The organism is Pseudomonas sp. AC229, assembly GCF_979254655.1.
Map to the genome: position 1 here is coordinate 273,967 of NZ_CEEDHK010000002.1, position 215,205 is coordinate 489,171.

At 59.7% G+C, this 215,205-nt stretch carries 190 protein-coding genes, 3 tRNA genes and 1 other RNA gene (1 of these 194 only partly in view); 80 read left to right on the forward strand and 114 right to left on the reverse strand.

The window, feature by feature from the left end:
- Together AC0IW7_RS03885 and AC0IW7_RS03890 are read left to right on the forward strand one after the other, a co-directional pair.
- Window positions 1–2,684 carry the 3' portion of a pilus assembly protein gene (locus tag AC0IW7_RS03885; RefSeq protein WP_471815871.1) on the forward strand. The gene continues 1,393 nt to the left of window position 1, outside the view, so 2,684 of the gene's 4,077 nt are visible here — the last part of the coding sequence; the start codon falls outside the window, past its left edge; the stop codon is at window positions 2,682–2,684.
- A gap of 8 nt (window positions 2,685–2,692) precedes the next feature.
- Window positions 2,693–3,148 (forward strand): type IV pilin protein, encoded by a 456-nt coding sequence (locus AC0IW7_RS03890; RefSeq protein ID WP_471815873.1) that lies wholly within the window; start codon window positions 2,693–2,695, stop codon window positions 3,146–3,148.
- A gap of 62 nt (window positions 3,149–3,210) precedes the next feature.
- On the opposite strand, the gene ispH is transcribed toward AC0IW7_RS03890, so the two are convergent.
- The 6 genes from ispH to murJ all read right to left on the reverse strand — a co-directional run bounded on the left by ispH (window position 3,211) and on the right by murJ (window position 10,590).
- Complete coding sequence (gene ispH, locus AC0IW7_RS03895; protein WP_122493142.1) at window positions 3,211–4,155, reverse strand: 4-hydroxy-3-methylbut-2-enyl diphosphate reductase; 945 nt, start codon at window positions 4,153–4,155, stop codon at window positions 3,211–3,213.
- 64 nt (window positions 4,156–4,219) lie between these two features.
- Window positions 4,220–4,663, reverse strand: coding sequence for an FKBP-type peptidyl-prolyl cis-trans isomerase (locus tag AC0IW7_RS03900; RefSeq protein WP_471815875.1), 444 nt, complete (start codon window positions 4,661–4,663; stop codon window positions 4,220–4,222).
- Window positions 4,656–5,162, reverse strand: a complete 507-nt coding sequence (gene lspA, locus AC0IW7_RS03905) for a signal peptidase II (RefSeq protein WP_471815877.1) — start codon at window positions 5,160–5,162, stop codon at window positions 4,656–4,658. The genes AC0IW7_RS03900 and lspA overlap by 8 nt, the downstream gene beginning before the upstream one ends.
- Window positions 5,155–7,986 (reverse strand): isoleucine--tRNA ligase, encoded by a 2,832-nt coding sequence (ileS, locus tag AC0IW7_RS03910; protein ID WP_471815878.1) that lies wholly within the window; start codon window positions 7,984–7,986, stop codon window positions 5,155–5,157. Before ileS ends, lspA begins: the two co-directional genes overlap by 8 nt.
- Window positions 7,987–7,996: 10 nt before the next feature.
- Complete coding sequence (gene ribF / locus AC0IW7_RS03915) at window positions 7,997–8,935, reverse strand: bifunctional riboflavin kinase/FAD synthetase (RefSeq protein ID WP_471815880.1); 939 nt, start codon at window positions 8,933–8,935, stop codon at window positions 7,997–7,999.
- Window positions 8,936–9,045: 110 nt separating this feature from the next.
- The gene (gene murJ / locus AC0IW7_RS03920) at window positions 9,046–10,590 is read right to left on the reverse strand and encodes a murein biosynthesis integral membrane protein MurJ (RefSeq protein ID WP_463381743.1); all 1,545 of its coding nucleotides are present in this window, start codon (window positions 10,588–10,590) and stop codon (window positions 9,046–9,048) included.
- A 255-nt stretch (window positions 10,591–10,845) separates the two neighbouring features.
- Here murJ and rpsT point away from each other — a divergent pair, with 255 nt between their 5' ends.
- On the forward strand, window positions 10,846–11,124 hold the full coding sequence (rpsT, locus tag AC0IW7_RS03925) for a 30S ribosomal protein S20 (protein ID WP_122450168.1): 279 nt from the start codon (window positions 10,846–10,848) through the stop codon (window positions 11,122–11,124).
- Between the two features lie 101 nt (window positions 11,125–11,225).
- On the opposite strand, the gene AC0IW7_RS03930 is transcribed toward rpsT, so the two are convergent.
- The 5 genes from AC0IW7_RS03930 to rplU all read right to left on the reverse strand — a co-directional run bounded on the left by AC0IW7_RS03930 (window position 11,226) and on the right by rplU (window position 14,938).
- Window positions 11,226–11,687 (reverse strand): CreA family protein, encoded by a 462-nt coding sequence (locus AC0IW7_RS03930; RefSeq protein ID WP_463541134.1) that lies wholly within the window; start codon window positions 11,685–11,687, stop codon window positions 11,226–11,228.
- Between the two features lie 50 nt (window positions 11,688–11,737).
- On the reverse strand, window positions 11,738–12,856 hold the full coding sequence (gene proB / locus AC0IW7_RS03935) for a glutamate 5-kinase (RefSeq protein WP_122450214.1): 1,119 nt from the start codon (window positions 12,854–12,856) through the stop codon (window positions 11,738–11,740).
- Between the two features lie 91 nt (window positions 12,857–12,947).
- A complete protein-coding gene (gene cgtA, locus AC0IW7_RS03940; protein ID WP_471815882.1) occupies window positions 12,948–14,171 on the reverse strand; it encodes an Obg family GTPase CgtA in 1,224 nt (407 codons plus the stop codon).
- 160 nt (window positions 14,172–14,331) lie between these two features.
- Window positions 14,332–14,589: a 50S ribosomal protein L27 gene (rpmA, locus tag AC0IW7_RS03945; protein WP_122450171.1), complete on the reverse strand. Its 258-nt coding sequence runs from the start codon at window positions 14,587–14,589 to the stop codon at window positions 14,332–14,334.
- A 37-nt stretch (window positions 14,590–14,626) separates the two neighbouring features.
- Window positions 14,627–14,938 carry a 50S ribosomal protein L21 gene (rplU, locus tag AC0IW7_RS03950; protein ID WP_108098632.1) on the reverse strand — a complete coding sequence of 104 codons (312 nt, stop codon included), beginning with the start codon at window positions 14,936–14,938 and terminating at the stop codon, window positions 14,627–14,629.
- A 242-nt stretch (window positions 14,939–15,180) separates the two neighbouring features.
- Here rplU and AC0IW7_RS03955 point away from each other — a divergent pair, with 242 nt between their 5' ends.
- Together AC0IW7_RS03955 and AC0IW7_RS03960 are read left to right on the forward strand one after the other, a co-directional pair.
- On the forward strand, window positions 15,181–16,149 hold the full coding sequence (locus AC0IW7_RS03955; protein WP_463381738.1) for a polyprenyl synthetase family protein: 969 nt from the start codon (window positions 15,181–15,183) through the stop codon (window positions 16,147–16,149).
- Between the two features lie 139 nt (window positions 16,150–16,288).
- Entirely contained in the window at window positions 16,289–16,531 is a 243-nt protein-coding gene (locus AC0IW7_RS03960) for a PA4570 family protein (protein ID WP_122450173.1), read from the forward strand.
- A 134-nt stretch (window positions 16,532–16,665) separates the two neighbouring features.
- Here the strand turns inward: AC0IW7_RS03960 and AC0IW7_RS03965 are convergent, their stop codons facing one another.
- The 4 genes from AC0IW7_RS03965 to AC0IW7_RS03980 all read right to left on the reverse strand — a co-directional run bounded on the left by AC0IW7_RS03965 (window position 16,666) and on the right by AC0IW7_RS03980 (window position 21,059).
- Window positions 16,666–17,292, reverse strand: a complete 627-nt coding sequence (locus AC0IW7_RS03965) for an FKBP-type peptidyl-prolyl cis-trans isomerase (protein WP_122450174.1) — start codon at window positions 17,290–17,292, stop codon at window positions 16,666–16,668.
- A 79-nt stretch (window positions 17,293–17,371) separates the two neighbouring features.
- Window positions 17,372–17,860, reverse strand: coding sequence for a TIGR00645 family protein (locus AC0IW7_RS03970; RefSeq protein WP_122450175.1), 489 nt, complete (start codon window positions 17,858–17,860; stop codon window positions 17,372–17,374).
- Between the two features lie 215 nt (window positions 17,861–18,075).
- A complete protein-coding gene (locus tag AC0IW7_RS03975) occupies window positions 18,076–18,417 on the reverse strand; it encodes a PA4575 family protein (RefSeq protein WP_122492960.1) in 342 nt (113 codons plus the stop codon).
- A 188-nt stretch (window positions 18,418–18,605) separates the two neighbouring features.
- Entirely contained in the window at window positions 18,606–21,059 is a 2,454-nt protein-coding gene (locus AC0IW7_RS03980) for a Lon protease family protein (protein ID WP_471815886.1), read from the reverse strand.
- 143 nt (window positions 21,060–21,202) lie between these two features.
- On the opposite strand from AC0IW7_RS03980, the gene AC0IW7_RS03985 reads away from it, so the two are divergent.
- Together AC0IW7_RS03985 and AC0IW7_RS03990 are read left to right on the forward strand one after the other, a co-directional pair.
- Window positions 21,203–23,056 carry an Lnb N-terminal periplasmic domain-containing protein gene (locus tag AC0IW7_RS03985; RefSeq protein WP_471815887.1) on the forward strand — a complete coding sequence of 618 codons (1,854 nt, stop codon included), beginning with the start codon at window positions 21,203–21,205 and terminating at the stop codon, window positions 23,054–23,056.
- Between the two features lie 112 nt (window positions 23,057–23,168).
- On the forward strand, window positions 23,169–23,525 hold the full coding sequence (locus AC0IW7_RS03990; RefSeq protein ID WP_471815889.1) for a hypothetical protein: 357 nt from the start codon (window positions 23,169–23,171) through the stop codon (window positions 23,523–23,525).
- A gap of 8 nt (window positions 23,526–23,533) precedes the next feature.
- Here AC0IW7_RS03990 and AC0IW7_RS03995 read toward each other — a convergent pair whose 3' ends face one another.
- From AC0IW7_RS03995 to ettA, 3 genes are all read right to left on the reverse strand, one after another.
- Window positions 23,534–24,676 (reverse strand): lipase family protein, encoded by a 1,143-nt coding sequence (locus AC0IW7_RS03995; protein ID WP_471815891.1) that lies wholly within the window; start codon window positions 24,674–24,676, stop codon window positions 23,534–23,536.
- A gap of 63 nt (window positions 24,677–24,739) precedes the next feature.
- Window positions 24,740–25,144 (reverse strand): DUF6795 domain-containing protein, encoded by a 405-nt coding sequence (locus tag AC0IW7_RS04000; RefSeq protein WP_471815893.1) that lies wholly within the window; start codon window positions 25,142–25,144, stop codon window positions 24,740–24,742.
- A 331-nt stretch (window positions 25,145–25,475) separates the two neighbouring features.
- Entirely contained in the window at window positions 25,476–27,143 is a 1,668-nt protein-coding gene (gene ettA / locus AC0IW7_RS04005) for an energy-dependent translational throttle protein EttA (RefSeq protein WP_471815895.1), read from the reverse strand.
- Window positions 27,144–27,557: 414 nt separating this feature from the next.
- Between ettA and AC0IW7_RS04010 the strand changes: the two genes are divergently transcribed.
- Both AC0IW7_RS04010 and glyA read left to right on the forward strand, forming a co-directional pair.
- Window positions 27,558–31,688: a sensor domain-containing protein gene (locus AC0IW7_RS04010; RefSeq protein WP_471816123.1), complete on the forward strand. Its 4,131-nt coding sequence runs from the start codon at window positions 27,558–27,560 to the stop codon at window positions 31,686–31,688.
- Window positions 31,689–31,895: 207 nt separating this feature from the next.
- Window positions 31,896–33,149, forward strand: coding sequence for a serine hydroxymethyltransferase (glyA, locus tag AC0IW7_RS04015; RefSeq protein WP_463541120.1), 1,254 nt, complete (start codon window positions 31,896–31,898; stop codon window positions 33,147–33,149).
- A 76-nt stretch (window positions 33,150–33,225) separates the two neighbouring features.
- On the opposite strand, the gene AC0IW7_RS04020 is transcribed toward glyA, so the two are convergent.
- The 6 genes from AC0IW7_RS04020 to hemA all read right to left on the reverse strand — a co-directional run bounded on the left by AC0IW7_RS04020 (window position 33,226) and on the right by hemA (window position 38,645).
- On the reverse strand, window positions 33,226–33,738 hold the full coding sequence (locus AC0IW7_RS04020; protein ID WP_122492971.1) for an acyloxyacyl hydrolase: 513 nt from the start codon (window positions 33,736–33,738) through the stop codon (window positions 33,226–33,228).
- Between the two features lie 150 nt (window positions 33,739–33,888).
- Window positions 33,889–34,683, reverse strand: coding sequence for a glutamate racemase (gene murI / locus AC0IW7_RS04025; protein ID WP_471815897.1), 795 nt, complete (start codon window positions 34,681–34,683; stop codon window positions 33,889–33,891).
- Entirely contained in the window at window positions 34,680–35,441 is a 762-nt protein-coding gene (locus tag AC0IW7_RS04030; protein WP_471815899.1) for a molybdopterin-synthase adenylyltransferase MoeB, read from the reverse strand. The genes murI and AC0IW7_RS04030 overlap by 4 nt, the downstream gene beginning before the upstream one ends.
- Complete coding sequence (prmC, locus tag AC0IW7_RS04035) at window positions 35,434–36,285, reverse strand: peptide chain release factor N(5)-glutamine methyltransferase (RefSeq protein WP_471815901.1); 852 nt, start codon at window positions 36,283–36,285, stop codon at window positions 35,434–35,436. Before prmC ends, AC0IW7_RS04030 begins: the two co-directional genes overlap by 8 nt.
- 3 nt (window positions 36,286–36,288) lie before the next feature.
- Window positions 36,289–37,371: a peptide chain release factor 1 gene (prfA, locus tag AC0IW7_RS04040; RefSeq protein ID WP_471815903.1), complete on the reverse strand. Its 1,083-nt coding sequence runs from the start codon at window positions 37,369–37,371 to the stop codon at window positions 36,289–36,291.
- On the reverse strand, window positions 37,368–38,645 hold the full coding sequence (gene hemA / locus AC0IW7_RS04045) for a glutamyl-tRNA reductase (protein ID WP_122492976.1): 1,278 nt from the start codon (window positions 38,643–38,645) through the stop codon (window positions 37,368–37,370). Before hemA ends, prfA begins: the two co-directional genes overlap by 4 nt.
- A 197-nt stretch (window positions 38,646–38,842) precedes the next feature.
- On the opposite strand from hemA, the gene AC0IW7_RS04050 reads away from it, so the two are divergent.
- The 8 genes from AC0IW7_RS04050 to ychF all read left to right on the forward strand — a co-directional run bounded on the left by AC0IW7_RS04050 (window position 38,843) and on the right by ychF (window position 45,631).
- The gene (locus AC0IW7_RS04050) at window positions 38,843–40,570 is read left to right on the forward strand and encodes a tetratricopeptide repeat protein (protein ID WP_471815905.1); all 1,728 of its coding nucleotides are present in this window, start codon (window positions 38,843–38,845) and stop codon (window positions 40,568–40,570) included.
- The gene (gene lolB, locus AC0IW7_RS04055) at window positions 40,571–41,188 is read left to right on the forward strand and encodes a lipoprotein insertase outer membrane protein LolB (protein WP_471815907.1); all 618 of its coding nucleotides are present in this window, start codon (window positions 40,571–40,573) and stop codon (window positions 41,186–41,188) included. It abuts the gene before it with no gap.
- A complete protein-coding gene (ispE, locus tag AC0IW7_RS04060) occupies window positions 41,188–42,039 on the forward strand; it encodes a 4-(cytidine 5'-diphospho)-2-C-methyl-D-erythritol kinase (protein WP_471815909.1) in 852 nt (283 codons plus the stop codon). The genes lolB and ispE overlap by 1 nt, the downstream gene beginning before the upstream one ends.
- A 33-nt stretch (window positions 42,040–42,072) precedes the next feature.
- A tRNA-Gln gene (locus AC0IW7_RS04065) sits at window positions 42,073–42,147 on the forward strand.
- A gap of 46 nt (window positions 42,148–42,193) precedes the next feature.
- Window positions 42,194–43,135: a ribose-phosphate pyrophosphokinase gene (locus AC0IW7_RS04070; protein WP_108098481.1), complete on the forward strand. Its 942-nt coding sequence runs from the start codon at window positions 42,194–42,196 to the stop codon at window positions 43,133–43,135.
- Between the two features lie 127 nt (window positions 43,136–43,262).
- The gene (locus AC0IW7_RS04075; protein WP_471815910.1) at window positions 43,263–43,874 is read left to right on the forward strand and encodes a 50S ribosomal protein L25/general stress protein Ctc; all 612 of its coding nucleotides are present in this window, start codon (window positions 43,263–43,265) and stop codon (window positions 43,872–43,874) included.
- A 31-nt stretch (window positions 43,875–43,905) separates the two neighbouring features.
- On the forward strand, window positions 43,906–44,490 hold the full coding sequence (gene pth, locus AC0IW7_RS04080) for an aminoacyl-tRNA hydrolase (RefSeq protein ID WP_471815912.1): 585 nt from the start codon (window positions 43,906–43,908) through the stop codon (window positions 44,488–44,490).
- A gap of 40 nt (window positions 44,491–44,530) precedes the next feature.
- Window positions 44,531–45,631 (forward strand): redox-regulated ATPase YchF, encoded by a 1,101-nt coding sequence (gene ychF, locus AC0IW7_RS04085; protein WP_463541111.1) that lies wholly within the window; start codon window positions 44,531–44,533, stop codon window positions 45,629–45,631.
- Between the two features lie 96 nt (window positions 45,632–45,727).
- Here the strand turns inward: ychF and AC0IW7_RS04090 are convergent, their stop codons facing one another.
- The 21 genes from AC0IW7_RS04090 to tssB all read right to left on the reverse strand — a co-directional run bounded on the left by AC0IW7_RS04090 (window position 45,728) and on the right by tssB (window position 71,171).
- A complete protein-coding gene (locus AC0IW7_RS04090) occupies window positions 45,728–46,450 on the reverse strand; it encodes an acid phosphatase (protein WP_471815914.1) in 723 nt (240 codons plus the stop codon).
- Between the two features lie 97 nt (window positions 46,451–46,547).
- On the reverse strand, window positions 46,548–47,687 hold the full coding sequence (locus tag AC0IW7_RS04095) for an OmpA family protein (RefSeq protein WP_471815916.1): 1,140 nt from the start codon (window positions 47,685–47,687) through the stop codon (window positions 46,548–46,550).
- Window positions 47,684–48,121, reverse strand: a complete 438-nt coding sequence (gene tssE / locus AC0IW7_RS04100; RefSeq protein ID WP_471815918.1) for a type VI secretion system baseplate subunit TssE — start codon at window positions 48,119–48,121, stop codon at window positions 47,684–47,686. The genes AC0IW7_RS04095 and tssE overlap by 4 nt, the downstream gene beginning before the upstream one ends.
- Before the next feature lie 2 nt (window positions 48,122–48,123).
- A complete protein-coding gene (gene tssJ / locus AC0IW7_RS04105) occupies window positions 48,124–48,687 on the reverse strand; it encodes a type VI secretion system lipoprotein TssJ (RefSeq protein ID WP_471815920.1) in 564 nt (187 codons plus the stop codon).
- Window positions 48,668–49,750 carry a type VI secretion system baseplate subunit TssG gene (gene tssG / locus AC0IW7_RS04110; RefSeq protein ID WP_471815922.1) on the reverse strand — a complete coding sequence of 361 codons (1,083 nt, stop codon included), beginning with the start codon at window positions 49,748–49,750 and terminating at the stop codon, window positions 48,668–48,670. Before tssG ends, tssJ begins: the two co-directional genes overlap by 20 nt.
- The gene (gene tssF, locus AC0IW7_RS04115; RefSeq protein WP_471815924.1) at window positions 49,714–51,477 is read right to left on the reverse strand and encodes a type VI secretion system baseplate subunit TssF; all 1,764 of its coding nucleotides are present in this window, start codon (window positions 51,475–51,477) and stop codon (window positions 49,714–49,716) included. The genes tssG and tssF overlap by 37 nt, the downstream gene beginning before the upstream one ends.
- 25 nt (window positions 51,478–51,502) lie before the next feature.
- Window positions 51,503–53,068, reverse strand: a complete 1,566-nt coding sequence (tssA, locus tag AC0IW7_RS04120) for a type VI secretion system protein TssA (RefSeq protein WP_471815926.1) — start codon at window positions 53,066–53,068, stop codon at window positions 51,503–51,505.
- The gene (locus tag AC0IW7_RS04125; RefSeq protein ID WP_471815928.1) at window positions 53,065–56,415 is read right to left on the reverse strand and encodes an ImcF-related family protein; all 3,351 of its coding nucleotides are present in this window, start codon (window positions 56,413–56,415) and stop codon (window positions 53,065–53,067) included. The genes tssA and AC0IW7_RS04125 overlap by 4 nt, the downstream gene beginning before the upstream one ends.
- A complete protein-coding gene (locus AC0IW7_RS04130) occupies window positions 56,402–57,451 on the reverse strand; it encodes a hypothetical protein (protein WP_471815930.1) in 1,050 nt (349 codons plus the stop codon). The genes AC0IW7_RS04125 and AC0IW7_RS04130 overlap by 14 nt, the downstream gene beginning before the upstream one ends.
- 199 nt (window positions 57,452–57,650) lie before the next feature.
- Entirely contained in the window at window positions 57,651–58,190 is a 540-nt protein-coding gene (locus AC0IW7_RS04135) for a DUF3304 domain-containing protein (protein ID WP_471815932.1), read from the reverse strand.
- Complete coding sequence (locus AC0IW7_RS04140) at window positions 58,177–60,441, reverse strand: T6SS phospholipase effector Tle1-like catalytic domain-containing protein (protein ID WP_471815933.1); 2,265 nt, start codon at window positions 60,439–60,441, stop codon at window positions 58,177–58,179. Before AC0IW7_RS04140 ends, AC0IW7_RS04135 begins: the two co-directional genes overlap by 14 nt.
- Window positions 60,429–60,971 carry a DUF3304 domain-containing protein gene (locus tag AC0IW7_RS04145; protein WP_471815935.1) on the reverse strand — a complete coding sequence of 181 codons (543 nt, stop codon included), beginning with the start codon at window positions 60,969–60,971 and terminating at the stop codon, window positions 60,429–60,431. Before AC0IW7_RS04145 ends, AC0IW7_RS04140 begins: the two co-directional genes overlap by 13 nt.
- A gap of 115 nt (window positions 60,972–61,086) precedes the next feature.
- Entirely contained in the window at window positions 61,087–61,629 is a 543-nt protein-coding gene (locus AC0IW7_RS04150) for a DUF3304 domain-containing protein (RefSeq protein ID WP_471815936.1), read from the reverse strand.
- Window positions 61,626–62,396, reverse strand: a complete 771-nt coding sequence (locus AC0IW7_RS04155) for a DUF4123 domain-containing protein (protein ID WP_471815938.1) — start codon at window positions 62,394–62,396, stop codon at window positions 61,626–61,628. The genes AC0IW7_RS04150 and AC0IW7_RS04155 overlap by 4 nt, the downstream gene beginning before the upstream one ends.
- A complete protein-coding gene (locus AC0IW7_RS04160) occupies window positions 62,393–64,792 on the reverse strand; it encodes a type VI secretion system Vgr family protein (protein ID WP_471815940.1) in 2,400 nt (799 codons plus the stop codon). The genes AC0IW7_RS04155 and AC0IW7_RS04160 overlap by 4 nt, the downstream gene beginning before the upstream one ends.
- Window positions 64,793–64,845: 53 nt before the next feature.
- Window positions 64,846–65,337 (reverse strand): Hcp family type VI secretion system effector, encoded by a 492-nt coding sequence (locus tag AC0IW7_RS04165; protein ID WP_471815942.1) that lies wholly within the window; start codon window positions 65,335–65,337, stop codon window positions 64,846–64,848.
- A complete protein-coding gene (locus tag AC0IW7_RS04170) occupies window positions 65,303–67,066 on the reverse strand; it encodes an OmpA family protein (protein WP_471815944.1) in 1,764 nt (587 codons plus the stop codon). The genes AC0IW7_RS04165 and AC0IW7_RS04170 overlap by 35 nt, the downstream gene beginning before the upstream one ends.
- The gene (gene tssL, locus AC0IW7_RS04175) at window positions 67,063–67,737 is read right to left on the reverse strand and encodes a type VI secretion system protein TssL, short form (RefSeq protein ID WP_471815946.1); all 675 of its coding nucleotides are present in this window, start codon (window positions 67,735–67,737) and stop codon (window positions 67,063–67,065) included. Before tssL ends, AC0IW7_RS04170 begins: the two co-directional genes overlap by 4 nt.
- A complete protein-coding gene (gene tssK / locus AC0IW7_RS04180; protein ID WP_471815948.1) occupies window positions 67,734–69,089 on the reverse strand; it encodes a type VI secretion system baseplate subunit TssK in 1,356 nt (451 codons plus the stop codon). Before tssK ends, tssL begins: the two co-directional genes overlap by 4 nt.
- Before the next feature lie 23 nt (window positions 69,090–69,112).
- Window positions 69,113–70,651, reverse strand: coding sequence for a type VI secretion system contractile sheath large subunit (gene tssC / locus AC0IW7_RS04185; RefSeq protein ID WP_471815950.1), 1,539 nt, complete (start codon window positions 70,649–70,651; stop codon window positions 69,113–69,115).
- Window positions 70,652–70,676: 25 nt separating this feature from the next.
- On the reverse strand, window positions 70,677–71,171 hold the full coding sequence (gene tssB, locus AC0IW7_RS04190) for a type VI secretion system contractile sheath small subunit (protein ID WP_471815952.1): 495 nt from the start codon (window positions 71,169–71,171) through the stop codon (window positions 70,677–70,679).
- A 402-nt stretch (window positions 71,172–71,573) separates the two neighbouring features.
- Between tssB and AC0IW7_RS04195 the strand changes: the two genes are divergently transcribed.
- Together AC0IW7_RS04195 and AC0IW7_RS04200 are read left to right on the forward strand one after the other, a co-directional pair.
- Window positions 71,574–74,441: a bifunctional diguanylate cyclase/phosphodiesterase gene (locus AC0IW7_RS04195; protein WP_471815954.1), complete on the forward strand. Its 2,868-nt coding sequence runs from the start codon at window positions 71,574–71,576 to the stop codon at window positions 74,439–74,441.
- 86 nt (window positions 74,442–74,527) lie between these two features.
- Window positions 74,528–74,604 (forward strand) — tRNA-Met (locus AC0IW7_RS04200).
- Between the two features lie 138 nt (window positions 74,605–74,742).
- On the opposite strand, the gene AC0IW7_RS04205 is transcribed toward AC0IW7_RS04200, so the two are convergent.
- The 3 genes from AC0IW7_RS04205 to AC0IW7_RS04215 all read right to left on the reverse strand — a co-directional run bounded on the left by AC0IW7_RS04205 (window position 74,743) and on the right by AC0IW7_RS04215 (window position 75,678).
- Window positions 74,743–75,048: a HigA family addiction module antitoxin gene (locus AC0IW7_RS04205; protein ID WP_463551418.1), complete on the reverse strand. Its 306-nt coding sequence runs from the start codon at window positions 75,046–75,048 to the stop codon at window positions 74,743–74,745.
- Window positions 75,049–75,059: 11 nt separating this feature from the next.
- The gene (locus AC0IW7_RS04210; RefSeq protein WP_471815956.1) at window positions 75,060–75,338 is read right to left on the reverse strand and encodes a type II toxin-antitoxin system RelE/ParE family toxin; all 279 of its coding nucleotides are present in this window, start codon (window positions 75,336–75,338) and stop codon (window positions 75,060–75,062) included.
- A gap of 91 nt (window positions 75,339–75,429) precedes the next feature.
- Entirely contained in the window at window positions 75,430–75,678 is a 249-nt protein-coding gene (locus AC0IW7_RS04215) for a hypothetical protein (RefSeq protein ID WP_471816132.1), read from the reverse strand.
- Here AC0IW7_RS04215 and AC0IW7_RS04220 point away from each other — a divergent pair.
- On the forward strand, window positions 75,559–75,867 hold the full coding sequence (locus tag AC0IW7_RS04220; protein WP_471816125.1) for a YdcA family protein: 309 nt from the start codon (window positions 75,559–75,561) through the stop codon (window positions 75,865–75,867). The genes AC0IW7_RS04215 and AC0IW7_RS04220 overlap by 120 nt on opposite strands.
- A gap of 228 nt (window positions 75,868–76,095) precedes the next feature.
- Window positions 76,096–76,305, forward strand: coding sequence for a hypothetical protein (locus tag AC0IW7_RS04225; RefSeq protein ID WP_122493005.1), 210 nt, complete (start codon window positions 76,096–76,098; stop codon window positions 76,303–76,305).
- Between the two features lie 141 nt (window positions 76,306–76,446).
- On the opposite strand, the gene AC0IW7_RS04230 is transcribed toward AC0IW7_RS04225, so the two are convergent.
- The 5 genes from AC0IW7_RS04230 to AC0IW7_RS04250 form a co-directional block, all read right to left on the reverse strand.
- On the reverse strand, window positions 76,447–77,316 hold the full coding sequence (locus AC0IW7_RS04230; protein WP_471815958.1) for an alpha/beta hydrolase: 870 nt from the start codon (window positions 77,314–77,316) through the stop codon (window positions 76,447–76,449).
- A 94-nt stretch (window positions 77,317–77,410) separates the two neighbouring features.
- Entirely contained in the window at window positions 77,411–79,324 is a 1,914-nt protein-coding gene (gene speA, locus AC0IW7_RS04235) for an arginine decarboxylase (RefSeq protein ID WP_463381718.1), read from the reverse strand.
- Window positions 79,325–79,464: 140 nt separating this feature from the next.
- Window positions 79,465–79,836: a translation initiation factor Sui1 gene (locus AC0IW7_RS04240; RefSeq protein WP_471815960.1), complete on the reverse strand. Its 372-nt coding sequence runs from the start codon at window positions 79,834–79,836 to the stop codon at window positions 79,465–79,467.
- Between the two features lie 189 nt (window positions 79,837–80,025).
- Window positions 80,026–80,586 (reverse strand): NUDIX hydrolase, encoded by a 561-nt coding sequence (locus tag AC0IW7_RS04245; protein WP_471815962.1) that lies wholly within the window; start codon window positions 80,584–80,586, stop codon window positions 80,026–80,028.
- Entirely contained in the window at window positions 80,586–81,659 is a 1,074-nt protein-coding gene (locus tag AC0IW7_RS04250; RefSeq protein WP_471815964.1) for a DUF2333 family protein, read from the reverse strand. The genes AC0IW7_RS04245 and AC0IW7_RS04250 overlap by 1 nt, the downstream gene beginning before the upstream one ends.
- A gap of 347 nt (window positions 81,660–82,006) precedes the next feature.
- Between AC0IW7_RS04250 and AC0IW7_RS04255 the strand changes: the two genes are divergently transcribed.
- The 16 genes from AC0IW7_RS04255 (at window position 82,007) to AC0IW7_RS04330 (ending at window position 103,239) form a co-directional block, all read left to right on the forward strand.
- Window positions 82,007–83,614, forward strand: coding sequence for a diguanylate cyclase (locus AC0IW7_RS04255; protein ID WP_471815966.1), 1,608 nt, complete (start codon window positions 82,007–82,009; stop codon window positions 83,612–83,614).
- Window positions 83,615–85,126: 1,512 nt separating this feature from the next.
- The gene (locus AC0IW7_RS04260) at window positions 85,127–85,708 is read left to right on the forward strand and encodes a methyl-accepting chemotaxis protein (protein WP_471816127.1); all 582 of its coding nucleotides are present in this window, start codon (window positions 85,127–85,129) and stop codon (window positions 85,706–85,708) included.
- A gap of 319 nt (window positions 85,709–86,027) precedes the next feature.
- Entirely contained in the window at window positions 86,028–87,815 is a 1,788-nt protein-coding gene (locus AC0IW7_RS04265; protein ID WP_471815967.1) for a protein-disulfide reductase DsbD, read from the forward strand.
- A gap of 128 nt (window positions 87,816–87,943) precedes the next feature.
- The gene (gene aroQ / locus AC0IW7_RS04270) at window positions 87,944–88,387 is read left to right on the forward strand and encodes a type II 3-dehydroquinate dehydratase (RefSeq protein ID WP_122454105.1); all 444 of its coding nucleotides are present in this window, start codon (window positions 87,944–87,946) and stop codon (window positions 88,385–88,387) included.
- Window positions 88,388–88,411: 24 nt separating this feature from the next.
- Window positions 88,412–88,870 carry an acetyl-CoA carboxylase biotin carboxyl carrier protein gene (gene accB, locus AC0IW7_RS04275; protein WP_463381712.1) on the forward strand — a complete coding sequence of 153 codons (459 nt, stop codon included), beginning with the start codon at window positions 88,412–88,414 and terminating at the stop codon, window positions 88,868–88,870.
- Window positions 88,871–88,887: 17 nt separating this feature from the next.
- Complete coding sequence (gene accC, locus AC0IW7_RS04280) at window positions 88,888–90,231, forward strand: acetyl-CoA carboxylase biotin carboxylase subunit (RefSeq protein ID WP_471815969.1); 1,344 nt, start codon at window positions 88,888–88,890, stop codon at window positions 90,229–90,231.
- A gap of 73 nt (window positions 90,232–90,304) precedes the next feature.
- Window positions 90,305–91,156, forward strand: coding sequence for an EI24 domain-containing protein (locus tag AC0IW7_RS04285; protein ID WP_471815971.1), 852 nt, complete (start codon window positions 90,305–90,307; stop codon window positions 91,154–91,156).
- Window positions 91,157–91,209: 53 nt separating this feature from the next.
- A complete protein-coding gene (gene prmA / locus AC0IW7_RS04290; protein WP_122493017.1) occupies window positions 91,210–92,088 on the forward strand; it encodes a 50S ribosomal protein L11 methyltransferase in 879 nt (292 codons plus the stop codon).
- A gap of 67 nt (window positions 92,089–92,155) precedes the next feature.
- Window positions 92,156–93,517, forward strand: coding sequence for a DUF3426 domain-containing protein (locus tag AC0IW7_RS04295; RefSeq protein ID WP_471815972.1), 1,362 nt, complete (start codon window positions 92,156–92,158; stop codon window positions 93,515–93,517).
- Between the two features lie 167 nt (window positions 93,518–93,684).
- Window positions 93,685–94,683, forward strand: a complete 999-nt coding sequence (dusB, locus tag AC0IW7_RS04300) for a tRNA dihydrouridine synthase DusB (RefSeq protein WP_463551410.1) — start codon at window positions 93,685–93,687, stop codon at window positions 94,681–94,683.
- Complete coding sequence (fis, locus tag AC0IW7_RS04305) at window positions 94,680–95,000, forward strand: DNA-binding transcriptional regulator Fis (RefSeq protein ID WP_108098422.1); 321 nt, start codon at window positions 94,680–94,682, stop codon at window positions 94,998–95,000. The genes dusB and fis overlap by 4 nt, the downstream gene beginning before the upstream one ends.
- Window positions 95,001–95,077: 77 nt before the next feature.
- Window positions 95,078–96,685 carry a bifunctional phosphoribosylaminoimidazolecarboxamide formyltransferase/IMP cyclohydrolase gene (gene purH / locus AC0IW7_RS04310; RefSeq protein WP_471815974.1) on the forward strand — a complete coding sequence of 536 codons (1,608 nt, stop codon included), beginning with the start codon at window positions 95,078–95,080 and terminating at the stop codon, window positions 96,683–96,685.
- 198 nt (window positions 96,686–96,883) lie between these two features.
- Window positions 96,884–98,173, forward strand: coding sequence for a phosphoribosylamine--glycine ligase (gene purD / locus AC0IW7_RS04315; RefSeq protein ID WP_122493021.1), 1,290 nt, complete (start codon window positions 96,884–96,886; stop codon window positions 98,171–98,173).
- 125 nt (window positions 98,174–98,298) lie between these two features.
- Window positions 98,299–101,085 (forward strand): hybrid sensor histidine kinase/response regulator, encoded by a 2,787-nt coding sequence (locus AC0IW7_RS04320; protein ID WP_122493022.1) that lies wholly within the window; start codon window positions 98,299–98,301, stop codon window positions 101,083–101,085.
- A gap of 33 nt (window positions 101,086–101,118) precedes the next feature.
- Window positions 101,119–101,718 (forward strand): MarC family protein, encoded by a 600-nt coding sequence (locus AC0IW7_RS04325; protein WP_122454095.1) that lies wholly within the window; start codon window positions 101,119–101,121, stop codon window positions 101,716–101,718.
- 255 nt (window positions 101,719–101,973) lie between these two features.
- Window positions 101,974–103,239, forward strand: coding sequence for an Hsp70 family protein (locus AC0IW7_RS04330; RefSeq protein ID WP_471815977.1), 1,266 nt, complete (start codon window positions 101,974–101,976; stop codon window positions 103,237–103,239).
- Between the two features lie 102 nt (window positions 103,240–103,341).
- On the opposite strand, the gene AC0IW7_RS04335 is transcribed toward AC0IW7_RS04330, so the two are convergent.
- Entirely contained in the window at window positions 103,342–103,812 is a 471-nt protein-coding gene (locus AC0IW7_RS04335; RefSeq protein ID WP_471815978.1) for a GreA/GreB family elongation factor, read from the reverse strand.
- Window positions 103,813–103,930: 118 nt separating this feature from the next.
- On the opposite strand from AC0IW7_RS04335, the gene AC0IW7_RS04340 reads away from it, so the two are divergent.
- Window positions 103,931–104,131 (forward strand): hypothetical protein, encoded by a 201-nt coding sequence (locus tag AC0IW7_RS04340; protein ID WP_471815979.1) that lies wholly within the window; start codon window positions 103,931–103,933, stop codon window positions 104,129–104,131.
- An 8-nt stretch (window positions 104,132–104,139) separates the two neighbouring features.
- On the opposite strand, the gene AC0IW7_RS04345 is transcribed toward AC0IW7_RS04340, so the two are convergent.
- Both AC0IW7_RS04345 and AC0IW7_RS04350 read right to left on the reverse strand, forming a co-directional pair.
- On the reverse strand, window positions 104,140–104,421 hold the full coding sequence (locus tag AC0IW7_RS04345; protein ID WP_471815980.1) for a PsiF family protein: 282 nt from the start codon (window positions 104,419–104,421) through the stop codon (window positions 104,140–104,142).
- 61 nt (window positions 104,422–104,482) lie between these two features.
- A complete protein-coding gene (locus AC0IW7_RS04350; protein WP_122493027.1) occupies window positions 104,483–104,839 on the reverse strand; it encodes a hypothetical protein in 357 nt (118 codons plus the stop codon).
- A 117-nt stretch (window positions 104,840–104,956) separates the two neighbouring features.
- On the opposite strand from AC0IW7_RS04350, the gene osmE reads away from it, so the two are divergent.
- Window positions 104,957–105,295 carry an osmotically-inducible lipoprotein OsmE gene (osmE, locus tag AC0IW7_RS04355; protein WP_122454090.1) on the forward strand — a complete coding sequence of 113 codons (339 nt, stop codon included), beginning with the start codon at window positions 104,957–104,959 and terminating at the stop codon, window positions 105,293–105,295.
- A 243-nt stretch (window positions 105,296–105,538) separates the two neighbouring features.
- On the opposite strand, the gene AC0IW7_RS04360 is transcribed toward osmE, so the two are convergent.
- The 11 genes from AC0IW7_RS04360 to AC0IW7_RS04410 form a co-directional block, all read right to left on the reverse strand.
- Entirely contained in the window at window positions 105,539–105,748 is a 210-nt protein-coding gene (locus tag AC0IW7_RS04360) for a hypothetical protein (protein ID WP_471815982.1), read from the reverse strand.
- 38 nt (window positions 105,749–105,786) lie between these two features.
- A complete protein-coding gene (gene can, locus AC0IW7_RS04365; RefSeq protein ID WP_471815983.1) occupies window positions 105,787–106,431 on the reverse strand; it encodes a carbonate dehydratase in 645 nt (214 codons plus the stop codon).
- A gap of 83 nt (window positions 106,432–106,514) precedes the next feature.
- Window positions 106,515–108,455 (reverse strand): bifunctional metallophosphatase/5'-nucleotidase, encoded by a 1,941-nt coding sequence (locus AC0IW7_RS04370; RefSeq protein WP_471815985.1) that lies wholly within the window; start codon window positions 108,453–108,455, stop codon window positions 106,515–106,517.
- Window positions 108,456–108,584: 129 nt separating this feature from the next.
- Entirely contained in the window at window positions 108,585–109,037 is a 453-nt protein-coding gene (rimI, locus tag AC0IW7_RS04375; protein WP_463551401.1) for a ribosomal protein S18-alanine N-acetyltransferase, read from the reverse strand.
- On the reverse strand, window positions 109,030–109,857 hold the full coding sequence (locus AC0IW7_RS04380; protein WP_471815987.1) for an energy transducer TonB: 828 nt from the start codon (window positions 109,855–109,857) through the stop codon (window positions 109,030–109,032). Before AC0IW7_RS04380 ends, rimI begins: the two co-directional genes overlap by 8 nt.
- Before the next feature lie 119 nt (window positions 109,858–109,976).
- Window positions 109,977–110,849 (reverse strand): ChaN family lipoprotein, encoded by an 873-nt coding sequence (locus AC0IW7_RS04385; RefSeq protein WP_471815989.1) that lies wholly within the window; start codon window positions 110,847–110,849, stop codon window positions 109,977–109,979.
- A 22-nt stretch (window positions 110,850–110,871) separates the two neighbouring features.
- On the reverse strand, window positions 110,872–111,639 hold the full coding sequence (locus tag AC0IW7_RS04390) for a heme ABC transporter ATP-binding protein (protein ID WP_471815991.1): 768 nt from the start codon (window positions 111,637–111,639) through the stop codon (window positions 110,872–110,874).
- Window positions 111,639–112,676 (reverse strand): FecCD family ABC transporter permease, encoded by a 1,038-nt coding sequence (locus AC0IW7_RS04395; protein WP_471815992.1) that lies wholly within the window; start codon window positions 112,674–112,676, stop codon window positions 111,639–111,641. The genes AC0IW7_RS04390 and AC0IW7_RS04395 overlap by 1 nt, the downstream gene beginning before the upstream one ends.
- Window positions 112,673–113,572 (reverse strand): heme/hemin ABC transporter substrate-binding protein, encoded by a 900-nt coding sequence (locus AC0IW7_RS04400; protein ID WP_471815994.1) that lies wholly within the window; start codon window positions 113,570–113,572, stop codon window positions 112,673–112,675. Before AC0IW7_RS04400 ends, AC0IW7_RS04395 begins: the two co-directional genes overlap by 4 nt.
- A 107-nt stretch (window positions 113,573–113,679) precedes the next feature.
- Window positions 113,680–114,759, reverse strand: coding sequence for a hemin-degrading factor (locus AC0IW7_RS04405; RefSeq protein ID WP_471815996.1), 1,080 nt, complete (start codon window positions 114,757–114,759; stop codon window positions 113,680–113,682).
- A gap of 18 nt (window positions 114,760–114,777) precedes the next feature.
- Window positions 114,778–115,500 carry an energy transducer TonB gene (locus AC0IW7_RS04410; RefSeq protein WP_471815998.1) on the reverse strand — a complete coding sequence of 241 codons (723 nt, stop codon included), beginning with the start codon at window positions 115,498–115,500 and terminating at the stop codon, window positions 114,778–114,780.
- A 135-nt stretch (window positions 115,501–115,635) separates the two neighbouring features.
- On the opposite strand from AC0IW7_RS04410, the gene AC0IW7_RS04415 reads away from it, so the two are divergent.
- On the forward strand, window positions 115,636–117,864 hold the full coding sequence (locus AC0IW7_RS04415) for a TonB-dependent hemoglobin/transferrin/lactoferrin family receptor (protein ID WP_471816000.1): 2,229 nt from the start codon (window positions 115,636–115,638) through the stop codon (window positions 117,862–117,864).
- Between the two features lie 52 nt (window positions 117,865–117,916).
- The gene (locus AC0IW7_RS04420; protein ID WP_471816001.1) at window positions 117,917–118,240 is read left to right on the forward strand and encodes a Rieske (2Fe-2S) protein; all 324 of its coding nucleotides are present in this window, start codon (window positions 117,917–117,919) and stop codon (window positions 118,238–118,240) included.
- A 3-nt stretch (window positions 118,241–118,243) separates the two neighbouring features.
- Here the strand turns inward: AC0IW7_RS04420 and sfsA are convergent, their stop codons facing one another.
- Both sfsA and AC0IW7_RS04430 read right to left on the reverse strand, forming a co-directional pair.
- Window positions 118,244–118,951, reverse strand: a complete 708-nt coding sequence (gene sfsA, locus AC0IW7_RS04425) for a DNA/RNA nuclease SfsA (RefSeq protein WP_471816003.1) — start codon at window positions 118,949–118,951, stop codon at window positions 118,244–118,246.
- Window positions 118,951–120,123 (reverse strand): pyridoxal phosphate-dependent aminotransferase, encoded by a 1,173-nt coding sequence (locus tag AC0IW7_RS04430; protein ID WP_122493041.1) that lies wholly within the window; start codon window positions 120,121–120,123, stop codon window positions 118,951–118,953. The genes sfsA and AC0IW7_RS04430 overlap by 1 nt, the downstream gene beginning before the upstream one ends.
- A gap of 199 nt (window positions 120,124–120,322) precedes the next feature.
- Between AC0IW7_RS04430 and dksA the strand changes: the two genes are divergently transcribed.
- The 19 genes from dksA to AC0IW7_RS04525 all read left to right on the forward strand — a co-directional run bounded on the left by dksA (window position 120,323) and on the right by AC0IW7_RS04525 (window position 144,307).
- Window positions 120,323–120,766 carry an RNA polymerase-binding protein DksA gene (dksA, locus tag AC0IW7_RS04435; RefSeq protein WP_122454075.1) on the forward strand — a complete coding sequence of 148 codons (444 nt, stop codon included), beginning with the start codon at window positions 120,323–120,325 and terminating at the stop codon, window positions 120,764–120,766.
- A 41-nt stretch (window positions 120,767–120,807) separates the two neighbouring features.
- Window positions 120,808–121,701, forward strand: coding sequence for a tRNA glutamyl-Q(34) synthetase GluQRS (gene gluQRS, locus AC0IW7_RS04440; protein ID WP_471816005.1), 894 nt, complete (start codon window positions 120,808–120,810; stop codon window positions 121,699–121,701).
- Between the two features lie 179 nt (window positions 121,702–121,880).
- Window positions 121,881–122,057 carry a hypothetical protein gene (locus tag AC0IW7_RS04445; RefSeq protein ID WP_122454073.1) on the forward strand — a complete coding sequence of 59 codons (177 nt, stop codon included), beginning with the start codon at window positions 121,881–121,883 and terminating at the stop codon, window positions 122,055–122,057.
- Window positions 122,041–125,013, forward strand: a complete 2,973-nt coding sequence (locus AC0IW7_RS04450) for a sensor histidine kinase (protein WP_471816007.1) — start codon at window positions 122,041–122,043, stop codon at window positions 125,011–125,013. The genes AC0IW7_RS04445 and AC0IW7_RS04450 overlap by 17 nt, the downstream gene beginning before the upstream one ends.
- A 4-nt stretch (window positions 125,014–125,017) precedes the next feature.
- Window positions 125,018–126,445, forward strand: coding sequence for a sigma-54-dependent transcriptional regulator (locus AC0IW7_RS04455; protein WP_463381689.1), 1,428 nt, complete (start codon window positions 125,018–125,020; stop codon window positions 126,443–126,445).
- A gap of 721 nt (window positions 126,446–127,166) precedes the next feature.
- Window positions 127,167–128,567 (forward strand): polynucleotide adenylyltransferase PcnB, encoded by a 1,401-nt coding sequence (locus tag AC0IW7_RS04460; RefSeq protein WP_122454070.1) that lies wholly within the window; start codon window positions 127,167–127,169, stop codon window positions 128,565–128,567.
- Window positions 128,567–129,058, forward strand: a complete 492-nt coding sequence (gene folK, locus AC0IW7_RS04465) for a 2-amino-4-hydroxy-6-hydroxymethyldihydropteridine diphosphokinase (RefSeq protein ID WP_471816010.1) — start codon at window positions 128,567–128,569, stop codon at window positions 129,056–129,058. The genes AC0IW7_RS04460 and folK overlap by 1 nt, the downstream gene beginning before the upstream one ends.
- Window positions 129,059–129,225: 167 nt before the next feature.
- Window positions 129,226–130,026 carry a 3-methyl-2-oxobutanoate hydroxymethyltransferase gene (gene panB / locus AC0IW7_RS04470; RefSeq protein ID WP_471816012.1) on the forward strand — a complete coding sequence of 267 codons (801 nt, stop codon included), beginning with the start codon at window positions 129,226–129,228 and terminating at the stop codon, window positions 130,024–130,026.
- Window positions 130,023–130,883, forward strand: coding sequence for a pantoate--beta-alanine ligase (panC, locus tag AC0IW7_RS04475; RefSeq protein ID WP_471816014.1), 861 nt, complete (start codon window positions 130,023–130,025; stop codon window positions 130,881–130,883). Before panB ends, panC begins: the two co-directional genes overlap by 4 nt.
- 93 nt (window positions 130,884–130,976) lie before the next feature.
- Window positions 130,977–131,357 (forward strand): aspartate 1-decarboxylase, encoded by a 381-nt coding sequence (gene panD, locus AC0IW7_RS04480; RefSeq protein WP_122454067.1) that lies wholly within the window; start codon window positions 130,977–130,979, stop codon window positions 131,355–131,357.
- Between the two features lie 179 nt (window positions 131,358–131,536).
- Window positions 131,537–133,201 carry a glucose-6-phosphate isomerase gene (gene pgi / locus AC0IW7_RS04485; RefSeq protein WP_471816015.1) on the forward strand — a complete coding sequence of 555 codons (1,665 nt, stop codon included), beginning with the start codon at window positions 131,537–131,539 and terminating at the stop codon, window positions 133,199–133,201.
- A 341-nt stretch (window positions 133,202–133,542) separates the two neighbouring features.
- Complete coding sequence (acs, locus tag AC0IW7_RS04490) at window positions 133,543–135,480, forward strand: acetate--CoA ligase (RefSeq protein ID WP_471816017.1); 1,938 nt, start codon at window positions 133,543–133,545, stop codon at window positions 135,478–135,480.
- A gap of 54 nt (window positions 135,481–135,534) precedes the next feature.
- Window positions 135,535–136,413 (forward strand): oxygenase MpaB family protein, encoded by an 879-nt coding sequence (locus tag AC0IW7_RS04495; RefSeq protein ID WP_471816019.1) that lies wholly within the window; start codon window positions 135,535–135,537, stop codon window positions 136,411–136,413.
- Window positions 136,414–136,514: 101 nt separating this feature from the next.
- On the forward strand, window positions 136,515–137,696 hold the full coding sequence (locus tag AC0IW7_RS04500; RefSeq protein WP_463551384.1) for an acetyl-CoA C-acetyltransferase: 1,182 nt from the start codon (window positions 136,515–136,517) through the stop codon (window positions 137,694–137,696).
- Window positions 137,697–137,860: 164 nt separating this feature from the next.
- Window positions 137,861–138,877, forward strand: coding sequence for a class I SAM-dependent rRNA methyltransferase (locus AC0IW7_RS04505; protein WP_471816021.1), 1,017 nt, complete (start codon window positions 137,861–137,863; stop codon window positions 138,875–138,877).
- 162 nt (window positions 138,878–139,039) lie between these two features.
- Window positions 139,040–142,027: a DUF748 domain-containing protein gene (locus AC0IW7_RS04510; RefSeq protein ID WP_471816023.1), complete on the forward strand. Its 2,988-nt coding sequence runs from the start codon at window positions 139,040–139,042 to the stop codon at window positions 142,025–142,027.
- Between the two features lie 108 nt (window positions 142,028–142,135).
- The gene (locus AC0IW7_RS04515; protein WP_463551381.1) at window positions 142,136–142,447 is read left to right on the forward strand and encodes a DUF2845 domain-containing protein; all 312 of its coding nucleotides are present in this window, start codon (window positions 142,136–142,138) and stop codon (window positions 142,445–142,447) included.
- A gap of 37 nt (window positions 142,448–142,484) precedes the next feature.
- Window positions 142,485–142,781 carry a DUF2845 domain-containing protein gene (locus AC0IW7_RS04520; protein WP_122493055.1) on the forward strand — a complete coding sequence of 99 codons (297 nt, stop codon included), beginning with the start codon at window positions 142,485–142,487 and terminating at the stop codon, window positions 142,779–142,781.
- 77 nt (window positions 142,782–142,858) lie between these two features.
- Window positions 142,859–144,307: a rhomboid family intramembrane serine protease gene (locus tag AC0IW7_RS04525; protein WP_471816025.1), complete on the forward strand. Its 1,449-nt coding sequence runs from the start codon at window positions 142,859–142,861 to the stop codon at window positions 144,305–144,307.
- Between the two features lie 311 nt (window positions 144,308–144,618).
- On the opposite strand, the gene AC0IW7_RS04530 is transcribed toward AC0IW7_RS04525, so the two are convergent.
- The 17 genes from AC0IW7_RS04530 to rlmE form a co-directional block, all read right to left on the reverse strand.
- Complete coding sequence (locus tag AC0IW7_RS04530; RefSeq protein ID WP_122454057.1) at window positions 144,619–144,816, reverse strand: CsbD family protein; 198 nt, start codon at window positions 144,814–144,816, stop codon at window positions 144,619–144,621.
- Window positions 144,817–144,909: 93 nt separating this feature from the next.
- Window positions 144,910–145,281: a BON domain-containing protein gene (locus AC0IW7_RS04535; RefSeq protein ID WP_122454056.1), complete on the reverse strand. Its 372-nt coding sequence runs from the start codon at window positions 145,279–145,281 to the stop codon at window positions 144,910–144,912.
- A 198-nt stretch (window positions 145,282–145,479) separates the two neighbouring features.
- Window positions 145,480–146,895 carry a hypothetical protein gene (locus AC0IW7_RS04540; RefSeq protein ID WP_471816027.1) on the reverse strand — a complete coding sequence of 472 codons (1,416 nt, stop codon included), beginning with the start codon at window positions 146,893–146,895 and terminating at the stop codon, window positions 145,480–145,482.
- A gap of 129 nt (window positions 146,896–147,024) precedes the next feature.
- Window positions 147,025–149,127, reverse strand: coding sequence for a polyribonucleotide nucleotidyltransferase (pnp, locus tag AC0IW7_RS04545; protein WP_471816029.1), 2,103 nt, complete (start codon window positions 149,125–149,127; stop codon window positions 147,025–147,027).
- Window positions 149,128–149,352: 225 nt separating this feature from the next.
- Window positions 149,353–149,622: a 30S ribosomal protein S15 gene (gene rpsO / locus AC0IW7_RS04550; RefSeq protein ID WP_010447232.1), complete on the reverse strand. Its 270-nt coding sequence runs from the start codon at window positions 149,620–149,622 to the stop codon at window positions 149,353–149,355.
- Window positions 149,623–149,766: 144 nt separating this feature from the next.
- Window positions 149,767–150,684, reverse strand: a complete 918-nt coding sequence (gene truB / locus AC0IW7_RS04555; protein ID WP_463541059.1) for a tRNA pseudouridine(55) synthase TruB — start codon at window positions 150,682–150,684, stop codon at window positions 149,767–149,769.
- 4 nt (window positions 150,685–150,688) lie between these two features.
- The gene (rbfA, locus tag AC0IW7_RS04560; protein ID WP_122493060.1) at window positions 150,689–151,093 is read right to left on the reverse strand and encodes a 30S ribosome-binding factor RbfA; all 405 of its coding nucleotides are present in this window, start codon (window positions 151,091–151,093) and stop codon (window positions 150,689–150,691) included.
- A 108-nt stretch (window positions 151,094–151,201) separates the two neighbouring features.
- A complete protein-coding gene (gene infB, locus AC0IW7_RS04565; RefSeq protein ID WP_471816031.1) occupies window positions 151,202–153,706 on the reverse strand; it encodes a translation initiation factor IF-2 in 2,505 nt (834 codons plus the stop codon).
- 25 nt (window positions 153,707–153,731) lie between these two features.
- Window positions 153,732–155,213 carry a transcription termination factor NusA gene (gene nusA / locus AC0IW7_RS04570; RefSeq protein ID WP_471816033.1) on the reverse strand — a complete coding sequence of 494 codons (1,482 nt, stop codon included), beginning with the start codon at window positions 155,211–155,213 and terminating at the stop codon, window positions 153,732–153,734.
- 47 nt (window positions 155,214–155,260) lie between these two features.
- Window positions 155,261–155,719 (reverse strand): ribosome maturation factor RimP, encoded by a 459-nt coding sequence (gene rimP, locus AC0IW7_RS04575; RefSeq protein WP_108098208.1) that lies wholly within the window; start codon window positions 155,717–155,719, stop codon window positions 155,261–155,263.
- A gap of 324 nt (window positions 155,720–156,043) precedes the next feature.
- Window positions 156,044–156,129, reverse strand: a tRNA-Leu gene (locus tag AC0IW7_RS04580).
- An 11-nt stretch (window positions 156,130–156,140) separates the two neighbouring features.
- A complete protein-coding gene (gene secG, locus AC0IW7_RS04585) occupies window positions 156,141–156,524 on the reverse strand; it encodes a preprotein translocase subunit SecG (protein ID WP_122493063.1) in 384 nt (127 codons plus the stop codon).
- A 3-nt stretch (window positions 156,525–156,527) separates the two neighbouring features.
- On the reverse strand, window positions 156,528–157,283 hold the full coding sequence (gene tpiA / locus AC0IW7_RS04590; RefSeq protein ID WP_471816034.1) for a triose-phosphate isomerase: 756 nt from the start codon (window positions 157,281–157,283) through the stop codon (window positions 156,528–156,530).
- A 65-nt stretch (window positions 157,284–157,348) separates the two neighbouring features.
- Entirely contained in the window at window positions 157,349–158,686 is a 1,338-nt protein-coding gene (gene glmM / locus AC0IW7_RS04595) for a phosphoglucosamine mutase (protein ID WP_122493065.1), read from the reverse strand.
- Between the two features lie 16 nt (window positions 158,687–158,702).
- Window positions 158,703–159,554 (reverse strand): dihydropteroate synthase, encoded by an 852-nt coding sequence (gene folP, locus AC0IW7_RS04600; RefSeq protein WP_471816036.1) that lies wholly within the window; start codon window positions 159,552–159,554, stop codon window positions 158,703–158,705.
- Between the two features lie 8 nt (window positions 159,555–159,562).
- Window positions 159,563–161,476 (reverse strand): ATP-dependent zinc metalloprotease FtsH, encoded by a 1,914-nt coding sequence (gene ftsH, locus AC0IW7_RS04605; RefSeq protein ID WP_122493067.1) that lies wholly within the window; start codon window positions 161,474–161,476, stop codon window positions 159,563–159,565.
- Between the two features lie 201 nt (window positions 161,477–161,677).
- Complete coding sequence (rlmE, locus tag AC0IW7_RS04610) at window positions 161,678–162,307, reverse strand: 23S rRNA (uridine(2552)-2'-O)-methyltransferase RlmE (protein ID WP_122493068.1); 630 nt, start codon at window positions 162,305–162,307, stop codon at window positions 161,678–161,680.
- Between the two features lie 103 nt (window positions 162,308–162,410).
- Here rlmE and yhbY point away from each other — a divergent pair, with 103 nt between their 5' ends.
- Window positions 162,411–162,719, forward strand: a complete 309-nt coding sequence (gene yhbY, locus AC0IW7_RS04615) for a ribosome assembly RNA-binding protein YhbY (protein WP_122493069.1) — start codon at window positions 162,411–162,413, stop codon at window positions 162,717–162,719.
- A 14-nt stretch (window positions 162,720–162,733) separates the two neighbouring features.
- On the opposite strand, the gene AC0IW7_RS04620 is transcribed toward yhbY, so the two are convergent.
- From AC0IW7_RS04620 to grpE, 8 genes are all read right to left on the reverse strand, one after another.
- Window positions 162,734–163,189: a DUF4149 domain-containing protein gene (locus tag AC0IW7_RS04620; protein ID WP_471816038.1), complete on the reverse strand. Its 456-nt coding sequence runs from the start codon at window positions 163,187–163,189 to the stop codon at window positions 162,734–162,736.
- Window positions 163,167–163,643 (reverse strand): transcription elongation factor GreA, encoded by a 477-nt coding sequence (greA, locus tag AC0IW7_RS04625; protein WP_122493071.1) that lies wholly within the window; start codon window positions 163,641–163,643, stop codon window positions 163,167–163,169. The genes AC0IW7_RS04620 and greA overlap by 23 nt, the downstream gene beginning before the upstream one ends.
- On the reverse strand, window positions 163,640–166,861 hold the full coding sequence (gene carB, locus AC0IW7_RS04630) for a carbamoyl-phosphate synthase large subunit (RefSeq protein ID WP_122493072.1): 3,222 nt from the start codon (window positions 166,859–166,861) through the stop codon (window positions 163,640–163,642). Before carB ends, greA begins: the two co-directional genes overlap by 4 nt.
- Window positions 166,862–166,896: 35 nt before the next feature.
- Window positions 166,897–168,033: a glutamine-hydrolyzing carbamoyl-phosphate synthase small subunit gene (carA, locus tag AC0IW7_RS04635; protein WP_122493073.1), complete on the reverse strand. Its 1,137-nt coding sequence runs from the start codon at window positions 168,031–168,033 to the stop codon at window positions 166,897–166,899.
- Window positions 168,034–168,229: 196 nt separating this feature from the next.
- Window positions 168,230–169,033: a 4-hydroxy-tetrahydrodipicolinate reductase gene (gene dapB, locus AC0IW7_RS04640; protein ID WP_471816041.1), complete on the reverse strand. Its 804-nt coding sequence runs from the start codon at window positions 169,031–169,033 to the stop codon at window positions 168,230–168,232.
- 61 nt (window positions 169,034–169,094) lie between these two features.
- Window positions 169,095–170,228 carry a molecular chaperone DnaJ gene (gene dnaJ / locus AC0IW7_RS04645; protein WP_463381670.1) on the reverse strand — a complete coding sequence of 378 codons (1,134 nt, stop codon included), beginning with the start codon at window positions 170,226–170,228 and terminating at the stop codon, window positions 169,095–169,097.
- A 123-nt stretch (window positions 170,229–170,351) separates the two neighbouring features.
- Window positions 170,352–172,268, reverse strand: a complete 1,917-nt coding sequence (dnaK, locus tag AC0IW7_RS04650) for a molecular chaperone DnaK (protein ID WP_471816043.1) — start codon at window positions 172,266–172,268, stop codon at window positions 170,352–170,354.
- Between the two features lie 100 nt (window positions 172,269–172,368).
- The gene (grpE, locus tag AC0IW7_RS04655; RefSeq protein ID WP_471816046.1) at window positions 172,369–173,136 is read right to left on the reverse strand and encodes a nucleotide exchange factor GrpE; all 768 of its coding nucleotides are present in this window, start codon (window positions 173,134–173,136) and stop codon (window positions 172,369–172,371) included.
- Here grpE and recN point away from each other — a divergent pair.
- Complete coding sequence (recN, locus tag AC0IW7_RS04660) at window positions 173,135–174,814, forward strand: DNA repair protein RecN (RefSeq protein ID WP_471816048.1); 1,680 nt, start codon at window positions 173,135–173,137, stop codon at window positions 174,812–174,814. The genes grpE and recN overlap by 2 nt on opposite strands.
- A 195-nt stretch (window positions 174,815–175,009) precedes the next feature.
- Here the strand turns inward: recN and fur are convergent, their stop codons facing one another.
- Window positions 175,010–175,414 carry a ferric iron uptake transcriptional regulator gene (gene fur, locus AC0IW7_RS04665; RefSeq protein ID WP_122454032.1) on the reverse strand — a complete coding sequence of 135 codons (405 nt, stop codon included), beginning with the start codon at window positions 175,412–175,414 and terminating at the stop codon, window positions 175,010–175,012.
- A gap of 97 nt (window positions 175,415–175,511) precedes the next feature.
- On the opposite strand from fur, the gene AC0IW7_RS04670 reads away from it, so the two are divergent.
- Window positions 175,512–176,030, forward strand: a complete 519-nt coding sequence (locus tag AC0IW7_RS04670) for an outer membrane protein assembly factor BamE (protein ID WP_471816049.1) — start codon at window positions 175,512–175,514, stop codon at window positions 176,028–176,030.
- A 114-nt stretch (window positions 176,031–176,144) separates the two neighbouring features.
- Here the strand turns inward: AC0IW7_RS04670 and AC0IW7_RS04675 are convergent, their stop codons facing one another.
- From AC0IW7_RS04675 to AC0IW7_RS04685, 3 genes are read right to left on the reverse strand one after another with little or no spacing between them, the layout of a single operon-like run.
- Window positions 176,145–176,450: an RnfH family protein gene (locus AC0IW7_RS04675; protein ID WP_122493079.1), complete on the reverse strand. Its 306-nt coding sequence runs from the start codon at window positions 176,448–176,450 to the stop codon at window positions 176,145–176,147.
- The gene (locus AC0IW7_RS04680) at window positions 176,443–176,877 is read right to left on the reverse strand and encodes a type II toxin-antitoxin system RatA family toxin (protein ID WP_471816050.1); all 435 of its coding nucleotides are present in this window, start codon (window positions 176,875–176,877) and stop codon (window positions 176,443–176,445) included. Before AC0IW7_RS04680 ends, AC0IW7_RS04675 begins: the two co-directional genes overlap by 8 nt.
- A gap of 7 nt (window positions 176,878–176,884) precedes the next feature.
- The gene (locus AC0IW7_RS04685) at window positions 176,885–178,288 is read right to left on the reverse strand and encodes a sodium-dependent transporter (RefSeq protein ID WP_471816051.1); all 1,404 of its coding nucleotides are present in this window, start codon (window positions 178,286–178,288) and stop codon (window positions 176,885–176,887) included.
- Window positions 178,289–178,464: 176 nt separating this feature from the next.
- Here AC0IW7_RS04685 and smpB point away from each other — a divergent pair, with 176 nt between their 5' ends.
- Window positions 178,465–178,947 carry an SsrA-binding protein SmpB gene (gene smpB, locus AC0IW7_RS04690; protein WP_122493082.1) on the forward strand — a complete coding sequence of 161 codons (483 nt, stop codon included), beginning with the start codon at window positions 178,465–178,467 and terminating at the stop codon, window positions 178,945–178,947.
- Window positions 178,948–179,054: 107 nt separating this feature from the next.
- On the opposite strand, the gene AC0IW7_RS04695 is transcribed toward smpB, so the two are convergent.
- Window positions 179,055–179,822, reverse strand: a complete 768-nt coding sequence (locus AC0IW7_RS04695; protein ID WP_471816053.1) for an FCD domain-containing protein — start codon at window positions 179,820–179,822, stop codon at window positions 179,055–179,057.
- A 310-nt stretch (window positions 179,823–180,132) separates the two neighbouring features.
- Here AC0IW7_RS04695 and AC0IW7_RS04700 point away from each other — a divergent pair, with 310 nt between their 5' ends.
- The 4 genes from AC0IW7_RS04700 to AC0IW7_RS04715 all read left to right on the forward strand — a co-directional run bounded on the left by AC0IW7_RS04700 (window position 180,133) and on the right by AC0IW7_RS04715 (window position 186,488).
- Window positions 180,133–181,824: a lactate permease LctP family transporter gene (locus AC0IW7_RS04700; RefSeq protein ID WP_471816055.1), complete on the forward strand. Its 1,692-nt coding sequence runs from the start codon at window positions 180,133–180,135 to the stop codon at window positions 181,822–181,824.
- Window positions 181,825–181,916: 92 nt separating this feature from the next.
- The gene (gene lldD / locus AC0IW7_RS04705; protein ID WP_122493085.1) at window positions 181,917–183,086 is read left to right on the forward strand and encodes an FMN-dependent L-lactate dehydrogenase LldD; all 1,170 of its coding nucleotides are present in this window, start codon (window positions 181,917–181,919) and stop codon (window positions 183,084–183,086) included.
- A 27-nt stretch (window positions 183,087–183,113) separates the two neighbouring features.
- A complete protein-coding gene (locus tag AC0IW7_RS04710; RefSeq protein ID WP_471816057.1) occupies window positions 183,114–185,930 on the forward strand; it encodes an FAD-binding and (Fe-S)-binding domain-containing protein in 2,817 nt (938 codons plus the stop codon).
- A gap of 249 nt (window positions 185,931–186,179) precedes the next feature.
- Complete coding sequence (locus AC0IW7_RS04715) at window positions 186,180–186,488, forward strand: hypothetical protein (RefSeq protein ID WP_471816059.1); 309 nt, start codon at window positions 186,180–186,182, stop codon at window positions 186,486–186,488.
- Between the two features lie 88 nt (window positions 186,489–186,576).
- Here AC0IW7_RS04715 and AC0IW7_RS04720 read toward each other — a convergent pair whose 3' ends face one another.
- Entirely contained in the window at window positions 186,577–189,501 is a 2,925-nt protein-coding gene (locus AC0IW7_RS04720; RefSeq protein WP_471816061.1) for a response regulator, read from the reverse strand.
- A 154-nt stretch (window positions 189,502–189,655) separates the two neighbouring features.
- On the opposite strand from AC0IW7_RS04720, the gene ssrA reads away from it, so the two are divergent.
- Window positions 189,656–190,043: a transfer-messenger RNA gene (gene ssrA, locus AC0IW7_RS04725) on the forward strand.
- Between the two features lie 112 nt (window positions 190,044–190,155).
- Complete coding sequence (locus tag AC0IW7_RS04730) at window positions 190,156–191,994, forward strand: DUF6538 domain-containing protein (protein ID WP_471816062.1); 1,839 nt, start codon at window positions 190,156–190,158, stop codon at window positions 191,992–191,994.
- Here the strand turns inward: AC0IW7_RS04730 and AC0IW7_RS04735 are convergent.
- Window positions 191,981–192,958 (reverse strand): retron St85 family RNA-directed DNA polymerase, encoded by a 978-nt coding sequence (locus AC0IW7_RS04735; protein WP_471816063.1) that lies wholly within the window; start codon window positions 192,956–192,958, stop codon window positions 191,981–191,983. The two genes, AC0IW7_RS04730 and AC0IW7_RS04735, sit on opposite strands and share 14 nt — an antisense overlap.
- Window positions 192,955–193,890: a retron St85 family effector protein gene (locus AC0IW7_RS04740; RefSeq protein ID WP_471816065.1), complete on the reverse strand. Its 936-nt coding sequence runs from the start codon at window positions 193,888–193,890 to the stop codon at window positions 192,955–192,957. The genes AC0IW7_RS04735 and AC0IW7_RS04740 overlap by 4 nt, the downstream gene beginning before the upstream one ends.
- A gap of 417 nt (window positions 193,891–194,307) precedes the next feature.
- On the opposite strand from AC0IW7_RS04740, the gene AC0IW7_RS04745 reads away from it, so the two are divergent.
- From AC0IW7_RS04745 to AC0IW7_RS04775, 7 genes are all read left to right on the forward strand, one after another.
- On the forward strand, window positions 194,308–194,877 hold the full coding sequence (locus tag AC0IW7_RS04745) for a recombinase family protein (RefSeq protein ID WP_471816067.1): 570 nt from the start codon (window positions 194,308–194,310) through the stop codon (window positions 194,875–194,877).
- A 161-nt stretch (window positions 194,878–195,038) separates the two neighbouring features.
- Entirely contained in the window at window positions 195,039–195,470 is a 432-nt protein-coding gene (locus AC0IW7_RS04750; RefSeq protein WP_471816069.1) for a hypothetical protein, read from the forward strand.
- 4 nt (window positions 195,471–195,474) lie between these two features.
- Complete coding sequence (locus AC0IW7_RS04755; protein ID WP_471816071.1) at window positions 195,475–196,074, forward strand: helix-turn-helix domain-containing protein; 600 nt, start codon at window positions 195,475–195,477, stop codon at window positions 196,072–196,074.
- 94 nt (window positions 196,075–196,168) lie between these two features.
- The gene (locus tag AC0IW7_RS04760; RefSeq protein ID WP_471816073.1) at window positions 196,169–197,155 is read left to right on the forward strand and encodes a hypothetical protein; all 987 of its coding nucleotides are present in this window, start codon (window positions 196,169–196,171) and stop codon (window positions 197,153–197,155) included.
- A 577-nt stretch (window positions 197,156–197,732) separates the two neighbouring features.
- On the forward strand, window positions 197,733–197,969 hold the full coding sequence (locus AC0IW7_RS04765) for a helix-turn-helix domain-containing protein (protein ID WP_471816075.1): 237 nt from the start codon (window positions 197,733–197,735) through the stop codon (window positions 197,967–197,969).
- 35 nt (window positions 197,970–198,004) lie between these two features.
- Window positions 198,005–199,978, forward strand: coding sequence for an ATP-binding protein (locus tag AC0IW7_RS04770; protein WP_471816077.1), 1,974 nt, complete (start codon window positions 198,005–198,007; stop codon window positions 199,976–199,978).
- A gap of 188 nt (window positions 199,979–200,166) precedes the next feature.
- The gene (locus tag AC0IW7_RS04775) at window positions 200,167–200,631 is read left to right on the forward strand and encodes a DUF4145 domain-containing protein (RefSeq protein WP_471816129.1); all 465 of its coding nucleotides are present in this window, start codon (window positions 200,167–200,169) and stop codon (window positions 200,629–200,631) included.
- Window positions 200,632–200,943: 312 nt separating this feature from the next.
- On the opposite strand, the gene AC0IW7_RS04780 is transcribed toward AC0IW7_RS04775, so the two are convergent.
- Window positions 200,944–201,216, reverse strand: a complete 273-nt coding sequence (locus AC0IW7_RS04780) for a hypothetical protein (protein WP_471816079.1) — start codon at window positions 201,214–201,216, stop codon at window positions 200,944–200,946.
- Between the two features lie 39 nt (window positions 201,217–201,255).
- A complete protein-coding gene (gene mqo, locus AC0IW7_RS04785) occupies window positions 201,256–202,905 on the reverse strand; it encodes a malate dehydrogenase (quinone) (protein ID WP_471816081.1) in 1,650 nt (549 codons plus the stop codon).
- A 338-nt stretch (window positions 202,906–203,243) separates the two neighbouring features.
- Here mqo and AC0IW7_RS04790 point away from each other — a divergent pair, with 338 nt between their 5' ends.
- Entirely contained in the window at window positions 203,244–203,480 is a 237-nt protein-coding gene (locus AC0IW7_RS04790) for a hypothetical protein (protein ID WP_471816083.1), read from the forward strand.
- A 75-nt stretch (window positions 203,481–203,555) separates the two neighbouring features.
- Here AC0IW7_RS04790 and AC0IW7_RS04795 read toward each other — a convergent pair whose 3' ends face one another.
- On the reverse strand, window positions 203,556–204,092 hold the full coding sequence (locus AC0IW7_RS04795) for an RrF2 family transcriptional regulator (protein ID WP_471816085.1): 537 nt from the start codon (window positions 204,090–204,092) through the stop codon (window positions 203,556–203,558).
- 293 nt (window positions 204,093–204,385) lie between these two features.
- Here AC0IW7_RS04795 and AC0IW7_RS04800 point away from each other — a divergent pair, with 293 nt between their 5' ends.
- Window positions 204,386–205,588 carry an NAD(P)/FAD-dependent oxidoreductase gene (locus AC0IW7_RS04800; protein ID WP_471816087.1) on the forward strand — a complete coding sequence of 401 codons (1,203 nt, stop codon included), beginning with the start codon at window positions 204,386–204,388 and terminating at the stop codon, window positions 205,586–205,588.
- 102 nt (window positions 205,589–205,690) lie between these two features.
- Here AC0IW7_RS04800 and AC0IW7_RS04805 read toward each other — a convergent pair whose 3' ends face one another.
- The 3 genes from AC0IW7_RS04805 to AC0IW7_RS04815 form a co-directional block, all read right to left on the reverse strand.
- Window positions 205,691–206,374, reverse strand: a complete 684-nt coding sequence (locus tag AC0IW7_RS04805; RefSeq protein ID WP_471816088.1) for a lysozyme inhibitor LprI family protein — start codon at window positions 206,372–206,374, stop codon at window positions 205,691–205,693.
- On the reverse strand, window positions 206,349–207,458 hold the full coding sequence (locus AC0IW7_RS04810) for an alkene reductase (RefSeq protein ID WP_471816131.1): 1,110 nt from the start codon (window positions 207,456–207,458) through the stop codon (window positions 206,349–206,351). The genes AC0IW7_RS04805 and AC0IW7_RS04810 overlap by 26 nt, the downstream gene beginning before the upstream one ends.
- A gap of 160 nt (window positions 207,459–207,618) precedes the next feature.
- Complete coding sequence (locus AC0IW7_RS04815; RefSeq protein ID WP_122493102.1) at window positions 207,619–207,831, reverse strand: hypothetical protein; 213 nt, start codon at window positions 207,829–207,831, stop codon at window positions 207,619–207,621.
- 261 nt (window positions 207,832–208,092) lie between these two features.
- Here AC0IW7_RS04815 and AC0IW7_RS04820 point away from each other — a divergent pair, with 261 nt between their 5' ends.
- Window positions 208,093–209,109 carry an alpha/beta hydrolase gene (locus tag AC0IW7_RS04820; protein ID WP_471816089.1) on the forward strand — a complete coding sequence of 339 codons (1,017 nt, stop codon included), beginning with the start codon at window positions 208,093–208,095 and terminating at the stop codon, window positions 209,107–209,109.
- A 71-nt stretch (window positions 209,110–209,180) separates the two neighbouring features.
- Here the strand turns inward: AC0IW7_RS04820 and AC0IW7_RS04825 are convergent, their stop codons facing one another.
- The 6 genes from AC0IW7_RS04825 to AC0IW7_RS04850 form a co-directional block, all read right to left on the reverse strand.
- Window positions 209,181–210,602, reverse strand: a complete 1,422-nt coding sequence (locus AC0IW7_RS04825; RefSeq protein ID WP_471816090.1) for a mechanosensitive ion channel domain-containing protein — start codon at window positions 210,600–210,602, stop codon at window positions 209,181–209,183.
- Between the two features lie 13 nt (window positions 210,603–210,615).
- Window positions 210,616–211,533, reverse strand: a complete 918-nt coding sequence (locus tag AC0IW7_RS04830) for a LysR family transcriptional regulator (RefSeq protein ID WP_471816092.1) — start codon at window positions 211,531–211,533, stop codon at window positions 210,616–210,618.
- Window positions 211,534–211,884: 351 nt separating this feature from the next.
- Window positions 211,885–212,646 (reverse strand): ABC transporter permease, encoded by a 762-nt coding sequence (locus AC0IW7_RS04835; protein ID WP_122493405.1) that lies wholly within the window; start codon window positions 212,644–212,646, stop codon window positions 211,885–211,887.
- Window positions 212,643–213,563, reverse strand: a complete 921-nt coding sequence (locus AC0IW7_RS04840; protein ID WP_471816094.1) for an ABC transporter ATP-binding protein — start codon at window positions 213,561–213,563, stop codon at window positions 212,643–212,645. Before AC0IW7_RS04840 ends, AC0IW7_RS04835 begins: the two co-directional genes overlap by 4 nt.
- Window positions 213,560–214,468 carry a LysR family transcriptional regulator gene (locus AC0IW7_RS04845; protein ID WP_471816096.1) on the reverse strand — a complete coding sequence of 303 codons (909 nt, stop codon included), beginning with the start codon at window positions 214,466–214,468 and terminating at the stop codon, window positions 213,560–213,562. Before AC0IW7_RS04845 ends, AC0IW7_RS04840 begins: the two co-directional genes overlap by 4 nt.
- A 146-nt stretch (window positions 214,469–214,614) precedes the next feature.
- Window positions 214,615–214,893 carry a hypothetical protein gene (locus AC0IW7_RS04850; protein ID WP_471816097.1) on the reverse strand — a complete coding sequence of 93 codons (279 nt, stop codon included), beginning with the start codon at window positions 214,891–214,893 and terminating at the stop codon, window positions 214,615–214,617.
- Between the last annotated feature and the right edge of the window lie 312 nt (window positions 214,894–215,205).

Genomic DNA, 215,205 nt, shown 5'->3' on the forward strand with positions numbered 1-215,205 from the left:
CGCGCACCCAGTGGGCCGATGGTTTCCCCGTCATTACCGATTGGACGGGCATGGACCCGATTACCTATTCCTGCCAGAAGAACGTGATTTTGGGTATCGGCGACACCAACTCGCACAAAGATAAAAACCTGCCAAGCGCCGAGACCACCAGCAGCGCTAACGAACCCGCCAAGCCAGCCGAAGTCGTGGCCGACAAATCCGTGGATGTGGTTGCTGCAACGCGCCGGGTTCAAGTGATCGAAAACAACGACACACCGGGAATCAACCTCAGGGTTCTTGATGCGCAGTTTACTGGCAACGATAACTCCGCCTATATCGCTGGCCTCGCCTATGACTCTCATACCGTCGACATGCGTGACGATAAGTTCGGAAAGCAAACGCTCTCAACTTACTGGGTAGACGTTCGTGAGAACGCCGACCTGAAAGGCAAAGCCACCAACCAATACTGGTTGGCAGCTAAATACGGCGGCTTCGAAGTGCCTACCGACTATGGCGAACCCTACACACGCACAGCGACGCTGAACCAAAACTGGTGGACCAGTGGTGACACGTTGGAAAACGGCAACCTGCGCCCTAAGAACTTCTTCGTGGCAAGTGACGCCACACGTATGGTTACGAGTTTGAAGCAGGCCTTTGCCGCCATTGCCGCCGCCGCCGCGGGCACTGCGACTTCACTCTCATCCAACTCGACACAGCTGGATACGGGCAGCGCGATCTTTCAATCACGGTTTGACACCAACTTTTGGAGCGGCGATCTGCTCATGAAAACGGTGGACGCTGATACCGGCGTGGTGGCCAGCACCGAATCCTGGAGCGCAGCTCGCTTGCTAAATGCATTAAGCAGCGTAACTAACCGCAAGATCTTCACCGCCAACACCCTGACACCCAGCAGCGACTCAAGCTATTCGGTCTCTACCACGGGCACAGACTTCAAATGGGCCAACCTTGATAGCGCCACGCGCGCGTTGCTGAAGGTGACCGCTGCGGGCTCCACCGTTGATGACACTGTGGCCACCAACCGGGTCAACTACCTGCGCGGTGATCGTACGCTGGAGCGCACCACCACTGATCAGACCCAACCGTTCCGTCAACGCGGCGGGCGCCTCGGCGACATCATCAACTCCGACCCCGTTTACGTTGGCATTCAGGACTATGGCTATAGCCTGTTGCGCAATGCCCAATGGGGCAGCGCCGGCAGCGCGTATCTGACGTTCCGGTCGAACCCTACCTATCAGCAACGCACGCCCGTTGTAGTGGTCGGCGCTAACGACGGGATGCTGCACGGCTTCGATGCCAAGCCTACTGGCGGTGCCGAGCTGTTTGCTTATGTTCCCCGTAGCGTAGCCAGCGATCTTTATAAGCTTACCGACCCTACCTACGCCCACCGTTACTATGTTGATGGCCCACCCGCCACCTCTGATGTATGGATCAACGGCGCCTGGAAAACCATCGTGGTGGGCACTACCGGGGCCGGCGGTAATGGCGTATTCGCGCTCGATGTGACCAACCCCACCACCATGACCAATGCCAACGTCTTGTGGGAATTCAACGCTCCGGACATGGGCGCCACCATTTTCAAAGCGTCGATCGTAGCGCTGCCAAATGGCAAATTTGGTGTATTGGTCAGCAGTGGCTACTCAGCTAACGCCACGACCACCGGTGCTGTGTGGCTCCTTGATGCAGCGAACGGTTCGATCATCAAAAAGTTCACCGTGCCCACCACCGGTTATCTGGGTGAGCCGCTGGCCATCGATTTGAACAACGACCGCATGGCTGAGCGCATCTATGTAGGCGATACCCAAGGCAAGTTGTGGCGTATCGATTTGAACGGCACCAGCGCAAGCAATTGGGGCGTGCCGAGCAGCCTGATGTCGGGAAGCACCGCACTGCCGCTGTTCACCGCGCGCGACAGCGCAGGTAACGTGCAACCGATTACCGCCCCGCTGTCTGCCGCACTGAACAAGGATGGTAGTCCGATCATCCTGTTTGGTACCGGCACGTTCTATCAAACCACCGACAACGACCTGACCCTTTCCCAGCACACCGATAGCTTCTACGGCATCATCGACAAGGGCACGGCAATCAACAGCAATCGCTCGACACTGCTTGAACAGAAGATCATCAATCAGAAGACGTCCAGCACAGGCATTCAAGGCCGAGTGCTAAGCAACACAACCATAACGGCCTCTTCCACCGGTTGGTTCCTGGATCTGCTGTGGAAACAAGCTCAGGGCGGCTCCAACACCTTGACCGGTGAACGCGTTGTATCGCGGGCTGCAATCCGAAACGGTGTAGTCGTGTTTGCAACCCTGACACCGTCGAAAGATCCATGCGCGGGCGGCGCAACGAGTTGGGTAATGTCGTTGGATCTCTTCGGCGGCGGTCGCCTGAGCTACAACTTCTTCGATATGAGCGGTGACGGCACGTTGAACGAAGGCGACTACTACACCGCACCGGACGGCACAAAAATCCCGTACTCCGGCCGTTCAAAAGATGGTGACGGCGTGGTCAAGACTCCGACGTTCTTCAATGGCAAGGGCAGCGACGGCACGGGCGACCCTGATAAAGACAAGCCGAAAGACCTGATTTGCGTGGCGGGTTCCGCCGGCAAAGACCCAACCTGTGAAGAGGTCCCACCAGGCACCCGCCTCTCCGACCGTGTTTCTTGGCGTGAACTGAGATAAGGAACGATATGAACTCTGCATACACCCTCGGGAGCCGCGTCCGGGGACGCGGTTTTACCCTGATCGAAATGATGATAGTGGTGGCCATCATCGGCATCATTTCGGCGATTGCTTACCCCAGCTACACCGAATACGTGAAAGGGGCCAAACGCGCCGACGCGCAAGGCTCTCTGACTGAGCTGTCGCAATATATGGAGCGTTGGTACACCGGCCACGGTTTCTACTCGAAGGCAGCCGATGGTGCTGCCGCGCCCGACCTTCCTTTTGCCACATCGCCAAAGGAAGGTGAGGCCATGTACAACCTGGAAGTTAGCGCAATTTCGGCAAGTGGCTACACGCTGCGAGCTGTGCCGATTGCAGGGAAAATGATGGCCGGTGACAAATGCGGGTCTCTGACAGTCACCAACACCGGCGTGCGCGGTGTGACGAGCAATGCACCTGTTGCAGACTGCTGGAAGCGCTAACGCTGCGCGCAACAAAAAGCCCCGCTTAGTGCGGGGCTTTTTGTTTGTGGACAAGGGCGCGTTTAAATCGCCTTAACCCGCAACTCCTTCGGCATCGAAAACGTCACATTCTCCGGCCGCCCTTCCAGCTCCTCCGCGCCCGTAGCGCCCCACTCTCGTAGTTTCTGCACCACGCCAAGCACCAGCACCTCCGGCGCCGAAGCCCCTGCGGTAATGCCGATGCGCGCTTTGCCTTCAAACCAGCCCTGCTGCAAATCTTCGGCGCCATCTATCAGGTAAGCCGGGGTGCCCAAGCGCTCGGAAAGTTCGCGCAGGCGGTTGGAGTTGGAGCTGTTGGGGCTGCCGACGACGAGCACCACGTCGCACTCGCTGGCGAGCTGTTTGACGGCGTCCTGGCGGTTTTGTGTGGCGTAGCAGATGTCGTCTTTGCGTGGGCCGCCGATGCTGGGGAAGCGGCTGCGCAGGGCGTCGATGACGCGGCTGGTGTCGTCCATCGACAGCGTGGTCTGGGTGACGAAGGCTAGGGTTTCGGGGTTGCGCACTTGGAGGTTGGCGACATCTGTTTCGTCTTCAACCAGGTAGATGGCGCCGCCATTGCTGGCATCGTATTGGCCCATGGTGCCTTCGACTTCCGGGTGGCCGGCGTGGCCGATGAGGATGCATTCGCGGCCGTCGCGGCTGTAGCGGGCGACTTCGATGTGCACTTTGGTCACCAGCGGGCACGTGGCGTCGAATACTTTCAGGCCGCGCGATTCGGCTTCTTTGCGTACGGCTTGGGAAACGCCGTGGGCGCTGAAGATGACGATGACGTTGTCGGGCACCTGGTCCAGTTCTTCCACGAAGATGGCGCCGCGGGCGCGCAGGTCTTCGACGACGAATTTGTTGTGGACCACTTCGTGGCGAACGTAAATCGGCGGGCCGAAGACTTCCAAGGCGCGGTTGACGATTTCAATCGCGCGGTCAACGCCGGCGCAGAAGCCGCGCGGGTTGGCGAGTTTGATTTGCATGGCTGTTTCTTGCATGGGGCTTCTCTCTGTCCGCCCCGAGGGCAGGTGCCAGGTTACCGTCGGGTCAGGCCGGTTTGACGTCGATGATTTCGACCTGAAAGCTCAGGGTCTTGCCGGCGAGCGGGTGGTTGAAGTCGATGGTGACCTGGGTGTCATCAAACGCTTTGACCACGCCGGGCAGCTCAGTGTTGGCGGCGTCGTTGAAGATCACCAGCAGGCCATCCGACAGCTCCATGCCTTCGAATTGCGAACGCGGCATTACTTGCACGTTTTGCGGGTTGGGCTGGCCGAAGCCGTGTTCCGGTTCCACTTCCAGCGTGCGCTTGTCGCCGGCCTTGAGGCCGAACAAGGCGGCTTCGAAGCCCGGTAACAGGTTGCCGTCGCCGACGGTGAAGGTGGCGGGTTTCTTGTCGAAGGTGCTGTCCACCACGTCGCCGTTTTCCAGGTTCAGGGCGAAGTGCAGGGTCACTTGTTTGTCCGGGCCGATACGCAGGGCGTCGTCAGTCATGGGCGGGCTCTCCGGCTTTCTTGCTTTTGAACATGTCCAGGGCCAGCAACACGGCGCCAACCGAGATGGCGCTGTCGGCGATGTTGAAGGCTGGGAAATACCAGCGGTTCTGCCAGTGCACGAGGATAAAGTCGATGACATGGCCGAGCACGATTCGGTCGTACAGGTTGCCCAGCGCGCCGCCGAGCACCAGCGACAGGGCTACGGCGAGCAGGGTTTCCTCAGGCTTCAGGCGCTTGAGCCACACCACCAGCGTGGCGCTGACGCCCACGGCGATGAGAGCAAACAACCAGCGCTGCCAGCCGGAGCTGTCGGCCAGGAAACTGAAGGCAGCGCCGGTGTTGTAGGCCAGGGTCCAGCTGAACAGGTCGGGAATAATCACGATCTGCTGGTACAGGCTCAGGTTCGACTCGAAGTAGAGCTTGGTGGCCTGATCGAGGATCAGCACCACCAGGCTCAGCCACAGCCAGGACAAACGGCCAAGACGGGCGTTAGGCATAGTGACGAACCTCGCCCGCGCCGCTGATGTTGTCGACGCAACGACCGCAGATTTCCGGGTGCTCTGGGTTCACCCCGACGTCTTCACGGCAGTGCCAGCAGCGCGCGCACTTGGCGTGAGCAGACTTCACCACTTTGAGTTTCAGGCCGGCGACCTCGGTGACCACGGCGTCTGCTGGCGCGCTGGCCAGCGGTGCCACGGCGGCGGTCGAGGTGATCAACACGAAGCGCAACTCGTTGCTGAGTTTGCCCAGGTCGCTGACCAGCGCGTCTTCGGCGTACAGGGTCACTTCGGCTTGCAGGTTGCCGCCGATAGCTTTGGCGGCGCGCTGGTTTTCCATTTCCTTGTTCACGGCCACTTTCACAGCCATGACGCGTTCCCAGTAGGCGCGGTCCAGCTCGAAGCCTTCCGGCAGCGCGGTGAGCCCTTCGTACCAGGTGTTGAGCATCACCGATTCGTTGCGCTCGCCCGGCAGGTATTCCCACAGCTCGTCGGCGGTGAACGCCAGGATCGGCGCGATCCAGCGCACCAGCGCTTCGGCGATGTGGAACAGCGCGGTCTGGCACGAACGGCGCGCCTGGCTGTCGCTGGCGGTGGTGTATTGGCGATCCTTGATGATGTCCAGGTAAAAGCCGCCCAGCTCCTGCACGCAGAAGTTGTGCACCTTGGAGTACACGTTCCAGAAACGGTATTCGCCGTAGTGTTCCTGCAGCTCGTTTTGCAGCAGCAGGGCACGGTCGACGGCCCAACGGTCCAGCGCCAGCATGTCTTCGGCCGGCAGCAGATCGGTAGCCGGATTGAAGCCGCTGAGGTTGGAAAGCAGGAAGCGCGCGGTGTTGCGGATGCGGCGATAGGCATCGGCGCTGCGTTGCAGAATCTGGTCAGAGACGGCCATTTCACCGGAGTAATCGGTGGCCGAAACCCACAGACGCATGATGTCGGCGCCCAGCGTGTCGTTGACCTTTTGCGGGGCGACGACGTTGCCCAGCGACTTGGACATTTTGCGACCGTTTTCATCGACGGTGAAACCGTGGGTCAGCAGTTCGCGGTACGGGGCGTGGTCGTCCAGCATGCAGCCGGTCAGCAACGAGGAGTGGAACCAGCCGCGGTGTTGGTCGGAACCTTCCAGATACAGGTCGGCGCGCGGGCCGGACGCGTGGCCCATCGGGTGCGAACCCCGCAGCACGTGCCAGTGGGTGGTGCCGGAGTCGAACCAGACGTCGAGGGTGTCGCTGATTTTGTCGTAGTTGCCTGCTTCGTCGCCCAGCAGTTCAGTCGGGTCGAGTTTGAACCAGGCTTCGATGCCTTCGTGCTCGACGCGCTTGGCCACTTCTTCCATCAGCTCGACGGTGCGCGGGTGCAGATCGCCCGTGGCTTTGTCGAGGAAGAATGGGATCGGCACGCCCCAGTTGCGCTGACGCGAGATGCACCAGTCCGGGCGGTTGGCGATCATCGAATGCAGGCGCGCCTGGCCCCAGGCCGGTACGAACTGGGTGTCTTCGATGGCTTTGACTGCGCGCTGACGCAGGGTGTTGCCGGTGTTGGGCTGTTTATCCATGCCGACGAACCACTGCGCGGTGGCGCGGTAGATCAGCGGGGACTTATGGCGCCAGCAGTGCATATAGCTGTGGCTGATGGTTTCAGTGTGCATCAGCGCGCCCACTTCGCTGAGTTTCTCAACGATGGCGGGGTTGGCTTTCCAGATGAACTGACCGCCGAAAAATGGCAGCGACTCGACGTACACGCCGTTGCTCTGCACGGGCGTGAGGATGTCGTCGTTGACCATGCCATAGCGTTTGCAGGTTACAAAGTCGTCTTCACCGTAGGCCGGGGCGGAGTGAACCACGCCGGTGCCAGCGCCCAACTCGACGTATTCGGCCAAGTAAACCGGCGAGAGGCGGTCGTAGAACGGGTGACGGAAGTCGATCAGTTCCAGGGCTGCGCCGGGCGCCGTGGCAACCACCGTGCCTTCGAGGCCGTAACGGGTCAGGCAGGCTTGCACCAGCTCTTCAGCCAGGATCAGCAGCTTGTCGCCGACATCGACCAGGGCGTAGATGAATTCGGGGTGGACGTTGAGCGCCTGGTTGGCCGGGATGGTCCACGGGGTGGTGGTCCAGATGACAATGGCGGCGGGCTTGCTCAGCGTTGGCAGACCGAATGCAGCGGCCAGTTTGGCTTCGTCGGCAATCGGGAACGCGACGTCGATGGTCGAGGATTTTTTGTCTTGGTATTCAACTTCGGCTTCAGCCAGGGCCGAGCCGCAATCGAAGCACCAGTTAACCGGCTTCAGACCTTTGAATACGAAACCGCCTTTGACCATTTCGGCCAAGGCGCGGATTTCACCGGCTTCGTTGGCGAAGTCCATGGTTTTGTACGGGTTGGCCCAATCGCCCAAAACGCCCAGGCGAATAAATTCGGCCTTCTGCCCTTCCACTTGCTCGGCGGCATAGGCGCGGCAAAGCTCGCGGGTTTTGTCGGCGGGCAGGTTTTTGCCGTGGGTGACTTCCACTTTGTGCTCGATGGGCAGGCCGTGGCAGTCCCAGCCGGGCACGTAAGGCGCGTCGAACCCGGACAGGGTTTTCGAGCGCACGATCATGTCTTTGAGAATTTTGTTAACCGCGTGACCGATGTGAATGGTGCCGTTGGCATAGGGCGGGCCATCGTGCAGCACGAACTTGGGCCGGTCCTTACCAATCTCACGCAGCTTCTGGTACAGGCCAATGCTGTCCCAGCGCTGCAAAATCTGCGGTTCGCGCTGTGGCAGGCCGGCCTTCATTGGGAAGGCGGTATCCGGAAGGTTTAGCGTGGCTTTGTAGTCGGTCATTTCAGGCTCTTCACTTAAGCGGTTGACCCTGCCAAAGGGCACGGGCGGCGGCGACATCCGCGTGTATCGCCGTCTTCAGCGCCTCCAGGGAGGCGAAACGCTGCTCATCGCGCAGCTTGTGGTGGAACGCCACCGTCAAACGTCGGCCATAGAGATCGCCGACAAAATCCAAAAGATGCACTTCCAGGTGCGCACTGCCATCGCCCTGCACCGTGGGCCGCACGCCAATATTGGCGACGCCAGGCCAAGGTTTGCCATTGAGCTCGACAGTGACCAAGTAGACACCGGTCAACGGCACACGACGCCGCTTGAGTTGTACGTTGGCCGTCGGCGTACCGAATTGGCGCGCCAATTTCTGACCATGCAGCACGCGCCCGGAAATTTGAAACGGGCGCCCCAGCAGGCGCTCAGCCAAGGCGAAATCGGCGGCTGCAAGCGACTCGCGAACCCGCGTACTGCTCACACGCAGCCCGTCGATTTCAACGGTGCTGGCCGCTTCCAGGGTGAACCCTTCAACCTGCGCGGCGGTTTGCAGAAAAGCGAAATCGCCGGCGCGGTCACAGCCGAAGCGGAAGTCATCGCCCACCTCGAGATGCTGCACGCCCAAGCCCTCAAGCAGCACCGTTTGCACAAATTCGGCGGCGCTGAGTTCACGCAACCGGCGATTGAAGGACAGGCACAACACGCGATCAACGCCTGCTTCGGCGAACAAGACGAGCTTGTCACGCAAACGTGTCAGGCGCGGCGGCGCCGTGTCGGGGCCGAAAAATTCACGGGGCTGCGGTTCGAAAATCACCACGCAACTGGGCACGCCCAATTCGTCCGCGCGCTCGCGCAGCCGCGCCAGGATGGCCTGGTGGCCACGGTGCACGCCGTCAAAATTGCCGATAGTGGCAACACAGCCCCGGTGTTGAGGCTGCAAGTTTTGAAGCCCTCGAACCAGCTGCATAGGACGCTTCTTGCTCACAAAGTGGGCGATTATACGCACACCCGACGCTGTGCAACAGGCGACAGCGGATGCGGATGTACAGGCGAATAAATCCGCGTTTTACGTAGGGATTAGGCCAGCGTACGGCGGGCGAAATCACGCAAACGGAAGCCCAACAACAGCAGCACGCCGAAATACGCGGCAATGCCACTGGCTACCAATGCACCCAGACGAAGCAGGCGAATCAGCATGTCGCCCTGATCCCAAGCGGGCATCCAGTGCATCACGGCAAGCAGCACCGCAGCCATCACCACCACGGCGACAACGAGCCGGATGAGAAACAGCGACCAGCCCGGCTGCGGCGTGAACAACTGCTGCTTGCGCAACTGCCAGAACAACAGGCCTGCATTCAGACACGCCGCCAAGCCAATCGACAGCGCCAGCCCGGCGTGCGGATAAGGCAAGGTGAAGAAGAACACCAGGTTCATCGCTTGAGTGGCTGCCAAGGTGACCAGCGCGATACGCACTGGCGTAGCAATGTTCTGCCGCGCATAGAAACCGGGTGCCAACACTTTCACTAAAATGATGCCGAGCAGACCCATCGAATAGGCGATAAGGGCGAACTGAGTCATTTGCGCGTCGTGCGCGCTGAACTTTCCGTACTGAAACAGCGAAACGGTCAATGGCTCGGAAATAATGGCCAACGCCAGGGCGCATGGCAGCGCCAGTAGAAAACAGAGCCGCAGCCCCCAATCCAGCAAGCGCGAATATTCCTCGGTATTTTTGCTGGAGAAGCTGCGCGACAGCGCCGGTAGCAGGATGGTCCCCAGCGCCACGCCCAGTACGCCGGAGGGCAGTTCCATCAAGCGGTCGGCGTAGTACATCCACGACACGGAGCCGGCGACCAGAAAGGAGGCGAAAATGGTGTTGATGATCAGCGAAATTTGGCTGACCGATACGCCGAGAATGGCCGGCCCCATTTGCTTCATCACGCGCCACACCCCTGCATCACGCAGGTTGAGGCGCGGCAGAACCAGCATGCCGATCTTTTTCAAGTGCGGCAGCTGATAGAGAAACTGCAGCAGACCGCCGACCAGCACCGCCCAACCGAGCGCCATGACCGGCGGGTTGAAATACGGGGTCAGGAACAACGCGAACACGATCATGCTGATATTGAGCAAGGTCGGCACGAAGGCCGGCACGGAGAAGCGATTCCAGGTGTTAAGAATCGCGCCAGCCAGGGAGGCCAGCGAGATCAGCAATATATAAGGAAAGGTCACGCGCAGAAGTGACGAGGTCAGCTCGAATTTTTCCGGCGAGTCGACAAAGCCTGGCGCCGTTACCCAGATCACCCAAGGGGCAGCGATCATGCCCAGCGCGGTGACTACCGCCAATACCAATGTCAGCAGCCCGGATACGTAGGCAATAAAGGTGCGGGTCGCTTCCTCGCCCTGCTGGGTTTTGTATTCCGCCAGAATCGGCACGAAGGCCTGCGAGAACGCACCCTCGGCAAAAATGCGGCGCAGCAGGTTGGGCAGTTTGAACGCAACGAAGAAGGCGTCTGTGGCCATGCCGGCGCCGAAAATACGCGCGACGATGGTGTCGCGAACAAAGCCCAGCACCCGGGACAACATGGTCATCGAGCTGACCGCAGCCAGCGACTTGAGTAAATTCATAACGCTCGTTCTACCGCATCAAGTAAGCTGCGCCACCGCAAATGTCGGCGCCGCCCTATGGGCCGCAAGGCAAAGGCGGCGAGTGTAGAACCGGCCGGCAAATAAATCACCCTTGCAGGGTGAGCACGCCCGTCGGACAGCGGGCCGATCCTTCACCCGCAACACTGAACCGCGCTTGACAAGCCTTCGACACATCGGCATGATTCGCGGCCTTATTTGTTTAGTCATTTCCTCAAAGTTTCAAGGAGCTCGACGGTGGCCAATACACCTTCTGCCAAAAAACGCGCTAAACAGGCTGAGAAGCGTCGTAGCCATAACGCCAGCCTGCGCTCCATGGTTCGTACCTACATCAAGAACGTGGTCAAGGCTATCGACGCCAAAGACCTCGAACTTGCACAAAAGGCTTACACCCTGGCTGTTCCTGTAATCGACCGCATGGCCGACAAAGGCATCATCCACAAGAACAAAGCAGCTCGTCATAAGAGCCGCCTGAACGGTCACATCAAGGATCTCAGCCAAGCCGCTGCTGCCTAAGTGTAATGCGTTGAAAAGACCGGCCTCAGGGCCGGTTTTTTATTGCCTGGAATAAAACGCAGGCAACAAAAAGGCGAGCCTTGCGGTTCGCCTTTTTCGGTTTAGGGCTGCTGTACCCAGGGCAGAATCGGAATGGCGGTAACCGCGTTTTGCGGACTGCCTTCGATTACGCGGTCGCTGTAAACGAGGTAGACCAGCGTGTTGCGCTTCTTGTCGAAGAACCGCACTACCTGCATGGTCTTGAACACCAGCGACGTGCGCTCTTTAAACACTTCTTCGCCATCTTTCAAATTGTCCGGCACATGAATCGGTCCGACCTGACGGCAGGCAATCGACGCCTCGGCACGGTCTTCCGCCAACCCCAACCCACCTTTGACGCCGCCGGTTTTGGCGCGCGACAAGTAGCAAGTCACGCCTTCAACTTTCGGGTCATCAAACGCCTCGACGACAATCTTGTCGTTCGGCCCAACCCATTTGAATACCGTCGACACCTGGCCGATTTCTTCCGCCGATGCCGCAAACGCCAAGGGCAGCAGTAAAGCGCCCAACCATCCATTGATCATTCGCACTGCACTCTCCCTTTATGCCAACGACGCTGCTGCCGAAGGCGGATTCACACCAGAATCAGATTATCTCGATGGACCAGCTCAGGCTCGTCGACGTAACCCAGCAAACGCTCAATGGCATCCGAAGGCTGACCGACGATTTTCTGCGCCTCAGCCGCACTGTAGTTCGCCAGGCCGCGAGCGATTTCGCGCCCTTGCGGATCGACACAGACGACCATTTCGCCACGACGGAAATTGCCCTGCACGCTTTTCACGCCAACCGGCAGCAAGCTCTTGTGGCTTTCCAGCAACGCTTTCACGGCGCCAGCATCGAGCTGCAACGTTCCGCGGGTTTGCAGATGCCCAGCAAGCCATTGTTTGCGCGCAGCAAGCAGACCGCGCTCGGGCGCCAGTAACGTACCCAGTCGCTCCCCTGCCTTGAGCCGCGCCAGGACCTGCTCAATGGCGCCACCGACAATAATGGTATGCGCACCGGAACGCGCCGCCAGTCGTGCGGCGCGCAGCTTGGTCTGCATACCGCCACGTCCCAGCGCACCGCCGACGCCGCCCGCCACCGCATCTAATGCAGGATCATCGGCACGCGCTTCGAAAATCAGCTGAGCATCAGGGTTGTGGCGAGGGTCGGCGTCGAACATGCCGTCGCGGTCCGTGAGAATCACCAGCAGATCGGCCTCCACCAGGTTGGCGACCAGCGCCGCCAGGGTGTCGTTATCGCCGAAGCGGATTTCGTCAGTGACTACGGTGTCGTTTTCGTTGATGACCGGAATCGCTCCCAGATCAACCAAGGTACGCAGCGTGCTGCGGGCATTCAGGTAGCGCTTGCGATCCGACAGGTCGTCGTGGGTCAGCAAGATTTGCGCGGTATGCCGGCCGTGCTGCGCAAAGCTGGATTCCCAAGCCTGCACCAGGCCCATCTGCCCCACTGCTGCCGCTGCTTGCAGCTCATGGATAGCGCTCGGTCGCGACGCCCAGCCCAGCCGGCTCATGCCCGCCGCTACCGCACCCGACGATACCAGCACCAGCTCAACGCCAGCCTCGCGCAAGGCCACCATCTGCTCGACCCACACCGCCATCGCGCCACGATCCAGGCCACGCCCGTCAGCGGTCAACAGCGCACTACCGATCTTCACCACCCAGCGCTGAGCGCCAGTTACCTTGTCCCGCATGGTCATCCAACCCTGGCCAGAAGAGCGGCGCCGCGCCACTCGTGCGAATTAGTCAGCACAACGCCGCTAATTAGCGGCGTTGTGGTTTTACTCAGTCTCGGACGTAGATGATCTCTGGACCATCATCGTCATCTTCCTCATCCCAGAAGCCGTCGTCGTTATCGTCCGTACCGGCAACCTTGACGCCCGCACGACGCAAGGCACGCTTGTCGTCCAGCGCCTGCAGCTGTGCACGCGCTTCATCTTCGATGCTCTGATCGAGTCGCGCCAGCTCAGCTGCGTACTGCGGCTCTTCGGCGATACGCACGGAACGCTCTTCGAGGTAACGCATGATATCGAAGCAGAGCTTTTCTGTGCCTTCTTTACCAATCGCCGAAATCACATAAACCGGGCCAGTCCACTGCAGACGATCAGTGATCTCCTTGATGCGAGCCTCTTGCTCTTCTTCAAGAATCTGGTCGGACTTGTTCAGCACCAACCAACGATCACGTTCAGCCAGTGACGGGCTGAATTTGGTCAGCTCGGAAACAATCGTTTCGGCTGCTTCGGCCGGATCGGAAAGGTCCAGCGGCGCCATGTCGACGAGGTGCAGCAGCAAACGAGTGCGCGCCAAGTGCTTGAGGAAGCGAATGCCCAGGCCGGCGCCATCGGAAGCGCCTTCGATCAAGCCAGGAATGTCGGCGACCACGAAGCTCTTGTAGCGATCGACGCTGACCACGCCCAGGTTTGGCACCAGCGTGGTGAACGGGTAGTCGGCCACCTTCGGCTTGGCGGCCGAAACCGAACGGATGAAGGTGCTTTTGCCAGCGTTTGGCAAGCCAAGCAGACCCACGTCTGCCAGCACTTTCAATTCCAGCTTGAGGTCGCGGGACTCGCCCGGCTTACCCAGCGTGGTCTGACGTGGCGCGCGGTTGGTGCTGGATTTGAAACGGGTGTTGCCCAAACCATGCCAGCCGCCGTGGGCAACCATGATGCGCTGACCGTCTTTGGTCAGGTCACCGATGATTTCCTGAGTGGCAGCATCAATGATGGTGGTGCCAACCGGAACGCGCAGAACAGTGTCCTCACCTTTGCGCCCGGTGCAGTCGGCGCTGCCGCCATTGGAGCCGCGCTCGGCGTCGAAACGCCGGGTGTAGCGGTAATCCACCAGGGTGTTCAGGTTCTCGTCCGCGACCATGTACACGGAACCACCGTCGCCGCCATCGCCGCCGTTAGGTCCACCGTTCTCGATGAACTTCTCACGACGGAAGCTCATGCAACCGTTACCACCATCACCCGCTTTTACAAATATCGATACTTCATCGACGAATTTCATCGGCACGCCTCCCGCCGCAAAAGCGGGCTAGATAACACAAGGAACATAAGACTTTTGCAAAACCCAGCGAAACAGCTCCCGGTTGATTTTGCAAAAGCCTCAAGCTTTCAGAAACAAAAAAGCCCCGTCGCGAGACAGGGCTTTTCCAGCAACATCGCGATTAAGCCGCGATGACGCTCACGTAGCGACGACCGAAGGCGCCTTTAACTTCGAACTTGATCACGCCTTCGACTTTAGCGAACAGAGTGTGATCTTTACCCATACCAACGCCGTAGCCAGCGTGGAATTGGGTACCGCGCTGACGCACGATGATGTTGCCTGCTTTGATAGCCTGGCCGCCGTACATCTTCACGCCAAGGCGTTTAGATTCTGAGTCGCGACCGTTGCGGGTACTACCGCCAGCTTTTTTGTGTGCCATGAGTCAATACTCCTAATAAGGATTTGGGCCGAAAGAATTAGGCCGAAATACCAGTGATTTTGATCTCAGTGAACCACTGACGGTGGCCCTGACGCTTCATGTGGTGCTTGCGACGGCGGAACTTGATGATGGTCACTTTATCGTGGCGGCCTTGTGCAATCACTTCGGCTACAACTTTAGCGCCTTCAACAACCGGTGCGCCGATAGTTACGTCGTCACCATTGCCGATCAGCAGAACGCGATCGAAAGTAACGGCTTCGCCAGTGGCGATTTCGAGCTTTTCGATCTTGAGGTATTCACCTTCGGCGACTTTGTATTGCTTGCCACCGGTAACAATTACTGCGTACATAATTTTGCTCCGTTAATCCTGCTCACCCAGCGCTTTATAGGAATAGTCGTCGGCTGGCATGGCTGCTTGGGGCCGGAAGGACGCCCTTGCAATTGCGTAAGGCAGGTGCTGCCCAGGGAAGTTCAGGGGCCGCGATTGTACGCAAGCCTTTAGCCCCGCGCAAGCACCCGCAGCACTTGCCTTGACAGCCTTACACCTGCCCCCTAGCATGCCGCGCAACCTTCGAGGAGCACGTGTCACTGATGCAACCACAGGCCTTCTATAACGTGGTGGCGGACGATTTTACCGCCGTCGATGGCATTATCAGACGACAACTGGTCTCCCGCGTTCCTCTGGTAGAGAAAATAGGCGACTACATCATTTCCGCCGGCGGCAAGCGTCTGCGCCCGCTGCTGGTTCTGCTCTGCGGCAAAGCGCTGGGCGGCCAAGGTGATGATCTGCGTCTGTTGGCTGCCACCATCGAATTCCTTCATACCGCGACCCTGCTGCATGACGACGTTGTCGACATGTCCGGCATGCGCCGTGGCCGCTCGACCGCCAATGCGTTGTGGGGCAATGCGCCCAGCGTGCTGGTCGGCGACTTCCTTTATTCACGCTCGTTCGAAATGATGGTCGAACTCGGCTCGCTGCCAGTGATGCAGATTCTCTCACGCGCCACCCGCGTGATTGCCGAAGGCGAAGTGCTGCAGCTTTCCAAAGTGCGCGACGCCAGCACCACCGAAGAAACCTATATGGAAGTCATCCGCGGCAAAACCGCCATGCTCTTCGAGGCTTCGACCCACAGCGCAGCCGCACTTATCGGCGCCACCGCTGAACAGTCCACTGCCCTGCAAGCATTTGGTGACAACCTTGGCGTGGCCTTTCAACTGGTCGACGACCTGCTCGACTACCGCGGCGACGCCGAAACCCTCGGCAAAAACGTGGGCGACGACCTAGCCGAAGGCAAACCCACACTGCCGCTGATCTACACCATGCGCGAAGGCACTGCTGAACAAGCCAGCCTGGTCCGCACCGCCATTCAGAAAGGCGGCCTGGAAGATCTGGAAAGCATCCGCGCCGCCGTCGAAGCATCCGGCTCGCTGGACTACACCGCCAACCAGGCCCGCGACTACGCCGCTCGCGCCATTGCCTGCCTGGATGTGTTGCCCGCCAGCGAATACAAAGACGCGCTGATTGAACTCAGCGAGTTCGCCGTCGCTCGCACACACTAAGTCTCGCTCCAACAAAAGCCCGGCCTTAGCGCCGGGCTTTTTATTGCCACGAATCAAGCCATGCGAACCGGCGCAAATTAGCCCTTGCTATTATCTCAATAGGAATTATTCTCATCAAACCGAAAGAAGGAGATGAGCCATGACCTATTTGATTGATGCTTGGCTAGACCGTCCGCACCCGTATCTGCGGATTCTGCACCGCGACACCGGCAAGGTTTGTGCCGTACTGGAAGAAGAAGCGCTGGACGAATTGCGCGAGCAGGGCGACCTGGATCTGTCCGGCCTGAGCTCCAGCGAGCCGACCGTCCTCAAGGAACTGGTGCGCAACCTGTTCCTGTTCTGTTACTCCCGCGCGCTGCGCCCGTCTTCCGACCTGCACTAACCAGGAGCCCACACGTTGACGCACCTGCCGCGAAAAAACAAAAGGCCGAGAGCATGCACTCTCGGCCTTTTGCGTTCTGGACGACCTTCGCGCTAACCGTCAGGCATCGAGCCTGAAACCGAGCGCAGTAGGTTTTACAGGATTTCCAGCAGCTCTACGTCGAACACCAAAACACTGTGCGGCGGGATGCTGCCAACAGCCTGGCCGCCATAGGCTAGCTCGCTCGGTACGTACAGGCGCCATTTGCTGCCAGTGCCCATCAGTTGCAGCGCTTCGGTCCAACCAGCGATCACGCCACCCACCGGAAATTCAGCCGGCTGGCCACGATCGTACGAGCTGTCGAACACCGAACCGTCGGTCAGGGTGCCGTGATAGTGGGTACGTACGGTGCTGTCGCGGGTCGGCTTGGCGCCGTCGCCAGCGGTCAGCACTTCGTATTGCAGACCCGATTCCAGGGTCACGATGCCAGCGCGCTTGGCGTTTTCAGCCAGGAAAGCACGGCCTTCGCCAGCAGCGGCTTCAGCTTTGGCAGCTTGCTCGGCCTGCATGATTTCGCGGATCACTTTGAAGCTAGCCGACATGTCTTCCTGGCTAACGCGGCTGGCATGGCCACGGAACGCGTCGGTCAGACCAACCAGAATGGCGTCCAGGCTCACGCCCGGTGGCGGGTTGTCGCGCAGCTGGTCGCCCAGTTGGCGGCCGATGCCGTAGCTAACGCGGCTCTCATCGGTGGTGAAGGTATCGATATTCTGTTCGGACATGGCGCTAACTCCGCTGAGGCCAAAAAAGGTCGGCCAGCCTAGCACAGAAGCGTTGGCTGGCCGATGTGCAGCGAACCGCTCAGTGCTTGGTCAGCTTGTCCAGGTAACCCATGGCAAAGGCTGACACCACGAAGGTCATGTGAATGATCACGTACCACATCAAATATTCCGGCTCGATGTTCTTCGCATCCATAAACACCCGTAGCAGGTGAATGGAGGAAATGGCCACGATGGAGGCTGCCACTTTCATCTTCAGCGAGCTGGAATCCATCTTGCCCAGCCAGTTGAGCTTCTCCTTGCCCTCGTCAATGTCGAGTTGGGAAACGAAGTTCTCGTAGCCCGAAATCATCACCATCACCAGCAAGCCGCCTACCAGCGCCATGTCGATCAACGACAGCAGCACGAGAATTAGCTCGGATTCTGCCAGGGCAAACACATTCGGCAGAACATGGAAAATCTCCTGGAAGAACTTCAGCGCCAACGCCAGCAACCCCAGCGACAACCCAAAATAGATCGGCGCCAACAGCCAACGGGAGGCGTACATCGCGTTTTCAATAATGCGTTCCATGGTCGCTCACAGCAGGTCAAAAGTGAGCGCGAGTATACCCAGCACACCTGACGAGACAAGGTACGAACCGAGCGCAAAAAGTAACGGAATTGAACGGCCAGATCTTATCTACACGTTCTGTGGATAACGTTGTGGACGGCCTTCGGATAGACGGCTCCAGCAAGCGCCACGTCGGGCTCCTACGGGAACGCTCAAAAGCTGAGCAAAGATGACTTCTAAGTTTCCGGCCCGACTTGGTAATCGCCCAAGTGGCGGCCACGGTCAGCATTCACACGGCGTAATTCGGCTTGTAAATGCAGGCACCAGATAGCCGGTTCATCGCTCTCGCTGTAACCGAGCTCGGCGAGGTTTGCGGCAATTGCTGCGAGCACCTCTTCAGCCACGTAGGGCCCGTGGAATGGGCCTTGCGTTTTAATCGCAGAAGGTTGGGAGGCGGCCATTCCAGCACCGCAAATGAGAACCCACAGCCCGTTTTCGCCTGCCAGCGGGCGGATCACGCATTCAATACGGGTGATCAGGCCAAGACAATGACGGGTAAGGCAGAGGCGGCGCGGCATCACGGCGGCCCTCTTGTGGTGTGGGGTCAGACTACACCTGGCCCGACGGTTCAGGGAAGCCTGCAGGTTATCCCCGCCACCTGTGGATAACTCTGTGGATGGACCGTGGGAAAGCCGGCCCAGCCACCATCCGCTGTGGCCGGGCTCGAACTGCTCAATGACTGACCAGCCATCGGGCGATCATTCGATCATTTGACGTCGGCTTTTGACCCCGCTTTGCCGGTCAACACGGCGGCGGCTTCCGCTTCGACGCTTTTCTCTTCCTCTTCTTCGAGGCCCATTTCGGCAATTTCACGCAAGCGCTCCACTACCCGCGCGTTCACGCTGCCTTCAGGGAATTCGCCGTTTTCGTCCGCTGTGCCGACCGCCTCGCCAACCAGCAGCCCCAACGCCTCGTCCACCTGCCGAACGGCGTACACGTTGAACAGCCCAGCACGCACGGCTTGCAGCACGCGTTCGTCGAGCATCAACGTGGCCACGTTGGCGTGCGGAATGATCGCGCCCTGCTCGCCCGTCAGCCCGCGCGCTTCACAGAGCCGGAAGAAGCCTTCGATTTTCTCGTTAACGCCGCCGACCGCCTGCACTTCGCCGAACTGGTTGATGGAGCCGGTGATCGCATAGCACTGCTTGAGCGGCGTGCGCGACAACGCGGAAATCAACGTGCACACCTCGCCCAGCGAGGCGCTGTCGCCGTCGACGTAACCGTACGACTGCTCCAGGGCGATGCTCGCGGAAATCGCCAGGGGGAATTCCTGGGCGTATCGGCTGCCGAGGTAGCCGGTGAGAATCATCACGCCCTTGGAGTGAATCGGCTGACCGAGATTGACCTCGCGCTCGATGTCGACAATGCCGCTGTTGCCCGGATACACCGTGGCCGAAATACGCGCCGGCACACCAAAGGCCGAGTCGCCCACTTCCAGCACCGTCAGGCCGTTGCACTTACCAACGGCAGCGCCCGCGGTGTCGATCAGAATGATGCCTGCCAGCATGTCGTCGAGAATCCGCGCCGAAACGCGGCCGGTGCGCGTGGCCTTTGCTTTCAGCGCGCGCTCGATATGGCCGGCGTCGGTGACTGTGTCGTTGGCGAGTTGGCGGATAAAGTCCGCTTCACTGACCAACTGGAACAAGTCGCCAATACGCGCCGACAACCGCCCTTGGTGCTCGGCCAAGCGCGCGCTGTAAGTCGCCAGCCGCGCGACCGCATCGGCCGTCAGCGGCGCCATGCCCTCCTCCGAGGTCCGGGTTTTCAGCAACTGGGCGAACTGTTCCAGGCTGTCGTCGTGCAGCGGAATGTCTTCGTCGAAATCCACCAGTACGCGAAACATCTCCTGGAAGTCCGGGTCGTGATCCTGCAGCGCGTAATACAGCTGACGGGAACCGATGATCACCACTTTGATGTGCAGCGGTATCACCTGCGGCGTCAGCGTCACGGTGGCCAGGCGGCCCAGCTCACCGAGCGGCGATTCCATCTTCAGTTTGCGTGCATGCAGGGCGCGCTTGAGCGCGTCCCACACAAACGGCTCACCGAGCATTTTCTCCGCTTCCAGTACCAGAAAGCCGCCGTTGGCCCGATGCAAAGCGCCGGGACGTAATTGCCGGTAGCTGGTGTAAAGCGCGCCCTGGTCGGTGCTGTATTCGATGCGGCCAAACAGATTGTCGTAAGTGGGGTGCGACTCGAACACCACCGGCGCGCCGCCGCTGGCGTGGTGACCAACCACCAGGCTCGGGCAGTACTGTTCTTGCAGAAACTTGCGCGCCTCAGCGTCGACTTTATCCACATCCACCAACTGCTCGACCACGGTCTTCAGCAGGTTGACTTGTACTGCTTGCAGGTAAGCGCAAACGCCGGCGTTTTCCGCGTACTTTTCCGACAGCGGCCCCAGCAACGGCTGCAGGCCCAAGGTGATGGTTTCTTCATTGAGCTGGCGCAGTTGGTTGCTCGACTCCCGCTTCCACTGCGGAAGGCTGGCCAGTTCTTCGTTAAGCCGTTCTTCCAGCGCAGAAATGTCGGCGTGATAACGCTCGCGTTCGGCTTCGGGCAGCTGGGCAAACTCGGCTTCGTCCAGCGCCTTGCCGTCTTTCATTGGCGTGAAGGCAATGTTGGTACTGTCGCGGTACAGGGCGATTTCTTTTTCCAGCGACAGGCGCTCGATCACATCCAGCGCACGGTCGTAACGCTGATTGAAGGCGCGGTCGATGGCGCTCTTTTTCTGCTGGTAGGCAGGATGCTCAAACACGGCCGGAAAGGTGGCCATCAGGTTGTCGATCAGGCCTTCGATATCAGCGATAAATGCCGTGGCGGTGCCCGGCGGTAATTCCAGCGCGCGGGGTTCGCGGGTTTCATCAAAGTGGTTGACGTATACCCAGTCCGACGGCGTTTCCAAACGCTTGCCTTCAGCCTTGAGGTACCGCTTAACAAAGGAGAAGCGGCCGGTGCCCGGCTCGCCCATGACGAATACGTTGTAACCGGGGCGCGGCATGGCCACACCGAATTGCAATGCTTCTACCGCGCGTTCCTGGCCGAGTACGCCGCGGAACGGTTCCAGATCGTCGGTGATGGTGAATTTGAACTGACTAGGATCGAAGGGACGGGTTAGCGCGTCGGGCGCCAAGCGCAAGCCATTGGCAACGGGATCAGGCATCGAAAATCCTTAGTTCAGATGGGCAGTCATCGTTCGCGGCCATTCTGGCGCCGCCCGATTCTGTCTGGCAAGGCGTTCTTCCTTGACACCAAGGCCCCGCCCTACAAAGCTCCGTGCACCGCGTTAGAAGAAGAACAACCACCTTGAAACGGACTTTATTCGCTCTGGTGTTAAGCGTTACCGGCCTTGCCCACGCGGCCCCGACGCTGACGCACCAGCGCCTGCAAGCGCTGGCGAACGATCCGTATTGGATTGCGCTGAACCACTACGAAACCGGCAAGCTCGGTGGCTGGCGCAGCTATGTGGATGACCCGCATTTCTTCCTCGCGCCCGACGGCGAGAGCCACCCGGATGCTGAACTGGCCGCCACCCTGGCGGCGCTGTATGCCGCGCCCGACAGCGGCGATAAACATGCGCAGTGCGTGTATCCGGCACGTACCCGGTGGTTGCGCGAGCAATTGCAGCTCACCGACTTGCCGACTCCCAATTGCAGCGAATTTAATGCCTGGTTCAAAGACATCGCCCCCCACAGCGCCGTGCTGATTTTTCCTGCGGCGTACCTCAACAGTCCGTCGTCCATGTTCGGCCACACCTTGCTGCGGATCGACCAGGCCGACATCGACAGCGACAACACTGCCCTGCTCAGTTACGCCCTGAACTTCGGGGCGTTTATCGAGGGCATGGACAACAGCATTCTCTATGCCTGGAAGGGCTTGATGGGCGGTTATCCCGGCCTGTTTGCGCTGGTGCCGTACCGGGAAAAACTCGCCGAATACCGCAGTCTGGAAAACCGCGATTTGTGGGAGTACCGGCTGAACCTGACGCCCACCGAAACCGCGCGCATGGTCGAGCATGTGTGGGAGCTAAAGCAGATCCGCTTCGACTATTTTTTCTTCGACGAGAACTGCTCGTTCCGCTTGCTCGAACTGCTGGAAATCGCCCGGCCTGGCCTGGAGCTGACCGAGCAATTCCCGATCACCGCCATTCCGACCGACACCGTGCGAGCGGTGAAAAATGCCGGCCTGGTCAAAGGCATCGACTATCGCCCTTCGCGTGAGCGTGAATTGCTGGAGCGCGCCAAGCCGCTGAGCAGCGACGAGCAACACTGGGCGCTGCAAGTGGCCGATGACCCGGCGCAGCTGCAAAGTCCGGCTTTCATGCAGCTGGCCACTGATCGCCAGGCCTTGATTCAGGACGCCGCCTTTCGCTTGCAACGCTATCGCAGCGCCAGCGGCGAACGGGACAGCGGCAGCGCCCAACGCAGCTATGCATTGTTGAAAAGCATCAACCGCAACCCACCGCCGCCGTTGACGGTCGAACGCCCGGGCTTGCCGGAACAGGGCCACGAGTCGCGAACCTGGCAATTGGGCGCCGGCAGCCGTGACGACCGCGCGTTCGCCGAGTACGGCCTGCGCATGGCCTACCACGACCTCAACGACAATCTCTATGGGTTTCCCCTTGGCGCGCAGATCGAAATTCTGCAGCTCAAATTGCGCCAATACGAAGGCAACCATTGGCAGCTGCAACGGCTCGACTTGGCCAACATCCGCTCGCTGACGCCGCGCAACGAGCTGTTGCAGCCGTGGTCCTGGCAAGTGGCGAGCGGGCTGGAGCGGGTGCTGGGAGAAGACGGCGACGAGCGCCTGGTCACCCACCTCAACGGTGGCGTGGGCGGCACCTGGGCGCTAACCGGCGACACGCTGGGCTTTGCCCTGGGCACAGTGCGCATCGAGCACAACAGTGATTTTGCTGCGTTCGTGTCACCGGCCGCCGGCTTTAATACCGGGCTGCTGTGGAACAACCCGGTGGGCAACCTGAGCGTGGAAGCACGCGGGGATTACTTCGCCAATGGCGAGGTGCGGCGCAGCCTGAGCCTAAACCAGCAATGGGAAATATCGACGAATTTGGGCCTGCGCTTATCGGCCAAACGCGAATTCAGCCAGCTCGCATCGCCTGAGAACGAAGTGAGCCTGGAAGTGAAGTGGTACCACTATTGAGCGTGGCGGCTGACGCTTGTTGGGCTTCGCTTCCACACAAGCTTTACGCCGTTTTGACGTTTTTCTCACAGAACCCCGCGCACACTCGCCCTACCCGTTGAGGAGAGTTCCCGTGCGCCCGTTCCTGTTGTTAATTCCCATCTTGGCGCTGCTCGGTGCCTGCCAAAGCAGCTACGACTATTTAGTCGGCCAGGGCTACCCCGAGCCGTTCGCCGCTGGATATTCCGACGGCTGCGGCAGTGGTCGTCAAGCGGCGGGCGCTATCAGTGGTGGCTTTAAAAAAGACGTGCCGCGCTACCTGAAAAGCGCGCAGTACGCCGAGGGCTGGACCGATGGTTTCCGCCAGTGCCAGGCCGAAGCCGAGAGCGCGCAGTTGCGTGCCTATGAGGAGCATCGCAACAGCGACCGCGATGAAAAATGGGAGCATGACACCGACCAGGCCATGGCCAAGGCGATGCGCTCCCATTAATGCGCTTGTTACAGGCGCATACCGATGTCGATGGCGCGGCGAGCCAGGTTGAGCACGGTGGTGCTCAGCAGCTCCAACACCCACCGTAAAAACGCCACGGTCAGGTTGGCCGCAGATGGCAACGGTCGGCCGAGGAAGCGGAAGATCTGCACGATCAGGCTGTTCAGCGAATCGCCAATGGCCGCGCACGCATTGGCGCCCGTAACCAATAGCCCAGCAATCTGGTCGAGCACCGTCATGGTCCCGGTAATTGCCGTGCCCGCGACCACGCCCAGGGCCTTGCCGATCACATACTGCATGGCCTGGGAAATCATCATCAGCGACGTCGCCGACAGCATCAGCACGCTGCCGTTGGCGTTTTTCAACCACGCCTGCACATCGCGTTCGAGGGTCGTTTGCTGCACGCGGCGCAGCCCGCTCCAGGTCGCATCGCCAATGGTGGTTCGGTAGTTGCCCATCTTGTGCGCGTCGAACGAAAACGAGCTGCCCCATGGAAGCTGACACACCGGACCGTCATCGGGCGCGTGGGCGAAGGGGAAGATGGGAATCATGCTGACCGGATCGGCCAAGTGATACACGCGGTGGATATTTTCCGAGCCCAGCTTGGTCGTCAGGTTGCGGGCGAAACCCGCCACCCCGACGCGTGGCGCGCCGAAGGTGTACAGCTTGACGTTGCCAATGCCGGCCTGACTGAGATGGTCTGCCGCCAATGAGGCGAGCGCGCCGCCCAGGCTGTGCCCTACGCAGTGAATGGTGCTTGGCTTGCGCCCGCGCATAAAGCGGTCGAGGTCATCGCGAAACGATTTGAAGGTTTCGTTGAAACCGGCGTGCACCGGCCAGGCACTCGGGCCCTGTTGCAGGCCGCAGTTGGCGTCGGTTAGCCAATCCTGAGTGATGTCGGTACCGCGAAAGCCCAGCAGCACTTCGCCTTGTCGTGTGCCCAGGCCTTCAACGCCATAGGTGAAACCGGTGGTCTTGCGAATGATCGCGCCACTGGTGCCGGCAGACTGCTGCGCATTCTTGAAATCGAACAGTCCGCCCAAGCCTTCGGCGGAGGCGTAATCCTGCAGGGTTTCCGTCGAACCCATGCCTTTGGCGTAATACACATGGAAGGCGACGCTGGCTGCTTGTTTAGGAGATAAAGAACTCAAACCTGATTCCCTTCTGGCTCTGAAACAATGAAGTCACTAATAGCCGAGCTACTAATGCCGTGATTATTTTTGCGGCACGCAAATACCGAAACTGCGAATTTCCGGATGGCCGACTGGCTCATCATTGAGGTCGCACACCAGATTGAGTGGCTGCCCTTTGAGTTCGCCGTTTTCGTCATAGTTGTCCTTACCGTGCAACCAGCCTTTGTAGTCCTTGCCCTGGTAAGACAGGCGCAGCTTCTGCTCGATCACAGGCTGATGCGGCAAGCCTGCGGTTAGCGATTTGCCGGTGATGACCGGAAAGTGGAAACGCCCTTCGGCGTCGGTGACGGCGACCTTGCTGCCTTTTTCGTCCTTCCAGTGCCAGTCGTACTCCTGCGTCACTTCAACCCCTTGCACGGGTTTGCCATCAAGCAGAACGATGCCGTTGACCTCGGAAAACAAATACAGCGTCTTGGAAAATGCCATTGCGTGTCCCTGTACCAATAGTCCCAATAGAAGCATTGCCATAAAGGCTGCGATGCGACTCATGTGTAGATCCCTCTGTATCGCGCCAGGCGGCACGTAACCGCTTCTGACAGCAACCGCGCACAATCGATCCGGCCGCTTAGATAAGTGCGAAGTATATCCAAGGCCCGAAGCTGTTTGCGGCAGACCGATGAGCAGATCGCCAGAGTTGGATGTGCGTCATGGTTTTGCGACCTGGCCCTGTATTGCCGTTTCCAGAGTTCGCGACCAAGGTCGCTCCTACATAAAAAAACGGAGCCCTTGCGGCTCCGTTTTTTGTTCAACCCAACGCTTACTGCGCCAGCTTCTTGTGCCGTACCCGATGCGGCTGGGCGGCGGCGTCGCCGAGGCGTTTTTTACGGTCGGCTTCGTACTCGGTGTAGTTGCCTTCGAAGAACACGGCTTGCGAATCGTCTTCGTACGCGAGGATGTGAGTGGCCACGCGGTCCAGGAACCACCGATCGTGGGAGATCACAATGGCGGCGCCAGGGAAGTCGAGCAGCGCTTCTTCCAGCGAGCGCAGGGTTTCCACGTCAAGGTCGTTGGACGGTTCGTCGAGCAGCAGCACGTTGGCGCCCTCTTTGAGCGTCAACGCCAGATGCAAGCGACCACGCTCACCACCGGAAAGGTCTTTGACGAACTTCTGCTGGTCGCCGCCTTTGAAGTTGAAGCGGCCCACATAAGTACGCGACGGTACTTCGTAGTTGCCGATCTTGATCATGTCGGAACCGTCAGAAACCATTTCCCACACGGTTTTGTTGCCGTCGAGGTCATCGCGGCTCTGGTCGACGCAGGCCAGTTTCACGGTTTCGCCCACCTCGATGCTGCCCGAATCCGGCGTTTCCTTGCCCATGAGCATGCGGAACAGGGTCGACTTACCGGCACCGTTACCACCGATCACGCCGACGATGGCGCCCTTGGGCATGCTGAAGGACAGGTTGTCGATCAGCGCGCGGTCGCCGTAGCCCTTGCTGACGTTGACGAAGTCGATGACCTTGTCGCCCAGGCGCGGGCCAGCGGGAATGTAGATTTCGTTGGTTTCGCTGCGCTTCTGGAATTCCTGCGACTGCATTTCTTCGAAGCGTTGCAGACGGGCCTTGGATTTCGACTGGCGGGCTTTGGCGCCTTTGCGCACCCACTCCAGTTCTTCTTTCATGGCTTTTTCATGAGCCGACTGCTGCTTGGACTCTTGCGCCAAGCGGTTGGACTTAGCCTCCAGCCAGCCGGAATAGTTGCCCTCGTATGGAATACCGGCGCCGCGGTCGAGCTCCAGAATCCAGCCGGCGACGTTGTCGAGGAAGTAACGGTCGTGCGTGATCGCAACCACAGTGCCGGGGAAGTCGTGCAGGAAGTGCTCCAGCCAGGCCACCGAGTCGGCGTCCAGGTGGTTGGTCGGTTCGTCGAGCAGCAGCATGTCCGGCGCGGACAGCAGCAAGCGGCACAGGGCGACGCGACGTTTCTCACCACCGGAGAGGTGCACCACTTTTGCGTCCCAGGCTGGCAGGCGCAGGGCATCGGCTGCCACTTCCAGCTGACGCTCAAGGTTGTGGCCGTCGGAGGCTTGCAGAATGGCCTCCAGCTTGCCTTGCTCGGCCGCGAGGGCGTCGAAGTCGGCGTCTGGCTCGGCGTAGGCGGCGTACACCTCGTCGAGGCGCGCTTGGGCGTTTTTGATCACGCTAACAGCTTCTTCGACGACTTCGCGGACGGTTTTCTCCGGGTCCAGCTGCGGTTCTTGCGGCAGGTAACCGATGTTCAAGTCCGGCATCGCGCGGGCTTCGCCGTTAAATTCGGTGTCGACGCCCGCCATGATTTTCAGCAGCGTGGATTTGCCCGAACCGTTGAGGCCGAGCACGCCGATCTTGGCGCCGGGGAAGAAAGAGAGAGAAATATTTTTAAGAATTTCCCGCTTCGGCGGCACTACTTTGCCCAGCCGATGCATGGTGTAGACGTATTGAGCCATGAGGAACCCAGCTTCTATGAGAGGTGTCTTGATAAGGGGAGGCACAAGCCGAAGGGCTTATGCGCAGCGATAAGTAGGCCAGCCTAGTCATCGCTTGGGCGCGAGCCAAGTGCCTGCAAGGCAACCGGTCGAGCGGGCTCACGCGTGTGTCGCAAAGCTACCGGAATGTGCCGAACAGGGCAAACCGGCACTCGTCGGCATAGCTGGCACTTTGCCACACATGTAGGCATTCTTAGCCGTTTTGGACGACCTGCCGCCGTTGGCAGCCGTTAACCTGCTACATCTGTAGTAGCCGTCAGCGCAGGATTTTCGCCAGTGCCTCGATCTCTCACCCATAAGCGCGTCCCCGGCGATCCACTCGCCGCTTCCTTGCCGAATTCGGTAAAGGGCGCATTGGTGGCGCTCGTTGTGTTGATGCTGGGTCTGCTGTTCTGGCAGCTGTATCACGAGGTGCAGCAGAGCACCGACAACCGTGAAAAGCGTGAGCATGAGTACAGCCAGCAGTTGGCTGAGCACATTGGGCTGAACATTAAACTGCGCGCCGACGCTGCCCTCGCGTTGCTGAGCCAGACCGCCGCACAGCCGCCTGCCCCCGAGCAAACCGGTGAGTTGCTGGACAACCTGCGGGCCATCTTTCCGTCGTTACAGAGCATCGTCTGGCTGGACGCCGACGGGCGTTCGCTGGCTGATACCCAGCCCAATGCCACCGACGCGGCGTTCATTGCCGCTCTGCACCAGCGCAATCAGGGCCAGTCCTATCAATACGTGTTCAGCCCGGTTGGCGAGGGCATGATCTACGCCTATTTGCACAAGGCTGACGACTCCGGCGACTGGGTGGTTCGTATTGGCTTGGAGCAAGTACGCCGTACGTTGGGCGAGCTGTACACCGGCGAGCACCGCTGGCAACTGATTGACCATCAAAGCCACCGTGTCGTGGCGGAACACCCTATCCCCAGCGGCGGCGGTACGCAGCTGACTGGCCCGCTGCAAATAGCCGATTCCGTGCACTTGGTTCCCCTGCCCGGCACCGACCTGATGGTGCGCAGCCTGTTCGACCGCCAGCTCGGGTGGTCGGAGCAGTTGTCGGCCATCACCGGCAAGTTCCTGCTGTTTATGGCGTGCGCCTTCCTGGCCTTGCTGGCGCTGGTGCGGTTGCTGCGCGAACAGCGACGCCTGCGGGAAATGACCACGGCCTCGCGGCGTGAGCTGCGCGACGCCGCGACCGCGCTTGGCGCCATTGAAGAGCGCGTGGTGGTGACGGACGTGACCGGCCATGTGCGCTACCTGAACCCACAAGCGGCCGTGCTGTTTGGCATGCAGACCTATGAAGCGCGCGGCCGGCATTTGCTCGATCTGCTGCCGGGGCTTGATCCGGCGTTATTGACCGACGCTGAGCAGTTCGAAGACGGCAACCCCGAGTGGATCGAGCTGGAGCAGCACGACCAAGTGCGCGTGTTCAGCATCACCCGCAGCCTGTTTCAAGACGGCGAAGAACACAGCCAGCCAGGGCACGTTTGGGTGCTGCGCGATGCCACCGAGCAGCAGATGGCGCTGCATATTCTTGAGGACACCCGCCGCCGCTATCAGGACATCTTCGAAGGCAGCGGCGTGGCCCACTGCGTACTCGACCTGGCCGATCTGCGCACCTATCTGCACATTCACAACATCAACAGCCTGAGCGAGTTCGATCACTGGCTGCAGACCTACCCTCACCTGCACGAGGAGCTGATTCAGCACCTGCACATCACCGAACTCAATCAGGTGGCGCAGCAACTTTTGGGCGTGGAGTCCACGCGCGAGCTGTGGGATCACTTGGTTGATGTCGGCCCCATCGTGCCGGAGAACGTGCGCTACCAATTGATTGGCGCGGTGCTGAGCAAGCAGCGGCAAATCGAGATGGAAAGCCAGATCCTCACACCGCAGGGCCACGAACGTCATCTGTGGCTGGTGCTGCGTCTGCCCGAGCAGAACGATGATTTCCATGCGGTGACGGTGAGCATGAGCGACATCACCGCGCGCAAACGCATCGAGCTGTCGCTGATCGAGCGCGAGCGTTTCTGGTCGGATGTGGCGCGCGCCGTACCCGACACCTTGTACGTGCACGACATGACCGACCGCCGCGTACTGTTTAGCAATAACCGCCTCGGCCAGCAGTTGGGCTACAGCGGCAAAGAGCTGCGCGACATGCCCGGCCATTTCTGGGAAGTGGTGTTGCACCCCGACGACGCAGAGCAATACGCGCGCATGCGCAGCCTGCAACAGGTGGTGGGCGATGGTCACTTGCTGCAATGCCACCTGCGCTGGCGTCACCGCGACGGCAGCTGGCATTGGTTCGATATTCGCGAGCAGGCCTTGAGCCGCACGCCCGAGGGTCGCGTGCATCGTCTGATCGGCGTGGCCAAAGATGTCACCGATCAGATCGAAGCCAGCGAGCTGATGCGCAACAACGAGCGCCGTTATCGCTTGCTGGCTGAGAACATCAGCGACGTTATCTTCACCACCGACAACACCCTGCAGCTCGATTACGTCAGTCCATCGGCGCTGGCCATGTTCGGCTACACGCCGGAGTGGATCATCAGCAATGGCTTCCACCCGCTGGCAGCCAACCCACGGCAACTGGCCGACGTCGACCAACTGCTGCTGCGCGTGCGCGCCGCACTGAGCGACCCGCCGCGCCTGCGCGACCTGCGTCAGCAATTGGCAACGCGGTTGTTTATGGTCGATTGCGTGCGCGCGGACGGCCACAAACTGCCCACCGAAATGCGCCTGACTTTGATGTGGGACCAGGATGGCCGCTTTGAAGGCATGCTCGGCGTCGGTCGCAATATCAGCCAGCAGCGCCGCGCCGAGAAAGATTTGCGCATGGCCGCCACGGTATTCGAACACTCGACGGCGGCCATTCTGGTGACGGACCCGGCTGGCTATATCGTGCAGGTCAACGAAGCGTTTTGCCGGGTCAGCGGCTACACCAGCGCTCAGGTGCTCGACCAACAGCCAGGCATGCTCATGGCCGACGGCCAACAGACCAGCCATCAGGCTTATATTCTCAGTCAGCTCGGGCAGAACGGCAGTTGGGAAGGCGAGGTATGGCTCAAACGCCGCAATCAGGAAAACTTCCCAGCCTGGGTCGGCATCACGGCGGTGCACGACGATGAAGGCGACCTGGTCAGCTACGTCAGCTTTTTCAGCGATATCAGCGAACGCAAAGCCAGCGAGCAACGCATTCACCGCCTGGCGTATTACGACGCCCTGACCAACCTGCCCAACCGCACGCTGTTTCAGGACCGCCTGCACACTGCCTTGCAGCATGCCGAGCGGCATCTGGAATGGGTGGTGCTGATGTTCCTCGACCTCGACCGCTTCAAACCGATCAACGACTCGCTCGGCCACGCCGCCGGCGACCGTATGCTCAAAGACGTGGCACAGCGTCTGGCCGCCTGCGTGGAGGTCGAGGACACCGTCGCGCGTATGGGCGGCGATGAATTCACCTTGCTGCTGCGCGCGCGCGACACCCGCGACGGCGCCCTCACCCGCGCCATTCACGTGGCCGAACAGATTCTGGCCAGCCTGTCGCAGCCGTTCATTCTCGAAGGGCGCGAGTTTTTCGTGACCGCCAGTATCGGCATTGCCCTCAGCCCGCAAGACGGCGACGAGCTGAGCCAATTGATGAAGAATGCCGACACCGCCATGTACCACGCCAAAGAGCGCGGCAAAAACAACTTCCAGTTTTATCAGGCCGCCATGAACGCCACGGCGCTGGAACGCCTGGAGCTGGAAAGCGACCTGCGCCACGCCCTTGATCAGCAGCAATTCGTGCTCTATTACCAGCCGCAATTCAGCGCCAACGGCCAACGGCTCATTGGCGCCGAAGCGTTGTTGCGCTGGCAGCACCCGCACCGCGGCCTGGTGGCGCCGAATGAATTTATTCCGGTGCTCGAAGAACTGGGCCTGGTGGTCGACGTGGGCGACTGGGTGTTGGTGGAAGCCTGCCGACAAATGAACGCCTGGCATGCGCAGGGTGTGAAGGTGCCGAAAGTGTCGGTCAACCTGTCGGCCCGGCAATTCGCCGAAGGCCAGCTTGGCCAACGCATCGCGCACATTCTGCAGACCAGCGGCTTGAGCCCCAGTTGCCTGGAGCTGGAGCTGACCGAGAGCATTCTGATGCGCGATGTGGAAGAGACCATGCAGGTGTTGGTGGGCTTCAAACAGTTGGGGCTGAACATTGCCGTGGATGACTTCGGCACCGGTTATTCATCGCTCAATTACCTCAAGCAGTTCCCCATCGACGTGCTGAAAATCGACCGCAGTTTTGTCGACGGTCTGCCCAGCGGCGAGCAGGACGCGCAAATTGCCCGCGCCATTATCGCCATGGCCCACAGCCTCAATCTGGCGGTGATCGCCGAAGGCGTCGAAACCCAGGAACAGCTCGACTTCCTGCGCGAGCATGGCTGCGACGAAGTGCAGGGCTACCTGCTCGGCAAGCCCATGACCGCCCACCAACTGGCGGCACAGTTCAGCGGCAACGCGCTGTTTATGCTGAGCTAAACGTTTGCGGCGGGCTTGCCAGGAAATTTCAAAGCACAATGAGCGGCACTTGTCGGGCACATGACCGACCGTCATGTGCCTGTTTCCGACGTTTCCGGTAGAATCGCCCGCTTCCAATCTTCGGGCCAGCACAACCGCTGCTGGACTAAGGTCAGGCAGCTTGGCCGACGACCAGAAGATCGTTAATGACCTTTACAGGAGTCCGCCATGTTTAGCCGTTCCACGACTATCGCCACCTACGACGCCGAACTTTTTGCCGCCATGGAGCAAGAAGCTCAGCGCCAGGAAGAGCACATCGAGCTGATCGCCTCGGAGAACTACACCAGCCCGGCGGTGATGGAAGCGCAAGGTTCGGTGCTGACCAACAAGTACGCCGAAGGCTATCCGGGCAAGCGTTACTACGGTGGCTGCGAGTACGTGGATATCGTTGAGCAACTGGCTATCGACCGCGCCAAAGAGCTGTTCGGCGCCGACTACGCCAACGTGCAACCGCACGCGGGTTCGCAGGCCAACAGCGCCGTGTACCTGGCCCTGCTCAACGCAGGCGACACCATTCTGGGCATGAGCCTGGCCCACGGCGGCCACCTGACCCACGGTGCGTCGGTTAGCTCGTCGGGCAAGCTCTACAACGCCGTGCAGTACGGCATCGACGGCAACGGCTTGATCGACTACGACGAAGTCGAGCGCCTGGCCGTTGAGCACAAGCCAAAAATGATCGTGGCCGGCTTCTCGGCTTACTCGCAAATTCTCGACTTCGCTCGCTTCCGCGCCATCGCAGACAAAGTTGGCGCGTACCTGTTCGTGGACATGGCCCACGTCGCCGGCCTGGTTGCCGCTGGCGTTTACCCCAACCCGGTGCCGTTCGCTGACGTGGTCACCACCACGACGCACAAAACCCTGCGCGGCCCACGTGGCGGCTTGATCCTGGCCAAGGCCAACGCCGAAATCGAGAAGAAGCTGAACTCCGCCGTATTCCCGGGCGGCCAAGGCGGCCCGCTGGAGCACGTGATCGCCGCCAAAGCGATCTGCTTCAAAGAAGCGCTGCAACCGGAATTCAAAACCTACCAGCAGCAAGTGGTGAAAAACGCCAAGGCCATGGCCGGCGTATTCATCGAGCGCGGTTTTGACGTGGTGTCTGGCGGCACTGAAAACCACCTGTTCTTGCTATCGCTGATCAAGCAGGACATTTCCGGTAAAGACGCCGATGCCGCTCTGGGCAAAGCCTTTATCACCGTGAACAAGAACTCGGTGCCTAACGATCCACGCTCGCCGTTCGTGACCTCCGGTCTGCGCTTCGGGACCCCGGCCGTCACCACCCGTGGCTTCAAGGAAGCAGAATGCCGCGAGCTGGCCGGCTGGATCTGCGACATCCTGGCGGACCTGAACAACGAAGCGGTGATCGACGCCGTGCGTGAGAAGGTCAAAGCCATTTGCGCCAAACTGCCGGTTTACGGCAAGTAAGCGCACCTCAACACGACATCGCAGAAACGAAAAAGCCCGGCCAAGAGCCGGGCTTTTTCGTTTCTGCAACGTGGCCTTAGAAGGCGACGCGGTAGTGCACGGTGTACGCCTCTACACCATCGTTCGGCTGGCTGATGCCGGCGTTGGAGTAGTGAATGGCGCGCAGGCCCACTTCCTGACCGGCGAAGCGCAGGCCCAGGCCCAGGCGGTCTTCGAATTGGAAGGAGGAACCCAGATCGTTGGTTTCCAGTTCGGTGTTGGCGAACAGGGCCACGCCAATACCGGCTTCAACGTAAGGGCGAACATTTTCTCCGGCAAATTCGTAAACGAACACCGGAGCGAATGACACGCTGTGGTTGCTGGAGGTTTTATCACCATCCCAGTACGTGTAACCCGCATCCCAGTAACCGGTCAGACGACCGACGTCGCTCTGCCACCAACTGGTGCCGAAATCGAACTGAGTACCCAAGCGGTAAACCATCGTCGAATCACCTGTTTGACCAATTGCCACGGTGACATCGGCGGCATGCGCGGAGAGGGACAAACCAAGGGAAAGGGCTGCAGACGCAACCAAGGAAATCAACTTCATCGCAACGTCCTTTGTATCAGGTTGATCACAGATATCTGCGTAACGGCTGAATTATAGAAATTTTGGCTATAAACGAAAGACTCAACCCGCATTAAACGGCATTGAAAACTCACCCATGTTCGTGGGAAACGGTTCCAAGTGCCGGTGACTCTACCGCCCTAGCGGCGCAACGCTGGCCTCTCTGCCAACTAGGAGCGGCAGTACCTGAATTAGGTTCGATAAATTTCCACTCGACCATAAACGGGTGGCGGAACCGGGCTGATCGGCGAGCAAATTCTGTTCACTGAGCAGCCGTTTTAGCTGCCGAGCAACCGCCATGCCGGTGTCGATGAGGGTCACCGAGGGCGGCACCAATTCCAGCAACAAGGGTTTGATAAACGGGTAATGGGTACAACCCAGAATCAACGTGTCACACCCTTGCGCCAGCAGCGGCTCGACGTAACTGCGCAGCAGCTCACGAGTGACTTCGCTGTGCAGTTCGCCCGCTTCAATCAATTCAACTAACCCAGGGCAGGGCCGCGTGATAACCCGTACGTCGCTGGCGAAACGGTCGAGCAAGGCGGCGAACTTGGCGCTCTGCAAGGTGCCGGTGGTGGCCAGCACCCCGACTACGCCGCTTCGTGTTGCCGCCGCAGCCGGCTTCACTGCGGGCTCCATGCCGATGATGGGCAACTGCGGATATTGCTCGCGCAGCTCGTTTATGCCTGCAGCCGTGGCGGTATTGCACGCCACGACGAGCGCCTTGGCGCCCTGCTCCATTAAAAAGTCGGTGATGACGGCGCTGCGCTGACGGATGAACTCAGGCGTTTTCTCGCCGTAGGGAACGTGGCCGCTGTCAGCGACATACAGCAAGGTTTCGTTGGGCAACAGGCGCTGGATCTCGCCCAGCACGGAGAGCCCGCCAACGCCCGAATCGAACACGCCGACCGGTGCCGACTTGCTCATGGGCGAGACCCGCACACCGCGCAGGCGGGGTCGCGTTTAACTCGCAACTCGCGAAAGCGCGAGCCCAGCGCGTCGATTAGCAACAGTCGACCCACCAGCGGCTCACCAAAGCCGGCGAGTAGCTTCAGGGCTTCGAGCGCTTGCAGCGAGCCCACCAGACCAACGAGCGGGCCGACGACGCCGGCTTCACTGCAAGTCAGCTCCGCCTCGCTGCCATGCCCGTACAGGCAGTGGTAGCAAGGACTGCTGGTCTGACGCGGATCGAACACCGACAACTGGCCCTCCAGACGAATCGCCGCGCCGCTGACCAACGGCTTACCCGCCGCCACGCACGCGGCGTTCACTGCTTCGCGCGTGCCGAAATTGTCGGAGCAGTCCAGCACCAGATCCACCGCTGCAACGGCCGCGCTCATGCTGTCGGCATCCAGCGCTCGGCGGTGTGCGTGCAGGCTTACCTGCGGATTGATCGCCCGCAATCGGGTCTGCATCGAATCGACCTTGCTCTGACCGACGCTGGCGGTGTCGTGGGCAATCTGGCGTTGCAGGTTGGTGACGTCGACGGTATCGAAGTCTGCCAAATGCAGCTCCCCGATGCCCGCTGCCGCCAGGTAAAGCGCCACCGGCGAACCGAGGCCACCTAGCCCTACGATCAGCGCGCGGCTGTTTTTCAGCCGTAGCTGGCCGTCGATGTCGATTTGGCTGAGCAGAATCTGCCGGCTGTAGCGCAGCAGTTCGTCATCCGTAAGCGAGTCATGCATTGTCGTAACGCCCCAGGCTGATTCGTTCATGGCCGCCCAAGTCGCGACGGCTTTCAATGGCATTAAAGCCTTGTGCTGCCAGCAGCTCACGGACGGCGGCAGCCTGGTCAAAACCGTGTTCCAACAACAGCCAGCCGCCGGCAACCAAATGCGCGGGGGCGTGCTGAATGATTAAGCGAATATCGTCCAGCCCATCCTGGCCCGACACCAGTGCACTGGCGGGTTCGAAGCGCACATCGCCCTCCCCCAGGTGGTGGTCATCGGCGCGTATATAAGGAGGGTTGCTGACGATCAGGGCGAAGCGCTGAGCAGCGACGGCGCCGAACCAATGGCTGGGGCGAAAGCTCGCGTTACTCAGCTTGAGGCGCAGCCGATTGCGCTCAGCCAGTGCCACTGCCTCGGGCACGCGATCCACGCCGATTACCGTCCAGCCCGGGCGTTCGCTGGCCAGAGCCAATGCGATGGCGCCCGTGCCGGTGCCTAGATCGAGCGCAGCAATGGGGTGATGCGGCAACAGCTCAAGCGCGGTTTCGACCAGTAGTTCGGTGTCGGGGCGAGGAATCAGGGTGTGCGGCGCCACTTCCAGGTCCAGGCTCCAGAAGCCTTGCTGGCCGAGAATGTAGGCGACGGGTTCGCCTCGTTGGCGGCGGGCAATGGCGGCGCGAAAGCGTTGCAACTGTTCAGCATCGAGTTCGCGCTCTGGCCACGTGCGCAGATAGCTGCGCGGCTTGCCCAGTGCTGCGGCAAGCAAAAGCTCGACGTCCAATTGCGCGGTGTCTGAGCCCGGCAACGTCACGCTGGCCAGCAGGTGCTGAATGCTTGAGGCGCCGCCTTGGCCACTCAACGGTCAGTCTCCCAGCGCGGCCAGTTGGTCGGCCTGGTATTCGCTGAGCAGCGGTTCGATAACGGCGTCAACGCCACCGGCCAGCACGTCGTCCAGGTTATAGAGCGTGAGGTTGATACGGTGATCTGTGACGCGGCCCTGGGGAAAGTTGTACGTGCGGATGCGCTCGGAGCGATCCCCCGAGCCAACGAGCAAGCGGCGCGTGTCCGAGATTTCCTTATGCGCCGCGGCTTCCTGTTGATCATTGAGCTTGGCCGACAACCAGGCCATGGCCTTGGCGCGGTTCTTGTGCTGCGAGCGCTCTTCCTGGCACTCGACAACGATGCCGGATGGAAGGTGGGTAATGCGGATCGCCGAGTCGGTTTTGTTTACGTGCTGACCGCCCGCGCCTGAGGAGCGGTAGGTGTCGACGCGCAGGTCCGCCGGGTTGATTTCGATGGCTTGCTGCTCATCGGGCTCCGGCAATACCGCGACGGTGCAGGCCGATGTATGAATGCGCCCCTGCGACTCGGTTTCCGGCACCCGCTGCACGCGATGCGCGCCGGACTCAAACTTGAGTTTGGCGTACACGTTGTCGCCTTCCACACGGGCGATGACTTCTTTATAGCCGCCGTGCTCACCGACGTTTTCCGACAGGATTTCCACGCGCCAGCCACGCTTTTCGGCGTAGCGCGAGTACATGCGAAACAGATCGCCAGAAAAAATCGCAGCCTCGTCGCCGCCAGTGCCAGCGCGCACTTCGAGAAATACGTTGCGGCCGTCGTTAGGGTCTTTGGGCAAGAGCATGCGTTGCAGGCGGGCTTCCAGATCGGCCAGCAACTCTTTGCTGTCGGCTACTTCTTGCTCGGCCATTTCGCGCATGTCCGGGTCGCTGTCTTTGAGCAGCGCCTGGGCGCCCTGCATGTCGGCAGTGACTTTGCGGAATTCCTGCAACAGCTGCACCACCGGCTCGACCTCGGCGTACTCCTTGGAATACGCGCGGAACTTGCTCTGATCGCTGATCACCTCGGCGTCGCCCAGCAGCGCCGTCAGTTCCTCGTAGCGGTCGTGGATCATGTCCAGTTTATTCAGCAGTGACGCTTTCATTGCGAGGTTTTATCCGTGGTGCTCTCGTCGAGCGCAAAGAGTTCCTGGGCCACGGTCAACGCATCGATGCGCCCGTCAGCCGAGAGTTTTTTCAATTGCACGCTCGGGGCGTGCAGCAATTTATTGGTCAGGCCACGGGCCAGTTGAGCCAGCGCTTCTTCGGCCGAGGTGCCATTGGCGAGCAGACGCTGCGCCTTGGCCAGCTCGTCATCGCGCAGCCGTTCGGCTTGCTGGCGGTACGCCTTGAGCACATCGACCGCGGCCAACTCACGCAGGCGCGACATGAAGTCGCTCGTACCCACGGCAACCAATTCTTCGGCGGCCTGAGCGGCGCCTTGGCGGCTTTTAAGGTTTTCGGCGATCACATCGTGGAGATCGTCGACGGTGTACAGGTACACATCGTCCAGCTCGCCGACTTCGGGTTCGATGTCGCGCGGTACGGCGATATCAACCATAAAGATCGGTTTGTGCTTGCGCTGCTTCAGCGCACTTTCCACCGCACCTTTGCCGAGAATCGGCAGCTGGCTGGCGGTGGAGCTGATGACGATATCGCTGCTGATCAGCTCTTGAGGAATCTCCGACAGCAACACCGCGTGGGCGCCGAACTGCTCGGCCAACTGGCTGGCGCGTTCAAGGGTGCGGTTGGCCACCACAATGCGTTTCACGCCCTGCTCATATAAATGCCGGGCCACCAGGGTGATGGTTTCGCCGGCACCAATCAGCAGGGCCTGACTGTTATTGAGGTTGCTGAAAATTTGCTTGGCCAGGCTGACGGCAGCAAAGGCCACGGACACCGGGTTCTCGCCAATGGCCGTGTCGGTGCGCACTTGTTTGGCGGTGCTGAACGTGGCTTGGAACAGGCGTCCAAGCAGCGGGCCGACCGTGCCGGCTTCACGGGCAACGGCGTAGGCGGATTTCATCTGACCGAGGATCTGTGGCTCGCCGAGCACCATGGAATCAAGGCCCGAGGCCACGCGCATCATGTGCCGCACGGCAGAGTCATCCTGGTGCACATAGGCGCAGGCGCGCAGTTCGTCGAGGCTCAGGTTGTGATACTCGGCCAGCCAGGCCAGCACGCTATCGGCGGTCAGGCTGTCTTGCTCGATGTACAACTCGCTGCGGTTGCAGGTCGACAGAATGGCCGCCTCGCGGCTCGCGGTGCGTGCACACAATTGCTGCAATGCCTCAACCAACTGCTCCGGGGTGAACGCCACACGTTCGCGGACGTCCACCGAGGCGGTCTTGTGGTTGATACCGAGGGCAAGAAAGGTCATGCAGGGTCGCTGACAGAAACGGGAAGCCGCCAATTGTCCTACTTCACTAGAGTGAGAACAACCACCGCTCACTATTGTCCTAATAGCCGGTAGCCTGTCTCGCACAGCCAACCATAGATAGGCGCTTGCCCCATGGGTTTTGCCCCACGGCTTGTGTCATGATGCCCGCACCGCAGGTAAGTCGCCCTTTCCTATATATGAATAAATCGTTGCCATTGTTCGCCGCCGTCTTGTTTCTCGGGGGCTGCGCCAGCCTGAGCCCATCCAAGCAGGATGGCGTACCGCCGGTGGAAGACACCGCGCCGGTCGCCGTTGCCAAGCCTCAGGTGTACGGTTCGTTTAGCGAAGAAACGCTGCTTTCCTTGCTCACCGCCGAGCTTGCCGGGCAACGTAACCGCTTCGACATTGCCCTGGAAAATTACATTCAGCAGGCCAACGAAACCCAAGACGCCGCAGTCGCCGAGCGTGGGTTTCGCATCGCTGAGTACCTGGGCGCCGACGAACCCGCGCTGGAAATGTCGCTGATCTGGGCCAAGAACGCGCCAGAGAACCTTGAAGCGCAACGTGCCGCCGCCATTCAGTTGGCCCGCGCCGGCCGCTACGACGAATCCATGGTGTACATGGAAAAAGTGCTGCAAGGCCAAGGCGACACGCACTTCGATTTCCTTGCCCTCTCCGCTGCCGAAACCGATCCCGACACCCGCGCCGGCTTACAACAAAGCTTCGACCGTTTGCTGGTGAAATACCCGGACAACGGTCAGCTGCTGTTCGGCAAAGCGCTGTTACTGCAGCAAGACGGACACCCCGACACCGCCCTGCAATTGCTGGAAGATCAGAAGGCCGCGACCCATGACGTCGCCCCGCTGCTGCTCCGCGCTCGCCTGCTGCAAAGCATGAAGCGCAGCGACGAAGCCATTCCGCTGTTGGAAAAAGGCATCAAGCAGCACCCGGACGACAAGCGCCTGCGCTTGGCTTATGCGCGCCTTCTGGTCGAACAAAACCGCCTCGATGACGCCAAGGTCGAGTTCGCGTCCCTGGTTCAACAGTTTCCCGATGACGATGACCTGCGTTTCTCGCTGGCGTTGGTGTGCCTGGAAGCCGGGGCTTGGCAGGAAGCGATCGGTTATCTGCAGGACTTGGTTGAACGCGAGAGCCACGTTGATGCCGCTCACTTCAACCTCGGCCGCGCCTACGAAGAACTGAAAGACCCGAACAATGCGGTGCAGGCGTTCAGCCAGGTCGGCCCGGGTAATGACTACCTGCCGGCGCAGCTGCGCCAGGCCAACATTCTGTTCGACACCGGCCGCAGCAGCGAGGCCTCGAAAGTGCTCGCCGAGGCCCGCGAAGCCCAGCCGGACTATGCCATTCAGCTGTACCTGATCGAAGCCGAAGCGCAGTCCAGCCGTCAGCATTACGACGAAGCCTGGGCGGTGATTCAGCGCGCGCTGAAGCAGTACCCGGATGATCTGAACCTGCTCTACACCCGCTCGATGCTGGCCGAAAAGCGCAACGACCTGAAGCAGCTCGAAGCGGACCTTCGCACCATCCTCAGCCGCGAGCCGGACAACTCCATGGCGCTCAACGCGCTGGGCTACACATTGGTCGACCGCACCACCCGCTATGCCGAAGGTCGTGACCTGATTCAAAAAGCTCACAAACTGAGCCCCGACGACCCGGCAATTCTCGACAGCCTGGGTTGGGCCAACTACCGCACCGGCAATCTAGACGAAGCCGAGCGCTTGCTACGTCAGGCGTTGGAGCGTTTCCCCGACGCCGAAGTGGCGGCACATTTGGGCGAAGTGCTGTGGGCCAACGGCAAGCAATCCGAAGCCAAAAAAGTGTGGGCAGCGGCTCAAAAAGAACAGCCTGACAACTCCATCCTGCGCGAAACCCTGTTGCGCCTGACCGGTTCCGAGAAGCTTTAAATGCGTTTGCGCCACCTCATAGTTATCGGCCTGCTTGCTGCACTCAGCGGCTGCGCCGGCCTCACCTCCCATGAATCGCTGGACGGCCAGGGCGACCCGGCCAAATGGCAAGCGCATAAAACGCGCACGGTTGCCCTAAACGGCTGGCAGATAAGCGGCAAGGTCGGCATACGCGCGCCAAAAGATTCAGGTAGCGGCACGCTGTTCTGGCTGCAGCGCCAAGATTATTTCGACATTCGCCTCTCCGGCCCACTGGGTCGCGGCGCTGCACGACTGACAGGCCACGCCGGCGACGTCACGCTGGAGGTAGCCAATCAAGGACGCTACCAAGCAGAAACGCCCGAGGCGCTGCTGGAAGAGCAGCTGGGTTGGAAGCTGCCGATTTCGCACCTGACCTGGTGGGTGCGCGGCCTTCCCGCGCCAGACAGCAAAAGCAGTCTCACGCTCGACAGCGAGAGCCACTTGCAACGTCTGAGTCAGGATGGTTGGCAGGTTGAGTACCTCAGTTATGCCGAGCAAAACGGTTATTGGCTGCCCGAGCGCATGAAGCTGCACGGTCGCGACCTCGACGTCACCTTGGTGATCAAGGACTGGCAGCCGCGCCAGTTGGGCCAGTGATGCCGGCTGCTCGTTTGACCTTGCCGGCCCCGGCAAAACTCAACCTTATGCTGCACATCCTCGGCCGCCGCGCCGACGGCTACCACCAGTTGCAAACCCTGTTTCAGTTTCTCGACTACAGCGATGAGCTGACCTTCGCGCTGCGCGAAGACGGCGAGATTCGCCTGCACACCGACATCGAAGGCGTCCCCCACGACAGCAACCTGATCGTCAAAGCCGCACGCCAATTGCAAAGCAAAAGCGTGTGCTCGCTGGGTGCCGATATCTGGCTGGAAAAACGTCTGCCCATGGGCGGCGGCATTGGCGGCGGCAGTTCCGATGCCGCCACCACATTGCTGGGCCTCAATCATATGTGGCAGCTCGGCTGGAGCCTCGACCAACTCGCCGAATTGGGCGTGAATCTGGGCGCCGATGTGCCCGTATTTGTGAAGGGTCATGCGGCATTTGCAGAAGGCGTTGGCGAGGTGCTGACCCCAGTGGAATTGGACGAACCGTGGTTTCTGGTGGCGATACCGCAAGTATCTGTCAGCACAGCAGAAATTTTCTCAGACCCGGAGTTGACACGCGATACTCCGGCGATTACATTGTCGGCCGTTCTCGAGCGGGGCGGTCGTAATGACTGTCAGTCGGTGGTCGAGAGGCGTTACCCAGATGTTTGTAACGCTTTGATCTTGCTAAACAAATTTGTTTCAGTTAGATTAACCGGCACTGGTTGTTGTGTTTTTGGGAGCTTCCCTAACAAAGCCGAAGCTGATAAAGTCGCGGCCCAACTTCCAGCCTCCCTGCCAGGGTTTGTTGCTAAAGGTTGTAACGTTTCGATGTTGCACCAGCGGTTACAAGCACTGTCCTGAGAAGCGGATGCTAAGCATCCAGTTGCACACTACAGGGGCGTCGCCAAGCGGTAAGGCAGCAGGTTTTGATCCTGCCATGCGTTGGTTCGAATCCAGCCGCCCCTGCCATTTTCTATACTCATCCAGGTATACCCTCAGCCGGCAGGTACTGCGCGTGTCCAAGATGATGGTCTTTACGGGGAATGCTAACCCCGATCTGGCGCGACGTATCGTACGTCAGCTGCATATCCCACTCGGCGATGCCTCCGTTGGAAAATTTTCCGATGGCGAAATCAGCATTGAAATCAACGAAAACGTTCGCGGTAAAGACGTCTTCCTGATCCAGCCGACATGCGCGCCAACCAACGATAACCTGATGGAACTGGTGGTAATGGCCGACGCCTTCCGCCGCTCCTCGGCTACTCGAATCACAGCCGTGATCCCCTACTTCGGTTACGCCCGCCAGGATCGCCGTCCGCGTTCTGCTCGCGTGGCAATCAGCGCCAAAGTGGTGGCTGACATGCTGACCGTCGTCGGTATCGACCGCGTTCTGACTGTTGATTTGCACGCCGACCAGATTCAGGGCTTCTTCGATATTCCGGTAGATAACATCTACGGTTCGCCAGTACTGGTGGACGACATCGAAGACCAACGTTTCGAAAACCTGATGATCGTGTCTCCGGACATTGGCGGTGTAGTGCGTGCTCGCGCTGTCGCCAAATCCTTGGGCGTGGATCTGGCCATCATCGACAAACGTCGTGAGAAGGCCAACCACTCCGAAGTGATGCACATCATTGGTGATGTTGAAGGCCGTACCTGCATCCTCGTGGATGACATGGTCGACACCGCTGGCACACTCTGCCACGCGGCCAAGGCTCTGAAAGAACATGGTGCTGCCAAGGTATTTGCCTATGCAACGCACGCTGTTCTCTCCGGTCGAGCCATCGAGAACATCGAAAATTCCATGCTCGACGAACTGGTGGTGACCAACACCATCCCGTTGTCGGCAGCTGCTCAAGCCTGCAAACGTATCCGTCAATTGGATATCGCGCCGGTAGTGGCTGAGGCGGTACGCCGCATCAGCAATGAAGAATCGATCAGCGCGATGTTCCGCTAAGGGCTAAACCCCTGGCCACATGACGCAGAACGAAAGTGCCCCGCCTCGTGCGGGGCTTTTTGCCTCACCGCCCTCTATTGCCGGTCGCAAGCAATGTAGGCGGGGATGTTTATTTTGGAGATTCACCATGACTGATTTTGCCCTGAATGCTGAAGTGCGTTCCGACCTGGGGAAAGGTGCGAGCCGCCGCCTGCGTCGTCTCGCCGCCCAAGTTCCTGCCGTAGTTTACGGTGGCGACAAAGCCCCTGTTTCCATCACCTTGCTGGCTAAAGAAGTCGCCAAGCTGCTGGAAAACGAAGCTGCCTACAGCCACGTCATCACCCTGACCGTTGGCGGCGCTGCTGAAACTGTAGTGATCAAAGCTCTGCAACGTCACCCGGCCAAAGGTCACGTGATGCACGCTGACTTCGTCCGCGTTGTTGCTGGCCAAAAACTGACCGTCCTCGTTCCATTGCACTTCATCAACCAGGAAACTGCAGTTGGCGTGAAGCAGCAAGGTGGCGAAGTTTCCCACACCGCTGCTGAAGTTGAAGTGTCCTGCGAGGCTAAAGACCTGCCGGAATTCATCAACGTCGACATGGCTAAAGTCGAAATCGGTCAGATCGTTCACCTGTCGGACCTGACTCTGCCAGCTGGCGTTGAACTGGTTGCTCTGGCACACGGCAAAGACTTGCCAGTTGCCAACATCCACGCGTCGCGCGTACCGAAAGAAGATGAAGCAGAAGGCGCAGCCGAGTAATTCTCGCCTCGTCTAAGGAAGGGCTCCTGTCGTGACTGCCGTACAACTGATCGTCGGCCTGGGTAATCCAGGCGCTGAATACGAACAGACCCGGCATAACGCAGGGGCCCTTTTTGTTGAGCGTCTCGCTGCGGCCCAACGGGTCAATCTGGTAGCAGAGCGCAAATTTTTCGGCCTGACGGCGCGTTTCAGCCATCAAGGTCACGATATTCGTCTGTTAATTCCCACTACCTACATGAACCGCAGCGGCCAGGCTGTTGCCGCCATGGCCGGTTTCTACCGCATTCCGGTAGACGCCATTCTGGTAGCCCACGACGAACTCGACATGCCTCCCGGCGTCGCCAAATTCAAACAAGGCGGCGGACACGGCGGGCACAACGGCTTGCGCGACATCATTGCGCAACTCGGCAATCAAAATACCTTTCACCGTTTGCGGCTTGGCATTGGCCACCCCGGTGAAGCCAGCAAGGTATCCGGCTTTGTACTGGGTCGTGCGCCTCGCGCCGAGCAGGACAAACTGGACGCCAGCATCGATTTTGCCCTTGGCGTGATGCCAGAGGTTTACGCCGGGGAATGGAACCGGGCGATGAAGCTCCTGCACAGCCAGAAGGCCTGACCCTTCTTTTTAGCGAATTCACTTCCGCGAGGATTACACCATGGGATTTAACTGCGGCATCGTCGGCCTGCCCAACGTCGGCAAGTCCACCCTGTTCAACGCCCTGACCAAATCCGGTATCGCGGCGGAGAACTTCCCGTTCTGCACCATCGAGCCGAACAGCGGCATCGTGCCCATGCCAGACCCACGTCTTGATGCACTGGCGGCCATCGTCAATCCCAAGCGCATCCTGCCGACCACCATGGAATTCGTCGACATCGCAGGCCTGGTAGCCGGCGCGTCCAAAGGTGAAGGCCTGGGCAACAAATTCCTCGCCAACATTCGCGAGACCGACGCTATTGCCCACGTGGTGCGCTGCTTCGAAGACGACAACGTCATCCACGTTTCCAACAGCGTCGATCCCAAGCGTGACATCGAGATCATCGACCTCGAACTGATCTTCGCCGACCTCGACAGCTGCGAAAAACAGCTGCAGAAAGTCACCCGCAACGCCAAGGGCGGCGACAAAGATGCCGTGGCTCAGAAAGCCTTGCTGGAACAACTGATCAACCACTTCACCGAAGGCAAGCCGGCGCGCAGCCTGATGAAGAACATGAGCAGCGAAGAAAAGCTGATCATCCGTGGCTTCCACCTACTCACCACCAAGCCTGTGATGTACATCGCCAACGTGGCTGAAGACGGCTTCGAGAACAACCCCTTGCTCGACGTGGTGCAAGCCATCGCCAACGAAGAAGGCGCGATCGTGGTACCGGTCTGCAACAAGATCGAAGCGGAAATTGCCGAGCTTGATGACGGCGAAGAAAAAGACATGTTCCTCGAAGCCCTCGGCCTCGAAGAGCCTGGCCTGAATCGCGTGATTCGTGCCGGCTATGAGATGCTGCACCTGCAAACCTACTTCACCGCCGGCGTTGAAGAAGTGCGCGCATGGACCGTTCGCGTGGGTGCCACCGCCCCGCAAGCGGCGGGTGTGATCCACACCGACTTCGAAAAAGGCTTCATCCGCGCCGAAGTGATTGCCTACGACGACTTCATCCAGTTCAAGGGCGAAGCTGGCGCGAAGGAAGCAGGCAAATGGCGCCTGGAAGGCAAGGAGTACATCGTTAAAGACGGTGACGTCATGCACTTCCGCTTCAACGTCTGATCCGCTGAACAAAACCTCTGGGGGCTCGCCTCAGAGGTTTTGTGTTCACTACGCGCGCCGGGTTGTTCCTTGCCGGCACCAAACGCCCCACTTCCCCTACTTCACCTTAAGCGTGGCAAATTCATTTTTTGCCGCACTCAATGCGCGAGTGAACTCACCGTTGGCATGTAAGGCCGCGACTATGGCTGCGCCCATGAGCTGCCCGGCTTGTACGTCGCTCTGCCAATGCGCGCCGCACACGACCCGACTGACGCCAAACTCATGCCCGCGCCGCAGCAGCGCAACCTGACGGGCAGGGTTGATCTCGGCCAGCACCAAGGCAATTGCCCATCCGAACGAGGCATGCCCGGATGGATACGAGCCGGTAGTCGCCATCTTTTTATCACGCTCCGGCGTACACGAAGGCTCTTTGTAAACCACAAAGGGACGAACTCTTTGGTAGCCGTCTTTGGCAGTTCTTACCGCGTAATCTTGACTGTCCTGCAGCACTCCCTGCAAAAGCGCATACAGCTTTGGTGTATGCGCCTGGGAGATTTCCACGCCAAATGCCTCGCTAAATCCAGGACCGAAATTTTCATAACTCGCATCGCGGCTGGCGAGCTCCACGCGTGCAGCGTCGCGCAATACACGTCCCGTTTCATAAGCGGCTTTGTCAGCCTGGAAAGCGACCGTGTTCTCCCCAGGCGGCGCGGGCAAGACGGCCAAGCTATCGGGCGCCGTTTCCGCGCTGAGGAATCCAGCGTGTTCGCTGGCTGATACGTTAAACGCACAAAAAAGAGCGCCGCAAATGGCGGCGGATGTCATCAACGTAAACTTCATAAATTGCGTCCCAACTTAGCCAATAAAAAACGCCGCCGCCTGCGCGGCAGCTAACCCAGCTTGAACATCGCGTTGGCGATAAGCGCGATGCCCAGCATCAAACACCCGACGCGCTCGCTGCCTCGTCTGGCCGAACAGAAGTGCAGGTTCCAGGCCCAGACACCCAGCGGATTTCAACCCGGCGATTGGCCGTCCGCCCGCTCGTTGTTTCATCAGCGTTTACGGGCTGGCTGGCGGCGAGTCCCTGAATGGCCACGCACTCGTCAGCGATGCCCGCCATGCGCTGCAACCAGTCACGCACAGCAGCGGCCCGGGCCAAAGACAGGCGCTGATTAACCTGCGCATCGCCCGATGCGTCGGTGTGGCCAGAGATCATGATCAGCCTGCCCGGCTGAGCCGCAAGGCGCGCCAGTGCGCCAATAAGCGCTTTGGTCGAGTCGGGCCTGAGCTCGGCGCTGCCGGCCGCGAATATCGTCAGCGTCGCCACATGAGCAGAAACCGCCGGCGCATCTGCGGCCAACGGAAAAACGCTGCTCAATTCATCCCCGCTGCGCTTCCCAACCCAGACACTGCCCCACGCCCCTAACCCGAGGATGCAGAGCGCGCCAGCCACTGCCAAAAACCGCGGCAGGCGCGAAGCCTCCGGTTGAAAGCGCATCGGCGACACACCGTCACGAACCGGCGGCGAAGGCGCCGCGAGCATCTGTCGCTGCCCACGGTGTATGGCGCTACGCACCAATTGGCGCAGGCTGTGCAGCGCCACCACGGGAAGCCGCAGCTGGCTGTCCAGGCGCTCATGAAAATTGCCCAGTGCAGTTTCCAGCTCGGCCAGCAGCGGCAAGTCGTGGGCGTGAAAATTCCCAGCGCGTAGCGGCCCCTGCAACTGAGTGAACACCCAGGTAAAAATCTCCAGTTTCGCCTGACCGCCAGGAGGCCAGGCGCGCGAATCGTGCAGGCGCACCACGCCATCCATCAGCGCCACACCTTCAAGCGTCCCCGCGACACCGAAGCGCTGACTGCGCGCCAACGCCAGGCACGCCATCGTCTGAAGGTCGACACCGTTGCGTTGCAGCAACGCCGTGCATAACCGCTCAACCTCCGCCCAGTTCACATCAGGGCGCGCCGGATGGTTGAGCTTGTTCAGCTCCTCGCGCAGCCTGCCGAATTCGGCGCAGGCATGAGGGTCGCCGCCCAAGCGCAACGCGATGTCCGAGAGCGTCGCGTCCACTTCTCTCATTGCACCGCCGCAAAGTGCTGCTTCAAATGCCGCAGCAACACTTTCCCCTCTGGCGCCAACGCCGTACCAAAGGTGGCATGCTGGCCCGATTTCAACCGCACATCCAACGCGTAATCGAGATGCCCGGGGCGACTGGCCGGCAGCAAACGCATGACCACGGTGTCCAGGCGCGGCTCGTACTTGATCAACATCGCCTGCAATCGCCCCACCATGGCATGCGCCGTGCCGGTCACGCCGTGTAGAACCCGGTCCAGATCCGGAACGCCATAGTCCGGCAGGTGGCTGAGCGTTCCGGCGCGGCTGTTGAGCAGGCGCTGCACGTTATCGAGTACGGAAAGAATCACTTGGTCCTGCTCGCGCACCCGGTCCAGCGCCAACTCACCGGAAAAGTTTTGCAGCAGCAGCTCGTACAACGAAGGCCCCAGTTCGTCCACCGTCAGTCCTCCACCGATGCGTGCTGCTTTTTGTTGCGGGCCGCTTCGGCCAAAAAAAGAGTGTTGTCCGCCAACTCAACGATGCGGGCGCGGTCGGGATGCAGCTCATCGCGCGGCACGAGCAAACGCCACGAGTTCTGCTCCAGATCGGGTTGCCGATACAACGCCACAACCGCGACGTACCGCGCCTCGCTGTGCAGAGGTACGCTCAGTTGCGCGCCGCCTCCCGGCTTGATCACCACTGCCTGCTCGTCCACCAGGTCCGCGCTCAACGCCGAAGCTGCGGCGGTTACCATCTGGTCGTAGCTCGCCTGTTCGAACGCGCGGCTATCGCGCAACTGATAAATGCGCACCAGCGTTGCCACCGACAACGCATTCATCTCGGCGGAATCAGTGTTTAACGAGGCCCGGCCAGTGAAGTCCAAACGCAGGGTTTTCACCTGTTTGTAAAACACGGCTTGGGCCGTCGAGGTCGTGCCATCGCCTACTGTTTGCACAAGCCCGCAGCCCCCCAGCGCCAGACTGATGAGCAGTAAAACAGCGCGGCTAAAATCGATAGGCAACATGCGTGCTCTCCCGCTTCAAGGGGTTGCCGTGCAGGCCTTGATACCGGCCCAGACTCACGGTAATCCGCGCCTCGCTATCAGCGCCGCTATCCAGCCGCGCTGTCATCCCAAGGCGCAGCGGTGTTTTGCCCAGCACTGGCTCAGGCAGGCAATTAAGCGGCGCCGACAACTGCAGCGTGGCGCAGCAGCGCCAGCCCAGATAAACGCGCAGCAGCACCATCAAGTCCCGCAGCTGCTGTCCACCCGGCAGCCAGGCAGAGGTCTGGGAAAGGTCTTGGGTGACCAGCGTCAACAACACTTCGCTGTTCACATCGGTACCCACGCCTCCCAACACCACGCTCTGGCTCAGGCTCGGCCGCTGTTGAGCGCAAAGCACCGCCGCCGCTGCCAGCGGCACACGTCGCGGCCAATGAGGCGTTACCCCCACGCCAGTGCCGGGCGCCAGCAGGGTAACCAGCGCCTGCATGCCTTCGGCGTTGCGCGTCGGCAAGCTCATGACGCCAAGCAACGCTAGGAAGCGCGACACCGGCGTGCCGATGCGCTCGGCGGTGCCGGGAATGCCCAGTCCAACCAGGCCTAGCAAACATTGCGAGGTGGCATCGACGCCGCCCGGCTCAAAGGTCGCCGGGTAGGAGTACTTGCGCCAGATTCGGTAAAACTGGGTAAAAATCCGGTGGTTGAACACATCGAGAAACCCTTCAAGGGCCTCGTGCCCCTCCCGTCGTTGCGTTATGTCATCCAGATAAGCCGCCGGCATGGGCGAGTCGACGCCATATAGCCCCATCAACCGCGTACGAACGGTTGCCGGCGCCAGCGGACGGCGCTGGTCAAACTCGATTCCCTTGAGCTCCCCGGCCGGAAAACCCATCCCCGGATCGGGCCGAAAACGCACCGCGTCATCGGCCGGGTTTGCTGTGCTGCCCAGCGGCGGATGGCCAGGCATCGCCAGCTCCAGCATCTGGCACAGGCGATACAAGCTGGCTTCAGCGACGCGACCTTGCAGGGCCGGCAGCAAACCGCTGCGTTTCAGCCGGGAATACGCAGACTGTGGTTCTCGTTCCATCGCAGGCACTTACCGGTGGGTTGAAGGATCAGCGTGAGCTGGTTGAACAGATGAACGTCGGCATACAGCGCGAAGAAACGGCTGAGCAATTCGCCGAACAGATGGATGTCGCCGTCGCCGCAAAAACCCTGGGCATCCAGCGTTACTTCGATGTCCACGCCACGCAGCAGAAAGCCGCGTTCAAAGCGCTGGATCAGGTGATGACGCACCTCGACTATCGCCTCCAGTCGCCTTCGGTTCAGTTCGCTTTGGCTCCAGTCATAAAGCGCCAGCGTGCCGCGCAGCACTTCGGCGCTGTCGAGCATCGACAAAAAGTTAGAGCCCAGATGGCTCAGCACGCGCCAATGGAAGCGGTCACGGTTCGGCGGATAACACGGCTGCGTGAGCGCACATAAATTGCGCGCGCGAATGGGCGTCTGGGTGGTTTGTACGACCGTATCGAGCAAGGCGCTTTGCAAGGCTTTGCGCGGCAGTTGCCCATTGGTGCCGGTCAAGCGCATCGACAGACTGCCCTGCTCATCCCGGCAATCAGTGGCAAACCCCTCGCCGCCCAGAATCAGCCAGGTATCGTGCAGCCCGTTCGCGCCGCGCTTGAGTCGGGTGTGGAAAAAGCGCTCCGGCGCTTCATCCCGCAGCATGCCGCCCTTGTGCCTGAAACTGGTAAACGGCACGTACGCGCGGTGTTCTGCATCACGGGAGGAACTCACCTCGTCCACCGAATAAATCTCGGTATGGCCGTCCTGCAGCCGCATCGGCCGCAGCAGGTAGTCGCTTTGCAGCGGCGCCAGCGACAGCGGATCGGCCTCCAGGGCAAACAGGTTGATGACCGGCACGCAATGCAGACGCAGGTGCTCGGCATTCAGCGCGAATTGCTGCGGCCACTGCTCAGCCAGCACGACATCCAATTCAAACCCGCGCACGCTGGCGGCGAGCGTCAGTTGCTCGAGACCGCACAGGGTCACGAACATAAATTTTTCACGGAAACTGAAGTACTCAAGCAGCAGCTGGTAGCCACTGAACGAAGCATCGCCTTTAGGCCATAGGCGGTCGGAAGCGCTAAACCCTTTGGGCTTGAAATGCACATCCAGCGCCGTGCGATCCGTTTGCCCCGCTAGCCGCACATACACCGTTTGCGCGTGCAATGTCAGCGCCTGATGCAGCGCGCAGGCAAGCGGCGAGTCGGCATTCAGATACACCGGCAAGCGGCTCAGATCGACCTGCGTCCAGTCCGCCAACGCCCCGCAGCTGAATCGCAGCCGCAGAACCGAACGGCCATCGGCCTCATGGCCCAGGCGCAGCGACTCCAGCGCAATCGGCTGCAAGGCAACGGGCTCGGTCGTGGTATAGCGGCAGCGCGTGCGTTGCGGCCCGACCGGCCGCGACAACACTTCAAAGCCGCGCGCGATGGTTTCGCTGCTCGCCATCTGCGCCACGTCCGGCGCCAGTTCCACTACCGACAGGGACGGAATGGTGCGCAAGTAATGCGGCCATAACAGACTGACCAGCCCCTCGGTCATTTCCGGCAAGTCGTCGTCGATCTTTTCGCGCAGGCGCCCCATTAGAAAGGCGAACCCTTCAAACAGCCGCTCCACGTAAGGATCGCGCGCGCCCGGCTTATCCAGATTGAGGTGCGCGGCACGATCAGGGAACGCCTCGGCGAACTCCTTGCCGGCCTCACGCAGGTAACGCATTTCAGCTTCGAAATAGTGCAGGGTCAGGTTGTCCATTTCGCTCGCGGGTCCCCCAGAAAAATCAGCCACACAACACCGCCGCGCGCAGTGGATCGATGGCTACCAGCGAGGCCAGCAGCGCGTCCATCCGCGAGCGTTGCGCCGCCTTGTCGGCTGTGGCTTGAGCGCCCCGTCCGCGGAGCAATTTGAGCAGCCGCACCTTGACCTCGAATGCCAACTCGGGCTCCCACTCCACCAAGGCAAGTGCCTGGGCTCGGCGATCCAGCTCATCCAACAAATGAATGGCTAATTCACTCTTGCCGCATTGCTCGGTGATTCGTGCCATCAGCAAACGCAGAAGCCAGCGCTGGCGACCGCTCTGTATGCCAGGGCGCGCCGCCAGCCACGCAAGTGCGGCGTCCACCCCGTCGCTGTCGGCTTGCGCCAGTGCCTCGTTTTCCAACTCCAGAGTGTCGTCTGTAACTGCCGCTACAGGTGTTGCTGGCGACAGCCATTGCCCTGGTGCCTGGCGTACATGCTGAGTGATCCAGGCGCTGGTGGTGGCATCGGCGAAGGGAGACCCATCGCTCCAGCACAACATTTCCAAGCCCGGTACGCGGTCAAGAAAAAGCGCCAGATCGCTTCGCACAACGTCGACCCACGCGTCCTGCGGCGCCGGCTGTTTGCCGAGCGCCTGGTGCACGTACCACTGCAGGTCGAGCCAGAAATGGTTAACGCCCTCGGCGTACACCCGCTCGGTCAGTTCCAGCAGTTCGCTCCAGCTTTGCTGCACGTACAGCCGGCGCAGCTGTGCGCGGTAATCGGCGCGCGGCGGTGCCAGGCGGGTATGCCCGGCAGCCCCCAGGGGCGGCGCCTGCTGCACCGTGTCCCAGCGCAGGCTTTTCATCAGCCGGTGGGCAGCCAGCCAGCCAGATGGCTGCGCGCGCAGGTAACCCGCCAGCATGCGGCCATGCTCAAGCAGATCGCGGCCGGATTGAATGGCAGTCGCCGGCACGCTGCGCTCATCAGCGGCGCTGTGCTGCGGCACCAGCGCATCAACGCCACCCGCCTGCGACAGGCGTTGCGCCAGCGCGGCATACAAGCCATCCAGACACGGACGCTGCTCGGGCGGCCAACTGCCAAGGCTTTGCTCCAGCCAGACCAGGGCTGCGACCGTGCGCTGCGCATCGGGCTTGGCCACTTCCGGATACAACGACAGACTCGCCAACACCTTCGCTCCGGCCAGCCACTCCACTGCCAACTTTTGCCCGCTGGGCCTTGCCGGCAACAATTGATTTGCGAACCGATCCACCAGAGCGGCCAGCAGGTTCAGACCGTCGGCCAAACCCGCCTCGCCGTCTTGATGCAAACGAGCCCAGACGTAATATGTGGCCACGCGCAAATCCTTGCAGCAGGTGGTGAGCAGCGATTGGGCCAGGCTCGCCACGCGCGCTGCATTGGCGCCCGACAGCTTGTCCACCTCCTCGCGCATCTGCTGATAGTCATCGTGGTAGCCAGGGTCTGTGCCGGCCGGCGGGTTGTGCTCCAACGGCAGCAACCAGGGCGCCCATTGCGCGGCCTGTTGCCGTGCCATCGACAGCCCATCCACTTGCTGCAAGCAGTTGTCCACAAGGGTCTGCAGCGTCATAGGCGCTCCTGCACGTCATCAGCGACCGCGCGCGTTGGAAGAAAAATATCCGTGGGCAGACGGAACCCGCGCAGACGCAACAACGCCAAAGGCCCGGCATGTAACTCGGTGCGCAGGTGCCAGGTCAGCATCGGGCCATCAGGGGTTTCAAGTTGCAGGCGGTAGCGGCTTTCGCTGTCATCCAGTGCAGTGGCTTGGGCAAGTTCAAGCAGGCGGATCAGGCCCCATGGCCCCTGAAAATCACCAAACAAGCGCTCGCCGCCGTGGGTACTTGTCCACGTCACACTCGCGCCGGGATATTCGCCGCTGCCCGGCCATGTGAAGCGATGCCAGCTTTCCTTCTGGTTGAAGTAATGCAGTCGCTGGCCGTCGAGAATGAACAGGGTTTGCGCGACGTCCTGCACCGGTTTGGCCAACAGTTCAAAACTCAGCCCCATGCCACCGTCGGTGAACAACACGTCGGCCAATTCGCTGAGTTGCTCAACCGCATCGAGAAACGCCGGATTGAAAGACAGGCCCTGGCTATGGCGCGGATCGACCACCCAGCGCGTGCCCTCCTTGCGCAGGACGCCGGCCAACTGCTGCTGCAAAAATTGCTCGATGCGCCCGGAGTCGGCACGAATCATCTGCCCCAGCATTGGCAACGATGCGGTGTTGGTGGTGGCGGCGAAGGGATAACGTCCGGTGAATGACTTATCCCACAGGTCGACAATCGTCCGCTGCCACTGCCGATTGAGCGCACTGGCTGAAGGCTCCAGCACCTGTTGCCACGCCTGTTCCAAGGGCTGCACAAACAACGTCTGGCCGATGCCCGCCCACTCAGCGCCGAGGCTGGCAGCCAGAAGGTTGCCGTAGCCACGCGTATCGGTGAGGTCTACACCTTTGCCTTGAAACACGGTTTGCGCCAAGGCTTGCGTCATGTGCTGCGGATCTTGGGCGGCGCTGATCTGTTGCAACGTCAGCCGCACCCGCGTTACCCGATTCAGGAATGCGTGAATGCTCAACGACTGCCCGGCCTCGGGCTCATCCTGGTTGCCCAGCAGTTTCAGCAGCGGACCAAACGTCGCATGCAGCGGGCCATCGGCACCGGGCAGGTGTTGATTGATGGCCGCCACCGGTGTGTTCGCCAGAAGCTTTTGCGCCGAGTCGATCAGCGTATCGGTCAATGCCGACGTCCGCCCACCCGCCTCTCCCTGGAAGGCCAATGCATTGAGCAGCGCAATCAAGGGCGACTGGCGCACATCACTCATCAACGTCAGTTGATCAATCACGTCCGCCAGGCTGCTCGCGCGTTGCCACTGCAGGCTATTGAGAAACCTCAGCCAGGCGCCGCTGTAGTCCTGAAAGTAACGTGCGGTGAGACGCTGTCTGAGCTGCTGCGGCGTCAGCTCGGGCATCAGTTCGGCGGGTGATTCGCTCAACACCCAATCCACTTTTTCGCGGCGCGCCTCAGCGGCCTGTTCAATCGCCTGACGCACCTGGCCCTCCCAGGCCTGGCGGGTAAACTCCCCCGGCACCGTCACTGCACTTGCAAACAACGGCTGGGCATCCGCCTCGCTGGTCAGTTGCTCCACCCCCAGGGCTGGATAGTTATTGGCCGCCTCATCCAGCACCTGCTGATACAGATTGGACTCCGCGTTGCGCTGCCCCAATTGGCCCAACAACACCTGACGCACCTGCGCGATCAGGCGCCGGTCAGGCTGGATGCGCCAGTGCGGGTACGCCGCCAATTGCGTCGCATAAAAGCTGAGCAAACTGGCCGACAATCCTTGCCAACGGTCCGGCTTTACGTCGTGGTGCTCTGGTATTTCAAGCGCCAACGTGGCGGCAAGAAAGTCAGCTTCGCTGCGCTCCGGACGCGCCATCATCAAGTACGCTTTGAGCTGGTCGTAAGCTTGAGCCGCACGGGCTGATCGCTCCGGACTCTGCGGCGCCAAAGCCAGCAGCGCCGTCATCTGCCGATGCAGGCTGGCCGCCAGCGGATCGCGCAGCAGGCGGTTATTGGCTTCGACATAACGCGGCCAGAACGCTGCGAGCAAATCGGCGTTCCGGCTCAAGCCCCAGCGCTGCTGCCACGGCACGCCATCGGCCGAGCGCTGGCGCAAGCGTGCCAACTCCCGCACCATTTCGTGCAGCGCAAGCAGTTGCTCATCCCCTCCTTGCGCCTGCTGCATCATCGTCAAGGTGTGCTGTGCCTGAGCGACCATCAGCCGGTTGCTGACAAACGACAGCAGCAACCCAACGCTCCACACGCAGGCCACTGACATTAGCGACGCATACAACACCCGTGGCGCGTTCCAGCCCAGCCGGCGCCCGCGTGCCCGATCACCCAGCACGCCCGCCCAGGCTGGCGAAAAAGCCCAGGAACGCTGATGGCTGGTCGGTGCACGCCCATGCGCTAGCGGGCTGAACCAGATTCCACGCAGCGCCACTGCCGGATTGCGGCGCTCAAACAACGGCACCAACGCCTGAGCCCAGCGCGTGACGCCTTCGGCTTGTAAATCGCGCGCAAGGCGCCAGAGAAAATCGTCTGACGGCAGGTTTTGCATCTGCGCCAAACCAAGCCGTCGCAACGGCGGCAGCACCTCACGCAAACAGGCCTGAAACTGCACAGCATCTGCTCGCACGGGAAGCACGCGCCCCACCGTTTGTTGTGGACGTTGCGCCTGCTCCCACTCGGTAGCACTGAGCTGCCACAGATGCAGCGGCGCTTGCCAACGCAGCGTTCGCATCACGCGCTGTAAAAGGCGCGTGCCGGTTGCGACAAAATCGGCCGTGTCACGCTGACCTTCGCTTAGTACCCAAATAAACCCATCCACAGGCCGCCAGGCCCGCAATGCGCGCCAGCGTTCCAAGCGTTCCGGCTCGACCGGACTTTGCGATGAACCGATCCACAGCAGCAGCGTGTTCTGATCAGGCAGCCACAGCTTTTCAGCCAGGCCTGGCACCAGCGACTCGACCTGCTCAGGCTCGCCGAGCACCCACAACAGACGCACGCGCCGACGCCAAAAGAAGCCGAATTGCTCGCGCATGGCGGAGGCGATTTCCTCGCCAGGCCCATCGACCGGAAGCGGGCTCTGCCGGCGCCACCACACCGTTTGCATGGCGGCGCTCCAGTGCCCGATGTGACCGTGGATGATCAGCCATGCCACGACGGCGAAAAAGGCCAGTCCCGCCGCAACCAGTGCCAAGGTCGGAATCGCACGCTGCCAATCGATTTCATCCGCCGGGGCTGCGGAGTAAAGCCACCAAAGCAGCGCCGTCAGTGCCACCACCAGCACGGCGGCCAGCACCAGCAACGCAACCGGTTGCCACCTGAAAGAACGTGACGACTCAGACTGGTTCATCGGGCTTCACCACGCCAAGCGCGACGCTGTGCGTCGGGTCACTGGCCAGCCATGAACACGGCACGTCATTGCACTGCGTATACCAACAGGCCAGCGTCAACGCGACCATCGCTTCCATATCGCCGAGCGCGCCGAAGTTGGCATCCTGTAAATGCTTGGGAAGGTCCCAGTCGGGGGCCTGCTCGTCGTGCAATTGCGGTTGGCTGAATGTGATGCAGGCTTGGGCTGGGTGTTGCAGTTCTGCCTGCTCCAGGGCACGCCTGCTCACATCGACTAACCGTTCGGCGCCGAGGGTCAGCCATTCGCCTCGCTGCAGGCGCGGACCCCCGCTCGGGCCCAGCAGCCAAAGCAATGCCGCTTCGCCAGCGTTAGGGATGACGTCCAGCGATACACACGCGACGCAGAGAATGCGCGACTGCTGCGGGGCGTTTTGCAGGGCATCGATAGCGTCGTTCAGACTCTCGATCCCCCGCCACTGCTGCGGCTCGTCGGGCAGTCGCACCTGCGGCGCGAGCTCCGCGATCTGCGCGCAAAACGCCCGCCAGACTGAGGGCGCCCCTAACCAGTAACAGTGCATTAAATCACCGACCTCCGGCGCCGGGTTTTGCTCTTGCCAGCGCATGACCAGCAACCGAGCAAGCTGCATCTCGCGTTCGGCGCGCTGAACGCCGCGCACCAACGGCGACCGAATCGGTGCCGGCGCGCGCACCGCGTTGTGGGGCGGTAAATAAGTGAACGTAAAAAGCGCCGCCGCCGTTTCGACAGCGCTGCAGGCCGGGCTGACCAGCACCGATTCGATCATCGACACCTGCTCACGGTGCTCCCGCCACCAGCGCCGCTGCACCTGCTCAGCGAACTGCGTATAGCGCTCGGCATTGGCTCGATTGGCATGGTGGTAAATCATCCGCAGCAACAGAGCCAACAGCCAGGACGCCAGCACAACCACAACACCATCCGCCGCCTGACGTGGCTCAACAAACGGCCCAACCTGCACGGCCGCCACACTGGCGAGGCAAAGCAATACGGCGCCGGCCATAGACCAGCGCCCATAGGCTGGACGGGCATTCAGTGGATAAGGATTAAAATGCGGCATCGTTTTCAAAGCCCGGCCTGCCTGCTTGTGCCGCAGCTTGAAACTGCACGAACTTGCCGGCTACGAAGCGGCCGAGCATCGTGCAATCCGATTTTTGGAAGCGCTATGAACCCCATGATTTTCTCGCGTGACGGGCAGGTGTTTAACCGGGACATGAGGCAGGCTCCGGCAGGTGAAGCGGCGTTTTAATCGGGTAGTCGGGTTGGCCGTAGCGGTAGCAGGAGGTGGTGACTTGCAACTCGTCGCATGGGAGAAAGTGGACTGTAATGCCGCAGACTTTCGTGTCGGTGTAATCAGGCACCGACACGGTCCTGGTCAATTTGCGATTCTGAGACTCCATTTTTTTAAGCCATGCCTGATATTTGGTCCGGTCTGCAAACCCGGGAAATCCCTTCGATCCGCCTAAGCCCCTCTCCCAATCCACACGCACTGTCATCCCCGGCGACCAGTACTGAGGAGCGAAATACCCTCCACCACCGCCGCCGCCTTGGTACGGGCCAATAATGTCAATCGCCGGATGCCCGTCGACACTGAAGCGATTGATCGCCCAATGGGTGTGGTTAATTCCATAGATGAGGTCCGCCCGAACCTCCCCGCCAAATAGCCCTAATGCGACAAGGCCGAGACTTCGCCAGAGGCTGGGCAAAATGTGCGTTTGGCTAATGTGCCTATGCCGCGTCATGGTCAAACTCCCCATGGGTCAAGGCGCGTTCGGCTAGCCACTTATCGGTGCGCACCCGCTGAATCTCGACCCAGCGTTCACTGATTTCCGCAGGCGGCGCCTGATAGGCCAGCAGTTCGCGCTTCTCCTGCTCGTTGAGCACGATTTCTCGTCTGCTGGCGTCCCCGAAAAACACCATGCGTTCGCGGAAAAAGCTGCCAAACGGCTCGCGTTTCCAGGAGTAAAGAAACCAGGCGCGCGAGTCATGCACATGCTCATCGAACAGAGCACGCAATAGCCCTACCGGGGTTGACGCGTTGCGGTTTTCGTCGACCTTGCCACGGCGGTGGTCGTCGAGGTGGCTGCTGAAACCTTCAGGCGGTGGAAATAGCTCCCTGACTCGCGCTCGACCGGCCGCCTTCAGTTGCAGGCACTCCACCCCAACGTCGACATGGAAATTGTCGAATACATCCGGCCAGCCGATTGCTGAAGGCACGATTCGGTCAATTCGGGAGGCCAGATGATTGAGGTCGCGAAAGGCTTGGCCGAACTCATAAGCCGCCTCGCGCAGCTGGGTTTTCCCCAGATCGGGATCGAAGTCTTTCGGGCCTGGAGGTAAAGGCCTGGGCGCCTGGCCCCGGCGCTCCAATTCCTGTTGCACGACACGCTCGGCATTTACTGCTTGCTGCTTTTTGTCGCGGGTCGTTTTGGCAGCGCTCTGCACAACCGGATCAGCGTGGGTGTCGCTCGCCTGGTTATAGAAGCTGGTGTGCTCCATGCTGAAGAAGGCGTAACGATCGATGCGCCAGGCGGTTAGCCAGCTGAGTTGACTCCTCAAAGCTGATTCAAGGCTGAACGTTGTAACAAGCGGATCAAAAGGCGCGCCTCTTTTTGAGGCTAGGGTCACTGAAACGGATGTCGTATTCGCAATCATCTGGCGCCAGGCATTAAAGCGATCTACAAGCTCCGAAGAAACATCAAATGAGTTAATTGCAGAGGCATCTAAAACCCGCCACATATCACTTTTTAAACGGTGCGGAAGAACATCCTCCGGAACTTTCAAAGGTGCGCCGTACGTGAACGAATCTGCATACAGATCGTTTAAAGCCACCTGAGATAATAAAAAACTGTCGTTTCCAAAAGCTTTTCCCTGATCCCCGGCCGGATAGCCTCCCCCCACATCCGAATGCACCCCGGGGTAAATCACTTCATGACTATTTACCGGATATCCGCCACTGGGACGGCGAATAGAGTCCAAAGGAAAACACAACCGCTGCTCGTGGCCTGCCACCAAGTGCAAGCAGCGTTTAACGAGATTATTTCCTCCGGGCAACTGCTGGTTTTTGTCGGCCCAACTCATATGCCCATCGGCCCCGGGCATCATATCTGCGATGCCTACCGATGCCACCGTATCCAGCAGGCCCAGATACTGAACCCGGACAGGAAGACGCAGGTCGTCCACCTGTAACGCTGGCTGCGTTCGTTCTGTATGGCTAAGCAATTCGTTGAGCCAGGTAACGAACGCTCGTGCCGCTGCAGCGCCGCGTGAAAAGCCGTACACATACAACTTGATACCCACGAGTTTGGGCTTGCCCGCAAAGGGATGAAGCACCGCCGGCCCCAAAAGCGGGACCAACAAGCGAAGCTGACGATCAAACTCCCGAGTCCGACTCCGGCGTGCAGCAATACCCATGGTCGACCCCATTGCTTCGACGGAGGCTTTAAGGCCAGCCCCATCCATACTCGGCAAACCCAGTTCCTGGCGCAGGGCATCGATAATCATCAGAAGGCCCCAGTTGATGCGCTCCTCGCCATGGCGAGCAAACGCCAGTCCAAGAGTCGAATAGTCCAAATCTCCGACCTCCGGAAACGGCGTGCCAACGCCAGGCATGTAGTACTTGTAGTACTGGCCCAACCCTGTACCAGGCGGGTCGAGCAAGCCCTCCATACCAGAGGCTCCACCCGCGTAACCGTGGCCAATCGTCGCGCGAAATAGCCGGGCGATGTTCGTTGGATGGGGAATATCTGAGACAAACAAGTCGTTAAAGAGATTGTTTCCCGTGCCGTCGAAAAAGAGGCTGATGTGCAAGGTTTTGCAACAGGGCGGAGTCACGCGCAGGCCTGATGCTTCCGACAGCGCGCCGTGGTAATCACGCTCGATATCGCCTTGACGATGAATATTCCAAACGACCTGTTCTGGCCGACTGGGCAATCGACCTTGCGCTGGAAATTCCGGCGGATACCACACCGGGGAATGGCCTACTGCGGACATGACGTCGGCTCCGGCAGATGAAGCGGCGTCTTGATCGGGTATTCCGGATTGCCGTAGTGATAGCAGGATGTGCTGACTTGTAATTCATCGCACGGAAGAAAATGCACGGTTATGCCGCAGGTTTTCTCACCGGTGTAATCCGGTACGGCGACCAATTTGGTGAGCGTGCGTTTCTTTTCATCAACCATTTTTTCCCACGCTAAATATTTGGGCCAATCCCCAATGCCGGGATAACCTTCGCTGCTTCCCAAGCCAGTCTCCCAATCTACCCGCACCGTCATTCCAGCCCGCCATCGTGCGGGGACCGAATACCCCCACCCGCCCCCGCCCCCTTGGTAGGGCCCGATAATGTCAATTGCGGATCGGCCATCAACGCTAAAACGATCAATCGCCCAATGCGTGTGGTTAATGCCATTGATGCTTCCTGCCCATCCGGTTTCGGCCAGCAAAGCCAGCGTTAGCGCCGCGCAAAAAATGGCGAACAAGTTCGTTGAGCGCCAGAGATGCGGGCGCTTTATCAGAGAAGTCATGAGCGGTGTTCCTTGAGCACATAGCGAACGCGAGATCGGCGTTTTGGAAAGATCGAACGCAGGGCGATCTGGCCGCTTGCATAGGCATTTAGAAATACGGTCGCCGACGAGCGTTTCACTGCGGGCATGACGTCGGCTCCGGCAGATGAAGCGGCGTTTTAATGGGGTATTCGGGGTTGCCGTAGTGGTAGCAGGATGTGCTGACTTGTAATTCGTCGCAGGGCAGAAAGTGGATGGTGATGCCGCAGACCTTTTGACCGGTGTAATCGGGTACGGGGACCAGCTTGCTCAACTGACGGTTATGGGCCTCCATTTTTTCCACCCAAGCTTCATATATTGGCCAATCGGCGAACCCAGGAAATCCCTTAGACCCCCCTATGCCCCTTTCCCAATCCACACGCACTGTCATGCCCGGCGACCAATGCTGAGGAGCGAAATACCCTCCACCACCGCCGCCCCCTTGGTATGGGCTAATACCGTCAATCGCTGGATGGCCGTCGACACTGAAGCGATTGATGGCCCAATGGGTGTGGTTAATTCCATGAATAAGGTCCGCCCAGCTGGTTTCGGTAACAACAGCCAGGGTTAGTCCACAGGAAAAAACCACGGCTAAACGCCGAACTCCGACGTGCAAAGAGCGCCCAATCACCACGGTCATACGCCACCTTCCTTGTGCAAAAAATCGAGCGAAAACGCATCCCGCTGCATAGGCGAGATCAAGCCGACGCGTGTGGCTTCCAGCATGGCGGCGTAGCAGTTTTGAAACCGGCGTTCGAGGCTGCAATCAGCTGGAAACGCAGCCAACGGATCCTGTGTAAGCGCAACGGCGTCGCTGGCGCAGGCGAGTGTTTCCAGTTGCGCGTCGGTTAGTTCGGCTATGTCGAGTTCGTCGCTGTACATGGGCGGCTCATCGAGCCCTTCCATTTGCTGGTGCGCACCATCGCGGTCGAGCCAATACCAGCTCACGGCTGGGCTAAGCAGCGGTTGCTGTTGAGCAGGCGTTAGCACTTGGCTGAAGAGCAGCGGGAAGAGGCGTGGGTCGTAGAACCGGAGGATGCCCGTCTGCCCGCCGTTGCACGCTTCCAGGCAGCGACTGAGGTACGAGCCAAGCGCTTGCAGACCCCACCTCGATACCAGAGCGACCATGCAGGTGCGCGGATCACGCTCAGCCATCAGCGCGCCGAGCCACAGTCGAACCAGGGGCGCATCGCGGTCCACTTGAATGAGCAGCGGCGCCAAATGAACCGCGTCTTCCTCAGGCAATCCCGTAAACAATGAATGGCAGGAAACGATGCTGAAAACGCCTGGCACCAGGGGCGCTTCGTCGATGGCCTGGTCGATGATCAGGTACAACGAGGCGTTAGGTTGCGCGGCGCAGCACTGCTGTAGATCGTCGAGCCATGCCGCCAGCGATTCAGGCGTCATGGTTGCTGCCCCCGTGTCAGGAAACCAACGGAAGCGGCCGCCGCCTTGCGTATACAGTCTTCGCACACGAAGGTCGGCAATACGGGCAGCGGGAACGCCTGGGCGTCTGGCGTATGGAAATGATGCTGGCCTTTCAACGTCAGCTTGCCGGTGCTGTACAGCTCAACCTCGCCCTGTGCCGTGATGCGAATAAAGCCGCCGCCGCAGCCAAGGGTAATGCCGTTTTTGGCGGTAAGTTGCATGTGACCTTGCGTGGTCTGCACGGTGAGATCGTGCTTGGCAATGATGTCGAGCACGCCATTGTGGGACGCCATCGTCAGGGGCCCATCACCGGAGACCAGGCGCATTCCTTGCTGTTGGGCAACCAGCGAAATCGCCTGCCCGGCGTGCACGCTCAGGCGCTGCGCTGCGGCCAAATTGATCTCATCCTGGCTTTGCAGATACAAGGCGCCGCCGCTTTTCAGCAGCAGGCTGGCCGGCGTGACGGCGCTTATTCCTTGTGGAGCACTGAGTACGATGGCTGGGCCTTTGAGGCCTTTAGCGTTGGCGTGCAATTGCTGCAGGTCATTGAGCGAGGGTTGCAAGCAGTTATGCGCGGCGGCCACTTTCTGGCAATGCAGCAGTTGCTGTTCAGCACCTTCCAGCATCGCTGTGGCTGCCTGCATGGCGAGCACCTGGCCGCCGGCAACGCGCTGCTCGTCCGTGCTGATAAACAAACCCTTCCCCGCCCGAATCGCGCCCCAGCCGTCGGTGCGCAATTCAAACCCTTCGCCGCGTTTGTGCCGGTCGCTATCGACAAGGTGGCCGAGGTTGAGTTGGCTTTTGCCGCTGTGCTCGGTGCTGAGCTTTATGTGCTCCTCACCCCGACTGTCGTCGAGCCGCAGTTTGTTGTTGGCAGGGGTGCGCAGCACGTTGCGCTTGTGGTTGCGCAGGGTGACGTGGTCGGCGTGCTCGCTGTCGTGCAGTGCATAGGCGATGTAGGGACGGTCGGGATCGCCTTGCTCGAAGGCAACCGCCACCTCGGTGCCGGCCAGCAACGGCAGATGCAGGCCGTGGGCAGCACCGGCATAGGGACGCGCAAGGCGCAGCCACAAACTTTCACCGCCGGCCGGCCACGTGCCGCGATCAAACAGGAAGCTGACTTTGTAGCGGCCATCTAGGTTGATATGGCTATAGGCATCATTGCTTTTGCGGCTGGTGATGCGGGCCGGCACCGTGCCCGCGATTTGCGGCTTTTGTGCAAGCGCCGGGCGGAAGCAGTACTGCTGCGAAAAAGGGATCGCGTTGAATTCCGCCGTCAGGCTGCAATCACGCGCGGCTGTGGTGATGAGTTCGGTAAGCACGGCCCCTGTGGAAAACGCCTGAGGCGCCCCATCACCGACTTTAAGCACTTGCCCTGGCGCCAAGCTGGCGCTGCTGCTGATACCGCTGAGCTTCGTTTGAAGATTCAGAAAGCGCTCATGCCTGAGCCGGGCGAAAAAGTGGCCACTCTCGCTGTCGCGGTTGTCCCGTTCGGCTAACGCTTCACCCATCGCACGATACGGTTCGCCAAATCGATAAGCGTCGCCGTAGGTGTTTTTAACGCTCGGATCGCCAGAGAATGCTCCGTCCAAGTCAGCGTTAGCATTGAGGGCGTTATAGCTGCGCAGGCTGACCTGGCGCTCCACCACAGCGTGCTCGGACTGCAACCGCCAAACTCCGTCCTGCCCACTGCTGGCGGTTCCCGATGGCGGCCGGTAGGGCAGTTCTATGCCAAATTGATAGGCGCGCTGATCATCGTGAAATTCGACCACTTCAATGCCCAGGCGGTCGTCGCTGGCGAAGCGGTACCAAATGCCCACCTCTGCCAGCAGCCTGGCGATAAACGCCAGGTCGCTTTCCCCGTATTGCATCACCTGGTCGCGCTTGGGGTAGTCACGGTGCAAGGCGAAATACAGGTCCTGGCCGCGAAAGCCATGGTGGTCACGCAGGACGCTCTCGACGATTTCCGGCACGGACTGCTGTTGAAATAGGCGGTACTGTTGGCCGCGCGCCAACAGGGCGAGCCGTGGTTCCAAAATCACTTCGTAAATGGCCTGGTCATCGGACCCGGCCAAACGCTTGAAGCCGGTGATTACCCCATACACGCTGCGTAGCGGCTTGACGGATTCGGCATCGCCCATCGGTAACAGCTGACGGTTCGGCGGTGCGTGCAGGCTAAAGCTGCCTTCCTGCCCAAGCATTTTCTGCGCAGCGATGTCCTGTTCCGTAGAAGTGAATTCGATGCGATAGACGAAAGGCTTGCTCAGCGCCTCCTCACCTCGAAATGCCAATACGTCAACCGGAATATCGACACTGCGAACCGTGAGCCGGTGGCGGCTGTGGTCGAAAAACGGAACAGGGGAATTACTGGCCATGCACATCCCTCAAGCAAGCGAAGCCAGCGGCTGAACAAGCCGCTGCCGAGTGTTCAAGCGCTCTGACGCTCGCTCCAGGAGTCGGAGTGAATGATGTTGCCGTCCTTGTAGGTCCAGGTGATTTTTTCGTAGCGCAGTTCGATCACTTCCAGGTGGTTGTGTTTCTCCTTCGAGGGTTCTTTTACGTCGTGCATTTTTGCCGCCACCTTCACCACCTTGACGTTCTCAAGCTTGGTGTTGAAGTACTCTACTTCCTGGCCGGCGTCGTCGATTCGGTACCATTTGAACTCGGCGCTTCTAAGGGTTTGTCCGGTGGTGACGGCCTTAAGCAGGTAAGGACTCGATGCGTCGATTTCTTTCTGGAAAACAAACGGGGTATGAACCCGCGCGCCGGTCAGTTTCCCGGTGTTGTTGTCGGTGGGAATGAACACGCTGTGGTCCTGGGCAAGCACCTCGATGCTGCCTTCGCGTTTCTGTACATCCACTGAGCCCTTGATGGCAGCGCCGCCGTCATCCTGCAGCCACAAATAAACTGGAATAGCCATGTGAAAAAACTCCTTTTGGGGGGATAAAAGCCGCTGATAACGGCGGTTTCGACTCGGCCTGTACCGCAGGCAAACAGGCGGCAGGCTCAGGCACCAAACGGATGTCGACACGGCGATTGGCCGCGCGCCCGAATTCGGTGTCGTTACTGGAAATGGGTTGATTGGCGCCCAGGCCCTGGATGGCGAAGCAATTAGCCGGGATGCTGGTCATTTGCTGAATCCAGTCACGCACGGCGCTGGCTCGGGCCAATGAGAGCTGCTGGTTGCGTTCGGCCTGGCCTGCCGCATCGGTATGGCCAGAGATCAAAATCAGCCAGCCCGGCCGGGCCTTGATGGTGCTGATGGCCTTGATCAGCACAGTGGTGGAGTCAGGCTTCAAGGTGGCGCTGCCCACGGCGAACAACGACAGGCTGTCGAGTTGCAACGCGTCCTCGACCGTCGCGCCCGGCGACGCCGAACGAATAGAAGCGAGGGCATCTCGCACGGGTATTCGCAGCCGTTCACCCCGATAAAAACCGAGGCCGAGCGCCAGAGGTTCACCTTGGCGGTAGTAGGTATCCAGCACCGCTGCGTGCACGTGCAGCGCTGCCAGCGCGTCATCGTGTCTCGGGCTTATGGGGTCATGCACGCGAGCAACCTGGAAGCGACTGAGGTCGTCGCTGACCCGTCGCGCCAGTAGCGTGTTCTGCCAGGCGGAACTGATCAATGCGATTGCGCCAGTCGCAGCAAACAGCCATGACGCAACGGCAATCGTTCGATGCAGAGGGGCTTGGTGCGGTCGAACCGACAACAGGGCCAATAGCGGATCAGGAAATGCCAGGCGCGTTACGGTATCGCCAACCGCCGGCGTGCATTCGCGTAGGCCGGTGTGCTGACCAAGCCATTGCTGCCATAAGTTATCGGGCACGCCGAACGCTGTTTGCGGTAGAAGCAGCAAACCGCAGGCCTGGGCTGTGCAGGGCGAGTCATAGGAATCGGCCTCGCTTAGTGGCGCGATTACATGCTCGGCAATCCAGGCCATGCCAGCGTTCCATTGCACGACAGCACGCGCACGGCTCGCCTCGACCAGCAATGTGGGCGCGTTGCGCTGCCAGGCAGCGAGGCGCAGCCGACTCCCCTGCTCCATGATCCATGGCTGCCCACCGCGAGGCTGCCAACCGAGCCAGGGAAGGTCGCTCTGCCCGGCGGGTAGGTAGCTGGCGATCAGCAGAGGCAACGTCACGCCGCGCCGGCGAGCGCGGGAAAGATCATGCCGCAGCGCTTTCAGATCGGTGACCAACCCGGACCCTGTTGTGCGCTCACTCGGGTTGACCACGAGGATGACGCAGAGCTGGTTGGCCCACTCAGGTCGCTGCGCCAACACGGCATTCACCACGTCCGGCAAACGGCTCGTTCGAGGCACCGCGAGATAACAACCCACATCGCTGTGGTGCAGCGCCAACGCGTCGTCGCCGACCATATTGAACAACGACTTCGCACCGTCACCACAAACCAGTGCGATGGGATGTCGGTAGGAGGAAGGGGGCAAGGCCGCACCTGCGGGCAAAATCAGGGTTTCGCTCTGCGCTGCGACCTGCCGTCCCGCCCACGCGCAGCCCAGCGCAATGATGAAGGCGACGGCGATACCCAACGGCACCACGTCCCAGCCGTTGATGGGCAAGATGGCGATCAAGGCCCAGGCTAGCGCGCCAACCCACAACCATAGCGCGCGTATCAAGGTGAGCGTCATTGGCCCACCTGGCTATACATCAGGGCATCGATCGCGCTGGCCAGAACGTGATCCAGGCCCAACCACAGCACCAGCAGCAAGACCCCCGCACTCGCAACGTGAAACCACGGTGATTGCAACCAGCGTATCGCTGGCCGCGAATGCTCGAGCGCAACGGCGTCGGTGCGCGCCAGGGCGTTATCCAACGGCGTCACCCATGCGCTTAGTGCGGCAACCATCTGCTCTCGCGCCGGGTCTTGCAGGTCGCCATACCGCCCTTTAAAGCCCAGCAGCAAAACACGATGGAAGACGGTAAGAACCAACAGGTCCGGAGATGCTTCGCTTAGTACCTCACGAATGTTTTCGTAGAGCTTTTCGCCGGCCTGATGCTCCTGAAAAAACTTCGCTTGCAGCGGCTCGCTTTCCCAAGGGAGGCGGCATTCCCCTACGGTGCGATTGAGCGCGGTTTCATCCAGCAGCGCACATTGCGCGTGGGTGATCAGGTCAATGCTGCGCTGAGCGACCTTGGCCTCTTCAAGCGCACTGCGGACACGTTCGACCTGCTGAATGCAGTCGTCTCTGAGGCGCTGGTTTTCATTCGCCCGGGCACCATGGAGCAGTTGCACCGTCAGCAAATAGCTGTCTTGAAGAAGTTCGTCGGTATCGACGGTTCGGCGCTGCGCGGGGTTCATGAGCGCAACACCGCGAAGAGTTCGAGCTTGGCGTCCAGCAACGTCGCGGGCACATAGAACGCGCAGACGCCCGCGCCGAGCACGGCTTGGCCTTTCTCATGCTGCATGTCCAAGGCGAAGTACTGGTTCTCTAAACGCAATGGAATGGCCGCCGGCACATGGCTAAGCGGGCGAAGCGGCACGCCGTCAAGGGCCGCATTAACCAGGCGATCAACATCTTCCGGGGTGCCCGCTTTGCACAGGCGAGGGAATTGGTCGCGCAATTGCGCTGCCGGCAAGCGGCTGCGTACTGAAAGATAGAAATCAGCTCCGCCGTGCTCGCGCAGACGCGCGTCCAGCAGGTCGACTTGCCAGCGGTTGGCGCCGCTTTCTTCAAGCGCAAGGACCACGACGCGCGAGGGCAAGCTGGCTTCCAGCAAAGAAGAAAGCATGCGAATCAGCGGGGGAAAAACGGCCTGCAAATTGTCATGCCGGTAGGCGGGAATTTCGTTGATGTCGTGCTCAAGCGAAAAGGTCAGAAGCCCGCCCGCAAGCTTGACCAGCTCCCGATATACAAGCTCTGGCGGACGCTGGGGATGGGCTTTGATATCGGCGAGGATCGGTTGGTAGCTGTTCAAGGCGTTTAGAAGCCAGAACAGCGATACGTCCGCGACAGCGAAATCGGCCATGCGCTGATTGCTTTCCCGGCGCATGGCCATCAAGCGCTGCCGTTTCGTTGACAGCTGCGTCAACAGATTGTCCAGCTGCTCCATCAGCCCCACATGCGCGCAAAACCCGAGCAGAGGCGGCACATAGTCTGGGTCGATAGCCCAAACGCCTAGGTCATTACGGAACAGCCGTACGAGGGGACAAACCAGATATTCGCTGTTGTCGTCGGTTTCCAGCCGCAGGCTGACTTCATGTTCCAGCACACCCATCGACACGGCCTCATCGCCGAAGTGGTCGTGCACCTCGCGCCAAACCTGGCGATAACGGGTAGGTCGCTCACAGCGCGCGCCGTCAAACACGCAGTTGTTGCCGTTGCCGTGCTCCAAAGGCAACGCCAGCAGCACGGTCACACGCTGGCAGTCGCTGGCAACCAAGTCAGAAAGTGCGAGCGCCGGCGGAAGAGGATCTGCCCGTTGGGTGTCGATTGGCGTGCCATCAGGCATACGCAGGCAAAGCCCAACGGCTTTGATTTTTCCAAGTCGTAGCGCTTCATGATCGAAACTCACGGCTGTCACGCCCCAGGGGTGAACCAACGCCAGCTGAGCCACGCACGCGTTGTTCCACGCCTCCAGACGCGCTTGCTGCTGGAACTGCTGGGCCGAGAGCAACACGCCATTGGCCCAGAGAGGACGATCGATTCTCACCGCGGATTCCCGAGCGCCACGGTTTAAGCCTTGGCCTTGGGCATTTGCGACACCAGCGACAAGTTGATATCCATCCCTTCCACCTGGAAGTGCGGAACCGCATACAACTTCACGCGGAAAAAGCCGGGGTTGTCTTCGATGTCTTCAACCGTGACCTTGGCATCGCGCAGCGGATGGGAAGCTTGAAGATCGTCGCCGGGGTCGGTCATTTCGGTCACCAGACCGCCTACCCATTTATTCAGCTCCAGCTCCAGCAACCGTCGGTCCTTGGTGGCACCGATGTTCTCGCGCTGAATCAGTTTTAGATAATGGGCGATGCGCGAGAGCAGGAAGATGTAGGGCAAGCGTGCGTTTATGCGGCTGTTGGCCGACGCGTCCGCCGTGTCGTAAAGCGTGGGTTTTTGCGCGGAATTGGCAGAGAAAAAACAGGCGTAATCGCGATTCTTGTAATACGACAGCGGGATAAAGCCGAGATTGGCGAATTCGAATTCGCGGGTTTCCGGAATCATCACTTCTGACGGAATTTTTGCTTGGCTACCGACACCCAGGTCATACAGGTGTATGGGCAGATCAGTCACCGCGCCACCAGACTGCGGGCCACGAATCTGCACGCACCATCCGTTTTTGATAAAGCTCTTCACCATGTTGGTGGCGAAAGCGAACGAGGCGTTGGTCCACAGGTATTTATTGTGATCGGGCCCTTTGACGTGTTCGACGTAATTGAAATTACGCACCGGCACGGTGTCGGGCCCGTAAGGCAAGCGACCTAATACGCGTGGCAAGGTCAGGCCGATATAACGGGCATCGTCGCTTTCGCGGAAAGACTTCCATTTGATGTATTCAGCGCGGTCAAAGTAGTTGCCGATATCCTTGATGGCGGCGACTTCTTCCATCGAATTTTTCCCAAAAAAGGCTGGACCCACCGCCCCCACGAAAGGCATATGGGCCGCAGCCGAAACTTTGGAAATATTGCGCAGCAGGGCGATGTCTTGCGGGCTGCGATCGAACTCGTAGTCGGAAACAACCGCCGCTATCGGCTCACCGCCGGGCGTGTCGTATTCCTGAATGTAGCTATGCAGATAAAGGCCGCTTTGGGCGATTTCCGGTGCGTCTTCGAAGTCCTGAACCAAATGCTCTTTGCTGATATCCAGCAACTCGATACGCACGTTCTGACGAAAATCGGTTTGATCGACCAAGGACTTCACGCCCCGCCACGCCGATTCCACGCGCTGGAATTCTGGATGATGCAGGACAGCATCGAGCTGACGGCTGATTTTCTGATCAAGGGCGGCGATGTGTTCATCAAGTAATGTTCTATCGAGCCGCTCGACCTTTTGCGCAGCCTGTTCAAGCAAACGCATAAAGACATCGACCGCCGCCGTTACCCGTTCGTCGACGGAGACTTCGGACAACACATCATTATTCTGATACGGCTCCAATGCTCCCAGGGACGAAACGGTGCTGAGATTGATCTTGCCGAATAAGTCGGCATATACGCTTCTATTTTCTGAGGACAGTACTTCAGGCCCCAGCGCAGAGGCGGGTGTATTTTCACGTGACATTAGTTATTTCCTGCAAACTGACTAGTTAGTGAGCATCACTGCTTAATGCGGATAACTCTAACCGCAGTTCACCGCTCAACTGTTCGCTTTTAAGAATTTGTTCTAGCTCGTAGCGGAATGTCGCGTTATCCAGCAAGTTGGACTTCAAGTCGCGTAGCAGATTTCGCATAGCCAGCAACGCACGCAACTGCGGAATCTGCCGCGCCACCTGTTCAGGCTCAAAGTCTTTCATTTTCTGAAATAGGAGCTGAACACTGGCTTCTTCGCCGCCAGATGACAGCGTATCGGCCACGGCAATGTTCAACTTGGGGCAATACTCGCCTAAAACCTGGTCGAAATTGTTTTTGTCGACATTGACTTTGCTTCGCTGCGAAAGCGCGCGCTGCTCTCTTCCATTGCTGAAATCGCCGAGCACCATCAATTTCAACGGCAGCTCAACATTTTTACTTGCGCCGCCAGTATGGAGATCAAGCCTTATATTAACCCTGGCTTTGGGGACTTCATCCTGAAAACTACTCATCATAGGAATTCGCTGTGCCGTTCACGCGCTTAATGAAACAGTTCATCAATGCAACCGCACTCAATGGACTCGTTTAAAAAACTTTGCCCACTTTTAAAAGTAATTGCTATACGAAAACATCAGGAAAGAAGGAACCTACTTAAAGAAGCGAAAAAAGCCAGTAAGCGTCCGCCCAACCACAAAACAACATATGAACGACAGGCCACGAATTAAAAAATAACAAACCTCATAACTACCGGAGTTGTTCTAATTTTCTCTACACACATTCACTTTAAACTTCCACACGCGTAGCAGAGTTTCCCAACCATAAAGATCCGTCTGACATTAATTAAACCGCTCTCTTGCCAGCGCCCGGGTATAAGCCCGAAGATGAGGCCGATAAGCATCAGGCCTGGAGCGCCAATGAATTCGTCCACCCTGCCCCACGGCTCGCCACACGCGGCGGCCTTTGCCAGCGCCATCACCGCGCTGCTCGCCTCCGCCGCGAAATGGCCACACACACATGCCTGGGCCTGGTATCGGGTTAACGATCATTTGCACCTCAGCGGCCAGGGCGAACCGGGCGCTGACTGGCCGGCAAGCCTTTCGCCGGATCAACTCGATGAGTTCTGTGAGCGTCGCCAATTGCAGCGCTGGGCCACCGGCAGCGGCGAAAGCGTGCTGGGCTGGCTGCTCGCGCCGCAACAGTGCGGAACTGACGATGCCGGCGCTCTCGCGGAGCTGGCCCAGCAGCTCGCGCTGCAAACCCAGGGCATCACCCTGGCGCGTGCACAACTGACCCAGCGCGTGCTGTATGAAATTACCTATCTGGCCACCTCTACACGCGAACGCTCCGAATTTCTGATGGGCGTGCACAAGCAACTGGCGAGTCTGATCGACGCGGAGAATTTTTACCTGGCGCTGTACGACAGCGACACACGCAAGATCACCTACCCGTACTACGTCGACATCATCGACACCGAGGCCCTGGAGTCCGAGACCTACGAGTACTTGAAGCCGGACCATCTGTCCTTGACCGGCACAGTGCTCACGAGTGGCCAACCGCTGCTAATCGACGCGGCGGGTATCTACGCTGCCGAAGCCGAAGGGCGTTTTTTTTGCGTCGGGCACAAGCCGGAATTCTGGATGGGCGCGCCGCTGAAGAACGCCTCTGACGAAGTCTTCGGCATGCTCGCCATGCAGGTGTACGAAAAGTCCCGGGTCTACAACTCGGAAGACCGCGCACTGTTTCTCGTCGTGGTGCGTCATGTGGCCATGGCGCTGGATCGCATTCTTCACCGTGCTGACCTTGAAGAAACCGTTTCGCGGCGAACGCTGCAGCTGTCGGAGCTCAATCACACGCTACGCCAGGAAGTGGCCGACCGCGAAAGAGCCGAACATCTTCAGAGCGCGCTGTTTCAGATCACCGAATTGTCCAGTCAGCCTGGGGAAATGGTCGATCTGTTCCGCGGCCTGCATAGCATCGTTGGCGAGCTGCTGTTCGCCCTTAACTTCTATATTGCGCAGTTCGACAGGCAGACCAACGAAGTCAGCTTTCCGTATTTCGTCGATGAACAACGCAGCGATCCGCCACCGTCGCGTCGCGGCCAGCGCGGCCTGACCGAGTATGTGATTCGACAACGGCGCCCATGCCTGATCGACTACGACGAAGCCTCGCGGCTGATGGACATCGGCGAGATCGAGCGCAGCAAAGAACCAGTGCGCTCGCAGTCCTGGCTGGGCATCCCGCTGTTTGCCGACAACGAAGTACGCGGCGTGCTGGTGGTGCAAAGTTACGAACCCAATGTGCGCTATACCCTGCGCGATCAGGAATTGCTGACCTTTGTATCGCGGCACATCGACACCGCGTTCTCCCGTCGCAACGCCGCCGAAGCGGTGCAGGCTGCCAACCTGCAACTGGAAGAACGCGTGCAAAGCCGAACTCGGGAACTCGACTTCGCCAACGCCAAGCTGCAACACGAAAACACCCATGACTCGCTGACCGGCCTGCCCAACCGCAGCCACTTGCAGCACCGGTTGAACCTCGCCTGGAATGACTTTCGCGACCACGGCAAACAGCTGGTGGTGATGTTTATCGACCTCGACCGTTTCAAGCTGATCAACGACAGCCTCGGCCACCACTTCGGCGACCTGCTGCTCACCGAAGCCGCCTCCCGCCTGCGCGCCTGCCTGCGTGGCAGCGACCTGCTGGCGCGATTGGGCGGGGACGAGTTTGCCGTACTCGCTCCGGGCGCCCCGCTCGACGTCGCCATCGGCATTGCCGACCGCATCCTCACGGAATTCGACCTGCCGTTCGCCATCGACGGCCACACGCTTTTCTCCTCGTGCAGCATCGGCATCGTCAGCGCCGACCAGCAATTCCATCAGGAACCGGCAGACCTGCTGCGCGACGCCGACACGGCCATGTATCGGGTTAAAAATGCCGGTCGCGACAGCTTCGCCGTGTTCAATCAGGAACTGCGCCGCGAAGTGTCCGACCAAATGGAGCGCGAAGGCGCACTACGAAATGCACTAAAACGCAGCGATGAACTGGTGCCGTACTTCCAGCCCATCGTCAACGTTCGTACAGGTGAGTTGGTATCGCTGGAAGCATTGATTCGCTGGCATCAGCCCGACGGCACCGTCATCGCACCCGGTTATTTCCTGCCCGCGCTTGAAGGCCTGCGCCTGATCGGCCGGCTGGACTTGTACATGCTCAACTGCGTGGCCGAAATTCTCGCCCAGCCGCAGCACGCCAACTGGCCGACCGTGCACGTCAACTGCTCCAGCTACAGCATCACCCGCGCCGAATTTGCCGAAGAAGTGCTGAGCCTGCTGGCCCGCCACAACATCGCCCCGGCGCGCATCTGCCTGGAACTCACCGAAGGCGCCCTGGTGGCCGAGCCGGCGCAAGCGCGACTGACCATGCAGCAGTTATCCGAACAAGGCATGAGCGTGGTGCTCGACGACTTCGGCTCCGGTTTTTCGTCCCTGAGCTACGTGCATCAGTACCAATTCAGCGGCTTGAAAATCGACAAATCTTTCATCTTCGAACTCACCACCAGCTCACGCAGCCGCGCGATTGTGCGCGCCATCGTGCGCATGGCCGAGTCGTTGGGGTTATCGGTGGTGGCGGAAGGGGTAGAAGACGAAGCGACATTGCAGCTGTTGCGCGAGATCGGCGCAGGCCAGGCGCAAGGCTATTTCTTCGCCAAACCCTTGGCCCTGGAACAGCTCACGCAAAACCCGCTCATGCAACCAGGAAGCGTCGCCGCAAGCGACACTCACTAACTCTGTAAGCGCTTGATCATGCGTGCAAATTTACGGAAATTTCAGCTTGACAGCTCAGCCCCAGCCAAGAATAATGCGCGCCACTTGGCTACATAGCTCAGTTGGTTAGAGCATAGCATTCATAATGCTGGGGTCCGGGGTTCAAGTCCCTGTGTAGCCACCAAACAAAACAAAGGCTTACCTTCGGGTAGGCCTTTGTTGTTTCTGGCTTCTGATAATTCGCAGACAGCCTCCGAAAATATTCGATTTTCCGACCGAAGATGCCGAGAGAACCTTTGCTGGCTTCGGCTAGGTGTAGCACTTATGCCTGAGCTAACAGCGGCTCAATTTCCTGCTCGATCTCTTGCCCAGCCTCCGCGATCGCGATGATCAATGCGTACTCGCTTTGAAGATTCATCCAAAATTGCGGTGAAGTATCGAAATAACGGCCTAACCGAATTGCTATGTCCGCGGTCACGCCTCGCCTTTCGCGAACGATTTCATTAATCGTCGGCGTGGAGACGTGCAAGGCGCGGGCAAGTGCCGTAGGGGTAATGCATAACGGCTCAAGAAACTCCTCTCGCAAGATCTCTCCTGGGTGGATCGGGCGCATCCCGTTAGCAACCATGTGAAATCTCCTCAGTGGTAATCCACAATTTCAACGTTCTTCGGGCCGGTATCGGTCCAGACAAAGCAGATCCGAAACTGGTCGTTGATTCGAATGCTGTACTGACCCGCGCGATTTCCCAGCAATGCCTCAAGCATATTTCCTGGTGGCGACTTTAAATCGCGGAGGCCCGCGGCAGCGTTAAGCATCGCGAGCTTACGTGTCGCTACATTCAGAATGTTGCCCCATCGCTTAGAACGGCCTGTTCCAAATAACGCTTCAGTATCCGTACAAGCAAAATTCAGAATCACGCTTTAATCCTTAACGTTAAGCGTTAATTTAGTATTCGGCATGGCGACCGTGACGTCAACAATTCGTGGTGCCAACCGACCCGTAAGTAGGTTACGGGTCGTGCCTCGGCGCTGCTGCACTGCTTGAGAAATTGGCCCATTTCCATGCGAAACTCAGATCCTTCGCCCGACACAACTCCCCACATCGCGCAAAAAGGATTTCGCCGTGCTCTCCCGTTTCGTGCTGCCCGCCCTCTTCTTCTTGCTCCTCAGCGTCGCCCAACCCAGCCTTGCCAACACACCCTGTTCCGGCGCCAAAGGCGGCATCGCCCGTTGCGATGGCGAGCTGTTTGTTTGTCATGATGGTTCGATCAGTGGGTCGAAGAAGAACTGTGCGGCGATCCATGGCGGGAGCCTTGCGCCGCTGAAGGCAGTGGGTGAAAACGCCGGTGGGGAATGTCCGTGTGGTGGCGGGAAGTTGTGTGTCGGGCCGCGGGGTGGGGAGTTTTGTGTGACGCCGTCGGGGAAGAAGAGTTACCGGCGTAAGTAGCCACGCGACCAATCCTTCGCTCCGCACTGGTACAGGCTATTACTCCTATAATCGCGCGCGCTGGAAGCGGGCAGGCCTAATGCAGAACATCCTTTCGCAGGCGTTTCCCGAGTACGCGCTGTGGCTGATATTGGGGCGAACCAGGCCAGCAACTGAGCATCAAAGTCCAGACGGCATCGAGCCAGACTAAATTTCGTTAAAGCGCGCCTTGAGGCGAGCGGAGAAAACATGAGAGACGATTTCGACGACATCCGCGCCGAGCGCGACCGCCCTGTCCGTTCCGGTAGCTCGACCCATAGCAATCCTCATGCAGGGCTGTGGAAGCAGATCGCGCTGGGGCTTGTCGTCGGGTGGGTGGTGATTGCGGTTTTAAGCGTGTTGGGTTGGACGGTGTTTGGACATCTAGCGTTGGGTACGTTGAAGTTTGGGGCGCCGTAGTCGAGGTGTTGATGGGCGGCTCAGGGGTTGAGCGAGGGCGACGTGGTTGGCACTAGATTGAAAATTTAAGAGCTCGAGGCTGAAGCCTCTCCTACAGGATCTGGTCCGGTGGGAGGGGCTTTGGGCTCGGGCTTTTTTGTTTTAGGGGGTGCGGCCGCCGTCGCTGTCGATGAAGCGGGCGATTTCGTCCAGGGCGGGGGCTTTGTAGCGCAGGGGGCGCGATAGGGCGACGACGAGGCTGATGTGGCTGACGTTGTCGTAGTAGTGCTCGCTCACGGGCACGCCGGCTTCACGCAGGCGCTTGGCCAGGCCGCCGGTGTTGCGTGTCGGATTTACTAGGTCGTCTTTTCTCGCCGCCATTAATAGGGCTGGCGGCGAGCTGGCGGAGACGTGGTTGATGGGTTGCGAGTCCGGCGGGCTGTTGGGATGGAAGAACACCGGGCGCACGTCGGGGTTTTCGATGGGGAGAAAATCGTACGGGCCAGCCAGGCCGATCCAGCCGCGCATGTCGCTGGCGCTGAGGTTCACTTCGGCCAGCAGGCGCGGGTCGAGGGCGAGCATGGCGGCGTTATAGGCGCCGGCGCTGTGGCCCATGACGAACATGTGTTCGGGATCGCCGCCATAAACGGCGATGTGCTGGTGAACCCAGGCGAAGGCGTGAGCGCCGTCTTTGAGGAAGTCGGGGTAGCGCACCTGCGGATACAGGCGGTAGTCGGCGATGACGGCAACGTAGCCTTTGCTGGCCAGGGCTTCGCCGACGAAGCGGTAGTCGTTGCGCTCGCCGCTGTTCCAGCTGCCGCCGTAGAAGAACAGCACGACCGGCGTTGGGCCGGTTTTTTTGGCGGCGGTCACGTAGATGTCCAGGCGCTGACGGGGGTCGCTGCCGTAGGCGATGGCGCTGGTTTTGCTGTAGCTGTCGGTGGGGGTCAGGGCGTTGAGCAGGCCTACGGGGGAGCAGGCGCTGAGGAAAGTGCTGAGGGCGAGGAAAAGCGGGGTGAGCAGTCGGCGCATAGAGGAAACAGCTCTTGAGTTGGACTGCAGCGGGAGTGAACGGCTTGCCCTCTCCCCTGGCCCCTCTCCCGCAAGCGGGAGAGGGGAAACAAGCTTATGAAGACAAGTACGAAGACCGTGTCAGCCCCAAGCGCAGGGCGTCGAGGAATTGGGTGCGTTCCCGTGGGCTGATCTTCGCGCTGGCGACTTTGTCGCGGTAGTGGGTCATCAGCTCCTCGGGCGACAGGTGCACGTAACGCAGCATGTCTTCGATGGTGTCGTGGGTTTCGATACCGGCGTGGTACGCGGTGCCGTCCGGGTTCTGGTAGATGTTCACCGAGTCGGTGTCGCCGAACAGGTTGTGCATGTCGCCGAGAATTTCCTGGTAGGCGCCGACCAGGAAGATGCCGAGCAAGTAGTCTTCACCTTCGCGAACTTCGTGCACCGGCAGGCTGGTTTCGATGCTCTGCTCGTCGACGTATTGCTTGATCTTGCCGTCGGAGTCGCAGGTCAGGTCCTGCAGCACGGCGCGACGCAGCGGTTCTTCGCCGAGACGGTGCAGCGGCAGAATCGGCAATACCTGCCCGATGGCCCAGGTGTCCGGCAGGCTCTGGAATACCGAGAAGTTGCAGATGTATTTGTCGGCAAGCTTGTCGTTGAGCTCGTCGAGCACTTGGCGGTGCGAGCGCTGGCGGGCTTTGAGCGAGTTGTGCAGGCGACGGCACACGGCGAAGTAGCACTGCTCGGCCAGGGCTTTTTGGGTGAGGCTGATTTTGCCGTCGGCGTACTGGCTGGCCACGTCGCTCATGTAGTGGGTGGCGCGCCAGTAGGTTTCGGTGACCATTTCCAGGTCCGTCGGGCCCAGCAGGTCAACCAGCCATTGCACGGTTTCGGGCAAGGTTTCCTTGTCGTCGATGGCCGGCACTTCGTCGTTGTGCTTTTCCACGTCGGTCACTTGCACCACCAGCATGGCGTGGTGCGCGGTGAGCGAGCGGCCGCTTTCCGAGAAGATGTGCGGGTGCGGCAGTTCCTGCGCGTCGCAGAACTCTTTGAGCATGCCGACCACAACACCGGCGTAGTCGTCCATGTCGTAGTTGATGGAGCTGGCGTTGCGCGAGTGGGTGCCGTCGTAGTCGACGCCCAAACCGCCGCCGACGTCGATGTGGTCAACCGGCAGGCCGAGGCCGCGCAGTTCGCCGTAGTAGCGGATGGCTTCTTTGAAGCCGTGCTGGTAGTCGGCCAGGTTGGCGATTTGCGAGCCCATGTGGAAGTGCAGCAGGCGAATGCCTTGGTCCAGGTTGGCGGCACGGAAGCGCTCGACCACGGACAACAGTTGCGCCGCCGACAGGCCGAACTTGGATTTCTCGCCGCCGGTATCCGCCCATTTGCTGGAGGCCAGCGACGACAGCCGAACGCGCAAACCTACCTGCGGCGCGACTTTAAGCTCGGCCGCTTCTTCGATCACCAGCTGAACTTCAGATTCTTTTTCGATGACGATGAAGACGTTGTGGCCGAGCTTCTGGCCCATTAGCGCCAGGCGGATGAATTCACGGTCTTTGTAGCCGTTGCAAACGATGGTGCCGCCCTTCGGGGCCAGCGCCAGCACGGCCAGCAGCTCCGGCTTGGAGCCGGCTTCCAGGCCGATGGACACGTTCTGCGTGGCGATGATGTTTTCCACCACCGCTTCCTGCTGGTTGACCTTGATCGGGTACAGCGCGGTGTATTGGCTCTTGTACTCGAGGCGCGCGATGTTGGCGTCGAAAGCACCGGTCAGCTGACGCACGCGGTCTTGCAGAATGTCGGGGAAGCGCACCAACAGGGGCAGCGACAAGCCGCTCTGACGCAGTTCTTCAACTTGCTCGAACAGGTCGATCGGCGCGCTGTTCGGGCCGCTGGGGCGCACTTCGACGCGGCCCGCTTCGTTGATGGCGAAATAGCCGGCGCCCCAATGGCGAATGCCGTAAACGCTGCGGCTGTCCGCAACGGTCCATTGGCTGCCGTCATCTTTACGTGTGCGTCGTACGGACATTCAGGTTCCCTTTTTGGAAGAATTCAAAAGCGCCGGGCAGCCCCGACTCGAGCAAGGTAAGCAGTGGACATGACGATTGCTGAGGTGTTCAGCCGCGTCGATGACGAACAAGGCACAGCGAAAGTTTAGGAGGCGACGGATCAGCCGCCGGATTTCTTCGCTTTGAAGCCTTGCTTGATCAACTCATCAAGCAGCAATTGCACGTGGTCGCCCTGGATTTCGATAACGCCGTCTTTCACCGAGCCGCCGCAACCGCAGCGCCGTTTCAGTTGGCCGGCCAACTCTTTAAGCGGCTCTTCGGCCAGGGGCACGCCGGTGATCGTGGTTACCGTTTTGCCGCCGCGACCTTTGGTTTCGCGGCGCACACGGGCGATGCCATCCCCGTCGGGAATGGCGGTCTGTTTGCAGATGCAGGCGTCCACCGGTTTGCTGCAGTCGGGGCAATGCCGGCCTGCATCGGTGGAAAACACCAAACCGCCGAGGGCGGAAAAGGACGAAGCTTTCTTGACCACCGGGTTGTCCTCGGTCAGGAAGGTCCAGCGCAGCGTTAGTAGTTGGACCTGAAAGCGACTAGCTGACGAGGTGTCAGCCGCGAAGCCCCACTCTGGCAGGGGCAGCGCACCTGGGCCGGGAGGCTCAAGTTTGAAAGGCGGCGCAGTGTACCGATAATTTTCGCTGTTGCTAATAGCCAATTTGCGCCATTAAACGCTGAATTCGCGACCTGCTGCGCCGCTGCGTAAATAACGCTTGAAGGCTTCCAGGGAATCGGGACAAAACGGCTGGTTTTCAGCGGCAACCAGGGCGGCTTCGACGGTGACGAAACGAGCTTCGAGCACCTCTTCAGGTTGCAGACGCAACGGCGCATCCGACACGGCAGAAAACACCGCGCCCCAGAGACGATTGCCCGGCTGTTCGAAGAAAAATCGCCCGTGCTCACGCAGCGTTACACCGCCAACACCCAGCTCCTCTTCCAGTTCGCGGGCGGCCGACTCGGCGTAGCTTTCGCCTCGCTGCACCATGCCGCCAGCGGCCACGTCCCAGTAACCGGGATACACCGCTTTGCTCAGGGTGCGACGGTGAATGCACAGCTCGCCGGCCGAGTTGAACAACAGAATGAACGTGCCGCGACCGATCAGGCCGCGCTCGCGAAGTTCGGCACGCGGCAGGCTGCCGAGTTCGTTGTCGGCTTCGTCTACCCAAGCGATGCGTTCGGCGTCGGAGGCAGCCCGGTGGGCCACCTCGTTGGCAGGTGCTTGGACCATCAACCCTGACTCAGCAATTGGCGCAGGTCGATGATCGCGGCGTTGGCGCGGGAAATATAGTTGGCCATCACCAGCGAGTGGTTGGCGAGAATGCCGTAGCCGCTGCCGTTGAGCACCATTGGGCTCCACAGCGGTTCCTGGCAGGCTTCCAGCTCACGAATGATCTGACGCACGCTAACGGTGGCGTTCTTTTTCGCCAGCACGTCGGCGAAGTCCACTTCAATGGCACGCAAGATGTGCGACAGCGCCCAGGCCTGGCCACGGGCTTCGTAGAACACGTTGTCGATCTGCATCCACGGCGTTTCGTAGACTTCTTCACGCACCGCCGGCACGTCGCCCGCCGTCACGGTTTGCACCGGTTCTTTGGTGCCGCTGTTCAGGCGCACCTGGCCAACGCTGGCAGACAGCCGTTGCGACAGCGAACCCAGGCGCGTGGCGGTGTCGCCCAGCCAGTTATTAAGGTTGTCAGCGCGGGTGTAGAACTGCGCGCTCGGCTGGTTTGGATCGGCCAGACGGGCGAGGTAACGGTCGAGAGATTTGATGCCTTCGCGGTACTCGGCTTCGGAGGCCGGCAGCGCCCAGCTCTTATTGTCGAAGTTGAAACGCGGTTCGGCCTTGGCCAGATCCGGGTCTTCGGTGGATTGGGTTTGCGAGCGGGCGAAGTCTTTACGCAGCGCGCGGGAAAGGTCGCGAACCTGCACCAGCGCGCCGTATTCGAAGCTCGGCATGTTGTCGAGCCACAGGCCCGGCGGGGCGAGGTCGTTGGAGAGGTAGCCGCCTGGTTTGTCGAGCAGAGTCGACACGACTTTCTTCAGAGTTTCTACCGTGGTGTAACCGCTAACCAACTGGCGATTGGCTTGTTGCGCCGCCTGTTGGGCGTTTTGCTGAACCTGGAACAAGCCGGGCTCTTGGCTCCACCACCAGCCGATCAGGCCCGCCGCTATCAAATACAGCGCCAGCAAAGTGCCGAGTGCGCGGCTGACCCACAGGCCGCCAAAATAACTGCGGGCGCCGTCTACCGAGTTCCCGACGCCGTCGCGCACGGTGCTTGCGCGGTTCTTCCAATTCAACATGGCTTTGTCCTTTCAATCGAAGTCAGCAGTTCGACCACAGCCTCTACGGAGGGTGCCGCCTGATTGGCGCCTCTTTCTCGGAGTGCGCGGCGGGGCACTGTTCTTCTACGGCCCGCCGGGCACTATAAGGGAAGCGCTTGCGGATGCGCAGGGCGCCGACGCAAACTTAGCGCCGGTTGTGTAACAGCGTTGTCACCTATCAGAAGTTTCTGCCGCCCGTCACAGATTCGGTGTACGACTGGCGTCAAATGATCGACGGTACTAGCCTGTAAGAGTGCCACTGGTAGCATAGCGCCACCATTCGAGCCGCCCCTGCGGCACCGCCGTATCACAGAAGACGTCCGGCCATGTCCGAGCAAGAAGATCTCAGCAGTGACCGCCTCAAGCATCACTTTGCCCAGCGCGTAATTCACCAGGCGCGGCAAGTGCTCGAAGTGTGGCAGCGGCTGCAAGAGCGCGAATGGAATGACACGGAACTGGCCGAAGCCAACCTGCGCTTGCTGCGCTACGCCGAGCGTTTCGGCCAGGAAGACCATGCGCAACTGGCCCGCAGCATCGGCCAGTGCCTGGAAGCCAGCGGCGCCAACAAAGGTCGCCTCAATAGCGCGCTGATCACCGAACTCAATCAATTGATGCAGCGCCTATCGCGCACCGGGCTGCGCCATGGCGATCAATACGAACAAACTTTCCTGCCGCCGCTGCGCAAACCCGTTTATGTCGGTTTGCAGGATCGCGAGCGCGCCGAGCGCTTGGCCCAGCAGTTGGAATTCTTTGGCCTGAGCGCGCAGTCGTTCAACAGCGTCAGCGCGTTTCGCGCCGCCATGCGCGAACGCCACCCGGCTGCGATTCTTATGGAAGTCGACTTCGCCGGCCCCGGCCAGGGCTTGGAGTTGGCCAACGAAATTCAGCAGGACCTGGAACAGAAACTGCCGCTGCTTTTTTATAGCGAAGAAGAAACCGACACCCCTACCCGCCTCGCCGCCGTGCGTGCCGGCGGGCAAGAATTCTTCACCGGCAGCCTGGATGCCTCCACCTTGCTGGAGCGTATTGAAGTGCTCACCCATGTGAGCCAGTACGAGCCCTTCCGCGTGCTGGTCATCGACGACTCCCGCGCCCAGGCCACACACACCGAACGCGTGCTCAACAGCGCCGGCATCATCACCCACACGCTGACCGATCCGATCAAAACCATGAGCGTGCTGGCCGAATTCCAGCCGGACCTGATCATCCTCGACATGTACATGCCCGAGTGCAACGGCACCGAGCTGGCGCAGGTGATTCGCCACAACGACCGTTACGTCAGCGTGCCGATTATTTACCTGTCGGCCGAAGACGATCTGGACAAGCAGCTCGATGCCATGAGCGAGGGCGGCGACGACTTCCTCACCAAACCGATCAAACCGCGCCACCTGATCGCCACCGTGCGCAATCGCGCTGAACGAGCGCGCAATCTGAAATCGCGCATGGTCCGCGACAGCCTCACCGGCCTGTACAACCACACGCACATTTTGCAGTTGCTCGACGACACCCGCATCCGCGCGCGCCGCGACAACCAGCCGGTGACGTTTGCCATGCTCGACATCGATCACTTCAAAAAAGTGAACGACGTATACGGCCACCCCATGGGCGACCGCGTGATCAAAAGCCTGGCCCTGTTCCTCAAACAGCGTCTGCGCAAAACCGATCATATCGGCCGTTATGGCGGCGAAGAATTCGCCGTGGTGCTGCCCAATACCGACGCCGCTACCGCTGCGAAAGTGCTCGATGGCATTCGTCAGCGCTTCGCCGAAATTCACTACCCGGCCTCGCCGCAGGATTTGTCCTGCACCTTCAGTTGCGGCATCGCTCAACTGATCGATGATGTGGACAGCAACGAGCTGTCCAAACGTGCCGACCAAGCGCTGTATGTGGCCAAGCACGGCGGCCGCAATCGGGTCGACATTTTCAAAAGCTGACAACCGGCTCAGGAAAAAGCGTGACGCCCGTCACGCTGTCATCAGCTTGCAATGAAAGAGCAATAAATTCAAGACTTTACAGCCAGTCATGGCGTTTTGACGCCATGGGTTATCGGTCGAGTCCTCCCTATGCGCCTGAAGCAACTAACCAACCTCAACACCGCCCTGCTCGTCGCCGTTTGCCTGGCGTTGGGCGCCACGCTGTGGTGGTCGCAGCGGGCGCTGGAAAAGCCCTATCAGTTAATGGAGCAGTACCTGAGCCTGTCGCAGCGCTTCCAGTCTGAGGTGGCGACCAATATTCAGGACTACCTCGGCAGCGGCGATGCCCTGCGCCACAGCAGCGCCAGCCAGGCCATCGACGCCCTGCAACAAGCCACCGACGCGCTGCCTGAAGAATTGGCTGCCAATCTGCGTCCCAGCCTCAGTGATTTGCAGCGCTTTACCGGCACCGAACTGCTGGCGGCGGGCAAACTGGCCGGCGACCCGCAAGGGCTGTTGCTGCAAGCCGAGCGGGAAATTTCCGGCGCTTTGGAACAACTCAGCGCCTATGCCGACAGCGCGCCGGCCGACGCCAGCGCCGCTTACCGCGCACCGCTATTCAACGCCGCCGTGCACCTTACGCGGCTGAGCCATGCGCGCGGCAAGCTGGTGAGCAGCGGCCGCGACGAATTGGCCGGCGACGTGGAACGCGAAGTGACGGTACTCAGTCAACAAGCCGATGCCCTGCAAGCGCTGCCGCTGCTGGGCGTGGCCGATGCCAGCAATTCCGGTGCCGATGACTTCGCGGCGATGATGGGCATTGCGTCTGACACCAGCGCCACACAAGCCGAGGACCGTGGCGTCGCCCTCAAACGGGACCTGGCCAGCCTGATCAAACGCTACCCGGCCGAACTGGCGCGTACCCGTGAACTGATCAAAAACCGTGGTGCCCTGCTGAGCAAAACCCGCGACACGCTGGCCGCCACCCAGCAAGCGCTGGACGCCGTGGCGCCGGCGGTGCGGGCCGAATACGGTCGCATTCAGCTGCAAGTTCGCACGCTGCAAGGCGCAATGATCGGCCTGATTCTGCTGATTGCGCTGGTCATCGACCGTATCCAGCGGCGCCTCAGCACGGTGTTGAGCCGCCTGGCGCCGTCGCTGTCAGCCTGGGCGCAAGGCAACTTTGCTGACGCCATTGTGCTCGACTCAAAAACCCGCGAGCTGCACGACATTGAAGAGTCGCTCAACCGCCTTCGCGCCTACTTGGTCGACCTGGTGGGCACCATTCGCCAGCACGCCGAGCAAGTGGCCGGCAGCAGCCGTGCGCTGGCCGAGCTGAGCAATGGCTTGCACAGCGGCGCCGAACGCCAGGCCGGTGATACCGAGCAGATTCGCGATGCGCTGGGCGATTTGGAGTCGACCATTCAACAGGTCGCCGGCGATGCCAGCCAGGCCGCAGATGCCAGCCGCGAAGCCGGCCGAGCGTTGGAACAAGGCCAGAGCGTGATTGGCCAAAGCCTGACGGGCATGCACATGCTGGTTAGCGAGGTGCAGGGCAACGCCCAGGCAATTGAACGGCTCGCTGAAGAAACCGCCACCATTGGCAGCGTACTCACCGTGATTCGCTCAATTGCCGAGCAAACCAATTTGCTGGCCTTGAACGCCGCCATCGAAGCCGCGCGGGCCGGCGAAAGCGGGCGTGGGTTTGCCGTGGTGGCCGAAGAAGTGCGCTCGCTGGCCCAGCGCACGGCCGGCGCCACGGGAGAAATTCAGCAACTGATCGGACGCCTGCAGCAGGCTGCCGGGCACTCACTGGAAGCCATGCGCGCCCAGGTTGGCCATGCCGAAGCCACCGCGAGTCAGGCCGAAGCGGCGGATGGCGCGCTGGATGAAATCGTCACCGCCATCCGCACCATCGCCACCATGGCCGAACGCATCGCCGACGCCACAGCGCAACAGAGCGGCGCGGTGAGTGAGATTCGTGGGCATAGCGAGCGGATTCATCAGTTGGGCGGCAGTAACCTTGAGCGCATTGGGCATGGGCGTAATCAAGGGGAACAGTTGCAGGCATTGGGTGGGCAGTTGCATACGGCGGTGCAGCGGTTTCGGGTTTAGCGCTGGCGTTGCGCCCGCAATTCTGGACCGTCGAACCGACACTACGCGGTTAAGGACGGCCTTATTTTTCACCTATCGTCCACCCTTCTGAATCCCCACCTGCGCGAGGACGACGGAGTGTTTTGACCCAACCACCGTCATCCTCGCGCAGGCGGGGATCCAGCGTTTCGGATTTGACTATGCGTGCGGACTTAACGCCGGCTAGTGCGGATGGCGGCGCAGTCGACCCCCCAGTCGTTCCCCCGTGTCGATTCGCCCAAGGCCACGCTTCAACGCTTTCCGCTATGATTGCGCGCACTTTCTTTGCAGTGAGATTTCCATGCGCCGCCTGCTCAGCCTGTTTTTGCTGTTGCTCGCCCTGCCGGTCAGCGCCGGTCTTCTGGACAGCCGCCCCAGCGCCACCCTCGGCGCTCCGCTGAATAACAGCGCCGACTTCCTGCCTGTACGCGAGGCGTTCAAGCTGAGCGTGGTGCAGAACACGGCGGACAAAGTCACGCTGCGCTTCGTCGCCACCGACGGCTATTACCTGTATCGCCACCAATTCAAATTCCGCATCGAGCCGGCCGACGTTGGCAATGGTCCGGCGCAACTGCCGCCAGGCGAGAAAAAACACGATCAGTATTTCGGCGACGTGGAGGTGTACCACGCCATCGTCGATGTCGATCTGCCGCTGAAGAACAGTTACAACCTGCCCTATACGCTGTTCGTGACCTACCAAGGCTGCGCGGATAAAGGTCTTTGCTATCCGCCGGAAACCGAGCGTTTGGAGCTGGACGGCGACGCCGCGCCAGTGAACGCCTCCGCCGCCAGCAGCGCCCCGGCAGGCGCGCCAGTGAGCGGCTGGAGCTGGCATGAGCTGCTGCTGTTTTTCGTCGCTGGCCTGGGCCTGACCTTCACGCCGTGCGTGTTGCCGATGCTGCCAATCCTCTCGGGCGTGGTGTTGCGCGGACAAATTGGTGGCGTACGCGGCCTGAGCTTGTCGCTGGCCTACGTGTTGCCGATGGCTGCATGTTTCGCAGTGTTGGGTGCGCTGATGGGCGTGTTCGGCGCCGAGCTGAATTTGCAGGCGCGGTTGCAATCTGCCTGGGTGCTGGTGCCTTTTGCATTGTTCTTCGGCCTGTTCGCCCTGGCGATGTTTGGCGTGTTCGAGCTGCGTTTGCCGCGTTTTATCAGCGAGCCGCTGGACCGCATGGCCGGCAACGCCAAGGGCGGTTCGTTGTGGGGCGCCGCACTGCTGGGCGTGGTGTCGAGCTTGCTGGTGTCGCCGTGCGTGTCGGCGCCATTAGCGGGCGCGCTTCTTTATATAAGCGCCAGTGGCGATGCGCTGGGCGGCGGTTTGAAATTGTTCGCCCTGGGCCTGGGCATGGGCGCGCCGCTGGTGCTGTTTGCGGTCGGCGGCGGCACCTTGCTGCCCAAAGGCGGCAACTGGATGGTGACGGTGCGTAACGCCTTCGGCGTGTTGCTGCTCGCGGTGTCGGTGTGGATGCTCGAACGCGTGCTGCCGCCAAGCCTGGCGCTGGCGTTGTGGGGTCTGTTGGCCGTTGGCGTGGCGCTGTTTCTCGGCGCGCTGGAGTTCACCTACAAAGCGCCGCGCGCTCGGCTGGCGCAACTGCTCGGCCTGGTGTTAGTGGTGTATGGCGTGAGCGCGTGGGTCGGTGCGCTGCAGGGCGAAAGCGATCCGCTGCGCCCGCTGGGCAGAGCCTCGCAAACCGTCGCCGCTACCGGCGCTGCACCCGTTGCCACAACCTGGCAGACAGTGAAAACGCCCGCCGAGCTGGACGCTGCACTCGCTGCGGCCAAAGCGGGGAATCAACCCTTGCTGCTCGATTGGTACGCCGACTGGTGCATCAGTTGCAAAGTCATCGAACGCGAAGTGCTGCACGCGCCGGAAGTTACCAGCCAGCTCGGCCGCTACCGCTTGGTGCGTTTCGACATCACCGACAGCACCGAAGAACAACGCACCCTGCTGGACCGCTACAAGCTGTTCGGCCCGCCCGCCATTTTGTTTTTCGCACCTAACGGTGACGAATGGGCTGATATCCGTGTCGTAGGGGAGATTGACGCGGCGCAATTCGCCGAACGCCTGCGCAGCGCCGCCACGCGCTGACGAGCTGCACATATTTGCAGCAATCTGCTGCTATCGTGCTTGGTACTGCGTAGAACTGGACATGCGCAATCTGCCTGCGGCATAGTCCGGCGCAGCGTTGAATGGCAAAACAATAAGGAAAACTCCACATGGCCACCTTGCTGGTGCTGCATGGCCCCAACCTGAATTTGTTGGGCACGCGCGAACCAGGCGTCTATGGCGCCACCACGTTGGAACAGATCAACCTCGACCTCGAGCGCCGAGCCCGCGACGCCGGTCACCACCTGATGTACTTGCAGAGCAATGCCGAGTACGAGCTGATCGAGCGTATTCACGCCGCTCGCAACGAAGCGGTGGACTTCATTCTTATCAATCCCGCAGCTTTTACGCACACAAGTGTCGCATTACGTGACGCGTTGCTAGCGGTGAGCATCCCATTCATCGAAGTGCACCTGTCAAACGTGCACAAGCGCGAACCTTTCCGCCATCACTCCTACTTTTCGGATGTTGCTGTAGGTGTGATCTGCGGCCTTGGCGCCAGCGGTTACCGGCTGGCCCTGGAGGCTGCCCTGGAACAACTTGAACGCCCCTGACCTTTTCCTTGGGAGTTGCTTTTTATGGATATTCGTAAAGTTAAGAAATTGATCGAGCTGCTGGAAGAATCCGGCATCGATGAGCTGGAGATTCGTGAGGGCGAAGAGTCCGTACGCATCAGCCGTCATGGCAAACAGCCGCAATACGCCCCCGCTCCACAAATGTTCGCCGCCCCCGCTCCTGCTGCCGCTCCCGTCGCGCCTGTCGCTGCGGTGGCCGACGCTGCGCCGGTTGCCGCCAAGCTCAACGGCAACGTGGTTCGCTCGCCAATGGTCGGCACCTTCTACCGCACCCCGGCGCCAACCTCGCCAGCCTTCGTTGAAGTGGGCCAGACGGTGAAGAAAGGCGACATTCTGTGCATCGTCGAAGCCATGAAAATGATGAACCACATCGAAGCTGAAACCAGCGGCGTCATCGAATCCATCTTGGTGGAAAACGGCCAGCCGGTTGAGTACGACCAACCGCTGTTCACCATCGTTTGAACCGCGGAGAGCCTGCGATGTTGGAAAAAGTGCTGATCGCCAATCGCGGCGAAATTGCCTTGCGCATCCTGCGCGCTTGCAAGGAACTGGGCATCAAGACTGTCGCGGTGTACTCCACCGCCGACCGCGAACTGATGCACTTGGGCCTGGCAGACGAAACGGTGTGCATCGGTCCTGGCCCCGCTAACAAATCCTACCTGCATATTCCGGCGATCATTGCCGCCGCCGAAGTGACCGGCGCTACCGCCATTCACCCCGGCTACGGTTTCCTCGCGGAAAACGCCGACTTTGCCGAGCAGGTGGAGAAATCCGGTTTTGCCTTCATCGGCCCGAAAGCCGACACCATTCGCCTGATGGGCGACAAGGTTTCGGCCAAGCACGCGATGATCGCCGCTGGCGTTCCGACCGTTCCGGGCTCCGACGGCCCGCTGCCGGAAGACGAAGAAACTGCACTGCGCATCGGCCGTGAAGTCGGCTATCCAGTGATCATCAAAGCCGCTGGCGGCGGTGGTGGTCGTGGTATGCGCGTGGTTCACGACGAAGACGACCTGATCAAATCGGCGAAGCTGACCCGCACCGAAGCCGGTGCTGCGTTCGGCAACCCGATGGTCTATCTGGAGAAGTTCCTCACTAACCCACGTCACGTGGAAGTGCAGGTGCTGTCCGACGGTCAGGGCAACGCCATTCACTTGGGTGACCGCGACTGCTCGCTGCAACGCCGCCACCAGAAGGTACTGGAAGAAGCGCCGGCTCCTGGCATCGACGAAACTGCTCGCCAGGAAGTGTTCGCCCGTTGCGTGAAAGCCTGTATCGATATTGGCTACCGTGGCGCCGGCACCTTCGAGTTCCTGTACGAAAATGGCCGCTTCTACTTTATCGAGATGAACACCCGCGTTCAGGTGGAGCATCCGGTATCGGAAATGGTCACCGGCATCGACATCGTCAAGGAGATGCTCAGCATCGCCGCTGGCAACAAGCTGTCGATCAAGCAGGAAGATGTGGTCATCCGTGGTCACGCTCTGGAATGCCGCATCAACGCCGAAGACCCGTCGACCTTTATGCCGAGCCCCGGCAAGGTCAAGCACTTCCATGCCCCTGGCGGCAATGGCGTGCGCGTGGATTCGCACCTGTACAGCGGCTACAGCGTTCCGCCGAACTATGACTCGTTGATCGGCAAGCTGATCACCTACGGGGCGACCCGCGACGAAGCCATGGCGCGCATGCGCAATGCGCTGGACGAGATCGTGGTCGACGGCATCAAGACCAACATCCCGTTGCACCGTGATCTGGTGAGGGACAAGGGTTTTTGCAAAGGTGGCGTGAACATCCACTACCTTGAAAAGAAACTCGGCATCCATTAAGTCGCTTTCCAGCTGCACCTCTAGAGAAAGGCCGCTTCCCGCGGCCTTTTCTCGTTTCATAAGGACATGATTCATGGGCCTCAAAGCCGCTGCCGACAACACCCTCGCCGCCTTTGCCGAAGCATTCAAATGCCTTGGACTCGCCCTTCGCGACAGCCTACGCCCTGGCATTCTGTTGCGCTCGGCGGGCCTGTGCGCCCTGGCGTTCGGGCTGTGGACGTGGGTGTTTTTCGAGTACTACGAGCAGATCGGCATCGGCTGTGGCGCCCTCTCCCTCTTCATCATTTACGGCGGCGTTGTGCTGGGCTTTTTGCCGAGTTTGAGTGGCGGCGGCGGTGGCAGCATGGGCGGCATGGCCGGACCGCTGGCGATGCTGGTGATGTATGTCGCGGCGCTGGCACTGATCTTGTTTGTGCTGCTGTATACCGTCGCCATCGTCGCGACCATTCGCCTGGCGCTGCGCTGGGTGCTGATGGGCAAGGTGCGCGAGCGCTGCATTCGTCATTATCCGCAGTTGCAACAGCGCGCCGAGCGCGACAGCAACCTGCTGCACGGCGTGCGTTACGTGCTTGGCCCGTGGCTTGGCATTACGCTGGGCACGCTGGTTTGTCTGCTGATTCCCCTGCTCAATGGCGTGTTGCTGGTGGGGCTGCTGGCGTATTTGAACGTGCGGTTTCTGATTCCGGCGGCGTTTTCCAGTCTGGCGACGTCGAACGAACAGTTGGGCGCGCTCGCCAATCGACGCGGCGCGATTCTGGCGTACGGCTTGCTGATTTTTCTGATCGCGCTGGTGCCGGTGCTCAATCTGTTGTTGCCGGCACTGCTGGCCGGCGGCGCCTGCCACCTGGGCTACCGTGGGCTAAATCGCACGCAAAGCCCGGCTGGTGCGGCGTCGGCACCTCAAGTAAGCTTGCCGCCCTGTTAAACGCCAGTCGTCTACAGTCCAGTCTTCTTACGTATCGCTTCGAGGTTGTTGTTATGCCGTGGTTACAAGTCCGTCTCGCCATCAGCCCGGAACAGGCAGAAACCTACGAAGACGCACTGCTCTCGGTTGGCGCCGTGTCGGTGACCTTTATGGATGCCGAAGACCAGCCGATTTACGAGCCGGACCTGGGCACCACCCCGCTGTGGTCGCGCACGCACTTGCTGGCGTTGTTCGAGGCGGACGTCGACGAAGCCAACCTGCTGGCGCACCTGACCCTACTCACCGGCGGCACGCTGCCGGACCATCAGGTCGAGCGCATCGAAGACCAGGATTGGGAACGCAGCTGGATGGACAACTTCCAGCCCATGCGCTTCGGTCAGCGCCTGTGGATTGTGCCGAGCTGGCACGCCGCGCCAGAGCCGGACGCCGTGAACCTGCTGCTCGACCCAGGCCTGGCCTTTGGCACCGGCACGCACCCGACCACGGCGCTGTGCCTGGAATGGCTGGATGGCCAGGACATGCAAGGCGTTGAAGTCCTGGATTTCGGCTGCGGCTCGGGCATTCTCGCCATCGCTGCGCTGCTACTGGGCGCCAAACATGCGGTGGGCACCGACATCGACCCGCAAGCGCTCGAAGCCTCGCGCGATAACGCCGGGCGCAATGGCATTGACCCGGCGCTGTTCCCGCTCTACTTGCCGGAAGATTTGCCGCGCATCCCGGCCGAAGTGGTGGTGGCGAACATTCTGGCCGGTCCACTGGTCCAACTCGCGGGGCAGATTACCGCCCTCGTGCAGCCAGGTGGCCGTCTGGCCTTGTCGGGCATTCTGGCCGAACAAGCCGAAGAGGTTCGCGCCGCCTACGCCGATGCGTTCGAGCTCGACCCCACTGCCGAGAAAGACGGCTGGGTGCGCATCAGCGGTCGCCGCCGCTGAGGCTCGCCTGCCGCGAACCTTGAGTTAAACTAGCCGCCGTTCAATTCGTGTACCCCCGGAATACTGCATGACCGCCAGCTTCGTCACCCAATGCCCACATTGCCGCACCAGCTTTCGCGTAAGCAGCACGCAGCTGGGTGCCGCGCATGGCGCTGTGCGTTGCGGGGCGTGCTTGCATGTATTCAATGCCGCGCAGCAGATTCTCGACGACAACCCGCTTCAGCCCAAAGCGCCTGCGCCCCCTGTTGCCACACCGGTCAAGCCGGTGGCCGCCGCCGTAGCTGCACCCGCTCCGGCACCCGCTCCGCCCGCTCCAGCGGCGACAACGATTCCCACCGCAGGCAAAGCCACCAGCGAAACGTTGTGGATTCACGACGACCTCGACCTGGACAGCCTCGACGAAGAGCTGGCCAAGCTGGAGCAGCAGGAATTTCAGCTGTCCCAAGAGTTTTTGTCCCTGGCTCCCGCCGCCACCAACAAAGCGAAAGACGATTTCCTCAAAGCGCCGGATCGCATCGACGACCAGCACGATGAAGGCTGGGCCGAGGCCTTGCTGCGCAAGGAAACGGCTCCGCGCCCGAGCCAAGACGGCATCGAGCCGCCAGCGCCGAGCCTCGCTCCGCCACCTCCGGTTTTCCGTGCCAAGCCGGTAGCGCCCGCTGCTCCGGTTGTAGCACCAGAGCCAATCGAAGACGAACCGGCGCTCGGCAATGGTCATATCGATGATGAAGACGACGACCTCGACCCCGCTTTCCGCCTTAGCGCTGACCGTGAGCTGGACCGTGCCGTCGATGAAGACGAAGACCGCGAGCACGAGCCTGAGCGGGATTTTTCTGCCGTTAAGAACCTGAACAAACCGTCCCGCGCCGAGCCCGCTTTGCGCGACGACAGCCTGTTCCACCTGGCCGACGACCCGCTGCAACTGGACTGGCAGGAACAGCGCAAACCTTGGGGCCGCTGGATCGGCTGGGGCTTGCTCAACCTGATCGGCGCCGCCGCCCTGGCGACGCAGTATGTGGCCTACCACTTCAACGAATTGGCCCGTCAGGACCAGTACCGCCCGTGGTTCGAAGCCATGTGCCCGAACATCGGTTGCACCTTGCCATCCAAGGTGGAAATCAGCCTGATCAAAAGCAGCAACCTGGTGGTGCGCAGCCACCCAGAGTTCAACGGCGCGCTGGTGGTGGATGCGATTATCTACAACCGCGCCACCTTCGCTCAGCCATTCCCGCTGCTGGAAATTCGCTTCGCCGACCTCAACGGTCAACTGCTTGCCAGTCGTCGCTTCAAACCCAGTGAATACCTCGCGGGCGAGTTGGCGGGCCAGGCCGAAATGCCACCGCAAACGCCGATTCACATCTCTCTGGATATCCTCGATCCAGGCAATAAAGCCGTGAATTACAGCTTGAGTTTCCACTCGCCCGAGTAGTTTTCCACACGACATTTTTGCCATTTTGGCATTCGTTGGGCGACTTTTTGACCGGCCAAAACTGTTCATAATTTATCCAAAACAGCCTTTATCCAGTCATCGAGAGCGGGTATCATGCCCACCCTTTTTCGCAGTCTCAGATCCGCCTTTCTCAGCAGGGAAGCCCCATGTCGGCGGTACGCATCGGCCCATACACATTGCCCAATCAGTTGATCCTCGCCCCGATGGCGGGCGTCACTGATCGCCCGTTTCGCCAGCTGTGCCGGCGCCTCGGAGCTGGCATGGTGGTATCGGAGATGGTCACCAGCGACATGAGTTTGTGGAACACGCGCAAATCCAGTTTGCGCCTGATCCATGCCGACGATCCCGAGCCGCGCTCGGTGCAGATCGCCGGTGGCGACCCGCAGATGCTGGCCGATGCCGCACGGGCGAACGTGGAGCTGGGCGCGCAAATCATCGACATCAATATGGGTTGCCCGGCCAAGAAGGTCTGCAACAAGGCAGCGGGGTCTGCGCTGCTAAAAGACGAAGCGTTGGTGAGTGCGATTTTGCAGGCAGTGGTGGCCGCGGTAGACGTACCGGTAACCCTGAAAATTCGCACCGGTTGGGACCGCGACAACAAAAACGGCATCACCGTTGCGCGCATTGCCGAAGCATCCGGCATTACCGCCCTCGCCGTTCACGGTCGTACCCGCGCCGATCTGTACACCGGCGACGCTGAGTACGAGACCATCGCCGCAATCAAACAAGCGGTCTCGATTCCGGTGTTCGCCAATGGCGATATCACCTCGCCGCAAAAGGCCCGTGAGGTGCTCGATAGCACCGGAGCCGACGGTTTGTTGATTGGCCGCGCTGCTCAGGGCCGGCCGTGGATCTTTCGCGAGATCGAGCATTACCTGCGCACCGGCACTCACCTGCCGGCGCCAACGCTGTATGAGGTGGAACGCATTCTGCTAGAGCATCTGGCCGAATTGCACAGTTTCTACGGTGACGTGATGGGCCCGCGAATCGCGCGCAAGCACGTTGGCTGGTACCTCGCCACCCTGCCGGGCGCCAGGGAGTTTCGCGCCCAATTCAATCGTCTGGAAAACACGGACGTGCAATGCGCCAGCGTTCGGCAGTTCTTCGCCGAACGTCACAACGATGGAGAAGAGGTGGCCGCATGACGATGATGACTGAGACTTTAGTGAGTGGAATTGCACCCGTGACCGATAACGTCAATTTGAAACAGCACCTCAACACACCCAGCGACGAAGGCCAGACCTTGCGCGGCAATGTGGAAAAGGCGCTGCACAACTACTTCGCCCACCTCGATGGGCAAGATGTGTGTGATGTCTACAATCTGGTGCTTTCCGAAGTCGAAGCACCGCTGCTGGAAACCGTGATGAATTACGTCAAGGGCAACCAGACCAAGGCTTCCGAATTGCTCGGCCTGAACCGCGGAACGTTGCGCAAAAAGCTCAAGCAATACGACCTGTTGTAAGCATGTATTCATACGAAGAAGGGCGGCCCGCAAGCCGCCCTTTTTTGCTGATTTCTTCGCTTTAGATGGAAATTGAGATGACCGACCAAACCACCCGCCTACCCGTCCGCCGTGCCTTGATCAGCGTTTCCGACAAGACCGGCATTCTCGAGTTTGCCCGTGAGCTGTCCGCCCTTGGCGTGGAAATTCTGTCCACCGGCGGCACCTTCAAACTGCTCAAGGACAACGGCGTAGCTGCTGTCGAAGTCGCCGACTACACCGGCTTCGCGGAAATGATGGATGGCCGGGTTAAAACCCTGCACCCGAAAATTCACGGCGGCATTCTGGGCCGTCGCGGCACCGACGATGCCATCATGGCCGAGCACGGCATCAAGCCGATCGACCTGGTAGCGGTCAATCTCTACCCCTTCGAAGCGACCATTTCCAAGCCCGGCTGCGACCTGCCGACCGCCATCGAGAACATCGACATCGGCGGCCCGACCATGGTCCGCTCGGCGGCAAAAAACCATAAAGATGTGGCCATCGTGGTAAACGCCAGCGACTACGCCAACGTGCTGGAGAACCTCAAAGCCGGCGGCCTGAGCTACGCGCAGCGCTTCGACCTGATGCTCAAAGCCTTCGAGCACACCGCCGCCTACGACGGCATGATCGCCAACTACATGGGCACCGTTAACCAGGCCGCTGAAACCCTGAGCACAGAAGGCCGCAGCGAATTCCCGCGCACCTTCAACAGCCAGTTCATCAAGGCCCAGGAAATGCGCTACGGCGAGAACCCGCACCAAAGCGCGGCGTTCTACGTGGAAGCCAAGCCAGCCGAAGTCAGCGTGGCCACCGCCACCCAACTGCAAGGCAAAGAGCTGTCGTTCAACAACGTGGCCGATACCGACGCCGCGCTGGAATGCGTAAAAAGCTTCGTGAAACCGGCCTGCGTGATCGTCAAACACGCCAACCCATGCGGCGTGGCCGTGGCGCTGGACAGCGAAGGCGGCATCCGTCAGGCCTATGAACTGGCCTACGCCACCGACACCGAATCGGCCTTCGGCGGCATCATCGCCTTCAACCGTGAGCTGGACGCGGCGACCGCCAAAGCCATCGTCGACCGTCAGTTCGTGGAAGTTATCATTGCCCCAAGCGTAAGCGCCGAGGCCCGTGAAGTGGTCGCCGCCAAAGCCAACGTGCGCCTGCTGGCGTGCGGCCAGTGGAACGCCGAGCGCGCCGCTGCCTGGGACTACAAACGCGTTAACGGTGGCCTGCTGGTACAGAGCCGCGACATCGGCATGATCACCGCCGACGACCTGAAAGTGGTTACCCAGCGCGCCCCGACCGAGCAGGAAATTCACGACCTGATCTTCGCCTGGAAAGTGGCCAAGTACGTGAAATCCAACGCCATCATCTACGCCAAGAATCGCCAGACCATCGGTGTCGGCGCCGGCCAGATGAGCCGCGTTAACTCCGCCCGTATTGCTGCCATCAAAGCCGAACACGCTGGCCTGCAAGTGCAGGGGGCGGTAATGGCCTCCGACGCGTTTTTCCCGTTCCGGGATGGCATTGATAACGCGGCGAAAAACGGTATCACCGCCGTTATCCAGCCAGGTGGTTCGATGCGCGATAACGAAGTGATTGCAGCGGCCGATGAAGCCGGCATCGCCATGGTCTTCACCGGCATGCGTCACTTTAGACATTAAGACGGCTGCGCTGACGCAGGCATCTGCTGCGTTGGATTGGACTTTTGCGGTGCTCATTGCCAGGCGGCAACTCCGCTCGCAAAAGCCCAATCCGCCTTGCATCTACCTACGTCATCGCTCCCTCGATAGGCGTCGCCTGATTTTTAGCCCCACGCCGACCGCGCCTTCGCGCGGCGGCTTTCAACAGAGGCTTGCAGCATGAATGTATTGATCATTGGCAGTGGCGGTCGTGAACACGCCCTGGCGTGGAAAGTCGCACAAGATCCGCGTGTGGAAAAAGTATTCGTTGCCCCCGGCAACGCCGGCACTGCCACCGAAGCCAAGTGCGAAAACGTGGCTATCGACGTGTTGGCGCTGGAGCAGTTGGCGGACTTCGCTGAGAAGAATGTCAGCCTGACCATCGTTGGCCCGGAAGCGCCGCTGGTGAAGGGCGTGGTCGATCTGTTCCGCAGCCGCAACCTGCGCTGCTTCGGCCCGACCGCTGGCGCGGCGCAGCTGGAAGGTTCGAAGGCGTTCACTAAAGACTTCCTCGCCCGCCACAACATTCCGACCGCCGAGTACCAGAACTTCACCGAAGTGGAGCCAGCCCTGGCTTACCTGCGTGAAAAAGGCGCACCGATCGTGATCAAGGCCGACGGCCTGGCCGCTGGCAAAGGCGTGATCGTGGCCATGACGCTGGAAGAAGCCGAAGACGCCGTGCGCGACATGCTCGCCGGCAACGCCTTTGGTGACGCCGGTTCGCGGGTGGTGATTGAGGAATTCCTGGAAGGCGAAGAAGCCAGCTTTATCGTCATGGTCGATGGCAAGAACGTGCTGCCAATGGCCACCAGCCAGGACCACAAACGTGTCGGCGATGCCGATACCGGCCCGAACACCGGCGGCATGGGCGCGTATTCGCCGGCGCCGGTGGTCACCGCCGAGGTGCATCAGCGCGCCATGGACGAGGTGATCTGGCCGACCGTGCGTGGCATGGCTGCCGAAGGCAACGTGTACACCGGCTTCCTGTACGCGGGTTTGATGATCGACAAGGCCGGCAAGCCGAAAGTCATCGAATTCAACTGCCGCTTCGGCGACCCGGAAACCCAGCCGATCATGCTGCGTTTGCAGTCGAGCCTGGTGCTGCTGATTGAAGGCGCGCTGGCCGAAGCGCTGGATAAAATCGAAGCGCAGTGGGACCCGCGTCCGAGCCTCGGTGTGGTACTGGCCGCTGGCGGCTATCCGGGTGATTACGCCAAAGGCGTGGCCATCAATGGCTTGGCTGATGCGGTGTCCGAGCAGGGCAAGGTGTTCCATGCCGGTACTGCGTTGGAAGATGGCAAGGTAGTGACCGCCGGTGGTCGCGTGCTGTGCGCAACCGCGCTGGGCGAAACGGTTGGCGCCGCGCAGGCACATGCCTACGAGCTGGCGAAAAAAATCGATTGGGACGGCTGTTTCTACCGCACCGACATCGGTTATCGGGCCATTGCGCGGGAACGCGGCGAAGATTGACGAATTAATTACCCAATTAGTCGGCAATTACGCACAAAAGGCAGCTCATTGAGCTGCCTTTTGCGTATTACCGGCCAAGCCAGGTTGGCTATAATCCGAGCACTTAAAGTTGAAGGGATTTCATTGTGCGTGGGCTCAGGATTGCCATAGGACTTGTTGCCAGCCTGCTACTGGCTGCGCTCTCACCACTGCCGGCGCTGGCAGCGGAGCAAGGCCAATGGTCTGCGCTGCTGGACAGCGACGCCAGCCTGCAACTCAACGACATCCGCGCCAATAACAGCGTCAGCCGTTTTTCCCCTGTCGACATCCAACAACTGGTCACCCCGGGCGGTAACGTAGCGCAATGGCTGCACACGCGCTTGCCAGGCAAAGACCGCGAACGCCTGCTGCGAGTATTTGCGCCTTACCTCGGCCACCTTGATCTCTACGTGCTGCGCGGCGACGAACTGCTGGCCAGCACGCGCACCGGCAGCCAGACGCCGCTCGCCGAACGCCCCCTGCCAAGCCGCGACTTTCTGCTTCCCCTGCCGGTAAGCAACGACACCCTCGATATTTACCTGCGCCTATCCAGCAGCCACGCGCTGCGGCCGGCCATCACCATTGACGACACCAGCGCTTTCGCCGCCGATGACAGCCGCGCGTTGTTTTACGGCATGTTGCTCGCCGCGTTTGGCTTGCTGCTGCTTTACAACTTGGTGCGCTTTGCCTACACGCGCATTCGCAGCAGTTTGTGGCTGGCATTGGCGCAACTGAGCCTGCTGGGCACCACCAGTACACTGCTCGGCATCAACGCCTCGTGGCTGGTGGGCTGGCCAGGCTTGCAGGTACAGGCGGGGAATATCTCTATTCTGCTGGCGATTCTTTGCAGCCTGGCGTTCACCCTCAACTTCTTCCAGCGCGTGCAGCCCGTTGCGGTTTGGCGACGCTTGCTGCTGGCCGAGTGCGCGGCCATCGGTCTGCTCATTCTGCTGTTGCTGGCCGCCAGCCACGTACAGTTCAACCGTGTGGTGTATCTGTTCGCCGCCATCAGCAGCCTGAGCGTGATGGCCGTAGCGGCGTATCACTGGATGCACGGCTACAAACCGGCGCGCCTGTTCACTCTGGCGCAGTTGATCTTCAACCTGGCGTTTGTCGGCGCCCTGCCCTCGCTGTTCGGCTATTGGTCTTACGATTCCGACTGGCTGGCGTTCAACCTGCTGTGCTTCGCGGCCGTCAGCGGCTTTCTGCAAAGCCAGGCGCTGGCCGAACGGCAGTTGCGTTTGCAGCATGAACATTTCAACTACAGCCGCGAACAAGCGGCGAGTTCGGCCGAGTTGCGCGCCAAGGCCGAGTTTCTGGCCAAGATCAGCCACGAAATTCGCACGCCTATGAATGGCGTGCTGGGCATGACCGAATTGCTGCTCGGCACTCAGCTGTCGACCAAGCAGCGCGACTACGTGCAAACCATCCACAGCTCGGGCAACGAGCTGCTCACGCTGATCAACGAGATTCTCGACATCTCCAAGCTGGAGTCCGGGCAAATCGAGCTGGACGACGTGCAGTTCGACCTCAACGCACTGATCGACGACTGCCTCGACATCTTCCGCGCCAAAGCCGAGCAGCAAAAGGTCGAACTCATCAGCTTTATGCAGCCGCAAGTGCCGCGTGTAGTCAGCGGCGATCCAACGCGCCTGCGCCAAACGCTGCTGAGCCTGCTCGATAACGCCTTCAAACAGACCGACGAAGGCGAAATTCTGTTGGTTGTGGCCGTAGACACCAGCGGCGACGAACCGCGCCTGCGCATTGCCGTGCAAGACAGCGGCCGCTCGCTGGACAGCAACGAGCGCGACGCCCTGCTCAACGCCGAGCTACACAGCAAAGACTTCCTCGCCGCCACCGGCGTTGGCGCCCGCCTGGGCCTGATCATCGCCCGCCAGTTGGTGCGTTTGATGAACGGAACCTTTGGCATCCAAAGCGGCGGCAACCAGGGCAACACCTTGTGGCTGACCCTGCCGCTGGACGCCGAGCGCCTGGAAAATCCCACCGCCGACCTCGACGGCCCGCTGCAAGGCGCGCGGCTGTTGGTGGTGGACGACAACGAAACCTGCCGCAAAGTACTGCTGCAACAGTGCAGCGCCTGGGGCCTGACCGTCAGCGCCGTGCCGTCCGGCAAGGAAGCGCTGGCGTTGCTGCGTACCAAAGCCAACATCCGCGAATACTTCGACGTGGTGCTTCTGGACCAGGAAATGCCCGGCATGACCGGCATGCAACTGGCGGCCAAGATCAAAGAAGATCCCAGCCTGAACCACGACGTGCTGCTGATCATGCTCACCGGCATCAGCAACGCGCCGAGCAAGATCATCGCCCGCAACGCCGGCATCAAACGCATCCTGGCCAAACCGGTGGCCGGCTACACACTGAAAACCACCCTGGCCGACGAGCTAGCGCAGCGCAAGCCGGGCCTGGAACCGCGCCACTATGCGCCGATGCCGGCGCCGCAGGAGTTCCCAGAAGACTTCCGCATTCTGGTGGCCGAAGACAACACCATTTCCACCAAAGTGATCCGCGGCATGCTGGGCAAACTCAACCTGCAACCGGACACCGCCAGCAACGGCGAAGAAGCCCTCAGCGCCATGAAAGCGCAGCAATACGACCTGGTGCTGATGGATTGCGAAATGCCGGTCATGGACGGCTTTTCTGCCACCGAACAGCTGCGCGCCTGGGAAGCCCGGGAGCAACGCCAACGCACACCGGTGGTGGCGTTGACGGCGCATATTTTGTCCGAACACAAAGAACGCGCGCGGCAAGTCGGCATGGACGGCCACATGGCCAAACCGGTGGAGCTGTCGAACCTGCGTGAGCTGGTGGAGCACTGGGTAGCCGAGCGCGACGCCCGCCGTCAGAATGAATCCGACCCGGCCCTACCCCACTAACGTTTCTCCGCCTTTTTGCCTGCGAGCCTGCCGATGTTGTCCACCTTGTTCAGCCTGTATCTGAAGATGCTGGTGCTCTACAGCCCGTTCTTCGTGCTGTCGGTTTTTATCGGCATGACCCGTGGTTACACGGTGAAAGAACGCAAACGCCTGGCTTGGAAGGTCGCCACTGGCGTGGTGGTCGCCAGTAGCGTGTTGTACCTGTTTGGGCAGAGCATTTTTACCGTGTTTGGCATCACCATCGACGCCTTCCGCATCGGCGCCGGCAGCGTGCTGTTTATCTCCGCGTTGGGCATGGCACAAGGTCGGCCGGTGGTGCAGAGCGACAACCAGCAGCAAGACGTGACCATCGTGCCGCTGACCATCCCCCTCACCGTCGGCCCCGGCACCATCGGCGCGATGCTGGTGATGGGCGCGGGTCAGCCGCACTGGGACAGCAAGTTGGTGGCGCTGGTGGCCATCTTTCTTGCCAGCGTGACGGTGGGATTGGTGCTCTACCTCAGCGACAAATTCGAACGGATTCTGGGTGATCAGGGGCTGGAGATTATTGGCCGGCTGATGGGCCTGTTCGTGTGTGCGCTGGCGGCGCAGATTATTTTTACCGGGATTAAGGGTTACCTGATCACCCCGTAACGGATTTGTCTCCCCTCTCCCTCTGGGAGAGGGGCGGGGGAGAGGGTGACTGCTCGCACGATCGCCGGCAGACAACTTCACCGCGCGTTAATACCGCGCCTACTCAGGCAAACGCGGGACTGCTGCCCTCTCCCCCGGCCCCTCTCCCGTAAACGGGCGAGGGGAGACAGCGGCAGAACCCTTTCATCGTTTGCCGCGCATCTCCTCACTCTCTCGCGTAAACTGCGCGGCCGTTTTTTGCCCTCGGAACCGACCATGACCAACACGCAACCTGCTCGTGCCTGTGGCATCGATTTCGGCACGTCCAATTCCACCGTCGGCTGGCTGCGCCCCGGCGAGGAATCGTTGATTGTGCTGGAAGACGGAAAAATCACCCTGCCGTCGGTGGTGTTCTTCAACTTCGAAGAACGTCGCCCGGTGTATGGCCGCCAGGCGCTGCACGAGTATTTGGAGGGCTACGAAGGCCGCCTGATGCGCTCGCTGAAAAGCCTGCTGGGTTCCAAGCTGCTGAAAAGCGAAACCGCCGTACTCGGCAGCAGCCTGCCGTTCAAAGACATCCTCGGCTATTTCATTGGCGAGCTGAAAACCCGTGCCGAAGCGGTGGCGGGTCGGCCGTTCGAGCAGGTAGTTCTGGGCCGTCCGGTGTTCTTCGTTGACGACGACGAAAAAGCCGACAAAGAAGCCGAGGACACCCTGGTCGCCGTGGCGAAAAAGCTCGGCTTCAACGACGTGTCGTTCCAGTTCGAACCCATCGCCGCCGCCTTCGATTACGAAAGCACGTTGAGCCGCGAAGAGCTGGTGTTGATTGTCGACATCGGCGGCGGTACGTCGGACTTTTCTTTGATTCGCCTGGCGCCTGAACGGCACATGGTCGCCGAGCGGCAGAGCGACATTCTCGCCACCGGCGGCGTGCACATCGGCGGTACCGACTTCGATAAACAGCTGAGCCTGGCCGGCGTGATGCCACTGTTCGGCTATGGCAGCCGCATGAAAAACCAGGCCTACATGCCCACCAGTCACCACCTGAATATGGTGACCTGGCACACCATCAACGCCGTGTATTCGCAGCAAGCGCAAAACGCGCTGAAGAACATGCGCTACGACGCGCTGGACACCGACGGCCTCGACCGTTTCTTCAAACTCATCGAACAGCGCGCCGGCCATTGGTTGGCGATGCAAGTTGAGCAAAGCAAAATCGAACTGACCGAAATGGACAGCCGCAACATTTCCCTGGAACGCATCGAGCCTGGGCTGGTGGCAGAGCTGAATCGCGAGCTGTTCGACGAGTCCATCGACGTGCTGCTGGGCAAGGTGAATGGCAGCGTGTTGCAGCTGCTCGCTGATGCGGGCGTGAGCACTGAAGACATCGACACGGTGTTTTTCACCGGCGGTTCGAGTGGCATTCCGGCGCTGCGGGGGAATATTCAGCGGCTGTTGCCGAATGCTCGGCATGCCGAAGGGGATACGTTCGGAAGCATCGGCAGTGGCCTGGCGATTGAGGCAAAGAAAAGGTACGGCTAAGCGCTTTTGATCTCTGTAGGAGAGGCTTCAGCCTCGATTGTCCTGGCCTGCAAACGAAGTTTCCAGGAATCGCGGCTAAAGCCGCTCCTACAAAATCGCGGTTCAACTGACCTGCACAATCTCCGACTCCTGCCCATTCACCACGACCACCTCTCCCGCCACCTTGCCGAGCAGGCTTTTGCCCATGGGTGACTGGGGGGTGATGCTCATCACTTCGCCTTCATCCGTCTGCACTTTCAGCCCGGCGCCATCGGGCACGAGGTACAGGCGGCGCTGCTGGCCAGCGTCGTTTTCGAGCCGCACCAGCGCGCTGAGTTGAATGCCAGTTTCGGCATCGAACTCACGCAATTTCAGCGCGCGGAAAGCGATCAGCGCCTGTTCGATTTCCGCCACCCGCCGGGCTTGCCCGTGCGCCAGGTAGCCCGCTTCCAACCCCAGGGTGTCGTATTTGTTTTCGGCGACGTTCTCTTCATGCGTGGCCGCTTCGTGGGCGGTTTGCAACGCTAACTGCGCATTGTGCAGATCGGCCAAAAGCCGCTCGATGAACAGGCGGTGCAGGTCGGTTTTGGTCATGGGAAAAACAACTTGTATGGGATCGGCCGGCCGCCATTGTGTCGCCCCACGCAGTGTTTATAAACGGCTTTTGCTAGAGTCCCCCCACCGGCCTCGGCCCACCTCACTGGAGTGCAGCATGTCCCTTTTCAAAGCGTCGACCATCGTCGTTTGCGCCACCCTGCTCAGCGCCTGCGGCCTCGGCGAAACCGCCGCCACGGCCGAACTGCAGGCCAAACAAGCGCAGCAGGCTCAGCAGCAGATGCAAGACATGCAAAAGCAGATCGACGCCGCCAATGCCGTGAACAACGAGCGATTGAAGCAGGCGACCGAGCAGTAATTACCGGCCTATTTCTTTTTCAGGCACTCACTCATAAAGGCTTTGCGCTCGTCGCCCTTCAGCGTTTTGCTGGTGGCGTCGGCGTTGCAGGTTTTCATCCGTTCTTGCGGCGTGGTGGGTTTGGTTTCGGCCTTCAGGCAGGTGCTCATAAACGCTTTGCGTTCATCACCTTTGAGCGCCTTGGTGGTGGCGTCGGCATTGCAGGTTTTCATCCGTTCCTGCGGTGTGGCGGCGAAAGCCGAAGCGTTCAGTGCAGACAACAGCAGCAAGGCAGTGGCGAGACGGTGCATGGCAGTTCTCCTGGGTTGGAAGCACGCTGCGCTTGAGCGTAGCCACTGCCGAGAACTTTGCTCAGTTGGCCGGCACCAGGGTCATTTCCACCGGCTCGCCGGGGTTGAATTGGCGCAGTTGCAGAATGTCTTTGGTGGCCATCAGCACTTCGGTTTTGTAGCGCTGCCCTTCTTCGATCATTACCAGATCCGTGCCGTCTTGCTGCCACTGGCCGAACGCTGGCTTGTTCCCCGCCGAGGCCAGCACCAGCGTGCCGTCGGACAGGAACACGTAAAGCATGCCTTTGCTCACGGTGGTCGATTCGCTAACGCTCCACACCCGGTTGACGAAGCTGGCAGGCTCCGGCGTTTCGGAGCAGGCGTTGAGCAACAGGGCGCCCAGCAGGGGCAACAGAAAACGTAAGCGGTTGGCGCGCATGGGAAGTCCTTGGTTCTTGTTATGGAATAGCTAAGGGGCAAAAAACTCGAACTTAGTTCCAGCGAGGCGGCTCAAAAAGTTGCAAGCCGACAACGGCTCCTCACAAGGAAAGACACCATGTCCAAGACCAAACTCCTCGCGGCTGCCTGTGCACTGGCAGCGGTTACAGGTTGCGCCAGCAAAGTGGAAAACCCGGTCGACTACGTTACCTACCGCAACGAGCCCCTGGCCAAGCAGGTAGATGTAGGCATGACCAAGTCAGAAGTGCTCACCGTTGGCGGCCCACCCTCCACCGAACTGAACCGCACCGTGCGCCCAGGCACCTGCAATAACTACGTGATGGAAAAAGACGGCGCCAAGCAGGTTTATTACGTGAGTTTTGATGCCAATGATCGCGTGGACGGCAAGGGCTTTATGACCTGCGAGCAAATGGAGCACAACGAGCGGGTTCAGTAAGACTTCGATCGGCTGCGCGTCGGCATTGCTGCGTTGAAATGTGTTTTTGAATGCTCATTGGCTACAGCCAACTGCGCTTCAAAAACACATTTCGCCTTGCACTGCTCTAGCTCGCTCGATCTCGATTTTCGGCGCGGCTGATATTTTTTTGGATCAAGGGCTTCGCGAGCAAGCTTGCTCCTACGGATGCTTCGGCTTTTTGTAGGAGCGAGCTTGCTCGCGAAGCTTTGTTGTTGCTGAGACTTAAAGCTCGCGGCTGGAGCCGTTGCTCATAATGGTGTGCAGCTTGTAGGTGCGAGGCTTTTGATCTCGACGTTCAAACAATCGGCATGCCCCTTCACGATTCTGGATCCCCGCGTGCGCGAGGATGACGGGTGTGGTCTGGAAATCACTCGCCATTCCCGCGGAGGCGGGAATCCAGAATCGCCAATCCAGCGCGTCGCGGCAGGCCACACTCCATTCCTGTGGGCTTCAGCCGCGATGCTTTTGGCTCAGCTCTCGCCCAGCGGACGCAGGCGGTATTGGGGCGGAAGCTGGTCCATGCCGCTGACGGTGACGTTGAGGTTTTTCCAGCGGCCGTCTTTGATCCCGTAGATGCAGCCGTGTACCGACAGGCTTTGGCCGCGGTGCCAGGCGTTTTGAACGATGGTGGTGTGGCTGACGTTGGCCACTTGCTGGATGACGTTCAGTTCACACAAGCGGTCAACCCGCTCTTCTTCGGTGGGCAGATGCGCCAGGTGATCGCGCTGCTCGTAGTAGAGGTCGCGGATGGTGCGGATCCAGCCGTCGATCAAGCCCAGCTGGGCGTCGTTCATCGAGGCGCGAACGCCGCCGCAGCCGTAGTGGCCAGTCACGAGGATGTGTTTGACCTTGAGTACGTCGACGGCGTACTGGATGACCGACATGCAGTTGAGGTCGGTGTGCAGCACCACGTTGGCGACGTTGCGGTGCACGAACAGATCGCCGGGCAACATGCCGACGATTTCGTTGGCGGGCACGCGGGCGTCGGAGCAGCCGATCCAGAGGTATTCCGGCACTTGCTGGCGGGCCAGCTTTTCGAAGAACTCAGGGTCTTCCTGCTTGATGGATTCGGCCCACCGCTCGTTGTTGTCAAACAGCTGCTGCAGATCGCTCATGTCAGTTCTCCCAGAAAGTCCGATGGGCACCCTACGGGGTGCCTGGTGCCTTTGACAAGCGCGCGGTGAGCCGGGTCACAGCGTTAAGCGCGACGCGGCCGGCGGCGAAAGGCCTGGCGCAGCAGCCACAGAATCAGCAGCACGCCCAGCACCACCACCACGCTCACGCCCCATTGCAGCGTGCCGGCATAGCGAAACATCGCGGCCGGGGCAAAGCTTGGCGCGCGCACCATGCGCGACTCGGCCGCCGGGCCGCTGGTGGGAATGTCGGCCAGGCCATCGCCGTTCAGGTCGGGCAAGCGGCGGATATGGTCGAGCAAGCCTTGCCATTCTTTGTATTCCTGCACGCCGGGGGTGGTGGCGTCGGCGTCGATGATGGCGTCGTTGAGCTCGGCCAGCGGCTGGCCATTGGCGTCTTTGGGCACGACGGTCATCAGGCCTTTGCTGAGGTCTGAAATCAGCCAGGTAAAGCCGCCGACGTAACTGCTGGCGCCAATGCTGTAGAGCCGCGGGTCGTCGAGATCGAGGTCGCGGTAACCGCGCACGGCGTCGCCCAGCTCAATTTTGCTCACCCGGTCGAACGGCACGCGGTAGGGGTTGTAGCTGAAGCGCAGGCCGGCCACGCGGGGGAAGTAGCTGTCGCTGTCGCGCATCTGGTAGGCCAGCAGCAGCACTTCAAGAATGTCTTTCAACTCTTTGCCGGTGACGTACACCTTCACCAAGGGGTAGCCCGGCGCGTCGTCCAGTTGGCCGATGCCCAGCGGCGCGATACGGAACAGGTCGGACACCGCCTGAATGCCGGTGCGGCCTTTGATCATGTCGTCGCGGATGGTGCCGTTGCCGGTAAAAGCAATGTCGCTGCCGGTGGCGTCGCGCAGGGCGTCGGTCACCAGGTTGGCGAGAATCGGGTCGTCGTGCTCGCGGGTCAGGGTTTTATCCACGGTCGCCAGCGGCTGGTCGAAGCGGTAGCCCTTGGGTTCGAGCATCTGCTGGCTGACGTGCTGTTTGAAGTCGTCGACCAGGGTGGTGATGACGCCGTCGCCTGCGGTCTGGTCGTTAATCGGGTGCAGGCTGTAGTCGCGCACACGGGTTTTGCCGTCGTCGCCAAGGCTCATGTGCAGCTCGCCCAGGTACTGAATTTCGGACCCGGCTTGCACCACCGGCGTGTGGCCGTTGACCAGCACCGGCTGCGGCAAGGCGACGTGGGAATGGCCGCCCACCACGATGTCGATGCCCGGCACCTGCTCGACCATTTCCACTTCTTCACCGCGCCAGCTTCCGTCGTCTTGCTGGGCCACGCCCATGTGTGAAAGCAGGATGACCACGTCGACCTTGTCGTCTTCGCGCAGTTTCTTGACCATGGTTTTTGCGGTTTCGATGGGGTCGGCGAAGGTCACCGGTTTGGTCATCGGCGACACGGCAATGGCGTTGTAACCGAGCAAGCCGAACAGACCAAAGCGAATGCCGCCTTTCTCAACGATTTTGTACGGCACGATGCGGCCGGCGTCTTGCTGGGCTTGGAGGCTGTCGTCGGCGGGGTTGTTGGCGTCGAACTGAATGTTGCTGGCAATCACCGGCACCAGCGCATCGCCTTCGGCCTTGGCGGCCGCATTGAGCATGGCGGCCAGGCCAATGGGGCGGAAGTCGAATTCGTGGTTGCCGAGGGTGGTGGCGTCGTAGCCAATCTGGCTCATCAAACGCAGCTCGCTGCCGGCTTCACGGGTGATGGTGTGGAACAGCGTGCCCATGGTGAAGTCGCCGGCATCGAGCAGCAGCAACGGCTGCTCGATGCCGGCCGCCTCGCGACGGGCTTTTACCAGCGTGGCCAGCCGCGCCACGCCGCCGACCGTGCCGTCGTCGTTGACGGTCGCCGGGGTGTATTCGTTGTTTGGCCCAAACCCGAGCAGGCGCGACTGCCAGTCGTTGGTGTGCAGAATGGTGAAGTCACGCGGCGCAGCGTTGGCGCCGCTGGCGGTGAGCAGCAGCCCCAGAAGCGAGGCCAGTGATAGCAGGCGAACGAGCATGAACGAGTCCTTATTCATGGGCCCAACCGTCGGCCCGAAAACGTGGCCGGCAGTATGGGCGAGCCTGCGGCCCGTCACAGCGACCGAACGCGCCGGGCGCTGTAGCCGATCAAGTCAGGACCGTGGCGCTCAATCGAATAACGTGCAGGCCATCACCAGCGCATCTTCGCGGCCACCCGGCGCCGGGTAGTAGTCGCGACGCCGGCCAATTTCGTTGAAGCCATAACGCTCGTAAAGCCGATACGCCGCCAGGTTGCTGGCACGCACTTCCAGGAAGCATTCGCCCGCTTTCAATTCGATGGCCCGCTGCATCAGGCGCTCCAGCAGCAGCAACCCCAAACCCCGGCCCTGGCAGTGCGGAGCCACGGTGATATTGAGCAGATGGGCTTCATCGATGATCACGCTCAATACAGCGTGGCCGACCTGGCGCTCGCCTTCGAACATCACCCAGCAGTCGTAGCTGCTCAGACCGTCGCTGAACAGCTTGCGTGACCACGGATGGCTGAAGGCGGCGCATTCGATTTGCACCACTTCGTCGAGATCCGCCTCGGTCATGGGGCGGATGAGTACGGTGTCATTCATGCAGCGACCCGGCCTCTTGCGTGTGCCAGCGCCGCATCACGCGCTGCATGGCTTGCCACAGCGGCGCCTTGCGCGCCGGCTCGTCCATCAGCAGTTCCAGGCTCGGCAGCGCCCAGGCCGCGCCAAGGCCTTCAACCTGCAATTCGCGGTTGTACAGCTGCTCGTCTGCTTCGCCGGCAAAGCGGATGGCGGGCAAGCCGACCAGCCACAGGCATTTGCAGTCGGGCTCTTCTTCCAGGCGTGCCATCAGGAAACCTTGCACATATTCCAGCGCGGCTTGCGGGCCTTGATCGAGGTTGCCGCGCGCCAACAAGGGCCAGCGCACGGGTTCGCCGATAATTTGTGGACTGTCGGGCAAGCCGGCGGCGCGCAGCAGGTCTTTGAGCAGTAGATAAGCAGGGTCGCGGGCGGCGAACGGTTCGCCGGTCGACAGCTCGGCAAGAATCACGCACGAGCCGGCACGCAGCAATTGCAGGCTGAAACGCGGCGGCGCGACAGGCGCCACTTTCACCGGCGCCACCGCTGCGGCGTCTTCGGCAGCGACCGGCTCGGGCTTGGCCTCAACGCGGGCGCTGGGGCGCGGCACTTCAATTTTCGGGCGTTCATTGACCACCGGCGCTGGCGGCGCGGCGACCGGTTCAGGCGCAGCGACTGGCGCGCGCTCGACCGCTGCTTCGGCAACGACAACCGCAGGCTCGTCGGCCAGCGGTTCGAGCAGTTCCGGGCGCGAAGGCGCGGCGAACGGCAGGGCCACGCGCGGCAGCCAGTTGGCGACCTGCATGGCATTCAAATAGGCGCGGCGGCGCAGCTCAGTGATCACAGCAGCGCCTCGGGCAAGCAAGCATTCATGTCAACTCCACACACCGGCGAAGGGCCGGTGTGACTGTCGCGAGGGAACGCGATTGTCGCCGGAATTGCCGGTGGCGGGAAGGCGCGACGTTACTGACCCATGGACTTGCGCAGCTCGGCGCAGTGGTCGATGTCGGCAACTGCCGGGGTGTACCAGACGTAATCGGCTGAGCTTGCAGGCACGGTCTTGCCCACTTCCGCCAGTACCAGCGTGACGCTGCCCTGCCCGGCGCCCAGGTCCGTGAGGTGCAGCGGCACGCCGACGTCACGGCGCACATGAAACGCGCCGGCCAACAACAGCGCCGGTTGCGGGGCCGCTGATAATTGCTGAGCCATGCGTCGGTCGCGTTGTTGCTGCACCGCCAACATGGCGGGCAATTGCGATTCCGGCAGCAAGCCGCAATGGGACTCGCGAATCTGCTCCAGCAATGGCCCTTGTACGCCTGGCGCTGTGGATGCCGTGCCGCTTAATACCGGCTTGGTTTTGTAGATGCCCATGATTTCGCTGCGGTCCAGATTGGCCGCCAGCAAGGGATACGGCTGGGCCAGCGCGTGTCGGACGATGGGGCCGTACATCGACCATTCCCAATTTTTCTGCCAGGCCAGCGCGGTGGGTAAATCGGTCGGCGCCTGGCCACGCGCCGCATCGACCTTGGCTTGTTGGTCCGGGTTGAGCATTTCCATCAGCACGCTGCCTTGCGGGCGTTTGTGCTCCAGCGCTTGCAGCAGCCAGAGCTCCAGGGCGTGGTGATCGGGGTTGTCGTGCTGCTCGCCAACCAGCACGCGCGGCGCCGGTGCCAGGCGCTGCACCAGTTGTTCAGGGCTGAGTTGTTCGCCGGTACGCAGGTCGCGAATAACGCCGACGTCGGCATGGTCGCGATCTTTTGGCGCCTGCCAGTCCGGCAGCGGCGGCAGGGTCTGGCAGCCCGTCAGAAACACACACAGCAGTAAAACGAAACGCATGGTCGCTCCTTGATAGCGGGGCTTAACGGGCAATGATCAGCGGATGGCCGCGCTCGGGGTGGCGCTGCACCAGCACTTCCAGATCAAACACGGCGCGCAACGGCTCGGCTTGCAGCACATCGTCCGGCGTACCGAGGGCGTGGGCGCCGCCCTTGTGCAACAGCAGCAGACGGTCGCAATAACGGGCGGCCAGGTTCAGGTCGTGGAGAATCACCAGCACCGCCACGCCGTTGGCGGCGATGTTGCGCGCGGCTTGCAGGGTGATGTGTTGGTGCAGCGGGTCGAGCATGGAGGTCGGCTCGTCCAGCAGCAGGGTTTGCCCGCTGGCGCCGGGCCAGAGCTGCGCCAGCACCCGCGCCAAGTGCACACGCTGGCGCTCGCCGCCGGACAATTCCAGGTAATTACGGCCGGCCAAATGCGCGGCATCGGCGGCGCCCAGCGCCTCGGCAATGATTTGCTCATCACGCAGGCGGCCGGTGGCGTGGGGCAAGCGGCCCATGCCGACGACGTCTTCGACGCGGAAGGCAAAGTTGAGGGTCGAGGTCTGCGGCAGAATCGCCAGACGCTGCGCGCGCTCCGGGCCGGTCCACTCGCTGAGCGGGCGGCCATCCAGGGTGATGCGCCCTTCGCTGGGTTTCAATTCGCCGCTCAGGGCGTCGAGCAAGGTGCTTTTGCCGGCGCCGTTGGGGCCGAGCACGCCGAGCATTTCGCCGGGCTGCAGGGCCAGATTAATGCCGGTCAGCACGCGCTTGCTTTCGCGTTGGATGGTCAGGTTTTCGGCGCACAACATCAGGCGCGTCCTCGCAGCAGCAGATAAAGAAAGAACGGCGCGCCGATCAGGGCTGTCACGATGCCGATCGGCAATTCAGCCGGCGCCAGCGCCAGCCGCGCGACCACGTCGGCGAACAGCAGCAACGCAGCACCCGCCAACGCCGAGGCCGGCAGCAGCACGCGGTGGTCCGGACCGACCAGCAGGCGCACCAGGTGCGGCACCACCAAACCGATAAAGCCGATCATGCCGGCCGCCGCCACGGCGGCACCAACGCCCAATGCGGTGCAGAACACCAGCTCACGTTTGACCCGCTCGATGTCGAAGCCCAGGTGCCGCGCCTCCGATTCGCCGAGCAGCAAGGCATTCAATGCCTTGGCGCGCTTGGGCAGCCACAGGCCGACCGCCACGGTGACCACCAATAAAGGCCACAGCCGCGAATAGCTGGCGCCGTTGAGGCTGCCCAGGTTCCAGAATGTGAGGGTGCGCAGCGTGGCGTCATCCGCCAGGTAGGTGAACAGGCCGATGACAGCGCCGGCCAAGGCGGTGAGCGCGATGCCGGCGAGCAGCATGGTCGACACGCTGGTTTGGCCGTTGCGGCTGCCGAGGCGGTAGACCAGCGCGGTCACCACCAGGCCACCGGCAAAGGCGCTGGCGGATAACAGGTACGGCGCGAAGGCGTCCGGCACACCGCCCAACGAGGCGCCGCCGACAATCGCAATGGCCGCACCCAGCGCCGCGCCGCTGGAAACGCCGACCAGGCCGGGGTCGGCCAAGGGGTTGCGAAACAATCCCTGCATCGCCACGCCGGCCAGCGCCAGCACCGCGCCAACCGCCAGCCCGAGCAAGGTTCGCGGCATGCGGATTTGGCCGATGATCAACTCGGCCTGGTCCAGCTCGGCCCCGCCCACCGGCGCGCCGAATACGCGCAGCGCGCCTTTGAGCGTGTCCAGCAGTGGCAGGCTCACCGGCCCAAGCGCCAGCGACAGCAGCAAGGCGAGCGAGAGCAGAAAGCCCAGTGCAATAAACAGTGAGCGCGGCAGTACAACTGGGTTCATGGTTGCGGCTTAGCGTCGGCAGTCAGGGGTTGCGCGGCAGGATAGAAGCCTGCGCCCAGGGTTGCCAGCGCGGCCGGAACGCGCGGCCCCAAACCGCCCACCAACAGCGTCGGATCGATTGCCAGCAGGCGGTCGTTTTTCGCGGCGCGGGTGGCGGCGAGTGCCGGGTTCTGTTTGAGCAGCGCCGCTTTCGCTTCGGCGCCGGCAATGCTGCGGTCGGCGAAGATAATCACCTCCGGGTCCAGCGCCAGCAACGCTTCGGTCGACAGCGCTTTGTAGCTGGAATGGGTGGTGACGCTGCGCCCGCCGGCCCGCTCGATCAACCAGGCGCCGAGGGTGTCTTGCCCAGCGGCCATGGGGCTGCTGCCGGCGTGGGATAACAACAGCAGCACGCTTGGCGCAGCGCTGCCCGCTTTCGCGGCACTCACCCACTCGGCCTGTTGTTTCAGGCGCTGTTGGTAGTCGGCAAATGCGTTGGCGGCGCGTGATGGCTCGCCCAACAACGTGCCGATGCGGCCAAGGGTATGTTCCAGCGTCGGCAGATCGGCCTTGGTCGACAGCGACTCCACCGTTACGCCGGCGTTCTTCACTTGCGCCAATACTGGCGGCGGGCCCATTTCTTCGCTGCCCACAAGCAGGTCGGGCTTCAGGCTCAAAATGCCTTCAGCGGCGAGTTGGCGCTGGTAGCCAATACTGGGCAGCTTTTTCAGGTCGGCGGGGTTGAGGCTGGTGGTGTCGACGCCCACCAGTTTGCTTTGCCCACCGAGCGTGACCACCCACTCGGTGATCGAGCCACCGGCGCTGACCCAGCGCTGTGGCAGGGTGTCGGCGGCGAGCACCGTTTGGCTCAGAACAAAGGCGCAGCACAGGCTGGCGAGACGAACAGACACACGCATAAAAAACTCCAGGAAGTCGGGGCACGGGTTTCCACGAACCGCATAAAAAACCAGCCTGTACCTATATAGAAGGTACAGGCTGGTTGTGTAGCGCTGCGGCGCCGGGATTAAACGGCTAGTACCGGCGGCGCTTCGGCCAGCGCGCGCCATTCGCTGAGTTCCGGCACGCCGGGTTTGCGCGCGCCAAACAGCTGCACGATCAGCTCGCCGTCGGCGTCGAAGGCTTCCCAACTGGTGATCACGCCATCGCTGCTGGGCTTGCGTACGCGCCACAGCTCGGCCACTGCCGGAGTTTTCAGGTGCAGGTTGAAGGCCGGGTCCAGCACGTTGAACCAGGTGTCCATCCAGCGCAGGTTTTTCACCGGGCCGCTGTGAATCTGAATGCAGTGGCGGTTGCCGACAAACACCATCAATGGCACGTCGGTAGCGCCCGCCGCTTCCATGAGGGTCGGCAATTCGGACGGAGCCAACGGTTCGGCCCACTCGTGTCCGGCCAGACGTAGCGCTTGGGTGCGCGTGGTTTCGTGCTTTTTCAGCAGCGCGAAAAAGTGGTGGGTGTCTTTCAGGGTGGACCAGCCGGCGCGCAGGGAGTCGACGTCGATTTCGGCGTCTGGCTTGGCCACCACCGGTTCCGGCATCGGCTTCAGTTCCAGCGTGGCGCTTTGCACCTCGGCGCGGAAACGCTCGATTAGTGGCTCCCACGCGGCTTCGTCACTGTCTTCGGTGAGGAAGACTTTATGCACGGCCATGCCTTGATGGTCGAACACCTGAATGCTGCGTTGTGTGCCTTTGCCGGTTTCCTCGGCGACGGCGAACACACTGGCCCAGCCGCCGAGGAACAGGCGCAGGTCAATGTCGGGGGACACCACGAGGCCCATCTGCCCGTTCGCCATGACGGTGACATCGCGGTAATAGCCTTTGCGCTCATGCACGCAATGTTCGTTGCGGGTCAGCGCCATGACGTAGCCCAATTCACCCAGCGCCGGCAGCAAGGTTGCCCACTCCGGGTTCAGGCGCACCGTATCCACACCGAGGCGGCTGGCGACCAGCTCGCCTTCGCTGACCGCCAAGTGCGCGGCGGCATCGCGGGCGCGCAGTTTCGGCTGCTCACCGCGCAAGGTTTGCCAGGCCAGATACAGCTCGTGGGCGGCGGCGGATGGGCGTGCAGCCTGAATATGGCTCGTCATGGACAACTCCTCGATCAATCAACGGCTCGCCGTGAGGGCGAACTCAATAGGTATTTGTACGCGGCTCGGCACAGCGCGGCCGTCCACGGTTTCGGGGCGGAAATGCCAGGCGGCCACCGCCTCCAGTGCGGCTTCGTCCAGGCTTTCGACGCCGGAAGAACGCACGATTTGCAGGGCGCGCTGCTGGCCGCGCTCGTCCAGCCGCACTTCCAGCACCACCACGCCTTGCTGATTTCGGCGCTTGGCCACAGTCGGGTAACGCGGCTGCTTGGGCGCCTGTAAATAACTTGGGCGACGGCTGAGCACTTCGCTCACCGCCGGTTTCGGCGTAGGGGAAACGGGGCCGGCGGCGGTGGCGGCCGTCGGCAGTGCAACCTCGGCCGTTTCGTTTATTTCTGGTTTAGGCGGCGCCGGTTTGGTCACTGGCTTGCTCGGCTTGACCACGTGTTTGGCCACGGCGCGCGGCTCGACTTTGCGCTCCACCATCGCCGCCTTTGCCACGAGCGGAATCGGTGTGGCGGCGGGTTCGGGCAACGCTTTCTCCGCTTCCCGGACGGCCGGCTGCGCGATGGCAACCGCAGCCGGCGCCGGGGCTGGCGGCAGTTGAATGAGCATGGCCGCCGGCTCGCTTGAAGCCACATCGCGAGCGCGGCCGGGCTCTACGACCGATTCGCGCAGCAGCAAACTCGCCGCTGCGTGCAGCGCGAGCGAAAGCAGGAAATACACCGAGAAACGTCGCATCGGATGCCACGATCACCAAAAGTTAATCTATTTGATAATTGTTTGCATCTGCATGTCAATATCGTTAACGTGCGGCCCGATATCAAACCGGTGGCCAAAGTAGCCGCCCGACGTTAACGATCTAGGAGTAGATCCATGTCCCTTCGTCCGCCCTTTGCCCGCAAGCCTTGGCTGGTGTTGCTGCTGCTCTCGCCCTCCCTCGCCACCGCCGCCGACAAAACCCCGACTCAATTCGACACGGTGACCGTCACCGCCACCCGCACCGAGCAGAAGCTTGATGAAGTGCCGAGCACCGTGTCCGTGATGACCGAGCGCGATATCGACCAGAACAACGTCAAAGACATCAAGGACCTGGTGCGTTACGAGCCAGGCGTTTCGGTGGGGGGCACAGGCAGTCGATTCGGCTTGTCGGGCTTTACCATTCGCGGCATCGGCGGCAATCGGGTATTGACCCAAGTGGACGGCGTGGCAGTGCCGGATGCGTTCGCTTTCGGTCCCTTTATGGAAGCGCGCCGCGACTACATCGACCCCGACACCATGAAGCAGGTCGAAATCATTCGCGGCCCGGCGTCGTCCCTGTACGGCAGCGATGCCATCGGCGGTGCGGTGAGTTTTCTCACCAAAGACGCGGCGGATTATCTGGAAGACGGCGACGACGCCTACGCTCGCCTGAAAACCGGCTTCGACACCTCCGACGACAGCTGGATGCGCAGCGCCACCGTTGCCGGCCGCCTGGGCAGCGTTGATGGCGTGGTGCACATCGGCCACCGCAATGGCCAGGAAGTGGATTCGTTTGGCGGCCGCGACGGCATTGGCGCCAGCCGTGGCGAAGCCAATCCGCAGGACTACAGCGCGGAAAACCTGCTGGTCAAAGGCGGCTGGAATTACTACGGCAACGACCGCCTGCAACTGACCTACGAGCGCTATTCCGTCGACACCGACACCCAGGTGCTCAGCGAATACAGCAACACCGCGACCATCCGCACCTCGGACGCCATCGACGGCACCGACCGCGAGCGCTACAGCCTTCAGCACCAGTTCGAGCTAAACACCTTGCTGGTGGACAAAGTGGACTGGCATCTGGATTACCAGGAAAGCCAGATGCGCCAGCGTACCGAGCAGGAGCGTTTCGTTGCTTCCGCACTGCGCGACCGTTACCGCGATTCCAGCTACGAAGAAAAATTGTGGGTACTTAACGCCAAATTCGACAAAGCGTTCGCCACCGGCCCGGTTAACCATCAGCTGATTTATGGCTTCGACGTGAAGCGTTTGGAGAACAGCGACTTGCGTCGCGGCGCCGAAACCATCCGCGCTACCGGCGCGGCAGTACCGGTAGCGCCAGGCGGGGACGCCTTCCCGATCAGCGACTTCCCGGACCCAACCACCAAGGAATACGCGCTGTTTGCCCAGAACGAAATGACCATCGGCGCATGGACCATCCTGCCGGGCGTGCGCTATGACCGCTTCGAAATGAAGCCGCACGTTACCGACGAATACCTCAACAGCGGCGCCACCGATGCCAGCCCTGACGACACCAAAGACGAGCACATTTCGCCGAAGCTGGGCGTGACCTTCCAGGTCGACGATGCCCACAGCGTCTATGGCCAATACGCGGCGGGCTTCCGTGCGCCGCAGGCAGTGGAAATGTTCGGCGAGTTCGTCAACAGCACCGCGCGCTATCGCACCATTGCCAATACCAGCCTGAAGGCGGAAACCAGCGATAGCTATGAGATCGGCTTGCGCGGTCAGTACCAAGTCGGCAGCTTCGGCGCTGCGCTGTTCTACAACCGTTACAAAGACTTTATCGAACAGCAGAGCCGCACCTCTGTGCTGCCACCGCTCACTACCGACTTCCAGTACGTCAACATGGACCGCGTCACCATCCGTGGTGCCGAGGCCAAAGGCGAGCTTTTCCTCGACCAGCTTGGCTTAATGCCAGCAGGCTGGAAGGCCATCGGCACCGTGGCGTACGCGCGGGGCGAAGACGAAGGAACGGGCGAGCCTATTAACAGTGTCGATCCGCTCAAAGGCGTTTTCGGCCTGGGCTACGCCGCGCCAACCGGCAAGTTCGGCGGCAGCCTGAACTGGACACTGGTGGCGGCCAAGGAGCGGGTCAACAACAGTCCAACCAATGAAGGCGGCACGCCCAGCCAATACGAGCCTTCGGGTTACGGCGTGCTAGACCTGAACGGCTGGTGGCAGATGACTGAAGAGTTTTCGGTCAATGCCGGCCTGTATAACCTTGGCGACAAAGAATACTGGCAATGGGGCGATGTTCGCGGCCTAACCTCCCTCAATACCGGCTTGGACCGCTACTCCCAACCCGGCCGCCACGCCGCCGTTAACTTCATCTGGGAAATCTGACTACCGCCCACACCAGGTGAACGGGATAATCCCCGTTCACCTGGAGGCGTTTATGCAGTTTCTCTGCGCCCCGGAATCTTTGGCTGAAGGCCAGAGCCGGGGCTTTTTGTTGGGCGGGATAAAGCTGGTGGCCGTGCGCAAGCAAGGCCAGGTGTACATCTATATCAACCGCTGCCCGCACAAAGGCGTGCCGCTGGAATGGCAGGCGGATGAGTTTCTCGACAGCAGCCAGAGCCTGATTCAGTGCGCGCGCCATGGCGCCTTGTTTTTGATCGAGTCGGGCGAATGCATTACCGGCCCGTGTGAAGGCAAGGCGCTGACTGCCCTCGCCTGCCGCGAAGACGCCGCAGGCATTTGGGTCGAGGTGCCGGCTTAACGGTTAGAGCTGCACGTCGAGGCGGCGCGTCAGCCTGATCTCGGTCGGCGTCAGCACGGCGCCATAGGCGAGCACTTCGACGCCGGCGGCCTTGGCTTCTTTCAGCGCCTCGGCGTAGGCGGCGTCGATTTCACCGGCCGGGCGCACCGCGTCGATATCCGACAGGTTCACGCAGTACAACTGCACCGCCCGAATGCCCTGGCGCGCCAGGCTAGACAGCTCGCGCAGGTGCTTGGCGCCGCGCTGGGTTTTGGCGTCGGGGAATGCAGCGACGCGGGTGCCGTCGAAACCCAGGGTCACGCTTTTCACTTCCACATACGCCACGCCGCTTGGGTATTCGAGGCGGAAATCGATGCGGCTGTTTTCTTCCCCATACGGCACTTCGCGCTTGAGCGTGGTGAAGCCGGCCAGCTCGCTGATCACGCCCTCGCGCAGCGCTTCTTCCACCAACGGATTGGCCCGCGCCGTGTTTACGCAGGCCCAGCGGCCTTGCGGGGTTTGGGCCAGTTCCCAAGTGCCGGGCAACTTGCGTTTGGGGTCGCTGGAACGGCTGAACCACACGGCGCCGCCCTCGACCATGCAGTTGAACATGGAGCCGGTGTTGGGGCAGTGAATGGTCAGCAGCTCGCCGTTGGCGGTTTCGATGTCGGCGAGGAAGCGTTTGTAGCGGCGGATCAAGCGGCCTTCTTCTAATAGCGGTGAAAACAGCATCAAGGCCGCCAGGTTTTCAGGCCACGAGCGATGCGCTCGACCGCTTCCTGCAGGCGCGGCAGGCTTTGCGTGTAGGCAAAGCGCACGTGATGCCCGGCCTGGTAACGGCCGAAGTCCAGGCCCGGCGTAAACGCCACGTGCTCGGTTTCCAGGAAGTGCTGACAGAAGGCAAAGGCGTCGCCGCCAAACGCGCTGATGTCTGCATATAAATAGAAGGCGCCTTCCGGTTCCACGGCAATGCCGAAGCCCAGTTCACGCAAGGCCGGCAATAGAAAGTCGCGACGGCGCGCAAATTCGCCACGGCGCTGTTCGAGAATTTCCAGCGTGGCGGGTTCGAAGCAGGCCAGCGCCGCATGCTGGGCCATGCTCGGCGCGCTGATGTAGAGGTTCTGCGCCAGTTTCTCCAGTTCGCCCACCGCTTGCGGCGGCGCCACCAACCAGCCCAGGCGCCAGCCGGTCATGCCGAAGTATTTCGAGAAGCTGTTGAGCACGAAGGCGTCGTTGTCGACTTCCAGCACGCTGGCGGCGTCCACGCCGTAAGTCAGGCCGTGGTAGATCTCGTCCACCACCAAGTGGCCGCCGTGGCCCTTGATGGCTTTGGACAAACCGCCCAACTCTTCACGCGACAACAAGGTGCCGGTCGGGTTGGCCGGCGATGCCACCAGGGCGCCGACGCTGTCGCGGTCCCAGTGGCGGTCGACCAGTTCTGGCGTCAGTTGATAGCGCACATCCGGGCCAACCGGCACCAGCTGCGCAGCGCCTTCCACCAAGCGCAGGAAATGGCGGTTGCACGGGTAGCCGGGGTCGGCGAGCAGCCAGTGTTTGCCGGGGTCGACCAGCAAGGCGCTGGCCAGCAGCAACGCACCCGAACCGCCGGGCGTAATCAGGATGCGTTCGGGGTCTATGCTCAATCGGTAACGTTGCGCGTAGAAATTGGAAATGGCCTCGCGCAGGGCCGGCAAGCCACGGGCGGCCGTGTAGCGCGTATGGCCGTCGGCCAAGGCGGCCTGGCCCGCAGCGACGATGGGCGCGGCGGTGGTGAAGTCCGGCTCGCCGATTTCCAGGTGGATGACATCATGGCCGTCGGCCTGCAACTGATTGGCCCGCGCCAGCAGCGCCATCACGTGAAACGGCTCAATCGCGCGGCTGCGAGCACTGTAGGGCGAAGTCATCGGCCTTCCTTATATAAGTTCAGGCGGCGATTCTACCCAACCAGTTGGCTAAACAGCAGCACGATGACAACCGGGAGTGGCATAGGCGAAGGCGATCTGGTAAGTTCGCCCGCTTGCAGCCGCAGGGCCGGCAATAAATGACGGCAATGGACAGTAATCCTGCGCAGTGGATTAGAGAGTTTTCAAGAGGCGGTCATCCATGCCCACCAAAGCAAAAGCAAAGAACGACCCGCTCAACCGTGGTTTCGAACCGTACAAAGAAACCAAGGGTGAGGAGTACATGAGTGAGCCAATGCGTGCGCACTTCACCAATATTCTGGGCAAGTGGAAGCTTGAGCTGATGCAGGAAGTCGATCGGACTGTGCATCACATGCAGGACGAAGCGGCCAACTTCCCTGATCCGGCCGACCGTGCCAGCCAGGAAGAAGAATTCAGCCTGGAACTGCGTGCCCGTGATCGCGAACGCAAGCTGATCAAGAAAATCGACCAGACTCTTCAACTCATCGAAGACAACGAATATGGCTGGTGCGATTCCTGCGGCGTAGAGATCGGCATCCGCCGTCTTGAAGCCCGCCCAACCGCCACCCTTTGCATCGATTGCAAAACCCTGGCGGAAATCAAAGAAAAGCAGATCGGTTCCTGATCTGAGAACGGGGCGCTTAGGCGCCCCGCTTCATTTCTGTCATGTCCAAGACCACTCCAGCCTATATCGGGCGCTTCGCCCCCACGCCCAGCGGTTACCTGCACTTCGGTTCGCTGGTGGCAGCGCTTGCCTCCTACCTCGACGCCAAAGCCTGCGGCGGCACCTGGCTGCTGCGCATGGAAGACATCGACCCACCCCGCGAAGTACCCGGCGCCCAATCGGCCATCTTGAAAACCCTGGAAAGCTACGGCTTTGAATGGGACGGCGAACTGGTGCGCCAGAGCGAACGCCACGCGGTGTACGAAAGCGTGGTGCAGCGCCTGTTCAGCCAGGGTCTGGCCTACGCCTGCACCTGTTCGCGCAAGCAACTGGAAGATTACCAGGGCGTTTATCCAGGCTTCTGCCGCAATGCCGGGCATGAGCAGGAAGGCGCCGCCATTCGCCTACGCGTGCCGGAACTTGAGTACCACTTTGTCGACCGTGTGCAAGGCGAGTACCGCCAGCATTTGGGCCGCGACGTCGGCGACTTTGTGATTCGTCGGCGCGATGGCTTATATGCCTACCAGTTGGCGGTTGTGCTGGACGACGCCTGGCAAGGGGTGACCGATATCGTTCGCGGCGCCGACCTGCTGGACTCCACCCCGCGCCAGCTGTACCTGCAAGAATTGCTCGGGCTGTCGCAGCCGCGTTATCTGCATGTGCCGCTGATCATTCAGCCCGATGGCCATAAATTGGGAAAATCCTACCGCTCGCCGCCACTGGAAACCCACGAAGCGGCGCGCTTGCTGCTGCGGGCCTTGCGTGCGCTGGGGCAAGCGGTAGTGGCGGAATTGGACGATGCCACGCCGGCAGAATTGCTGGCCTGGGGCATTCGCAATTGGGACGTGGCGCGCATTCCGCGCACGCTGACCTTGGCGGAATCGCAGCTGCGCTAACGCAACCCTCTCCCCCGCCCCTCTCCCGCAAGCGGGCGAGGGGAGACCAGCAAACCGCGCAATGTTCCCCTCGCCCGTTTACGGGAGAGGGGCTAGGGGAGAGGGCAACCTGGAAACGCACCTTCCAGCCCCGACCTTCCATCCGTTACCATCGCCGCTCGCCAACCACGAGAAACGGCATGTACATCTACCGATTGGTCTTACTTCTGGTGGTGGGGATTTACCTTTTCTCCCCCGCCATCATGGACTGGTGGATCGACCCGAGCGGCGCCTGGTATCGCCCGTACTTGCTGTGGCTGATCCTTATCGTGGTGACCTTTATCTTGCAGAGCGGACGTGATGCTGACGAGCTTTAGCCTGAGTCAGCTGATTCTGATCAGCGCTGCCTACCTCCTTGTTCTGTTCGGCGTTGCCTGGATCAGCGAACGCGGCATCATCCCGCGCTGGATCGTCTCGCACCCGCTGACGTACACCTTGTCGCTCGGCGTCTATGCCAGCGCCTGGGCGTTCTACGGCACGGTCGGGCTGGCTTATCAATACGGTTTCGGTTTTCTTGCCAGCTACTTAGGCGTGTCAGGCGCGTTCTTGCTGGCGCCGGTGTTGCTGTATCCGATTCTGCGCATCACCCGCACGTATCAGCTGTCGTCGCTGGCAGACCTGTTCGCCTTTCGCTTTCGCAGTACCTGGGCCGGTGCGCTGACCACGCTGTTTATGCTGATCGGCGTGTTACCGCTGTTGGCCCTGCAATTTCAGGCGGTGGCCGACTCCATCGGCATTCTCACCCGCGAACCGGTACACGAGCGGGTGGCGCTGAGTTACTGCGCGCTGATCACCCTGTTCACCATTTTGTTCGGCGCCCGCCACATCGCCACGCGTGGCAAGAACGAAGGCCTAGTGTTTGCCATCGCGTTTGAGTCGATCGTGAAAATGGTCGCCCTGGGCGGCATCGCGCTGTATGCCTTGTACGGCGTGTTCGGCGGCCCGCACGAACTGGAACTATGGCTGCTGCAAAACCAGGCGACGCTCGCCGCGCTGCACACGCCGCTGCAAGAAGGCCCGTGGCGCACGCTGCTGCTGATCTTTTTCGCCTCCGCCATTGTGATGCCGCACATGTATCACATGACCTTCACGGAAAACCTCAACCCGCGCGCGATGGTCAGCGCCAGCTGGGGTCTGCCGTTGTTTCTGCTGCTGCTGAGTTTGACCGTGCCGCTGATTCTCTGGGCCGGACTGAAACTGGGCGCGACCACCAACCCGGAATATTTCACCCTCGGCATCGGCATTTCGGTGAACAACGACACGCTGGCGCTGCTGGCGTATGTCGGCGGTTTGTCGGCGTCCAGCGGTTTGATCATCGTCACCACGTTGGCGCTGTCGGGCATGGCGCTGAATCATCTGGTGTTACCGCTGTATCAGCCGCCGGCGCAAGGCAACATTTACCGCTGGCTGAAGTGGACGCGCCGCGCGCTGATCATCGCCATCATTGCCGCCGGTTATGGCTTCTATCTATTACTGGGCGCCGAGCAAGACCTGGCCAACCTCGGCATCGTCGCGTTTGTGGCCACCCTGCAATTTCTGCCTGGCGTGCTCTCGGTGCTGTACTGGCCAACGGCCAATCGCAAAGGCTTTATCGCCGGTTTGCTGGTGGGCATTTCGGTGTGGACCGCGAGCATGCTGTTACCGCTGATTGGTAACGTGCAGGGCATTTATATTCCGCTGTTCAACTTCGTCTACGTGCTGGACGACACCAGTTGGCACCTGGCGGCCATCGCCTCGCTGGCGGCCAACGTGCTGGTATTCACGCTGGTGTCGCTGTTCACCGAGTCGAGCCCGGAAGAAGAAAGCGCCGCCGAAGCCTGTGCTGTGGATAACGTGCGTCGCCCACAGCGGCGTGAGCTGCTGGCCACCTCGCCGCAGGAATTCGCCACGCAATTGGCCAAACCGCTTGGCGCGAAGACGGCGCAACGGGAAGTGGAACAAGCGCTACGCGACTTGCATCTGCCGTTCGACGAAAACCGCCCCTACGCCTTGCGCCGCCTGCGCGACCGCATTGAAGCCAACCTCTCCGGCCTGATGGGCCCGAGCGTGGCGCAGGACATTGTCGAGACGTTCCTTCCTTATAAGTCCGGCAGCGAAAGCTACGTGACCGAAGATATTCACTTCATCGAAAACCGCCTGGAAGACTACCACTCGCGCCTGACCGGCCTTGCCGCCGAGCTTGATGCCCTGCGCCGTTACCACCGCCAGACCTTGCAAGAGCTGCCGATGGGCGTGTGCTCGCTGGCCAAGGATCAGGAAATTCTGATGTGGAACCGGGCTATGGAAGACCTCACCGGCATCGTCGCTCACCGCGTGGTCGGCTCGCGGCTGTCCACCATTGGCGAGCCGTGGAAGGCGCTGCTGGAAGGCTTTATCAACCTGCCCGACGAGCATTTGCACAAACAACGCCTGGCCCTCGACGGTCAGATTCGCTGGCTGAACCTGCACAAAGCGGCCATCGACGAGCCCTTGGCGCCGGGTAACACGGGCCTGGTGTTACTGGTCGAAGACCTCACCGAAACGCAGATGCTCGAAGACAAACTGGTGCATTCCGAACGCCTAGCGAGCATCGGCCGCCTGGCCGCTGGCGTGGCCCATGAAATCGGCAACCCGATTACCGGCATCGCCTGCCTGGCGCAGAACCTGCGCGAAGAACGGGAGACCGACCCGGAGCTGGCGGAAATCAGCAGCCAGATCATCGAGCAAACCAAGCGCGTCTCGCGCATCGTGCAATCGCTGATGAGCTTTGCCCACGCGGGCGGCCGTCAGCAGCCGGAAGAGCCGGTATGCCTGGCCGAAGTCGCGCAGGATGCCATCGGTTTGCTGGCCCTGAACCGACGCAGTATCGAGGTGCAATTCTTCAACTTATGCGACCCGGACCACTGGGCCGTGGGCGATCCACAGCGTTTGGCGCAGGTGCTGATCAACTTGTTGTCTAACGCCCGCGACGCTTCGCCACCGCGTGGCGCCATTCGCGTGAAGAGCGAAGCCAGCGAACAGACCGTCGATTTAATCGTCGAAGATGAAGGCACCGGCATTCCCAAGGCGATTATGGATCGCCTGTTCGAACCGTTCTTTACCACCAAAGATCCCGGTGAAGGAACCGGCCTGGGCCTCGCTCTGGTCTATTCCATCGTTGAAGAGCATTATGGGCAAATTACAATCGACAGCCCGGCAGACCCGGAGCTACAACGCGGAACCCGTATTCGGGTAACGTTACCGCGACATGTCGAAGCGACGTCCGTAGTGACCAGAGATCGTCGAGAGAGCTGAATTCATGCCACATATTCTGATCGTCGAAGACGAGACCATTATCCGTTCCGCCCTGCGCCGCCTGTTGGAGCGCAACCAGTACGAAGTCAGCGAAGCCGGCTCCGTGCAGGAAGCCCAGGAACGCTTCAGCATCCCCAGCTTTGACCTGATCGTCAGCGATTTGCGTCTACCCGGCGCGCCCGGCACTGAGCTGATCAAGCTCGGCCAAGGCATTCCGGTGCTGATCATGACCAGCTACGCCAGCCTGCGCTCAGCGGTCGATTCCATGAAGATGGGCGCGGTCGACTACATTGCCAAACCCTTCGACCACGACGAAATGCTTCAAGCCGTGGCCCGCATTCTGCGCGACCGCCAGGACAACAAACCGGCACTCGCCGCCAGCACCAGCAATGGCAGCCGCGCCGGTGACAAAGTCGTAGCCGGTAACACCAACGGCGAAATCGGCATCATCGGCTCCAGCCCGTCGATGCAAGAGCTGTACAGCAAAATCCGCAAAGTCGCCCCCACCGATTCCACCGTGCTGGTTCAAGGCGAATCCGGCACCGGTAAAGAGTTGGTGGCGCGTGCGCTGCACAACCTGTCGAAACGCGCCAAGGCGCCGATGATTTCGGTGAACTGTGCGGCCATTCCTGAAACCCTGATCGAGTCCGAACTGTTCGGCCACGAGAAAGGCGCGTTCACGGGCGCCAGCGCGGGGCGCGCGGGTCTGGTGGAAGCCGCGGACGGCGGTACGCTGTTTCTCGACGAAATTGGTGAGCTGCCACTTGAAGCCCAGGCGCGCTTGCTGCGCGTGCTGCAGGAAGGCGAGATTCGCCGCGTGGGTTCGGTGCAATCGCAAAAGGTCGATGTGCGCTTGATCGCCGCCACCCACCGCGACTTGAAAACCCTGGCCAAAACCGGCCAGTTCCGTGAAGACCTTTTCTACCGCCTGCACGTTATCGCCCTGAAGCTTCCCGCCCTGCGTGAACGCGGCGCCGACGTCAGCGAAATTGCTGCGCTGTTCCTGGCGCGCCAGTCGAGCAAGATGGGCCGCAGCGACCTGCGCTTCGCCCCCGACGCCGAGCAGGCGATTCGGCATTACACCTGGCCGGGTAACGTGCGCGAATTGGAAAACGCCATCGAGCGCGCTGTGATTCTGTGCGAAGGCTCGGATATTTCAGCCGAACTGCTGGGTATCGATATCGAGCTGGATGACCTGGAAGACGGCGACTTCCTCGGCGCCCCCGTTGCCCACAACAGCACCAACGCCCATGAGCCGACCGAAGACCTGTCGCTGGAAGACTACTTCCAACACTTCGTTCTTGAGCACCAGGACCACATGACCGAAACCGAGCTGGCGCGCAAACTGGGCATCAGCCGCAAATGTCTGTGGGAACGCCGTCAGCGCCTGGGCATTCCACGGCGCAAAACCGGCGCGGCACTGGAAGGTTGACAGGTGAGCGGTAACAACAAACGTGCGCGCCGGGTCGCCACACTTTGTTACCGCTTCAACATCGCGTAACAAAGCCGGGTTTAACGGTAACGGAAACCCGGCTTTTTTGTGCCTGTTCTGACACAGTGAATTTAGCTAAGCCATTGTTTTATAAGGATTCACAAAAACTGGCACGGCATCTGCTATATGTTTGGTACAACAACAATAACAAGCAACGCCCAAGACAATAAAAATAAGACGTAACGACTCCAGCACAACAAAAACAAAATCGCGGGAGGCGCAGCTAACTGATTCTTTTGGAGAGGAATGGCTTTTGGGGTTCGCCCCGCGACCAGGCTGAGAATAACAAGACTGCTTTCAGGCAGAGCCCGAACTGGTTGGATCGAATGATCATGGCTACATCAGCATCCAAAGCAATCCGTTTGCTATTAACCTCCAAATTGGAGGTTTTTCCTGAAGCCACTAGGCCGACGGAACGGGTCAACAAACAAAAACAACAAGCCCGACATAATAATAAAAACAAAGCACGCACCTACTTGGGGGGGAGCCTCGGCTCCCCCAGTAGCTTTCGCTACCACCCTCTCGCTTCCCCCCTTCTATATCGCGCTTTACGCCCAACCTCGCGGCGTCCTACACCATTCCCCGACACAATGCTAGAATCCGCAGCCTTCATGCGGTCATTTCCTTTTCTGGCCGATCATCCCGTCAAACAGTGCATCCCATGCTGAAAAAGCTGTTCCAGTCCTTACGCTCCCCATTGCGCCGCGCCAAGCAGCACCCGCGCAGCACCCCCGAAGTGGTGACCAGTCACCAGCATCCGTTGCGCCGCGCGCACATCAGTCGCTATGCGGTAAGCATCGTTGAGCGCCTGCAGAACGCCGGTTACCAGGCCTACCTGGTTGGCGGTTGCGTGCGCGACCTGCTGCTGGATATCGAGCCAAAAGACTTCGACGTCGCCACCAGCGCCACCCCCGAGCAAGTGCGTGCCGAGTTCCGCAACGCCCGGGTCATCGGCCGCCGCTTCAAGTTGGTCCATGTGCACTTCGGCCGCGAAATCATCGAAGTGGCCACCTTCCGCGCCAACCACCCGGTGAGCGAAGAAGAGGAAGACAGCAATCAGTCTTCACGCCACGAGAGCGGCCGCATTCTGCGCGACAACGTGTACGGCAGCCTGGAAGACGACGCCCAGCGCCGCGACTTCACCATCAACGCCCTGTATTTCGACGTAACCGGCGAGCGCATTCTCGATTACGCCCGCGGCATGCACGACATCCGTAACCGCCAGGTGCGCCTGATCGGCGACCCGGAGAAGCGTTACCTCGAAGACCCGGTGCGTATGCTGCGTGCCGTGCGCTTTGCCGCCAAGCTCGACTTCGATATCGAAAGCCACAGCGCCGAGCCGATTCCGCGCCTGGCAAAAATGCTGCGGGACATTCCCTCGGCCCGCCTGTTCGATGAAGTGCTCAAACTGTTCCTCTCCGGTTACGCCGAGCACGTGTTCGAGCTGCTGCTTGAGTACGACCTGTTCGAACCGCTGTTCCCGGCCAGCGCCGCCGCACTCAAAGCGAGCCCGGAATACACGTACAACCTGATCAGCCAGGCCTTGATCAACACTGATCAGCGCATTGAAGACGGCAAGCCGGTGACCCCGGCCTTCCTGTTCGCCGCCCTGCTCTGGCCTGCGCTGCCGGCCCGCGTGATCAAGCTGCAAGACCGTGGCATGCCGCCGATTCCGGCGATGCAGGAAGCGGCTCACGAATTGATCGCCGAGCAATGCCAACGCATCGCCGTGCCCAAGCGTTTCACCATTCCAATCCGCGAAATCTGGGACATGCAGGAGCGCCTGCCTCGGCGCAGCGGCAAACGTGCCGACCTCTTGCTGGAGAACCCGCGTTTCCGCGCCGGCTACGACTTCCTGTTGCTGCGCGAAAGCGCCGGTGAGAAAACCAATGGCTTGGGCGACTGGTGGACCGACTACCAAGACTGCACCGACAGTGAACGCCGCCAGATGATTCGCGACCTCGCCGCCACCGGTGAAGACACCAGCACTGCACCGCGCAAACGTCGTCGCAGCGGTAGCAGTCGCAAACGCGGCGCCGCCCCGAGCCCGGCGCAAGACTGATGGAGCGGGTGTATATCGGCCTCGGTAGCAACCTGGCCGAACCACTGGACCAATTGCGCGGCGCCCTGGCGGCGCTGGCGCAGTTGCCCGATACCCAGTTGGTGAATTGCTCTTCCTTCTATAGCAGCGACCCCCTCGGCCCCGCCGACCAGCCCCGTTACGTCAATGCCGTCGCAGCGCTAGATACTGCCCTCGCGCCCCTGTCACTGCTCGACGCCTTGCAAGCCATCGAACTGGACCAGGGCCGCGAACGCAAAGCCGAACGCTGGGGACCGAGGACGCTGGATCTGGACATTCTCGCCTTCGGCCAACGCCTGCTCGATGAACCCCGTTTGCAGGTGCCGCACTACCACATGCACGCCCGGCCGTTCGTCCTCTACCCGCTCGCCGAACTGGCCCCCGAACTGACCCTGGCCGATGGTCGCCGCCTCAGCGACCTGCTGCTGGCCTGTCCCTTCGAAGGCCTGGAAAAACTGCCTGCCTCGCTGTAACCGCCGCCGTTGCTGGGTTCAGGTAGTAAAACTACAAGCCCCGCATTGGCGGTAACGCCAGTAACAAGTCGGTAACACCTGCAATTGACTTCGCCCTTTCGCATCACGACTATAGGCGTCCCGTTGCCCCGCGCCGGTGCGCGCGAGGCGCTAAGAGGACCAATATGATGCCTGACGTTACCCTGAGCACCCTGCAAGAGCTGAATCAAAAAGGCGAAAAAATCGTCATGCTCACTGCCTACGATGCCACCTTCGCTTCCGTTGCCGCGAAGGCCGGCGTCGAGGTGTTGTTGGTGGGTGATTCCCTCGGCATGGTCGTGCAAGGCCATGACAGCACCCTGCCGGTCAGCGTTGCGGATATGGCTTACCACACCGCCTGCGTAAAGCGCGGCAACAGTGGCGCGCTCATCGTGACCGACCTGCCTTTCATGGCGTACGCCACGCTCGAACAAGCCCTGACCAACAGCGGCGCGCTGATGCAAGCCGGCGCCCATATGGTCAAGCTCGAAGGCGGCGCCTTCCTCGCTGAAACCGTGCGCCGCCTGGCTGAGAATGGCGTGCCGGTGTGCATGCACATGGGCCTGACGCCGCAGTCGGTCAACGTGCTCGGTGGTTATAAAGTGCAGGGTCGCAGCGAAGCCCAGGCGCGCCAACTGCGCAGCGACGCAATCGCTCTGGAACAGGCCGGCGCCGCCATGCTGCTGCTGGAATGCGTACCGAGCGAGCTGGCCGCTGAAATCACCGAAGCGGTGAAAATTCCTGTCATCGGCATCGGTGCCGGTAACGCCACCGACGGCCAGGTTCTGGTGCTGCACGACATGCTTGGTCTGTCGCTCACCGGCCGCACGCCCAAGTTCGTGAAGAACTTTATGCAAGACCAGACCAGCATCGACGGCGCCATTCGCGCCTATGTCGCGGCGGTCAAAGATTCGTCATTCCCTGCCGCTGAACACGGATTCTCTGCATGAACACGGTTACCACCGTCCGCGAATTACGCGCCGCTGTTGCTCAAGCGCGTGCCGAGGGCAAAGACGTCGGCCTGGTGCCGACCATGGGCAATCTGCACGACGGTCACGCCAAGCTGGTGGAGAAAGCCACCCAGCGCGTCGACTTCGTGGTTGCCAGCATCTTCGTCAACCCGCTGCAGTTCGGCCCCAAGGAAGACCTGGAAAACTACCCGCGCACCCTGGCCGCCGACAAAGAGCGCCTGATTCAAGCCGGTTGCCAACTGCTGTTCGCGCCAAGCGTTGAAGAGATGTATCCCGACGGGATGGCCGCGCAAACCATCGTGCACGTGTCTGGCGTTTCCGAAGGCCTGTGCGGCGGCAGCCGCCCTGGGCATTTCGACGGCGTGTCGACCGTGGTGACCAAACTGTTCCAGATGGTGCAGCCGGACATCGCTATCTTTGGCCAGAAGGACTACCAGCAACTGGCCGTGATCCGCACCCTGGTGCGCGACCTGAACATGCCCATCCAGATTATCGGCGAGCCCACCGTGCGCGCCGAAGACGGCCTGGCGCTGTCTTCACGCAATGGTTATCTGGACGACACCCAGCGCGCCGCCGTTCCAGCCATCTACCAGTGCCTGCAACAAATGGCTACCGCCATCAAAGCCGGGGCCCGCGATTTCGCCCCGCTGATCGAGCAAGGCCAGAAGCAACTGGAGGCCGCCGGTTTCCGTATGGATTACCTGGAAGTGCGCCGCTCCGACAACCTGCGCCCGGCCACTAAAGACGATCGCCACTTGGCCATTCTGGTCGCCGTGTTCGTCGGCACTACGCGCCTGATCGACAACGTCGTGTTCGAGTTGCCCGAGAGCGCCTGACCCATCCCGTACCGCTTATTAACCCCCGGCGCCCTTCCAACAACAAAAGGCGCCGTTGTTTAGCCTGCCGAGGCTCTTTAAAGGAAGCACGCCATGCACGCCATCATGCTCAAGGCCAAACTGCACCGCGCCGAAGTCACCCACGCGGTACTCGATTACGAAGGCTCATGCGCCATTGACGGCGAGTGGCTCGACCTGGCCGGCATTCGCGAGTACGAGCAAATTCAGATCTACAACGTCGACAACGGCGAGCGCTTCACCACCTACGCCATCCGTGGCGAAGAAGGCTCGCGCATCATCTCGGTCAACGGCGCCGCCGCGCACAAAGCCCACGTCGGCCACCGCGTCATTATTTGCGCCTACGCCCACTACAGCGAGGCCGAGCTGGTGAATTTCAAACCGCGCATGCTGTATATGGCGCCGGGCAATGAACTCAGTCACACCAGCGATGCTATACCGGTACAAGTTGCGTAAGCAGACGGCTATGATGCGTCCTGTTTTGCGCGCTGGAGCCCGGTTTACGGACGCAGATCGGGGGTTGGCATGAAAGCCGCTAAACCCCGTAACGCCCGCTAAGAAAAAGCCCGGAGCCGTCCGGGCTTTTTAATGGTCATAGGTTTCTCACGATTTAGTCAGAAAGGAATTTGCAGGCTATGGCGTACTACGAACACCCTCACGACGTTACAACCTTGCCGGCCTGGCAGGCACTGCGCCAGCATCGCGAAGCCATGCAGAATTTCAGCATGCGCGAAGCCTTCAACTCCGATGACAAGCGCTTCGCTGAATTCTCGCTCAGCAGCTGCGGTCTGTTTCTTGATTACTCGAAAAACCTGATCACCACCGAAACCCGTGACCTGCTCGTCGCCCTGGCTGAAGAAGTCGGACTTAAAGAAGCGATTGAGCAGTTGTTCGACGGCACCTTGGTAAACGCCTCGGAAGGCCGACCAGCCCTGCACACCGCCCTACGTCGCCCGGTTGGCGAGCGCCTGATGGTCAACGGCGCCAACGTGATGCCCGACGTGCACCGCGTGCTGAACCAGATGACCGAGCTGGTCACCCGCATTCATAACGGCCTGTGGCGCGGTTACACCGAAAAGCCGATTACCGACGTGGTGAACATCGGCATCGGCGGCTCGTTCCTCGGCCCGCAGCTGGTGTCCGAAGCGCTGCTGCCCTACGCCCAGCAAGGCGTGCGCTGCCATTACCTGGCAAACATCGACGGCAGTGAATTCCACGAGCTGTCCGATGGCCTGAAAGCCGAGACCACGCTGTTCATCGTCTCGTCGAAATCGTTCAACACCCTCGAAACCCTGAAAAACGCTCAGGCCGCACGCAGCTGGTACCTGGCGCAAGGCGGTTCGGAGGGCGATCTGTACAAACACTTCATCGCCGTTTCCAGCAACCGTGAGGCCGCCGTGGCCTTTGGTATTCGCGAAGAAAACATTTTCCCGATGTGGGATTGGGTCGGTGGGCGTTACTCGCTGTGGTCGGCCATCGGTTTGCCTATCGCGCTGGCCATCGGCATGTCCAACTTCAAGGAACTGCTCTCCGGCGCCTACAGCATGGACCAGCATTTCCAGACCGCGCCGTTCGAACGCAACATGCCGGTGCTGCTGGCCCTGCTCGGCGTGTGGTACGGCAACTTCTGGAGCGCGCAAAGCCACGCGATCCTTCCGTACGACCATTACCTGCGCAACATTACCAAGCACTTGCAGCAGTTGGACATGGAATCCAACGGCAAGAGCGTGCGCCAGGACGGCAGCGCCGTGACCTGCGATACCGGGCCGGTGATCTGGGGCGGCGTCGGCTGTAACGGTCAGCACGCTTACCACCAGTTACTGCACCAAGGCACCCAGCTGATTCCGGCCGACTTTATCGTGCCAGTGGTCAGCTACAACCCGGTTGCCGACCACCACCAATGGCTGTACGCCAACTGCCTGTCGCAAAGCCAGGCGTTGATGCTGGGTAAAACCCGCGACGAAGCCGAAGCGGAACTGCGCAGCAAAGGCCTGCCGGAAGATGAAGTTCAGCGCCTGGCGCCGCACAAAGTCATCCCCGGCAACCGCCCGAGCAACACCTTGGCCATGGAACGCATCAGCCCTCGCCGTCTTGGCGGCCTGGTGGCGTTGTACGAACACAAAGTGTTTGTGCAGAGCGTGGTCTGGGGCATCAACGCCTTCGACCAGTGGGGCGTGGAGCTGGGCAAGGAATTGGGCAAGGGCGTGTACCAGCGTCTTACCGGCGGTAATGAACAGCCGGCTGAGGATGCCTCGACACAAGGTCTGATTGATTACTTCCGCGGCCGTCACCGTGGGTGATGGGTTAGCGAGAACACAAAGCCGGCCTGCTTACACAGGCCGGCTTTTTTGTGGGTGCGAACACCGATTAGCAACCCACCGCCCGTCATCCCCGCGCACGCGGGGATCCAGAATGTTCCGACTTACGCATTTCTCTGCGCGAGCCTGGATCCCCGCCTTCGCGGGGATGACGGTGGGTGGGCGGTGATCTGTTGGAAAATCCGGCTCCTGATTCCCATCCCTCACTCCGAGGGGTTGTACCTTTCATCGTCGCCAGTGCACCCTTACGGTCTATCTTTAGCTTCACGCTTTCCTACATCCTGCGGTCAAAACTAGCGGTCAACAAAAACAAGGACTCCGCCATGTTCAAGATCTCCGACCACCCGGTTGCCGATGCCGTGCGTGAACGCGCGCTGCTCGACAACGAGGGCTACCAGCGCCTGTACCAGCAATCCATCGAGCAGCCCGAGCAGTTCTGGGGCGAACAGGCCAAAGCCTTTCTCGACTGGTTCCAACCATGGCGCAGCGTGTACCACGGCGATATGGCCACCGGCCACGCCAGTTGGTTCAAGGAAGGCAAACTCAACGTCAGCTACAACTGCATCGACCGCCACCTGGAAAAACGCGGCGATCAGGTGGCCATCATCTGGGAAGGCGACAACCCCAGCGAATCGGCGCATATCACCTACAAAAAACTTCATCACCACGTTTGCCGCCTGGCCAATGTGTTGAAAAGCCGTGGCGTGCAGAAAGGCGACCGGGTGTGCATCTACATGCCCATGGTGCCGGAAGCCACCTACGCCATGCTCGCCTGCGCACGCATCGGCGCGGTGCATTCGGTGGTGTTCGGCGGCTTCTCGCCCGACGCCCTGCGCGACCGCATTCTGGATGCCGATTGCCGCACCGTGATCACCGCCGACGAAGGCGTGCGCGGCGGTAAATACGTGCCGCTGAAGAAGAACGTGGATAAAGCCCTGGAAAGCTGCCCGGGCGTTTCCACCGTCGTCGTGGTGCAACGCACCGAAGGCGATGTGCAATGGCAAGACGGCCGCGACCTCTGGTACCACGAAGCCGTGCGCGGCGCTGACAGCGAATGCGCGCCAGAACCGATGGACGCCGAAGACCCGCTGTTCATCCTCTACACCTCCGGCTCCACCGGCAAACCCAAAGGCGTACTGCACACCACCGGCGGCTACTTGCTCATGGCGGCCATGACCCACAAGTACGTGTTCGACTACCACGACGGTGACGTGTACTGGTGCACCGCCGACGTCGGCTGGGTTACGGGCCACAGCTACATCGTCTACGGCCCGTTGGCCAACGGCGCCACCACGCTGGTGTTCGAAGGCGTGCCGAATTACCCGGACAGCTCGCGCTTCTGGCAGGTCATCGACAAGCACGAGGTGAACATTTTCTACACCGCGCCCACCGCCCTGCGCGCCTTGATGCGCGAAGGCACCGGCCCGGTGGAAAAGACCTCGCGCGCCAGCTTGCGCCTGCTCGGCAGCGTCGGCGAGCCGATCAACCCGGAAGCCTGGGAATGGTATTTCAACGTGGTTGGCGAGTGCCGCTGCCCCATCGTCGATACCTGGTGGCAGACCGAAACCGGCGGCATCATGCTCACGCCGTTGCCGGGTGCGACCGTGTTGAAACCGGGCGCGGCGACCAAACCGTTCTTCGGCGTGCAGCCGGCGTTGCTGGATGAACACGGCAAGGAAATCGACGGCCCCGGCTCAGGCGTATTGGTGATCAAAGCCAGTTGGCCCAGCCAGATCCGCAGCGTGTACGGCGACCATCAGCGCATGATCGACACCTACTTCAAGCCCTATCCTGGTTACTACTTCGCTGGCGACGGCGCGCGCCGTGACGCCGACGGCGATTACTGGATTACCGGGCGTATCGACGACGTAATCAACGTCTCGGGCCACCGCATCGGCACCGCTGAAGTAGAAAGCGCCTTGGTGCTGCACGACGCGGTGGCCGAAGCGGCGGTGGTCGGCTATCCCCACGACGTCAAAGGCCAAGGCATTTACGCGTTTGTGACGCTGATGCAGGGCATCGAGGTCAGCGACGAGCTGCAGAAGGAACTGCTTACCCTGGTCGGCAAGGAAATCGGCAGCTTCGCCAAACCGGAACTGCTGCAATGGGCACCGGGCTTGCCGAAAACCCGTTCGGGCAAAATCATGCGCCGCATCCTGCGCAAGATCGCCTGCAACGAACTCGACAGCCTGGGCGACACGTCGACGCTGGCCGACCCGTCGGTAGTCGATAGCCTTATCGACAACCGCCTCAACCGTTAGCCCGCTGTCCCCGGCATCGCGACCGCGGTGCCGGGTTTGTTTATGAAGTGAGTCATGGAATTTATTCGCCAGCGCATCGAGCGACAAATCTTCAGCCTGACGGGCCTTGCGCTCGGCCAAATCGACTTTGAACAACCGCCCGGCGACCCCGGCCTATTCGGCCCGGACGCCGTGTGTTGGCGCGTGCACGGCGACTTCACCAGCATGATGGTCGGCGGCATCAGCGCTTTGCTGTTGCAAGCACTGCATCCCTTGGCGCTGGCCGGCGTGTGGGATCACTCCAACTTTCGCGAAGACTTGCTTGGCCGCCTGCGCCGCACCGGGCAATTTATTTCCGGCACCACCTATGGCTCGACCCGAGACGCCAACTGGCTGATCGACAAAGTGCGCACCATTCACCTGCAAGTGACCGGCACCGCCGCCGATGGCCGCCCCTATGCGGCGAGTGATCCGGCGCTGTTGACCTGGGTGCACGTAGCGGAAGTGAGCAGCTTCCTGGCCGCTCATTTGCGCTACTTCAACCCGGATTTATCCGTGAGCGAGCAAGACCGTTACTACGCCGAAATTGCCTTGATCGCCGAGCGACTGGGCGCCACAAACGTGCCGCGCAGTTGCCAGGAAGTGGCCGATTACCTGGAACAGATTCGTCCGCAATTACGCTGCGATGAGCGCAGCCTGGAAATCCTGCGCGTGCTATTCAACGCGCCGGCGCCCAGCCACATCGCCAAGCCGTTCGGGGCGCTGATGATGCGCGCCGGGGTTGACCTGCTGCCGCGCTGGGCGGCCGAGATGCTTGGCCTGGAGTTGTCAGAGCGCCAACGCCTGCTGATTCGTAGCGGCGTAAAACGCGGTGCGCCGTTGCTGCGTTGGGCCGTGCGCGGCAGCGCCTTGATGCGCGCCCGGCGGCGCATGGGTTTGCCACCTCTGCGCTGACCCACCAGTCAGCCAAGCCGGTGGCCGCGCCATTGCCGCCTATGCCACCATAACCGCCCGCCGCGGCCTGGCCGCGCCCTGCTCACATGAGGATTCGCGCCATGCAAGACGTCGTAATCGTAGCCGCCACCCGCACCGCCGTCGGCAGTTTCCAAGGCTCGCTGGCGAACATTCCCGCCGTTGATTTGGGCGCTGCCGTAATCCGCGCGCTGCTGGAAAAGACTGGCCTGGATGGCGCCGAAGTGGACGAAGTAATCCTCGGCCAAGTGCTCACCGCAGGCGCCGGACAAAACCCTGCTCGCCAGGCCGCGATCAAGGCGGGCCTGCCCGTCGCCGTGCCGGCACTGACGCTCAACAAAGTCTGCGGCTCCGGCCTGAAAGCGCTGCACCTCGGCGCCCAGGCCATTCGCTGTGGCGATGCCGACGTGATCATCGCTGGCGGCCAGGAAAACATGAGCCTGGCCCCGTATGTAATGCCGGGCGCCCGCACCGGTTTGCGCATGGGTCACGCGCAGGTGAAAGACAGCATGATCACCGACGGCCTGTGGGATGCCTTCAACGACTACCACATGGGCATCACCGCCGAGAATCTGGTGGAGAAATACGAGATTACTCGTGAAGCCCAAGACGCCTTCGCCGCCGGCTCGCAACAAAAAGCCGTAGCCGCCATTGAAGGTGGCCGTTTCAGCGACGAGATCACGCCGATCTTGATTCCGCAGCGCAAAGGCGACCCGGTTGCTTTTGCCACCGACGAACAACCCCGCGCCGGCACCACCGCCGAAGCGCTGGGCAAACTCAAACCCGCTTTCAAAAAAGACGGCACCGTCACCGCCGGCAACGCCTCCAGCCTCAACGACGGCGCCGCTGCCGTGATCCTCATGAGCGCCGACAAAGCCAAGGCTTTGGGCCTGCCCGTACTGGCAAAAATCGCCGCCTACGCCAATGCCGGCGTCGACCCAGCCATCATGGGTATCGCCCCGGTTTCGGCGACCAAACGCTGCCTGGAAAAGGCCGGCTGGACGCTCGACCAACTCGACCTGATCGAAGCCAACGAAGCCTTCGCCGCGCAGGCGTTGTCGGTCGGCAAAGAACTCGGCTGGGATGCAGCGAAGGTCAACGTTAACGGCGGCGCCATCGCTATCGGCCACCCCATCGGAGCGTCAGGCTGCCGCGTACTGGTGACCTTGCTGCACGAAATGATCAAGCGTGACGCCAAGAAAGGGCTGGCCACGTTGTGCATTGGTGGTGGGCAAGGTGTGGCGTTGGCGCTGGAACGCGAGTAAGCCAACGGCGGATATCTGCGCACCTGGGCCCCCGCCTTCGCGGGGGAGCCGATTACGGACACAGACCCCCGTCATTCCCGCGCAGGCGGGAATCCAGGTGCGCAGATATCTGACCATGACTTTCTTGGTAAACTGCGCGCCCTTCATTTCCCGAGCCGCAGCGCATGTCTTCTCTCGATCAGGCGCTGCGCGCCGCTCTCGTCAACCGCCATGCTCTGCTCGCCGAGCTGCACACTCAGGGCACCGACTGCTACCGCCTGTTCCACGGCAGCCAGGAAGGCGCGTCCGGCCTGACCATCGACCGTTACGGCCCGCAACTGCTGGTGCAGAGCTTCCACACCCCGCTGGACCGCGACACCCTGCTGGCCGCCCACGCGCTGATCAACCGCGAACTCACCCTCGACCTGCTGTTGGTCTACAACGACCGTTCCGGCAGCAACTCGCGTATCGACCGCAGCGATGCCGTGTACCTAGCCGAATCCACTGCGCTGGAAGATTGCGTGGGTCACGAATGGGGCCTGAACTACCGCGTCCGTGGCCGCCACGCCGGTCAAGACCCACTGCTGTTTCTCGACCTGCGCAACGCCCGTGGCTGGGTGAAAGACCACAGCGCCGGCAAAAGCGTGCTCAACCTGTTCGCCTACACCTGCGGCGTTGGCCTCAGCGCGGCCGCAGGCGGGGCGAGCGAGGTGTGCAATCTGGATTTCGCCGAAGGCAACCTGGCCGTCGGCAAGGAAAACGGCGAGCTCAACCCCACACTGGCGCCGATGCAGTTCATTCAGTCCGATTACTTTCCCGCCATCCGCCAACTCGCCGGCTTGCCCATCAGCCAGCGCCGTGGACAGAAACTGCCGAGCTACCCGCGCCTCGAACAGCGCCACTACGACTTGGTGCTACTCGATCCGCCGGCCTGGGCGAAAAGCGCGTTTGGCACCGTCGATTTGCTGCGCGATTACCAAAGCCTGCTCAAGCCCGCGATTCTCACCACAGCCGAAGACGGCGTGCTGATTTGCTGTAACAACCTGGCAAAGGTGGCGCTGGAAGATTGGCGAGAGCAGGTGCTGCGTTGCGCCGAGAAAGCCGGTCGGCCGGTGCGCGAGTGGCAGGTGATGCCGCCGGCTGCGGACTTCCCTTCGAGCGATGGTAGGCCGCCGTTGAAGACGCTGATTTTGCAATTTTAAAAGCATCGCGGCTTAAGCCGCTCCTACAGAGTGTGCGAACCGTGGGAGCGGCTTTAGCCGCGATGCTTTTCCATCCTACAAACGAAACATGCCGCACGTGCCGAACCTCAGGCCCGTGCCATACTCCAAGCCACTTCTCGCCAGGAAAGTTGAAGCGTCGCCATGCCCAAAGGATTGAAACGCGCCGTTGGCGCTCTGCTGATTGCCGTCGGTTTATATAGCCTGCTGGGCTTTCTGATTTTGCCGGGCGTTGCCCTGCGCATCGCCAACCAGCAACTGGCCGCCATGGCCACGGTGCCGGCGAAACTGGAGCGTCTGGAGCTAAACCCGTTCAGCCTGGAGGTCAGCGCCTGGGGCCTGCACATTGGCGAACCGGCTGCCGACCAAATCGGCTTTCAACGCCTGTACGCCAATCTGCAACTGGACAGCCTGTGGACCGGCGCTCTGCACCTGGCCGATGTTGAACTGGAAAAATCCCAAACTGCCGTGCAGTTCAGTAAAGACGGCACGCTAAATCTGACCCAACTATTCAAGCTTCCCGCCAGCCCCGAGCCGGAAGTCAAAGACCCGGACGCCAAGCCATTCCCACTGCGCCTGGACCGCCTGCAACTGATTGAAGGCGCGCTGCAATTCGCCGATTTGCGCCCCAGCGAGCCGGTGCAATTCGTGTACGACTCGATGAACCTTGAGCTCAAGCACCTGAGTACGCTGCCCGAAGACAACGCCGAAATGACCCTGGTCGCCAAAGGTCCCTACGGCGGGCAAGTCGACTGGTCCGGCAAGGTCAGCCTGTCGCCCATCACCTCCAGCGGTCAGCTGAAGATCACCGACGGCAATATGCAGGCCTTCTGGCCCTATGTGCGTGACGCGGTGCCGTTGGTGCTGGAGAAAGGCACCCTGAGCCTGAGCACCGATTACACGTTGGATTTGAGCCAAGGCACCAAGATGCTGCTCACCAATGCCACCCTCACCGTGGCACCGTTCGCCATCAAGGCCACCGACAATCGTCCGTTGGTCAATCTCGAGCGTTTGGAAGTCAGCGAAACCTCGGTGGACCTCGCCAAGCAACTGGTCACCATCGGCAAGATCCGCAGCCAGAACCTGGAAACCTGGGCCACGCGGGAAAAGGACGGCGAACTGGATTGGCAGAAGCTGTTTGCCAGCAAACCGGTCAGCAAAAAAGTCGAGCCCGCGCCTACCGCCGCCGTTGAGCAACCGGAGGGCACCGAAGCGCCAGCCCCGACGCCGCCCACCGACCCGAACGTGGTGGCCGCCAAGCAAGTGCCGCCTTCCAGCGAGCCGGCCAAACCCTGGCAGGTGCTGTTGCAAGACACGCAGCTGCGCGGTTATCGCATCCACCTGGCCGACCGCGTGCCGAAAGACGCTGTGGCCTTGGACGTCGGTCCGCTGAACCTCGACCTGCAAAAATTCGACAGCCTCAACAGTTCGCCTTTCACCCTCAAGCTCGACACGGGCGTAGGCAAGCAAGGCAAAATCACGGCCGCCGGACAGGTCAATCTCAACCCGGTTAACGCGCAACTGAAGGTCACCACCCAGGACATCGACCTGCGGGTGGCCCAGGCTTACCTCGATCCGTTTGTGCGCATCGAGCTGCGCAGCGGCTTGCTCGGCAGTGATCTGGCCGTCGACCTGAAAAGCACCGAGCCGCTGGCGTTCAGCATCACGGGCCGTGCTCAGGTGAACCAGCTGCACACGCTCGACACCCTGAAAAGCCGCGACTTCGTGAAGTGGAAACAACTCACGCTGGACGGCCTGAACTACAAACACGGCGACGCGCTTTCCATCGAGAAAGTCAGCCTGGCCCAGCCCTACGCGCGCTTCATGATTAATGAAGACCGCAGCACCAACGTCAGCGATCTGGTGATCAAACAGCCGGACGAGCCCAACACCGCGGCCAGCAAAAAGCAGGAGCCCGCCGGCAAACCGCTGGGCATTCACATCGGCGGCATTGCCATCGACAACGGCTCGGCCAACTTCGCCGACTTCAGCCTGACGCCCAACTTCGGCACCGCCATTCAGCAGCTCAACGGGCAGATCGGCACCCTCGACAACCGCACCTCGCAACCGGCCAATGTGGATATCAAGGGCAAGGTCGATCGCTACGCGCCGGTGAGTATCGTCGGTAGCCTGAACCCGTTCGAACCACTTGACGCGTTGGACCTGACCACCAGCTTCAAACACGTCGAACTGACCACGCTGACGCCCTACTCCGGCAAGTTCGCGGGCTATCGCATCCGCAAAGGGCGAATCAATCTGGACCTGCACTACCGCATCGAAAAAGGTCAGCTGAACGCCGAAAACAAGCTGGTGGTGGAGAAGCTGCAACTGGGCGAGAAGGTCGACAGCCCGGACGCGGTAGACCTGCCGATTCGCTTGGCAGTGGCCCTGCTTAAAGACACCAGCGGAAAGATTCAGCTGGAATTGCCGGTGTCTGGCGATCTCAACAATCCGCAATTCAGCGTGATGCCGATTGTGTGGCAGACCCTGCGTAATCTGGTGCTGCGCGCGGCATCGGCACCGTTCAAGTTTATCGCCGGCTTGGTTACTGGCGGCTCGGACGTGGACATCAGCACCGTGCAGTTCGCCGCCGGCAGCGCCAGCCTTGATGGCAGCGCCGAAAGCGGCTTGAACACGCTGTCTGCCGCGCTGAAAGAACGGCCATTGCTGCGCCTGGAAGTGGAAGGCCTGAGCGCCGCCAAAGCCGACGGCCCGTTGCTGGCGGAACAGCGGTTGCACCGCGAGTACCAGTACATTTACTACAAAATGCTGCAACGCCGTGGCGACAAAGTGCCTGCCAAAGCCGGGCTGCTTGAAGTACCGGAAGATGAACAGGCACCGATGCTGGAAGGCATCTATCGAACCCGCCTGAAAAAACAGCCACCGGCTGAATGGGCGCAGTTGAGTGACGACGAACGCTCGGCCAAATTGCGCGCCGACCTGATTGCCCACTGGAGTAACAGTGAAGTGTTACTGCGCAAGCTGGCCCAGGCCCGCGCGGCGACCATCAAGCATTACCTGGTGAGCAAAGGCGGTTTGGCGGACGAGCGCATCTACATGGTCGACGTCAGCCTGGGCGAACCGGAAAGCAACGGCCGGGTAGCTTCGCCGCTTAACCTCGACAGCGAATAATCCGTTGCGCTGCACGCCTTGCAACAGGGGGTGCAGCGCCGATCGGCAGTGTGACAGTGCCGATACACGGGTGTAGCCTATTGCCTACGTCGCCACCGGACACCTTCCGTGAAAACCTCCGCGTTTAACGCTGCTGCCCTCCTTGCCCTCCTCGCTAGCAACTACGCATTCGCCTCGGCCACCTTGCGTTGCGAAAGCGGCCTGATCAGCGTCGACGATCGTGCCGGCGAGGTGCAAAGCAAATGCGGCGAACCGCTGAGCCGCAACGTGGTGGCCAACAAAGTGGTGTACGGCTACTACGGCGAACGCAGCGAAGTGCTGGTGGAAGAATGGGCGTACGGCCCGCGCAACGGCATGTATTACTTCCTGCGGTTCGAAGGCAATCGGCTGGTGAACATCGACTCCAAACGGGGCGGCTAGTCGCCGCCCTCAAGCCATCAGGACAGGAAGCCCTGCCATGAAAAAACTGTTTTTACTGTGTTTGCCGTTACTGGCTATCGCCACCCAGAGCGAAGCATCGTTGCGCTGCGCCAAAGGCATCGCCAGCGAAGGTGACCGTACGATTGAAGTGCAAACCAAATGCGGTGATCCGGTGAGCAACAGCGTGATCGGGTATGTGAAAACCCGCACGGGCATCACCAGCACCGAAGTAGAAGTTCAGGAGTGGGTCTACGGCCCGCGTGAAGGCGGAATGATGTATTTCCTGCGCTTCGAAGGTGGTCGGTTGGTGCGGATCGACAGCAAACGCGGCTAGCACCGCATCGGGCTTTCGGGCGCCGGCCATACGGCGTCGAGAGCCCGAGACCAACAATCAAGTCATCGGAAGACGCCGTGCTCATCATCCCCGCCGAACACCCGCTGGACTGGAAAAAACCGCCCGTCATTACCCTGCTGCTGATCCTGCTCAACGTATTGATTTACTTCGGCTACCAGAGCGGCGACAGCGCGCGGCAAGAGGTGGCGGTTAAGCAGTATCTGGACGCGGGTCTGCTCAACCGCGAGAAAGCGTTGTTCGTTGAGTCATTCAGCAACCGTAACAAACTCGACGACGACCAGCGAAAATGGCTGAGCGCAGCGCCTCGCGTGCAACTGGCGCAACTGATCCTCGGCGACCTCGAATTCGAAAATACCCTGCACTACACGCCCGCCTATCAAGACGACCCAGTCTGGCAAGCCGAACGTGCCAAAGCTGAAGCCGCGCGCAACACCATGAGCAACTACCGCTTTGGCTTCATTCCCGCGAAGTTCACCGTACAAGGCTTGTTCGGCGCCATGTTTTTGCACGCCGACTTCGGCCACTTGGCCGGCAACATGCTGTTCCTGTTTATCTTCGGTTTTGCCTTAGAGCGCGCCCTGAGCCCGGCGGTGTACGTGGGCTTTTACCTAATGAGCGGCTTGGCCTCGCACCTGTTGTGGTGGGCCATGGACCCGGTGTGGGCCACGGGCATCGGCGCCTCGGGTGCCATTGCTGGATTGATGGGCATGTACCTGGGCATTTACGGGCTTCGGCGTATCAATTTTTTCTACTGGCTGGGCCCGATGTTCGGCTACTTCCGCGCCCCGGCGCTGTGGATTTTGCCGATCTGGATGGGCAAAGAACTGTATGGCCTGTTGCTGGCTGACGACCACGTGAACTACTACGCCCACCTCGGCGGTATGGGCGCTGGGTTCCTCGCCGTTTGGTTGCCGCGCCAAGTGGGCAAGCTGAAAGTCGATGAGGCGTACCTCAACAAGGAAGACCCCGACGCACCGTTCAAGCGCGAACTGGCGGCGTTGGATAGCTTGATCGGCCAATTCAACCTGGAGCAGGCGGCCGCCCGTGGCCCCGACTTGCTCACGCGCTATCCGAACCGCCTGATATTGCTTGAACGCCTATATCCGGTCGCCAAAAGCCGCGAAGACAAAGCGCTGCTCAGCGCCGTGCTCGAACAGTTTTTCGCCCTGCCCCAGGCCACAGCGAACCTGCCGCAACTGCAACGCCTGGCCGACGACAGCGGACAATTCGTCCTGCTGCAACACCCCGCCGTGCAACTGCACCTGCTGCAGCGCCTGCTTCAAGCACGTGACGGCGTGCGCGCGCTGTCAGCCTGGCGAAAACTCATTCAAACCCGCAACCGCCCGCCGCAACTGCCCGCGCTGACCCTGCAGTTAGCCAAACAGCTCGGCCAACTAGACGACCGCCGAAGCGTGGCCGAACTGCACGAATTCCTGCGCGCGGTTTACCCCGATGCCGAACAGACGCAGCAGTTGGGCGTTTATCAGCAGCACATCGCCCGGTAGCACCTACACAAATCTGAACTGTGGGAGCGGCTTTAGCCGCGATGCTTTTGTGGTTTCAGGCCCGGCCCATCGCGACTGAAGTCGCTCGTACAGTGGGTAGGTGATACTGGCTTTGCGACGGTGGCCGTTACTCGGTCGAGGGTTTCGGGGCTAAGGTCGGGCAAGGCGCCCGGAGCGTTTGAGCGCAGCGTAGTCCACTACGTGAGCATCAAAAGCGAGAAGCAACGCCGCCCGGCCGACGACCCGGAAGCCGTCCGGTTGTGCGCACACATAAAAAAACCCCGGACAAGTCCGGGGTTTTTAATGTGTGCTCACAACTTACTAGAGAAGTCGCGGAGCTCGTCCTGAGCTTTTTCTTTGCTCCACCCATAGCGTTCCTGAAGTTTCCCTGCCAGGTACTCGCTATGCCCTTCGGCGACATCCAAGTCGTCGTCCGTCAGGTCACCCCAACGTTCCTTAATCTTGCCGTTGAGCTGTTTCCACTTGCCTTTGATCACGTCGGAATTCATGAGAAGTCCTCCTTTGATGGGGCGAACCAGGCGTCAGGATGACGCCTGGGGAATTGCTGTCTGGCGATCAACTGAATCGTTCAGTTGACGGAATTAATCAGCCGATTTCAGGCCGTCGGCAGAAACTGCCTTAACGCCTTTGATGCCTTTGGCTTTGGCAACGGCCAGGTCACGCTCGGCTTCGCTCTTAACGACGCCGGACAGGGCAACCACGCCTTTGTTGGTTTCTACCTTGATGTCCAGTGCGCTGAGTGCGCTGTCGGCCACGAAGGTGGATTTAACTTTGCTGGTGATCCAGGTATCGGTTACCGCTTCTTCAGCGTTGTCCACGGTGTCGCTGGCGGCCATCATCAGCGGCGCAGTCGAGGTGTGGGTGGTGTCGGCGAACGCCAGAGGCGTCATGCTCAGGCTCAGTGCGCCGGCAGTGGCAGCTGCAATAACCAATTTATTGAATGGCTTGTTCATAACGTCTCACTCCTGTTCATTTGAAAATTCCGCCGCCTGTCCTGGCTGCGGTTTCACAGTACATATCGCAAGCGCTGTGCCAGTTTTTAAAAGACTGTTTAATCGTTTAAATTCAATGACTTAGCAAACACGCGAAACGGAGCGGATCGTGCAGATTGCAAGTTAGCCGCTTCGCTTACTTGCAAACTGCATGAACTGTCAGCCTTTGGCGGCCATTCGATCGAGGACTACCTGCAAATTGTTCACTTCGGTGATCAAGGGTGACTGCGGATAGCGGCCGCGCACGAAGGCCAACAGCTTTTGCGCCGGTTCTACTTGGCCCAGACCTTCGGCAAAGCCGCGTGCTGCGAGCAAATAGGCGCGAGGGATGTGCGGATAGTCGGGGAAGCGTTGGTGCAGGTTGCGCAGTAGGCTCAGGCCTTCGCGCGTACGGTGGCGATCGAGCAAGGCGCCGGCGATGCGCTCGCATACCAGCGGGTCGTCCGGCATGTAGTCGGGCTGAATCTTGCGCGCGTTAAGCAGCGCGGTAGAAGCCAGCGCCGGACTGCTGCGGGTTGCCAGCGGCAGGTAATGAGCGAGGTGGCGCAGGCAGCGCTCGCGGGCGTTGAGGTTGAACAGCAACTGATGGAAACGCTCGTTGAGCTTGAGGTCGTCGGGCGTGCGCTCCAGCGCCAGGGTAAGCGTTTCCAACGCGTGCTGACTTTGACCTTCCTTAATGCGGATTTCCGCCTCGGCCATGGCGCGGCGGCGCAGGTATTCCGCGGCAGGAAAACCGTTATGGCTGTCTTCGTCGGCCATTACGTAACCCAAGGCGCCCTGATACTGGAACACCGCGTAGCCCATCATCGCGCACATCACCACGGTGAAATAACTGAACAGAAAGGCCGCGATGGGGAACAGCACGACCCGCGGCAAACCGTGGGACAGCATCATCGTTACCCAGCTGGGCGACTGCCAGAGGATGAACAAGAACGCGCAGAGGATCAGGTAACGCCAGCCCATGGCTTTGATGACCTGGCCAACCTCCTCGGGGCTCAGGGCTGCGCCCAATGTTTTATCCAGCGCCAGGCGAATAATGCTGGCGGGCATGACCAGCAGCAGCGAAATGTTAACCGCCCAGTACACCGCCTCGCTCTCAAAGTCGGCGGCAATCCACAGCGCCACGAAGCACAGGATGAACACCGCCATCTGCTTGAAAAACAGGCTGAAGCCCGAGCCGGTAAACGCACTGGCGAGCGTAGGCGCGGCTTTTTGCGCTTCACTGCTGGCCTCGATGACGCTGTAGAAGTATTTGGTGGCGATGCTGAACAGCACCGTCCATAAAATCACCGAAGCCGGCATAAACAGGCTCGCCAGGGCGATCAGACCGCTAAAGGCCAAGGGGCCGGTTTGCAGCCCGTAAGCGAAAAACTGGGGGATGCGCTCCCAAAAGGGTTGCGCCGTATTAGCAGCACCGAGAAATTCCAGGCGGCCCGCGCACAGCGGACAGGTTGGGGTTTCTTCCGGTGCGTCGTCATTAAGCGGCGTACAGCAATCGCCGTAATGCCGGGGACACGTATGGCACAGCCAGGTGGCGGGCTGCGTCGGGTGATAGTGGCAAAGACTTTTTTCCATGGAGGCAGCGTTCCTTGTTGCGTCTCGGCGTTCGGCGTCTCGGCCGCGTGCTGGTTTCGAAGAATGATTTTCGGGGCAAAAAAAGAGGGCCGGTTAGGGCCCTCTCTTCAAACTGCGAACCCGTTCGGGTTAAACGCCAGAAGCTTTCGCTGCTGCTACGTCTTTGATCGACAGTTTGATACGGCCGCGGTTGTCGACGTCCAGTACCAGCACTTCAACTTCCTGACCTTCTTTCAAGATGTCGGTCACTTTCTCAACGCGCGCGTCGCTCAGCATCGAGATGTGCACCAGACCGTCTTTGCCCGGCAGGATGTTCACAAATGCGCCGAAGTCGACGATGCGCTCAACCTTACCGACGTAGATCTTGCCGATTTCAGCCTCTGCGGTGATACCCAGAACGCGCTGGCGTGCAGCCTCTGCCGCTTCTTTGGTTTCGCCGAAGATTTTGATCGAGCCGTCGTCTTCGATGTCGATCGAGGCTTTGGTTTCTTCGCAGATCGCGCGGATGGTTGCACCACCTTTGCCGATAACGTCGCGAATTTTGTCCTGGTCGATTTTCATCGCGATCATGGTCGGCGCGTTGGCAGACAGCTCGCTGCGCGAAGTCGCGATAACCTGGTTCATCTGGCCGAGGATGTTCAGGCGAGCTTCCAGGGCTTGGCCCAGGGCGATCTCCATGATTTCTTCGGTGATGCCGTTGATCTTGATGTCCATCTGCAGCGCGGTAACACCTTTAGCGGTACCGGCCACTTTGAAGTCCATGTCGCCCAGGTGGTCTTCGTCACCGAGGATGTCGGTGAGGATGGCGAACTTCTCGCCTTCTTTAACCAGACCCATGGCGATACCGGCAACCGGCGCTTTCATCGGCACACCAGCGTCCATCAGGGCCAGGGAAGCACCGCACACGGAAGCCATGGAGCTGGAACCGTTGGATTCGGTGATTTCCGACACAACACGGATGGTGTACGGGAATGCGTCGGCAGCCGGCAGCATGGCCTGAACCGAACGACGCGCCAGACGGCCGTGACCGATTTCGCGACGGCCAGTGGCACCCATACGACCACACTCGCCCACCGAGTACGGAGGGAAGTTGTAGTGCAGCATGAAGGGGTCTTTGCGCTCGCCTTCGAGGGTGTCGAGCAGCTGAGCGTCACGCGCGGTGCCGAGGGTAGCAACGACCAGCGCCTGGGTTTCGCCACGGGTGAACAGGGCCGAACCGTGGGTGCGATCCAGAACGCCAACTTCGATGGCCAGCGGGCGAACGGTGCGGGTGTCGCGACCGTCGATACGTGGCTTGCCGTTCACGATGTTTTCGCGAACGGTGCGGTATTCGATTTCGCCGAACGCGTCTTTCACTTCACCAGCGGTAGGACCGCCTTCAACGGCGAACTTGGCGACAACCTGGTCTTTCAACTCACCCAGACGGCCATAGCGCTCGTGCTTGATGGTGATGGTGTAAGCCTGGGAAATGGCCTCGCCGAATTCGCTGCGGATAGCGTCCAGCAGTGCGGTGTTCTTGGCAGCAGGCGCCCAAGCCCAGGTCGGCTTGCCGCATTCGGCAGCCAGTTCGCCAACGGCTTTGATTACCGATTGGAATTCGTCGTGGGCGAACAGTACGGCGCCCAACATCTGGTCTTCGGTCAGCTCTTTGGCTTCGGATTCAACCATCAGCACGGCGTCTTTGGTACCGGCTACAACCATGTCCAGGCTCGAAGCCTTGAGTTGCTCATAAGTCGGGTTCAGCAGGTAGCCGGTGCTTTCGTGGAAGGCCACGCGCGCGGCGCCAATCGGGCCTTCGAACGGAATGCCGGAAATTGCCAGGGCAGCCGAGGTACCGATCATGGCAGCGATGTCCGGATCGGTTTTCTTGCTGGTGGAAACCACGGTGCAGATCACCTGAACTTCGTTCAGGAAACCTTCAGGAAACAGTGGGCGGATCGGACGGTCGATCAGGCGGGAAGTCAGGGTCTCTTTTTCCGAAGGACGCGCTTCACGCTTGAAGAAGCCGCCAGGGATCTTACCGGCAGCGTAGGTTTTTTCTTGGTAGTGAACGGACAGCGGGAAGAAGCCTTTGCTTGGGTCGGCTTGCTTGGCGCCAACCACGGTCACCAATACGCTGACGTCGTCGTCAACGGTGACCAATACTGCGCCGGAGGCCTGACGGGCAATGCGGCCAGTCTCGAGAGTGACGGTCGATTGACCGAACTGGAATTTCTTGATTACCGGGTTCACGGTGTATTTACCTTCTTTTTGCCTTGGGGAAATCGTTTTCTTGCAGAATTCTTGGGCAACCACGGGATTCGGACCCGCTACCTGTCCAGGGGTAACGCCTACAGCTCAAACAAAACGCAGGGTGCAGATAAAACTTGAGGCTGGAAGCCTGCCGTTAATCACTGGGCTGCGTGAGCATACCCAATCAATAACGACAAACAACCAACCTCTAGCAGCTTCGCTAAATTAGCGACGCAGGCCCAGACGACCGATCAAGGTGCTGTAGCGGGTAACGTCTTTGCCTTTGAGGTAGTCCAGCAGCTTACGACGCTGGTTTACCATGCGGATCAGACCACGACGGGAGTGGTGATCTTTACCGTTGGCTTTGAAGTGACCTTGCAGCTTGTTGATGTTGGCGGTCAGCAGTGCAACTTGCACTTCTGGCGAACCAGTATCACCAACGGCTTGTTGGTAGTCGGTGACGATTTGAGCTTTTTCTTCAACGCTGAGTGCCATGTGGGCTTCCTCTCAATTGAGAAACTGCATTCCAGTGAAGGCAGTTCCAATAGGCCGAGGACAAATCCTCGTATTAAAAAATGAGATGTGACCGTGCCTATTAACAGCCACCCTCGCCCACCCCGGTTTCCCGGAATGGTTCGGTCATTCTGACCGAATCAAACGACGCGGCGCGATGCGCCCGTCTTCACTCACTTCGCCAATCCCGATAAAGCGAGCCGTGTGATCGTATACGCGGACCATGCCACTTTGCGGCGAGTCCGGGGCACGTACCGCCTGCCCATGTAACCAGTAAAACGCGCTGTGCTCGGAGAACTGCACGCGAGCCCAGTGTTCGAGGCCGCTGTCGGAGGGCAGCAAAAAGCGGTCAACCGCTTCGTTACCGCCATCGGCGTGCACCTGTTCCAGCTCGTCCAGCGTGACGGTTTGCGCCAACACGAAAGGACCGGCCTGGGTGCGCCGCAGCTCTGCGACATGAGCGCCACAACCCAACGCCTGACCGATGTCTTCCACCAGGGTCCGGATGTAAGTGCCTTTGCTGCAGGCCACCGACAAACGTGCCTGCTCGCCTTCGCAGCCCAGCATTTCCAGGCGCGCAATAGTAACAGAACGCGCTTCACGCTCCACTACCTCACCCGCACGCGCCAGTTTGTAAAGCGGCTGGCCGTCTCGTTTGAGGGCAGAGTACATCGGCGGTATCTGGCTGATTTGCCCGCGAAAACGTGGCAGCACGGCTTCGATATCGTCACGACCGACGGTCACCTCGCGGCGCTCAATAACCTCGCCCTCGGCGTCGGCCGTGGTGGTGGTGACGCCCATCTGCATGACCGTCTCGTAGCCCTTGTCGGCATCGAGCAGGTACTGGGAAAACTTGGTTGCCTCACCGAAGCACAGCGGCAGTACACCGGTGGCCAACGGGTCGAGGCTGCCGGTGTGCCCGGCTTTCTCGGCATTGAGCAACCAGCGCACCTTTTGCAGCGCCGCGTTGGAGCTGAAGCCCTTCGGCTTGTCGAGCAAGATGATGCCGCTGACGTTCCGGCGAATGCGCTTGACCTGAACCAAGCCCTTACTCCTTCTCGGAAGCTGGGGCGTCGTCGACATCGACATGCTGACCGTCTTCGGCCACGGCACGCTCAATCAGCGCCGACAAATGCGCGCCGCGCATTACGCTTTCGTCATAGTGGAAATGCAACTGCGGCACGCTGCGCAGTTTCATGGCGCGGGCCAGTTGCATACGCAGGAAACCAGCGGCGTCGTTCAACGCTTTGACGTTCTGCGCGATTTCTTCGGCAGTGTCCTGGCCCATGACAGTGATAAAAATCTTGGCATGGCCGACATCACGGCTCACGTCCACCGCGGTCACTGTTACCAGGCCGACGCGCGGGTCTTTAACTTCGCGACGGATCAGTTGCGCCAGTTCGCGCTGCATCTGATCGCCAATGCGTTGTGTACGGCTATATTCTTTGGCCATCTAACTACCTGTTACCTCCCGCCACGGCGCAAAACCCTGACGGTCTGAAAGCGGCAAACGCCCGGCCAGGCGTGAGCCGGACCGGGCGTTGCGTATAACGGCTCGTGCTTAGAGGCTGCGAGCCACTTGGATCTTCTCGAACACTTCGATCTTGTCGCCGACCTTGACGTCGTTGTAGCTCTTGACGCCAATACCGCACTCCATGCCGGCACGAACTTCGGACGCGTCATCTTTGAAACGACGCAGCGATTCCAGCTCGCCTTCGAAGATAACGATGTCTTCACGCAGTACACGGATCGGACGGTTACGGAAGACCGTACCTTCGATAACCATGCAACCGGCGATCGCACCAAACTTCGGCGAACGGAACACGTCACGAACTTCGGCGATACCGAGAATGTTCTCGCGAACATCGCTGCCAAGCATGCCGGTGAGGGCTTTCTTGACGTCTTCGATGATGTCGTAGATGACGTTGTAGTAACGCATGTCCAAGCTTTCCTGCTCGACGATCTTGCGAGCGCCAGCATCGGCACGCACGTTGAAGCCAAACAGAACAGCGTTGGAAGCGAGTGCCAAGTTGGCGTCGGATTCGGTGATACCACCGACACCGCCACCGACTACGCGCACTTGCACTTCGTCGTTACCCAAGCCGTTGAGCGCACCTTGTAGGGCTTCCAACGAACCACGTACATCGGACTTGAGCACGATGTTGAGCGTCTTCTTCTCTTCCTGGCCCATGTTCTCGAAGATGTTTTCCAGCTTGCCAGCGTGGGCACGAGCCAGTTTCACTTCGCGGAACTTGCCTTGACGGAACAGGGCGACTTCACGAGCTTTCTTCTCGTCGGCCACAACGCTCATCTCGTCGCCAGCGTCCGGCGTACCGTCGAGGCCGAGGATTTCGACCGGAATCGAAGGACCTGCTTCCTTTATGGACTTGCCGTTTTCGTCGAGCATGGCGCGAACGCGGCCGTAGTTCGAACCGACCAGCACCATGTCGCCTTGACGCAAAGTACCGTCCTGAACCAGCACGGTGGCAACCGGGCCACGGCCTTTGTCCAGACGGGACTCAACCACCACACCACGGCCCGGAGCCGACGGCGTTGCAGTGAGTTCCAGTACTTCGGCTTGCAGCAAGACGGCTTCAAGCAGCTCGTCTACGCCAGTACCCATCTTCGCCGACACGTTCACGAACGGGTTGTCACCGCCCCACTCTTCCGGCGTCACGCCCTGAGCAGCCAGTTCGCTTTTGATGCGTTCCAGGTCAGCGCCAGGCTTGTCGATTTTGTTCACCGCAACAACCAACGGCACACCAGCGGCTTTCGCATGCTGAACGGCTTCGATGGTTTGTGGCATCACGCCGTCGTCGGCTGCGACTACCAGAATCACGATGTCGGTCGCCTTGGCACCACGAGCACGCATGGCGGTAAACGCGGCGTGACCAGGGGTATCGAGGAAGGTCACCATGCCGCGCTCGGTTTCTACGTGGTAGGCGCCGATGTGCTGGGTGATACCGCCCGCTTCGCCGGCCGCCACTTTGGCGCGACGGATGTAGTCGAGCAGCGACGTTTTACCGTGGTCAACGTGGCCCATTACGGTAACCACCGGAGCACGGGAAATCGCTTCGCCTTCAAACTTCAGGGACTCGGCCAATTGCTCTTCAAGCGCGTTGTCGCTCACCAGCTTGACCTTGTGGCCAAGCTCTTCGGCGATCAACTGAGCGGTTTCCTGATCGAGCACTTGGTTGATGGTCACCGGAGTGCCCATCTTGAACATGAACTTGATCACTTCAGCCGCTTTAACCGACATCTGTTGCGCCAACTCGCCAACAGTGATGGTTTCGCCGATGGATACATCGCGAACGACCGGACCGGTCGGGCTCTGGAAGCCATGGGCGTTGCGTTTTTTCAGCTTGGCTTTGCCGCGACCGCCACGACGGAAGCTGTCGCTTTCTTCGTCGGTGGTACGTGGAGCAACGCGAGGCGCCGGAACCTTTTCCTTCTCTTTAACCGAAGGACGGTGCGCGGTGTTCTTGCGATCGCCGCCACGACGGTCGTCGTCGTTGCGCGGCTTGTCCGGACGACGCTGTTCGTCTTTTTTGCGCTCTTCAACCGGCGCAACAACAGGCGGCAGCTCGATATCGGCAACAACGGGCTGAGAAGCAGGTGCGGCAGGCGCCGCCTCGGCAGCAGGCTCGTTGTTCGAAGCGCTGTTCTTACGCGCTTCTTCTTCGGCCTGACGCTTGGCTTCTTCAGCCGCTTTCAGACGCGCCTCTTCAGCCGCACGCTCTTCTTGCTCGCGCTTCTGCTCGGCTTCGATCTCTTCGGAACTGCGCTTAACGAAGGTTTTCTTCTTGCGCACTTCAACGCTGATGGTTTTGCTTCCTGCTACACGCAGGGTGCTGGTGGTTTTGCGCTGCAAGGTAATCTTGCGCGGCTCTTCCACTTTCTCGCCGTGACTGCTTTTGAGATGCGCCAACAGGGCTTGCTTCTCGCTGTCAGTCACAACTTGATCGGCACCCGTGTGCGGCAAACCCGCTTCGCGCATCTGCAACAGCAGACGTTCTACCGGGGTGGCGACCACTTGGGCCAGTTCTTTGACCGTGACTTGCGTCATGCACTTCTCTCCTCAGGCCGCCAACTTACTCGAACCAATGGGCTCGGGCGGCCATGATCAACTTGCCGGCACGCTCTGCGTCGATACCGTCGATGTCGAGCAGGTCGTCAATCGACTGCTCGGCCAGGTCTTCGCGGTTAATCACGCCGCGTACTGCCAGTTCTTGCGCCAACCCTTTGTCCATACCCTCAAGCGAGAGCAGGTCTTCGGCTGGTTGCGCGTCTGCCAGCTTTTCTTCCGTCGCAATGGCCTTGGTCAACAGGCGATCTTTGGCGCGAGCGCGAAGCTCGGTGACGATTTCCTCGTCGAAGCCATCGATGCTGAGCATCTCTTCCATTGGGACATAGGCGATTTCTTCCAGGCTGGTGAAGCCTTCCTCTACCAACACCTGAGCAATATCTTCGTCGACTTCCAGCTCGTCGATGAAGTTCTGCAGGATGTCGCCAGTTTCAGCTTGCTGCTTGGCCTGAATATCCGCTTCGGTCATTACATTCAGTGTCCAGCCGGTCAACTGACTGGCCAAACGAACGTTCTGACCGCCACGGCCGATTGCTTGCGCCAGATTGTCTTCACCAACGGCGATGTCCATGGCATGGGCATCCTCGTCAACGATGATGGCGGCAACTTCGGCCGGTGACATGGCGTTGATCACGAACTGAGCAGGGTTGTCATCCCACAGCACGATATCGACACGCTCGCCGCCCAACTCACCCGACACCGCTTGAACACGCGAGCCGCGCATACCGATGCAGGCGCCTTGCGGGTCAATACGTTTGTCTTTGGAGCGCACGGCAATTTTGGCTCTCGAACCCGGATCACGGGAGGCGGCCATCACTTCAATAAGCTCTTCAGCGATTTCTGGCACTTCGATGCGGAACAGTTCGATCAGCATTTCCGGCGCGGTGCGCGACAGGACCAGCTGAGGACCACGGTTCTCGGTGCGAATTTCTTTCAACAATGCACGCAGGCGAGCGCCAACGCGGAAGGTTTCGCGGGAGATGATGTCCTCGCGAGCCAGCAGAGCTTCGGCGTTGTTGCCCAGGTCAACGATGACGTTGTCGCGGGTCACTTTCTTCACGGTGCCGGAGATAATTTCGCCCAAACGTTCACGGTAAGCTTCGACCACTTGGGCGCGCTCGGCTTCACGAACTTTCTGCACAATCACTTGCTTGGCGGTTTGCGCCGCAATACGACCGAATTCGATCGACTCGATTTTCTCTTCGATCAGGTCGCCAAGCTGGGCATCCGGTTTAATTTCACGCGCTTCATCAAGCGTCAGCTCGGATGCCAGGTTGAACAGCGATTGATCATCAACCACGGTCCAGCAACGGAACGTTTCGTAGCTACCCGTTACACGGTTGATCTCAACACGAAGTTCAACTTCAACGTCGAAACGTTTTTTCGTTGCAGTGGCCAGCGCCAACTCCAACGCTTCAAAAATCACGCCGGCCGGTACGCCCTTTTCGTTCGATACCGACTCAACAACCAGCAGTACTTCTTTGCTCATCGTACGCCTCGCCTTTCGCAATCCATTGGATCCGCGGGATCCGCGTCTCAGTCAAAACTGGGAACAATATTGGCCTTGTCGATCGAGTCGATCGGCAACAGATATTCATGGTCATCAACCAGCACCACGACGTCCTGTTCCTCTACTCCGCGGAGGAGGCCCTGAAAGTTACGCCGCCCATCGAAAGGCGAACGCAGTTTGATCTTTACTTGCTCACCGGCGTGCGCGGCGAACTGTTCAATCGTGAACAGCGGCCGGTCCATGCCTGGCGAAGACACCTCCAAGGTGTACTCGCTAGCTACCGGGTCTTCGACATCCAGGACACCGCTCAATTGGCGACTGACCTTTTCGCAGTCCTCGACAAGAATGCCGTTGGCATGATCGATATAGACCCGAAGCAGGGAATGCCGCCCCTGGGACAGGAACTCGATACCCCAGCATTGATAGCCAAGGGCCTCGACTACCGGGGCCAGCAAGGCCTGCAACTCTTCTAGCTTGCTCGACACTTGAACCCCTCGTGCATGTCGTACAAATAAAAAATGGGCGAAACGCCCATCCCTTGAAGCCGCTAAACCTTAGGTTCAACGACAAAACAGCTAACCCAACAAAGCAACCGGCTAACAAAAAGCCCCTAAAAAGGGGCTCCGCTACAACCGATTGCAGGGGAAGGAAGGCTGAACTAAACCTTCTTAGCCATGAGCCCATCGGGCTATCAAACGGCCGAACCCCACATTAAAGCTGGGGCCGAAGTATACGACCGAATTAGCGCGAGGGTCAATCCAATCCCCAGCAACAGCAAAGCCCGCATGAAGCGGGCTTTGCTGTTTAATTGGTACCGAGAAGGGGACTCGAACCCCTACAGCCTATGGCCACTACCACCTCAAGGTAGCGTGTCTACCAATTCCACCACCTCGGCAATTAACGCACTTACTTTTGCTCTGGAGCTTGAGGTACGTCGCTAGCGTTAGACGCTGGCTTTTGCTCTTCGAGCACCGGCACATCTTCTGCAACCGGTTTTTGCTGCGGCACTTCCAACACTGCTGGATCTGGCAAACCTGCCTGACCCAACATGTGAGCTTTTTCCTTAGCAAAGAAGCCTAAGCCCAAGCTAGTAATGAAAAAAGCGGCTGCAAGTATAGCAGTAAAACGACTAAGAAAGGTAGAGGAACCTTGGCTACCAAAAACAGTGGCCGAAGCACCCGAACCAAACGAGGCACCGGCATCGGCACCTTTACCCTGCTGCAGCAATACGAGCGCAACTACGCCCAAAGCCGCCAACAGATGCAGAACTACAACGATAGTTTCCAGCATTTCTTAGTTTCCTGCGGCGCGACAGATCGCACCAAACTCATCCGCATTCAGAGAGGCTCCACCAATGAGCCCCCCATCGATATCCGGCATGCCGAACAATTCAATCGCATTGGCCGCCTTAACACTGCCGCCATAAAGAATTCGTACACCGCGAGCCACTTCAGCATCGCTAGCACTCAGTTGCGCACGAATAGCTGCGTGCACGTCCTGCGCCTGCTCTGGCGTTGCGGTTAGACCCGTACCAATGGCCCATACCGGCTCGTACGCAATGACCGCACGAGCAAACACTTCAACACCGAGCGTTTCTACCACGCAGCTCACCTGGCGATTCACCACCTCGATGGTCTGACCTGCTTCGCGCTGCTCCAGGGTTTCCCCTATGCACAACACGGGCGTCAAACCAGAGGCCTGTACCGCAGCGAACTTACGAACAAGCAGATCATCTGTTTCGCCCAACACCTGACGGCGCTCAGAATGACCTACAAGTACAAACTCACATCCTGCATCTGCCAACTGACTTGAGGCGATTTCGCCTGTCAGCGCACCCTGCTCGGGAACAGCAGCGCAATTCTGCGCACCTACGGCGATGGACTTGTATCTCACGCCAGCCAACACGTCGTTGATATAAAGGCTTGGCGGAAAAACCGCTACCTCTACACCACCCGGCAAAGCCAGCGCGTGCAAGCCATTGATCAACTCAGCGACGCTGGCGCGGGTACCGTGCATTTTCCAGTTACCAGCTACCAAAGGGCGACGCATGCTCTACCTCGTCGATCAAAGTGGGCGCAGATGCTACCCAAGACATTAAGGATTAGCAAGCCGAATCAGGCACAGACTTCGGTAACTATTTTAGCTAATTCATCAGCATAGCTACGCACCTGGGCTTCGTCGTCACCCTCGACCATCACACGAACCAAAGGTTCTGTGCCGGACTTACGTAACAACACGCGCCCACGCCCGCCCATACGCTCGGTCACGCGGGCGCAGGCATCGGTAACTGACGGGTGAGAAACCGGGTCGACGCCACCAGCAAACCGCACGTTAACCAACACCTGCGGACATTTACGCAGCCCCTGCCGGGCCTCAGCCAGACTCTTACCCCAACGACGCAACGCCAACAGCACCTGCAACGCGGCAATGATGGCGTCCCCGGTAGTAGTGTGTTGGAAGCACACGATATGTCCGGAGTTTTCACCGCCAATCTGCCAGTTACGCTCGAGCAGTTCGCTGATTACGTAGCGGTCGCCGACATTGGCGCGCACGAAGGGGATGTTCAGGTCGGCCAGCGCCAACTCTAGCCCCAGATTGCTCATCAGCGTCCCAACGACGCCGCCCTGCAGCTTGCCGAGCTCTTGGAGATCTCGAGCAATGATGTACAGCAGCTCATCGCCATCGACCAGAGCCCCAGTGTGATCAACCATCAGCACGCGGTCGGCATCTCCATCGAAGCCGATGCCCAGATCCGCACCATGCTCCACAACGGCCGCCTGCAGCGCGCCCATGTGCGTAGAGCCGCAGTCATCGTTGATATTCAGGCCGTTAGGGGAAGCGGACAGCACCGTGACGTGGGCGCCTAGTTCGCGAAATACGCTAGGCGCAATTTTGTAAGCAGCGCCATGAGCACAGTCCACCACCAGTTTTAAACCGGCGAAATCGGTGCTGGTTGGCACGCTGCTCTTACAGAATTCGATGTACCGGCCCGCTGCGTCATTGATACGCGATACTTTCCCGAGCTTCGCCGACTCCACCACCGTCATCGGCGCGTCGAGCAGCTCTTCAATCATCAGCTCCAACTCGTCCGGCAATTTGGTGCCCTGGCCGGAGAAGAACTTGATGCCGTTGTCGTCGTGCGGGTTGTGCGAGGCGCTGATAACGATGCCCGCTTCAGCGTGGAAGGTGCGAGTCAGGTAGGCGATGGCTGGGGTCGGCATCGGGCCGAGCAACATCACGTCGGCGCCCGCAGCAGACAAACCCGCCTCCAAGGCAGACTCAAACATATAACCGGAAATTCGCGTGTCTTTACCGATAAGCACACGGCAGGCACCCTGCTTGCGAAACGCCATGCCCGCCGCCCAGCCGAGCTTAAGCATGAAATCTGGAGTGATCGGGAATTGACCTACGCGCCCACGGATGCCGTCGGTGCCGAAATATTTTTTGCCCATTTGCTCTCCGATCTCCTTAATCTGCTGCTTGCACAGCAGCAATCATGCGCACCACGTCGACGGTTTCCGCCACGTCATGCACACGCAAAATATGTGCGCCCTTCGCTACTGCCAAAGCGGCCAATGCAAGACTGCCGTGCAGTCGGTCGCCGACTTCTCGACCCAGCGCCCGACCAATCATGCTTTTACGCGAGACGCCGACCAACAACGGTCGCCCGAGCGCGTGCAGCGCATCCAGATGTTTAAATAGCGTGAGATTATGTTCGAACGTCTTGGCAAAGCCAAAACCTGGATCCAGCACGACCCGCTCAGCTCTGATGCCTGCCTCAACACAAGCAGCCATGCGTTCAGCCAGGAATTCGTACACCTCAGCGACGATATCTTTGTATGCGGGATTGTCCTGCATGGTGCCCGGCTCCCCACGCATGTGCATCAGGCATACGGGCAAGTTGGTGGCTGCCGCCGCCTCCAGTGCGCCGTCACGCTGAAGCGAGCGGACGTCATTGATCAGCCCGGCGCCAAGGCGTGCTGACTCGCGAATCACGGCGGGCGTAGAAGTGTCGACCGAAATAATTACATCCAATTCACGTGCAATCGCTTCGACCACCGGGGCCACACGTTCCAACTCTTCAACCGGGGAAACGGCTCGCGCACCCGGACGCGTAGACTCGCCGCCGACATCAATCAGTGTAGCGCCGGCAGCCACCATTTCAGCCGCATGCTGCAAGGCTAGATCGACGCGACTGAAGCGCCCGCCGTCCGAAAAAGAGTCGGGGGTAACATTAAGAATGCCCATCACTTGCGGGCGGCTTAAATCAAGAAACCGGCTACCACAAGGTAGCCGGTTCGGGTGTTGCATCAGAGACATGTCAGGCCTTAATGCTCAGCGGCTGGACCACCGATAGGTTTTTCAGGCACTTCAGCCGGATCTTGTTTGCTGATCGTAGAACCGGAATCGCCATCATCCTGCCAGTCGCGGGGCTCGCGTGGCGTGCGGCCATTCATGATGTCGTCGATCTGATCAGCATCGATAGTTTCGTACTTCATCAACGCGTCGCACATGGCGTTTAACTTGTCGCGGTTTTCTTCAAGCAGACGTTTGGCGGTGCCGTAGCACTCGTCGATGATGCTGCGTACTTCCAGGTCAATCAGTCGGGACGTGTCTGCAGACATGCTGCTCTGCTGACCACCACCACCGCGCCCCAAGAACACCTCACCGTCTTCTTCGGCATACATAAGCGGACCCAGTTTTTCCGAGAGGCCCCACTTGGTCACCATATTCCGGGCAATCTGGCTGGCGCGCATGATGTCATTCGAAGCGCCGGTGGTGACGCCGTCAAAACCCAACGTCATTTCTTCGGCAATACGGCCGCCGTACAGCGAGCAGATCTGGCTGATCAGCGCACGCTTCGACAGGCTGTAGCGATCTTCTTCCGGCAGAAACATGGTGACCCCCAACGCCCGACCACGAGGAATGATCGACACCTTGTAAACCGGATCATGCTCAGGAACCAGGCGACCTACGATGGCGTGGCCTGCTTCATGGAACGCAGTATTGAGCTTCTCTTTCTCCGACATGACCATGGATTTGCGCTCAGCGCCCATCATGATTTTGTCTTTCGCCAGTTCAAACTCTTTCATTTCGACGATCCGCTTGCCGGCACGAGCGGCAAACAGCGAAGCCTCGTTGACCAGATTCGCCAGATCGGCACCGGAGAAACCCGGCGTACCACGAGCAATGACGGCAGGCTTAACGTTGTCGCCCATCGGCACTTTGCGCATGTGCACTTTCAGAATTTGTTCGCGACCGCGAATGTCCGGCAGGCCAACTACAACCTGACGGTCGAAACGACCGGGACGCAGCAACGCTGGGTCGAGCACATCGGGACGGTTGGTAGCAGCAATGACGATGATGCCGTCATTCATTTCGAAACCATCCATTTCAACCAACAACTGGTTCAGAGTCTGCTCGCGCTCGTCGTGACCACCACCCATACCAGCGCCACGATGACGGCCGACAGCATCGATTTCGTCGATGAAGATGATGCAGGGAGCGTGCTTTTTGGCTTGTTCGAACATGTCGCGAACGCGGCTGGCGCCGACGCCTACGAACATCTCAACGAAGTCGGAACCGGAAATGGTGAAGAACGGAACCTTCGCCTCACCTGCAATGGCTTTAGCAAGCAACGTTTTACCGGTGCCGGGTGGGCCTACCATCAATACGCCACGTGGAATACGGCCACCCAGACGCTGGAACTTACCCGGATCACGCAAGAACTCGACGAGCTCACCCACTTCCTCTTTGGCCTCATCGCAACCTGCGACGTCGGCGAGAGTAGTTTTAACCTGATCTTCGGAGAGCAGGCGCGCCTTGCTCTTACCGAAGCTCATCGGGCCGCCCTTGCCGCCAGCGCCACCTTGCATCTGGCGCATGAAGAACATGAAGACCGCGATGATCACCAGGATCGGAAAGCTAGCAACCAGCAACTGAGTCCAGATGCTCTGCTGCTCAGGTTTCTTACCTTCCACCGTGACGTTGTTGTTGATCAGATCACCGATCAGCCCGCGGTCTTCGATCATCGGCCGCACTGTGGTGAACGGCTTGCCGTCAGTGCCAATGCCCGTAATGGTGAAGCCTTCGATGGTGACTTTTTGCACGCCGCCGTCTTTGACCTGCTCGATAAATTGCGAGTAGTTCAGGGTCTGGGGCTCGCTCGGACTGGAGAAATTGTTCATCACCGTCACCAGGACGGCAGCGATGATCAGCCACAAGATCAGGTTCTTTGCCATGTCGTTCAATTAGCTACCCTCTGAAGCAGGCCCCACGCGGGACGAACCTCGCATTACGGCTGGATATTGATCCGCCTAACTTACTACACAACTTCCGAACCTAGGCAGGAAGCGTCTGTAACCCTTTATGAGGCATTGCCGTGAAACGGCAAAACAACGCTCGACTCTTACAACGTTCGACTGAGCCCTGTCTTCAGGGGTTCAATCTTGCGCCCCGCGAAAGCCGCGAGCTAGCAGATATTGCTCACGGGACCGGTCGCGAGAAGACAGCGGCTTACGCATCTGCACCTTCTCGAACATGGTGCGCACTTGCTTGTGGTACGTATCGAAGCCTTCACCCTGGAAGATTTTGATCAGGAAGTCGCCACCCGGACGCAAGACCTGACCTGCCAAATCCAGCGCCAACTCGCACAGGTACATCGCACGCGCTTGATCCGCCATCTTCACCCCACTCATATTGGGGGCCATATCCGAAATCACAAGGTCCACCGGATGATCGCCGACCGCCTCAAGTATCTGCGCGAGGACGGACTCTTCCGTGAAATCGCCTTGAATGAAGGTGACGTCAGGAATGCTGTCCATTTCCAGAATATCGGAAGCTATTAGCCGACCTTTATCCCCGAGCACCCTACTGGTCACCTGCGACCAACCACCAGGAGCAGCGCCAAGGTCAATCACCGTGTTGCCGGGCCGCAAAATGCGATCTTTTTCTTGGATCTCTAAGAGTTTGTAGCTGGCACGGGAACGGTAGCCGTCCTTCTGCGCCATTTTTACGTACGGGTCGTTGAAATGCTCTTTCAACCAACCTTGACTTGTTTTGGAACGTGCCACTGGGCACCTCAACATTAACGGGGCGTGATTAACTGGGCGGTACCGAGGGCGCTCGGTTAAACTAGCCGCCGCTTTTTACAAGATCAGACGCAGGGGTCAGATTATGCCGCTCACTCAGGAGCAGAAGAAACAGTACAAATCTATCGGTCACCATCTAAAACCGGTATTGATTGTTGCTGACAATGGTTTGACCGAAGGTGTGCTTGCCGAACTGGAGCGCGCTCTGACTGATCACGAACTGATCAAGATTCAACTAAGAATCACCGAACGCGAAAGTCGCTTGGCTGCTATTGAAGAACTGTGCAAAACCGCGAAGAGCGATTTGGTGCAGGTCATCGGCAAGATGGCGCTTATCTACCGCAAGAATCCGAAAGTGAACAAACAGCTGTCGAACGTCACCCGCTTTAGCTGATTGCCCATCACCCGTCAGTGGCGCGCTTTGCGTGCCCTGGCCGCCTCGCCGTCCGGCGCCGGCTGTAGAACCAACAGCGCACCGCATAACGCCAAAACCAAAAACGAGAACAACTGCAACCGCAGGGCGTCCGGCTGCCAGCGATGCAGAGCGCCATACACCAGCGCCACGAGCAAACTCGCGACCATAAGCTGACCGCGAACATCGCGCCACAACGATGAAATGCGCTCGGCCTGCAGCAAAACAAGCATCTGCAGCACCAGCCCACCCGCTGCCAGTAACACCAGCAGCGGACTCAGCGTGTTGGCGATTTCCTCGACGAGCATCGGTGCAAGACCGATCCGCTCCAGCGCAGGCAATACGACGAAGTGAAGCAACCACAGGCCGCCGACCCAGAAAGTCTGAGCCAGCCGCCAGGTGACTACCCCAACATCGAGTGGACGGGCTTTAGATATGACGAACCTCGACAATCTCGTACTCAATCAACCCGCTCGGCGTGCGCACTGGAACCACATCGCCTTCTTCCTTGGCGATTAATGCGCGAGCGATTGGTGAGCCTACGGAAATTTTCCCGAGCTTGATGTCCGCTTCGTCTTCACCAACTATTTGGTAGGTCACGCGCTCGTCAGTTTCAACGTTCGCAATTTCCACCGTGGTGCCAAAAATCACCTTGCCGGTTGGCGCGATGGCGGTCACATCGATGATCTGAGCGTTCTGCAGCCGACCTTCGATATCGCGAATGCGCGCCTCAACCATACCTTGCTGTTCACGCGCGGCATGGTATTCAGCGTTTTCTTTCAGGTCACCCAATTCGCGGGCCGTGCCGATGTCCTGGCTGAGCTTCGGACGCACGACCTTGGTCAAGTGGGCGTGTTCTTCTTCCAGGGCGCGAGCGCCCTGAACGGTCATTGGGTACTTGATCATGCTTTCAATCCTGCATGCAGATCCTGCAAGCGGCGAACGGTCTTCTCGGGACCGAACTTCAGCGCTTCGCAGATAGCCTCGCCCGCTGCAATCGTGGTGGTGCAGTAAATCTTGTGCTGCAGCGCGTTGCGGCGAATGGAGTAAGAGTCAGCGATCGACTGGCGACCTTCAGTGGTGTTGATGATCAGCGTGACTTCGTCATTTTTGATCATGTCGACCACGTGCGGACGGCCTTCGGTCACCTTGTTCACACGGCGCACTTTCAGGCCCGCCGCCTCAATCAACTTGGCAGTGCCGGCAGTGGCTACGATTTCAAAGCCCAAGCTAATCAGGTCGCGAGCGACGCCTGCAACCAGCGGTTTGTCATCGTCACGCACGCTAATAAAGGCGGTGCCGCCCGTTGGCAAGATTTCGCTGGCGCCCATCTGAGCTTTAGCGAACGCCTCGCCGAACGTGTCGCCCACGCCCATCACTTCACCGGTCGACTTCATTTCTGGGCCGAGGATCGGGTCTACGCCTGGGAACTTGGCGAACGGGAACACGGCTTCTTTCACGCTGTAGAAGTTCGGAATGATCTCTTCGGTCAGACCGACTTCTTTCAGGGTTTTGCCGGCCATGACGCGAGCCGCGATCATCGCCAGGGAAACGCCGATGCACTTGGACACGAACGGCACGGTACGCGAAGCACGCGGGTTCACTTCAATAACGAAGATATCCTCGCCCTGCACGGCCATCTGCACGTTCATCAAACCCACCACACCGAGCTCCAAGGCCATCTTTTTGACCTGTTCGCGGATCTCGTTCTGGATGTGCGCTGGCAGCGAATACGGCGGCAGCGAGCAAGCCGAGTCACCGGAGTGAACGCCGGCCTGCTCAATGTGCTGCATGATGGCGCCGATAACTACTGTCTCGCCGTCGCACACCGCGTCGATGTCGACCTCGATGGCGCAGTTAAGGAAGTGATCAAGCAGCACAGGGCTATCATTCGAGACCTGCACGGCCTCACGCAGATAGCGCTTGAGCTCTTCTTCTTCGTAGACGATTTCCATCGCCCGACCGCCCAGCACGTAGGACGGACGCACCACCAGCGGGTAACCAATCTTGTTGGCCGCGCGGATGGCTTCCTCTTCGCTGCGCACAGTGGCGTTCGGCGGCTGGCGCAAGTTCAGGCGCTCAACCATCTGCTGGAAGCGCTCGCGGTCTTCGGCGCGGTCGATGGCATCCGGCGAAGTGCCGATGATGGGCACACCAGCTTCTTCCAGGGCACGCGCCAGTTTCAGCGGGGTTTGGCCGCCGTACTGCACGATCACGCCTTTAGGCTGCTCAACGCGGACGATTTCAAGCACGTCTTCCAAGGTCACCGATTCAAAATACAGGCGGTCCGAGGTGTCGTAGTCGGTCGAAACGGTTTCCGGGTTGCAGTTGACCATGATGGTTTCGTAACCATCGTCGCGCATCGCCAAAGCGGCGTGTACGCAGCAGTAGTCAAACTCGATGCCCTGACCGATACGGTTCGGACCACCGCCCAGAATCATGATCTTGTCGCGGGTCGACGGATTCGCTTCGCACTCTTCCTCGTAGGTCGAATACATGTAAGCGGTGTCGGTGGAGAACTCGGCCGCACAGGTATCCACGCGCTTGTAGACCGGCAGCACCTTCAACTTGTGACGGTGGCTGCGCAGGTTTTTCTCGGTCACACCCAGCAGCTTGGCCAAACGGGCGTCGGAGAAGCCCTTGCGCTTGAGTTTGTACATCACATCGCGATCGATGGACGACAAGCCCATGGTCTTGATGCGCTCTTCGTCTTTGATCAGGTCCTCGATCTGCACCAGGAACCAGTGGTCGATCTTAGTCAGGGCGAAGATATCGTCGCAGCTCATACCAGCACGGAAGGCGTCGGCCACGTACCAGATGCGCTCGGCGCCCGGCACGGTCAACTCACGCTTGAGAATGCCCTTGGCTTCCGGATTGCTCAGGTCGAGCTTCGGATCAAAGCCGTTCACGCCTACTTCAAGACCGCGCAGCGCTTTCTGTACGGACTCCTGGAAGGTGCGACCGATGGCCATCACCTCACCGACCGATTTCATTTGCGTAGTCAGGCGGGCGTCGGCTTTGGGGAATTTCTCAAAGGCGAAACGAGGAATCTTGGTAACGACGTAGTCGATAGCCGGCTCGAACGAGGCCGGGGTTTTACCGCCGGTGATGTCGTTCTGCAGCTCATCGAGGGTGTAACCCACGGCCAGCTTGGCGGCGACCTTGGCGATCGGGAAGCCGGTGGCTTTCGAGGCCAGCGCGGAGGAGCGAGAAACCCGTGGGTTCATCTCGATCACGACCATACGACCGGTGTCCGGGCAGATACCGAACTGGACGTTCGAGCCGCCAGTTTCAACGCCGATTTCACGCAGCACCGCCAGCGAGGCGTTGCGCAGAATCTGGTATTCCTTGTCGGTCAGCGTTTGCGCCGGGGCCACGGTGATGGAGTCGCCGGTGTGCACGCCCATCGGGTCGAAGTTCTCGATCGAGCAGACGATGATGCAGTTGTCCTTTTTGTCGCGGACCACTTCCATCTCGTACTCTTTCCAGCCGATCAACGATTCGTCGATCAGCAGCTCTTTGGTCGGCGACAGGTCCAGACCACGGGCGCAGATTTCTTCGAATTCTTCACGGTTGTAGGCGATACCGCCGCCAGTGCCGCCCATGGTGAAAGACGGACGGATGATGCACGGGAAGCCCAGCTTCTCGAGCACCGCGTTGGCCTCTTCCATGTTGTGGGCAATACCGGAGCGCGGGCAGGCCAGGCCGATATCTTTCATGGCCTTGTCAAAACGCGAGCGGTCTTCGGCTTTGTCGATGGTGTCGGCATTGGCACCGATCATTTCCACGCCGAACTTTTCCAGAACGCCGTGACGCTCCAGGTCCAGGGCGCAGTTCAGTGCGGTCTGGCCACCCATGGTGGGCAGCAGTGCGTCAGGACGCTCTTTCTCGATGATCTTGGCAACGGTTTGCCACTTGATCGGCTCGATGTAGGTGGCGTCGGCCATGGCCGGGTCGGTCATGATGGTGGCCGGATTGGAGTTCACCAGAATGACCCGGTAACCCTCTTCGCGCAGGGCTTTACAGGCCTGGGCGCCGGAGTAATCGAACTCGCACGCCTGGCCGATAACGATGGGGCCGGCGCCGAGGATCAGGATGCTTTTAAGGTCTGTACGTTTTGGCATTTTCTACTCTCGAATCCTTTGGTCAGTCGGCAGGCTTAACGGCGCGCGGCCATGGCTTCGATGAATCGGTCAAACAAAGGAGCGACGTCCAATGGGCCCGGGCTCGCCTCGGGGTGACCCTGGAAGCTGAAGGCAACCTTGTCGGTGCGCTCAATGCCTTGCAGGGTTCCGTCGAACAGCGACTTGTGCGTAGCGCGCAGGTTGGACGGCAGCGTTGCCTCATCCACGGCGAAACCGTGGTTCTGGCTGGTGATCATCACTACGCCAGTATCGAGGTCTTGCACCGGGTGGTTCGCACCGTGGTGGCCATGACCCATTTTCACGGTCTTAGCGCCAGAGGCGAGGGCCAGCAGTTGATGACCGAGGCAGATGCCGAACACAGGGATCTCGGTTTCCAGCACTTCTTTAATCGCTTGAATCGCGTAGTCGCACGGCTCCGGATCGCCTGGGCCGTTAGACAGGAAGACGCCGTCCGGCTGAAGCGCCAGCACTTCGCTGGCTGGCGTTTGCGCCGGCACCACGGTGACGCGGCAGCCGCGCTCAACCAACATACGCAGGATGTTCAACTTCACGCCGTAGTCGAAGGCCACCACATGGTGCGGCAGCTCGCTGGCGTCGATATCCGGGTGGCTGTCGGTCTTGAGATTCCAGACACTGGAGCGCCATTCGTAGCGCTCGGTGGAACTGACCACCTTGGCCAGATCCATTCCTTTCAGGCCTGGGAAGCCGCGTGCCGCTGCCAAGGCTTGCTCGTCGGAGATGTTGTCGCCAGCCAGGATGCAGCCGTTCTGGGCGCCTTTCTCACGCAGGATGCGGGTCAGGCGGCGCGTATCGATACCAGCGATAGCCACAACGTTGTTGGCTTTCAGGTAGTCCGACAGCGACATGGTGTTACGCCAGTTGCTAGCTACTAGTGGCAGATCGCGAATAACCAGACCCGCCGACCAAACGCGGTTCGATTCGGCATCTTCCGGCGTAGTGCCTGTGTTGCCGATGTGCGGGTAAGTAAGGGTAACGATTTGCTGGGCATAGGAAGGATCGGTGAGGATTTCCTGGTAGCCGGTCATAGCAGTATTGAACACCACCTCTCCGACGGTTTGACCGTCGATTCCAATGGCTTCGCCGCGAAAAATGCTGCCATCAGCAAGGGCGAGTATGGCTGGCTTAGTCAAGAAGACCTCCGGTAAATCAAGCCTGACGGGGCGTACGCAGGTTGTAAAAAAGCGGGATGACGCTTAGACACGTCACCCCGCTTTTTTGAGAATCACTTTTTCAAGTTAACTGCGCGCTTTTAGTGGACACACTAAAGCTGTAGCTTACAGAAAAAGGCATTTTTGGTCTACCCACGATGACAACCGTTTAGTCGTCTCAGTGCAGATCAAGCACATCCTGCATATCGTAAAGCCCCGCCGACTTCCCATTCAGCCACAGCGCAGAGCGCACCGCGCCACGCGCGAACGTCATGCGACTTGATGCTTTGTGCGTGATCTCAACGCGCTCGCCGTCGGCCGCAAACAGCACCGTGTGATCGCCAACGATGTCGCCAGCGCGCACGGTAGCGAAGCCGATAGTTTCGCGATCTCGGGCTCCGGTCTGACCTTCACGACCGTATACCGCCACTTTCTGCAGATCACGCCCAAGCGCCTGCGCGACCACTTCGCCCATGCGCACAGCTGTGCCAGAGGGCGCGTCGACTTTATGCCGGTGGTGCGCTTCGAGGATTTCAATATCCACGTCGTCGCCCAACACGCGCGCTGCAGTATCGAGCAACTTCAAGCACAAATTGACGCCGACGCTGAAGTTGGCGGCGAAGACGATCGAGATGTCCTTGCCCGCGTCAGCCAGCCGCTGTTTTTCCTCAACGCTGAAACCGGTAGTGCCGATCACCATGGATTTGCCAGCCTTGCGGCAGACCTCCAGGTTCTTCAGGGTCACCGTGGGATGGGTGAAGTCGATAAGCACATCGAACTGCTCAACCACCTCGGCGAGGTCGCCCACCAGACTTACGCCCAGCTTGCCCATGCCAGCCAACTCGCCGACATCAGCACCGATCAGGCTGCTGTCCGGACGATCAATCGCGGCGGCCAACTTGGCGCCATCGGCCTGCTGAATCGCCTCGATCAGGGTTTTGCCCATGCGCCCGGCGGCGCCCACTACGGCTATACGTTGCATTCATCCAGCTCCCAGCTAATAACTTGCAGCCGGCGAAGCACTCAGACCTCGCCAGCTCCGTTTACACGTCGCCGAAGAAACGCTTCACGCCTTCAAACCAACCGCTCGCCTTGGGCGAATGGCTGTCGTCGGTGGCAAGCGATTTGCGGAATTCCTCCAGCAACTCGCGCTGACGCTTGTCCAGATTGACCGGCGTTTCCACCGCAACCCGGCACATCAAGTCCCCAGCACCACCACCGCGAACCGGTGCAACGCCCTTGCCGCGCAGACGGAACAGTTTGCCGGTTTGCGTACCTTCCGGAATCTTCAACTTCACGCGACCATCAAGGGTCGGCACTTCCAGTTCGCCACCTAGCGCCGCGTCGGCAAAGCTGATTGGCACGTCGCAGTACAGGTGCTTGCCGTCACGCTGGAAAATCGCGTGCTCGCGCACATTCACCACGACATACAGGTCGCCAGCCGGCCCGCCCATAGCGCCCGCCTCACCTTCGCCAGACAGGCGAATGCGGTCGCCAGTGTCCACGCCCGGCGGCACTTTAACCGACAAGGTTTTGTGTTCTTCAACACGACCATGACCATGGCAGGTGCCGCACGGGTCAGCGATCATCTTGCCGTTACCATGGCAACGCGGGCAGGTTTGCTGCACCGAGAAGAAGCCCTGCTGCATGCGCACCTGACCAATACCGCCACAGGTCGTACAGGTAACCGGACTGGTGCCCTTCTTGGCACCCGAACCATCGCAGGTTTTGCAGTTGACCAGCGTCGGCACGCGAATGGTGACGGTAGTGCCGCGTACGGCTTCTTCCAGATCGAGCTCCAGCGTGTAGCGCAAATCGCTACCCCGCTGCGCACCGCCGCGCGAACCGCCACGAGCGCCGCCGAAGAAGTCGCTAAATACATCGCCGAAAATATCGGAGAAGTTCGCCCCGCCAAAGCCGGCGCCACCAGCACCTGCGCCACCCATGCTCGGGTCGACGCCGGCGTGACCATACTGATCAAACGCCGCGCGCTTATTAGCGTCGGACAGCACTTCATAGGCCTCATTGGCCTCTTTAAAGCGCTCCTCAGCCTCTTTATCGCCGGGGTTGCGGTCCGGGTGGTGCTTCATCGCTAGGCGACGGTAAGCCTTTTTCAGCTCGGCTTCGCTCGCGCCACGCTCAACACCCAACACTTCGTAAAAGTCACGCTTAGCCATAATTCTTCAACACTCTTAAATCGGCTTCTCCAGACACGCCAACGCGGGAGCAAGCTCCCGCGTGGCGGATAACGCCCGGCCAACTGACTAGTTGGCCGGGCTGGAGAGCAAGCAAATGGACGCTTACTTGTTTTCCTTGACCTCTTCAAACTCGGCGTCGACTACATCGTCAGCGCCGCCTTTGGCTTCTTCCTGGCCAGGTGCCGCTTCACCAGCCTGAGGCTGCTCGGCGTACATTTTCTGAGCCAGCGGAGCGGTCGCTTCGGAGAGCGCAGACACTTTGGCGTCGATGGTTTCCTTGCTGTCGCCTTTGATTGCGACTTCAAGTTCACCCAGCGCTTTCTCAATCGCAGCCTTCTCATCCGCAGTGGCTTTGTCGCCCGCTTCGGTGATCATCTTACGGGTGGCGTGAACCAAAGCGTCGCCTTGGTTACGAGCGGCAGCCAGCTCTTCGAACTTGCGGTCTTCCTCGGCATTGGCTTCGGCATCACGCACCATTTGTTCGATCTCTTCCTCGGACAGACCAGAGTTGGCCTTGATCACGATGGACTGCTGCTTGCCAGTAGCCTTGTCTTTCGCCGACACGTGCAAGATACCGTTGGCGTCGATGTCGAAGGTCACTTCAATTTGCGGCACGCCGCGTGGCGCTGGCGGAATCTCAGCCAAGTCGAACTTGCCCAGCGACTTGTTCTGCGCAGCTTGCTTACGCTCACCCTGCAGCACGTGAATGGTCACCGCGCCCTGATTGTCGTCAGCGGTCGAGAACACCTGAGATTTCTTGGTAGGAATCGTGGTGTTTTTCTCGATCAGCGCAGTCATCACACCGCCCATGGTTTCGATACCCAGGGTCAGCGGGCTAACGTCCAGCAGCAACACGTCTTTCACGTCGCCAGCCAACACGGCGCCTTGAATCGCAGCACCCATGGCCACGGCTTCGTCAGGGTTTACGTCTTTACGCGCTTCTTTACCGAAGAAATCGGTAACCAGCTTCTGCACCAGTGGCATACGGGTTTGACCACCGACGAGAATCACGTCGTGGATCGCGCCAACATCGATACCGGCGTCTTTCAACGCGATACGGCAAGGCTCGATGGTGCGCTGCACCAGGTCTTCAACCAGCGATTCCAGCTTGGCGCGCGAAATTTTCACGTTCAAGTGCTTAGGACCGCTAGCGTCTGCAGTGATGTACGGCAGGTTGACGTCGGTCTGCTGAGCGGACGACAGCTCAATTTTGGCTTTTTCAGCGGCTTCTTTCAGACGCTGCATGGCCAGCGGATCACCTTTGAGGTTGATGCCGCTTTCTTTCTTGAATTCGTCAACGAGGTAGTCGATCAGACGAATATCGAAGTCTTCACCACCCAGGAAGGTGTCGCCGTTAGTGGCCAACACTTCGAACTGGTGCTCACCATCGACTTCGGCAATTTCAATGACCGAGATATCGAAGGTACCGCCACCCAGGTCATAAACGATCACGGTGTGATCGCCCTTCGCTTTGTCCATACCGTAAGCCAGAGCGGCTGCGGTTGGCTCGTTGATGATGCGTTTAACTTCCAAGCCAGCGATGCGGCCGGCGTCTTTGGTGGCTTGGCGCTGGCTGTCGTTGAAGTAGGCCGGAACGGTGATTACCGCTTCGGTCACTGGCTCGCCGAGGTAGTCTTCGGCGGTTTTCTTCATTTTCTTCAGCACTTCGGCAGAAATTTGTGGCGGTGCCATTTTCTGGCCCTTCACTTCCACCCAGGCGTCGCCGTTGTCAGCTTTGACAATCTTGTACGGCACCATCTGGATGTCTTTCTGTACAACGTTTTCTTCAAAACGACGACCGATCAGACGCTTTACCGCATACAAGGTGTTGTGCGGGTTGGTAACTGCCTGACGCTTGGCCGACTGACCAACCAGGATTTCGCCGTCGTTGGTGTAAGCAATGATCGAAGGAGTGGTACGCGCGCCTTCGGCGTTCTCCAGCACCTTGACACTGCCGTTTTCGAGGATCGAGACGCAGGAGTTGGTGGTCCCCAGGTCGATACCGATAATTCTGCCCATGTTTGCTCTCCTGAAACTGAATTTGGTTGCCGCAGTAGTGGTGGCTAACTGCGGTAGCACTTAAACGCTTGACTGATAGATGGGGGCCTTACGGCAAATTTCAAGCCTGCTCGTCAATCGAAGGTTGCGGCTCGGCAGGCGCCTTGCTGACCACCACCATCGCGGGGCGCAGCAAACGGCCATTGAGCAGATAACCTTTTTGGAACACCTTGAGCACACTATTGGGCTCGACGTTGGTGCTTTCCTGCATCGCCATGGCCTGATGATGCTCGGCGTTGAACGGCGCGCCGTGCGGGTCAATGGCTTCGAGGTTGTAACGCTTGAGCGTGTCCTGAAACAGCTTGAGCGTCAGCTCGATACCCTCTCGCACTGGCTTGATTGCCTCGTCGTTGGGGTTGGAAAGCTCCAGACCACGCTCAAGGCTGTCGACAACCGGCAGCAGATCATTGGCAAACTTTTCCAGCGCAAACTTGTGCGCCTTTTCAATATCCTGCTCGGCGCGGCGGCGCACGTTCTGCATGTCAGCCGCAACGCGCAACGCTTGGTCCTGAGCAGCAGCCAGCTGTTCTTCCAACGTTTGCACGCGGGCCGCCAGGTCTTCGCCCACCGCCGACTCGGCAGCATTTTCAATATCTGGATTCTGGGCGTTCTGGGTCTGTTCGTCGGCCATGCGGTTCTCCTCTTTATATCGCTTGCCTGCTCGGGCTAAACCGTTCCGAGCGGTGAGTAAACAAGTCGCGAGCCTCAACTCACGGTTCTGCCGCTTATATGGGGTCGCAATCTGCCGATTCAAGAGCACAGGAGGATTGTCAGGAACAAAACAAACACTGTATAAATAACCAGACTTTACGCCTGGAGCCTCCGCCATGCTGGTACATCTCTCCGTACACAACTACGCCATCGTTGAGCACCTCGACCTCGAACTAAATGGCGGAATGAGCGTGATCACCGGCGAAACCGGCGCCGGCAAATCGATCATGCTCGACGCGCTCGGCCTCACGCTGGGTGACCGCGCTGACAGCGGCGTTGTGCGCCCGGGCGCCGATAAAGCAGACATTCTCGCCAGCTTCGATCTCTCCGACATTCCCGAAGCGAAAGCCTGGCTGGCCGAGCGCGACCTCGACAACGACGGCCCGTGCATCCTGCGCCGCGTCATCACTGCCGAAGGCCGGTCGCGCGGTTACATCAACGGCTCGCCATGCCCGCAAGGCGATCTGAAAGCCATCGGTGAATTACTCATCGATATCCACAACCAGCACGAACACCAATCCCTGCTGAAGCCGGAAACACACCGCCGTCTGCTGGACGAATTCGCCGGCAGCCAGGAATTGGCGCGGCAGGTGCAATTGGCCGCACAGCGCTGGAAGCAAACGCGAAACGAGCTGGAGCGGCTGTCCAGCGCCGGGGACGAGCAACGCGCGCGCCATCAGTTGCTCAGCTATCAATTGGAAGAACTGGACAACCTCGGCCTTGGCGAAAACGAGCTGGAACAACTCGAGCAGGAACACAAAACCCTGACCAATGCGGAGGGCCTTCTGAGCGCCTGCCGATTGGTCATCGAACAGTGCAGCGAAAATGACAGCGGCAACGTGCTGTCTGCGTTGACCAGCAGCGTGAGCCGCCTGAGCAATTTCCGTAGCCAACCGGGCTCGCTGGGTGAAGCGGTAAACCTGCTCGCCAGCGCGCAGATTCAAGTGGAAGAAGCAATTGGCGAACTGAACCGCTTCCTTGACCATTTCGACGCCGACCCCGAACGCCTCCAGCTACTCGAAGAACGCCTGGACACCATTTATACCCTGGCGCGCAAACACCGCATTTTGCCCAGCGAACTGGCGAACCTGCAGCAGCAACTGTTCGAGGAACTGGAAAGCCTCAATGCAGACGACCAAGCCACCGAGCGGCTCGCTGAAGAGTTGACGGCGTTCGCGCGTCATTACCAGGAAAAAGCTGAAGAGCTCAGCGCCCTTCGCCACGGCGCCGCCAGCAACCTGGCCCGTGCCGTAGAGGTGGAAATGCAGCGTCTGGGTATGCCCGGCGGGCGTTTCACCATCGAACTGCACAACACCAACAGCACCGACCCGCACCCGCAAGGGCTGGAGCAGGTGGAATTTTTGGTCAGCGCCAACCCGGGCCAGCCGCTTAAAGCGTTGGCGAAGGTCGCCTCTGGCGGCGAGCTGTCGCGGATCAGCCTGGCGATTCAGGTAATCACGGCCCAGACCTCGCGCGTACCCACGCTGGTATTTGACGAAGTGGACGTCGGCATTGGTGGCCCGACAGCCGAAGTGGTCGGCCAACTGCTGCGCCGACTCGGTGAGCGCGGCCAAGTACTCACCGTTACGCACCTTCCGCAAGTGGCGGCGCAAGGGCATCAACATTTGTTCGTACACAAGGCGCGTGGCGACGGCGAAACACATACAGCCGTAGCGACCCTGGACAGCGCCGGCCGCGTGGAAGAAGTCGCGCGCATGTTGGGCGGCGTAGACCTCACCGAGGAGTCGCTGGCCCACGCCCGGAAGATGGTTAGCAGCGCTGCTGCCAACGCTTAAAAAACCGCCGCCATAAAAAACGCCGCGCTCTTTCGAGACGCGGCGTTTTTATTTCGTGAGCCTAAAACGTGGACTGGGGCTTCTGGGCTACAGCCAGGCAAGGCGAGCGACGGCAGAAAAGCGCAGCGTACTCAAGTACGTGAGCATTTTATGGTGGCGCTCAACGCAGCATGGCCGACGACCAGAAGATTCCAATCAACGTTTTTTGCGGACGTAGAGAACCAGGTTGTGATCCACCAGTTCAAAACCATGCTCTCGCACGATTTCCTTCTGACGCTTTTCGATTTCCGCATCGAAGAACTCAATCACTTCGCCGGAATCGACACAGACCATGTGGTCGTGGTGACCGCCATCGGCCAGTTCGAATACGGCATGACCGCCATCGAAGTTATGACGCACCACGAGACCAGCCGCTTCGAACTGAGTCAGAACACGGTAGACCGTGGCCAAGCCCACATCCTCGCCAGCCTCCATCAGTGCTTTGTAGACATCTTCCGCACTCATATGGCGCTGCTCTGCAGAGTCGAGCATCTGCAGAATCTTGACCCGCGGCAGGGTCACTTTCAGGCCAGCTTTACGTAGTTCGCTATTTTCTACCATGGTCAGCTTTCTCGTGGTTGCTGCTTCGCAGCTCCCTTCAATGCAGGTATGATCGGTGGCCAAATTGCCCAGCCAAGATAGTGGAAGTCTCCCACCGATGCAAAACACCAAGCTCTTGCTGACTAGCCTCACCGTTGTGGGCTTACTCGCACTCGCCGGCTGTTCATTCCCCGGGGTTTATAAAATCGACATCCAGCAGGGCAATGTCGTGACGCAGGACATGATAGACCAGTTGAAGCCTGGAATGACCAGACGCCAAGTGCGGTTTATCATGGGTAACCCGATGATTACCGATACGTTCCACGCCAACCGCTGGGACTATCTCTACAGCATCCAGCCTGGTGGCCGTCAGCGTTTGCAAGAGCGCGTAAGCATCATCTTCGACGCCAACGACCAACTGGCAGGCCTGTCCGGCGACTTCATGCCAGGCGTGAGCCGCGATCAGGAAATTCTTGGCCAGGATGAAGCGCCAGCCGCAGCGCCGAAAGCCGAAGACAAAGCCAAACCGGAAGAGCCTGCCAAGCCCGGCTCGCTGCTTGAAAAAATCCAGAAAGACGTCGACGTCGAAACCGTACCGGTTCCAACGCCGACACCGCTGGAAACCTCGCCTCAGTAATCCTTTACTGGCGACACAAAAAAGCCCGGACCAGTCCGGGCTTTTTGTTGCCTGAAATTCGTAAACCAAGCGCTGTGGGCAGTGGGACGATTCGCTACCACGCCAAGAATAAAGCTACTGCCGCTTTGCCGCCGCCTTCGCTGCGCGCAGCTTGCGCACCTCTTTCGGATCAGCCAGCAAGGACCGGTAAATTTCTACCCGATCCCCATCTTCCAACACACGCGCTTGTGGATCAGCCAGTGCTTTGCCGAAGATTCCGAGCGGGCAGGTTTGCGGATCCAGTTCAGCAAACGTTGCCGTTAGGCCGCACCGCTCCACGGCTTGCCGCGCCGTCGTACCCGCCGGCACCTGCAACGGCAACAGGTGCTGCTCATCGGCCAAGGCATACACCACTTCAACCGTAATCAGCGCTTCAGCCATGCAACTCTTTAGCCCGCTGGCAGAACGCATCCACCAAGGTGTTAGCAGCCTGGTTGAACAGCGGCCCCAAGGTGGCACGCACCAATTGGCCGGAATACTCGAAGGAAAGGTCCAAGCTGATTTTGCAGGCCTTGTCGGTCAGCGCCTTGAACTGCCAGACGCCATGCAATTCAGTGAACGGCCCCTCTTCCAGATTCATCTCGATGCTTTGGCCATTGACCAGCGTATTGCGCGTAACGAAGCGCTGGCTCAATCCACCTTTGGCCACTTCCAGACTCGCGCGCATCAAGGTGTCGGTTTCCTCGATCACGGTGGTCGAGGCGCACCACGGCAGGAAGTCGGGGTAACTCGCCACGTCATTAACCAGGTCGAATAGCGCCTGGGCCGGATACGGCAGTAAAGCGGAGCGTTGAATATGGGTGGTCATGCAAATCTCACTTAAATAACTGCGTAGCGAACACGATGAGGATACCCAGCGGCGCGACATAACGCATAAGGAAGAAGGTAATGGCGAACAAGCGACGGTTGCGCATCGCCAGCTCATCACGGACCGCCTCGCGCCCCATGATCCAGCCGGCGAACACCACGAAGGTCAGCGCGCCGAGCGGCAGCATGATGCGTGAGGTGAAAAAGTCGATGACGCCAAACAGGTCCAGCCCACCGGCAGCACCCCACTGATAGAGCTGAAACCCTTCGCCTTCACTAATAAAGAATTTGGCCTCTTTCCAGATGTTGAACGAGAACACCGTACCGAGCCCAACGAACCAGCAACTGAAGGCCAGCGCCGAGGTAATCCAGGCGCGGCTGAAACGGGTGCGCTCAACCAGATACGCCACCATCGGTTCCAGCAGCGAAATCGCCGAGCTCCAAGCCGCAACGGTGACCAGCACGAAAAACACCACGCCAATCACCTGCCCGAACGCCACGTTGCCAAATGCCAGCGGCAAGGTAACGAACATCAGCCCCGGCCCTTCGCCCGCGTTCAAACCGGCGGCGAACACGATCGGGAACAACGCCAAGCCGGCGATCAGCGACACGAAGGTGTCCAGCAACGCGACACCCACTACCGTCCCGGTGATGGACGTTTGCTTGGGCATGTACGCCCCATACACCAGGATGGCGCCAATCCCCACGCTCAACGAGAAAAACGCATGGCCCATCGCTGGCAGCAGACCATCCATGAGTTTCGAAGGGTCGAGGTGGAACATAAACCGCACCCCCTCCATGAAATGGCCGGTGGTCAGGCTGTAGCCGAGCAAAATCAGCAGCAGCACAAACAACAGCGGCATCATTACCCGCAGGCTGCGTTCCAGCCCCTCGACCACGCCGCGAGCGATCACCACAGCTGACAACAGCATGAAGGCAGAGTGCCAAAGGATCAGCCGCCAGGGGTCAGCAACCATGTCGGCAAAATAGCGCGCGGCTTGTTCGCCCTCGATGTTCTGAAATTTCCCCCAGCCAACGCCGAGGATATAGTCCAAAGCCCAGCCGCCTACCACGCTATAAAAGGAAAGAATCAGCAGGGCAGTGACCATTCCGGCGAACGCGGCCCACGACCATTTGCCCGCATGGGCGGTGTGAGCGGCGAGCGCTCGCAAGGCGTTGGCAGGGCTCAAGCGAGAGCGGCGACCTATCAAGGTCTCGGCCACCATCACCGGCACACCCAGCAGCGCGATGCACAGCAAAAACATCAACACGAACGCGCCGCCGCCATACACGCCGGTCATGTACGGGAATTTCCAGATACTGCCCAGCCCTACCGCCGAGCCGGTTGCGGCGAAAATAAATACCCAGCGGCTGGCCCACGAGCCGTGAACCGAAACCTTGTCGCCTGCCATAAAAAACCTGCCGGTTGATGCGGCCCAAGGGAGGCCGAAAAGAAGAGGCGCGCATTGTCCGAGATTCACCCCTGCCTCTCAAGGGCACGCGCCGTGATGGCAACACGAGCAGCCTTAGCGTAGCGGCTGCGTAAACTGTCGCCAGCAGCAAGACTGTTGCTTATAATGCCGCGCCTATGGCCAAGCAAAAAAAACACCCTCAGGGCACCATCGCCCAAAACAAGAAAGCCCGTCACGACTACTTCATCGAACATAAATTCGAAGCAGGTCTGGTGCTCGCTGGCTGGGAAGTCAAAAGCCTGCGCGCCGGTAAAGCGCAGTTAGTCGACAGCTACGTACTGTTGAAAAACGACGAAGCCTGGCTCATCGGCGCGCACATCGCGCCACTGACTGCGGCCAGCACCCACGTTATCGCCGACCCGGTCCGCACCCGCAAATTGCTGCTCAACAAGCGCGAAATCGAGAAGCTCACTTCTTCCGTGCAGCAGAAAGGTTATGCCTGCGTGGCGCTGTCGATTTACTGGAAAGCGCACCTGATCAAGTGCGAAATCGGCTTGGGTAAAGGTAAGAAGGAATACGACAAACGCCACACCGAGCGTGAGCGCGATTCCGACCGCGAGCTGCAACGCGCTGTTCGCACCAAAGGCAAGGACGACTAACACCGCCCAACCTGCTGCATCCAAAAGCATCGCGGCTGAAGCGCTCCTACGACTCGCACACTCTGTAGGAGCGGCTTTAGCCGCGATGCTTTTTTGCTTCAGCGCGCTTAAAACCCCTGCCGCCGCTCCGCCCGCGCCACGCGCTGCGCCTCTTGCAGCCCTTCGGCCAGCACTTCCTGTACGTAATGAATATGGCGATTGGAGACTTCACGCGCCTCTTCCGCGCGTCCCTCAATAATCGCTTGGTACAGCTCGCCGTGCTGCTGCATAAGCATTTTCCGCGTCTCGCTGCGCAGGGCGTACATGCCGCCGATGTTGGTCACCACGTTGCGCTTGAGCAGGTCGAACAGCCCGCGAATGGTGTGGAGCAAAACCGCATTGTGGCTGGCTTCGGCAATGGCCAAATGAAAGCGCGCATCCGCCGCGCCCTCTTCGGCGCGACTGACTTTACCTTCGCTGGCGTAGCACTGTTGCAGCGCTTCGAATGCCTCGCGCAGGCGCTGGTGGTCCAGTTCAGTGGCCCGTTGCGCCGCATAAAACGCGCACGAGCCTTCCAGGGTGTGGCGAAACTCCAACAAGTCGCGCTGAGCCTCGGGGTTGCTCTCCAGCAGATGCAGCAGGGGATCACTGAAGGTCGAGCCCAGCGACTCCGCCACATAGTTACCGCCGCCCTGGCGACTGACTAAAAGCCCCTTGGCCGCAAGCTTCTGAATGGCTTCACGCAACGAAGGGCGCGACACGCCGAACTGTTCCGCCAGCGCTCGCTCGGCCGGCAAACGCTCCCCTGCTTTGAGCGTGCCCTCCAAAATCATGCGCTCGAGCTGCGAAACGATATCGTCCGACAAGCGGCGCTGTTGAATATGACGGAACCCCATGCCTTTCTCCGCTACGCCCGATTTCAAATCGCGACCGTTCTAGCCTGCGCCTGAGACGCGTCGGCAGCAGCCTAACGACCGCGCCGTTCATCCCACAAGAATTACCTGACTTCGCCCACCCCAAGACCAAAGTCGTATGTAGGCAAATTGACAGAGTCTGCGTAGGGCTTTTACCCTGATCCGTCGAATTTGTAAATTGGTATGACCAATTACCCGACGCACAAGTTGAGCGCATCCATCCCGCCACAAGCGCCTGGACCGTGACCCAACACCCAGGCACACCCAACAATAATCAGGGAGCCAACCCACGATGCAAACCTGGCAACAGCTGTACACCCCACTGGGCAGCCTTGGGCTGTCCGCCCTGGCGGCCGTCGTACCGATTGTTTTCTTCTTCCTTGCGCTCGCCGTGTTTCGCCTCAAAGGCCACGTGGCGGGAAGCATCACCTTGGCGCTGTCGATCGTCATCGCCATCGTCGCCTTCCAGATGCCAGCGGACATGGCGTTCGCCGCCGCCGGCTATGGATTTATGTACGGCCTCTGGCCAATCGCGTGGATCATCGTCGCGGCGGTATTTCTCTACAAACTGACGGTGAAAAGCGGTCAGTTCGAAATCATCCGCAGCTCTGTGCTCTCAGTCACCGACGATCAGCGCTTGCAGGTTTTGCTGATTGGTTTCGCCTTTGGCGCCTTTCTCGAAGGCGCGGCGGGCTTCGGTGCGCCGGTGGCTATTACCGCTGCGCTGCTGGTTGGTCTGGGTTTCAACCCGTTGTATGCGGCGGGTCTGTGCTTGATCGCCAATACGGCGCCGGTGGCGTTCGGTGCGCTGGGTATTCCGATCATCGTGGCCGGCCAGGTAACCGGCATCGACGCGTTCAAGATCGGCGCGATGGCTGGCCGGCAACTGCCGCTGCTGTCGATCATCGTGCCGTTCTGGCTAGTGGCAATGATGGACGGCTGGCGCGGCATCAAAGAAACCTGGCCGGCGGCGCTGGTGGCCGGGTTGTCGTTTGCGATCACCCAGTACTTCACCTCGAACTTCATCGGCCCGGAACTGCCAGACATTACCTCGGCGCTGGTCAGCCTCGTCTCGCTCACCCTGTTCCTGAAAGTGTGGCAGCCGCGTCGCAGCGCCAACGCGCAAATCGCCGGCGCTACCGGTGGCAGTGCGATGGCAAGCGCGGGCGGTTTCGGCCAGCCGCGTACCACCACAGCGTCGCCTTATAGCCTCGGTGAGATTTTCAAAGCCTGGTCGCCGTTCCTGATTCTGACCGTGCTGGTAACCATCTGGACGCTCAAGCCGTTCAAGGCTCTGTTTGCGGCTGGCGGCGCGATGTACAGCACCGTGTTCAATTTCGCGATTCCGCACCTTGATCAGTTAGTGATCAAAACCGCGCCCATCGTGACAGCACCGACAGCCATCCCGGCGATCTTCAAGCTGGATCCGATTTCAGCCACCGGCACGGCGATTTTCTTTTCAGCGCTGATTTCCATGCTGATCCTGAAAATCGATTTCAAAACTGGTCTGACCACTTTTAAGGAAACACTGTTTGAGCTGCGCTGGCCGATTTTGTCCATCGGCATGGTGCTGGCGTTCGCCTTTGTCACCAACTACTCGGGCATGTCTTCGACCATGGCCTTGGTGCTGGCCGGCACCGGCGCGGCATTTCCGTTCTTCTCGCCATTCCTGGGCTGGCTGGGGGTGTTTCTGACCGGTTCGGATACCTCTTCCAACGCGCTGTTCAGTTCGCTACAAGCCACCACCGCGCACCAGATCGGCGTGAACGACACCCTGTTGGTGGCCGCCAATACCAGCGGCGGCGTGACGGGCAAAATGATTTCCCCGCAGTCGATTGCCGTGGCGTGCGCCGCGACCGGGCTGGTGGGCAAGGAGTCCGATCTGTTCCGCTTCACCCTCAAGCACAGCCTGATCTTCGCCGCGTTTGTCGGCCTGATCACCCTGGCCCAGGCTTATTGGCTTACCGGCATGTTGGTGCACTAAACCCGCTGGCGCCGACCCGCCGTTGCGGTGTCGACGCTGAACTGAACGAGGCGGTTCGCCGCCTCGGGTCTTTTTCCACACGGGACGACCTGATGATTATTTCCGCCTCTTCCGACTACCGCATCGCCGCCCAGCGCAAGCTGCCGCCGTTTCTGTTTCATTACATCGACGGCGGCGCCTACGCCGAGTACACCTTGCGGCGCAACGTTGAAGACTTGGCCAGCATCGCCCTGCGCCAGCGCGTGCTGCGCAATATGTCCGAGCTGAGCCTGGAAACCCGCCTGTTCAACGAAACCTTGGCTATGCCAGTGGCATTGTCACCCGTGGGCCTGACCGGCATGTACGCGCGCCGGGGCGAAGTGCAGGCGGCCAAAGCCGCCGCTGCCAAAGGCATTCCGTTCACCTTGTCGACGGTGTCGGTGTGCCCCATTGAAGAAGTGGCGCCGGCCATCGACCGCCCCATGTGGTTCCAGCTGTACGTGCTCAAAGACCGTGGCTTTATGAAAAATGCCTTGGAGCGCGCCAAGGCCGCCGGCGTGACCACGCTGGTGTTCACCGTCGACATGCCAGTGCCCGGCGCACGCTACCGCGACGCCCATTCCGGCATGAGCGGTGCGAATGCGCCGATGCGCCGTATGCTGCAAGCCATTACCCATCCGAGTTGGGCGTGGGATGTCGGCCTGCTCGGCCGCCCGCATGACCTTGGCAATATCTCCGCGTACCGAGGCAACCCCACCGGGCTGGCCGACTACATTGGCTGGCTGGGTGCCAACTTCGACCCGTCGATTTCGTGGAAAGACCTGGAATGGATCCGCGATTTCTGGGACGGCCCCATGGTGATCAAAGGCATCCTCGACCCGGAAGACGCCAAAGACGCAGTGAAATTTGGCGCCGATGGCATCGTCGTCTCCAACCACGGCGGCCGCCAACTTGATGGCGTATTGTCCAGCGCGCGGGCCATGCCAGCCATTGCCGATGCGGTCAAAGGCGACCTGGCGATTCTCGCTGACTCCGGCATTCGCAACGGCCTCGACGTGGTGCGCATGATCGCCCTGGGCGCTGACACGGTCATGCTGGGCCGCGCGTTTATTTACGCACTGGCCGCAGCGGGCGGCGCCGGCGTGACTAACCTGCTGGAGCTGATCGAAAAGGAAATACGCGTGGCCATGGTGCTGACGGGCGCCAAAACCATCGCCGACATCAACGCCGACTCACTGGTGCGCGAACTCGGCCAGCCCGTGATCGAGCAATTTCAGCAGTAACCCGCGCCATCGTTCAGGAGTTGCCCTTTGAGTCTGCCCACCGCTTTTCTCACCGCCGTCGAACAGCTGATTCCGCGCGAGCGGCGTTTCGACGACGCGCTGTCCACCTTGGCCTTCGGCACGGACGCCAGTTTTTACCGGCTGATTCCCAAGCTGGTCGTGCGCGTTGAAAGCGAGGATGAAGTGGTGCAGTTGTTGAAACTGGCCCATGCCGAACAGGTGCCGGTCACCTTTCGCGCGGCCGGCACAAGCTTGTCCGGCCAGGCCATCAGCGACTCGGTATTGATCGTGCTGGGCGATAACTGGAATGGCCGTGAGATTCGTCAGAACGGTGCGCAGATTCGTCTTCAGCCTGGCGTCATCGGCGCCCAGGCCAACGCCTGGCTAGCGCCGTTCGGCCGCAAGATCGGCCCGGATCCCGCCTCGATCAACGCCTGCAAAATTGGCGGTATCGTCGCCAACAACGCCAGCGGCATGTGCTGCGGCACCGCGCAAAACACCTACCACACGCTTGCCGGCATGCGCCTGGTATTGGCCGACGGCACGCGCCTGGACAGCGAAGACCCAGTCAGCGTCGCCGCCTTTCACAGCACCCACGGCGCACTGCTGGAGCAACTCGCCGAGCTGAGTCGCAACACCCGCGCCCACCCCGAACTGGCAGCAAAAATTCGGCATAAATACCGCCTGAAAAACACCACCGGCTTGTCGCTCAATGCCTTGGTCGACTACGACCAACCGCTCGACATTCTCACGCACCTGCTCGTGGGCTCCGAAGGCACGCTTGGCTTTATCAGCGCCGTGACCTACGACACCGTGATCGACCACCCGCATAAAGCCTCGGCGCTGATCGTATTCACCGATGTAGAGAGCTGCTGCAACGCCGTCACTGTGCTGAAAAGCCAACCGGTATCGGCCGTTGAACTGCTCGACCGTCGTAGCCTGCGCTCGGTTGAAAACAAGGCCGGCATGCCCGCTTTCGTTTGCCAATTGTCAGCTGGCGCGTGTGCCCTGCTGATCGAATCCCGCGCGGCGAGCGACACCCTTCTGCAGGAGCAGATTGGCCAGATCATGGCCTCGCTCGCCGGCTTTCCGGTGGAAAAACAGGTCGACTTCAGCACCGATCCGTCGGTGTACAACCAGCTCTGGGCGATCCGCAAAGACACCTTCCCCGCCGTCGGTGCGGTGCGCGAGACCGGCACCACGGTGATCATCGAAGACGTGACCTTTCCGGTCGAGCACTTGGCCGCCGGCGTGAACCGCCTGATCGCCCTGTTCGACAAGCATCGTTACGACGAAGCGATCCTGTTCGGCCATGCGCTGGAGGGCAATTTGCACTTCGTCTTCACCCAGGCCTTCGACACGCCGGAAAAAGTGGCGCGCTATTCGGCGTTTATGGACGACGTCGCGCATCTGGTGGCGGTGGAGTTCGGCGGGTCGCTGAAAGCGGAACACGGCACCGGGCGCAACATGGCGCCGTTCGTGGAATTGGAATGGGGCAGCGACGCGTATCAACTGATGTGGCAGCTCAAACGCCTGCTCGATCCGCGCGGCATTCTCAACCCCGACGTGGTGCTCAGCGAAGATCCGCAGGTGCACCTAAAGCACCTGAAACCACTGCCGGCCGCCGACGAGATTGTCGACAAATGCATTGAGTGCGGCTTCTGCGAGCCGGTGTGCCCATCGAAGGGCCTGACGCTGAGTCCGCGCCAACGCATCGTGATCTGGCGCGACATTCAAGCCAAGCAACGGGCTGGCCTCGACACCACCGACCTGGAGCGCGACTTCCGGTACCAAGGCGTCGATACGTGCGCCGCCACGGGCCTGTGTGCGCAACGGTGTCCGGTAGGGATCAACACCGGCGAACTGGTGAAAAAACTGCGCGCGCAAAGCGCCGACCAAGGCAAAGCCGCCGACTGGCTGAGCAGCCATTTCCACACCGCTTTGCAAGGTGCGCGCTTCACCCTTCACGTCGCCAACGGCGCACGCATGCTGCTCGGCGCGCCGCGCCTGGCGAAGGTTTCGGCGTGGTTTAGCCAGGCCTCGAAACAACGCGTTCCGCAGTGGTCGCCAGCCATGCCGCAACCAGAACGGGCGCTTCGCTTCACCGCGCCGGTAGACGACGCCCGGCCGCGCGTGGTGTACCTGGCAGCCTGTGTTTCCCGCGCCATGGGCCCGGCAGCGGCGGATCGTGAACAACAGTCGCTATTCGGAAAAACCCAAAGTTTGCTTGAAAAAGCCGGCTATCAAGTGGTGTTTCCGAGCAATCTGGACAACCTCTGCTGCGGGCAGCCCTTCGCCTCGAAAGGCTACAACGAACAGGCAGACGCCAAACGCCAGGAACTGATCAACGCCCTGTTGGAAGCAAGCCGTGGCGGGCTCGACCCGATCTACTGCGACACCAGTCCGTGCACGCTTCGGCTGGTGCAGGACCTCGGCGAACCGCGCCTGGACCTTTACGATCCGGTGCGTTTCATCCGCACTCACTTGCTCGACAAGCTGACGTTCGTGCCCCAGGACGCGCCCGTCGCCGTACACGTAACGTGCAGCACCCAACACCTCGGCGAAAGCCAGGCGCTGATCGACCTGGCGCGCCTGTGCAGCAAAAATGTGGTGGTGCCCGAAGGCATTCATTGCTGCGGTTTCGCTGGCGACAAAGGCTTCACCACGCCGCAGTTGAACGCCCACGCCTTGCGCAGTTTGAAAGAGGCCGTGCAGCACTGCGACGAAGGCATTTCCACCAGCCGCACCTGTGAAATCGGCCTGAGCCAACATGGCGGCATCGACTACCACAGCCTGGTGTATCTGGTGGATCGGGTGACGCAGGCGCGCGTGCTGTCAGCGTAGGGCTGGGTGACGGGAATTCGATACGAGCAGGATGGTGTTAACGCGTTGGGTCAATCGCGGCTGAAGCCGCTCCTACAAAAAATGGGTGGGAAAAGGCTGGAAAAAACACTGAACCGCTTCGTTTAAGTGAAAGTCCATCTGTATACGCCCGCAGATAAAGCGGGTTTTGACAGTCTCGCCCCCTCACGGCTCCGCGAGCCCCACCTGGGGTTCTGGACGAGAGCCGCAGCCACGAGAAGGAGATTCACCATGAAGCGCACCGCCTTGCTGTATCCAGCGGCACTACTGTCCGCGACCCTAATGGCATCACCTGTTTTCGCCGCCGACCTGTGCGACGCCAACCTGCAGAAAATTCAGGACACCCTGACCACCAAGCAGGCCACGATGAGCGAGTCGCTGAAGACTCAAGTGATGGAACTGCAAACCTCCGCCAAGCAAGCGAAAGCCGCTGGCGATGAGAAGAAATGCGTGGAAGCCTCGGCCATGGCCGTGCAACGCCTCGAAGCGCCGAATACCGAAGGCAGCGGCGACAGCGGTGGCGGCAGCGGCGGTAGCTGATTGTCGGTTTTCGCGTAAATGAAAAGCCGGCGTTGTGCCGGCTTTTTTTTGTATGGCATTTAGTCGCCGTCAGGCGTCTTGCGTCGCCCTACTGATCAATCACCACCACCTCCACCAAGAGCTTCATCGCCACTTGCCGCAGCTCTTGCAAGTCCACGGGTTTGGCCAGGCAGTCTTGTGCGCCACGGCGCAGAGCGTCGGCAAACACGTCTTCATCGGCAGCGGCGCTCACCACCAGCACCGGCACATCGCTTAGGTGCGGAGTGCGGCGCAGCAGGTCGAGAATATGCAAGCCGTCGCCGTCAGGCAGGTCGAGGTCGAGCAGCACCAAGTCCGGCGTGAAACTTTCGAGCATGGCGTAGGCGCGCTGAATAGACGCCGCGCCGCGCACCTGCGCCATTCCGCGCAGGCCTTCCTGCAATACCCGCATGCACGCCGGGTGATCTTCCACACACAGCACGGCAGCCAATTCCTTGCTTTCCTTCGCGGCAACGGAGCTCGACGGCGCGCTGGTTTCCGGTGCGGCAGCGCTAGGCAGGTCGATCCAGAAACGACTGCCAATGCCCGGAGTGCTCATCAAGCCCAGCTCGCCATCCATCAACTCCGCCAGTTCACGGCTCAGCACCAAACCGATGCCGGCGCCGGGGATGGTCGAATTTTCCCAACCGAGGCGCTGAAACGGTTGGAACAGCCGGCTCTGTTGATCGTCAGTCAGGCCCGGCCCGGTGTCCTGCACCCATAAACGAATGCCGCTGGCGCGTACCTCGTAGCCGAGGCTGACCATGCCTTGCGGGCTGTTGTACTTGATCGCGTTGGACAGCAGGTTAAGCATGACTTGCCGCACCCGACGGACATCAGCCCAGACGTACATACCGGACTGTTCCGAAGCCATCACCTGCAACTGCTGGCCACGTTGAGAGGCTTCCGGCTGCACCAGCTCGGCACAACTGCGCAGCAGCTCCGCCACGTCGACAGAGGAAAACTGCAATTGCTGGCGCCGGCTTTCGATGCTGGAGAGGTCCAGGATGTCTTCCACCAGCGAGGTCAAATGGCGACTGGCGTTAACGATTTCGCGGGCATAGTCGGCCTGCTGTTCGGCGCCGGGTTGCTCCTGGGCATCCAACTCGATCAATTGCGCGAAGCCGTAAATGGCGTTAAGCGGCGTGCGCAACTCATGGCTCATGCTCGACAGGAAACGGCTCTTGGCCTGGCTGGCCTCTTGCGCCTCCAGGCTGGCGCGGCGCAGGTCCTCCTGCACTTGTTTGAGCCCGGAAATATCCACATGCGTGCCGGCCACGCGCATGGGTCGACCTTGCGCATCGCGTTCCAGCACTTTGCCGCGACTGAGCAGCCAGACGTAATTGCCCTCGGCGTCGGCGAAGCGATATTGCGCCTCGAAGGTGTCTTCGGTGCTGTCGGCAAAACCGAAACGCAGCTGACGCAAGCGGTCGAGATCGTCGGGGTGCACGCGCTGGTTGAACTCGGCAAATGTCAGGCACTGGATATTCAGACCGTAACGCTTCACACCCCGCCCGCGCACGGTAATGGTCATGCTCCGCGCTTCAACTTCCCACAGGCTTTCGGTGGTGCTTTCGAGCACCAACTCCAGCTGTGCTTGCGCTTTGAAGCGCTCGTCTTCGCTGGCCTGGAGTTGCTGCCCGGTCTTCTGGGCCGCCTCGGCCATGTAGGCCAGTTCGTCGATCTCGATGTCGGTGGCCTGCGGCTTGTAATTGCCCTTGCCAAGCTCGCCCATCATGTCCACCACATCCGCCATGGGCTTGGCCAATTTGGCGGTTAGCAGCCGTGAGCGCCGCCACATCCAGGCGAAGAACAGCAGGTAGAAAAACACCAGGCCGGCGATCAGCAGGTAACCAATCTGCTGGTAGCGCTCGGCCAGATTTTCAGTGGCTTGGAAGATGTTTGCTTCATCCACCACCACCATGAGCCGCCAGCCGGTTTGCGGAATTTCGCTCCAGGCCACCAGTTGCTTGCGACCGTCCAGCATCACTTCCTTCACATCACTGCGGCTGGCGGTCATGGCTTGCAGCAACGGCTGCAAATCGCGGCGATCTTTGAGGTCGAAGTCGTCGGGCTTTAGCACCTCTCGCCGCACCGCTTCGGCGTAGCTGTATTCGGTCAGTTCGTTAAGGCCGAAATCCTGCTCGCCGGCTGCGGGCAAGGCGATGACTTTCTGATCGCGGCTGACCAGCACGGCATAGCCATGCCAGGGCACTTGCAGGTTGCCGATTTCGCTGACCATCTGACCGACCGTGATGTCGAGCCCCACCACACCTTCAAGAAAATTATCGCGGTACACCGGCGCCACTGCCGACATCATCCAGCCCTGGCCGGCGGGGTCGAGATACACGTCGGTCCACACCACCTTGCGCTCGGGGTTGTGCTTGGCGTCGGCTAGGTAATAGAAGTTGTAATCAGGAATCACCATGTCGTGGGCATAGCGATCTGGCGTCATGAAGAACGGGTAGATGCGGTTGTAGCTGTCCCAACTGTTGAAATACAGCGCCGACACCAGCGGGTTGGCATCGCGTATCCAGCGCATCAATACGTCCACACGGGACAGGCGCAGCACCTTGGCGTGGTCCTGTTTTTCCAGCGGTGTGGCGTTGGAGTAAAACGAGGCCGCTCGCCCCTCGTCGCGATGGCTGTAATGCACGCCGTCGGGCGTTGTGGAATAGCGTGAGCGCTCCAGTGCATCGGCCTGATACGTCAGGTCGGATAACGCGCGCGTGGTCGCGGCCTGGTAGATTTTTGTCTGCGCCTCCAAGCCCTCGAGGCGCCGGCCGATGATCTCGCCCTCGCGCTGCACGGTGCCGGTCAAATCCTGAGCAGCGCGCTGTTGCAGGTAGTCCAACTGGGTGTCGCGAATGGCGGTATTGGTGAGCAGGTACACGGCAATGAGCACCGACTCCACCAGCACCAGCGGAATCAACGCACTTTGCAAAAACGCGCGCCAAATCCATTGGCGCAAGGGGTAACGCGGGCTAAACGGCATAGGGCAGGTCTCAGCAATAACTGCACGTTACGACAGAATACTTATGAGCCTAATCTTATAGCCTGTTGGCGCCGATGGCGTACGGCAAGCTGGTCGACGCGCTGGAACCTTTGCAGTAGACTGCCGGTCCCAATCGTTAACCACGATAGGTTTTGGGGCCGATTAGGATTCGACGCCGGTTACAAAACTTGAGGGGCATGCCGAGTTGGTAACAGAACTCGTAAATCCACTGTTGCAAAACTCTATAATTGCCAATGATGACAATTACGGTGCCCAACTAGCTGCGTAAGCAGCCTAGTCGCACTTCTGGTAGCTTCGGCTCCAGCAATCATGAGGGGATGTCTGTAAACCCAAAATGATTGTCATATAGAACAGAATCGCCGCGTAGTACGTTGTGGACGAAACGGCTAAAACTTACACAACTCGCCCAAAGCACCCTGCCCGTCGGGCGGCTGAGGGTTAACTCAATAGACACGGCTAAGCATGTAGAACCGACAGCAGCGGACTGGCGGACGGGGGTTCAAATCCCCCCGGCTCCACCATCACTAGCCAAGAGCCCCGAATTTCGGGGCTTTTTGCTATCTGCACCCGCCAATTGCTGCGGGTGTGACACTGCGGTGTGACACTCAAGTGGGGCATCACCCGGTGCTCTACATGAAATACAACCCTTCGTACCTGACGCTCAATCGTCACGGCACCTTCTACTTTCGCATCGTTATCCCTCGTTCTCTGCGCCTGCTATTCAACGGGCAGCGAGAGATCCGCCGCACCCTGAAAACTGACAGCCAACGATTGGCCCGCAAACGTGCGCGCCAGTATGCTGCCCGCTACGAAGCAGTTTTTGACAGAGTGATTAGCGTGGTTGAACGTGATGATCTCGGCCTTACCGAAGCCGACTATGCGGAGCTAATGGAGCTCCTGCCTGATACCTCCAGCGAACGAGGTTGCAGCAACTCAGCTGGACCAATCCTCTCGAACGAGGACCTTGAAATTCGACAGCGCCAGAGAGAAGTAGAGCGCTTGCTCACCGGAGCGTATGGGCGCCCTATTCCCTCTGCGCTACAGCCTTTAGCGCGGCAGTTGCTTAATCTCTCCTCCACGTACATGCCTACAGAGCTGAGGACGTTGCTTCCGAAGCTCCGGGACGAGATAGCGCTGAGCAATCTCCGCACTCCAATCAGCCACGCGGATGCTGGTGCTGTAAATACGCATAGCGAGACATATGACCCCGCTATGGCTAACTGGACGCTCTATCAGGTGTGGCAGCACCAGCTTGCACGCGACAGAGCAGATATCTCCTCCAGTGGAGGACAGGCGAATCATGGGGGCACTCTAGAGGAGCGAGATCGGCGTGCCCGCGTGATGACAGTGCTCACAAGACATAAGCCAGTGACCCAACTGAGCAGGCAGGATTGGCAGGCTGCGTACGACGCGGCGCGAAAGACCAAAAACAACGTGAAGGCATCAGTAGCACCGGACCGCGAAACGCCCTTGGAAGAACTCCTGACAGATGAGACTGCTCAGATGACAGGCCATGAGCGAGTCAGTGCGCTAATTACCTCGATGAAGCAGTTGCAGAATTATGCCAGACACCTTGATCTAACCCAGGTAAGAGTCGATGACTTAATTTTAAAGCCAGTGCAGCGCAGAGCTACGGAACGTTCACGCGACGGAGTGCCTTTTTCGGCAGAAGACCTTGAAGCAATTTTTTCAGGCTTTATCTATAAAGGATCAATCCCTACCGATAGAACCAAAGCCTACCCTTTTTGGTACTGGATGCCTTTGATTGGATATTTTACCGGCGCCCGCACTAACGAAATAGCACAACTTGACACTTCAGACATTAGAAGTATCGCGGGTTATCCATGCATCGATTTCTGCGCTGATGACCCTATTACCCCGGAAGCAAAGCGGATAAAGACAAACGAGGCTAGACAGGTCCCGATTCACCCACGCTTAATTGAGCTAGGATTTCTAGTGTTTGCGGAAGAACAAAAAAATGCAATGCAGAAAAAGTTATTTGGCGATGGCTTAACATATCTAGCCCCCAGAGATGCTGGGACGAGTCACAACAAAGAAGGCTGGGCGAAAAGTGCCGGAAAATTTTTCAACGAAAAGCCCAATGGTTATCTCGTAAAGATAGGAGTACACCATCCGAACGACGGGAAAAGCATTTACTCTTTTCGCCACACCTTCGAAACAGCACTACGAAATGTCCGGCGTAGCGGTGGCTTAATAGATCAAACCGTTATTGACGCAATTAGCGGGCATGCTCCCGAAGATATCGCAGGGAGGCATTACGATGGTGGACCAACTATCGAGCACAAATTGGAAGCGATAAAATCACTTCCTATTCCTCAGGCCATCAAAGTTCTAACTGGCTATCAATCAGACTTTGTAGATAGATTCGGAATCATTCTTTCTAAGAGCATTGCAGGTCACAGGAGGAAACACCCAAGAAAGCTCGCAGCCTACCCGACTACTCCTGACTAGTGCCTAAACCGGAGATCCTGACCTCACTTCGCTTCCTAAACAGCGAAGTGACCGTCTGACTCCCATATTTACCCCGCATTCTAGAAACGAATAAAGGCTCAACATCAAGCGCAAAACCGAGGAGCCCTTGCAAGTTATATATCTCTTGCTCAGAGAGCTTCCCTAATGAAAAATTGTGAATCATTGCACTGAGTTTTCGCTTTTTCTCTCGCCCTAGGGAGATCTTACCTTCATTGCTCAACACGATTCCTGTTACACGCCTTTGATTTTTCTTAGAAACATGAATGGTTTTCCTTTCATTTAAAGTCAAAAATGAAAAACCCTGCTTTTCCATAATGGAAATAAGCATCGACTCAATGTTTGCTGAAGCACCTTTTACATTAGTAGAAAAGGCCATATCATCCGCATACCGAGAATAAACAATTTCATTGTCTGAGCACCATTTACTAACAGCCTCATCAAATCGGTACATTATCGAATTCGAAAGTATTGGGGAGCTCGGCGCCCCAATACTCAGGCAGGGCTCAAGCCCGCCGCCGTGCTGAACACAGCATACTCGTGCAATATCGGCAATGCTTTGCTCCGTTAAAACAGAACCAAGGAAATCGGCCAAATGCCTCACTAAATCGGGAAATTTAATTGACCCAAAAAAATCCACAAAATCGAACTTAGATAAATACGAATTCCGCGCATGTAACTCTGCGTTCTTTTTAATACTTGCCCCTCGCTGGTACGCAACGGCGCTTGCGTGCACTGGAAGATTTTTAAATACCGTATTTATCAAATAGCCTTGCAAGTATTTAATTTCACGCGCCGGCTGCGCTATTAATCTTGTTCCGCCATTTTTTTTATCGATGGTATAGCGTTTGTAAGTATGTGGTGCTCGGAGAATTAAGCGAAAGACGTCCTGCTCTGAGATAGGAAACTCCTCAGAAACGCTCTTCCTGAAGTCATACAAACTCATCTACCACCTCCCAGCCGAGCACCCTGGATAGCCCTAGACCTATTCCGCTCGGTTTTCTCGGAGCTGTAATATTTATTGCAATCCAACTGGGTGCGCAGATGATCAAGAGGCCCCTGCGACCTCATTGAAAACTTCATCCTATGGAAACTATCGTCACTTAGCGCATAAAAAACAGGCCCACCGTAGGTAATCTCTTTAATTAACTTGAAGTTCTCAAGCAGAAAAATCTTTCGCCTTAAGAAATCTCGAGCAACTACTCTTCCGAGCTTATGTAAAAAATCCAAAAGCTCGCTTTCTTTTAACGCGACAAATATTTTAATCAGCTCATATATCAAAACAACGAGATGAACATCGCTCGCAGCGACAAACGTTTGAGACTTTTTCAGGCTGTCTAATTCACCCTTAATGTCTTCGATTACATCGACCACAACGTCATTCGATATATTCAGCGGATCACGCACCTGCCATGGATACCTCTTAACTCCAGTTTCATGGTCACGATGAATAAACCTAAGTATTCCAAGATTTATAAATGATTGCTGCCCCGTGTATTCGGAAGCGACGATAGCTATTAGCTTCTTACTCAAATCCGGCAGTTGCGAGAAAGCGCCGAGCTCGGCGATAGCTCCTTCACTTTCCAGAATAATCACAACAAGTGAGCAAATGCTTGCAAGATCTGACTCAAAATCCATTAGGTTTTTGAATACGCCATCGTTCTGCCAAGACTTAATTTCCTCCGGCCGAAAAATTTCATATGGCGGATGGCTTCGGGTAACAGCATGCCTGAGGGAAGCAATTGGAGGATCAGCTGCATCAGGGTGGTCCTTTTCAGGAACAAAACCACCGCAAAGAAGGACGATTGGATCCGAGGAGTAAAAGATCTTGCTATCCGTCAAATCAATATCAGCAAGTATCTTAGGTCTCGGATCCATGAGAGAAACGCTCTTTACCAAGGTACAGCCGCAGAGAATATCTGCGGACCGGAACGGCTTTTTGTGTAGGGCCGCAGATATTCTCTGCGGAACAAAACCACACAATGTTATGGAGTCTGGCGGAGCGCCCGACTAAGCATTAAGACAATTAGTGCCTTGCAGCTCTATTCGCGTAAAGAACGGGGATCTTTTTACCCTCGCATTAAGCAACGGTCAAGCAATGCATCCCCACTCGACAACCCCGCGATTGCAGCGAAGCCTCACTCAAACCTAAGGAGGATGGCCGGTCTCACAAAACGACCGTTAGATGACCCCCTAAAAACCACCGAACAATGGTGCCATTAATATAGCCTTTACATAATGACACCACCGAGATAATGTGACACTACCTTTAATGACACCAACAAGGAGTCCTTCATGTCGCGCACCTTCATTTACGCTCGCGTATCAACTGATGGCCAGACCACCGAAAATCAGGTGCAGCAAATCAAGGCAGCGAACTTCGATGTGAAGCCAAACCGTGTTGTCGAGGAAGTGATCTCCGGGAGCGTCGCAGCAAAGGAACGCCCCGGCTTTAAGAAGCTCATTGAACGTATGGAGGCTTCGGATGTGCTCATCGTCACCAAGCTGGACCGCTTGGGCAGAAACGCGATAGACGTCCGGGAAACCATCGACTCGCTAGAGTCGGAGGGTATTCGAGTTCACTGCCTCGCTCTTGGAGGAATGGATCTAACGTCGGCAGCAGGGAAGATGACAATGCAGGTGCTGGGAGCCGTCGCGGAGTTTGAAAAAGACTTGTTGGTTGAACGTACTCAGGCCGGCCTAGCTCGAGCCAAAGCTCAGGGCAAACGCCTCGGGCGTCCGGTGGCAGTGGAAACAACCGCTCTTGTTCAGCAACTCAAACAGCAGAACCTGAGCCAAAGCGAGGTAGCCGCTAGGGCCAACCTAGGACTCTCTACAGTCAAACGCCACTGGAATAAAAAGTAAAATAAACTCTTGCAAGTCAACGTGTTACGTGATTATCAACTAGACACAAGACGCGTTGACGCACTAAAATATCCGGACTGCCCAGAGAGGTAGACTTAAAAAGAGCTACGAGAAATCGGACATGGACACCGCCCTATTCAATTTCTTGTGGAACCCAACAGATGACTTCTCTAGAGCAGCACGCTCGCAACTTCCTCGCCAACCCGCTGCATTCGTACCAGCGCTTAGCCGAACACCTGAATAGCATTCACCCCCGTACCGACGGCTCTCGTTGGACAAAAGATTCTGCGTACCATTTTTGCCGTTCCAACGGCATCACCTCTTCGCGCCGGTGCCGAAGTCAACCAGCAGCTTCAGCAGCCAAACGCCGGAATAACGTACTTCGCATTGTTTCCGCCGCCATCGCAGGACTCGCTGCTCTCAAGCTAACACCCCGCGATATCGCGCCGTTCACCCCCAAAGAAGTCGCAATGTGGTCGGGGGAGTCACGGGTCAACGTAACGAGCAACTGGCAGGCGATTGATGCCGCGCTGCGGTGCCTTTCGGGCTTTGCCCCTAAACCGATTGTCCTGCATATCCACGAGGACGACTGACTGAATGACTGGGGCCAGAAAGACACCGGATCAGGCAGCTCAGGTGGTTGTTCTGCGCGAGGCTGGCTACACCTTGCCAGCCATTGCTTCTCGCCTGGATATCAGCCTAAGCACAACCCAACGACTCCTGAAAAAACACCCAACCATTGCTGGTGCTGCAACCAAGGCCGTCATTTCCAAGGCTCGAGAAGAGTTGCTGCACAAGGCATTCGCTTTGGAAGAGATCCAGCTGATTGCGGCGACCCTCATACATGACGATCTCGCCATGTGCCGGCTCATCCGCGACAAGCTTAGTCAGGCATTGGAGTCGCTAGACCTCACCAGTGCAAATGCGCCGCTGGCATGCCGAGCACTTGCGGCCAGCTCCACCACACTCAAGCTGACCCAAGAGGTTGGCCGGCGCGCCCTTCCGCTTGAGAAGCTTAATCAGGCGCTTGAGGTCGACGAGCTTCCGGAGCTAGTCATACGCGTGATGACAGAAGATGACGTCGGAGCTATGCGCGCGCAACAGAGACGAGAGGACGCCGAGCTGTACGGAGAAGTGGAGGACAGCTCGTGGTCTCCTGCTGGGGACTGCGACGGAGAGATCGTCATGGAGAGCTGACCGCTTGTTGACCTAAGTACGACCATCAGCTGTCAAACCCTTAGAACCAGCCACCACCTTTGAACACCCTGGCTGATATGCGTAGGAAGCAAATTTGAAAATCGTCTCCCAAACCATGGCCTGTGAGGAGGTCGTGCTTACCGATGCTGAGTGCGCATATCTGCTCGAACAACACGACGCTGGCATTGATATTGGTCTGAGCTTTCCCGTAGCTGGCGTAGCCGCGAAAAAGCAAAAACCCGTAAAACGGCCTCGCTCTAGAATCATTCCGACACTAGGCGCGACGGTGCATAGCAAGCAGCTCACCATGGCCAACAGAAGTATATTGGGTAAAAGCTATTCCCTATCCCTAGCACTGGGAGAGAGAGCCAAAACGTACCTTGATACCGCTCCTCCAATCGCGACAAAACTGACGACCTGGAGATCTTGCAATCAGTACACGAAGTTGGCACTGGCTGCGGCACCTCTCTACCACATGGCAAAGCAACGTGATTGGGAGCTGAAAGCGTTCACGATGATCCTCAGCCAGGATCTCCATGATCGCCTTGAGGCAGGCGATAGCTCCGCTCTCGAATACATCAAAGATGAGTTCAAGCGTCGGACTTCAGCGACAGTTGGGAAAGTGGAGTATTTGTTCGCTTTCGAACGGGCGCCGGAAGGTCTCGCTTGCGAAGGGAGCCGGCGTCGCTGGCACATTCATGGGCTGATAATCGGGCCCAAAGGGTTTTGCTCACAGGGTAAAGACAACCCACTCAGAAAGGCCCTGAGATCGCTACGGGGCGACGCAGATGCAGATTTGATGTTTACCACGCCCGGCGAGAAGAAAAACACGCTCGCGCTTTCCGGAGCACAACGTTGGACCGTTTACGCCTGCAAGAATGGCCTGACCGTCGAGATAGATCCAACCACCGTCGAGATGTACGACCTAGCCCCCGGCAAGGAGACCTATATCTCGCGCAACCTAAGACGGGAAGCGGAACGGTGGCATGAAGGCATGCGAAGAGGAAAGACGGCGACCGAGCTGGTTAAAAGCGCCCAGCCCGGCCTCTACTGCTCAACGATCATTAGGGGCTCAAAATGAGACCTTCAGCTCGCTGCGAGAAGGCATCACGAACAGCTGCCTGTCCGGACGAAGTTGGCGATCTGAGAGCTAAACTTTTCGTGCGCAAAACCGAACTGCGCGTCCCGGACGATGACTTTCGTGCCGCCTTCGACGCGCTGTCCGTATACGCCCCCCAGGATGGCCGAAGGAGCGCTACTTAGCATTCCTGGCTGCAAACCGAAGTAAACCCGGAACTCTCCCCGCTCTTGGTAGTAAGAGCTCTTGAACACTCCGGCACAGACGGGATCGTCGGAAGCCTGGGTAGTGAGTCGGTAGTAGAGATCGCCCGGTGATCCCTCAAAACGAACTGCTCGTAGACCGGACTCTGATCAGCATCGATAGGGCTCTTTGCACAGCCACTCAGACCGACACCTGCAATTACGACACTCAACACTCGCTTATAAACCACCGTGCCTCCTGGCTAGTTGTGGGACTACTCATGAGCCGAAATCGTGAGTGCCCGGTTTCAACGCTGAATTTCCCGATAGCGCCAAAAACCAAGCGGCGCTAATCATAGTATGTAGAATCATAGTATGCACTTGGCAAAAGTGGGCGGATGCCAATCCCCCCAAATCAATGCGCTTTAGTCGGCGTTTTCGCGACGAATGTACGAGCCAAGCGCCAGGAACTCGGCCTCTCCCAGGAGCAGCTCGCCGAGTCTGCGGGCGTGCACCGAACGTACATAGGAATGCTTGAACGTGGGGAGAAAAATGTGACTATCTACAATATTGAGCGGATTGCGAATGCGCTAAGCGTCGAACCTGCATCCCTTCTAAAGGCTGATGCAGACTAACGCTACCGTAGGCCAGTAAACGAATGGAGTCGAGCATGAGCGAATACAGAGAGTTCCAAGTTGGGTTGGAGCAAGATCACTTAGCGAAAATTAGTCGCGCCGCCCCGATTCCCGCGCTCGCTGAGCTAATCTGGAACGCACTTGACGCTGATGCTTTCAATATCGAGATATTCCTCAACAGTAATGACCTTGGTCTGTACGAAATCGTCATAAGGGATGATGGCCACGGCATCCCTTATCCTGACAGCGAGAAACTATTCGGTTATCTCGGTGGTTCATGGAAAGCCAGTAACAAACAATCTCCCGCTGGAAGATTCCTACATGGACAAGAAGGACAGGGGCGCTTCAAGTCGTTTTCAGTAGGACGAATAGTAGACTGGATCACCACCTATAAAAGTGGCGATGAGTATATGTCCTACACCATGACCGGCTCCGCCGAAGACCCTAAAAAAGTTCGCTGCACAAATGAGCTTAGTTCAGAAACAAAAAAGACTGGAACAACAGTAAAAATCTCTGAGCCGCACAAGGAATTCCGTCTATCCAATGAAAAGACATTGGAGAGCCTCTCATCAATATTTGCAATCTATCTGTCCAAATATCCTGGCATTAGAATATCAATCGACGGACAAACGATTGACCCAAATTCACAGATAGATTACAGAAAGGAAATCGACCTTCCCTCTATACCCTTCCAAGGAATTACTTACCCCTACAGCCTCGAAATTATCGAATGGAAAAACTCAGATTCTAATGAGTTCTTCTTATGCAACGAGAATGGGTTTCCGCTAATCCCTTTAGACAAGAGAATACGTGGCGCAAACGGAACAAGCTACTCTGCGTATTTAAAGTCAGAACATTTAAGTCAGCTCAACAAGTCAGGGCTTTTAGGCCTCGGGGACTTGGAGGAATCGCTTCGATCAGCGGTTGACCAGGCAGTTGCGGCCATCAAGGACTACTTTATCCAAAGAAGGCTGGAAAAGTCGTCTGACAAGATTAAGAAATGGAAAGAAGAAAACGTATATCCATATCACGACGAGGCTATGAGCCCCGTAGGTCGGGCGGAGCGACAAGTTTTCGACATACTCGCTCTAAACGTCAGCGAGCAGCTTACTGAGTTTGAAAAGCAAGATAAGAACTCGAAAAAATTTCAACTTCGTCTACTTAAACAAATAGTTGAGCACAGTCCAAAAGAGCTTCAGACTATCATGAATGAAGTTCTCAACCTCTCTAATGAAAAGCAAAAAGAACTTGCAGAGCTTCTTGAAGAAACCTCGATATCAGCAATAATTACAGCCTCTAAGCTCATCGCCGACAGGCTCAAATTCATATCAGGGCTAGAGGAAATCGTATTCCACAAGGAAATGAAAAAAGTACTCAAAGAACGAAGTCAACTCCATAAAATACTAGCGGAAAACACTTGGGTTTTTGGGGATGAGTTTTCACTTTCCGTTAGTGACAAGTCGCTCACAGAAGTTCTCAGAAGTCATCTAGCAAAATCAAACCACCAAAGAGCAATCGACGAGCCCGTCCGAAGAATTGACGGTTCGATTGGAATTATCGATTTGATGCTAACCAAAAGCATTCCTTGTAATCACCCCGATGAACGAGAGCACTTAATCGTCGAATTAAAGGCTCCAAAGGTACCAATCGGCGAAGATGAAATATCACAGATAAAGTCTTATGCTTTCGCTGTGCATCGGGACGAAAGATTCCGGCAGTTAAAAAACCGATGGCATTTCTGGATAATCTCAAATGACATCACAGATTACACAGAGCAAGAACTAAAGGCCGACAAAACTGGCAAAGGAATTCTATATCAAACTGATGAAATCACTATCTGGGTTAAAACCTGGTCCCAGGTTATCCAAGAATGCAAGCACAGGCTTGAGTTTGTTAGAAAACAACTAAACATAACACTGGACAGCTCAAGCGGACTAGATTTCCTTCGTGAAAAGTACTCGGAGTACACAAAGGGAGTAATTTTGGAAGCTGAGCCTGAAGTAGTTTAGTGAGTTAAACGATGACAAATAGAACTCTCCTCAAATCACACTGCAATGGCTGCTTAGGGATCACAAATCATTTCGAGATCGCACGTACTAAGCAAAGCGGATCAGAAGAAACTAGTGATGGTCGCAACTCGGTAGAGTGGGCCCAGGTCTACCGAATGCTCGAGTGTTGTGGCTGCGAAGAAATTACTATGCGGGTTGATCCATGGTTTTCCGAATATGACATCAGTGACCAAGTGGCCTTCTATCCCCCTCGCATATCTCGTAAACAGCCTGATTGGGTATACCAATTACCTGAGGATTGGAGAGCGCTCGTGAGAGAGGTCTACATAGCACTCGACGCAAACTGCTCTCGGCTAGCGATGATGGGGGCTCGAACGCTCATAGACCTATATATGACTGGCACCGTAGGGAATGCCGGCACCTTCGGGGAGCGAATGGGAAAGCTCATCAGTGAAGGGTATTTGGCGCGCCAAGACAAAGACGTTCTGGACAGTGCTCTGCAAGCAGGAAATGCAGCGGCGCATCGCGGCCACAAACCGACTACTACTGAGCTGTCCCAAGCAATGGACATCGTAGAGAACCTACTTCAGAAACAAGTGCTAAAAACGTCTGCCGCAGAGCTAGCAAAAGGTACGCCCTCGAGACCACGGTAGGCCCTGATCATTTCTGTTTAATGGCGTCTCGACCGGAGCTGATAATTGCAGCGTCAAGCAAACCACGATAAGGTTTCGATCAACATCAACCAGCTCCACCACGGTGTGACACCGAAGTACTGGTAGAGAGCATGCGCCCCTTGGCTCAGAGGGCTGCAATAGGGGAAGGATGGTCGAGTTGAACATCCCCCCGGCTCCACCAAACAAAAAAACCCCGAAGGCGCAAACCTTCGGGGTTTTTCTTTGGGCGGTGGACTAGCGAAGTTGCCACTCCAACCGCTACGACGCTGAACCGTTTATTTAGCGCAAACGTCACTGCACGTCCCCAGGCAACCGCAGCGAAGCCAGATTGACGCAATCCTTTTCGTTGCGCTCAAGCCCGTCGCAGGTGCGTTTAGAAGCTTGGTCCGCGGCATCTTTCAGCAGATTCCAATCCGATTCGCAGATCACTCCGCGCGCTAGTAGCTCATCGGCGCGCGTCATCAGGGTGCGATGGAAATCCTTCGGGAAGCCCAGGCGATACACGTCGTCTTCGAGCAGGTATCGCCAAGCCGCCATTTCCTTTGCACGTTCGGTTTCATTCATGGGCGCCGTCCTGCTCATCCCTCAGGCTCTTCGCCTGCATCAAGGGTTCAAGTCGGGGTCTTGGTTTTGGTGCGTTTCACCCGGCTCTCCAACCGGCCCGGTCGGCTGCGGCACTTTTTCTTTGTTGATGCCGGGCGGTGGTGCCAGTTGCAGCACTTCGCTGGTGTACGCCCACTCTTGCTCGACACGTTCGGGACTGTCGTTTAGATGAGTGCCGTAGCTGGGAATAATCTGATGCAGCTTTTCCTGCCATGCAGGCGTTTCCACTTGGTCTTTGAAGGACTTTTTCAGCACTTCAAGCATGATCGGCGCAGCAGTCGAAGCGCCCGGAGAAGCTCCGAGTAGGCCGGCGATGGTGCCGTCCTGGGAGGTGACCACTTCGGTGCCCAATTTCAGCACCCCACCCTTGTCTTCGTCTCGCTTGATGATCTGCACGCGCTGGCCGGCCTGTACCAAGCGCCAGTCTTCTTTCTTGGCTTGTGGGAAGTACTGTTGCAGTGCCTCGAAACGATCATCGTCCGACTGCATGACCTGGCCAATCAGGTACTGCACCAAATCAAATTCACGCAACCCGACGCGGGTCATCGGCCAGACGTTCTCGGTAGTGGTGCTGCTGAACAGATCCCAGAACGAGCCCTCTTTGAGGAATTTGGTGGAGAACGTGGCGAACGGTCCGAAGAGAATCACGCGCTTGCCGTCGAGCACGCGGGTGTCCAGGTGCGGAACCGACATGGGCGGCGCCCCGGTCGGCGCGATGCCGTAGGCCTTGGCCATGTGCTGCTCGGCAATGGTCGGGTTTTCGGTGACCAGGAACGAGCCACCTACCGGGAAACCACCGTATTCGTGAGCTTCCGGAATGTCGGATTTCTGCAACAGCTTTAGCGCACCGCCGCCAGCGCCCACGAAGAGAAACTTGGTATCAGTGGCGCCCTCTGTGCCGTCTTTAAGGTTCTTGTATTCGACGTGCCAGGAGCCGTCGTCGTTGCGGGTGATGTCCTGCACTTCGGTGGACAGTTTTAGCGCGAAGTTAGGCTGACTCTGCAAATGGCCGACGAATTGGCGGGTGATTTCGCCAAAGTTCACGTCGGTGCCGATCGGTGTCCAGGTAGCGGCGAGTTTCTGGTTGGGGTCGCGGCCTTCCATCATCAGCGGCACCCATTGTTTGATTTGCTCGGGGTCTTCGGAATACTGCATCGGCCGGAACAGTGGGCTCGCCTGCAGCGCCTCGTAGCGTTTTTTCAGGAACTGGATGTTGTCGTCGCCCCAGACAAAGCTCATGTGTGGCGTGGAATTGATGAAGGAACGCGGGTTCTTCAGCGCACCTTTTTTCACCTGCCAGGCGAGGAATTGCCGAGTGATCTGAAACGACTCGTTAATCTCCACCGCCTTGCTGATCGAGACGTTGCCGTTCTCGTCCATTGGCGTGTAGTTCAACTCGGCCAACGCCGAGTGACCGGTGCCCGCGTTGTTCCAACCGTTGGAGCTTTCTTCGGCCACGCCGTCGAGGCGCTCGATCATTTCCATCGACCAACCAGGCTCCAGCTCGTTTAACCAGATCGCCAAGGTCGAGCTCATGATGCCGCCGCCCACGAGCAGCACATCCACCTTCTTTGTTTCTTCTGCAAACGCGCTTTGCAAACCCAACGAAACAAACAGCCCTATCGAGGCCAGCTTAAAAGTCGTGTTCATCAATCACCTCTAGAAAATCAGGGCACATACGCTTGGGAGTTGGTCGAGCGACAGCCTCGAATGGTCTTAACGTGTGGCAGCGGCTTCCCACAATGTCGACGAAGCGGTCGTGGAAATCTGCAGAAGTCAGAGAGTCGACGGTGAGGCTTTGAGGTTTGTTCAACCTCTGTGACCATCGGCCGGAAGGTTGCGGAATCGTTTGGAAAACACTTCGTCGCTTGCTGAGTTGCGAAGCGAAACGCTGCAACGATGCGGTGTGCAAGCAACGAGACGGGGTGAACGATTTTTCTGACCGCCAGGTCAATTAGTTATCCGTTCACATGCAAAGGAAACTCGTCATGCCCCAATTCACCATTCATTACCGCTTCGAAGCCGAGCCTCGCTCGTACGCCATCGATACTGGAAACGCGCAACTCAGCCAGGCGCAGGCGGTGCGTCATCTCATTGAGTTGCACCATGGCGATGCGGAGAACAGCCTGCTGATGCCGGATGCCGAAGCCAGCGAAGCTGAGGTGCTGGAGCAGGCCGAGGTGCTTAAAATTACCGATGTGCAGGTCCAAGCCGGTAGCGAATAGCGCTTTGCGGCTGGAACAAAAAACGCCCGCTTCGTGAGAATGCGGGCGTTTTTTAGTGGGCGATCAGGCGCTTGCCTATTCGGGGTCAGACGCGGGCGGACTGGCTTTCCCGTCGCGCTGCTCATCCCACCAGCGCATCACCTGCTCGCCAAATTCCGGCGGCGCTTTGCGGCCGAAGCGACGGGCAACGTCGAGCACGGTTTGCTGCGCCAGCGCTTCTTCCATGCGTTTTTGCGCCGTGAGCATCACTGCATGAACGCCGCAGGTTCCGGCCATTGCCCATTCGGGCGGGGAACCGTCAAACACAGCGCAGCGTTCGCGCACGTTGCGGCAATCGAAGATGGATTTCTCGCCATCAATGGCACGCACGATATCGAGCATGGTGATCTCGTCCGCTGGGCGCGCGAGCTTGAAGCCGCCGCGTACGCCTGTGGTGGCAACCACCAACTCGGCCTTGGCCAGCCGGGTAAAAATCTTCGCGAGCAGTTCCGGCGGTACGCCTTGCAATTGCGCCAAGGCGCGCACGCTGGCCTCGCGGCTATCACCCTTCTCGTCCGCTAACCACAACATGCAGTGGATGCCGTACTCCACACCTGCGCTATACAAAGCCACTTAAAACTCCGACTGATTTGGTCGCATGATGATGCGAAAGATCTGATATTTTATCAACAAAAAACAAATTTCATTTTTTACATAACCGCAACTACAAACACGCAAGCGACTGTTATTTAAAGAGAAATACGCCAAACACGCAAAGCCTCACGATTTAGCCTAAAAAATCCACTTGAAGCGCATAACTCCGACAACTATAGTCGGCGTTACGAGAGCAACAGCCTGCCCGGGCCTAAGGCGATTGATGTACTCGTTCTTAAGCGACTTTCCCTTCCAACAAAAGAGATAAGAACATGAAACAACGCATTCTGATCGTCGGCGCGGGCTTTGCGGGTATGTGGAGCGCCCTGAGCGCAGCACGTCTGCTGGACCAACACCATCACACCGACACCGAAGTAGCGGTGCTCGCACCTCAAGCCGAGCTGCGGGTTCGCCCGCGTTTCTATGAGCCCAACGTCCACGGCATGACTGCGCCGCTGGGCGAGCTGTTCGACGCGGTCGGTGTTCGCTTTGTGCAGGGCAGCGTGGAAGAAATTGACGTCGCCGGCAAGCGGGTCGGTTACCGGGACAGCGCTGGTGTCCTCGCTACGCTCACTTACGACCGCCTGGTGTTGGCCAGCGGTAGCACGGTGTGGCGGCCGGAGCTGCCAGGGCTTGAGCACGCGTTTGACGTCGATCAAATCGAACACGCCATGCAGTTGGAACAGCACCTGAACGCCCTGAGCCAACGCCCTGCCTCTACGGCGCGCAACACCGTGGTGGTGGCGGGTGGCGGATTTACCGGTATCGAAACGGCGACCGAGATGCCGGCGCGGCTGCGCGCAGCACTCGGGGCCGATGCGGATGTACGGGTGATTGTGGTTGATCGCGGCGGCCAAATCGGCGGCGCAATGGGCGACGGTCCCCAGCAGCTGGTTGCCCAGGCGTGTGAAGAACTGGGTGTCGAATGGCGGCTGAACAGCAGCGTCGCATCGGTAGACGCCACTGGCGTGACCCTCGCGGATGGTCAACGTATCGAAGCCCACACCGTTATCTGGACCGTCGGCGTGCGGGCCAGCGCCCTCACGGCACAGGTGCCGGGCGAGCGGGATAACCAGGGCCGTTTGCACGTGGACCGGAACCTGAAAGTGCTGGGCCAGGCCGACGTTTATGCCACGGGCGATGTGGCCTACGCGCAGGTCGACGACAGCGGCAATTACGCGCTGATGACCTGCCAACATGCCATCGCCCTGGGCCGCTCGGCCGGCAATAACGCGGCCGCCGACTTGCTGGGCGTCGCGCCTATTGCTTACAGCCAGGTCAAGTACGTTACGTGCCTGGACTTGGGTGCTTGGGGAGCGGTGTTTACCGAGGGTTGGCAACGCGAGGTGAAATTTGTGCGCGATGAAGGCAAGCGGATCAAAAGTGAAATCAACGGCTTCTGGATTTATCCGCCTAAAGCCGATCGAGCCGAGGCGTTGGCGGCAGCCGATCCGTTGATTCCTGTGGTGGCGTAAGCGGGAAAACAGGCACACCAAGCCCGTTGTTGCTCCCCCGCGAATGCTCTGCCGCGCGTGCAGGATTCTATGCAGAGAAATCCTGCACGCGCGACGGACCTTCTAGTTTTTCTGGCAGTGCATCGGCGTCGCCTCATAGCCCCAGACAACCGTTGCGCCGTCGTCATGCAGCTCGAGCGATTCATTGCGCCCCTGGTAAGAACTACTAGCGCCCATCGAGCGTGCGAACATCAACGAGGTGCTGTCGCCGTAGCTCGCTATCAGCGTGGAAGGCTGTGTCGGGTAAAACGTGGCGGTGACGACGTTGGTGGCCTTGTTATCGCAGATAAAACGTATCGGCCCCTTACCCGCCACCAGCGCGTAATGCGCCTGCAACTCGGCGATGCGGCGCCGGTAGCTGTCGGTCAGGCACTGGTTTTTGTCACCGGTCTTCCAGCATTCATCACGCGCCTTCAGCCAGCCACGCTGCTCTGCTTTGAGAGTGGGCGGCTTTTCGCTTTTGGCCTTGGCTTGGGCCTGCTTGTAGACCCGCGCCAAGTCATCGTCCAGCGCGCTCAACGCGGGCGTTTTACACACCAGCGCTTCAACGCTGCCGGCAGCCACCTTGGCGCAGTTGAACGATGCCGCGTTCGCGTAACTTACTGGCCACAGCGCCGAAATAAGCGCGAAGCCAAATACTCGATTTTTCAGATTCATCATGCCCCTCCCCTTAAACGACTCTCCGATTGAGCAGCCTGATACCGAACCCAGCCAAACACCGTCAGGCCGGTTCGGCTGTTGCAGCATAGCGTGGGTAGTCGCTGTAGCCCCGCTCGTTACCGCCGAACAACTGACTGGCGTCAAAGCCTGCCAATGGCCAGCCATGGAGCAGCCGTGCGGGCAAATCGGGGTTGGCGACGAAGGCTCTGCCGAACGCAACCAGGTCCGCAAGGCCAGCAGCCAAAATGGCCTCGGCGCGTTGCAGGTCGTAGCGTCCAGCCACAATTACTCGCCCGTGATAAATCGCCCGCAACTGGTGACGAAAGTCTTCTGGCACCTGCGGCGCGTCATCCCAATCGGCCTCGGCTAGGTGGATATAACTCACACCCAAGCCCTGCAGTTTCTGCGCAGCCAACAAAATCGTCGGGATAACGTCAGGACAATTCATACCGCGCGCAGTGATAAAGGGCGCCATACGAACACCGGTACGCGCCGCGCCAATTTCCTCAGCGATACCGCTGGCCACTTCATACAGAAACCGCACGCGATTATCGCGGCTGCCGCCGTACTGGTCGTCGCGTACGTTAGAGGTGGTGCGCAGGAATTCATCGATGAGGTAGCCATTGCCGGCATGGATTTCCACGCCATCGAAACCCGCGGCTATCGCGTTGCGAGCGGCGCGGCGGTAGTCGCCGATCACCTCGTTGATGCCTTCAAGCGACAGCGCGCGCGGCATGCTGACATCGACCATGCGGCCCACACCGTCGTCACCGACCACCCATACCTGCGCGTCGGCTTTGATGGCCGAAGGCGCGACCGGCGTTTGGTCGGCGTGAAAGCTGTGGTGCGACATACGCCCCACATGCCACAGCTGGATGAAAATTCGACCGCCCTGCGCGTGCACCGCGTCGGTCACGCGCTTCCAGCCGGCGACCTGTTCTGCGTTGTAAATGCCCGGCGTAAAGCTGTATCCCTTGCCTTGCGGGCTTATTTGCGTGGCTTCGGTGACGATCAAGCCGGCACTGGCGCGCTGGGCGTAATACTCGGCCATCAGTTGATTGGGCACGTCGCCGGGCTGGTCGGTGCGCGACCGCGTCATCGGCGCCATCACGATTCGGTTAGGCAGTTGCTGCGTGCCCAGTTGCAGAGGTTCAAACAGGTGGGGAGCCATGTTCATGTGGCGATTCCTTGATTAGGTGACGGCGGTAAACGTGGCCGTACCATCACCGATCTCAACCCGGGCAAACACCCAGCGGCTTGAGAAGCACCTTCAAGGAATCGTTAAAAATCTTCGGGTCCTGCGGCGCGAAGCAGGCGCGAAGGGCGCTTAGTCAGAAAGACGACTTGGCATTTGGCTCGCGCTCCGAATGGTGCACGCGGCAACCTTTGCGCTGACGAATTTCCTCATCACTGGGGCGCACATGTTCGAACTCGAAGACCCCGTCGCTGTACACCACGAGATACCCCCATTCCAACTGCATTTCTCCCTGCCCCGGTAATGGCGGCTTGGCCCACCACGGCTCTCGACTGACGATGGTTCGCATACTTCCCCCTCACTGGAACGGGTCGACGGCTTCAGGCGTTTGACCCCTTAACCCTAGATTCTTCTGCGTTTCTGTCACGCCGAAAACCCACGTGCGTTCGTGCAACAGCGCCCTTGCAGTTCTGCAAAGTGCCCGTGCAGCCCTGTCTATTCCGAACCTTGAGCCGTGCCGCCATCATTTGCTCACGGTCTGGCACACAGCGCAGACCCACCTTACGGCACTACCTAATTCGGTCTCTCAACTCTTTAAGGAGCTTCACCCATGAAACTGCAAAAAACCCTGATCGCCGCCGCCATGACGTTATCGTTCAACGCCGCTTTCGCAGCCGGCAGCCCAGGTGTAGAGCAGGACACTCAGGCCTTTCTGCAAGCTCTGGAAGCCGGTGGCGGCAAACCGCTTGAGCAGATGTCGCCAAAAGATGCACGCGCCGTACTGACTGGCGCACAGGCTTCGGTGAAGTTCGACCTTTCCGATACCCAGGTTGAAGACAAAATGATCAACGCCGACGGCCAGAGCATCAAGCTGACCATCGTTCGTCCGGCCGGCGTTACCGGCACCTTGCCGGTCTTCATGTTTTTCCACGGTGGCGGCTGGGTGCTGGGCGACTACCCAACCCACGCTCGTTTGATTCACGACCTGGTGGTGAATTCTGGTGCGGTCGCGGTGTATGTCGACTACACGCCGTCGCCTGAAGCGCACTACCCCACTGCCATCAACCAAGCGTACGCAGCGACCAAATGGGTGGCTGAGCACGGTCAGGAAATCAATGTAGACGGCACTCGCCTGGCCGTTGCCGGTAATAGCGTGGGCGGCAACATGACCGCTGCCGTGGCGCTGATGGCGAAAGAAAAAGGCACACCGAAACTGCGCTTCCAGGCCCTGCTGTGGCCAGTGACGGATGCCAACTTGGAAACCCGTTCGTATAACCAATTTGCCCAAGGCCACTTCCTCACCAAGCCGCTGATGAAATGGTTCTGGAATAACTACACCACCGACGCCAAAGAACGCGCCAACATCCACGTGTCGCCGCTGCGTGCCAGCCTGGACCAACTCAAAGGCTTGCCGCCAACCTTGATCCAGACCGCCGAGTTCGACGTGCTGCGTGATGAAGGCGAAGCGTACGGCCGTAAGCTCGATGCGGCCGGCGTGGAAGTCACCACTACCCGCTACAACGGCATGATCCATGACTTCGGTCTGCTCAACCCGCTGGCCCATATCAGCGGCGCGAAATCGGCCATGTTGCAAGCCGGTGGCGAACTGAAAAAACACCTGCAATAACCCAACGTCGTAACAAAAAAGCCGCCAACGCAAAAACGTTGGCGGCTTCTTTATGCCTGCGAAACGGGCAGTTACGTACGCTGCAACCAACTTAGGAATTTGCCCTTCTTCACTTCTGCCGGCTTTTGCAGCAGCAACGAATCGGTGGCGCTCATGCGGAAAGCGTGAAGCTTCGTCAAGGCGCTCGACACCTCAGTGCTTTCTTGCAGGCAATGCTGAAACTGCTCTTTTTCGATGAGATAAATAATCGCGGAGGTGAGTGCAACGAAACGGCCATGGGACGGCACGCCGTCGGTGACGCCCTCCTCGCCCAACACTTCGCCGGGGCCCATGCGCCCCGCCTCGACGAAATCGCCGCCATTGGCCGGCACCGACGCCGACACCACACCGGTGCCGATCACCATCAGATGCTCGGACACCTGCTCAAAGTCCAGCACCACTTGCCCGGCCACAAAGCGTTGCGCCTGCATGTGCTGGCTGAGTTCGTCTTTCTGATCGCCGCTAAGGGATCTGAAGATTTTCACGTCATCCAATACCGCACGCATCCGGCTCGCCGGCATTTCGCTGCCGCGCTGCACGCCCGCTGCTTCGAGATGCCGATGGGCAAGGTCGAACATCAGGTTGCGCGCTTCGGCACTGCTGCTGCCCGCCGCGATAAAGCCGCTGGCTTCGTATTCAACCGATTCCAGATCCGAACCTTTTACCGAGACACGGCCCGGCGGCTTGGGCAGCAAGGCGCGAACGCCCTGCAAGGTTTTTTCCAGTGCCTCGATGACCACGCGCGGACGCACCGCGGCCGGCACGCTGATGCTGATGGAAACGCCCTGCACATTGGCCGCGCGATTGAGGTTGATGACCTTGGTTTTCGCGGCCACCGAGTTGGGGATCACCACTGTGCTGCCTTGCGCGGTGCGCAGGTAAGTGGCGCGCCAGTCGATCTCAATAACCTGGCCTTCGACGCCGTCAATGCTGATCCAGTCATCCAGTCGATACGGCTTGGTGGTGTTCAGCACGATGCCGGAAAACACATCGCTCAAAGTGCTCTGCAAGGCCAAGCCGATGACGATGGCAACAATGCCCGAGGTGGCGAGCAAACCCTTGACCGGCAGTTGCATTACATACGCCGCTGCGGCTACGGCGGCGAGCAGGAAAATCAGCGCCCCGAGTACGTCTTGCAACAGCCGTCCGGTATGGCCGCTGCGCGGCATCAGCACCACGCCCATCAGCACCGTGCCGGCGCGCGCGAGCATCAGCCACCAGGCGATGCCCAACACAGAACCGAGCACATTCAGCGCCGGCGTCTGCCAGGGCGGCGGCAGCAACGGGCTGAGTCCGGCTTCAACAATCACCAGGCTATAAGTGAGGAAAAACACCACACGCAGCACCACGCGCCACAGCTTGGCGTCGGCCGGCAGCAGTCGCCAGGCGGCGATGTCCACCAGCAGCAAGGCGGCGGCGATTAGCAGCAGATGACTGTTGATCAGCTCGAACATGGGTCTTCCTGATTCAAAGGGGCGGCGCCGGCGCGCGACATTCACCGCGCAAGCGTACAGCGTCTTTTTCGAACACGTCTTTCAACCAGTTGGCCACCGCCTGAAAACGGCCGATGCGCCCGGCGTCACGGTGGCTCAGCAACCAGACTTCGCGGTGCACTTCCACATCATCGCTGAGGCGTTTGAGCTGGATGCGGTCACCCAGCAAGCAAGGCAACAAGGCCAGCCCCAAACCGGTTTCGCAGGCATTGACCAGTGTGCTGACGCTACTCACCCGCAACGGGTAGTGGGCCAGCGGCGCAATCTCGCGCAGCCAGCGCATCTCAGCCATCTCCGACAATTCCTCGCCGTAGGCCAACCAGGGTTGTTCGCACCAGAGGTCGCGGGGAATGTCGGCGAACCGCTCGGCGCCATACACGGCAAAACCCAGCTCACCGATTTTGCGCATCACCAAGGCCGCGTCATCGTGCGGACGCGCCAGGCGTAAGGCGAAGTCTGCTTCGCGGCGCGTGAACGACAGCGCCTGGTTAGCCACCAACAATTGCAGCTGCAGTTGCGGATGGCATTCCATGAGCGCCGGCATGTGTTCCACCAGCCAGTGGCTGAACAGGAAATCGATGGAGGTGATGCGCACCGGCCCGGCCACGCCGTCGGCCTCGCTGCAGGTGTCGAGCAGCATGCTTTTCACATCGCCCAGCACGCGCTCGGCATAGGTGAGAAACACCGTGCCCGCTTCCGTGGCGTGGTAGCCGGAGTTGTCGCGAATAAACAGCCGGCGCTGCAATGCCGACTCGGCGGCCGCAAGACGCCGGCTCATGGTCGACGGGTCGATACCCAGGGTGCGCCCGGCCGCGCTCATGCTGCCCTCGCGCGCCAGGGCCAGCAGGAGCGGAATGTCGTTCCAGTCAAAATTCGCAGCATCGGGACCCACGGGTACTCCTTGTCCTCAGAACGAGGTAACAAACAAACCGGCATCGTTACCGCCGGTTAGCGGACAAGGATAGGATTTTGGTGCTGACCTGGGGAAGGAATTTGCGGGAGGTGGCTCACAGGAAGGGGTAACGGTGCAGCGTTGGGCTTCGCTTTGCCCTGCACTCACGGACAGCCCCGACCTCACGCCTGCAAAAATGCGAACAGCGGTTCGGAGTAGATTGGGCAATCACCGCGCCTGGACCCCCGCCTGCCGGGGGTGACGGTGCTGGTTGATAGTACGCGGTCATTCTCACGGAGGCGGCGGTGCCACGTAGGTACACGTGAGCGGCTACCTACCGTGCGTACCGTCTCAATGTTGCAGCCGATAACCCGTACGAAATATCTGCCCAACAATAACGACGCACACCAGCAGAAACGCCAGCAAAAAGGCGATGTCGACCATTGGGTTGAATTCGGTGATATCGAAGAACGCCCAGCGAAAGGCGTCCACCAGATACACCACCGGGTTGAACAGACTGATGGTCTGCCAGGTGGGCGGCAGCATGTTCAGCGAATAGAAACTGCCGCCGAGAAAGGTCAGCGGCGTGATCACGAGCGAGGGCACGACTTCGAGCTTGTCCCAGCCGTCGACGCACAACCCGACGATAAAGCCGAGCATGCTGAACGACACTGCGCAGAGCAGCAAAATGCCAAACGCCCAGAACGGATGCGCCACTTCATACGGTACGAAAACGCGCGCGGTGATCAGAATCGCGGCAGCCAGCACCATCGATTTCACCACCGCCGCGCCGACGTAGCCAAAGACGATTTCGGTGGGCGACAGCGGCGCTGACAAAATCTCGTAAATCGCGCCGGAATAACGCGGCATGTAAATGCCAAAGGCGGCGTTGGAGACGCTTTGCGTCAGCACCGCCAGCAAGGTCAGGCCGGGCACGATAAAGCTGCCGTACGGAATGCTGCCGATTTCTGCCATGCGCGATCCGATGGCGGAACCGAACACCACGAAATACAAGGCGGTCGCCAACACCGGGGCCGCCAGGCTTTGCATCAAGGTGCGCGCAGAGCGGGCCATTTCGAAGCGGAAGATGGCGTAGATGGAATAGAAATTCATGCGGGCTTTCTCAGCAATTCGACAAAGATGTCCTCAAGCGAGCTTTCCGAGGTGTGCAGGTCTTTGAAGTCGATATCGTTGGCGGCCAGACGCCGCAGGAAGTCGGCGATGCCTTGGTTGTTGCGCGCGACATCGAGGACCAATTCGCGGCCCTGGTCGGCTAATTCCACCGGGAAACCGGCCAGGTCTGCCGGCAGCTCTGTGAGGGGCTGCTGCAATTGCAGACGCAACTGACGACGGCCCAGGCGCGCCATCAGATCGGTTTTGTTTTCCACCAGCAGCAAACGCCCGTCGCTGATCACGCCGACGCGGTCGGCCATTTCTTCGGCTTCTTCAAGGTAGTGAGTGGTCAGCACAATGGTCACGCCACGGTCGCGCAGGCGGCGGACCATGGTCCACATGTCGCGGCGAAGCTCCACATCGACGCCAGCGGTGGGCTCGTCGAGAAACAGCACTTGCGGTTCATGGGCGAGCGCTTTGGCGATCATCACCCGCCGACGCATACCGCCAGACAGCGTCATGGTGGCGTCGTCGCGTTTGTTCCACAGCGACAGGTCGCGCAAAATTTGCTCGAGCAGCTCGGGCGCGGGCGGTTTGCCAAACAAACCGCGGCTGAAGCGCACGCTGGACAACACGCTTTCAAAGCCTTCGTTGACCATTTCCTGCGGGACCAAGCCGACCTTGGCGCGCGCCTCGCGGTAGTGGCGGGGCAGCTCCAGCCCGTCGATAAAGATGCTGCCGCCAGTGGGTTTGACCAGGCCGCAAATGGCGCCGATCAACGAGGACTTGCCGGCGCCGTTGGGGCCAAGCAAGGCGAAAATTTCACCGTGTTGAATTTCCAGATCGACCCCGCGCAAGGCTTGAAAGCCGTTGGCGTAGGTCTTTTCCAAGCCCCGAAGGGATATAGCGCTGCTCATGCAGAATCACCCAGGCATTCAGTAATTTTGCTGCGCAACCAGCGTTGCGCAGGGTCCATATCCTGGGTTGCGCCCCAGGCCATCTGCAAATCATAAACCGGCGCTTCGAATGGCAGTTCATCCACACGCAGGCCGCCGTTGGAGGTGAGCGCGGCAGCGGCGTAATCCGGCACCGTGGCGACCATCTGGGTGCCCGGCAGCAACTGGCTCAAACCGTAAAACTGGGGCACCGCCAATTTCACCTGACGGCTGCGCCCGCGCTTGGCCAGCTCTTCGTCAATAAAGCCGCTCAAGTCACCGGCGAACGTCACCAGCGCGTGGGGGCGGGAACAGTATTCGTCCATGGTCATGGGCTTGTTTTCGGCGTCGCCGCGCACCATCACCGAGCGGCTGCGACGCAGGGTTTTGCATTTGGCATTGGCGGGCAGATCGCCCGTGTAGCAAATGCCCAGAGAAATTTCCCCGGCAGAGAGTTGATTGCAGATCGACAGGTAATGGGTACGACGAACCACTAGCGTCACATGGGGGGCTTCCACACTGAGCGCGCGCATCAGCTGCGGCAGCAAGCCCAGCTCGACGTCGTCGCTCAGGCCGATGCGAAACACTTCGCGGCTGGTGCAGGGATCGAACTCCACGCTCTGGCCGATGGCCGAGGAAATGGTATCCAGCGCGGGGCGCAGCAGCCCTTCCAGTTCGATGGCGCGCGGCGTAGGTTCCATGCTGCGGCCCACGCGCACGAACAGCGGATCGTTGTAGAGGGTGCGCAGGCGGCCGAGGGCAGCGCTCACTGCCGGTTGGCCCAAAAACAAACGCTCCGCCGCGCGGCTGACATTGCGCTCGATCATCATCATTTCGAAAACGATCAGCAGGTTGAGGTCTACGCGGCGAAGGTCTATGCGGTTCATGATTGGGGCTCCCTGTCGTGTGGGAGCCATGATCGTCCGCTTGGCTTGGCCTGAGAATAGACACGGCTGCATAACCGCCGTGCAGAAATGCAAGGCGCCCGCCCGACTAGGGCTGGCGCGCTTTTCTTGCTGGAGAACGAACAGAATCAGCTCTCGGCTTTGCCCTTGGCAGCTTCAAGTTCTTTCATGCGCTTGTCGTACAAATCGCAATGGCTGTCGCGGTCGGCCGAATCCGTATCCAGGCGCATTTTCTCGACCTCATCATTGATCTCTTTAGCCTTCTGCGGATTTTGCTCGGTGAGCTGGTGCACTTTGGCAGCCAGTTGTTGCGCCTTTTGCTCGGCTTCTTCAGGCGTACAGCTGGCCCAAGTGGACCCTGCGGCAAGCAGGGTGGCGGCGGCGGTAATGCTCAATAGAAGCTTCATGGTCCTGTCCTTTGGCGTGATGGCTCTCATGTGGTGGAGGACTGAGCACGGCAGAAAGTTCAGGCGAAACGACGGAAGACGGGCGACAGCGTGCGCTGGGGAAAATCGCGGCTAAAGCCGCTCCCACAGGATTTCGGTGTCCTGTAGGAGCAACTGTCTTGTTCACGCGCCAACTGACTGCCAGGGCGTTCCGTCTCGGAGCATGGCGTTCAGGCGAGTGAGCAAGACACGCATTCAGGCGATCAAGGCTACCTTGGCTGGCTTTCCACGCTGGCGCAGCGCTTGGTAGCGCTGTTTGAAATCCTCCTGGTG

Coding starts and splice junctions, on each gene's coding strand:
- AC0IW7_RS03890 (WP_471815873.1), top strand. CDS start 2,693: ATGAACTCTGCATACACCCTCGGGAGCCGCGTCCGGGGACGCGGTTTT.
- ispH (WP_122493142.1), bottom strand. CDS start 4,155: ATGCAAATCAAACTCGCCAACCCGCGCGGCTTCTGCGCCGGCGTTGAC.
- AC0IW7_RS03900 (WP_471815875.1), bottom strand. CDS start 4,663: ATGACTGACGACGCCCTGCGTATCGGCCCGGACAAACAAGTGACCCTG.
- lspA (WP_471815877.1), bottom strand. CDS start 5,162: ATGCCTAACGCCCGTCTTGGCCGTTTGTCCTGGCTGTGGCTGAGCCTG.
- ileS (WP_471815878.1), bottom strand. CDS start 7,986: ATGACCGACTACAAAGCCACGCTAAACCTTCCGGATACCGCCTTCCCA.
- ribF (WP_471815880.1), bottom strand. CDS start 8,935: ATGCAGCTGGTTCGAGGGCTTCAAAACTTGCAGCCTCAACACCGGGGC.
- murJ (WP_463381743.1), bottom strand. CDS start 10,590: ATGAATTTACTCAAGTCGCTGGCTGCGGTCAGCTCGATGACCATGTTG.
- AC0IW7_RS03930 (WP_463541134.1), bottom strand. CDS start 11,687: ATGATCAATGGATGGTTGGGCGCTTTACTGCTGCCCTTGGCGTTTGCG.
- proB (WP_122450214.1), bottom strand. CDS start 12,856: ATGCGGGACAAGGTAACTGGCGCTCAGCGCTGGGTGGTGAAGATCGGT.
- cgtA (WP_471815882.1), bottom strand. CDS start 14,171: ATGAAATTCGTCGATGAAGTATCGATATTTGTAAAAGCGGGTGATGGT.
- rpmA (WP_122450171.1), bottom strand. CDS start 14,589: ATGGCACACAAAAAAGCTGGCGGTAGTACCCGCAACGGTCGCGACTCA.
- rplU (WP_108098632.1), bottom strand. CDS start 14,938: ATGTACGCAGTAATTGTTACCGGTGGCAAGCAATACAAAGTCGCCGAA.
- AC0IW7_RS03955 (WP_463381738.1), top strand. CDS start 15,181: ATGCAACCACAGGCCTTCTATAACGTGGTGGCGGACGATTTTACCGCC.
- AC0IW7_RS03960 (WP_122450173.1), top strand. CDS start 16,289: ATGACCTATTTGATTGATGCTTGGCTAGACCGTCCGCACCCGTATCTG.
- AC0IW7_RS03965 (WP_122450174.1), bottom strand. CDS start 17,292: ATGTCCGAACAGAATATCGATACCTTCACCACCGATGAGAGCCGCGTT.
- AC0IW7_RS03970 (WP_122450175.1), bottom strand. CDS start 17,860: ATGGAACGCATTATTGAAAACGCGATGTACGCCTCCCGTTGGCTGTTG.
- AC0IW7_RS03975 (WP_122492960.1), bottom strand. CDS start 18,417: ATGCCGCGCCGCCTCTGCCTTACCCGTCATTGTCTTGGCCTGATCACC.
- AC0IW7_RS03980 (WP_471815886.1), bottom strand. CDS start 21,059: ATGCCTGATCCCGTTGCCAATGGCTTGCGCTTGGCGCCCGACGCGCTA.
- AC0IW7_RS04000 (WP_471815893.1), bottom strand. CDS start 25,144: ATGGCATTTTCCAAGACGCTGTATTTGTTTTCCGAGGTCAACGGCATC.
- ettA (WP_471815895.1), bottom strand. CDS start 27,143: ATGGCTCAATACGTCTACACCATGCATCGGCTGGGCAAAGTAGTGCCG.
- AC0IW7_RS04010 (WP_471816123.1), top strand. CDS start 27,558: ATGCTGGGTCTGCTGTTCTGGCAGCTGTATCACGAGGTGCAGCAGAGC.
- glyA (WP_463541120.1), top strand. CDS start 31,896: ATGTTTAGCCGTTCCACGACTATCGCCACCTACGACGCCGAACTTTTT.
- AC0IW7_RS04020 (WP_122492971.1), bottom strand. CDS start 33,738: ATGAAGTTGATTTCCTTGGTTGCGTCTGCAGCCCTTTCCCTTGGTTTG.
- murI (WP_471815897.1), bottom strand. CDS start 34,683: ATGAGCAAGTCGGCACCGGTCGGCGTGTTCGATTCGGGCGTTGGCGGG.
- AC0IW7_RS04030 (WP_471815899.1), bottom strand. CDS start 35,441: ATGCATGACTCGCTTACGGATGACGAACTGCTGCGCTACAGCCGGCAG.
- prfA (WP_471815903.1), bottom strand. CDS start 37,371: ATGAAAGCGTCACTGCTGAATAAACTGGACATGATCCACGACCGCTAC.
- hemA (WP_122492976.1), bottom strand. CDS start 38,645: ATGACCTTTCTTGCCCTCGGTATCAACCACAAGACCGCCTCGGTGGAC.
- AC0IW7_RS04050 (WP_471815905.1), top strand. CDS start 38,843: ATGAATAAATCGTTGCCATTGTTCGCCGCCGTCTTGTTTCTCGGGGGC.
- lolB (WP_471815907.1), top strand. CDS start 40,571: ATGCGTTTGCGCCACCTCATAGTTATCGGCCTGCTTGCTGCACTCAGC.
- ispE (WP_471815909.1), top strand. CDS start 41,188: ATGCCGGCTGCTCGTTTGACCTTGCCGGCCCCGGCAAAACTCAACCTT.
- AC0IW7_RS04075 (WP_471815910.1), top strand. CDS start 43,263: ATGACTGATTTTGCCCTGAATGCTGAAGTGCGTTCCGACCTGGGGAAA.
- ychF (WP_463541111.1), top strand. CDS start 44,531: ATGGGATTTAACTGCGGCATCGTCGGCCTGCCCAACGTCGGCAAGTCC.
- AC0IW7_RS04090 (WP_471815914.1), bottom strand. CDS start 46,450: ATGAAGTTTACGTTGATGACATCCGCCGCCATTTGCGGCGCTCTTTTT.
- AC0IW7_RS04095 (WP_471815916.1), bottom strand. CDS start 47,687: ATGAGAGAAGTGGACGCGACGCTCTCGGACATCGCGTTGCGCTTGGGC.
- tssJ (WP_471815920.1), bottom strand. CDS start 48,687: ATGTTGCCTATCGATTTTAGCCGCGCTGTTTTACTGCTCATCAGTCTG.
- tssG (WP_471815922.1), bottom strand. CDS start 49,750: ATGGAACGAGAACCACAGTCTGCGTATTCCCGGCTGAAACGCAGCGGT.
- tssF (WP_471815924.1), bottom strand. CDS start 51,477: ATGGACAACCTGACCCTGCACTATTTCGAAGCTGAAATGCGTTACCTG.
- tssA (WP_471815926.1), bottom strand. CDS start 53,068: ATGACGCTGCAGACCCTTGTGGACAACTGCTTGCAGCAAGTGGATGGG.
- AC0IW7_RS04125 (WP_471815928.1), bottom strand. CDS start 56,415: ATGAACCAGTCTGAGTCGTCACGTTCTTTCAGGTGGCAACCGGTTGCG.
- AC0IW7_RS04130 (WP_471815930.1), bottom strand. CDS start 57,451: ATGGCCGGCGCCGTATTGCTTTGCCTCGCCAGTGTGGCGGCCGTGCAG.
- AC0IW7_RS04135 (WP_471815932.1), bottom strand. CDS start 58,190: ATGACGCGGCATAGGCACATTAGCCAAACGCACATTTTGCCCAGCCTC.
- AC0IW7_RS04140 (WP_471815933.1), bottom strand. CDS start 60,441: ATGTCCGCAGTAGGCCATTCCCCGGTGTGGTATCCGCCGGAATTTCCA.
- AC0IW7_RS04145 (WP_471815935.1), bottom strand. CDS start 60,971: ATGACTTCTCTGATAAAGCGCCCGCATCTCTGGCGCTCAACGAACTTG.
- AC0IW7_RS04150 (WP_471815936.1), bottom strand. CDS start 61,629: ATGACCGTGGTGATTGGGCGCTCTTTGCACGTCGGAGTTCGGCGTTTA.
- AC0IW7_RS04155 (WP_471815938.1), bottom strand. CDS start 62,396: ATGACGCCTGAATCGCTGGCGGCATGGCTCGACGATCTACAGCAGTGC.
- AC0IW7_RS04160 (WP_471815940.1), bottom strand. CDS start 64,792: ATGGCCAGTAATTCCCCTGTTCCGTTTTTCGACCACAGCCGCCACCGG.
- AC0IW7_RS04165 (WP_471815942.1), bottom strand. CDS start 65,337: ATGGCTATTCCAGTTTATTTGTGGCTGCAGGATGACGGCGGCGCTGCC.
- AC0IW7_RS04170 (WP_471815944.1), bottom strand. CDS start 67,066: ATGACGCTCACCTTGATACGCGCGCTATGGTTGTGGGTTGGCGCGCTA.
- tssL (WP_471815946.1), bottom strand. CDS start 67,737: ATGAACCCCGCGCAGCGCCGAACCGTCGATACCGACGAACTTCTTCAA.
- tssC (WP_471815950.1), bottom strand. CDS start 70,651: ATGTCACGTGAAAATACACCCGCCTCTGCGCTGGGGCCTGAAGTACTG.
- tssB (WP_471815952.1), bottom strand. CDS start 71,171: ATGAGTAGTTTTCAGGATGAAGTCCCCAAAGCCAGGGTTAATATAAGG.
- AC0IW7_RS04195 (WP_471815954.1), top strand. CDS start 71,574: ATGAATTCGTCCACCCTGCCCCACGGCTCGCCACACGCGGCGGCCTTT.
- AC0IW7_RS04205 (WP_463551418.1), bottom strand. CDS start 75,048: ATGGTTGCTAACGGGATGCGCCCGATCCACCCAGGAGAGATCTTGCGA.
- AC0IW7_RS04215 (WP_471816132.1), bottom strand. CDS start 75,678: ATGACAAACAAACAGCTCGCCATCGCAACGGGCGATGCCGCCTTTGGC.
- AC0IW7_RS04225 (WP_122493005.1), top strand. CDS start 76,096: ATGAGAGACGATTTCGACGACATCCGCGCCGAGCGCGACCGCCCTGTC.
- AC0IW7_RS04230 (WP_471815958.1), bottom strand. CDS start 77,316: ATGCGCCGACTGCTCACCCCGCTTTTCCTCGCCCTCAGCACTTTCCTC.
- speA (WP_463381718.1), bottom strand. CDS start 79,324: ATGTCCGTACGACGCACACGTAAAGATGACGGCAGCCAATGGACCGTT.
- AC0IW7_RS04245 (WP_471815962.1), bottom strand. CDS start 80,586: ATGGTCCAAGCACCTGCCAACGAGGTGGCCCACCGGGCTGCCTCCGAC.
- AC0IW7_RS04250 (WP_471815964.1), bottom strand. CDS start 81,659: ATGTTGAATTGGAAGAACCGCGCAAGCACCGTGCGCGACGGCGTCGGG.
- AC0IW7_RS04255 (WP_471815966.1), top strand. CDS start 82,007: ATGTCCGAGCAAGAAGATCTCAGCAGTGACCGCCTCAAGCATCACTTT.
- AC0IW7_RS04260 (WP_471816127.1), top strand. CDS start 85,127: ATGCTGGTTAGCGAGGTGCAGGGCAACGCCCAGGCAATTGAACGGCTC.
- AC0IW7_RS04265 (WP_471815967.1), top strand. CDS start 86,028: ATGCGCCGCCTGCTCAGCCTGTTTTTGCTGTTGCTCGCCCTGCCGGTC.
- aroQ (WP_122454105.1), top strand. CDS start 87,944: ATGGCCACCTTGCTGGTGCTGCATGGCCCCAACCTGAATTTGTTGGGC.
- accB (WP_463381712.1), top strand. CDS start 88,412: ATGGATATTCGTAAAGTTAAGAAATTGATCGAGCTGCTGGAAGAATCC.
- accC (WP_471815969.1), top strand. CDS start 88,888: ATGTTGGAAAAAGTGCTGATCGCCAATCGCGGCGAAATTGCCTTGCGC.
- AC0IW7_RS04285 (WP_471815971.1), top strand. CDS start 90,305: ATGGGCCTCAAAGCCGCTGCCGACAACACCCTCGCCGCCTTTGCCGAA.
- prmA (WP_122493017.1), top strand. CDS start 91,210: ATGCCGTGGTTACAAGTCCGTCTCGCCATCAGCCCGGAACAGGCAGAA.
- AC0IW7_RS04295 (WP_471815972.1), top strand. CDS start 92,156: ATGACCGCCAGCTTCGTCACCCAATGCCCACATTGCCGCACCAGCTTT.
- dusB (WP_463551410.1), top strand. CDS start 93,685: ATGTCGGCGGTACGCATCGGCCCATACACATTGCCCAATCAGTTGATC.
- fis (WP_108098422.1), top strand. CDS start 94,680: ATGACGATGATGACTGAGACTTTAGTGAGTGGAATTGCACCCGTGACC.
- purH (WP_471815974.1), top strand. CDS start 95,078: ATGACCGACCAAACCACCCGCCTACCCGTCCGCCGTGCCTTGATCAGC.
- purD (WP_122493021.1), top strand. CDS start 96,884: ATGAATGTATTGATCATTGGCAGTGGCGGTCGTGAACACGCCCTGGCG.
- AC0IW7_RS04325 (WP_122454095.1), top strand. CDS start 101,119: ATGTTGTCCACCTTGTTCAGCCTGTATCTGAAGATGCTGGTGCTCTAC.
- AC0IW7_RS04330 (WP_471815977.1), top strand. CDS start 101,974: ATGACCAACACGCAACCTGCTCGTGCCTGTGGCATCGATTTCGGCACG.
- AC0IW7_RS04335 (WP_471815978.1), bottom strand. CDS start 103,812: ATGACCAAAACCGACCTGCACCGCCTGTTCATCGAGCGGCTTTTGGCC.
- AC0IW7_RS04340 (WP_471815979.1), top strand. CDS start 103,931: ATGTCCCTTTTCAAAGCGTCGACCATCGTCGTTTGCGCCACCCTGCTC.
- AC0IW7_RS04345 (WP_471815980.1), bottom strand. CDS start 104,421: ATGCACCGTCTCGCCACTGCCTTGCTGCTGTTGTCTGCACTGAACGCT.
- AC0IW7_RS04350 (WP_122493027.1), bottom strand. CDS start 104,839: ATGCGCGCCAACCGCTTACGTTTTCTGTTGCCCCTGCTGGGCGCCCTG.
- osmE (WP_122454090.1), top strand. CDS start 104,957: ATGTCCAAGACCAAACTCCTCGCGGCTGCCTGTGCACTGGCAGCGGTT.
- can (WP_471815983.1), bottom strand. CDS start 106,431: ATGAGCGATCTGCAGCAGCTGTTTGACAACAACGAGCGGTGGGCCGAA.
- AC0IW7_RS04370 (WP_471815985.1), bottom strand. CDS start 108,455: ATGCTCGTTCGCCTGCTATCACTGGCCTCGCTTCTGGGGCTGCTGCTC.
- rimI (WP_463551401.1), bottom strand. CDS start 109,037: ATGAATGACACCGTACTCATCCGCCCCATGACCGAGGCGGATCTCGAC.
- AC0IW7_RS04385 (WP_471815989.1), bottom strand. CDS start 110,849: ATGCGTTTCGTTTTACTGCTGTGTGTGTTTCTGACGGGCTGCCAGACC.
- AC0IW7_RS04390 (WP_471815991.1), bottom strand. CDS start 111,639: ATGTTGTGCGCCGAAAACCTGACCATCCAACGCGAAAGCAAGCGCGTG.
- AC0IW7_RS04395 (WP_471815992.1), bottom strand. CDS start 112,676: ATGAACCCAGTTGTACTGCCGCGCTCACTGTTTATTGCACTGGGCTTT.
- AC0IW7_RS04400 (WP_471815994.1), bottom strand. CDS start 113,572: ATGCGTGTGTCTGTTCGTCTCGCCAGCCTGTGCTGCGCCTTTGTTCTG.
- AC0IW7_RS04405 (WP_471815996.1), bottom strand. CDS start 114,759: ATGACGAGCCATATTCAGGCTGCACGCCCATCCGCCGCCGCCCACGAG.
- AC0IW7_RS04410 (WP_471815998.1), bottom strand. CDS start 115,500: ATGCGACGTTTCTCGGTGTATTTCCTGCTTTCGCTCGCGCTGCACGCA.
- AC0IW7_RS04415 (WP_471816000.1), top strand. CDS start 115,636: ATGTCCCTTCGTCCGCCCTTTGCCCGCAAGCCTTGGCTGGTGTTGCTG.
- AC0IW7_RS04420 (WP_471816001.1), top strand. CDS start 117,917: ATGCAGTTTCTCTGCGCCCCGGAATCTTTGGCTGAAGGCCAGAGCCGG.
- sfsA (WP_471816003.1), bottom strand. CDS start 118,951: ATGCTGTTTTCACCGCTATTAGAAGAAGGCCGCTTGATCCGCCGCTAC.
- AC0IW7_RS04430 (WP_122493041.1), bottom strand. CDS start 120,123: ATGACTTCGCCCTACAGTGCTCGCAGCCGCGCGATTGAGCCGTTTCAC.
- dksA (WP_122454075.1), top strand. CDS start 120,323: ATGCCCACCAAAGCAAAAGCAAAGAACGACCCGCTCAACCGTGGTTTC.
- gluQRS (WP_471816005.1), top strand. CDS start 120,808: ATGTCCAAGACCACTCCAGCCTATATCGGGCGCTTCGCCCCCACGCCC.
- AC0IW7_RS04445 (WP_122454073.1), top strand. CDS start 121,881: ATGTACATCTACCGATTGGTCTTACTTCTGGTGGTGGGGATTTACCTT.
- AC0IW7_RS04450 (WP_471816007.1), top strand. CDS start 122,041: ATGCTGACGAGCTTTAGCCTGAGTCAGCTGATTCTGATCAGCGCTGCC.
- AC0IW7_RS04455 (WP_463381689.1), top strand. CDS start 125,018: ATGCCACATATTCTGATCGTCGAAGACGAGACCATTATCCGTTCCGCC.
- AC0IW7_RS04460 (WP_122454070.1), top strand. CDS start 127,167: ATGCTGAAAAAGCTGTTCCAGTCCTTACGCTCCCCATTGCGCCGCGCC.
- folK (WP_471816010.1), top strand. CDS start 128,567: ATGGAGCGGGTGTATATCGGCCTCGGTAGCAACCTGGCCGAACCACTG.
- panB (WP_471816012.1), top strand. CDS start 129,226: ATGCCTGACGTTACCCTGAGCACCCTGCAAGAGCTGAATCAAAAAGGC.
- panC (WP_471816014.1), top strand. CDS start 130,023: ATGAACACGGTTACCACCGTCCGCGAATTACGCGCCGCTGTTGCTCAA.
- panD (WP_122454067.1), top strand. CDS start 130,977: ATGCACGCCATCATGCTCAAGGCCAAACTGCACCGCGCCGAAGTCACC.
- pgi (WP_471816015.1), top strand. CDS start 131,537: ATGGCGTACTACGAACACCCTCACGACGTTACAACCTTGCCGGCCTGG.
- acs (WP_471816017.1), top strand. CDS start 133,543: ATGTTCAAGATCTCCGACCACCCGGTTGCCGATGCCGTGCGTGAACGC.
- AC0IW7_RS04495 (WP_471816019.1), top strand. CDS start 135,535: ATGGAATTTATTCGCCAGCGCATCGAGCGACAAATCTTCAGCCTGACG.
- AC0IW7_RS04500 (WP_463551384.1), top strand. CDS start 136,515: ATGCAAGACGTCGTAATCGTAGCCGCCACCCGCACCGCCGTCGGCAGT.
- AC0IW7_RS04505 (WP_471816021.1), top strand. CDS start 137,861: ATGTCTTCTCTCGATCAGGCGCTGCGCGCCGCTCTCGTCAACCGCCAT.
- AC0IW7_RS04510 (WP_471816023.1), top strand. CDS start 139,040: ATGCCCAAAGGATTGAAACGCGCCGTTGGCGCTCTGCTGATTGCCGTC.
- AC0IW7_RS04520 (WP_122493055.1), top strand. CDS start 142,485: ATGAAAAAACTGTTTTTACTGTGTTTGCCGTTACTGGCTATCGCCACC.
- AC0IW7_RS04530 (WP_122454057.1), bottom strand. CDS start 144,816: ATGAATTCCGACGTGATCAAAGGCAAGTGGAAACAGCTCAACGGCAAG.
- AC0IW7_RS04535 (WP_122454056.1), bottom strand. CDS start 145,281: ATGAACAAGCCATTCAATAAATTGGTTATTGCAGCTGCCACTGCCGGC.
- AC0IW7_RS04540 (WP_471816027.1), bottom strand. CDS start 146,895: ATGGAAAAAAGTCTTTGCCACTATCACCCGACGCAGCCCGCCACCTGG.
- rpsO (WP_010447232.1), bottom strand. CDS start 149,622: ATGGCACTCAGCGTTGAAGAAAAAGCTCAAATCGTCACCGACTACCAA.
- rbfA (WP_122493060.1), bottom strand. CDS start 151,093: ATGGCCAAAGAATATAGCCGTACACAACGCATTGGCGATCAGATGCAG.
- infB (WP_471816031.1), bottom strand. CDS start 153,706: ATGACGCAAGTCACGGTCAAAGAACTGGCCCAAGTGGTCGCCACCCCG.
- nusA (WP_471816033.1), bottom strand. CDS start 155,213: ATGAGCAAAGAAGTACTGCTGGTTGTTGAGTCGGTATCGAACGAAAAG.
- secG (WP_122493063.1), bottom strand. CDS start 156,524: ATGCTGGAAACTATCGTTGTAGTTCTGCATCTGTTGGCGGCTTTGGGC.
- tpiA (WP_471816034.1), bottom strand. CDS start 157,283: ATGCGTCGCCCTTTGGTAGCTGGTAACTGGAAAATGCACGGTACCCGC.
- glmM (WP_122493065.1), bottom strand. CDS start 158,686: ATGGGCAAAAAATATTTCGGCACCGACGGCATCCGTGGGCGCGTAGGT.
- folP (WP_471816036.1), bottom strand. CDS start 159,554: ATGTCTCTGATGCAACACCCGAACCGGCTACCTTGTGGTAGCCGGTTT.
- ftsH (WP_122493067.1), bottom strand. CDS start 161,476: ATGGCAAAGAACCTGATCTTGTGGCTGATCATCGCTGCCGTCCTGGTG.
- yhbY (WP_122493069.1), top strand. CDS start 162,411: ATGCCGCTCACTCAGGAGCAGAAGAAACAGTACAAATCTATCGGTCAC.
- greA (WP_122493071.1), bottom strand. CDS start 163,643: ATGATCAAGTACCCAATGACCGTTCAGGGCGCTCGCGCCCTGGAAGAA.
- carB (WP_122493072.1), bottom strand. CDS start 166,861: ATGCCAAAACGTACAGACCTTAAAAGCATCCTGATCCTCGGCGCCGGC.
- dapB (WP_471816041.1), bottom strand. CDS start 169,033: ATGCAACGTATAGCCGTAGTGGGCGCCGCCGGGCGCATGGGCAAAACC.
- dnaJ (WP_463381670.1), bottom strand. CDS start 170,228: ATGGCTAAGCGTGACTTTTACGAAGTGTTGGGTGTTGAGCGTGGCGCG.
- dnaK (WP_471816043.1), bottom strand. CDS start 172,268: ATGGGCAGAATTATCGGTATCGACCTGGGGACCACCAACTCCTGCGTC.
- recN (WP_471816048.1), top strand. CDS start 173,135: ATGCTGGTACATCTCTCCGTACACAACTACGCCATCGTTGAGCACCTC.
- grpE (WP_471816046.1), bottom strand. CDS start 173,136: ATGGCGGAGGCTCCAGGCGTAAAGTCTGGTTATTTATACAGTGTTTGT.
- fur (WP_122454032.1), bottom strand. CDS start 175,414: ATGGTAGAAAATAGCGAACTACGTAAAGCTGGCCTGAAAGTGACCCTG.
- AC0IW7_RS04670 (WP_471816049.1), top strand. CDS start 175,512: ATGCAAAACACCAAGCTCTTGCTGACTAGCCTCACCGTTGTGGGCTTA.
- AC0IW7_RS04675 (WP_122493079.1), bottom strand. CDS start 176,450: ATGGCTGAAGCGCTGATTACGGTTGAAGTGGTGTATGCCTTGGCCGAT.
- AC0IW7_RS04680 (WP_471816050.1), bottom strand. CDS start 176,877: ATGACCACCCATATTCAACGCTCCGCTTTACTGCCGTATCCGGCCCAG.
- AC0IW7_RS04685 (WP_471816051.1), bottom strand. CDS start 178,288: ATGGCAGGCGACAAGGTTTCGGTTCACGGCTCGTGGGCCAGCCGCTGG.
- smpB (WP_122493082.1), top strand. CDS start 178,465: ATGGCCAAGCAAAAAAAACACCCTCAGGGCACCATCGCCCAAAACAAG.
- AC0IW7_RS04695 (WP_471816053.1), bottom strand. CDS start 179,822: ATGGGGTTCCGTCATATTCAACAGCGCCGCTTGTCGGACGATATCGTT.
- AC0IW7_RS04700 (WP_471816055.1), top strand. CDS start 180,133: ATGCAAACCTGGCAACAGCTGTACACCCCACTGGGCAGCCTTGGGCTG.
- lldD (WP_122493085.1), top strand. CDS start 181,917: ATGATTATTTCCGCCTCTTCCGACTACCGCATCGCCGCCCAGCGCAAG.
- AC0IW7_RS04715 (WP_471816059.1), top strand. CDS start 186,180: ATGAAGCGCACCGCCTTGCTGTATCCAGCGGCACTACTGTCCGCGACC.
- AC0IW7_RS04720 (WP_471816061.1), bottom strand. CDS start 189,501: ATGCCGTTTAGCCCGCGTTACCCCTTGCGCCAATGGATTTGGCGCGCG.
- AC0IW7_RS04730 (WP_471816062.1), top strand. CDS start 190,156: ATGAAATACAACCCTTCGTACCTGACGCTCAATCGTCACGGCACCTTC.
- AC0IW7_RS04735 (WP_471816063.1), bottom strand. CDS start 192,958: ATGAGTTTGTATGACTTCAGGAAGAGCGTTTCTGAGGAGTTTCCTATC.
- AC0IW7_RS04740 (WP_471816065.1), bottom strand. CDS start 193,890: ATGGATCCGAGACCTAAGATACTTGCTGATATTGATTTGACGGATAGC.
- AC0IW7_RS04745 (WP_471816067.1), top strand. CDS start 194,308: ATGTCGCGCACCTTCATTTACGCTCGCGTATCAACTGATGGCCAGACC.
- AC0IW7_RS04750 (WP_471816069.1), top strand. CDS start 195,039: ATGACTTCTCTAGAGCAGCACGCTCGCAACTTCCTCGCCAACCCGCTG.
- AC0IW7_RS04755 (WP_471816071.1), top strand. CDS start 195,475: ATGACTGGGGCCAGAAAGACACCGGATCAGGCAGCTCAGGTGGTTGTT.
- AC0IW7_RS04765 (WP_471816075.1), top strand. CDS start 197,733: ATGCCAATCCCCCCAAATCAATGCGCTTTAGTCGGCGTTTTCGCGACG.
- AC0IW7_RS04770 (WP_471816077.1), top strand. CDS start 198,005: ATGAGCGAATACAGAGAGTTCCAAGTTGGGTTGGAGCAAGATCACTTA.
- AC0IW7_RS04775 (WP_471816129.1), top strand. CDS start 200,167: ATGCGGGTTGATCCATGGTTTTCCGAATATGACATCAGTGACCAAGTG.
- AC0IW7_RS04780 (WP_471816079.1), bottom strand. CDS start 201,216: ATGAATGAAACCGAACGTGCAAAGGAAATGGCGGCTTGGCGATACCTG.
- mqo (WP_471816081.1), bottom strand. CDS start 202,905: ATGAACACGACTTTTAAGCTGGCCTCGATAGGGCTGTTTGTTTCGTTG.
- AC0IW7_RS04790 (WP_471816083.1), top strand. CDS start 203,244: ATGCCCCAATTCACCATTCATTACCGCTTCGAAGCCGAGCCTCGCTCG.
- AC0IW7_RS04800 (WP_471816087.1), top strand. CDS start 204,386: ATGAAACAACGCATTCTGATCGTCGGCGCGGGCTTTGCGGGTATGTGG.
- AC0IW7_RS04805 (WP_471816088.1), bottom strand. CDS start 206,374: ATGCTGCAACAGCCGAACCGGCCTGACGGTGTTTGGCTGGGTTCGGTA.
- AC0IW7_RS04810 (WP_471816131.1), bottom strand. CDS start 207,458: ATGGCTCCCCACCTGTTTGAACCTCTGCAACTGGGCACGCAGCAACTG.
- AC0IW7_RS04815 (WP_122493102.1), bottom strand. CDS start 207,831: ATGCGAACCATCGTCAGTCGAGAGCCGTGGTGGGCCAAGCCGCCATTA.
- AC0IW7_RS04820 (WP_471816089.1), top strand. CDS start 208,093: ATGAAACTGCAAAAAACCCTGATCGCCGCCGCCATGACGTTATCGTTC.
- AC0IW7_RS04825 (WP_471816090.1), bottom strand. CDS start 210,602: ATGTTCGAGCTGATCAACAGTCATCTGCTGCTAATCGCCGCCGCCTTG.
- AC0IW7_RS04835 (WP_122493405.1), bottom strand. CDS start 212,646: ATGAATTTCTATTCCATCTACGCCATCTTCCGCTTCGAAATGGCCCGC.
- AC0IW7_RS04840 (WP_471816094.1), bottom strand. CDS start 213,563: ATGAGCAGCGCTATATCCCTTCGGGGCTTGGAAAAGACCTACGCCAAC.
- AC0IW7_RS04845 (WP_471816096.1), bottom strand. CDS start 214,468: ATGAACCGCATAGACCTTCGCCGCGTAGACCTCAACCTGCTGATCGTT.
- AC0IW7_RS04850 (WP_471816097.1), bottom strand. CDS start 214,893: ATGAAGCTTCTATTGAGCATTACCGCCGCCGCCACCCTGCTTGCCGCA.